Source organism: Hoyosella subflava DQS3-9A1 (genome assembly GCF_000214175.1).
Lineage (GTDB): Bacteria > Actinomycetota > Actinomycetes > Mycobacteriales > Mycobacteriaceae > Hoyosella > Hoyosella subflava.
This window is the reverse complement of record NC_015564.1, coordinates 1,381,022-1,611,707: the sequence shown is the minus strand read 5'-3', so window position 1 is coordinate 1,611,707 and position 230,686 is coordinate 1,381,022. Positions and strand designations below refer to the sequence as shown.

Here is a 230,686-nt window from a genome sequence, read left to right as displayed (position 1 = left end):
TCCGCGATCGCGATGTCCGGGGCACCCAGTCGGGCCCAAAGAACAGTGAGCAGCAAGCCAAGGACGAGGAAAGACATCACTCCCACGATCCGGCGCGACCCGTACAGCGCCGCCGCCGCACCGAGCAAAACAGCGACTCCAAGGAGCACATCGAAGACGTCGATCAACTTCGCGTCCCCTCCTGGCCTGCGCTCTCCTGCTCCGCGCCGCCGTGCGCAAGCAAGGTCGCGCTTGTCGCCGCCGCCACCAGCGCGAGCAGCCAGATCAGCACGAGTTTGAGCGCGATCGCAACCGAACCCGCCTGCAGGATCAGGCCGAGCACGATCAATCCCAGCCCCAGATTGTCCGCTTTGGTCAAAGCGTGGATTCGCGTCCGAAGGTCGGGAAAGCGAAGCAAACCAACCGTCCCTGCGGTAAAGAACACGCAGCCCAGACCGATAAGAAGAGTAGTCAGCACATCCGCGATCACGGCGATCATGCGCGGGCCTTCTCTCCCACGATACGAACGATAATGATGAGCGCGGCGAGCGCAACCAGCGCGAGAGCAGCATCGCGGAGCGCAGGCACGTCCATTGCCTGCGCAAGCAAGACCAAGACCGCCGTGCCGGTCGTCGAAAGCAGCAGCAGACCGGTGAGACGGTTCCGTGCGTCCGGGCCCAGCCCTATCCGGGCCGAGGCCACCACGATATTGAGCAGCAGCACGAGCGCCGCACCGAACAGCACCTTCTCGATCCCGGCTCACCTCCTAGCTATCGCCACGAGCCAACTTCTTCTCATCGATCTTCGGACCGTCTCCCGCCTCATGATCCTATTCATTGCTCTCCGTCGCACGGTTAAAGCAGCGTAATGTCATTAATATGGTGTCGCCTGAGCACACGGTCGGTAGCTTCCGATATTGGCCTCGATCTGACCGGTGGGAGTGGTCGGACGAGGTCGCGGCAATTCACGGTTATGCGCCAGGGACTGTTCAACCGACGACAGACCTCATTCTGAAGCACAAGCATCCCGACGATGTCGCGGAGATCAGCGCTCTCCTCGATTTGACCAGGACCGCGAACGTGCCGTTCAGCGGGAGGTACCGCATCATCGACACCGGTGGCCGCACCCACTATGTCGTTGTAGCGGGCCGGACGGTGCAGAACGAGCAGGGCGATCCGGACGGTACCGAGGGCTTCTACATCGATATGACTGACGCGTGGACGCATGATATGCAGTCCTCCGCCGATGAAGCTGTCGGGAAGGTCGTGAAATCGCGCGCCTTGATCGATCAGGTCAAGGGAATGCTGATGGTCGTCTACGGGATCTCGGCCGAACGCGCTTTTGACGTTCTCGCGTGGCGCTCCCAGTCGACGAACAAGAAAATCAGCGCACTCGCGTCACAAATCCTGGTGGATGTCGCCGAAATCGACGGCGGAGACGAACTCCGCGCCGCGTTCGACAGCATCCTGCTCACCGCGCACGAGCGGATCCCCGAAGCGCCCCCACTAGCGAAGCTCAATCACATTGGCGAAGTCACCGCACGCTCCCCACATCTACTCCACAAGCAAGAAGCTAGCGTTCGGTCGCAATGAGGGTTGACCGCAGCGTGATGGCTAACTCCAGACGATCCGCTGTTCGAGCCTCCGCAACTTCTGACGTCGACGGGAATTCGACTCCCCTATCCACGCGATGCGCCCGCAGAGGTGCTCCCGGAAATTCGTGCGGCCTTCCCTGTTCTGAGACGCGGGACCGTACCGGATGCAGTTGTGCAGCAACGCCTTCAACGCCTCATAGTCGTCTCGGCTTGCTTGCGGATGCGCGTTAACAACAAGCCCGGCTAAACGCTGACGGTGATGAGCACGCATCACTTTCGTCTTCGACGGGTGCACGAAAAATCCCTCGTCGCGCACGATCGCGCGTACTGTCCACAGCAGCTGTTCCACGTTCACGACATCACCGGAGAAAGCCAGGTCGTCGGCGTATCTGGTGTAGTGCAGTCCCTGCGATTGTGCTAATCCGGCGAGACGGCGATCCAGATTCCGCGCTACGATGTTCGCGAGTGCAGGCGACGTGGGCGCACCCTGCGGCAGATGCCGCGTGCGCAGCAGCGTTGCCTGCTCGAACGGCATCCCCCGCAGAATTGGCGCGGGCGTCGCCGTCGTGCACAGTCCCGCCAGTAGCGACGCGACCGTTGGCGGGTAGCCGACCGCCGCGAAAACGGCGCGGACCCTCGGCGCCGTAATTGTGCTGAAGAACCACCGCAAGTCAATCCGCACAACAAGGTCAGCGCCCACGTGGGCACTCCCGAATGTGTGCACGCTGCGGCCGCGACGAAAGCCATGCGCTGCCGCATGCAGGGGCAAGCCATCGAGGACATTGCTCAAGATGCGGCGTTGTACCTCCCGCAGCCGCACCTTCGGCGCCTCGAGCCATTTCGATAGCGGTAATGATGCAGCCGTCCAGGCTTACTTCGCAGCCTGCCTTGCACGTCGGCGAACCACTCAAGTTCGGGCATCGTGAGGTCGAGCGCCTGGCACAGCGCACGCGGCGTCTGCCAGTGCGGCACATCGAACTTCCACAGAGAAGACTCGACAATCACCTCGACCGGAGTGGCAGGCAGTTCAGGGAGTTCGGCAAGGACATTCCGGATCGTTGATTCGCCCTCTATCGGCTCCCCCGGCATCAGATCCAGCATGCGGCGGGCAAGAAGGACAGGATCTGCGGCACCCGCCTCGCCGAAACGTTCCTCGAGGCCGCTGCGGGTCCACGGACCAGCGACAGCCGCCGCCGCGAGCAGGTCAGCCTCCAGACGCGTGAACGCGCGGGGAGGACGCGATGGCACGCTCACACTCAGCCCCGCTGTGATATGCGAGGCGCGGCGCGACCACAACCTGTCGTCAGCGGCGCACGGGCGCACGCGCAGCGTGCCGAAGTGCGTCGGACGATGTGCCCAACTTGTAACGCGCAGCCCGGGGTTACCCCGGACATGGAAAGGGCGACAGCCCTCCCACTCTCGCGCACGCGCACTCGCATGGGCTATAGGGTGCCATAGTTGCGCCAGAAGATCATTTCGTGGCCCCTATGTCTCCAGGGGAGGAGATCAGGCGCGAATCCTCAAGCGCGCGAGCGCGAGAGCGGCGACCGCGCGGACCGCGTGCAGGGTCTGCGGCACTTGGATCTGGTGCGCAAGTCTATTGACTGCCCAGATAAGCGTCTCGCGCGTTTCACCGCCCGGCTCGCTATGAAACTGTTCGATCGTGAGGTTGCGGACTTCCGAGGGATCCACCCCTACCTGTTTGGTCAACAGATAGAGCATCGTGTTGACGTCACACAAATCTGTGCCGTCCGCTACGTCAATTTCGCCCCGGCAAACGGTGGAAGACTCCCATGTAACAGTCACTCTGCGAATCAATGGCATCTCACACCTCCCGCACGTAGTGACTGTCTGTTACTTTCTACTTGTAGCAGGAAATGCGAAAGCGATGCGCGTTAATCTGGAGATTTAACGGTGAAAGTGGGCCATCCGCGGTCCTCATCCTGAATGCGCATGCCCTACACGCGGATAGACACAGCGTGATACCCACGGTAGCGATACTCATACCTCCTGAATGCGAGATATTGTTCATATTGCCACTAAGTGACAGCCTGTGCTGAACTACGGTTGCTCAGCTAGCGGGGAGTTGGGACTCCAATGGTGTGGTCCAGCTGGGCAGCCAATGAGGGCACTCCAGCTATCCTCGCTAGCGGGGCTCCACTCCGGCGTCAGTCGCGCGCCGGGAAGTCGAGTCGGCTCTGCGGTGGGTTCCGAGGGCTTGGCAGAGGACTTCGTGGACATAGCCGGTTTCAGCGGGAGCGTTGTCGATGAGAATAGCGGTACATAGGCCGTCAGACGCGGCGACGAGCGCGGCGACAGCCTCAGGCGCGTCAGTGAGCGTAGCAGCGAGCGCCGCCACGTCTTCACGCCAGCGGCGCGCTATCGGCGCCAGCGCTGGACGGCGTGCGGCCAGGGTAGACAGCTCACGTTCGGCCAACGCTCGTTCTCGCCCCGCCCCGGCGGTCTCAACGATCAGTTCGGCCAGACCCCGCACCTTGTCGCCGGGATCCTCCACGATCTGACGGATGCGCGCGCTATAGATGTCAGCGACGCTCGTCAGTGCCGCGACGAGCAAATCATCCAGGGTAGCAAAGTAATAGGTGCTGAGACTCGCGGTGATCCCGGCTTGCTTCGCGACGGTTCGGTGGGTGACACCGGCGGCCCCCTCGCGGGTAACGACGGCGAGGGTGGCATCGATGATCTCAGCTCGGCGCCTATTGCCCTTGGCCCGGCGCCCATCGATGGCTTCGCTCTCGTCGTCCTGCATGTCCCTCCTTTGCGCTCGAGGGTAGTCGAACCTGTTACCGCTGGTCCGTCTCTCCTTCCTGAATTTCGCCGAGCGGACGTAGGTGTCGCAGAGCGACAAGGCACAGCAGTACCGCGACGAGAGTGACCGCACCAGCGGTGACGGCGGCGATGTTCACGCCCATGGTGAAGGCCTCCTGCGCAGCCTGCAGAACTCTAGGGGAAACCCGTTCAGCCACCGATAGCGCACCAGAGAGGCTTCCGGTAACACGTTCTGCGACTTCAGTTGAGGCTTGGGAAGTTTCGGCCATCCTGTGGGAATAGAGGGCGGCGGTGAGGCTGCCCAGCAATGCAACCCCGACCCCGATGCCGAGCTCTTGGACCGTTTCGGACATCGCAGCGGCCGACCCGGACTTAGAGGCAGGCGCTGCGCCGACGACGGTGTCGGTGCCGAGCGCAGCGATCGCGCCTAGACCGAGATAGATGAAGGTGAAGCCGACTACCACGCGAATCGAATCCCCAGTGCCGATTACAGCCAGCAACGCATACCCGACCACCGACAATCCGAGCATAAGCCCCATGACAATGCCTGGGCGAGCCCGCCTGGCGATCAAGGGCGCACCGATGGCGGCGGCGAACATCGCCAGGGCTGGCGGGCCCATCCATAGACCCGCCGCGAACGGCGTAAGCCCCTCGACGAGCTGCAGGTACTGGGTGACCAAGTACATGGTCCCGCCCACTCCGACCAGTCCGATCAGCAGCACTGTAAGCGCCGCGGAGAAAGCGCGGTTAGCGAACAAGGTGACGTCCAGCAGTGGGGACGCAAGGCGGCGCTGCCTTTTCACGAACAACACACCCGCGGCACCGCCAAACAGAACGAAGAGCAGTGCTAATACGCCGAACCCGTAGACGGCCGTACGCTTGATCGCATATATGACCGGCAGAATGGTCGCCAGCGAGAGTGCGACACTGACCAGGTCAAGTCGTCCCGCTTGCGGATCGCTGTACTCGGGCAGCAGAAACCCTGCACAGGCGAGCACAATCACCGCGATCGGCACGGCGAGCAAAAAAGCTGCACCCCACCACAAGATCTCGACCAGTGCACCGCCAACGACCGGGCCAGCGGCCATTCCGAGTGCGAACATCGTCGCCCACACTCCTATCGCCACGGCACGCTGACGCGCATCAGAGAACATGTGCGAGATCAACGACAATGTAGAGGGCATCAGTGTGGCGCCCGCGATTCCCAGCAGCGCCCGGGCCAATATCAGCATTTCGGCGCTCGGAGCGAAGGCTGCGAACACTGACACCACTGCGAATGCCACCATGCCGACCAGCAGCAGACGACGCCTGCCTATCCGGTCACCGAGGGTCCCCATTGTGATGAGGAACCCAGCGATGAAGAACCCGTAGGCATCCATAATCCACAACGTCTGCGTCGCTGACGGATCCAGAGCGGCGGACAGACTCGGCAGCACCAGGTAGAGAACAGTCACGTCCAGGCCAAGCAGCACTGTCGGCAGCCCTAGTAGCCCCAAGCCTGCCCATTCGCGCATTCCCGCACGCCTCACCCCGACGTCGAGCATAGAACCCCCTAAACCGTTGATCTACTTGAACGATAGTACAACTAGTGCGATCGTTCAAGTAAATTCCCCGTCCGCCCCGGTTCAATCAGGAATCAAGAAGCTTGGGAGCGATGGCCGGACTACGGTCACCTCTAAAGGATCGATCAACGACAGGAGAGAAATAGCGATGAGCACCGAAGGCTTCTCCGAGCAAGAACGCGCGGCGATGCAGCAACGCGCCGCTGAGCTGAAGAAGGAGGCAAGCCGCGGTCGCGGGAAGAAGGCCGCTGCCGAGGAAGCCGACATGTTGACAAAGATCGCGCAGATGGCCGAACCTGACCGGTCTCTAGCCGAACGCATTCACGACATCGTCACCAGCAACGCCCCGGACCTCTCACCGAAGCTGTGGTACGGGCAGCCCGCCTACGCATGGAAAGGAAAAGTTGTGTGCTTCTTCCGCAGCGGCAACGATGACAAGGAACGTTATTCGACATTCGGGTTCACCCCCGAAGCCAACCTCGACGACCGCGGTCTCTGGCCGACCTCGTACGCCGTGACCGACTTAAGCGACGAGGAGGCGGAGGCGATCGCCGTGCTCGTCAAGAAGGCCGTGAGCTGACAGCGCCGCGCATCAGCGCATGAAGCGCCATTTACGAGGAGGCCGCGCAACGACGTTTCCCATCCCTGCTGATCCCGTCACCCGGATCGTCGCGTCCGCTGGAGACGCGGTGTAACCGAGCTTGTTTTTGACGGACCCCATCGTGGTCTTCACTTCATCGGTGCTGACCGTAACTCCTGCGGGAACGATCAGCACGATGTTGCCCATGCCCGCTGACGCTTCGATCAGCACCTGACCGTAAGGGAACTCTGCTTGAGTGAAATCGAGCTTGAGGGAGCCCATCGCGGTACTCGCAACGATATGGTTAGGCACTTTCCAGTACCCGTCACGTTTGAGGTCGGAAAACCCCGCGTTCAGTCGCAGCGGCTGCCCGGCGGACGGAGCCGGAGCAGCTCCGGGTAATGCTGGTACTGGTAGGTCGGCAACGACAACATCTAGATCGGTGTATGTCACCGCGGAGTACGCGGCCCCCAGGCGCTCATCGAGTTCACTGAGAGTAATGCGGCCCTCTGAGTGTGCCTGATTGAGGATCTTCACCGCGACTTCGCGGTCTTTGTCCGACGCCCGCAGGTTTCGCCGATCCGGTTGGGTCATACCTTCATCGTACGAAAAGATCTTGCACGGGTCAGATTCTCCTGTGAAGGAACGCGTCGCTGAGCTGACGGGAAGCTCCCATCAGCCGCACCGATTAACTTCGTATGTAGCGGGGTACAACGACATATATGGACGATCTGTTTTGGAACGGCACCGACCCGCTCATCCATACCGCAGTGATGGTGATTTTCGGGTACATCGCACTGATCGTCATGCTGCGTCTCTCCGGCCCGCGCACCATGGCAAAAATGACACCACTCGACTTCCTCGTCGCCGTGACCATTGGTTCCGCATTCGGGCGAACACTCACCGCCGTGGATGTCGCGGTTGCGCAAACGATCGTCGCCATCGGCGCGCTCATCCTCCTGCAGTGGGCACTGGCGGGGTTCCGCGCCCGATTCCCCAAGTTTCGTCGACTCGTCGACAGCGAACCAGTTCTCCTGTACTACAAAGGGGACATTCAGCACAAAGCACTGCGTGCTCACAGGCTCACTATCGACGACATCCACACTGCAGTACGACAATCCGGCAAAGGATCGCTCTCTGACATCGCCGCGGTAATCCTCCAGCAGGACGGCAGCCTTGGCGCAATCACCACCGACGGGCTCGGTGACGCTTCCAGCGTTACTCCCTACGTGCACCGCAAGGACATTCAGCACAACGAAGGCTGAACCCGCGCGTTTGCAGGGTGGGGGCACACCACGCCCAGGGGGTCTCCCGCGGCGCAGGTCCCGCGCGGAGTATTAGCGGTACACACCACCCACCAACCCGGAGGTCCCATGTTCCGCACTGCCGCCACGATCCTCGCCACTGCCACCGCAGCCGTCGCCATTGCCGTCCCCGGAGCCGCCATCGCCGGCGCGAAGCCCGCTCCGCAGCCAGTTGGCACTATCTCCCCGATGACCACGACCATAAAGACGGTGGACCTCCAGGCGGGTGCGACAGGGCAGGGCGAGACACAAGCTCAGTGCGACCGGCGCGCCGCGGCCATCAACTCCTGGTACGACGAACTGGACGCGCAGACCTTCGCAGGCAACCACGAAGCCGCGGCAACGGCGAACAACAACGCGGAGGCCCTCGCGGACGACGCCTTGAGTGCGGGCTGCTTCCTCTTCTAGACCAGAGCGAGCCCAGAAACCAGAAACCCTGGCAGAAAGAAAATTCTGCCAGGGTTTTGCCCTGTCGGGCTGACAGGATTTGAACCTGCGACCACTTGACCCCCAGTCAAGTGCGCTACCAAGCTGCGCCACAGCCCGCCGCTGAACTAAGACGCCGAGGCGCCGTTGTTAGCTCAGCTAGATTACAACAGCCCGCGTGCTGGTTGCCAATCGCCTCGCGGTCAGCGCCGGGGTTTGCCGCGCTTCTCCCGCACTCGCACGCCGATCCTGATTGGGCTTCCTTCGAACCCGAATGATTCGCGTAGCCGCCGTTCGAGGAACCGCCGGTAGTTTGCCTCGAGGAAGCCGGTCGTGAAGAGCACGAAGGTGGGTGGCCGTGTGGTCGCCTGGGTGGCGAAGAGGATCCGCGGGAGCCGTCCGCCACGCATCGGCGGTGGTGTCGCGGCTACTGTTTCACGCAGCCAGGTGTTCAGCCGTCCGGTGGGGACGCGGGTGTCCCACGATTCGAGTGAGGTTTCCATCGCCGGAACGAGTTTCTGCACGGCGCGGCCCGTTTGGGCGGACACGTTGACGCGCAGTGCCCATCGCACACGCTGCAGGTCGCGATCAATTTCCTTCTCGAGCTGCACACGCCGCTCGTCGTCCACGAGATCCCATTTGTTGAACGCGAGAACAAGTGCTCGGCCGGTTTCTTCCACCATGGTGATGACACGCTGGTCTTGTTCACTGATCGGCTGGGACGCATCGATGAGCACAACCGCCACCTCTGCGGCTTCGATCGCGGACCGGGTCCGCAGCGACGCGTAATATTCGGCGCCGCTCGCGTGGATGACGCGTTTACGCAGCCCGGCGGTGTCGACGAATCGCCAGACTTTTCCGCCGAGTTCGACGAGGGAGTCGACGGGGTCGACGGTGGTGCCTGCGACGTCGTGCACGACGGAGCGTTCATCGCCGGACAGTTTGTTCAGCAGACTCGACTTGCCCACGTTCGGCTTACCGACGAGCGCGACGCGCCGCGGTCCGCCAGTAGCGCCGATGATTTCACGCGGTGTTTCGGGCAGCGCTTCGAGGATTTTGTCGAGAAGATCACCTGTCCCCCGGCCATGCGTGGCACTGACGGAGAAGGGTTCTCCGAGCCCGAGGGACCACAACGCCGCGGCTTCCGCTTCGAGTTTCTGGTCGTCTACCTTGTTCGCCACCAGAATGACCGGCGTTTTGGACCGTCGCAGAACGCGAGCGACCGCTTCGTCTGTGGCGGTGGCGCCGACTGTCGCGTCGACAACCACGACGATCGCGTCGGCGGTGTTCATCGCCAGTTCGGCTTGCCGGGCGACGGACTGTTGCAGGCCTTTCGCTGACGGCTCCCAGCCCCCAGTGTCCTGGATGGTGAAGCGCTTCCCTGCCCATTCGGCGTCGTAGGAGACGCGGTCACGGGTGACGCCTGGGACGTCTTCGACGACGGCTTCGCGGCGGCCGATGATGCGGTTGACGAGCGTCGATTTGCCGACGTTCGGCCGCCCGACTACGGCGAGCACCGGGACCGGGACGAATTCGCCTTCAGCTGCGCCTTCGATGTCACCGAGTTCCCACTCGGTTTCGTCGCTCCAGGTACCGTCGGCGGACCATCCTCCGGTGAGATCATTGTCGGTCACTTGTACGCTCCTATCCGCTCTTCGATGAGCGCGAGAAGGTGGTCGACGACACCATCCAGCGTGAGGTCGCTGGTGTCGACGATCAGCGCGTCCTCTGCTGGCCGGAGTGGTGACACGGATCGATTCGAGTCGAACTCGTCCCGCCTGATGACGTCTGCCAGCACTTCGTCGTAGTTGTCGCCACGGCCTTCGGCGATGTTCTGGTCGTTGCGGCGCTTAGCGCGCGCTTCGGGGGACGCGGTGAGGAAGATCTTCACAGACGCCTCCGGGAGAACGACGGTCCCGATGTCTCGGCCTTCGATCACGATGCGGTCAGCTGCGACGGAAAGCCGCCTTTGCAATTCAACGAGTTGCTCGCGAACAGCCGGAACCGCGGCGACAGCGGAGACTGCACCTGTCACGGCTGCACCGCGGATTTCGGTGCCGACATCCTCGCCGTCAAGCATCACTTGTTCGCTTTGCGGGTCCGAGCCGATCGAGAACGGAAGGTTCGCGGTCACCGCGGCGAGCGCAACCGGGTCGTCTACGTCCGCACCGGAACGCAGCGCATGCAGCGTCGCGATCCGGTACATCGCACCGGTATCAAGGTAGCGGGCTCGCAGCCGCTCAGCAACACGGCGGGAGACGCTCGACTTGCCTGTCCCGGCCGGCCCGTCGATCGCGATCACAACGTTGCTCACAGCCCGACCTCCTTGTACAGTGCCCCGACCTCTTGGCGGTTCAGCGCCCTGATTGTTCCAGGCCGCTGATCACCGAGATGCACGGATCCGATCTGGGTGCGCACGAGCCGGGTCACGGGGTGTCCGACGTGTTCGAGGAGTCGCCGGACAATGTGCTTGCGGCCTTCGTGCAGGACTATCTTCACGAGGGTGCTCTTGTCGAACGCGTCGACCACGGAGAAAGCATCTACTCGCACTGGTCCGTCGTCCAGTGTCACACCGGCCTCCAGGGCACGGTCAACGCTTCTGCGCACGACCCCTTCGACGTCGGCGAGGTAGGTCTTCTGCACTTTGTAGGACGGATGCATGAGGCGATGAGCTAGTTCACCATCATTGGTGAGCAGCAGCAGACCCTCGGTTTCAGCGTCGAGGCGCCCGACGTGAAAGAGCCGCTGCCCGGAAGCGATCCGTTCGGCGACGAGGTCGCCAACGCACGGTCGCCCGAGTTCGTCCAGCATCGTCGACTGCCACCCGCGTGGCTTGTTGAGCGCGAGGTGGACCAGTTCTTCGGTGATCATCACCCGCATGCCGTCGACCTTGACCACGGCGGTGGAAGGGTCGATCCGCATGCCCTGGGTTGTGACGATCTTTCCGTTCACTTCGACGCGACGCTTGTCGATCATCTGCTCACATACACGGCGGGAGGCGACGCCAGCCTGCGCCAGCACCTTTTGCAGCCGCACGCCTTCCTCACCGTAAGCAGCGGTATCAGGGAGCGCGGCCCCTCGCAAAGGGGCACCTTCGGGTGCTGGGCGCGCGTTACTGATGCGCGGCAGCCCGGCCGATGGATTTTTCGGCTGCGGTTTCGAATGGGTCTTGCGAGCGGAGGGCTTGCGTGTGCCCGGCGTCTGGCTCGACGACTTGGGGAAGGAAGGCTTCTTGCCTCCCGGGCTATCGGTTCGGGAGTGCTGCGAACGCGACTCCTGGCCGCGGCGCGCCCCCGTGGAGGGCTTTTTGTTTCGGTCCGGTGTGCCATCTCGGCGAGCGGGTCTCTTCATTTCTCATTCCTGTTCAGATGTTGCTCGCTCCTCTGCGCGAGACGAGCGAGCGTGGCTTTTCGCCATACGCGCATCAAGATCACTTTCGATCTCGATGCCCAGTTCATCGATAACGTCCACGTCCGGCAGCAGGGGTGCGAGCGGTGGCAGTTCAGCGACCGAGGCAATACCGAGCCGCTCCAGGAACAGCTCCGTCGTCACATACCGCGTCGCTGCCGATTCCGGGTCGGGTTCAGTCTCGGCGATCAGACCGCGCGCGAGGAGAGTCCTCACGACACCGTCCACATTCACACCGCGTACCGCGCTCACACGTGCTCGCGTCACCGGCTGGCGATACGCGATCACCGCCAGTGTCTCCAGCGCTGCACGAGTCAGTTTCGATCGCGCACCGTCCCGGATGAGACGTTCGACGTACACAGAGTATTCGCTCCGTGTGTACATACGCCAGCCGTCTCCCGCGAACCGCAGGTCAATGCCGCTTCGCCGTGACTCATAACTCGCTCCCATCCGCACAAGGGCGCGGCGGATCCGGTCCTCAGGCACATCGAGAGCGTCAGCGAGTGACTCCGCGCTGGCGGGCGTGTCCACAACGAGAAGCAGCGCCTCGAGCGCAGCCTCAAGGCGCTGCTCGGTCCACTGTTCCGCGTCATCGTCGGGATGGTCATCCTGCATAATCTTCTCCTGCTCCCGCTAATTGCGGTTCCACACCAGTCCAGCTGACGTGAAGCGCCCCGAGCGGTTCTGGCTGAGCGATGTCGAGCGCCTTCTCCCGGTACAACTCCAACATGCTGAGGAAGCGGGCAACGATCCGCATCACCGAATCACAATCCGCGACAAGAGCGGGAAATGCGACCCACTCACCCGCACCGCGTTCGCGGAGGCGACGCAACAGAATCTTCGATTCCGCGGGCACGGAAATGTGTTCAGCGTGCATGTGCGTCACGTTGACTTCCGGAACCGGGCGCGGACGGAACGCGGCAGCAGCGATTTCCGCGAACCGCTCCGGCGTTACACCGAGCACCACGTCGGGAAGCAGGCTCGTGTAGCGGTCCTCGAGTGACACCGAACGCGGATAGCGGCGCAGCGCGCGTTCTTCCATCTCCGAGAATACCTGCGCTAACTGCATGAATGCGCGGTACTGGAGCAGACGCGCGAAGAGCAGATCGCGCGCGTCGAGCAATGCCAGATCCTCGTTATCTTCAACCTCAGCTGAAGGTAGAAGTCGGGCAGCCTTCAGGTCCAGCAGCGTCGCCGCCACAACAAGGAACTCGGTCGTCTGGTCGAGCCCGAGCTGGCTACCGAGCCGTCTGGTGTACGCGATGAAATCGTCGGTTACCTTGTGCAACGCCACTTCGGTCACATCAAGGCGCTGCTGACTGATCAGACTGAGCAGAAGGTCAAACGGCCCTTCGAAGTTACGCAGAGTGACCCGGAATACCTCCCCGGGATCATCCGGCTGCGCATCATCAGGAAGGGGTACTGTCACCGGCCCCGGCCAAAGCCCGCGATCACTTCACGAGCAAGTTGCCGGTAGGCGTCCGCTCCCGCGGATTTCGGCGCCCAACTCGTAATCGGCTCGCCAGCAACGCTCGTCTCAGGGAACCTGACAGTGCGATTGATCGTCGTGTGGTACACAAGGTCACCGAACACTTCGACAACGCGGGTCATCACGTCCCGAGCATGCAATGTCCGGGAATCGAACATGGTCACCAGAATTCCCGCGAGAGAGAGACGCGGATTGAGTCGGTCCCGAACTTTCCCCACCGTGTCATTCAGCAGAGCAAGGCCGCGCAGACTGAAGTACTCGCATTCCATCGGGATCATCACCCCGTCGGAGCATGCGAGAGCGTTCACGGTCAGCAAGCCGAGCGAGGGCTGGCAGTCAATCAGAACGTAGTCATACCGGTCGAGCACGGGATGCAGCGCCCGGTGCAGCGTCTGCTCGCGCCCCACCTCGTTGACAAGCTGAATCTCGGCCGCGGACAGGTCGATGTTGCTCGGCAACAGATCCATCCCGTCGACGCGGGTGCGCATTAGGACCTGCTCAATCGACACTCGCGGCTCGACGAGCAGGTTGTATACCGTTTGATCAAGCTCATGATGCGCAACACCGAGACCTGCGGACAACGCACCCTGGGGGTCGAGGTCGACGAGGAGTACCCGCCGTCCATACTCGGTCAGTGCGGCACCCAGGTTGATGGTCGAGGTCGTTTTACCGACCCCGCCTTTCTGGTTGCACATCGACAAAACCCGAGCGGGCCCGTGGCTGTTGAGCGCCGTCGGCTCCGGTATAACCGGCAACGGCCGGCCCGTTGGACCGAGTGGCTCGCCGGGGTCATTCCCGAGAGCACCTGCCGCGTCGTCCCCACCAGCGACACCGCTCCCCGCGGCTGCTCGCTCGGACTCCGCTGCGAATTGCTGCGGTGTCTTCACGGTTTCTGGCACTCCTTCTCTGGGTGTTACCGCCCACAGTCCTGACTGTGACGGTGCTAACGCTACCGTTTGCTGCTGTTATACGCGCTATTCGACACGAGGCACACGCGCTTTTACCGCGCGCGTGGATGCGCCTCCGCCCACACTTCGCGCAGTGCCGTCACAGTGACAGCGGTATACACCTGCGTCGTGGTCACCGAAGCGTGTCCTAGAAGTTCTTGCAGCACACGCACATCCGCTCCACCTTCCAGCAGGTGCGTCGCGAACGAATGCCGCAACGTGTGCGGTGACACGGCGGATGTCACACCGGCCCGCTTCGCAGCGTCCTGCAGGACCTGCCACGCGCTTTGCCTGGAGAGTCGTCCGCCGCGATTGTTGAGAAACACCGCGGGATCGAACCTCCGCACCAAAGCGGGTCTTCCCCGCACCACATATGCATCGAGCGCCGCGATGGCCGGACGGCCGAGGGGAACGATGCGTTGTTTGCCGCCCTTACCCCGAAGCAGCACCGCACGGGACTCCAGGTCGAGATCGTCCAGGTCGAGGCTGATCGCTTCTGTGATCCGGGCGCCGCTCGAATACAACAGTTCAAGCAGCGCCCGATCACGAAGGCCACGCGGCCCTTCGGACTCGGTTCCCACCGCTTCGAGAATTGCGAGCACATCGTCCAGGGGCAGAGCTTTCGGCAACCGCTTACCCGGACTTGGCGGCTTCACGCTACGCGCGACATCCGCTGACGCCATGCCTTCGGCGTGCGCGAACTTGTGCAGACCCCGCGCTGCGATCAACGCTCGGGCGACCGAACTCGCCGACAAACCCCGAACATTGTTCGCCGGATCGCCTTTGCGCAGGGCGAGAACGAAGTCCTCGACGTCATGTTCGGTGACGTCAGCCAGGTCGCTGATCTGGCGGTCAGCGAGGTGTGCCACGTACCGCCGCAGATCACGCTGGTACGACGTCAAGGTGTTCCGTGACGATCCGCGTTCCACCGCAAGATGATCGAGGTAGGCCGTCACTTGCCCGCTCAGCAACGCGGGCGGGTTCACGTCACTCGCCATCGCCGTGACGACGGCGCGCCAGCGCGGATGGCCGCAGAGGCCACGGGGCATCCGGTTCGCGAAGGTCTGTGCCAGCAGCGCGCGCGGCGTGCAGTGCGAGGACCCCTGCGACACTCGTGGCGTTGCTGATCTCGCCGCGCAACGCCATCTTCACCGCGTCGGCGAGAGGAACCCGCAGGATCCGCATGTCAGCTTCTTCGTGCTCCGCTTCTGGCCGCGCCGTTTCCCGCAAGTCCTGCGCGAGGAAAACCCTGACGACCTCGTCCGTCATTCCCGGCGACACTGCGACGTCGACGAGCAGCTTCCAGCTGTCCGCCGCGATGCCCGCCTCCTCCACGAGTTCACGCTCCGCAGCCCTGAGCGGCGACTCACCCGGCTCATCAAGCAACCCCGCCGGCAGTTCGAGCAGCCGAGCGCCGAGGGGGTGCCGGTACTGCTCGACAAACGCAATCCTGTCCTCATCATCGATCGCGACAATAGCGACAGCCCCATAATGCTCTATGACCTCGCGCACCGCAGAGCGGCCGCCGGGCATCACAACGTCATCAACGCGCAGCGCGATGACTGCGCCGTCGTAGGCGAGCCGCGACGCGCTCGTACTGAATTCGTGGCTGCCCGGCTCAGTCATTTTGACTCGGCTTCACTCGACACAAGTTCAGGTGACTCGTCATCTCCGCTGATATCGACGGGCAGTCGCTGCTCTGCCGAATAGCGCATCGCGGCCTTAACGAACGCGGCGAAGAGAGGGTGTGGTCGCGTGGGTCGGCTCTTCAGCTCCGGGTGTGCCTGCGTCGCAACGAAAAACGGATGCTGCTTGCGCGGGTACTCCACGAACTCCACCAAGCGCCCGTCGGGTGAGGTGCCGCTGAAAACCAATCCGCTCTTCGCGATCTTGTCCCGATATGCGTTGTTGACTTCATAGCGGTGCCGGTGCCGCTCTGACACCGATGTGGCGCCGTACGCTGAGGCGACGACGGAGCCTTTCGTCAGCACGGCGGGATACGCGCCAAGGCGCATAGTGCCGCCCATGTCCGCGTTGCCTGCCACGATGTCACGCTGGTCGGCCATCGTCGAGATCACAGCATGGGGTGTTTCTTCCTCGAATTCAGACGAGTTCGCCTCATCCAGCCCAACTGAGCGGGCCGCCTCGATGACGACGCACTGCAAGCCGAGGCAGAGGCCGAGGAGCGGGATCTTGTTGGTGCGCGCATACCGGATAGCACCGAGTTTGCCCTCGATCCCCCGTATCCCGAAACCGCCCGGGATCAGGATCGCATCCACTTCACCGAGCGCGGCGTGCGCGCCCTGATCGGTCGCACACGTGTCGGATGGCACCCAGTCGATCTCAACCTTCACCCGATGATGGAAGCCGCCGGCCCGGAGCGCCTCGGTCACCGACAGGTAGGCATCTGGGAGGTCCACGTACTTACCCACCAGCGCGATTCGCACGGTTTCGCGCGAGTTGTGGACACGTTCGAGCAGGTCTCCCCACACTGTCCAGTCGACATCACGGAAGGGAAGACCGAGTTTCCGCACCACGTATGCGTCGAGGCCTTCGCGGTGGAGCACCTTCGGGATGTCGTAAATGGAAGGAGCGTCGGCGGTTGAGATCACGCCCTCGACCTCGACATCGCACATCAAGGCGATCTTGTTCTTCAGCCCTTCGGGGACATCCCGGTCGGCGCGGAGAATGAGAGCATCCGGCTGGATACCGATGTTGCGCAGCGCCGCCACCGAGTGCTGGGTTGGCTTGGTCTTCAACTCGCCTGACGGGGCGAGGTAAGGCACCAGGGAAACATGCAGGAAGAAGACATTTTCGCGGCCTACATCGTGTCGGACCTGCCGCGCCGCCTCAAGGAATGGCTGTGACTCGATGTCGCCGACCGTACCGCCGATTTCGGTGATCACGACGTCGGGGACGTGGCCCTGCAAATCTGGGCCGGACATGGCGAGAATACGCGCCTTGATCTCGTCAGTGATGTGCGGAATGACCTGCACGGTGTCGCCGAGGTATTCCCCGCGGCGTTCCTTCGCGATGACTGAGGAATAGACCTGACCCGTTGTCACGTTCGCGGAACCTGGCAGGTCGCGGTCGAGGAACCGCTCGTAATGCCCGATATCGAGATCCGTCTCAGCGCCGTCCTCGGTGACGAAGACTTCGCCATGCTGGAACGGGTTCATCGTTCCGGGATCGACATTCAGGTAAGGGTCGAGCTTCTGCATCGTGACACGCAGGCCGCGCGCGGTGAGAAGCTGCCCGAGGCTCGAGGCTGTCAGCCCCTTGCCCAGCGATGAGGCGACGCCGCCGCTGACGAAGATGTGCTTCGTCTCGGTCTTCGCGTGATGACGTGAGAAAGGCAAAGAGACTCCCGTGACAACTCGAGCAGACATACTACGACCGGGTGTGGTGCCTGCTGACCCACGGGACTTCACGGTAACACTTCGACGCATTCCCTGATGCACTGACGCCATGCTTTGCAATGAAAAACACGGTTATCTAGGCCCCTCGGGTGACTGCGACTGCGCGCGGGCCCGTCCCGTAGTGCGCCGAATCGCCGCGCAGCCGCTCAGCGAGCGCGAGCGCGACCGTTACCCGTCCTGGCGCTGTCCCCGCGTTGTCCACCGTACTGACAGCCGAGGCCATGCTCGTTTCCGAGCGGATCACAGCCAGCGCGTGGTTGCCGTCCGCTGACTCTGGCCCTCCTGCCGCCACAACCGCACCGTGAGCGGCAAGTCCGGCTGCGAAGCGTGCAACGAATGCTCCGTCATTTCCATCTCTCTCCTGCTGCGCCGCGGTAACCACCACTGCGGAGGCGGCAGGGGTCACCGCACCCTCAGGGGCAATGAAACCGCCACTGCTGAGGACATCGAGGATCACTTGACGTTCCTCGTCAGTTCCCTGCGGCCCCTCACCCTGCGCGTGTAAGAATGCTGTGCCCAGCAGGTCACCGGTCATGCTGCCCTGATCGGTCGCTCCTGTATCGAGCTGGGCGCCCGCAGGGAGCGAGTTCGTCACCAGACCTCGGAGCCGTTCCGCTTCGGCCACATCGGTGAATGCTTCCGTGAGGGTTACCGTTCCATGTATCGACCCGCCCGCGCGCGTCAGCATGTCCCGCACACCCGCGACGTCATCCGGGTCTGCGCCCGGCGCCGCGAACACCACAACTGCCTGATCGCGCAGTTCGCCGTCAAGTAGGCGGTCCGCGTACGTGACGGTAAATTCAGATGCCGCATCAAGTTCGTTCAGCGCGGTGTCACGCTCCGCTTCAAGCGCCTCAGCCTGCTCCGTCAGACCACTTCGGTCCGAACGCAAATTCTGCACAACCCGATCAGCAAGTGTGGTCGACCCGAGAACCAGACCCAACGCAAGCGCCAGGAACACAGCCACCAAGGACACTGCGTGATAGCGCAGCGGAATCACGCATCAGCCCCTGAGGTCGCGGATAAGCCCCTGAACCCAGAGAGCAAACCTGTTCCAGGTATCGATCGCCCACGACAGCGGGTCCTCAATGCCATTGACGATGAGAAGCACCACCAGCGCAGCTGCCATTAGAGCGAGTACGAACAATGCGATCGCTGTGACAGACACCCGGCTCCGGTAGAGCGTGGCCAGCGCGCGCCCGTCAACCAGCTTTTCCCCCACCCGCAGGCGAGTTAGGAACATCGAGGGCGCCGATTCCGACTTGTCCCGGTCGAAGAACTCGCTAAGTGACGCACTCACCCCTACGGTCGCGATCAGCGACGCCCCATGATGGTAGGCAAGCAGGAGGGCAAGGTCAGCCGGAGTTCCCGCAGCAGGGAACGTCATCGCCCCTACCCCGAGGTCCTGAATCCGCTCAAGGCCCTTCGCGTGCCCGTCTGGGTCTGCAGGCAGGACAACCTGAGCTCCGCAGCGGAGGGTTTCTGAACTCATCGATTCGGGATCACCGACGATCAAGTCGGGCTTGAACCCAGCCTTGAACAACGCATCGGCACCGCCATTCACACCGATGAGAATCGGCTGGTACTCCTTGATGAACGGCTTAACCTGCTTCAGTGCGTCTTTGTAGTCAGGTCCCGCATCGACGACGAGTACCTGACGGTCGGCAAGCTCGACATCGATATCTGGGATACCGATCCCATCGATAAGCAGCGGGCTCTCAGTACGAATGAACTCGACCGTGTTACCAGAGAATGCTTCGAGATGGTCGGCGAGCGACTGCTTCGCCGTAGTGAGCAGGTCTTTGATCTCCTCCTCGAACAGCTGGACACCGAGCGCGACCGATTTCTCGCCGAGGAAAACCTCCCCCTCGTACAAGCGGACCTTCGCGCCGTCCTTGACCTCACGGAAGATCTCAGAACCGACCTCATCGACGAGGATGATGCCCGCATCGACGAGTTGCTGCGGACCAAGATTCGGATAACGGCCAGAAATCGACGGCGAGGCATTCACGACGGCGAGTACCTGCGCCCGGATCAACGCATCAGCGGTCTTGCGGTCTAGATCGATCTCATCGAGGATGACCACATCGCCCCGTCCGGCGCGACGAAGAACCTTCGCGGTATCCCGATCAATCCGTGCGGTGCCACTGATACCTGGAAGCGACGTGCTATTGCGCGACAGCAGGGACGGCATCTTCATGTCCCGATGATGGACCCAATGTCGCCGAGAGCGCGGGAGGCGCGCCGATACCAAATAGTTACGCAACGTCGAGACATCGCTGAGAAGCCTTGCGCGCCTACGCGGCCAGTGCCTGACGTTCTTGCTCAGCGACCGCGAGAAGTTCTTCCGCGTGGGCCCGGCCCGTGTCCGAATCACCCATCCCAGCGAGCATTCGGGCAAGCTCGGCCACGCGATCCTCGGGCCCGAGGTTCCGGACGCCGCTGACAATCGTCCCGCCGGGCTGATCCGTCTTGTCGACGACGAGGTGCGTATCGGCGAAGGCCGCGACCTGCGGCAGGTGCGTGACGACTATGACCTGGTGGGTGCGCGCAAGCCGCGCGAGCCGCCGCCCGATCTCAATCGCCGCCCGGCCACCCACGCCGGCATCAACCTCGTCGAACACCATTGACGCCGCACTGTCTCCACCCGCGAGCACGACTTCAAGCGCGAGCATCACGCGGGACAGCTCGCCACCCGATGCGCTCTTGGCCAACGGCATCGGCTCGGCACCTGGATGTGCGGCCAGTCTGAATTCGACCTCGTCGATCCCGTATGGACCGGGGACATACCACGACTTTTCAACTTCAATCGCGCCGTCAGTTTTCGCTTCGACGGCGGTCGTGTCGACCGAGACCTCGAGCTTCGCCCTTCCCATCGCGAGGCCCGCCAGTTCGGTGGATACCGCCTTGCTCAATGCCACAGCCGCCCGCCTCCGCGCGGCGGAGAGCTTGATCGCGTGCCCTGCGAGTTCACGTCCCGCGGCAGCCACGGCGGCGGAAAGTTCTGAGAGTGCTTCAGCGGATACATCAATGCTGGCCAGTCGTTCCCGTGCGCTGCGCGCCCATTCGAGCACACCATCGACGTCCGCAGCATATTTGCGGGTCAGCATCTTGAGGTCCGACTGGCGGTTGAGCAGCCCATCGAGCGCACCCGGGTCCGATGGCAGCCCTTCCAGGTATGAACTCAGTTCGGCGCCGAGGTCACCGACCAGCGCAATCGCATCACGAAATCGGGGAGCAAGCTCTCCCAGCGATGGGTCGTCAGCTCCTTCGAGGCTGTGCCGTGCTTTGCCCAGAAGTTCTAGTGCATTCTCCGCACTCGTGTCCGTGGTGTCGGCGATGTCGCTGGCTCCGGCGATTGCGGCGAGGGCTTCGGTCGCAGCGCCACGCAACGAATCAAGGTCGCCGAGCCGCCGCACCTCCGCCGCGATCGACTCGTCTTCTCCTGGCTGGGGGTCAACGGCATCGATTTCATTGAGCCCGAATTGCAAGCGGTCTGCCTCTTGCGCGAGTTCACGCGAACGCGTCGTACGTTCGTGAAGTTCCTTTGTCAGTCTCTTCCACTCGGCGCGAGCGCTGCGATAGCGATCAAGGAGTGGTGTGATCGCCTCACCAGCGAACCTGTCGAGCGCACCGCGTTGCTGGTCAGCTTTCAGCAACCGCAGCTGGTCGTTCTGCCCGTGCACCGTCAGCAAGGCGCCGGTGAAGCGGCCTAGCACTCCGGCTGGCACGCTGCGCCCACCGAGATGGGCGCGCGAGCGCCCGTCGCGGGAGACCGTGCGGACTGCGATCACAGACCCGTCAGAGTCCTCCTCAGCACCGCTCGACTCGAGTATCTCGGCGATTTCCTCCCTGACGGTTTTCGCCACACCATCAATGGTGAATCGGCCCTCTACGGTTGCTCTTTCCGCGCCCGCGCGGACCCTTTTCGCGTCAGCCCGGGCACCGCTGAGCAGATGCAGACTCGTCACAACCATTGTCTTGCCGGCGCCTGTTTCGCCGGTCAGCACAGTGAAACCCGGGTCGAGCTCTGCGCTCGCCGCGTCTATGACCCCAAGGCCGTTGATACGTAACTCGGCTAGCATCGCTACTCCCCCCCGATACCCGTGACAGGTCTGCCACGCCATCCTTGCACCGGCAGCTCGAATTTCCGCACAAGCCGGTCCGCAAACGGTGCAGAGTTCAGTCTCGCCCACAACACGGGTGTGGTCCCTCGCCTGAATTCGATGCGCCCACCCGAGGGAACCTGCACAATCCTCCGCCCGTCACAGAAGACGAGCGCATCGTGTCCGGCGGGATCAACCTCAATGGCCACCAAAGCAGCAGGACTGGTCACCATCGGCCGGGCAAAAAGGGCATGGGCGTTACTCGGAACCACGAGCAACGCCTCCAGTTCCGGCCAGACGATAGGACCGCCCGCCGAGAATGCATAGGCAGTTGACCCTGTCGGTGTCGCGACGAGCACACCATCACACCCGAAGGCCGACACAGGACGGCCATCGACTTCCAGCACGACTTCAAGCACCCCGAGCCGGGGTGCCTTCTCAACGCTCGCTTCGTTGAGTGCCCAGCCCTGCGCGAGTGACTGGCCCGCCGACCACACTTCCATGTCAAGCGTCATGCGGTGCTCTATTCGGTATTCGCGCCGCACAACCTGCCCCAGTGCGTCTTCGAGGTGTTCGGCCTCCGTTTCAGCGAGGAACCCTATCCGCCCGAGGTTGATGCCAAGGACGGGAATCCCCGCCGAGCGAGCGAGATCAGCCGCGCGCAACATTGAGCCGTCACCACCGAGAACAAGAACCAATTCGCACCCGGCAGCAGCATCGGGGCCAGCTTCGATCACTGTTTCGTACCCGGACAAAGCTCCAGCGGAGACGTGCGTGCTCGCTGCCTCATGCGCCAGTATGCGGAGCCCGATGTTGTGATGCTTCATGATGCGCGCCACCTGAGTCACGGTGCGTGCGACCTCTGGCCGTCCCGTATGGGCAACGAGAAGTATCTCGCGGTGACTCGTTGACCCTTCCTGGTGTGTCACTGCGGGCCCTCTTCCACTGCGCGGCTGATCATTTCACTGAGGCTGGCCGTGGGCGCTGGGCCAGCTTCACCGGAACGCAGCCACAGAAAGTACTCAACGTTGCCGGATGGCCCCGGCAACGGGCTTGCTACCGCATCGATCGCGCGAAGACCCAAGCCATCCGCATAGTCTGCCACCTCCCGCACCACGCTCGCGCGCAGTTCCGGGTCGCGGACAACGCCGCCGGAGCCAAGACGTTCCTTGCCCACCTCAAACTGAGGCTTGACCATTGGCATCAAATCAGCGCCGGGCGTGACGCAGTTCGCCAGCGCAGGCAGAACCAGCCGCAGCGAAATAAACGAGAGGTCCGCGACAACGAGGTCGACCGGACCACCGATCTGTTCGGGCGTCAGGCTGCGAACGTTGGTGCGGTCAAAAATCTCCACTCGCGGGTCATTCTGCAGTCTCCAGATCAGTTGACCGTATCCGACGTCCGCAGCGACCACCTCCCGGGCGCCTCGTTTGAGAAGCACGTCAGTGAACCCGCCCGTCGAGGCTCCCGCATCAAGGCAGCGCCGGCCCGTGACCTCGAGCCCACCTGGTCCGAACCGTTCCAGCGCGCCGAGTAGCTTATGCGCACCCCGGGACGCCCACTCTTCGTCGCTCGGGTTCTCGATCACGTGCAGTGGGGTGGCTCGGTCGATAGCTGTCGCCGGTTTCACGATTGTGCTGCCGGCTGACTGCACCCGGCCCGCTGCGATCAGTTCAACCGCATGGTCACGCGAACGAGCCATGCCGCGGCGAACAAGTTCCGCGTCGACGCGGGCCCTGCGTGCCATCACACCGTATCCACCGACGCAAGGGCCTTGACGAGAACGCTGTGGGCGTCTTCGAACAATTGCACCGCTTCCTGGGTCGCTAATTGCTCTGCTGGCAAAGAGTCGAGTTGCGCGACGATGCCTGAGACGACGGTGCGCACCTCGTCAGGTCCGTGCTGAAGAGGTGCTGCAGGTCGTGGCCCGGGCAGTGGCGCTCCGTTAGTCATCGGCCTCAACGCTAACCGACAGTGCTCCCCCGCCACCACGCGAAACACCGGAATCTACCGACCACGCCCTGAGGAGTTGTGCCGCACGCGCACCTCGCACCACAATCCGGGTGACAGTTTCCGGGGCCGCCGCGCTCCATAACGTGCTAGCCGCGGCGCGCAATGCTGCTGCCCCGTCAGTGTCCGCATTGTCAACGTCCGCATTGTCAGTGGCCGTAATGACGACATTCGGCCCATCCCAGAACACGTCCCAGCCCCTTTGCGGCGCTGGCCGAAGCCGCTCAGCTAGTTCTCCGAGGCTTCGGAGGTCTGCCGCGATGTAGTCAGGACGCATGTCCGGTCCAGCACGCAGTACGTCGAGTGGCTGAGAGACCCCCGTCATTACATATAGACTCGGGAGCCCTGCAGCGCGCGCTCCGGCGATATCAGTGTCCAGGCGATCGCCGACCACAAGGGGTGACGACAACGATGCGCGCTCAATTGCGTCCTTGAAAATCTGGGAACCGGGCTTGCCCGCCACGTAAGGCTCTACATCAGTGGCTGTCCGAACGGCAGCGACCATCGACCCATTTCCGGGCAAAAGCCCACGCTCAGTAGGGAGCGTAGCGTCGAGATTAGCGGCGACCCAGACAGCTCCCGACCGGATGGCCAAAGCCGCCTCTGCGAGCAGCGCCCACCCAGTATCCGGTGAGTGGCCCTGCACAACCGCGTCAGGACCTTCGTCGAAACGCGTCACTGGGACCAAGTTCGCTTTGCGAATCTCATCAGCAAATGCATCAGTGCCGACTACCAGTACCTTCGACCCCGGCGATACGAGCGACGAGACCAGTCTCGCCGCCGCTTGCGCGCTCGTGACCACATCCTCGGAAGTTGCTGCAAACCCCAGTTCCGCTAAATGTGTCGCCACATCACTAGCGCTGCGGCTGGCATTGTTAGTCACGTACAGCAGGCGCGTGCTGCCCACATGGTGAAGCACATCCACGGCGTGCGGAACGACCTGTGGACCCCTGTACAGCGTGCCGTCTAGATCCAGCAGTAAACTGTCGAACTCCTCAAAGAGTCTCGCCATGGCTGCGGCCGCCTCACACGGTGTCGGGATCGGCCTCGGACATTTCGACCGCACGGTCCTCCGCGTCCGTCGCTTCGGAGTCTGCTTCCGACGATCGGAAAAACCAGGCCAGCGCTTCATCGCGGCGCCCAGCGGCTAGGAGTGCCTCCGCATAGGCGTAGCACAACCTCGCGGCCGTAGCGCCTTCGCGAGCATTGTCGAGGTCGGATCCCTGCAAAGTGACGACCGCAGCATCGTATTGTTCCAGGTCCATCCGGGCGCCGGCGGCAACGATTCGCAATTCGATGGCGGCCTCAGTTGGTAGCGAGCGCGCTTCTGGCGAGCGGGCAATTTCGATTGCCCGTTCCGGCCTTCCGAGGCCTCGTTCGCAGTCTGCCATCACTGCGAGCAGTCCCGAACCCCCGCCGATTCGCCGTGCTGTACGGAGCTCGTTGAGCGCTTCAGCCCATTCACCTGCATAGTAGGCGGCGATGCCAGCGGTTTCACGGACCATCGCGATCCGGGAAGCCCTGCGCCGAGCAGCACGGGCATGCTCGAGAGCGCGTGCGGGGTCTTCCTCGAGCAATTGGGTTGCTACAACGAGGTGCCGGGCAACAAGGTCAGCCGACGTCTTGTCGAGGGCGAGCAAGTCGCGTCGGGCCTCGTCTGGCAACTCGGTCGGTTCAACATTGTCCGGCAGCCGAGGGTCTTGGTTCCGCTGCTGACCGTCGTCGCCGCGAGACGGGCGACGGTCCTGCGACCGGGGATTCGGTTTGCGCGCCGTAAAGCCCGCGCCGTCCCGGGTTCTCCGCGCCGGCGTTCCCTCACGGTTTGGGCGTCCTGATCCGGAAAAGCGTTTGCCCTCACCTGAACCCGCACCGTCTCGGCTGCCCGGTGAGCGGTTGTCACGTGCGTTGCCTCGCGATGGGTAATTGCTATCGCCACGATCTGACACGCGTTCAACCTTTCCATAGAAATGGGTCAGAGGGGGACCCTGGTGGGTCCCCCTCTGGTTGTTGATGTCCGGCGGTGTCCTACTCTCCCGCACTCTCGCGTGTGCAGTACCATCGGCGCTGGAGGGCTTAGCTTCCGGGTTCGGGATGGGTCCGGGCGTTTCCCGCTCCGCTATGGCCGCCGTGACAAGTCTTTTGTTGTTGTTGTGGTAGGGGTGGTGTGTTGTTTCAGATGCTGGGTAGTGGTGTGCGCGTGTTTGTGTTGTGTTGGGTTTGTGTGTAAGTCCTCGGCCGGTTAGTACCAGTCACCTGCACACGTTGCCGTGCTTCCAGTTCTGGCCTATCAACCCCATGGTCTGTGGGGGGCCTTACCCAATCGTGTTGGTGAGAAACCTCATCTTGGAACGGGCTTCCCGCTTAGATGCTTTCAGCGGTTATCCCTTCCGGACGTGGCTAACCAGCCGTGCCCCTGGTGGGACAACTGGCATACCAGAGGTCCGTCCGTCCCGGTCCTCTCGTACTAGGGACAGGTTTCCTCAAGTTTCTTAACGCGCGCGGCGGATAGAGACCGAACTGTCTCACGACGTTCTAAACCCAGCTCGCGTGCCGCTTTAATGGGCGAACAGCCCAACCCTTGGGACCTACTCCAGCCCCAGGATGCGACGAGCCGACATCGAGGTGCCAAACCATCCCGTCGATATGGACTCTTGGGGAAGATCAGCCTGTTATCCCCGGGGTACCTTTTATCCGTTGAGCGACACCCCTTCCACTCGGGGGTGCCGGATCACTAGTCCCGACTTTCGTCCCTGCTCGACATGTACGTCTCACAGTCAAGCTCCCTTGTGCACTTGCACTCAACACCTGATTGCCAACCAGGCTGAGGGAACCTTTGGGCGCCTCCGTTACTTTTTAGGAGGCAACCGCCCCAGTTAAACTACCCACCAGGCACTGTCCCTGAACCCGTTCAGGGTCCGAGGTTAGATGCCCAATCCGGTCAGAGTGGTATTTCAACAACGACTCCGCCCCCACTGGCGTGAGGGTTTCACAGTCTCCCACCTATCCTACACAAACCGAACCAGACACCAATACCAAGCTGCAGTAAAGGTCCCGGGGTCTTTTCGTCCTGCCGCGCGTAACGAGCATCTTTACTCGTAATGCAATTTCACCGAGCCTGTGGTTGAGACAGCAGAGAAGTCGTTACGCCATTCGTGCAGGTCGGAACTTACCCGACAAGGAATTTCGCTACCTTAGGATGGTTATAGTTACCACCGCCGTTTACTGGGGCTTAAATTCTCAGCTTCGCCCTTACGGGCTAACCGGTCCTCTTAACCTTCCAGCACCGGGCAGGCGTCAGTCCGTATACCTCGCCTTGCGGCTTCGCACGGACCTGTGTTTTTAGTAAACAGTCGCTTCTCTCTGGTCTCTGCGACCACCCCCAGCTCCCCACGCAATGGTGGCTCACCGGGCGTGGTCCCCCTTCTCCCGAAGTTACGGGGGCATTTTGCCGAGTTCCTTAACCACAGTTAACTCGAGCGCCTTAGTATTCTCTACCTGACCACCTGTGTCGGTTTGGGGTACGGGCCATGCGGGAACTCGCTAGAGGCTTTTCTCGGCAGCATAGGATCATGGAATCCCCCTCAACGGGGTCGCATCACCTCTCACCCTTCAATGGCAGACGGATTTACCTATCCACCGGGCTACAGGTTTACACCAGTATTACCACTGACTGGCCCCACTACCTTCCTGCGTCACCCCATCGCTTGGCTACTACCGGATCAGGTCCCACGCATCCACCCTCACACCCGCCGAAGCGGGACAGAGGGCTTCTGGGTGGTTAGTATCACCGATTCACCACGGACGCGCCCACACGGGTACGGGAATATCAACCCGTTATCCATCGACTACGCCTGTCGGCCTCGCCTTAGGTCCCGACTCACCCTGGGCGGATTAACCTGCCCCAGGAACCCTTGGTCATCCGGCGGCAGAGTTTCTCACTCTGCTTTCGCTACTCATGCCTGCATTCTCACTCCCACACCCTCCACAACTCGTTCACACGGCTGCTTCCCTGGATGCAGGACGCTCCCCTACCCACCCCAGCCACTGCACACACCCCAAAAAGGGGTATGCGGATGACATGCTGGAGTGCCGCGGCTTCGGCGGTGTGCTTGAGCCCCGCTACATTATCGGCGCAGGACCACTAGACCAGTGAGCTATTACGCACTCTTTCAAGGGTGGCTGCTTCTAAGCCAACCTCCTGGCTGTCTGAGCGGTCCCACATCCTTTTCCACTTAGCACACGCTTAGGGGCCTTAGCCGGCGATCTGGGCTGTTTCCCTCTCGACCAGCGAACCTTATCGCCCGCAGTCTCACTGCCACGCTCTCACTTACCGGCATTCGGAGTTTGGCTGACGTCAGTAACCTGGTGAGGCCCATCGGCCATCCAGTAGCTCTACCTCCGGCAAGAAACACGTGACGCTGCACCTAAATGCATTTCGGGGAGAACCAGCTATCACGGAGTTTGATTGGCCTTTCACCCCTACCCACAACTCATCCCCTCAGTTTTCAACCTAAGTGGGTTCGGGCCTCCACGACGTCTTACCGACGCTTCACCCTGGCCATGGGTAGATCACTCCGCTTCGGGCCTAGAACATGCCACTGCGACGCCCTATTCAGACTCGCTTTCGCTACGGCTGCCCCTCACGGGTTAACCTCGCGACATGCCACTAACTCGCAGGCTCATTCTTCAAAAGGCACGCCATCACCCCACCCCAAAAGGGAAGGCTCTGACGGATTGTAAGCGCATGGTTTCAGGTACTATTTCACTCCCCTCCCGGGGTACTTTTCACCATTCCCTCACGGTACTTATCCACTATCGGTCATCAGGGAGTATTCAGGCTTACCGGGTGGTCCCGGCAGATTCACAGCAGATTTCACGGGCCCGCTGCTACTCGGGTACAACGTCACAGACCAGGCATACATTTTCGCGTACGGGACTCTCACCCTCTCCGGCACACCATCCCAAGCGGCTTCCGCTAACACACACACTGGATCTGACTGTCACGGCGGTAACAGAACAACACTGCCCCACAACCCCTCATACGCAACCCCCGCCGGGTATCACACGCACAAGGTTTAGCCACCATCCGCTTTCGCTCGCCACTACTCACGGAATCACTCAATTGTTTTCTCTTCCTGCAGGTACTGAGATGTTTCACTTCCCCGCGTTCCCTCCACACCGTCTATACATTCAACGGCAGGTAACACGACATCACTCGTGCTGGGTTTCCCCATTCGGACACCCTCGGATCACAGCTCGGCTGACAGCTCCCCGAGGCCTATCGCGGCCTCCCACGTCCTTCATCGGCTCCTGATGCCAAGGCATCCACCATGCGCCCTTAAACACTTACAACACAAAAAATCAATCACAAGCAATAAACACTCGTCACACCACTATCCAGCTCTCAAACAACACACACAACCAACACCCCCAGCACCCAGCCAGGACACATCAGCCATGCCCCTGAAAACACCACACCCCACGATCCCCCCAACAGGAGAGACCAGGCATGCTGCCTCAGAACCCCAACAGTGTTCCAGCACCCCGCACACAGCGGAGAAATTGTTTGATGATGTCCACCCGGCACGGCCCACAGCCCGTGACACGAACGGTCACGCCAGCCAGGCCGCCATAATTATCTCTAAGAGCAAAGCTCCTTAGAAAGGAGGTGATCCAGCCGCACCTTCCGGTACGGCTACCTTGTTACGACTTCGTCCCAATCGCCGATCCCACCTTCGACCACTCCCTCCCCACAAAGGGGGTTGGGCCATGGGCTTCGGGTGTTACCGACTTTCATGACGTGACGGGCGGTGTGTACAAGGCCCGGGAACGTATTCACCGCAGCGTTGCTGATCTGCGATTACTAGCGACTCCGACTTCACGGGGCCGAGTTGCAGACCCCGATCCGAACTGAGACCGGCTTTAAGGGATTCGCTCCACCTCACGGCATCGCAGCCCTCTGTACCAGCCATTGTAGCATGTGTGAAGCCCTGGACATAAGGGGCATGATGACTTGACGTCATCCCCACCTTCCTCCGAGTTGACCCCGGCAGTCTCTCACGAGTCCCCACCATTACGTGCTGGCAACATGAGACAAGGGTTGCGCTCGTTGCGGGACTTAACCCAACATCTCACGACACGAGCTGACGACAGCCATGCACCACCTGCACACCAGCCACAAGGGAACGCCCATCTCTGGACGCGTCTAGTGCATGTCAAACCCAGGTAAGGTTCTTCGCGTTGCATCGAATTAATCCACATGCTCCGCCGCTTGTGCGGGCCCCCGTCAATTCCTTTGAGTTTTAGCCTTGCGGCCGTACTCCCCAGGCGGGGTACTTAATGCGTTAGCTACGGCACGGATCCCGTGGAAGGAACCCACACCTAGTACCCACCGTTTACGGCGTGGACTACCAGGGTATCTAATCCTGTTCGCTCCCCACGCTTTCGCTCCTCAGCGTCAGTTACTGCCCAGAGACCCGCCTTCGCCACCGGTGTTCCTCCTGATATCTGCGCATTTCACCGCTACACCAGGAATTCCAGTCTCCCCTGCAGTACTCCAGCCTGCCCGTATCGCCTGCACGCCCACTGTTAAGCAGTAGGTTTTCACAGACAACGCGACAAACCACCTACGAGCTCTTTACGCCCAGTAATTCCGGACAACGCTCGCACCCTACGTATTACCGCGGCTGCTGGCACGTAGTTGGCCGGTGCTTCTTCTGCGCCTACCGTCACTCTCGCTTCGTCGGCGCTGAAAGAGGTTTACAACCCGAAGGCCGTCATCCCCCACGCGGCGTCGCTGCATCAGGCTTGCGCCCATTGTGCAATATTCCCCACTGCTGCCTCCCGTAGGAGTCTGGGCCGTGTCTCAGTCCCAGTGTGGCCGGTCGCCCTCTCAGGCCGGCTACCCGTCACCGCCTTGGTAGGCCATTACCCCACCAACAAGCTGATAGGCCGCGGGCCCACCTCACACCGCTACATAGCGCTTTCCACCCACCCCCATGCAGGAGCAGGTCCTATCCGGTATTAGACCCAGTTTCCCGGGCTTATCCCAGAGTGCAAGACAGATCACCCACGTGTTACTCACCCGTTCGCCACTCGTGTACCCCGAAAGGCCTTACCGTTCGACTTGCATGTGTTAAGCACGCCGCCAGCGTTCGTCCTGAGCCAGGATCAAACTCTCCGTTAAAAACCAAACACACCCCAACACCCCAAAAGGCACCAGAGCACGATCAGAAAAACAGAGCCAAAAACTGGCAAAAAAAAACAAAAAACAGACACCCAACCCCGACTAGGGATCTGAATCAGGCATCCAAACAACAGCACCAAAGGACTGTCATCAATCCCGGCACCATCAAACAAAAACCAAAACACTGTTGAGTTCTCAAACAACACACCCCAAGACCCAAACCAAAACAGTCCAGACCCCCTCAGGGCACAGCCACCAATCTTAACCAGATCCTGCCCAGGGAGTCAAACCATCGATTCGAGTTGATTCGGGGGTTTGCCTTCCCGCTCAGGTGCCCGGCTCCTTTCGGAACCGGCCTTCCGGCGTCGGCGGCGTAGAGAAAGTTACACAGAGCGCGACTGAAAAACAAATCCGCAGTTCAGACGCGCTCACGGACTCCGGGTCTACTCGCCGCGCCGGACCCCAGCAAAGTGACGCTTCCCCTTGCGGACGACTAGCCAGCGTCCATGCAGCCAGTCGTCAGGCGCGGGCTCCCACGCCTCATCGCTGATCTTCTGATTGTTGATCGCGGCCCCACCTTCCCGGATGGTTCGCCGTGCCGCACCTTTGGAGTCACAAAGTCCACTCGAGACGAGCAGATCGACCAGAGTCTGTGGTGCGCCTGGCACCAATTCGGCGACCGACGCTTCTGTAAGCGACGCGGCAAGTGTCCGCTCGTCGAGTTCTTTCAACTCGGCTCTCCCGAACAGAGCCTGGCTCGCATGCTCGACGGCACGGGTGTTCGCTTCGCCGTGCACGAGGGTCGTCATCTCGCGTGCGAGTCGTTTCTGTCCCGCGCGCAAGTGCGGACTGTCTAGCGTCTGTTTCTCCAGATCGTCCAGTTCTTCCTGGCCGAGGAAGGTGAACCAGCGCAGATACCGGACGACGTCCGCGTCTGCCGTGTTGACGAAGTACTGATACCAGGCATAAGGGCTGGTCATCTCGGGATCCAGCCACAGGCTGCCGCCACCGGTGGACTTGCCGAACTTCTTTCCATCCGACGTGGTTACCAGCGGAACGGTGAAGCCGTGGACATGTTCACCGTCGAGCTTCCGCACCAGGTCGACGCCTGCCACGATATTTCCCCACTGATCAGAACCACCGACTTGCAGAACGCAGCCATGCTCGCGACGCAGATGCACATAGTCGTTCGCCTGCAGCAACATGTACGAGAACTCCGCGTAGGAGATGCCGTCGGACTCAAGGCGGCGCTTCACCGTCTCGCGCGCAAGCATGACGTTCACGGAGAAGTGCTTTCCTATGTCACGCAAGAACGCGATCGCCGAGAGGCTGCCAGTCCAGTTCATGTTGTTTTCGATGATGGCCGCGTTCGATGAGGCACCGAAGTCCACGAAACGTTCAAGCTGTCCTTTGATCCGCTCCGACCATTCGGCGACGGTGGACTCGTCGTTCATCGAGCGCTCCCCGACATCACGCGGATCACCGATGAGGCCCGTCGCACCACCAGCGAGAACGATTGGCCGGTGGCCCGCTTCCTGGAAGCGGCGCAACACGAGCAGCGGAATTAGATGACCGGCGTGCAAGCTGGCAGCGGTCGGATCGAAGCCCGCATACAGCGTCGCCATGCCAGAGTTCAGCTTTGCGCGGAGCGCGTCGAGGTCGGTGGATTGTGCGATCAAGCCGCGCCAGGTCAGTTCGTCCAGGATGTCGTGCGTCACGAGTCAGATCATCCCCTAATCGCTACCCGGGTTGCCACTCGCGTCCCCATGCTCAAGCTCGCGAATGTCTCCGGTAACGCGAAACTGCAGGGTGGCCCTTTATCCAGAAACGCCATGGACGGTCCGCGTCGCGGAGAATTCCGACCCGCGGCCCGGCAAGAAATTCACCTGGGTCCCGATAATCGGATAGCGACACATCCAAATTGTCGTCAAGGACATCTACGCCCTGGTCACCGAGCGATATACCTAGCGCTTGTGCGAAGTTTGCAGGTCCGGACGCAAGCGTGTCAGCCGTTCCTGTACGGCCACGGCGAAGGGCTGCCTCATCGGTTCCGCGCGTCAGCGCACCGGCTCGCAGCAGCACTGCGCCAGCGGAACCCACCGGCCCGAAGGTGATGTTGACGCACAAGTGAATTCCGTAAATCCGGTAGACGTAGAGGCGACCGGCTTCACCAAACATCACGGAGTTTCGTGCTGTTCGCCCCGGATACGCGTGCGAGGCTGGATCCGGCCATGGTCCCGAAGCGTCACTGCCGTATGCCTCGACCTCAACTATCTTTGCTTCGCATCCCCGAACCCGAAGACGGCGACCGAGAAGTTCCTGCGCCGCGCGTTCAGGAGTAGTGCTGGTCAGCACATCACGCACGTCGTCACCCTCCGCTCGCGGCTATCAGCCCGTTCTGGACATGCGGGCACATTGTTTTTTGACGCACCCCGAAGCGATTACGTTCCAGGCAATTGTTATCCACAGGGATAACTCCGGACGGTTGCGCCGAAATGTAATGCTCTCGCCATGACCAGTTCTCCGCGACATTCTTCCAATGACCTCACCGAAATTCCCGTACTCACGGACGATGATCTGCACTCACGCGTCGACACCATCGTGGGCCCCGCTGTCGTACCGCAACTGTGGTTGCTGTTCTTCACGCCACTTGGGTACCAGCTACCGGTAGTGATTCCTGTCCAAGATCCGCCTACTGGCCTTCCCCGCGCGGAACAGTGCACCGCGATGGTCACCGCAATGAAAGGGGCTATCTGGGAGACCGGCGAGGACGCGGCTGCGGTCTTCGTGATTGAACGCCCAGATCAGACGGTCATCACGGATCTGGATCAAATCTGGGCACGCCGCCTGCTCGCAGCGGCGGCTGCGGCTGACTTGCCGGTGCGCGGAGTGTTTATCAGCCTGAGCACCGGGGTTCGCCCTCTGCCCTTGACTCCCGGCTAAGTTGTCAGCGGCCGGTTTCAGCCTGTGCACGTTCGGTGAAGGCTTGGTGCTCACTGTCCGACACCTCGCGCGCTTCATCGATCAGCAGAACCGGAATGCCGTTCTCAATCGGATAAGCCCTCCGCAGACGCGGGTTGTAAAGCACCTCATCATCGATGAGCAGTAGCGGCCCGTGGTCTTGTGGACATGCAAGAACACTCAAAAGGATCGGATCCAAAGTCACGACACCTACCCTACCTTCGCGCACCGGTGAGCTACGCGTCCGCCATGACACGCTTACGGGCCGCTTCGGTCAGCCGACGGTACTGGTGATTATCCGGGTCGTAGTACCAGCAGTTCACGCCAGCTGCTGGTACACCGTCGGCGGCGAGCGCCCGGGTTTTGGGTCGGTACCACGTCGTCAGCGGAATCTCGTCGACGACATGAACGATGTCGGGTCGCTGACCTTCCGGGAGGATCGACAAGGCATTGTTCAGGTGGCCCGGTTTGACCTCCGCCTTCTGCGAGGCGCCTTCCGGCATCCATAATCGCAGCGAAAGCGCCGCGATCACCAGCGTTCGCTTTCCTGCAGGTACGCCATAGACCACTGCCAGGTCGAGGGCATCGATCTCTGCCAGAGCGTCCTCAATTGGCAGCGCGAACACGACCCCCCGCTCAGTACGGATCACTGAGTTCCGATTGTCGACCATCCAGTAGTCACCGGAATCGTCCCGGCGGAATAGATGATCAGTGGCGATCCATGCGTCCCCGGCCCGGAATACGCCGCGCATCTCATTTGAGCTGAGTTCCATACCTGTTCGGGGATGTGCCAGAAGGCGTCCCACGTCGCCGTCTGCGGCCTCACGGACGAAACCACGGTCGTCCTCGATAAAGCGATCCTGCTCAACGTCGTAGGCGGCAAGCCTGATGGTGGCGGAACCCGGAATGGGCCGACCTTTCGACCCAGGCTTCGCGCCCGAAATGTTGGCAAGCACGGCCTCCCCCTCGGTGGAGGCGTAAAACTCGACGACGTTTGCGGGCGCGAATCGTTCCGTCACTCTGCGCCACAGAGCCGCTGGCATGCCGGATCCCATGAAGAGCCGGATCGGATGATGCCTCTGCACTTGCAGATCTTCAGCGTTCACCAATTCCCGAAGGAGGGTCCACGTATACGAAACGACCGTCACTCCGTAGCGGTGAATCTCCTCGGCGAACTGGCTCGGATCGAAAGTCCGGGTAAGCGCGATGCGTGCACCGCCCGCGACCGCCCCACCGAGTGTCATCAGCAAACCCGACGGGTGGTGCAGCGGGGTTAGGCAGTAAACCGTGTCACTCATTGTCAGCGATGCAGCGGAGGCCGTGCCGAACGCCGAGAGTGCCCACCTGTGGTTCGTGATGAACTGCGGCTCGGTGTGGCCTCGTGAGCGGGTGAAAACGATGAATGCAAGGTCACTCGCGAGCCCAGGGTCGGGCCGATACCAGGCCGGCAAGCTGACGGCCGCAGGGTCGATTTTCTCCATGTCAATGACATCGGTTTCGTTCGCCAATTCCAGGTCACGTTCGTCGCCGCCGCCAAGGACGAACACCCGAACACCTGCCGTCATAGCGTCGGCGAGGTTCGGGGGGTCCGCGACAATTGCGGATACCTCACCAATCCGGATGGCTTCAGCCAAATCAGTTCCAGGCTGCAATAGCACGCTCACCGCACCCAGTCGAGACAACGCGGCAATAGCGGCGAGCGCGCTGGGACGCGTCTGCATGAGGACACCGACATGGCTGCCCTGTCGGACACCGACGGAGATGAACCCGCGAACCACGTTGTCAATCCGCTCGTTCACCGCGGCGTGCGTATGAACTCTGTCATCGAACAGGAACAATTCACCTAACGGATTACGTCGTCCTTGTTCATTGAGCAACAGTCCGAGCGACATACGTGTGTGAGCCTGCATCACGCCAAGACGCGCGAGCCGCGGCAACGTCCGCATCGCCTCACCGGTGATTTCCTTGGTTGTTCGCGCAGCACCCCTCGTTGCGTCAACAAGATCCTGGGCAACCCCAAACCCAATCTCAGCAGCTTGGCTCGCGCTGTTCACCAGCCGCTGAGCCACCGTGTATTCACCATCGACTGGTTCTTGAGGCTCATCGGTCATCGGATTGATGATGACGGGCTCATCCCCCGCGCCTTCATGCCATTTGACCCATTCCGCCACCGTTGGCCAGGTGTGAATGGCAGCACTCGATCCGACAACCAGTCCGAAATGGCCTGCGCGCAGCGTCGCTTCGTACACATCCGCTCGCGGTGCCGCGCGGCGGATCCCGCGGACGGCTCGGGGCAGCCCAATATCGTCGGTGGTGCCGAGGAACGCGAGCACGGGGCAGGTGATCTCCGCCAAGCTGATCAAGCGGTCATCGACGACGAATCCGCCGGTCATCATCCTGTTATGCACCACGAACTGCTTGAGGAGTTCAGCGATCGCGGGGCCGGACCACGCGACCCAGCCCTCCGCTTCAAGGAATCTGCGTTGTTTTTCACGCGGCAGCAGCGCTTCCCGATCATGCAACTGCATCAGGAAGTCCAGACGCGATTTCAGCGTCTTGACCGGATCGAGCATCTGGAACCCGGTTCGCGCCATCCAGCTCGGGACGGCGAGACGATTAAACACGTGGTCAGCCAGAAGGTCCGCACCTTTGGACGCAAGCCCTACCGGTATTCCGAGAGGCAGCGCAACTGAATCAGCCGGCGCTCCGAAGGTGATGACGCTTTTGAGGCCTACCGAACGGCGATAGGCCGCAACCTGATAGCAGAACATGCCGCCTTGCGAATACCCACCGAGGTGAACGTCCCGCCCCGTGTGCTTACGGACCAGGCTCACCACGTCGCTGACACCAACGACATGGTCAGCGAGATTGCGGGCCATCCCCCCGATTTCCCGATCCGGCGAGCCGAAGTCGACAACCCAGGGGTCGAGTCCCTGCGCATGCAAAATACCTACCGCGCCCTTGTCCTGGGTCACGTCGTAGACGTCCGCCGCGACCATCATTGGGGGTACCAGCACAATCGGCGGGCGGTCCTTGATGTCTTTTGTTTGCGGAAAGTACCGCCGAAGCCGGAACATCGGGCGACGTTCCACGACAACATACGGCGACGCTTCTTCACCGGTGTCAAGACCGCCGAACCGGATTACTTCCAGTCCGTTCTGTGCGGTAGCAAGTACCCGGTGCAGCGGTGACGTCATTGTGCGCACTGTGAACTGCACTCGGGACCTCCGTCATGTTCGCCGGCATACTTCAACACCGGGTAGCCAACTAACCCGAATCTTCGCACATCACCCAGCGCGAACGCAGCCAGGTGCGTGAGACATTACTGACAGCAGGTGCTCAGGGAAATACCGGCTTCGCCCATTCGCGCAGCGCCTCTACCTCCGCGCGCACACCTGTGAGCTGCTCGGACACACGATCGCCAGCTGTTCCGCCGCGCGCGCTGCGCGATGCGATGGATCCCTGGACAGTAAGAACCTCACGCACCTGCGGAGTCAGATTGGGGTCGATGGCCGCGAATTCCTCATCCGTCAGCTCTTCGAGCGCGGCACCTCGTGACTCTGCAGCACGAACGCATGCACCTGCGGCCTCATGGGCGATGCGGAATGCCACGCCCTGACGAACCAGCCATTCAGCGATGTCCGTGGCCAGCGTGTATCCGGCAGGTGCCAGTTCGGCCATTCGCTCCTCATGGAATCTCAGCGTCGAAATCAGACCGATGATTGCGGGAAGAAGCATCTCCAGTTGCGCGACAGAGTCGAACACCGGTTCCTTGTCTTCCTGCAGGTCCCGGTTGTACGCGAGTGGCTGCGCTTTGAGTGTTGCCAGCAGGCCGGTGAGGTTTCCGATGAGTCGGCCTGACTTGCCACGCGTGAGTTCGGACACGTCGGGGTTCTTTTTCTGAGGCATGATCGAGCTGCCCGTGGACCATTCATCCGCGAGGGTCGCGTAACTGAACTCGGGCGTGGTCCAAATGATGATCTCTTCAGCCATCCGTGATAAGTCGACGCCGATCATAGCGAGCACGAACGCTGCCTCAGCCGCGAAGTCTCGCGACGATGTGGCATCTATAGAGTTCTCCGCCGCGGAATCGAACCCCAGGTCTGCAGCAATGGCGTCGGGGTCAAGCCCCAGGGACGAACCGGCAAGCGCGCCCGACCCATAAGGAGATACTGCTGCTCGCTTGTCGAAATCCTGCAGACGCTGAACATCACGTAACAGCGGGTGCGCGTGCGCAAGCAGATGGTGAGCGAGGAGCACTGGTTGCGCGGCCTGTAAGTGAGTCTTGCCAGGCATCACCGCTGCCGGATGCGCCGCCGCCTGACCGGCGAGCGCGTCGACCACGTCCAGCAGGCCCGCCGCGATCCGCCGGGCCGCGTCCCGCAGCCACATTCGGAAGAGCGTCGCTACCTGGTCGTTCCGGGACCGGCCTGCGCGTAGTCGACCGCCTACCTCGGGACCCGCGCGCTCGATCAGACCGCGCTCCAGAGCGCCGTGGACGTCTTCGTCCGATTTCGCCGGACCGAAGGCGCCGCTAGCAACATCCGCGGCGAGGCGTTGGAGCCCGGCAGTCATCGCCTGGAAGTCGGCATCACTGAGCAGTCCTGCCCTGTGCAGTACCTTCGCATGCGCCTTGGACGCCCGCACGTCGTAAGGAGCAAGTGCCCAGTCAAAATGCGTCGACTTGCTCAGCGCGGCCATGGCGGCGGCTGGTCCCGATGCGAACCGGCCGCCCCACAATGCGCCTTCATTCGTGCCGTGTTGATCAGTCACGTGCGACCCTCACAGGCCCAGATCGCGCTTAGCGGCAACCTTGGAGGAGAGCCCATGAATCTGCACAAATCCCTTTGCCAGGGACTGGTCGAAAGTGTCGCCCTCGTCGTAGGTCGCGAGGTTGAAGTCGTACAGCGACTGGTTGCTCCGGCGGCCGTTGACGACCGCGCTTCCCGCGTGCAGGACGATGCGGATATCACCGCTGACACGCTCCTGCGTGTTCTGCAGGAAGGCGTCCAGCGCATACTTCAGTGGAGAGAACCACAGGCCGTCATATACGAGCTCGCCCCAGCGCTGCTCAACCTGACGTTTGAAGCGGGCGAGCTCGCGCTCAGTAGTCACGGCTTCGAGTTCCTGGTGTGCGGTGATGAGCACCATGGCACCTGGTGCTTCGTACACTTCACGGCTCTTGATCCCCACCAAACGATCCTCAACCATGTCGAGGCGGCCCACTCCGTGGCGTCCGGCACGCTGATTCAGCTCGGTGATCGCCTCGAGCACCGTTACGGCCCGGCCGTCGATTGCTACTGGCACGCCTTTGTCAAAGGTGATGACGAGCTCATCGGGCGCTTGCCAATGCGCCGTAGGGTCTTCCGTGTAGTCGTAGACGTCTTTGGTGGGAGCGTTCCACAGATCCTCGAGGAAGCCTGTCTCCACCGCGCGTCCCCACACGTTCTGGTCGATGGAGAACGGTGACTTCTTGGACACCGTGATCGGGATTTTGTTCTCCTCAGCGAAAGCGATCGCCTTCTCACGAGTCCACGCGTAGTCGCGCACGGGAGCAATAACGTTCAGGTCGGGAGCCAGCGCACCGATGCCCACCTCGAAACGAACCTGGTCGTTTCCCTTGCCGGTGCAGCCGTGCGCCACCGTTGTGCCATTGTGGTCCCGTGCAGCCTGCACGAGGTGCTTGACGATGAGCGGGCGTGAAATCGCGGACACCAGCGGGTACCGGTCCATGTACAGAGCATTCGCCTGGATGGTCGGCAGGCAGTACTCGTTGGCGAACTCGTCACGCGCGTCAACACAAATCGATTCGACGGCACCGCAGTCGAGCGCGCGCTGTCGCACGACCTCCATATCCTCACCACCCTGCCCAAGATCGATGGCGAGCGCGACGACTTCGGCGCCGGTCTCCTTAGCGATCCAGCTGATGGCGACGGAGGTGTCCAGACCGCCTGAATAGGCGAGGATCACGCGTTCTGCCATGGTGTTCCAACTCCTTTAGTCGTGGCTTGTTATTGCTCGTTATTACTTGTCTTTACGCCAGATCTTCGAGCATGGCAGCGACGTCAGCTCCCATGTTGGGTTCGCGTGCAATGACGACAATCGTGTCATCCCCGGCTATCGTGCCCGCGATTTCCGGCAACGCCGCCTTGTCTATCGCGCTAGCGACAAATTGTGCCGCACCTGGCGGAGTTCTCAATACTGCCAAGTTGGCGCTGGGCTCCGCCGACACCAGAAGATCACTCAGGACGCGCGACAGTCGATCGGTTCCCCCAGTGATTCCACGCACCGGACTGCCATCTTCTGGCACGACGTAAACGCCGGTTCCGCCATCTGCGGCACGTAGCTTCACTGCGCCCAGTTCCTCGAGGTCCCGGGACAGTGTCGCTTGTTTGACGTCAATGCCCTCGTCTGCGAGCAGCCGGGCAAGTTCGGTCTGACTGCGCACCTGCCGCTGCGCCAGTAGCTCAACGATCCGCGCCTGCCGTCCAGCACGACTCGTGGCTAGTGACCTGCCCGGCTCCGTCACTGGTGCTCCAGCAGCCAGGTCAGCAGCGCTTTTTGTGCATGCAGCCGATTCTCGGCCTCGTCCCAGACCACGCTGTGCTTGCCATCCATGACGTCGTCGGTGATCTCCTCACCTCGATGTGCGGGCAGGCAATGCAGCACAATCACTGTTGGGCTGGCATTCGCCAGCAGGTCAGAATTCACCTGGTACGGCAGAAACGGCGCGATACGGTCGAGGCCATCAGCTTCTTGCCCCATTGATGTCCAGGTATCGGTGACGACAACATCCGCACCACGAACCGCATCCACCGGGTCGGTCACGACGCGGACGGACGCATCAGTTTCGGTGGCGCGCTCACGTGCCGCCGATACGATTTCGGGGTCGGGTGTGAAGCCATCCGGTGCAGCGACAGTCACGTGGATTCCGGCCGTGACTCCCCCGAGCATCAGCGAATGCGCCATATTGTTCGCGCCGTCACCGAGGTAAGCCAGCTTCAGACCCGCCAGCTCCCCCTTGTGCTCAGCGATGGTCTGCAGATCCGCAAGGACTTGGCAGGGGTGAAACTCATCAGAGAGCGCATTCACGATGACCGCCGTTGAGGTCTCCGCCATGGCTTCTAGCCGTTCCTGGCCAAACGTCCGCCAGACAATCGCGTCGACATAGCGAGAAAGCACACGACCGGTGTCCTGGAGGGTCTCGTCGCGCCCCAGTTGAGTGGAACGGGATTCGACAACCACTGCGTGGCCGCCGAGCTGTGCGACACCCAGTTCAAAGGAAAAACGTGTCCGCGTCGAGTTTTTGTCGAAAATCACCGCCACACCCCGCGGCCCCTCGAGCGGCCGGTGTGCGAACGGGGCCTTCTTCATGTCAGCGGCGAGGGCAAGCACCTCGGCCTGTTCGGCAGGTGTCAGGTCGTCATCCCGCAGAAAGTGGCGGGTCATTGCTGTCCTTCCTCGCGAGCTGCGTCAAGAATGGCGGGCATAGCACTGATGAACGTGCGCACCTGCTCTTCGGTGATGACGAGCGGCGGGGCAAGACGCAACACGGTCGGCTGGGCAGCGTTGAGCAGGAACCCCGCGTTGCGCGCTGCGGTTTCTGCTGCGTGCGCCACTGGTTCGGTCAGTACCACGCCGAGCAGCAGACCCGCGCCCCGCACATGATCGATCAGGGGGTCGCCCAAGCCTTCGATCTCAGCGCAGAGCAGTTTACCGAGCCTATCCGCATGGCTTAGCAGGTCCTCTTCCTCGATAGCGCGCAGCACGGCTAGCGCAGCTGCTGCGCAGACCGGATTCCCGCCGAACGTGGACCCGTGCGAACCTGGGCTCATGAGGCTGGCCGCCGCGCCTGTCGCGATGCACGCTCCGATGGGTAGGCCGCCGCCAAGTCCCTTCGCGAGGGTGATGACGTCTGGGACTATTCCGCTGGCCTGGTGTGCGTAGAACCAGCCGGTGCGCCCGATACCGGTTTGTACCTCATCCAGAATGAGAAGCGCCCCATGCTCCTCGGTAACTCTTCTGGCTGCCGCGAGGTAGCCCTCCGGGGGAACGACGACGCCAGCTTCACCCATCATTGGTTCGAGGAAGACTGCTGCGGTCTCATCATCGACCGCCGTTATGAGCGCTGTCTCATCACCGTAGGGGACGTGGACCACCCCCGGAACAAGCGGTTCGAATGGCGTCCGCTTCGACGGCTGCCCGGTCAGTGAAAGCGCGCCCATGGTCCGGCCGTGGAACGCGTTCTCCGCGGCGACGATCTTTGTCCGGCCCGTGCGTCGCGCGATTTTGAAGGCCGCCTCGTTGGCTTCGGCTCCGGAGTTCCCGAAGAAGACGCGGCCATCACAACCGAGCCGGGCGACGAGTTGCTCTGCCAGTTCGACGACGGGAGTGCTGACATACAGGTTCGATACGTGCCCTAGTGTTGCCAGCTGAGCTGTGACGGCGGCGTGCACTCCCTGGTGTGCGTGGCCGAGGATGTTGACCGCGATACCGCCGAGCAAGTCGAGGTAATTCTTGCCCTCTGCGTCGGTCACTACCGCGCCGTTACCCCGTACCAGCGCGACTCGAGGCACGCCGTAGGTATCCATGATCGACTCGGACCAGCGCCGCTGCAGCGCGCCGGTGTTCGATTGCGTCATGCTCCCACCAGATCCTCAGACGCCCGTATCCCGTCACCGAGAGTCACCATCGTGCCAATTCCCTTTTCAGTGAAGATTTCGAGAAGGACCGAATGCGGTACACGGCCATCGATGACGTGTGCGGACGGAACGCCCCCACGGACGGCACGCAGACACGCTTCCATTTTGGGGATCATTCCGCTGGCAAGGTTCGGGAGCAGTTGGGTTAGCGCGCCGCTGTCGATCTCGCTGACCAGTGAGTCTTCATCAGGCCAGTTGGTGTAGAGGCCCTCGACGTCGGTGAGGACGATGAGCTTCTCAGCGCCAATCTCCTCTGCGAGGGCGGCAGCAGCGGTGTCGGCGTTGATGTTGTGCACGACACCATTACGGTCCGGGGCAATCGTTGATACGACCGGGATCCGGCCTGTCGACACCAGATCGAGCACTGCCTCCGGACTGACGGACGACACGTCGCCGACGAGGCCGATGTCGACGGGTTTTCCATCGATCATTGCCGATCGCTTCTGAGCGGTGAAGAGGTGCGCATCTTCCCCGGAAATACCCACCGCGTAAGGCCCGTAGCTGTTGATCAAACCGACAAGTTCGCGTCCAACCTGACCGAAAAGCACCATCCGGACGATCTCCATGACGTCTGGGGTGGTGACGCGGAAACCCCCACGGAACTGGCCCTCCATGCCGAGCCGCTCCAGCATCGCAGTGATTTGTGGTCCACCCCCATGCACCACGATGGGGTGAATCCCGCAGGTGCGCAAGAACACCATGTCCGCTGCGAACGCACGCTTGAGGGTGTCATCAACCATGGCGTTGCCGCCGTACTTCACGACGATTGTTTTACCGTGAAATTTCTGCAGCCACGGCAACGCCTCGGCGAGCACATGTGCTTTGTCCAGTGCTGTGAGGTCATCACGGACGCCACCGTGCGCGGTCTGGGTGTCGGCTGATTGGTCTGCTTCGTAATTCACGTTCAGGTCACCGCCTCAGGTCCGTCACGCCGATCACGACGAATACGCCGAGTTCTCTTCTACGTACGCGTGGGACAAGTCCGTCGTCCGGATGGTCGCCTCAGCGGCACCGATGCCGAGTTCCACGCGCACTGTGATGTCCATTCCGCTGAGATCGACGTCCCGGGCTCCGGGCACCCCGACACCGTTCTTGCACACGGGTTCTCCGTTGAAGAACACACTTATTCGATCGGGATCGAGGGCTATCGGTGCGATCCCAATCGCGGCGAGTACGCGTCCCCAGTTCGGGTCCGAACCGAAAAGAGCTGTCTTGACGAGGCTGTCCCGCGCTACGGCTCGCGCTCCGGTCAGCGCCTCACTTTCGCTCGAGGCACCGGCGACGGTGATATGCACGCGTTTCGTGACGCCTTCAGCGTCGGCCATGAGCTGGTCAGCGAGATCGTCACACACAGCAGAGACGGCTTCGGTGAGTTCAGCCTGACTTGGGGCTACTCCGCTGGCCCCTGAGGCGAGGAGAAGTACCGTGTCGTTTGTTGAGGTAGCTCCGTCCACGTCGAGCCGCTCAAAGCTGTACTTGGCCGCGTGGCGGAGGGCCGTGTCAAGTTGCTCGCTTGTAGCTACGGCATCAGTGGTCACGACGCATAGCATCGTGGCCAGGGCAGGCGCGAGCATTCCAGCGCCTTTGGCCGTTCCGCCGACGGCCCAGCCACCCTGATGGTGCACCACCGCTTCCTTTGACACGGTGTCCGTGGTCATGATGGCGCTGGCGGCGTCGGTTCCCGCTTCGGTAGAGGAACTCAGCTGCTGGACCGCCGTCCGGACACCGGCGAGCACTGCGGGCATCGGCAACAGGTCACCGATAAGTCCCGTCGAGCACACCGCAACGTCGACCGCACCAGTTTCCGTTCCCGACTCCGTAAGCGCCGCTGCCACTTCCTCGGCGGTGTGATGTGTGTCAGCAAATCCCTGCGGTCCCGTGCACGCATTTGCGCCGCCCGAGTTGAGCACTACCGCACGGAGCTTTCCGGTGGTCAGTACCTGCTGCGACCACAAGACTGGAGCAGCTTTGACCTTGTTGGTGGTGAACACACCAGCAGCCTCACGCCCGGGGCCCGTGTTGACGATTACCGCGAGGTCGCGGGCACCGGACTTCTTGATTCCCGCCGCGACGCCTGCCGCGACGAAACCCTTTGGGCCCGTAACACCTTCGTCACGCCGCACCGCGGCCGCGAGCGCTGTAAGGGAGGAAATGTGCGGGGGCTTGAGCCCCTCGGGTCCCGTCATGGAGCTACTCCCACCGTTGACAGCCCGGCTGTTTCCGGCAAGCCGAGCGCGATGTTCATCGACTGTACGGCCCCGCCTGCGGTGCCTTTAGTGAGGTTGTCAATCGCGGATACGACAACGAGAGTCCCAGCAGCACGGTCCACGTGAACACTGAGGTGTACCGCGTTGGAGCCGAGCACCGCACTAGTCTGCGGTAACCGCCCCGGCGGGAGGAGGTGCACGAACGGCTCGTCCGCATAGGCCTTTTCGTATACCGCGCGTGCCTCAGTGTCGTCAACGGTCGTGGGCGCAACGCACGTAGCAAGGATTCCGCGAGCCATCGGAGCGAGCACCGGAGTGAACGACACACTGACGTCCTCCACGGTGAGTGACTGCAGGTTTTGTCTGATCTCCGGCGTGTGCCGGTGGACACCACCCACGCCGTAGGCGCGCACGGACCCCATCACCTCGGAGCCAAGCAGATCCGTACGCAGGGATCGTCCGGCTCCAGATGCGCCAGTCACAGCCACGATAGTCACCGCGGGCGTCACGATGCCCGAAGCAATAGCGGGCGCCAACGCAAGCGACGTTGCGGTTGGATAGCAACCGGGCACCGCGATGCGCGTCGCACCTTGCAGCGATTCCCGCGCGCCCGGAAGTTCGGGCAGTCCATACGGCCACGCGCCAGCATGGGGCGAACCGTAAAAACTCTCCCAGTCCTGGGCATTTCGCAGGCGAAAATCCGCACCACAGTCGATGATGACGATCGACTCCGGAAGCTCCGCAGCGAGCGCCGCCGAATGACCGTGGGGCAGACCGAGAAAAATCACATCATGGTCGGCAAGAGTTGCGGCCGAGGTGTCTTCGAGGACCCTCTCAGCGAGTGGCAGCAGGTGCGGATGGTGCTCCCCGAGTGTTGATCCGGCATTCCCGCCGGCAGTCAGCGCGCCGATCTCTAGCCTGCCGTCGGCATATGCCGGATGCCCGAGAAGCAACCGGAGGACCTCTCCACCCGCGTATCCACTCGCGCCTGCGACAGCAATCCTCGTACCCATGTGATGATTATGCACTCCTGTGAAAGTTTATTCAACCTGACCGGCTACTTCTGCATGAGCCCACGAATCTGATTGAGCCGCTCACGAGCCATCCTCGCCCGCGCTTCCCACTGCTGTTCCAGCGACCGCTCCTCGGCTTCGGAAACGGTCGTCTCAGACGCGCCTATTGCCACCGCGAATCGAGCAGCGATCTTGTCCCGCACACTGCTGAATGTGGGGACGCCTTCCTTCGTCCATCCGGGTTCAAGCCCCGGCTCGCCGCGGGCTGCCGGATCCTCTAGCGGCGGCACCTCACCTACCGGGCCATCGGTGACGTCACGGGGCGACACCACACCCCCAGCCACTGAAATGCTCGCACTGCCGAGCTCTCCCGAATCTTGCGGCACCGGCGCCGCCATGGCAGACAACTGCGCGACCTGATGCAGAGCTCTCAAATGGGACCGGTCAACGGTTACCTCAGAGACGAGCTCACACAGCTCGTGGTCCGGCAATTTCTCGAGCGCTGCAAGCAGTTCGCCAAACGTTGCGGCTGAACGGGCATCGTCTTCTTCCCCAGCCCCGGGACGTACGGCAGGATCGGTAGTCGCCATATCCTCAGCCCTCCTTCGGAAGTGTGGTTCAAGGATACGTCCGAAGGAATTCGGCGCCGCGCACACCCGCGCCTGCGAGATCAGTGCCGGAGTTCTGCCTGGAACCGCTCGTGTGCCACCGCAACGGCGGAGTCACGCGCCGCCGTTGCCTCATCTTCAGTCAGCGTCCGGTCGGGCGCCCGGAAACGCAGGGAAAAGGCGAGCGATTTACGTCCCTCTCCGATCTGCGCGCCCGCGAACACATCAAAGAGCCTGATCTCGTCAAGCAGCTCCCCCGCGCCATCCGCGAGCGCCGATTCGACAGCCGCTGCAGGAACAGTTTCGTCGACCACGACGGCCACATCCTGGTGCACGGCAGGAAATACGGACGGCTGTGGGGCGGGCAAGTTCTCCCGCACGGGAAGACTGTCAAGTTCCATCTCGACAGCACACGTACGCGGAGGCAGTCCCACCGCTTCGAGCACTGCGGGATGCAACTCACCGGCATGGCCGACCACGGTCCCGTCGACGATGAGCTCAGCGCAACGGCCCGGGTGCCACGGCAAATACTGGGCTGCCCCGCGCTCAAGCGGAACCCCTGCAGCGTCAGCGATCAGCTCCGCAACGGCGAACGCGTCAGCTGCGGCCACCGGACGTCCCTTGCCCCAGGGGCCCGCAGGTTCACGCAGACCCGTCAGCACGACGCCCACCCGGACTGGCTGGTCGGGCAGCGACGCGAAAAGCCGTGCGATCTCCTGGCCGGAAGGCCGCCGGTCCACCGCAAGCATCTCCACCGGCACGGTGTCGGTTCCAGGCAGTGACACCTGACCGATCGCGAAGATCGAAAGATCACGCTGGCCCCTCGACACATTCCGTGCCGCAACATCACAGAGACCAGGCAGTAGTGTCGTGGCGAGCGCGGCCCGCTCGCTATCGAGCGGGTTGAGTACCTTCAGCGTCACCCGGCGCGGATCGTCCGCGTCGAGGGACCACTGGTCGAACACCGTATCGGACATGAACGGCGGAGGCTGCACCTCGACATAACCGGTGTAGGCAAGCGCGCGGCTCACCGCGCGCCGACGGCGCTGCAACGGGGTCAGCCCACGGCCGGCAGGTGCTGCGGGCAGCACGGAAGGAATGACATCGAGCCCCTCGAGTCGCAGCACTTCCTCGACGAGATCTGCCGGCTGATTCAGATCTGGACGCCAGGTCGGCGGCGTGACGAGCAGCTCATGTGCTCCGCCAGCACCAGTGTCCTCGAGGACCGTGGCACCAATCTGCTCGAGACGGAACTGCGTGGTGCCCGCACGGTATCCCACTCCCGCGACTCGATCGGGGAGATCAGGCTTCATACGGATCGTGGGTCGTTCCGGGACAAAGCCGATGTCGGTCAGCACCGGTTCAACTGTTCCCCCAGTAATCTCAGCGAGCAGCGACGCGGCACGGTCGAGCGCGGCAACAGCGAGTGCCGGATCGACCGAACGCTCAAAGCGTCGGCTCGCCTCGCTGGAGAGTTTGTGCCGCCGTGACGTACGGAACACAGCAAGCGGGTCCCAGCAAGCGGCCTCGAGGAGTACCTCCGTGGTCTCCGCGGATACCTCAGTACTTGCGCCGCCCATCACACCCGCGAGTGAGACTGGCCCGCTGTCATCAGCGATTACCACGTCTTCACCGTCGAGCTCCCGCACCACATCGTCGAGCGTGAGGAGCTTCTCCCCCGCTTGCGCACGCCGCACGACGAGGTCGCCCCGTAACCTCGCCACGTCGAATGCGTGCATCGGCTGCCCGAGTTCGAGCAGTACATAGTTGGTGACATCAACCGCCGGTGAAATCGGGCGCACTCCCGACAGCATGAGTCTCCGTTGCAGCCACCACGGAGTTACAGCCTGGGTGTCGATACCGGTAACGCGGCGCAGCGCGAAGCGGGTGGCGCCCGACTCTGGATCGACGGTAACCCCCCACGCTTCTTCCTCTGTGCCGTGTACTGGCACTTGTGCGGGATCAGCGAATGAAAGTCCGAAGCCGCAGCACAGCTCACGGGTAAGACCGCGTACGGATAGGCAGTATCCACGGTCGGGTGTCACGGCCAGCTCGATGACATGATCGTCAAGGCCCACCACCGCGTGCGCGTCCGCACCCGGGATCGCGGTTCCTGGTGAGAGAACCAGGATGCCCGCGTGGTCCCGGCCAATGCCAAGTTCACGCGCAGAACAGATCATGCCGTCAGAAACGCGACCATAGGTCTCCCGGGATGCGATCCGGAAGTCGCCTGGAAGCACTGCCCCCGGGAGCGCTACCACGACCAGGTCTTCTGGTACGAAGTTCTGCGCGCCGCACACGATCCCGCGCGGCTCTGCTTCGCCCACGTCTACGGTGCAGAACCGAATGGACTTCTTGAACCCGTCGAGCTGCTCGATGGTGACAACGCGGCCGACAACCACGGGACCCGAAACTGGACCAAGCGCCGTGACCTCTTCAACCTCGAGTCCCACACCGACGAAGCCGGCATCGAACTCCTCGGTCGTGATCTGCCATCCCGGGTTCGCACGCTGGACGACCTCAGTCAGCCAGGACTGCGCTACTCGCACGTGAACTCGCTTCCCCTGTCCGAAGACAACTCTTTAACCCTGCACACCGAACGGCAACGTGAACCGGATGTCACCTTCAACGATGTCTCGCATATCTGGGATGCCATTGCGGAACTGCAGTGTCCGCTCGAGCCCCATACCGAACGCGAACCCGGAGTACACGTCGGGATCAATGCCGTTGGCGCGCAACACGTTCGGGTGCACCATTCCGCAGCCACCCCATTCGACCCAGCCCGGGCCGCCCTTCTTTCCCTCGAACCAGACATCAACTTCCGCCGAGGGTTCCGTGAACGGGAAGTAGTTCGCGCGCATGCGCGTGATCGCGGCCGGCCCGAACAAAGCACGCGCAAATGCGTCCAGCGTGCCCTTCAGGTTTGCCATCGTCAGACCCTTGTCCACCGCGAGGCCTTCCACCTGCGAGAAGACCGGTGTGTGGGTAGCGTCGAGTTCGTCAGTGCGGAAAGTACGGCCAGGGCAGACGACGTAGATCGGCACCTCGCGGGTGAGCATGCTCCGAACCTGGACCGGCGACGTGTGAGTGCGCAACACCTGCCGGGACCCCTCAGGTGCGATGTGAAAAGTGTCCTGCATCGTTCGCGCGGGATGATCGGGCAGGAAGTTCAGCGCATCGAAGTTCGCATGTTCAGTCTCGACCTCGGGGCCTTCCGCCACCTCCCACCCCATTGCGATGAATACGTCGCAGATCTGCTCAGAGATTATTGTGATTGGGTGGCGTGCGCCCCGCGGAGTCCGATCCGCTGGCAGCGTGACATCAATAGTCTCCGCGACAAGTACTGCAGCGTCACGCTCAGCGTGAAGAATCTCGGAACGCGCATCGAAAGCCCGCTGGACACGAGCCCTGTACACATTGACTCGCTTGCCCGCGTCCGCACGCTCCGCCTTGGGCAGTGTCCCCAGTGCGCGCCGCGCCAGTGCAATAGGAGAACGGTCACCAAGGTGCTGCGTCTTCGCGTGGGCGAGGTCATCCAGCGATCCCGTCGCGGCGAACGCCTCCTCCGCAGCCGTCGCGGCAGCTTCGAGCGCTTCCTCGCTGAGCATCTGCGCGTCGCCGGCAGACGTACCCGATTCTGGGGCCTGCTGAGCTGCGTTCTCTGACACGATCCGCTTCACTCCTCACTTGTGTGCTGTGCCGATGTTATGCGAGACACCGCGGTTCACGGCAATCGGTGTCCAGGTTGTCCATTGGCGCGAAGCTCGAACATCCTTGCGCTCTCGTAGAGACACAGCGCTGCAGCCGTTGCGAGATTCAGACTTTCCGCTTGACCGAAGATGGGAATGCGCACTTTAACGTCGGCCTGGGCAAGTGCCGTGGCACTCAGCCCGTGCGCCTCGTTCCCAAAGATCCACGCAACACGTCCTGCCTGCACTGGGGAGGTTTCTCGCTGCGCGAGCCGTGTCAGGGATTCCTCTCCTTCGGCGGTCGTCGCGAGCAGCATGCAGCCGTGGTCCCGTAGTTGCCGAAGCACAGCGCTCGTGTCGCGCTCGCGGACCACCGGGAGGTGAAAGAAGCTTCCCGCCGACGCCCGGATTGCCTTGCCATTACACGGATCGACCGCATCGCCCACAAGAATCACCCCATGCGCCCCGGCCGCGTCTGCCACGCGAATGATAGCCCCAGCGTTGCCCGGGTCGTTGACATCAATCAGGACTGCGACGAACGCTTCAGCGGGCAGTGCGTCGAGGAGGGAGGCCAGCGAGTGCACAGGCTGATGACAGACGGCAACAATTCCCTGCGGCGTCACAGTCTCCGAAAGCGCTTGCGCCACGCGATCAGAAACCTGCCACACCGGCACTGCGGCCCGTCGCGCATCCGAGATGACTTTCGCGTGCTTGACCAGGCCTTCCGCACTGCTGAACAGTTCGATGGCGAGGCCGTTCTCCAGAGCGCCGCCGACGGCGTTCGAACCTTCAGCGAGGAACTTTGCGGTCTTTCGGCGCTCGCCGGCTTTCACCAGCTTCAACGCCGACACGACCCGTGGATTCCGGTCAGAAATCGTATCCACGGGTCGTGTCTCTGCAGTTTCGCTGTCGCGGACGGTCAGGCCGCGTCCTCAGCAGGTGCGTTCACATCTGCCGGAAGCGCATCTTTCGCAACACTGACGAGAGCTGCGAAGGCGTCTGGGTCCGAAACCGCGATCTCGGCGAGGTTCTTGCGGTCGACCTCCACACCGGCTGCCTTCAGACCCTGAATCAGGCGGTTGTAGGTGATGTCGTTAGCACGAGCTGCCGCATTGATGCGGGTGATCCACAGCTTGCGGAAGTCACCCTTGCGAGCACGACGATCCCGGTAGGAATACGTCATTGAATGGAGCATCTGCTCCTTGGCCTTGCGGTAGAGGCGCGACCGCTGCCCACGGTAGCCCTTCGCACCCTCAAGTATTGTCCGGCGCTTCTTCTGAGCGTTCACCGCTCTTTTGACGCGTGCCACTAGCTTGTCCTGTCAGTTCTCGGGGGTCTACTTCGACCCGTATGGTCGGGAGTGCTTGTCTCAGAGTCCGAGCATGCGCTTGACGCGCGGTGCATCGTTATCGCTGACTGTGACCGTGCCCTCGAGGCGGCGAGTCCGGTGGCTCGACTTGTGCTCCAAAAGGTGGCGACGGTTGGCGCGCTGGCGCAGCAGTTTGCCGCCACCAGAAACCTTGAAGCGCTTCGAAGCGCCGCTATGGGTCTTGTTCTTCGGCATGAGATTCAGTGTCCTCGGTTCGTTGTGGTTGTTGCGCAGAAGCGGTCAGCGCAGTTCTATGCTGACCTGCGCTAACGCCCCGCACGGGGGCAGGCATTGAGAGGATCAGCCGGCTTGGGCCGAGCCTTCCGCCTGCTCCTCCTGCTGCTCTGGACGGGCGGCACGCCCGGCTCCTTGCTGCGCTTTTGTACGTGTCTTTTGTCCGCGGTGGGGGGCTAGGACCATAGTCATGTTCCGGCCGTCCTGACGCGCAGATGTCTCGACAAATCCCAGGTCGGCGACATCTGCAGCGAGGCGCTGAAGCAACCTGAAGCCAAGCTCCGGCCGCGACTGCTCGCGGCCGCGGAACATGATAGTGACCTTCACCTTGTTGCCCGCATCGAGGAAGCGCACGACATTTCGCTTCTTCGTCTCGTAATCGTGGTCGTCGATCTTCGGGCGCAGCTTCTGTTCCTTGATGACCGTCTGCTGCTGGTTCCGGCGAGATTCACGAGCTTTCTGCGCCGCCTCATACTTGAACTTGCCGTAGTCCATGATCTTGCAGACCGGCGGACGAGCATCAGGGGCAACCTCGACGAGATCCATGTCTGCATCGAGAGCAAGGCGCAGTGCATCTTCAATCCGCACGATTCCCACCTGCTCGCCGTTCGGGCCGACCAGTCGGACTTCGGGAACTCGGATGCGGTCATTGATGCGGGTCTCAGTGCTGATGGGGCCTCCTCAGTTAGCGGTGCGTCTGTAGTCAGCGAACCCCTGCCCCAACAAAGAAAGCCCCTGCGCCGGTACTCGAGTACCGACAGGGGCCCATTGCCGACCGGTCGCTGCCAGGGCACCTCACAGCACCCTGAAACCCCACACCTACAGGGGACCCGGAAAACCGGGCGGACCGGACCGTTGACACTGTGCGTGCAACGGTGGGAGCTGGGCTCCACTTGATGCCCCCGAAGTCAACGGAGGCGGTCGCGTATGACAGGGTACCACCTATGGCGGACGAAACCTACGCGACGAACGACGTGCCCCGCAGTGCCCACGACCCGCAGATGGTGCAAGGAGAAATCGAGGGTGAACTTCCCGTCCGTGAGCTCGCGGAAATCCCGGCGATAGAGGTGATCTCCCGGGCAGCTGTCATGCTGCTGAGTTCGGGTGCGGAGAAACTTGGGCTGTCCTCATCTGAGCCTCAGAACAGCCCGCATTTCGATCTCGACGAGGCCCGCCGCATTATCACCGCGCTCGCAGGCCTCATCACCGCTTCAGCGGAGTATCTGGGGCCGCATGCGGGACCGCTCCGCGACGGACTGCAGGCCCTGCAGCGCGCCTTCAGGGAAAGCTCCGCTTATCCGGACGAGCCTGGACACGGCCCGGGCGAAAAATACACCGGCCCCGTGCATTAACCGGCGTCGAGGGGCTCTTCCCGCTAGGCAACGGGCGCGGTGACCCGTCCCCGGCGCTTACCGCCCCGGGCTCCATTGCCACTGCCGCCGCCTTCGGGCCCAGTTCCGCTAGTGCGGCCCGCGGCTGGTACGGACTGAGTTGCGGAAGGTGCCCCCTCATGTCCGTTTACGTCATGCCGCTGGCCCCCGAGCAGTTCGGCGAGGAACCCACCTGTATAGCTTTCCTCCATCGCCGCGACATCTTCGGGTGTCCCTTGCGCGACAACGATGCCGCCGCCAGAGCCACCCTCGGGACCCATATCGATGATCCAGTCAGCGGTTTTGATCACGTCGAGGTTGTGCTCGATGACGATAACCGTGTTGCCCTTGTCGACAAGGCCATTGATTACCTTGAGGAGCTTCCGGATATCCTCGAAGTGCAGGCCAGTGGTCGGCTCATCGAGGATGTAGATCGTGCGGCCAGTCGAACGCTTCTGAAGTTCAGCAGCTAACTTGACACGCTGCGCCTCACCACCCGAAAGGGTGGGCGCCGACTGTCCCAGCCGTACGTAGCCCAGTCCGACTTCGACGAGCGTTTTCAGGTACCGGTGGATCGACGTTACCGGTTCGAAGAAGTCCGCAGCTTCCTCGATAGACATGTCAAGTACTTCAGCGATGTTTCTCCCCTTGTAATGCACCTCGAGAGTCTCACGGTTATAGCGCGCACCGTGGCACACCTCGCAGGGGACGTACACATCCGGCAAGAAGTTCATCTCGATCTTGATTGTGCCGTCGCCTGTGCACGCCTCGCAGCGTCCGCCCTTGACGTTGAAGCTGAACCTGCCGGGCTGGTAACCACGTACTTTCGCCTCCGTGGTCGCGGCGAATAGCGTACGAATCTTGTCGAATACACCGGTATATGTGGCCGGGTTGGATCGCGGAGTGCGACCGATCGGAGACTGGTCTACCTGGACCAATTTGTCCAGATTGTCGACGCCCTTGATACGGGTATGACGGCCCGGCACATGACGTGCGCCGTTGAGCTTGTTCGCCAGCGTTTTCGCAAGAATCTCATTGACCAGAGTCGACTTTCCTGAACCAGAGACCCCTGTGATTGCGAGGAGAGCGCCGAGCGGGAAGTCCACCTCGATGTCGCGCAAATTATGTTCCCGTGCCCCCACGACTGTGAGCTTGCGTTTACGGTCGATCGGCCGGCGCACCATCGGCGTCTCTATCTGCAGGCGGCCAGCGAGGTATGCCCCAGTCAGCGAGTTGGAATTCTCAAGCAACTCGGCGAAGGTGCCGCTGTGGACCACTTCGCCACCGTGTTCTCCCGCCCGCGGCCCGATGTCGACAATCCAGTCCGATGTTCGGATCGTGTCCTCGTCGTGTTCCACGACTATGAGGGTGTTACCAAGATCGCGGAGACGTGTCAGGGTATCGATCAGCCTCCGATTGTCCCGCTGGTGCAGACCGATGGACGGCTCGTCTAGTACATAAAGCACTCCTACGAGACCTGAGCCGATCTGAGTAGCGAGCCGGATTCGCTGTGCTTCGCCGCCGGACAACGTTCCCGCGGCACGGTCTAGCGACAAGTAGTCAAGGCCGACGTCAAGAAGGAAGCCGAGCCGTGCCTGTACTTCCCGCAGCACTCGGCCCGCGATGGCAGCTTCACGCGCTCCAAGCTCAAGGCTGTTCAAGTACTGCGCGCATTCCGAGATCGACAGCTCGCACACTTCCGCGATAGACCTGGCTTGTCCATCACCGCCTGGGATGCGGACCGACAGGATCTCGGGACGCAGCCGAGCGCCATTGCATGCCGGGCACGGGGTATCCCGCATGAAACCCTCGTAGCGATCTTTCATCTGGTCGGACTCGGTCTGATCGAGGCGCCGCTGGAGAAACGGCATTACACCCTCGAATTCGGCATAGTAGGAACGTGTCCGGCCATAACGGTTCGTATAGCGCACATGGACTTGATGTTCCGAACCTTCGAGAACCGCTTTTTTCGCCTTTGCGGGCAGCCGCCGCCACGGGGTTTCAAGGGTGAATCCCATGGCGTCACCCAACCCCTTGAGCAGTCGTGTGAAGTACTCCGCAGACTGCCCCGACGACCAGGGTGCAATGGCGCCATCGGCCAGGGAAAGCTCGGGATCGGGCACCACCAGGTCGGGATCCACTTCTTTGCGGATCCCGAGACCGTGACACTCAGGACAGGCGCCATAGGGCGAGTTGAAAGAGAAGGACCGGGGCTCGAGATCATCTATGGCGAGGGCGTGGCCGTTCGGGCAGGCGAGGCGCTCGGAGAATCGGCGCTGACGATCGGAAGCAGATTCATCGCGATCGACAAAATCGAGGACCACTATGCCATCCGCGAGACGCAGGGCCGTCTCCACGGAATCGGTCAAACGCTGCTTCGCGCTGTCTTTGACGACAAGGCGGTCAACAACAACTTCGATGTCATGCTTTTCTTGCTTCTTGAGTGTCGGCGGATCAGTAAGCGGGTACACCGTGCCATCGACTCGAACGCGTGCGAAGCCTTCGGAGCTGAGTTGCGAAAACAGCTCGACAAATTCGCCTTTACGCGTTCGTACCACTGGTGCGAGCACCTGGAATCGTGTGCCCGACTCCATCTCCAGCACCTGGTCAACGATCTGTTGCGGAGTCTGCCGGGCGATCTTCTCTCCACATGCAGGGCAGTACGGTGTACCGGCACGAGCGAAAAGAAGCCGCAGGTAGTCGTACACTTCCGTGATCGTTCCCACCGTGGACCGCGGATTACGGTTCGTCGACTTCTGGTCGATGGAGACAGCTGGAGAAAGACCTTCAATGAAATCGACGTCCGGTTTGTCCATCTGGCCGAGAAACTGGCGGGCGTACGCCGAGAGGGACTCAACGTAGCGACGCTGCCCCTCGGCGAAGATCGTGTCGAAGGCCAGACTCGACTTCCCTGAACCTGACAGGCCGGTGAAGACAATCAGGCTATCCCGCGGCAAATCGAGGTCAATCCCCCGCAGATTGTGCTCGCGCGCACCACGCACGACTAGCCGATCCGCCACTGCAACCCCTTTTGTCCGGCGCGTACGCGCCCCGAAAACCACGCTTCTTAGCCAGCGCCGACATGCTACGCCGTGCCCCTGACAATTTCAGGAAGCCGTCGTCAAGCGGCGATCAATCTTCAGGTGGCCGCCTTCAGCTAACCAAAGTCCCCCGGTAACCTCGATGTGCATGGCGCACCCAATTACGATTGTTGACGAGTACACCGGAACTGTCGAAGGCGGAGGTCCAGTCCACCGTCGACTGCTGCCCGAGGCGCGGATCCTGAAAATGTCGGTCGGTCCGATGGATAACAACGTGTATGTCGTTACCTGCGAACGTACCGGAAAGTCCCTTCTGATTGACGCGGCGAACGAGGCTCCGCGCATTCTCGAACTGCTCTCATCGCAGGCGCCGCAGCTCGAACTCATCTTGACGACACATCAGCATGCGGACCACTGGCAGGCGCTGGAAGCGGTGGCGGCGGAGACGCAAGCACCAACCGTTGCCCACCCGCTCGATGCCGAACCGCTGCCGGTTGCGCCGGACAGGCTTGTCGACCACGGTGACGTGATCCAAGTCGGCGATCTCGCGTTTGAGGTCATTCACCTTCGCGGCCACACCCCGGGCTCCGTGGCACTCGCCACCTCGCTCGGCGGTGTCACGCACCTTTTCACGGGCGACAGCCTATTCCCCGGTGGCGTCGGAAAGACTTCGTCGCCGGAAGCGTTCCGCCGACTGTTCCATGACGTCTCGGAGCGGCTCTTCGATCGGTTCGACGACTCGGCCACCGTCTATCCAGGTCACGGTGCTGACACCACACTCGGCGCGGAACGGGCCCAGCTTCCTCAATGGCGCGACCGCGGATGGTAAACGCGTGTCCCAGAACCCGATATGCCCCTTTCCTGGGAGCAAATTCTCCAACTCACATGCAACGTGACGGATAACGAGCCCCGTCCTGGGTATGTACTTACTAGGGTGGTAACCGGACTCGTACCGTGGAAAGGCTGAATCATGCTGCTTCGCAGGATCGCACGCCCAATGCTTGCCGGAGTTTTCGTTGCGAATGGGGTTAACACGCTTCGAAATCCTGAAGAAATCGCCGACAAAGCAGCCCCGCTCGTCGAGTATGCCCATGCCTCACTTCCGGCGGACACCTCGCGCAAGCTTCCCGCAGACCCTGCAACAGTCGCGCGCATCAACGCGGCTGTCCAGGTTGGAGCGGGCGCCTTACTGGCGCTCGGGCGAACGCCACGGATTGCATCGGGGCTGCTCGCGGTAACCCTCGTGCCTACAACGGTGGTGCAGCATCCTTTCTGGGCAGAGACCGACAGCCGGCTGCGTGCTGAGCAGCGCTCGCATTTCCTGAAGAACGTGGCGTTGCTCGGAGGCCTGCTGATCACAGCCAGTGACACCGAAGGCAAGCCTTCAGTGGGGTGGCGTGCGCGTCGTCTCGCTGGGCGGGCTACTACGGCGATCTCCACCGCAGCGCCAGCCGCCTCGAGCGCAGGCACTTCGGCCGAGACACGCGCGAAACTTGCGGAGGGGTGGCACACCGTCGCGGAACGGGCACGTGAGGTCGCCGCAGAAGCAGGTGAGCGTGGCTCTGAGCTGTTCGAGGTTGCCGCTGATCGAGGCTCTGAACTGATGGAGGCTGCGTCCAAGCGTGGTTCTGAGTGGTACGAAGTGGCGGCAGACAAGGCTCCGGATTTGTACGAGACCGCAGCTGAACAGGCAAGTAAGTGGTACAGCACGGCGTCGGACCGAAGCGCTGAACTTGCAGCGAAAGCGGCGGATCGCAGCTCAGATCTCGCGCACCGCACGGCAGAACTGGCCAAGGACGGCTCAGCGGAAGTCCGTGCTCACATAAAGCATCGCTAACGCCTAGATGCGGCGCACTTCGCCTGCGCGCACGGCGATACTTCTGAGCTAGAGTGGTTGGCTCAGTATTGCGACGTGGCTGTCGCGCAGGCGAAGGAGCTTGAGGTGCAGGAGCGAGAAATCGACCGTGAGCAGGAGTATGTCGCAATGCTCTACGGGCGATTGGATGGTCTGCGTGATCATGCGCGCCAGAACCTGGCCTCGGTAATGCGTGAACGTGGCGGTACGCCGCAGGCGCAATCTGAGCGCGAGTCATACAACGCGATGTACACCGCGAAGTTGTCCAAATACCTCGCGGCGGAGAATGGGCTATGTTTCGGCCGTATCGATCTCAGTGACGGCGAAGCCCGCTACGTCGGACGGCTAGGCATTTGGGATGAGGACAGCGACTTCGACCCGTTGCTCCTCGACTGGCGTGCACCGATGGCGCGACCGTTCTACCTCGCAACCCCTGCGTCGCCCGAGGGGGTAGCGAGGCGGCGTCATATTCGAACACGAGGGCGCACCGTCACGGCCCTCAACGATGAGTACCTCGACCCCGACGCGCTCGCCGCGAACAATGGCGACGAGTTCAATGAGTCCGCGGCTTATGCCGAGGGTGAAACCGGCGTCGCCAGCGAAAACGCCCTCCTCGCGGCAATAAGCGCGGCGCGCACCGGCCATATGGTCGACATCGTTGCGACAATCCAGCGCGAACAAGACGAGATTATTCGATCGGAGCATCGAAGCGTCCTGGTTGTGCAGGGAGGCCCGGGGACCGGCAAGACGGCGGTGGCGTTACACCGTGCCGCATTCCTCCTCTACACCTTCCGCGATCTACTTGAGAAGAGCGGGGTGCTCATAATTGGGCCGAATGACACGTTCCTCAAGTACATCAGTCAGGTGCTCCCGTCGCTCGGAGAAACTGGCGTGGTGCTCTCCACGATCGGTGATCTCTACCCAGGTGTGGCAGCAATCGGACAGGATTCGCTGGGTGCAGCAGTGGTCAAGGGGTCCCTCGCGATGGTTGATGTACTGAAGGAAGCCGTCCGGGATCGCCAGGAAGTTCCATCGCGACCGGTCGAGTTCGAATTCGATACATATCGACTCACAATCGATAAGAAGCTGATCACCCGCGCGCGGGGACGTGCCCGTTCGTCTAGAAAGCCACATAACCGGGCGCGCGATCTGTACTTCGCCGCAGCGATCGAGGGTCTGGCGGAACAGTACGCCGCGATTGTGGGGGCCAATTTGGCCGGCAAGGATTCGTTGCTCAGCCGGGAGGATATCGCCGACGTTCGCGACGAAATGCGCCAAGATTCGACAATCCGCACTATCGTCGGTTCCTTCTGGCCCCACCTCACACCGCAGGTCGTGTTGCGCGACCTGTTCGCGTCCGAAGAGCGTCTTCGGCGCGCTTCGCCTCACCTTTCGGAAGCTGAACGGACCGAACTTCTTCGCCCTAAGTCCGAGCCCTTCTCCCCCGGTGATGCCCCTCTTCTGGACGAGCTTGCAGAACTGCTCGGTATTGATGATGACGATGACGACCGTTTAGCCCAGGAACGCTGGCGCGCGAAGATCGCCGAGGCGCAGGAGGCTCTCGACATCCTCACTGGCTCGGCTCCGCAAGACCTCGAGGACGACCTCGATCCCGAAATCCTGATGGCGTACGACCTGATCGACGCTGAACAGCTTGCGGAGCGTCAGGAGTACCGAAATTCGAAGACGACCGCCGAGCGCGCGGCTGCCGACAGGCAGTGGACCTACGGTCACGCAATCATCGACGAGGCACAGGAATTGTCTGCGATGGCGTGGCGCATGGTGATGCGCAGGGTGCCCAACCGCTGGATGACAGTGGTGGGCGACCCCGCACAGACTGGCAACCCAGCCGGCACGTCATCATGGCAGGGGGCCCTCGAACCCTACGTAGCGCGTAGATGGAAGCTCGCCGAGCTCTCCATCAATTACCGCACACCCTCCGAAATCATGGCTGTTGCTGGGGACGTACTCGCACGTATCTCGGAAGGTGCCGTGGCGCCGAAGTCAATCCGCGATTCTGGCCATCTGCCCTGGGCGCGCAAGGTGACGATTCCTGATCTCAGCACCGAGGTCGCCGCTCAAGTCACCAAGTGGCAGGACGAACAACGGGAGGGGACGATCGCAGTCATCGCACCGGAATCCCTCGCTGCATCGCTTTCACCGCTCCAGTCCGAGGACGTCAGCGTCCTCGTCGTGCGGGACGCGAAGGGTCTGGAATTCGACTCTGTACTCGTCGTCGATCCTGACGGCATTCTTTCGGAATCCCCGCGGGGCCTGAACGATATCTACGTTGCTCTTACCCGCGCGACCCAGCGGATTGGGGTCTTCTACGCTGGGGATCTACCAGAGTGTCTGAGTTTGATAACGGATTAGTGCGCTACTCAGCTATTTCTGCGGAGAATCACTGATTTGCGGGCTGCGAACCTGCACACTCTGTTGCAAGCCCGGACGACTGCCCAGAAAGGATCACAAACCACATGCCACGCCGCTATGTCGCTTCATCGAGACGCACACTGTGTGGTGCGCTTGTATTGGTCGCGGCGGCGATCGCAACTTCGGCATGCGGTGGTGGTAATGATGAGCATGCTCAGGAGCAGACAGCCAGCGATAGTCTCATTGAGACGGTCGAACCTGAAGCTGCGAGTCCGATGGACGAGGACCGCGCGCAAGACATCTTCGCCGCGCTTGACGGTGCGGGCGTGAAAGGGCAATCTCGGGCGACGACACTTCAGCTAGTGCGCGGCATCTGTGTTCAGATTGAGGCGGGGTCTTCGGGCCAGCAGATACTCGACAACCTGCAATCCGTCACCAGCGTTATGGCACGAGAAACTGGAGCCGGACTGACCGGCACGGAAATCGCAGAAATCTACGTGGAAGCGGCGAAAACGTACTACTGCGCGTAATGGAAGACGCCGGGGGCCGACGTCGCCCGCCCCCGGCGTGTTCGAGTCGTCAGCGAACGGTATGAACGATCAGAACGTCGCTTGCGGATTTCCGCGCGACGTCCGAGGGCACCGAGCCAAGCAACCGGCCAGTCAGCGTGTTGAGTCCGCGGTTTCCGACGACCAGGAGGTCCGCACTTACCTCTTCGACGAGGGCGAGCAACGAGTCAACAGGGGCGCCGACGACAGCACGCTCCACCACATTCTTTGCGCCCGCATCCACAGCGCGCTCGCGCGCCTTCCGGAGAATCTCATAGGTCGGTGCGGCGCCAGTGATCTGATAGGCGTCGTCCTTCAGCTGATCAACCGCATCCCCAAGTTCCTTCGGATCGGACGGGTAGTAAGCACAGGCGACCACGAGCTTGGCGTCTCCATCGCCCGCGAGCGCTCCTGCCTTCTCGACAGCCTTGAGCGACGACTCTGAACCATCGGAACCCACAACGATCGTGCGGTAGGCGGTCATTCGTTCCTCCATTGATCTTGCCAGTGCTCGGAGCATATTGCCCCGCTTAGAGCGCGGTAAGTACTTCTAGCGCTGACACTAGTCTGTACACACCCATCTTCACGTTGATTTCGGCTCTGATTCCACTGATCTTCTTGAGTATTTCCGCGATGTCTGTCACAACCACCGCTGCTATGTGCTCAGGACATCCCGGCAGCATCCATTCCGCGGAGTTCTTTCTTTAGGTCAGCAATCTCATCACGCAATCGTGCAGCGAGTTCGAATTGCAAGTCCCGCGCAGCAGCCATCATCTGGTCAGTGAGTTGCGCGATAAGGTCGGCGAGTTCGGCGCGCGGCATAGCCTTGACGTCTTGCCCGTCGTACACACCCGGGCTGACAGCACGGCCCGCTTCGCCCTGAGCACGGCGGCCGCGCGACGCATTCCGGCCCGATCCACCGACAGACACAGACTCATCAGTATCGTCTGCTTCCTGGTAAACCTGGTCGAGAATATCGGCAATCTTCTTGCGTAATGGCGCTGGCTCAATACCCATCTCGGTGTTGTAAGCGATTTGCTTCTCGCGGCGCCGCTCCGTCTCCTCTATTGCCCGCTGCATCGAGTCAGTCATCCTGTCGGCGTACATGTGAACCTCGCCCGACACGTTGCGCGCCGCGCGACCGATCGTCTGGATGAGGCTCGTTGAGCTCCGCAGAAACCCTTCTTTATCGGCGTCGAGAATTGCAACCAGAGATACCTCAGGAAGATCAAGGCCCTCGCGCAACAGATTGATGCCAACAAGCACATCGAATTCACCAAGGCGCAATTGCCGAAGCAACTCGACTCTCCGCAAGGTGTCGATATCAGAATGCAGGTACCGCACCTTAATTCCCAGTTCTAGGAGGTAATCCGTGAGGTCCTCCGCCATCTTTTTCGTCAACGTGGTAACGAGGATTCGTTCATCACGCTCAGTCCGGCTCCGAACTTCATGTACAAGGTCATCAATCTGCCCTTTCGTAGGCTTCACAATGACGTGTGGATCAACGAGACCCGTGGGGCGGATGACCTGCTCGACGAACTCGCCTCCCGTCCTGCCTAGCTCGTACGGACCGGGCGTAGCTGACAGATACACCGTCTGCCCAATCCGGGACGAGAACTCTTCCCATGTGAGGGGCCTGTTATCGAGAGCAGAGGGTAGTCGGAAGCCGTAGTCAACAAGGTTGCGTTTACGCGACATATCGCCCTCGTACATGCCCCCGATTTGCGGCACCGTGACGTGTGACTCGTCAATGACAAGTAGGAAGTCATCCGGAAAGTAGTCCAGCAGGGTAGCTGGCGGTGTTCCCGAACCACGAGCATCGATGTGGCGTGAATAGTTCTCGATGCCCGAGCAGAAGCCGACCTGGCGCATCATCTCGATGTCATAGGAAGTCCGCATACGCAGCCGCTGCGCTTCGAGGAGCTTCCCCCGATTTTCCAGGTCAGCGAGCCGCTGTTCGAGTTCTCTCTCAATCCCCTCGATCGCCTTCTCCATGCGGTCCGGACCAGCCACATAGTGGGTGGCGGGAAAGATCCGCAGTGACTGGACCTGCTCGACGACGTCACCCGTCAACGGGTGGATGTAATAGAGCGAATCAACCTCGTCGCCGAAGAACTCGACCCGAACAGCAAGTTCTTCGTACGCCGGAATGATGTCGAGAGTGTCACCCCTGACTCGGAAAGCTCCACGGACGAAGGCCATGTCGTTGCGCGTGTACTGGATGTCCACCAGGAGCCTGAGCAGCCGGTCACGCGGCACTTCCTGACCCACTTCGATCTCAATCGAACGGTCGAGATACGACTGCGGGGTCCCTAGCCCATAGATGCACGAGACTGACGACACCACCACGACGTCACGCCGTGACAAGAGACTCGACGTGGCCCGATGGCGCAGACGCTCGACATCGTCATTGATCGAGCTGTCCTTCTCGATGTACGTATCTGTCTGCGCGATATATGCCTCGGGCTGGTAATAGTCGTAGTACGAAACGAAATACTCAACAGCGTTGTGTGGCAGCATCTCCCGTAGCTCGTTCGCTAGCTGGGCCGCAAGCGTCTTGTTCGGCGCCATGAGAAGCGTCGGCCGCTGCACCCGCTCGATCAGCCATGCCGTTGTCGCGGACTTGCCGGTCCCAGTCGCACCGAGAAGAACGACGTCTTTCTCACCCTTGTTGAGGCGCCGCTCGAGATCCTCGATTGCGGCGGGCTGGTCGCCGGCAGGAGTGTAGTCACTGACCACCGTGAAGCGCCCCGGCGTGCGTTCAATTTCCCCGATCGGCCGGTATTCCGAGTGGGCGAGCACGGCGTCGGGACGTTCGGTCGCAAATGCCATACATCTCAGAGTAATGCGGGGCACTGACAAGCACCGCCAAGCACTGACAAGCCCTCAGCCGGCAAACTACGTGAAAGGTACGGTAGAGCGATGAGCCTCTATGACACACGTCACAGCGGGGCGCGTCTCCCGGCGCCAACTGTTCATGCCCACGCACCGAAGGTCGAGCGTTTCGATCTGTCGGACCGGACCAACACGGACCCCAAGGGATTCGTCCGGCCGGTGGACCACTACCACGTGGAACCATGGGGACTGTACATGGGGCGGCCCGCAGATCACGAGCAGTTCCACTACCTCGAATCGTGGCTTATTCCCCGGTTCGGTATACGCGCGTCGATTTTCCACTTCAATCCGGCACACGAACGCGACCAGAACTTCTATGTCGATATCGGCGACTTCACGCCTTCCCCGTCCGTGTGGAGATCGGTGGATCACTACATCGACATCATCGTCCGTACCGGCCGTGAAACGGAGGTAGAAGACGTTGACGAACTGCTCGCGGCGCATTGTGCGGGGCATATCAGCGCGGACACAGCGCAGCACGCATTCCAGCGGGCAATTCGCGTAGTTGACGGAATCGCCGCTCACGGCCATTCCCTAGAAGGCTGGCTCGCGTCGGAAGGGATGCATATCTGGTGGCGTTAGCCACCTATCCCCCTTCTCTGAGCACATACACATTCGCGGGCCGCCCTGGGTCCGCGCTCGCGTGTAACCGCTTCGGCCGTTCGCTGGCATCAGTTCCGGCGAGGGAACTGTCCGAAGTAAGGTTCGGGACGCGCGGAAATCCACCGTTTTCCAGCTTCGGAGCTAACTCGTCGGCCACCTCCATCGACGCCACTGTGATCTGAATGTCGAGTACATCCGTCGCGAGCGGTCCAGGACCCGACGACGGACCGATGTAGTCGACGCGCTGCGCCAATTCCCCAGCCAGGAATCGTAGGCGGGCAACTACCCTCGCGCCTGCCGCTTCCGAGTCACTATCAGGCTGGTGGAGTTCCAGCGATGCGCTTGCAGGACGACGTTCACGCAAGTTCCGTTCGAAAGGCACGAGCCGCGCCTCCCACACCTTCCGGACCTGCTCTTCGAGTTCGTGTGGTTCTCCCGTATTGTCCAGCCAGACATCGGCGGCCGCGCGCCGCTGCTCGTCCGTCGCTTGGGCGGCGATACGTGCGCGTGCGTCTTCCTCCGGCATGCCGCGCATCCCGGTAAGTCGTTCGATGCGTTGCTCGACTTCAGCGTGCACGACGAGGACAAGGTTGCACGTCGGCCCAATCGCATTTTCGATCAACAGCGGAATGTCATGGACGAGGATCGCGTCGTCCGCCGCCGACTCCGTCAATTCCGCTGTCCGCTGTCCGACCAGCGGATGAACAATGGAGTTCAGCCTTAGTCGCGATTCGTCATCTTTGAAGGCCTTCGCAGCCAGCGCGGGACGGTTGAGGCTCCCATCGTCAAGAAGGATGTCCCGCCCAAATGCCTCGACAAGGCGTTCCAGACCCGGCGTTCCTGGCGCCACAACCTCACGAGCGATCTGGTCCGCGTCGATGATGATCGCGCCGAGTTCGTCGAGCACTGCCGAGGCAGTGGACTTTCCCGCACCGATCCCGCCTGTTAATCCAACACGTAGCACTCAATGAGTTTGTCATTCCTGATGGTTCGGACCTATCGGCGGGTCCAGAACCGCAACGAGAGAAGCCCCGGACCTCACGAGTCCGGGGCTTCTCATCACGAGCTAATCAGCAGATCAGGCTCCGCCTGACAGCTTCTCGCGCAGCGCTGCAAGCTGCTCGTCGCTGGCAAGGGTGCCACCCGACTGTGCCGGGGCGGCAGACGCGGCGGGTGCCTGGGCGGCACCGTCGCTGGAGTAGTTGCTCGGCGCGGCTTCCGCTGCTTCAGCTTCGACCTTCGCGAACTTCTCCATCTGAGTGGTGTGCATCTTGTGACGACGCTCAGCCTCGGCGTAACGCGCTTCCCACTCTTCGCGCTGCTTCTCGAAGCCCTCGAGCCATTCGTTGGTCTCGGGATCGAAGCCCTCGGGGAAGATGTAGTTGCCGGCTTCATCGTAGGAGTCGGCCATGCCGTACTTGGCGGGGTCGAACTCTTCGGTGTACTCCTCATTCGCCTGCTTGAGGCTCAGGGAGATCCGGCGACGCTCGAGGTCGATGTCGATGACCTTGACCATGGCGTCGTCATTCACGGCGACAACCTGGTCCGGAACCTCGACGTGGCGCTCAGCCAGTTCGGAGATGTGGACAAGACCCTCGATGCCCTCTTCGACGCGCACGAACGCACCGAACGGAACCAGCTTCGTGACCTTGCCCGGGACGATCTGGCCGATGGCGTGGGTACGCGCAAACTGGCGCCAAGGATCTTCCTGCGTGGCCTTCAGCGACAGCGAGACGCGCTCGCGGTCCATATCGACATCGAGGACCTCGACGGTGACCTCGTCGCCGACCTGCACAACCTCGGACGGGTGATCGATGTGCTTCCAAGAGAGCTCGGAAACGTGGACCAAACCGTCGACACCGCCGAGATCGACGAACGCGCCGAAGTTGACGATGGAGGACACGACGCCCTTGCGGACCTGGCTCTTCTGCAGCTGGTGCAGGAACTCGCTGCGAACCTCAGACTGGGTCTGCTCAAGCCATGCACGGCGAGACAGGACCACGTTGTTGCGGTTCTTGTCGAGTTCAATGATCTTCGCTTCGATCTCTTTGCCGACGTACGGCTGCAGATCGCGAACACGGCGCATTTCGACGAGCGAGGCAGGAAGGAAGCCACGAAGGCCGATGTCGAGGATAAGACCACCCTTGACGACCTCAATAACAGTTCCCTTGACTGCTTCGTCCTTCTCCTTGAGCTCCTCGATGGTGCCCCAGGCGCGCTCGTACTGTGCACGCTTCTTGGAGAGAATCAGACGACCGTCTTTGTCTTCCTTAGTGAGGACGAGCGCTTCGACCTCATCGCCGACGTTCACGACCTCGCTGGGGTCGACATCGTGCTTGATCGACAGTTCGCGCGAGGGAATGACACCCTCAGTCTTGTATCCGATGTCGAGAAGGACCTCGTCACGGTCGACTTTGACGATGGTTCCTTCAACGATGTCCCCATCGTTGAAGTATTTGATGGTGGCGTCGACAGCGGCGAGAAATTCCTCGGCGGAGCCAATATCGTTGATGGCTACCTGCGGCGAGGTCGTGGTTGTGGTGGGCATTAGGTGAGCTGCTCCGGACAGTTTGACTCGGTTGTGCGTGGACAGGGCATGAATGCCACGCGCCGACCCGCCCCCACTAGCACCACAGCAAACCGCGACCCAGCAGAACAGAGTGAACGCATGCGCATCCGTGCTGTGTACATGACACAGCACGGCTAGCCTACGCGATCACGATCGAGCACAGCAAACCTGCCCGGTTACCTACACTAGCCTGATCATTGGCCCTCTACCACCGGTGCACACCACATGATCACAAATGATTCCGCCGCCGCAGAAACGCCCAGCACTTGGGTTCGGCACCGCAAGGCCGACTCGCGGGAAAGCGACGCTGCCAGCAGAATGTGGTGGGACTCTGACGCTGACAACTACCACGACGAACACGGCGACTTTCTGGGAGCCGACTCCCCCAGCGGTGAGTTCCTGTGGTGCCCGGAAGGGCTGCACGAAGGCGATGCGCATTTGCTGGGCGAGGTCGCCGGCTCCCGGATTCTCGAACTCGGGTGCGGATCAGCCCCCTGTGCACGCTGGCTACGCCACCAGGGCGCAGATGTGATCGGGCTCGATATCTCGGCCGGAATGCTCGGTCATGCACGCGCAGCGATGTCACGAGGCGGCCCGCAGGTGCCGCTTGTACAGGCGAGTGCAGAGTGCCTCCCGTTCGCCGCTGACAGCTTCGACAAAGTCTGCTCGAGTTTCGGCGCTGTCCCCTTTGTCGCAGACTCTGCAGGGGTAATGCGCGAGGTGGCGCGCGTCCTCAGACCGGGCGGCGTGTGGGTGTTCTCCGTGAACCATCCCATGCGGTGGATGTTTCCCGATGACCCCGGCCCCCGGGGCCTTACCGTCACGCTCCCGTACTTCGACCGGTCGCCGTACGTCGAGGTCGATGACGCGGGCGTTCCTAGCTATGTAGAGCACCATCGAACAATGGGAGACCGCGTCCGCGAAATCGTCGCCGCTGGATTCGCACTCGAGGATGTCATCGAACCGGAGTGGCCAGAGTGGCTGGACCAGGAGTGGGGTCAGTGGAGTCCGCTGCGCGGCCAGTACTTCCCGGGCACCGCTATCTTTTGCTGCCGAAAAGCGTAATTGGGACTAGTTTCCCGCGTGCGCGGCGACACCAACCGGACCGGAGCCCAGACAAATCTCGACACCGGGCGTCGGTGTCGTGAATAGGAGCGACTCGGCGCCGCCCACGAGACGCACGTAGGCGGTGTTGAGTCCCTCTTCGATGGGCACGCTGACTGCGGAGCGCTCACCGGCAATCGAGTCGAATGCGACCACGAGCTCGCCAGGCCCGTTCGAAAAGTAGTTCAGTTGAGCTGTCCAGCCATGCTCGAACATTCCTCCGCCGAGCGGCACCGCGACAGGTGCCCCGGGCGTAATGCGGTAGCCACATTCGGGATCAGGGCCCTGCGGTATGGCGCGGTTCCACCACACTTCGGCCGCCACCAGCCGCCCACGGTCATCCACCATCCGTAATTCGGACACGACCGGCCCGAATCGCACCCGATCATCGAGTGGCGCCAGCACGCGGCTCGCCATGTTTTGCGGGAACGTCAGCGGACTCAGAAGGTTCCATGGGACCTCTTGGTCGAGAAGCTGGACCGGCGCGTCAGTGTCAGTAGCGCCGCGCAGATTGGTCAAGTATTCCCGGCTCGGGTTTTCTGACCACACCTGCGAGAACGTCACCGTGGACCACACACTGCTGAGGATGAACGCCGCCACCGCGACGGCAGCAGCTTTGCGGCCGGGATGCCACCGGGCGTTCAGGCCCTCGCGCCCCGGCGCAACGAACACGAGCGCGATCGCGGCGACAACAATGACGCTCGTCTCGGCGAGATACCGAAGGGACTGGACGAGTTCTGGGGCGGTGTCCGGGCCTGCGCGGAGGACCAGCACCGGGATTGTTGCCACAATAATATAGGCGGCAACGAAAGCGAAAACCGGGATGACGCGTCGTTTGAGAACAATCGATCCACCCACGATCGCTGCGAGTGCGGCCCAGCAGGCCACGGTTGCCCACTGTGGCGCAGCAGCCCATGGGGTTGACGGTAGCCACCTCTCCCACGTCCACGGACCGCCGAACAGGACCGGGACAAAACTGTCGGTAAATGTCCGATTCAAGATCGTGCCTGCGGATTTCAGCCCATCGAAGCCGACGTCCCGGCTTACCGCCATCGAGTAGACCGGGATCCACCACAGCAGAATGACGGCAGAACCGATCCACAGCTCGCGGCCACCCCGAGCGACAAACGCGAACGGGTTCGCACGGCTTGCCCCCGCGTCCCGCGGCTTCTGCGTTACCCACACCCACAGCAATGCCACCGCAAAAGCAGCAAATGGCACAACAGCCGCCTTCTCGAAGAACAGCAAAGCGATGAGAAAGGCAACTAGCGCCGACACCGCGTATCGACGGCGGCGCGTTTCAATCAGCCGCACCGTGTCGGCTGTCACCCACGCCAGTGCTGCCTGCAACGGCAACGCGTTGAGTCCCGCGGCCCACCAGGCGAATGCTGGCAGGGTAAGCGGCGACAATAAATAGAACGTGAGCGGGACAAAGAGCACGGGCCGCCAGCCGAGCAGTACAACCAGCAGCCGAAGGACAGCGAGGGAAGCCAGCAGCTGAAGAATGAGGAGCGATGCTGCAGCTGCCCACCATTCAAGAGGAGCGACTGCCGTGAGCAGCCATGCAGCCGCAAACGTCAACGGCATGAAGTGGCCGTCATGGTCATGGAAGAGCAGATCCGCCGAAAACAGAGGGAACTCTGCGGCCCTTCCGATCAGGATGAAATCGTCCCAATAGAACGAGCCGCGGGATAGCACCCATCCGCGCAACACGAGTCCGGCAACAATAAGGGCCAGGGCTCCGGCGACGACCGCGCGCGAGTACTCAACCTTGCGCTGGGGGCCTCCGGGAGCGGCGGTCATCCGATCCCGAACATGTCGACAATGGCGTCCACCGCATCGTCGGCGATGTGCGGCTTCTTGCCGCCCCCGAGATCGTGGCCGGCCTGCGCTACCTCGAGCAGTCGCACACGCGCTGGGATGAGCTCAGTGGCCGCATGCAGTTCCGCCAGCGACCCGAACGGGTCACGGTCGCCGTGGACAAAGAGCGACGGAATCGCGATGGCAGGGAGATGTTCTGTACGGGCACGCTCCGGTTTTCCCGGCGGATGCAACGGATAGCTGAACAAAACGAGCCCGTCTGCCACAGTCGACTGATCTGCAGCCAGCATCGACGCCTGCCTGCCACCATACGAATGGCCGCCCACCAAAACGGGGCCTGTCACGTAACTGCGGACTAGCTCCACTGCGGTGGCGATACCGGCTCTATCGACGCCGGCAGCAGATCGGCTGGGAGGGCCCGAAGCCCGCTTCACGCGAAACGGCAGGTTGTAACGAAGCACAGCAACACCGCGCATGCCGAGTCGCTCGGCGACCAGCCGGAGCATAGGCGAGTTGGCATTCCCGCCCGCCCCATGCGTGAGCGCTAGTCCCGCTTTAGGCTGGTCAGGAAGGTGAAGCACGCCCTGGATCGCAGCATCATCGAAAGGCACATCGATAACCACAAGGCGGGTTCGGTCACCGTCGGATTTCCGGTCGCGATCCATGCCGGACACGGTAGCCCACGGGGACTCGCGGGGGTATGCGGGAACATTTCCGCCCCAGTCTCTGGTTACGTAGAGGGAGCCCTTAAGGGAACACCACAACGTTAGGAATTAGTGTGGCAACTCAGAACCTCACCCACGCCGACTTCGAATCTACGATCACCAGCAACGATGTCGTCCTGGTGGACTTCTGGGCAGAGTGGTGCGGTCCGTGCAAGCAGTTCGCACCCACATTTGAAGCATCGTCGTCGAAGCACCCGGACGTTGTTCACGCAAAGGTAGATACCGAGGCGGAGCAGTCTCTCGCGGCTGCCGCAGGTATTCAGTCAATTCCCACAGTGATGGCTTTCCGTGAGGGCATTCTCGTATTCGCGCAGCCTGGTGCGCTGCCGCCGGATGCCCTTGAAAGCCTGATCACCCAGGTCAAGGATCTTGACATGGAAGATGTTCGCGCGCAGATCACTGAGCAGCAGGAGAACGGCGCACAGCAAGCCTGACCCCACCGCCTAGTGGAGTGATCAGCTCCAACGGGCGACGCGTGCCAGTACGTTCTCGGTGAATTCGCTGGTTGACGCGAGGCCCCCCAAATCAGCGGTCGCTACCCCCGCAGTGGTTGTGGCGGTCACCGCCCGGCGAATGCGCTGGGCGGCCCGCCTCACCTGTGCGGCCCCTTCTCGTTGGGCGAACCAGTCGAGCAGCATCGCGGCCGACATGAACATCGCTATGGGATTCGCGCGGTTTCTCCCGGCGATATCCGGTGCCGCACCATGGGCAGCCTGGGCCATCGCTTGCGTGTCGGACGTGTTCAGCGACGCCGCGATTCCCAGCGAGCCGGATAGCTCGCCAGCGAGATCCGACAATATGTCGCCGAACATATTCTCCGTCACGATCACGTCGTAGTCGCCTCCACGCACCAGGTGCGCGGCCATCGCATCGACATGCACGTCGTCGATTCTGACGCCGGGAAACTCGTGGCCGACCTCCCGGCATGTCTCCAGGAACAAGCCGGTTGTCAGAGGCAGTACGTTCGCCTTGTGGACGACCGTTACCCGGTTGCGGCGCTGCTGGGCCAGCGTGAACGCAGTACGGGCGATGCGCGTGCACGCTTCACGCGTCACCACCGCAACGGCCATCGCGACGTCCTTCGTCGGCATGAACTCGCCGGAGCCGGTGAACATGTTCCGATCAGCGTAGAAACCTTCAGTGTTCTCGCGAACAATCACGACGTCGATATCGGGCCGCACGGATCGCACGCCCGGAAGCGCAACGGCGGGCCGGATATTCGCGTACAGGCCGTAACGTTTCCTGATCGTCCCGCCGGGAGCTGTCATGGTACGGAATTCATCTGGATACGAAGCATTGTCGTGTGGACCGAGAAGCCAGCCCGGGAGATCTGACAACGCGTCTTGCGTTTCAGGGGGTAACGGGCTGCCGTGTGTCTGGATTGCGGACGCCCCGAATGGCAAGTTCTGCCACGTGATCGCACCCGCGGACGTTGCCCGCATCGCGGCGTCCACGACGCGGACTGTCGCCGGGACTATTTCGCCCCCAATTCCGTCGCCCTCCAGCACTCCAAGGGAAAGGTCCACCATTCCCTCATCATCGCCCACTTTCAGCGCCATGACAGCACAATGTGATGATGGTGCAGTCCGTTGAATTGCTTCTCAACGAGGAGCTTGAAGAGGCGATCCGGGAACAATGGCGCACTCTCAACGAGGCCGGACTCCCCTGCCAGCCGCTGAGAGCCCGGCCGCACGTCACGATCGGGGTTGCGCACGAAATCTACCCGCGGATCGAGAAAAGGATTCCCGACGCCCTCGGCGATTTTCCGCTGAGCGTACGCGTCGGCGGACTCCTTGTCTTCGGCGACCGCCGAATGGTCCTCGCCCGCGCCGTGACGACCTCAGCGGTGCTGCTAGCCAAGCACGAGCGCGTCGCCGGACTGTTGCGGGAGTGCCCAGGCAAGCCAGGACATATGGAACCTGGCCAGTGGACGCCGCACATCACCCTCGCTCGCAAAATGACACCAGAACAGGCCGGTTCAGCGCTAGCACTCGTAGCCACCAGGAAAGACCTGGCCGGACAGTTCATTGGCGCGCGGCGCTGGGACGGCACAGCTCGCCGCGAGACGATCATCGTGCCCGGAGACCGCTAAGACACGGCACGTGTGCCCGCAGTGCTTTCACTCCAATACTGGAGGCTGCCGTGCGGTGAGGTCTCAAGATGACTGTCCCGCGTGCGACCGAGCAGCGCCAGTACGTCAAGCACGACGAGCAGCAAGAGAAACACGATCAGGCTGATCATGTACTCCACTGTGGCCCAGTTTTGGGCGCGTCAACAGTGGCAGGAATGCCAATTAGGCTCGATTTTCTGCCATCCGCGCGGCACACTTGATGACATGCTGCAGAAGGTGGTCGTTCTTCTCCCGCCGCGGGCTGAAACCTTTGAACTCGGCGTCGCCTGCGAGGTTTTCGGCGTCGACCGTAGCGATGACGGACTCCCGGCCTACGAACTGTCGATCGTCGCCGCCTGCCCAGGCGCCGTTCACACGCGCTACTACGACCTAGACATTCCTCATGATCTCGGCTGTCTCGCGTCCGCCGATCTCATCATTGTGGGCGCTGGCGGCGATGCCGTTGACGAGTCTGATGGTGCGGTTGCCGTCACCAAAACTCGGGGTGCGCTGGATCCCGCTCTCGACGCTCTTTGTAGAGCAGCACAGCGCGGAACTGCCGTTGCTTCCCTATGCACGGGAGCGTTTCTCCTAGGCGCAGCGGGCTTACTCGATGGCCGCAGATGCACAACGCATTGGCGCCACTCCGCCGCCCTCGCGGCTCGATTCCCCGATGCGCTCGTGGACCCCAGCGTTCTATACGTCGACGATCATCCCATTTACACCAGCGCCGGAACCGCCGCCAGTATCGACCTGTGTCTGCATATTGTTCGCAAGTTCCAGGGCTCCGATGTCGCGAACGGGATCGCACGCCGGATGGTTGTGCCGCCACACAGGGAGGGTGGTCAGGCGCAGTTCGTGAATCGGCCTCTTCCGCGCCATAACGGTTCCTCGATGGCACCGCTACTCGACTGGATGACGGTGAACCTGCGCGATGATCATTCTGTGTCCGATCTTGCCGCCCGCGCAGGAATGTCATCGCGCACCTTCGCTCGCCGATTCCAGGCGGAAACAGGCTCTACCCCAGCGCGGTGGCTGAATGATCAACGGGTTCTGGAAGCTCAGCGGTTGCTCGAAACAACCGACCTGACCGTCGAATCGATCGCTGACCGTGTCGGCTTTCGCAACGCCGCTGCGCTGCGGATCCATTTTCAGCGCGTTCGGCTCACGTCACCCAACGAGTACCGCCGTGTGTTCGCACGTACCTAAACGCTCACAGGAAGCGAGCTGGTGACAGCGCTTCGGCTCGCACGGGGATGTCTTCTGGCACACTCGATCCGGTAAGCAGCGCGGCTGCGACGACCGCGAGCGCGGGAGCCATCTGGATCCCGTACCCGCCTTGTCCCGCAAGAAAGCCGAACCCTGCGACCCCTGGGACCAATCCAGCGACCGGCTCGCCGTCAGGAGCAAATGTCCGCAAACCGCCCCATGACCGTCGCACTGTTCGCAGGCCGAGCGTTGTCGCCTCGTTGATTTCCTCCATCGCACGCGCGATACCGAGTTCGGACGGCTTCGCATCACCGGGCTCAACGGGATCGGCATCGGCGGGGGACGCGAGCACGCCGTCACCCTCGGGCTTGAAGTACCAGCGTTCAGCGGGATCACCCACTGTAGGCCCGTCACCTGCAAGCTTGCCCGGTGCAGGCGACATGAACAGCGTCCTGCGTTTCGGCACGAAACCTAACTGCGGCACACCGGCCAGCGATGCCACCGGATCAGCCCACGCTCCCGCAGCGTTGACAACAAGACCTGCGGCCAGGGTTTCCTTGACCAGCCCGACACTCCAGCCGCTCCCGTTCGGGCTGAGAGATCGCACACCGGAACCAGTGACAATCGTTCCACCGCGCGCCTTAAATCCCCGGATATAGGCCTGGTGCACGCCGAGAACATCGATGTCGTGCGCTTCGTTGTCCAGCGCTGCCCGGCGCGTCACCTCCGGGTTCATCGCCGGACACCAGCGCAAGGTTTCCGCCGCGGAGAGCGTGCCAAGTTCCCCAGGCCCCCCGCTGCGAGACTCGATCATCCCCGTGAGTGCAGTATCACTGGTCTCGTCTGTCGCTGCCCACAACACCGGCCGAGCATCGAGCGGGTGGACGTCGCCCCACTCCGCTGAAATCGAATCGAAGAGCTTCCTGCTAGCGACCGTCAGCGCGCGTACCACCGGACCGCCATAGCTGGGGAGGTACGTGGCGGCAGAGCGGCCCGTCGAGTGCGTCGCGAGCATAGATTCAGTTTCGATCAGCACGACGGAATTGTCGCTCGCCAGCTCATACGCGACGGACGCTCCCGCCATGCCGCCGCCGATGACTGCTACATCGTAAGTCGTAGTCATTTTAGTGCCCCGCGCTTTCCCAGGATTGACCTTGTCCGACGGAAACATCGAGTGGTACGGAAAGTTCGTACGCACCTGCCATTTCACGGCGGACCAGGTCCTCGACCTGCTCTCGTTCGGCGTTGACGACTTCGAGCACAAGTTCATCATGAACTTGCAGCAGCATGCGAGAACGCAGGTTCTCCCGCTGAAGCGCCTCATATACCCGCAGCATTGCCACCTTGATGATGTCAGCAGCGGACCCTTGAATGGGCGCATTCAGCGCAGCGCGTTCGGCGACCTCGCGCCGCTGGCGATTGTCACTGGTCAGGTCTGGAAGGTATCGGCGCCGACCGAAGATGGTGGAGGTATAACCGTCTTTGCGCGCCTGTTCGACAACCTCATGCAGATAGTCGCGCACCGCACCGAAACGCGAAAAATACGCTTCCATCTGTGATTTTGCCTCATCGTTCGAGATCTTCAGTTGCTGTGCGAGCCCATACGTCGACAACCCGTAGGCGAGCCCGTACGACATCGCTTTGACGCGACGGCGCATGTCAGGAGTAACTTCATCGATCGGCACACCGAATGCCCGTGCACCGACAAAACTGTGAAGGTCCTCGCCCGTTCTGAATGCCTCGATCAGCCCGGCGTCCCCGGACAAATGCGCCATGATGCGCATCTCGATCTGGCTGTAGTCGGCGGTGAGGAGCACGTCGTAAGGCGTGCCGTCAGCTGCCTTGCCTACCACGAACGCCTGTCGGATCTGCCGTCCAGCTTCAGTCCGGATCGGTATGTTCTGCAGGTTCGGTTCAGTCGACGACAGTCGGCCCGTGGCGGCGATCGTCTGATTGAACGTCGTGTGGATGCGACTGTCGTCAGCAACCGTCTTCAGCAACCCCTCAACGGTCGTTTTGAGCTTCATCGAATCGCGGTGGGTCAGCAAATGCTCGAGGAAGGGGTGCTGAGTCTTTTCGAACAGCGCGGCGAGCGCCTCGGCGTCCGTGGTGTAACCAGTTTTTGTGCGCTTTGTCTTCGGCATGTCGAGCTCATCGAACAGCACCACCTGGAGCTGTTTGGGTGAACCCAGATTGATCTGCTTCCCGATCACCCCGTACGCAGCCTCAGCGGCGTCATTGACCTGGCTCGCGAATTGCCGCTGCAGATTCCCGAGCATGTCAAGGTCCACGGCAATGCCGGCGGCCTCGAGATCTGCGAGTACGGACGCCAGCGGGAGCTCCATTTCAGACAGCAAGGTGCGCGACTCGATCGTGTCGAGTTCACTGTCTAGCGCTTCCGCGAGGTCGACCACGGCACGTGCACGCAGAATCTCAGTTTCGGCGTGCTGGCGCTGCGAGTCGTTCTCGTCGTCGAGCAGCGACAGCTGTCCCTGACCGGTGTCTTCGGCGCGAAGTTCACGTTTCAAGTAGCGCAAAGAAAGGTCATCGAGGTTAAAGCTGCGCTGCCCCGGACGGACCAGGTAGGCAGCTAGCGCAGTGTCGCTCGTGACACCCCGGAGCGCCCAGCCACGTCCGCGCAGCGCGTGGATCGCCCATTTGACGTCATGTACGGCTTTCCGCTGTTCGGGGTTGCCCAGCCAGGCTGCGATTGCGGCATCGTCGGCTTCGGTCACAGTCTCAACAGCGATAAAGGCGCCTTCGCCGTCAGCCGCAGCGATGGCGACCCCGGTTGCATCCGACGCAAAGACCTGCCTTGTGCCGACGACGGACAGCCCGTGCCGCGCTCCTGACACCGCGTGGACATTCAGCCACTTCGCTACCTCGCCCGGTTCCAGAATCCGGCCACGCACCTCAAATCCAGATTCCGCTTCCGGCTCAGGCGAGGCCAGCGTTTCGAAAAGCCGGTCGCGGAGCACCCGGAATTCGAGGTCGTCGAACAACTGGTGGATCCGTTCGCGATCCCACACACTCACTTCGAGCTGATCGGGTGAAAACGGTAGTGGAACGTCGCGAACCATCTCCGTCAGCTGGCGGTTCATCAACACGGACGAGAGATTCTGCCGCAGCGCGTCGCCCACCTTGCCGCGTACAGCGTCGACTTTCTCCACCAGGGTCTCCAGCGACCCGTACTCACGAATCCACTTCGCGGCAGTCTTCTCCCCCACACCTGGGATTCCGGGAAGGTTGTCGCTCGGGTCACCGCGCAGCGCCGCATAGTCGGGGTACTGCTGCGGTGAGAGTCCATACTTCGCCTCCACCGCTTCGGGCGTAAATCGAGTCAGATCCGAAACACCACGTTTCGGGTAAAGCACCGTCACAGCGTCAGATACCAGCTGCAAAGCGTCGCGATCACCGGTGCAGATGAGAACTTGATAGCCAAGACCGGTCGCCTGAGTCGTCAGCGTGGCGATTATGTCGTCGGCCTCGAAGCCCGGCTCAGCCATCACCGGGATCCCCATCGCGGCCAGCACGTCTTTGGTGAGGTCAACTTGGCCGCGGAACTCATCCGGCGTCTTACTTCGGTTCGCCTTGTACTCGGGGAAAGTCTCAGCACGGAAAGTCTGCCGTGACACGTCGAACGCCACCGCAATGTGTGTTGGCTGTTCATCGCGCAGCAAGTTGATCAGCATTGATGTGAATCCATAGACCGCGTTGGTGGTCTGCCCGCTTGACGTACGGAAGTTCTCCGCGGGCAGCGCGAAGAACGCGCGGTACGCCAGAGAGTGCCCGTCGAGGAGCAGAAGCCGTGGCATTTCTGACTGCACGGCTCCCATCGCGGCTGGGCTTGCGGACGTCGGGGACGGGGTTCCGGGAGGACGGGTCACAGAGGAAGGGCTCACAACAGGCCAGTGTAAGGAGTGACCCCGACAACAAGCCACGCGTAACGCCCCGGCAACACATCGGAGTGTCTTATCGAAACTATCCGCCGATACTGTCTCGGGACTGACACTATGATTCGGACAATTCGCGTCAGCGACCACGCGGGTCGCGAAACTTGGTGAGGACAGGCCTAATACGGACAACCCGGCCCCGTGCTCACGAGCACAGCCGGGAGGAGGAACATGTGACACACTCCGTGACCCCGCTGAATCGCCGTGGGGCTGCCGTTCTGCTGGCGCTGATGTTCAGTCTCCTGGTCCCGCTCCTCGCAGCTGGATCTGCGCTGGCGCAGGACACTGATGAAGACGGGCCGCTCGGCACCATCCAGGGCACGCTGATCAACGCGGGTGAGCCGCTCAACGGGGTCACCCTTGAGGCTACCGACGAGGACGGCGACGTAGCCGGGGAAGCGACCTCGGGCGAGCGCGGCCAGTGGTCGATGCGAGTCCCACCAGGCACGTACACCGTGCGGCTGGATGAGGCGACACTCCCGGTTGACGTCATTGTGCAGCAAGCGGAACGCAGCGCGACGGTACGAGCTGACCGGGTTGCCTCGGTGATCTACTCGTTTGGTGATCCACGGACCGGGCTCGAGACCACATTTACTGAGCGGTTCCTCCGCCTGACCGTCGAAGGCCTCCGCTTCGGACTGGTCATCGCGATCACCGCGGTCGGTCTGAGTCTCATTTTCGGCACCACTGGGCTCACCAACTTTGCCCACGGCGAGCTGGTCACGATCGGCGCTGTCGCAGCGTGGGTGGTGAACGTCAAGCTCGGCATGCATCTGATACCAGCGACGGTCATCGCCATCATCGTCGGCATCATCGTCGGGGTTCTCAACAACGCCATAGTGTGGCGGCCATTGCGAAACCGGGGCGCGAGTCTGGTCGCACAGCTAGTCGTGTCGATCGGCCTCGCGCTCGCGCTTCGTGCCGCGCTCCTGTTGTTCTTCAGCGACCGGTCCCAAGCATTTACGACGTATCAGAGCCAGCGGCAGCAGGACTTTGGCCCGATCTCGACCACACCGGTGAACCTTGCAACGATGCTGATCAGCCTCGCTGTCCTCGTCGCGGTAGCACTGATGTTCAAGTTCACGCGGATCGGTAAGGCGATGCGCGCCGTCTCCGACAATCGGGACCTTGCCGCCGCATCGGGCATCAATGTCGAACGTGTAGTCATGTTCGTGTGGGCACTTGGCGGCGGCTTGGCTGCCCTCGGCGGTGTTCTGTTTGGACTTTCCGAACTGAACGGCACCGTGCAGTTCGAAATGGGTTTCAAGCTGCTTCTCCTGATGTTCGCTGGGATCATCCTCGGCGGCCTGGGGACCGCGTACGGAGCGCTGCTGGGGTGCGTCATCATCGGACTCCTCGTCCAATGGTCGACGCTCGTCATCAACCCGGATCTGAAATACACGGGAGGTTTGCTCGTGCTCATCCTCGTCCTGGTTCTTCGGCCTCAGGGAATCCTCGGTTCCCGCGCACGGATCGGGTGACGCGATGAACTTTCTCGGAATCGACTTCGGAATAGTCTTTAGCAACGCGTTCGCACAGTTCGTAGGCCCGCAAGCGATATTCTTCGCCCTGCTCGCCATCGGACTGAATGTGCATTTCGGTTACACCGGGCTACTCAACTTCGGTCAGATCGGTTTCGCACTCGTCAGCGCCTATGGGGTCGGCATCACCGTAGTGATCTACAACCAGCCGCTGTGGCTGGGATTGATCGTCGGTATGGCGGCATCCGTCGTTCTTGCGCTGCTCCTCGGGATACCCACGCTGCGACTGCGCGCTGACTATCTCGCCATCGTCACCATCGCAGCGTCGGAGATTCTGCGTCTAGCAACGCGCTCTACAGCGTCGGATGACTATACCCGCGGTACTCGCGGCATTCAGGGCCAGAACTTTGCGTTCCAGGCGATGAACCCCTTCTCCCCTGGACGGGAGTACACCATTTTGGGTGTCAAGTTCCTGGGCTCAACGCTCTGGGCGATGGTGGTTGGCTGGGCGCTGATCGCAATCCTGCTCGTGTTGATCTGGATGCTGGTGAATAGCCCGTGGGGCCGCGCCCTGAAAGCGGTGCGTGAGGATGAAGATGCTGCTCGGGCACTTGGGAAGAACGTTTTCTTCTACCGAATGCAAGCCCTCGTTCTGGGCGGTTTCATTGGCGGTCTCGCGGGCATCTTCATCGCGCTCACCCAAGCGCTGAATCCCGATTTCTTCTCTACCCAGCAGACGTTCTTTGCATGGACAGCCATGATCCTCGGTGGTGCCGCCACCGTATTCGGACCGGTTGTCGGCGCGATGGTGTTCTGGTTCCTGTTCTCCTTCACCGACAACGTACTGCGGCAACTTTCCTCGGGGCCCGACGCGGTCATTCCTATCTCTGCCCAGCAGGTTGGTGCAGTTCAGATCATGCTGGTCGGCATTCTGCTTGCGGTCCTGATCGTCTACCGTCCACAGGGGATAATGGGACGGAAACGGGAGGTACAACTCAATGTCTGAGACCTCACGCGCGGGTGCTGCCGATCCGTTCGCCGTAGTAGACCGTGCACCCGGTAGCGCGAAGCCCGACCCCATCATCGTGGCTGACCACGTGACCCGCAGCTTTGGCGGCATCCGGGCAGTGGATGTGAGTCACATCGAGTTCCAGCGGGGATGTATCACCGGACTGATCGGCCCGAACGGCGCGGGCAAGACAACCCTGTTCAATCTCCTGACGGGATTCGACCGCGCGGACAGCGGGTCGTGGAGCGTTGACGGCGTCACGGTGTCACGCATGCCCGCATACCGCATGGCGCGCAGCGGAGTGGTGCGGACCTTCCAGTTGACCAAGGCGCTTTCGAAACTCACGGTGCTGGACAATGTCCGGCTCGGAGCGACCGGTCAAAGCGGTGAGCGGATGCTGGGTGCGCTGATGCCGTGGATGTGGCGGAAGCAGGAAGCGGAAATCACGGAGCGCGCCCATGCGATGCTGGAGCGTTTCAAACTCGAGACGAAAGCCAATGACTTCGCGGGTTCTCTGTCTGGTGGGCAGCGCAAACTCCTCGAAATGGCGCGCGCACTGATGGTGGATCCTAAAGTCATCATGCTCGATGAGCCCATGGCGGGCGTCAACCCAGCGCTGACCCAAAGCCTGCTCGGTCACATCAAGTCCCTCGGTGACGAAGGGATGACAGTGGTGTTCGTCGAACACGATATGGACGTAATCCGGGATGTCAGCGACTGGGTTGTCGTGATGGCGCAAGGCGCTGTCATCGCGGAAGGGCCAGCGTCGGAACTTTCAAGCAATTCGGCCGTGGTCGACGCCTATCTGGGCAGCCACCACGACAAAGCGCTCGAGTTCGACGAGCACGGCAATCCCGTTGGGGAGACTGCCGAGATGGTCGCGGAAATGGAAAACGAGATCAGCGAGGTCCTCGAAAGCGGAGGTGACCTGTCTGATCCTGCAGCTGTTTCCTCGCACGACCGACAGGAGCCACAGTGACCGAACACCGCTCCCCCGCCGAACTTGCAGCTACCGCAGAAGCGCACAATCGGCTGGCCGAGGGCGCTCTCATGCGGGGCGACAACCTCACGGCGGGATACATCCCCGGGGTCAACATCCTCGAGGACTGCAACTTCTACCTTCGAGACGGGGAAATCGTCGGCATCATCGGACCGAACGGTGCCGGGAAATCCACGCTTCTGAAAACCCTGTTCGGCCTCATTCCCGTACGAGAGGGCCAGGTAACTCTTCGGGGTGAGGACATCACTTCTGCTCGCGCGCACACGCTGGTGACGAAAGGCGTGGGTTATGTGCCGCAAACCCAGAACGTCTTTCCTTCACTCACGATCGAAGAAAACCTTCAGATGGGCATCTACCTTCGATCGCGACAGTTCGGCAAGCGATTCGAATTCGTGTCCGGTCTCTTCCCCCTGTTGAGCGAACGGCGCCGGGTAAAGGCCGGAGCCCTCTCCGGCGGCGAGCGCCAAATGGTCGCGATGGGTCGGGCGCTGATGATGGATCCTTCTGTCCTTCTGCTTGACGAGCCGTCCGCCGGTCTGTCCCCGATGTTTCAGGACGAAGTCTTCGTTCGCTGCAAGAAGATCAACGCCACAGGCGTCTCGATCATCATGGTGGAGCAGAACGCTCGCCGCTGCCTGCAGGTGTGCGACCGCGGCTACGTCCTCGACCAGGGACGCAACGCCTATACGGACACTGGCGCGAATCTATTACACGATCCGAAGGTCATCGAGTTATACCTTGGCACCCTCGCCGGTAGTCACGAGACTCGCTGAGGAGGCCCATACAACAAATCTGGGGAGGGCGTCATTCGCCCTCCCCAGATTTGTTTCGCAGCAAGTGTCAGTCGACGCTTACGACGATGTAATCCTCTACCTCGAGGAGTTGGTTATCGGGACCAAATTCCAGCACACCGTACGAGCCAATACCTGGCTCACCGGCTGGGCGGAATTCCAGATCACCCGTGACACCGTTGTAGTTGATCTCGCCGCCTTCAGCGAGAATGTCGCGGCACTCCGCGAACGAGGTGCACTCGTCACCATCGCGTGTGACGTCATTGATCGCCGCTGCGATATCCACACCGTTCGTTGAACCTGCCGCTTCAGCAGCAAGTGCCGAGATCACGACAGCGTCGTAGGCTTCAGCGGAGTACTGCAGATCAGCGAGGTTGTAACCCGCCGCTTGACCAGCTTCGCGGACGCGCTCCTCGAAATCGGAGCTGAGCGAGGTTTGCGGAGCGGTGCCCTTCATTCCCTCGAGCAAACCGGCAGCGAGCCCCTCCCCGAGTGCGTTGCCCATGTTCCCGTCGGTTCCGTAAACGAGCTTGTCCTGGGGGCCAACACCAACTTCGGCCATCCGGGTGATGATCCGCTTGCTCTCGTCGAAACCGATGACAGCGATACCGTCTGGGTCGAACTGAGCGATGCTGTCGATCTCCGCATTGAAGGACTGCGCGTTGGGGTCATAAATGATCAGCTGGATCTGATCCGCAGCGATACCTGCTTCTTGAAGGAAGTTCTCGGTGTTGCGCGCCAGACCGGCACCGTAGGGATCGTTGCGAGCGAGGATGGAGACGCGCTGCAATCCGTCACCCGCCATCATCTGCACCAGCGCCTGGGACTGAAGTACGTCCGTCGGAGCAGTGCGGAAGTACATGCCTCGGTCCGGGTAGCACACGAACTGGTCCGATGTGTTCGCTGGCGAGAACATGACCACACCCGCGTCGACAATTTTGTCGATCACGTTCAGCGAGACGCCTGAGGAGGCGGCACCGACGATGACTTGCGCGCCATCGGCGAGCAGTCGGTCCACCGTCTGGTTCGCAATGTTGGTTGTCGTGTCACCCGAGTCGCCCTGATTGATGCTGACGGGGTTGCCCAGCACACCGCCAGCCTCGTTGATTTCGGTCACCGCAAGTTCGGTAGCCGCGATCTCGGGGGGTCCGAGAAACGCCAGGTCTCCAGTTTGCGGCAAGAGTCCGCCGAACCGCAGGGGGTCTGTAGAAGGATTGCCGCTCGGCTCCGCCTGCGGAGGATCGCAATCAGTTTCCGCGAGTTCGACCTCAGCCAGGTCGCCGTTCTCTGCCGCCGTATCGTCGCTGTCAGTACCGCAGCCGGCGAGGACCAGCGAAGCTGCGCCTGCTACCGCGATGAGCCGGAACAATGTGCGTTGTGCCATCCGAAGTCTCCTCGAAATACAGTAGGGCCGCCGCGATCACTTCTCGAAATGCCGAAGTGACGCGCGAAGGTCTAATTCGGGAGATTAGCGCCGATTAGTTACCGGACAAGACAGACACACCGACCGTCACACGACCTTAATTCCGGTCATACTGTCTTTTTTACTTTCAGGTGGCCTATTTGCCGGGCTTCGGCTTCATCGCGAGCGTATCGATCACAACCTGCGCCACAACTTTCATCGTCGTCCGGCGGTCCATCGCCGCGCGCTGAATCCAGCGAAATGCCTCAGGTTCCGTCATGCTGTGCGCGTTCATCAACGCGCCCTTGGCCCGATCGATAAGTTTGCGCGTCTCAAGGCGATCGGTAAGCTCCCCGACCTCCTTCTCGAGGGCCTTCAGTTCAGCAAACCGGCTTGTCGCGAGTTCGATCGCGGGGACCAGGTCACCCTGAGTAAATGGCTTGACGAGATAGGCCATGGCACCCGCGTCGCGCGCTCGTTCCACCAGTTCACGCTGGCTGAAGGCGGTGAGAATGACGACCGGGGCGATACGCTTCGCCGCGATCTCAGATGCTGCGTCGATACCGTCGCGGATCGGCATTTTCACGTCCATGATCACCAAATCAGGAATCAGGTCTTCTGCGAGTTCGACTGCACGCTGACCATCTCCCGCCTCCCCAACGACGTCGTAGCCTTCGTCGCGCAGCATCTCAGTGAGATCGAGACGGATAAGGGTCTCGTCCTCGGCGACAAGAACGCGGCGCACCGGCCATGCCGAGCTGTTGGCCGTTGCTGTGGATTCCGCCGCTTCAGTTACTTCCGAAGCGATGGCACCCTTCACGTCGGCCTCTGCGTTCGAAGCCTCGGAGCCCTTCATCGACACTGTCCCCTTTACGAACATTCTTTAAGCAATTACAGCGGAAAAACTTCTTCGTTTGGTACCGCAACTGAAGAGTACCGGTGGACCGGGGGTGAACGCGATCCTCCAATGATCTACAGTGATGTGCCACAGGGGCACCACGTCCGGTAACCTGTGTCTCCGCGTGAGGAGCAGAACCGGAAACGGCTAGCTCCGGCACCGTCGCAGCACTGCGCCCTCGTAGCCCAATTGGCAGAGGCAACGGATTCAAAACCCGTCCAGTGTGGGTTCGAGTCCCACCGAGGGCACCAACGCTGCCGTACAGTTCCGCCGGGCCATTTCACAAGTTGATCTTGCTTTGACCAGGGCTCACAGCCTTACCCCACGTGAACTTCTGTGATTCTTCTCACATTGCTGCTCGTGGCGCGATCCGCGCCGGAGCGATGTGACAGCTCGCGCCAACAGACACCTGACTGTTATCGGACTGAGCCTCAAGACCGCGCCGTACCACCGGAGCGGCGGCTAGATTCTGCTCAATTCAGCATCCTGAGCGAGCGGAGTCACCATGACCAGCAGTGTGTTTCGCCTCCGCTTGCCAGTCGCCATCGCGCTACCGACCGTGTTGGCATGCGCAATGACGCTGAGCGCCGGCCCCGCGGTCGCGTCGGCGCAATCCGGATTGCCCAGCCCACTACCGATCGCCGAGACCACCGAGCGTGCGCCCGTTTTCCTCACCGACGAGGAAACAGGACTGGAAATCGCTGTCTTCTACTGCAATTCGGGTCCCCAGCCATATACCGTGCCGGAGGGGCAGCGCAGCGTGTATATCGAGGCGGTCGGCGGGCAGGGGCAGACACCTAACCCCAATCACACTGGGGAGGGCGGCCTCGGGGGGCTGGTCAGCGGCGCCGTACACGTTCAGCCAGGGCAGATCTTCGACGTCCAAGTCGGGTGTGCAGGCGACGCGGGCGGGGGCTACTCGCCATACGCTTCCGGCGGCGCACGGGGCGAGGCGGTCGACCACCTCACCAACTTCGGCACAGTGTGGTCCAGTGGCTGGGATGGCGGCGGCGGCGGTGGCGCGTCTGCAGTGCTGATCGACGGCACGGAAGTGATGGTGGCCGCCGGCGGCGGAGGGGCCGGCGGCAACGGACCTGACTGCCACGTCATCGGTGAAGCCGATGCGTTCTTCGCCTTCTGCGGCGGCGACGAGGCACGCGCGGGAGGCGACGGAGGTCAGGGCAGCGCCGGCGTCGACGACGAGGAAGGCGACCCCTATGAAGGCAGTGCTGGAGAGAACAACACGCAGGCCTCCGCGACTGCCAGCGGCCTGTCGTGCGGCCACGGGCGCGCCGGTCAGCCTGGCGGCACCTTCGACACCACCGGCGGCGGTGGTGGCGGCGGCGGTGGCGGTGGCGGCTACGCGGGAGTGCCGGGCAACGGAGGAGGCGGCTGTGGCGGGGCCGCGGCCCAGGCGACCGAAATCCACCCCGGGCACGTCATCGCACACGGCGCTGGCGGCAACGGAGGTGGCGGCGGAACGTCTTTCGCATCTGCAGCCGTGCTGCAGCCGACGATCGACGTGGCGTCTGTCTCCGGTGACGGCTATGTGCTGTTCATTACCGGAGCGCAGGGTGTGCGCACCACCACCTACGGTCACAGCGGCAGCCACGCCATCTACCATTGCGTCGGTGACGGGGTCACCGAACTGTTCGCTGACGTCCGTGGCGCGGCTGGCGGTGGTGGTGGCCACGAGTTCGGCGATGTCGGCAACGGCGGCAGCGGAAGCGGGCTTCAAGCGGTCATTGCGGTCGACGAACGCAAGCAGCTGGAACTCCACGTAGCCCAGTTCGGATATGCCCACGGCGGATGGGGCCACGGTCATGGCGGCTCACGCGGTGAAGCGGACTCGGACGCTTCCTACGACGGCGCAGGCGGAGGCGGGTCTTCAGCGGTGAGCCAGACCAGCGCGGAGTGCGGCACCTCGCCCAGCGGCGCCACAGTGACCCCCCTCGCGGTCGCAGGGGGTGGCGGCGGTGGGGGCGGCAACGGCTTCTCCGGGGACGGAGGTGACGGTGGGCCTGGCGGATTCGACCCTGGGGACGGCACCAGTGGCGGCTTCGGCGGCGGCTTCGGCGGAGAGGGCGGAAGCGAAAGCGGGCATAACGGTGGTCACGGCACAGGGGCTGCTACGGGCGGCGGAGGCGGTGGCGGCGGCGGCGGTCACCGCGGCGGCGGTCTCGGCCACGGCGCCTCGGGCGCCAACGATGGCGGCGGTGGCGGTGGTGGCGGCGGTAGCTCCACCGTCACCAGCGTCCCCCACCAGCCGGTGCACGAGTACCACGGCGCCCCAGGGGATCAGTACAACGGGAGCAACGCGGAACTGGTCAACGGTCAAATCCAACTGATCGAACCCATCCCCGCCACCCGCAGTCGCGTCTCGATTACCGCTGGAAACGGTCAGAGTGCGTATTCCGGACAATCTTTCCCCCACGAGTTGCAGATCAAGTTCACCGACGCTGGAGGCGGCCCAGTCGCCAACCAGCAGATCATCTGGTCGATCCCTACGGAGCAGGGCGCCGTAGCCCGCTTCGGCGGCACTGGGTCGACCACGCGAACCACGATGACCGACGCGTCCGGCCACGCGACGGTGGAAGTGGAGTTGCTGCCGGCGGAGCAATGGACAGTCAGTGACCCCCAAGGGGGTTTCTTCGTCGATGCTTCCCTCGCCGACGACCCTGCTCGCCTCGTTGGGCACGCTACATTCCGGCTACATGCGGTGCACGTACCCACCACGATGGAGTTGGTCACCAGCGCCGATGGCAGCGCGATACAGCCGGGTGAGCCAGTGACATTCACCGCGACGGTGGCCCAGCGGCCGGAAACCACCCCGTCCTTCGGCACACCCACCGGTCACGTGCAGTTCCAGATCGATGGCGCCAACGTCGGCAGCCCGGTTGCGCTGGTCGGCGGAATCGCTGCCCTGCCACCAATCGACACTCTCGATCCTGGCGAGCACCACGTGATCGCCACTTATTTGCCCGGGCAGGACAAGATATTCGCCGAAGTATCCGGAGCCGTCACCCAATACGTTGCTTCAGAGGCTGACACGGTGACCCTGACATCTGAGCACAATCCTTCATATCCTGGGCAACCGGTGACCTTCACACTGACCGTCACCCCGGGCGACGAAGTGGCCGAACGCCCGACGGGAACGGTTCAGTTCAAGGTAGATGGAACAAACCTAGGTGACCCGGTCCCTCTGGCGGCCGCAGGCCCGGCGACTGCCACCAGCGCCCCGGTCTCGGACCTGACAACGGGCCAGCGCACAATCACCGCTGAGTACTCGGGCGACAGCAGGTTCGGTTCGAGCACCCAGACCCTGCAGCAAACGGTGGCCCAGATCGAAACAGCGACGACGCTGATCTTGCCTGCCGAGCCGATTATCGCTGGCGCTACTGTCGCCGCCTCCGTGGCAAGCGTCAGCAGCACCATCGCGCCCGCGCCCACCGGATCGGTGCAGTTCCTGCAAGGCGGAGCGGAACTTGGCGCACCCGTGCCGCTCGACTCTGCCACCACAGCCACCTCGCCGCCACTGCAGGCCGGATCGGGACTGGTGGAGGCTCGGTACCTCGGCGACACCATCCATGCACCGTCCGAAGGTCAAGCGACCGCCCAGGTGTACTCGAGCACCACGCAGACCACGGTGAGCGCGAATAACAACCCGCTGACCTACTTGCAGACTCTCGACTTGACGGCGACTGTCAGCTCGTCGGCGGTGGTGTCGGCGGGCACCGTGACGTTCACTCTTGGTGACACTGCGCTCGGCAGCGCAGTCCCCGTTGTCGACGGCACCGCGGTGCTCAACAACGCCGACATCTCAGCGCTGAACTTCGGTTACAACACCATCACCGCAACCTATTCCGGTGATGCGGCTTCCGGTAACGCTCCAAGTTCTGGACAGCTGAGACTGCTCATGCTGCGAGGGCCCGACACAAGCAGCCTCGGCAGCTGACGGCGGCAATCACATGAGTCGCGTGCGGATATCGTGGTGACATGAGTACCGATCCCGAACGAAAGAACCTCAGAGCCTCGGACGCTGATCGGGAATCTGTTGCCGGGCTGCTGCACCAAGCTTCCGGCGAGGGCCGAATCAGCTTCGGCGAACTTGAGGATCGCCTTACCAAGGTGTATGCCGCGCAGACTTACGGCGAACTGGAGCCGCTCATCGCGGACCTGCCTATGGGGCTGCCTTCACTGGGCCGCAAGGAGCCCGACACCATCCGCCTGACCGCAACCGTGAACGATGTGCGGCGAGAAGGACGCTGGAAAGTCCCACGCCACATCATCGCCAAGACGGAAATGGGCAACATTCACCTCGACTTCACGGAAGCCGTTCTTCCCGTGGGCGAGGTGCTCGTCGAGGTGGAATCGAAATCCGGGGGTGTCGTTGTGGTCGTCCCCGATGGCGTGCCCGTGAACGCAGAAGGAATCGGCGTGGACTCCGGGTCTGTGAGTAACGCGGTCACGGACGAAACACTGGGGCTTTCCCGGATTCGCGTGATTGGACACTCGGGGATGGGGGACGTGGTCATCCGGCGCCCGCGCCGAAGGTGGAAGCTCTTCGGTCGCCGCTGATCACGGCTCGGTGTTCCCTGCGCCGCCAGGCGAGGCGGGGCGAGCTGCGAGGAGTCCTGTAAGTTCAGAAATCCGTTGCTCAAGCGCTCCGATCCGCTGATCGACATGCTCTACTTGCGCTCGCGATGCGTTTTCGTCGGTCCCGTCCCCCTCGCTCACACGCTTCACGATGGCCGAGGCAAGCAGGCCGGTGATGACTCCGATCAATCCGATTCCACCAAGCATCAGAAGTACCGCGATGACTCGGCCTGGACCAGTCACCGGAACCGTGTCCCCGTAACCGACCGTCGTGACCGTGACGATAGACCACCAGATGGCGTCACCGTAGGTGGTGATTTCCGCTCCCTCTGCCCCACGCTCCGCGTCTAGGACGGCGAGCGACGCGATATAGATCAGCAGTGCCGCAGACGCGGCGGCGTAGGCCGCCAGCCGACCGTGGAGCGTCTTACCCACCGAGATCTGCAAACGGTGGAAGATGACGATGAGGCGCAGCAGCCGCAGGGGCCGCAGCATCGGCAACGCAACGATCGCCAGATCAGGCAGATGCCGGGCGAACCAGCGTCTACGTTGTTTCGCGGCGGAGAGCCGAATGAGATAGTCCGCCGCGAAGAGCACCCATATCGCGATCATCGCCACTTCCGCTGCACCACGGAGCGTGCTGTCCGGCATGAGGACGAAGACCGAGTAGGCCGCGATATAGAGGAATGCGGCAGCGATAAGGGGCCATTCGGATGTTCGGATACGCTTTTCGGCTTCAGCTGGACGCGGGCTCACATCGGAAATGCTAATTCGTCGCTAGGCGCAGCTGGCAACGGCGGCGCGCTTCCGCGACCCTCCGCCTACGGGTACCCACGGCCTGATGCCTGATCCATGTGTCGTAGAACCACAGCTCTGATTGGTAGTCATCAACCTTTCTCGCGATGCACGCACCGGTTGTCACCCACCACAGCGGTATTTCCTGTCCAATCAAGTCAGAGCGCACCGCGAGCCGTTCCACAACTGAGCGGATAATTTCAAGTGCACCCCGAAAGTTTGCGCCGCGAATCAGCGCATCCACTTCACAGATGTAGTCCGTGAAGTGCATTCCATCGATGTATTCCGCTGCGAACGCAGCGCTCCATCGCTCATCGAATGTATTCCACGTTTCCCACGAATCCATCGCCGTGAGCGGACCAGGGTTGTTGCCACGCCAGCGAAGCCCGCTATACCTCCTGACCATAGTTTCGCGGAAAGTCAGGAGTAGCGGGCCCAAATGGCGATGCTTGCTTGATGCTTACCTTAGTTAACGCTCACTGGCCACGCGGCTCTACTCGGCCACGCCACCACAAGTGCTGGCGTGCCACAGTCCGCGATCCCCTGAATCAGCAGCACGCTGTGCCTGCTTAAAGAGCGTTTGGTAATGATAAGAGTCACTATATGTGTATTCATACGCAAATCCGTCGCGAATCATCTCGTAATTCAGCAGACGATTACTGCCAAACCACAAGAATGCAAGTTCACGCCCGAAGCGATCCTGTCGTCCTTGGCTCGGGTCGTACTCCAGATACACCCGTGCGCCTTCGACCAACCTACGGGCATGTTCAGTAGCTTCGTACCCGAAACATTGGACCGGCAGTTGCGGGTGGTTCGTCTCTGGCGCATCTACGCCGATCAGACGAACACGAACCGAATTGTCTTCGACCAGAACCCGGACGGTGTCACCGTCGACGACCCGGTCTACAAGGAATGGGCCTTCGACGGAGGCTGGCATGACCAGGCTTGCCTCGTTCCGGCTGGCTTCATGAGACCGAACGGACCCTGCGCCGACACCCTGCCCATCAGGCGCTCCCACTGAACACGACGCTACGACGACGGCAGCCAGGAGGAATGTCACCGCCTGGCCGCCGCGCCACCAGCGAACGCGCAACTCTAGTGGTCGTCCTCACCGATGCGGTGGACCTGGATCAAGTTGGTCGAACCCACTGTTCCGGGCGGGGCGCCGGCCACGATCACCACTCGGTCACCGCGCTCATACCCGCCAATCTCCAGCAGTGCCTCATCCACCTGCCTGATCATCGCGTCGGTACTTTCCACGTAGTCGACAGTGAACGTTTCAGTTCCCCACGTCAGAGAAAGTTGGTGCCGTACGTCGGACACTGGCGTCAGCGCGACAAGTGGCAGGTGGGTGTGCAGGCGAGCAAGTCTGCGCACCGTGTCACCGGATTGTGTGAATGCGACGAGGGCCTTCGCTTCGAGCCGCTCACCGATATCCCGCGCCGCGTACGAAATCACGCCGCGCTTTGTCCGCGGCACGTGCGTCAGCGGCGGCACGACGGTCGACTCTGCCTCAACAGCGGACACGATGCGTGACATCGTTCGCACTGCCTCCATGACGTACTGACCGACGGAGGTTTCACCCGAGAGCATTACCGCATCTGCACCATCCAGGATTGCGTTAGCCACATCCGAGGCTTCGGCGCGCGTCGGTCGTGGATTCGTGATCATCGAGTCCAGCATTTGCGTCGCCACGATCACTGGTTTCGCGTTTTCGCGCGCGACCTGGATCGCGCGTTTCTGGACGAGTGGAACCTGTTCGAGAGGCATTTCAACACCAAGATCGCCACGGGCGACCATGATGGCATCGAATGCGAGGACAATCGCTTCAAGATTGTCGATCGCCTCGGGCTTTTCGAGCTTCGCAATTACCGGAACACGGCGGCCCACTCTGTCCATCACGTCGTGGACCAGTTCGATATCTGAGGGTGACCGCACAAAAGACAGCGCGATCATGTCGACACCCAGTTTCAGAGCGAACTCGAGATCAGCGATGTCTTTGTCGGACATAGCAGGCACGGATACGTTCATGCCAGGCAGGGAGAGACCCTTGTTGTTGCTGACCGGGCCTCCCTCCACAACCCGGCACACCACATCGGGGCCTTCGACGGCAGTAACGACGAGACCGACTTTGCCGTCGTCCACGAGCAGCCGATCACCCGCCCGCGCATCCGTGCTGAGGCCCTTGTATGTCGTGGAGACGCGGGAATGAGTGCCTTCACAGTCATCTGTACTGATCCGCACCTCTTCCCCACTTGCCCAGGTGGTGCCGCCTTCAGTGAAGCGGCCGAGACGAATTTTCGGACCCTGCAGGTCCGCGAGTATTCCAATGTTGTGGCCGGTTTTTTCGGCCGCATCACGAACCAGACGGTAGTTGGCTTCGTGAGTGTCGTGGTCACCATGGCTCATGTTCAGCCGGGCGACGTTCATTCCGCTTTCAACTAGCTGACGAATTTTATCTTCCGACCCAGTTGCGGGCCCAAGGGTGCATACGATCTTAGCGCGACGTTTCACCCCACAAACCTTAGCCTCGGAGCCTTCCCTGTTCCACGGGAACCCACACTATGGACGGTGATTTCCCCGCAAATTCGCCTCAAATTCCGTCACAGTGCCAGAGGCAGCGCAGTCGGATGTACCGGCGCCGGCAAGTCAGAATGCCCGGTGAGGTATGCGTCGACCGCGTGCGCGACCGAGCGCCCCTCCGCGATGGCCCACACCACCAGCGACGCGCCGCGATGCGCGTCACCACAGACAAACACACCCGGAGCCGTGGTCTTCCAGTCTGGCCCGCACGAAATAGTGCCGCGTTTGTTCAGGCTGAGCCCCAGCCCAGACACGACCGGCAGATCGCCGACCCCGGCAAACCCGATCGCGAGCAGAGCCAAGCCGCACGGGATAGTGAAAGGATCTGAGATCGGCGTGACGATGCGCCTGCCGTCCTTGTTCTTCCGTGCCCGCACGTTGACGAGTTCAACCTCGGACACGTGACCGTTGTCGTCACCGACGAAGCGCTCCACAGCTACCGCGAATGTCCTGGTGCCGCCTTCCTCGTGAACTGGGTAGTTCCGCAGGATCAGCGGCCACATCGGCCATGGCGTCTTCGCTGGGTCGCGCTGGCGCGGCGGTTCTGGGTACACGTCGAGCTGAGTAACCGATTTTGCGCCCTGCCGCAGCGCAGTGCCGTAACAGTCGGCGGCTGTGTCACCGCCTCCGATAATGACGACGTGTTTGTCCGCCGCCGACAACGTTGTGGGCCCGTCCCCTTCGCATTCCCGGTTCGCTGGTACCAGGTGCTCCATTGCTAGGTGGACGCCGGTGAGTTCGCGTCCAGGCACCTCATTATCACGACCCTGAAGTGCACCAACCGCGAGGATGATCGCGTCATATTGGTCCTGCAACTTCCGTACCGGCAACTGCACGCCGACGTCACATTCGGTGATAAACCGCGTTCCTTCTGCGCGCATTTGCATCAGACGCTGGTCGAGAACTCGCTTTTCAAGTTTGTACTCCGGTATCCCGTACCGCAGAAGCCCACCAACCCGGTCGTCCCGTTCATAGACGGTGACGTCGTGGCCCGCGCGGGTGAGCTGCTGAGCGGCGGCAAGCCCAGCCGGACCTGAACCAACCACCGCGACGGAACGGCCGCTCGACACCGTCGGCGGCTGTGGTACAACGCTGCCCGCCGCCCATGCTGCGTCCGCGATCGCGAGCTCGACCCGTTTGATCGCGACCGCACCCCCCGTGTCTTTCTCCGAGATTGACAACACGCACGCAGGTTCGCACGGCGCCGGGCAGATGTGTCCAGTGAACTCAGGGAAGTTGTTCGTGGCGTGCAGCCGCTCTGCAGCGGCGTCCCAGCGTCCGCGCCGGACCAGGTCATTCCATTCAGGAATGAGGTTGCCGAGCGGGCACCCCGCGGACCCGGAGTGGCAGAAGGGAATGCCGCAATCCATGCATCTGCGCGCCTGCTCTGACACGTCCCGGCTGCGCGCTTTCCACTCTTCTTCCTCGTAAACGTCGCGCCAGTCGTCTAGGCGGTCCGGAATCGCGCGCCGAGGCGCCTCGGATCGCGCCACGTTCAGGAAACCTTTCGGGTCAGCCACCTGCTGCCTCCATCACGGCCTCGTCAATGTCACGGCCCTCAGCCTGAGCACGCCGAGTAGCTTCGAGCACGCGCTCGTAATCACGCGGCATGACTTTGGTGAAGCGGTAGGCAGAATGGGGCCATTCACGCAGTAGCGCCGCCGCCACTGGAGAAGCAGTCCACCGCTGATGGTCACGCAGCGCATCATGGAGTTCCTCGAGGTCCGAACTGTCTGGTTCCTGCAGCGTCACCATGCCGAGGTTTACATTGGATTCATTCAGGTCGAGCACGAAAGCGATCCCGCCGGACATCCCTGCGGCGAAGTTGCGGCCGGTAGCGCCGAGGACGATCACCCGTCCCCCAGTCATATATTCACAACCGTGGTCACCGACAGAATCCACAACAGCGCATGCGCCGGAGTTCCGGACCGCGAAGCGCTCACCGACGCGGCCCCGGAAGTACGCTTCACCAGAAGTTGCCCCGTATAGGAGCGTGTTCCCGGCGATGACCTGCTGCTCCGCGATGAATCGTGCGCGTGGGGAAGGCCGCACGATCAGCCGCCCTCCGCTCAGCCCCTTTCCCGCATAGTCGTTCACGTCTCCTACGAGGTCGAGGGTCACACCGGGAACAAGGAAAGCGCCGACTGACTGGCCCGCTGTTCCCGTCAGTGTGATGTGGATGGTGTCGTCTGGGAGCCCTGCCGCTCCGTAGCGCCGTGTCACCTCTGAGGAGAGCAGTGTTCCCACGGTGCGGTTCACGTTGCGGATCGGCACGTCTAGGTGGACTGGGTGCGCATCCTCGAGAGCCCCTTCGGCTAGCTGAATGAGGGTGTGGTCGAGCGCCTTGTCGAGCCCGTGGTCTTGCCCGCGCGTACGTCGGCGCTGTTGGGGCGCGGTGCGGTCGTCTACGCCCGTCCGCAATATCGAGGTGAGATCGAGTCCCGCGGTTTTCCAGTGCTCGACACCCTCGTCGACATCAAGCATCTCAGTGTGGCCGATGGCTTCGTCGACGCTGCGCATCCCCATTTCCGCGAGGAACTCGCGGACCTCCTCGGCCACGAAGAGGAAAAAGTTCTCGATGAACTCTGCCTTACCGGTGTAACGCTTGCGCAGCTCGGGATTCTGTGTGGCAATCCCGACTGGACACGTGTCAAGATGACATACCCGCATCATGATGCAGCCCGCAACGATAAGCGGGGCGGTGGAGAAACCGAATTCTTCTGCCCCGAGCAGGGCTGCGACCATCACGTCACGGCCCGTGCGCATGCCGCCATCAGTCTGGACAGTTATCCGGTCTCTGAGGCCATTGAGCACCAACGTTTGCTGCGTCTCCGCCAGCCCAATTTCCCACGGTGTGCCCGCGTGTTTCAGCGACGTCAGCGGCGCCGCGCCAGTTCCGCCATCGTGTCCTGATATCAGCACAACGTCGGCGTGTGCCTTCGACACCCCCGCCGCGACGGTACCGACGCCCACCGAACTCACCAGCTTGACGTTGATACGGGCCTCTGGGTTCGCATTCTTCAGGTCATGAATCAGCTGGGCAAGGTCTTCGATCGAGTAGATGTCGTGGTGCGGCGGCGGCGAGATCAGTGCGACGCCGGGAGTTGAATGCCGTGTGCGCGCGATCGTGGGGTACACCTTGAAGCCCGGGAGCTGCCCACCTTCGCCTGGCTTGGCCCCCTGCGCAATCTTGATCTGAATGTCCGTGGCGTTGACCAGGTACTCACTTGTCACACCGAATCGCCCAGACGCTACCTGTTTGACCGCGCTGCGCCGCTCCGGGTCATACAGCCGATCCGCATCTTCACCGCCTTCCCCTGAGTTCGACCGGCCCCCGAGCCGGTTCATCGCGACCGCGAGGGTTTCGTGCGCCTCCGCGGAGATGGAGCCATAGCTCATGGCACCGGTGTTGAAGCGGGTCACGATACTCTCCGCAGACTCCACCTCATCGATCGGAACCGGCGCACGCAAGCCGGTGCGCAGCCGGAACAGACCGCGCAATGTTCCGCCTTCTCGCGCAAGGCGATTCACTTCATCCGTGTACTTACGGAAGTACTCGAACTGGCCGGTTCGCGTTGAATGCTGCAGTAAGAACACCGATTCCGGGGTGAACAAGTGCAATTCACCTTCACGGCGGTACAGGTACTCTCCACCCACGTCGAGCCTGCGATGCACCCGGTCAGTCGGGTTGTCCGGATACGCGCGCCGGTGCCGTAGCCGCACATCGTGCGCCAGAACGTCAAGCCCCACCCCGCTGATCGTCGACGACGTACCCGTGAAGTATTCGTCGACAAGGGCGCGATCAAGGCCCACCGCCTCAAACACCTGCGCCGCGGTATACGAGCCGACGGTCGAAATTCCCATCTTCGACATCACCTTCAGCACACCTTTGCTAAGCGCTTGCAGGTAATTTCGAACAGCAGTGGGCCTGTCCACGTCCGTTATCTCGCCTTCACGAACGAGGTCAGCCACCGTCTCCATCGCGATGTAGGGATTCACCGCTGCCGCCCCGAAGCCAATCAGTAACGCGACGTGATGGACTTCGCGAGCGTCCCCTGACTCCACGACGAGGGCGACGCGCGTGCGCTCCTTCTCCCTGATCAGGTGGTGGTGCACCGCTGACACCGCGAGCAGTGACGGTATGGGCGCTCGCTGATGATCTGAGTCCCGATCAGAAATAACCAGGATCTTCGCCCCCTTTGCGACCGCGCGGCTGGCTCGGGCACGTAGTTCAGCCAGCGCATCGGCCAGACCCTCGCCGCCGCTCTCCACGTCGAAGAGCGCCTTAAGCACCCTTGTCTGGAAGTCTGGCCGATGGTCGTCGATCCTGACCAAGGTGTCGAAGTCATCATTGCCGAGAACCGGAGCGCTTAGACAGATCTGTTCGCACGACTCCGGCCCTGGTTCCAGAAGGTTCTGCTCCGGCCCCATGACGCGGCTCAGGGAGGTGACGATCTCCTCGCGTATCGCATCGAGCGGCGGGTTCGTCACTTGCGCGAAAAGTTGCGCGAAGTAGTCATAGAGCATCCGGGGACGCCGGGACAGCACGGCGATGGGCGCGTCGGTCCCCATTGATCCGAGGGGTTCAGCGCCAGTGCAAGCCATCGGTGTGAGGATGACCCGGAGTTCTTCTTCGGTGTACCCGAACGCTACCTGTCGCCCAACGACCGCTGGATGGTCATCGAGCTGACGGCGACGTTTGGGGAGTGAATCGAGTTCGACGAGTCCCCTGTCAAGCCATTTCTGGTAGGGGTGCTGTGCTGCGAGTTCCCGCTTCAGATCAGCGTCGGGCACGATACGGCCCTCGGCGGTATCGATGACGAGCATTACGCCAGGTTCTAACCTGCCCTTTTCTGCGACGTCGGCCTCGTCGATGGAAAGCACACCGGACTCACTCGCGAGGACGAAACGTCCGCTGTGCGTGCGGCACCACCGTCCCGGGCGAAGGCCGTTGCGGTCCAGGGTCGCCGCAACCACCGAACCGTCCGTGGCAACAACACATGCGGGACCGTCCCAGGGCTCGATCAGGGAGGCGTGGAAGCGGTAGAACGCCCGGATATCCGAGGGGATCGACGCGTCGTTTTCCCACGCCTGGGGGATCATCATCAGCATCGCGTGGGGGACAGACCGGCCGCCAAGGTGCAGGAGTTCGAGCACCTCGTCGAATGTCGCAGAGTCCGACGCATCCGGCGTGCAGACCGGGTACGTGCGCGATAAGTCTCCCAGAAAGAGGTCACTCGCCAGCATGGATTCCCGCGCACGCATGCGATTCCGGTTCCCGCGTATGGTATTGATTTCACCGTTGTGCGCGAGGAATCGGAAGGGCTGCGCAAGCGGCCAACTCGGGAAAGTGTTCGTCGAAAACCTGCTGTGCACTACGGCGATGGCGCTGCGGCAGCGTTTGTCGCGCAGATCAGGGAAGAACACCGGAAGCTGATCAGTCAGCAGCATCCCTTTGTAGACGATCGTGCGCGAGGAGAGAGACGCGAAGTAGACCTTAGCATCTCGTTCGGCGCGCTTGCGAAGGCAGTATGCGGCTCGGTCGAGTGCGGCACCGCGACGGCGCCGACCATTCGTCTCCCCGGTGGTTCCGTCTGTGATGAAAAGGTACGACATGTGCGGCATGCATTCCCGTGCGGCGCTGCCAATGTCCGCCGCCTCGGTATCGACGTCAACATCCCGCCAGCCCAGAATATGCAAGCCTTCTTCCGCAGCAACCTGTTCGACGACCCTCTGCGCTTCCGTTCGGTCATCTACGCGCAGCGGAAGGAAACAGATGCCTGCGGCATAATCCCCCCCGGCCTTCCCGCGGGGAAACACGATGTCGCCGAATTTGTGCCGGAACAGTTCGTCGGGAATCTGCAGCAAGATCCCGGCACCATCACCGGTGTTGGGTTCAGCTCCGCGCGCACCGCGGTGATCTAGATTGGCAAGTACGTGCAACGCGTCCTCGATCACCGCGTACGACCGTCGACCCGATATATCGGCAATCAGACCGACGCCACACGAATCCGACTCATTCGCAGGGTCATAGAGCCGGTGTCGCGCCGGTGTGAGCGAGAAAAGCAACGCATCACCTCCACAGTTGTCTGCGGGGTGTGTCCGTCCGGCAACACTAGGTGAGCGTGCAGGGTGGCGCTGAGATGTCGCCGCGGCGGGCACATTCTCCGGCGGGCTCGCAGGCCAGCCAGTCTTTCAGTCTTTCCACGCGGACTTCGCTGGCCCGTGAACGCCGTACCAGCCCATCGCGACGGTCGTGAGCGCGATGCGGCTCCTCCAGATTTTTGTCCGGATCGGTCAATTCTAACAAGGCGACTCGAATACCCCCACTTGGTGCAACTGAGACAATCCGAAGAATTCCTCATCCACCAGGAATCAACGGGAATCCAGGAAGATTCCGCACGACGCCCCAGACAACCGCAATCACCACAACGGTGATCAGCGACCGGACCGGCAGTGACGGACGCCGCCCCCTCCTGCGCTGCAACCAGAACCAGGCACCCCACGCCGCGGCAATGGGCAGAAGGACAAGCAAGAACAGGTTGTCGTGGGCTGCGGCCGCCAAGTCTCCGCGAAGCAGGTCGTGCCCCATGCGCAGAGCACCGCAGCCTGGGCAATCGAAGCCAGTGACCAGTTTGGTAGGGCATGGCGGATAGAGGGAGCCGGATTCATGCGGGCTGAACGCCCACAGGTAGACGCACCCGGCTCCCAGCCCACCAGCTAGGGCCAGCCCGGCGATCGCGCGCCTGTGACCCGGGGCTGGCTTTCGGGCCGCTTCAGCTCTTTCCGGTACCACCGTTCACCGATTCGCTGTCGTCTGCGGCCGACGAGGATGCCGACCCCGCAGCTGTAGCTGTCGCATCTGCTGGTTCCGGGGCGGTCTCGGCCTCTGCCGCGCGGGCTTCCTTGGACTTGAGGGCTTCGGGGGCTTCGCGGCCCTTTCGCGCGAGGACGATGTATACAACAGCGCCGAGGAAGACGAGCGCAGAGGTGAACGAGTTGATACGAACCCCAAAGAACTCATTCGCGGGGTCTGCCCTCAGCAATTCGATCCAGAACCGGCCGAAACAGTACCCGGCGACATAGAGCGCGAACAATCGTCCGTGCCCAATACGGGTCCGCCGGTCGATCAGAACAAGAATCACAACGAAGAAGACATTCCACAACAGCTCGTACAGGAATGTCGGATGAACCACGTCGACGAGCTGCCCCGTAGACACACCGTTCAGGTTGTCTATGCGGCCATCCGCGTCGAGCCGCGTATAGATCTCCAACCCCCACGGAAGGTCCGTGGTCCGGCCGTAAAGCTCCTGGTTGAAGTAATTGCCGAGACGACCGATGCCCTGGGCGAGCAAGATACCTGGTGCAACCGCGTCACCAAACGCAGGAAGCGGAATCCCTCGTAGACGACACCCGATCCATGCACCTAGTGCACCGAACGCAACCGCGCCCCAGATCCCGAGACCGCCTTGCCACACTTTCAGCGCATCAATGGGGCTGGCACCTTCACCGAAGTACTTCTGCCAGTCAGTTGCTACGTGGTAGAGCCGGCCACCGATGAAACCGAAGGGAATCGCCCAGATCGCGATGTCCAGGACGGTTCCCTTCTCGCCACCACGTGCCTGCCAGCGCCGATCACCCCAGATGATCGCAACGATGATGCCGACGATAATGAACAACGCGTACGCGCGTATCGCGAGCGGTCCTACCTGCCACACGCCTTGCGGCGGGCTAGGCAAATATGCGAGCAGATCAGCCGACTCTGCGGCCAGATAGCTCTGGGTCACAACACTCCCCCTGATCTTTCACCGTGGTTCTGGTGCACACGCGCGCCTGCCACAGACGCGTTCACACGGTAGCTGACTGGGCTGCGCCACGTACCCCGGCTGCAAGTTCCCGAGTGAGCTCAGCAACCGCGTCTGGGCCTTCCTTAGCCGCCGAAACCAGCGCGGAGCCGACAATCACTCCGTCTGCGTATCGAGCGATCTCTGCTGCCTGCGCACCACTTCTGACGCCGAGGCCGATCCCGATTGGAATCTGGCTGTGTGCGCGGATACGCGCCACGAGCTCCGGAGCGGATGTCGATACTGCGTCCCGCGCGCCCGTGACACCCATCGTTGAGGCTGCGTAGAGGAAACCTCGGCTCACATCCGCGGTCAACGCGATTCGTTCCTCGGTCGACGACGGGGCGACAAGGAAGATCCGGTCGAGGTCGTGGTCGCGTGAAGCGGCGATCCAGCGCTCTGCTTCTTCCGGAATAAGATCCGGAGTGATCAGGCCGAGGCCGCCGGCCGCAGCTAGATCACGTGCGAACGCGTCCACACCGTAGCGAAGGACAGGGTTCCAGTAGGTCATCACCACAGCGTTGCCACCGGCGCTGGCGATGTTCTCTACCGTTGTGAACACATCGCGCACGCGGAATCCAGATTTCAGGGCCGTATTTGCCGCCGCCTGAATTGTCGGGCCGTCCATGACCGGATCCGAATACGGGATGCCTACTTCAATGATGTCGCAGCCGCCTTCGACCATCGCTCCGAAGAGCGCGCGAGAGCCGTCTTTGTCCGGGTACCCGGAAGGGAGATATCCCACCAGAGCGGACCGCGACTCTGCGTGGCATCGCCCGAATACCGGTGCGAGGCGAGATTGTTCCTGATGCGGAGTCACCGTCACGTCCCGTCTCCTCCTGACTCATGCTGGCCAGTCGCTTCGCCGGTAATACCGAACCACTTGGCAGCCGTTTCCACGTCCTTGTCGCCGCGCCCCGAGAGGTTAACGAGAATGATCGCGCCTTTGCCTAGTTCTTTTCCGAGTCGCAGTGCACCCGCGATGGCATGCGCGGACTCAATCGCCGGGATGATTCCCTCTGTGCGGCATAGCAGCGCAAACGCGTCCATTGCCTCCGAATCAGTGACGGACTGGTATTCGGCCCGGCCAATATCGCTCAGGTACGAATGCTCAGGCCCAACACCGGGGTAGTCCAGACCGGCAGAGATCGAATGCGATTCGGTGGTTTGACCATCCTCGTCCTGGAGCAGGTAGGAATACGCGCCGTGCAGCGCACCGGGTGCACCGCCGCTGATAGTCGCTGCATGCCGACCAGTTTCCACACCGTCACCGCCCGCTTCGAAGCCCACGAGGCGGACGTTCGTATCACCGATGAAGGCGTGGAAGATGCCGATCGCGTTGGAGCCGCCACCGACGCACGCGGCGACGACATCGGGAAGCCGCCCAGTCATTGCGCTGATCTGTGTTTTGGCCTCCAGGCCAATGATGCGCTGAAAATCTCGCACCATAAGCGGGAAAGGGTGCGGGCCTGCAACCGTGCCAAAGCAGTAGTAGGTCTCACTGGCGTTCGTCACCCAGTCACGCAGGGCCTCATTGATCGCGTCTTTCAGCGTCTTCGATCCAGTCTCCACCGCCACCACTTCGGCGCCCAGCAAGCGCATCCGCGCCACATTCAGGGCCTGACGGTCAGTATCGACCTTGCCCATGTACACCACGCAGTCCAGTCCAAGCAGTGCACAGGCGGTAGCGGTGGCCACGCCGTGCTGGCCGGCCCCAGTCTCCGCGATCACTCTCGTTTTGCCCATTCGCTTCGCGAGCAGCGCCTGGCCAAGAACATTGTTGATCTTGTGCGAGCCAGTGTGGTTCAGGTCCTCGCGCTTGAGGAAAACCCGCGCACCGCCCGCTTGCTCACTGAGCCGAGTCGCCTCGTACAACGGTGACGGGCGACCGGAGTAGTCACGATGGAGGCGGTCGAGCTCGTTGAGAAACGTATCGTCCGCGCGAGCCTTCTCGTACTCGGCCGTCACCTCTTCGATCACAGCCATCAGTGCTTCCGGAACGAACCGTCCTCCGTAGTCACCAAAGTGGCCGCGGGTATCCGGGTCGGTCGTACTGCGTTCGGTCAGTCCGGCACTCGCGCGCGGCATATTCTTGCCGCCAGGCTGCGCTGCCGCCTTGTAATCCAGCGATGTCACCCTGCCAGTCTGCCCTACATCGCGAGGGCGTGTTGCCTGCACCCCGGCGCGCTCAATTCGATCACGAGTTCCGCGCTGGCTTCGGGCACGACGGATGGGTCCCCGCAGTGACCAGATCCGACACCGCTGCGCGCGGATCACCACTAGTCACCAGGCCTTCGCCGACAAGCACGGCGTCCGCACCGGCACCCGCGTACGCGAGCAGATCAGCCGGTCCGCGAATGCCCGACTCCGCGACCTTGATGACGTCGCTGGGCAGCCCCGGGGCGATACGTGCGAAGCAGTTGCGATCAACCTCGAGGGTTTTCAGGTCCCGCGCGTTCACGCCGATCACTCGGGCTCCCGCCTCGAGTGCGCGATCCGCTTCCTGCTCAGTATGGACCTCCACGAGCGCTGTCATACCGAGTGACTCCGTCCGGTCTAGCAGCGAGACGAGAACGTCTTGCTCAAGGGCGGCCACGATCAACAGGATGACGTCCGCACCGTGGGCGCGCGCCTCATGTATCTGATACGGCCCCACGACAAAGTCCTTGCGCAAAATGGGAATCTTCACAGTCGCGCGGACTGCATCCAGATCCGCGAGCGAACCGTGGAAACGACGCTCCTCAGTTAGCACGCTGATAATTCGGGCGCCGCCGAGTTCATATTCTCGCGCGAGTTCAGCAGGATCGCGGATGTCAGCCAATTCACCGCGTGACGGGCTCGCTCGCTTTACCTCAGCGATGACCGCAATCCCGGGTTCGCGCAGCGCTGCCGCCGCATCGACCGGATTGGGCGCCTTCTGGGCGAGCTTTTTCACTTCGCCGATGTCAAGACGCGCTTGTCTGGCAGCGACATCCGCCCGCACACCGTCGAGTATGGAGTCGAGAACCGTCATGCTGCCCCCACGTGTCCTTTCCCGCCAGAATTGCTGCCACCCTCGGCGGTAGCTACTAGCCTAAACCCGGCCGGTTTCCTGAGTTATCCGGCCCCTCATCCGCGCCCGCGGTGGGATCTTCGCCCGCATCAAGCGCATCCCACAGCAGACGTTCGTTCAATGGTATGCCCGCGGCCGTCCCACCCGAAATCGCCCCGTCCCTCTCCTCATCCCGCATGACAGCACGTGCGTCGTCACGCCGGGCCGCCGGTGTCTGGTAGCGGCTTCGAGCAGCGCCTTCAGGGCTTGGTGCCACTATCGCCAGCGCGGCTCCCGCGAGGCCCGCGGCAGCGCCTAGCAGCGCAAGGCTTGGCGCCCATATGGTGAGGGAAAGGTCCGCGATCTCGGCGCGAACAGGCAAACTCTCTAGTTGACGCACACGATCCTCGTCGACTCCCGCAACCAGCACGCGTATCGGTGACACGGCAGCCGCTCCAGCGAGAACGGCAATGACGATGCCCACAAGACGGTGAAAGCGGCCGCGTACAACGAGCATCGCGATCACCGCGGCACCCATGGCGAGCGCGATCGGGCCCAGTTCCGCAGCCCAGGTCGCACCGATCACCGCTTCCAGCCGGGCAGGCTGCAACCCATCAGCCACCGACATCGCGATCCAGCCCGCCCTAGAGGACGCCCACACCAGGCTGGCACCTGCCAGCACGAGCACCATTGCCAATGCCCGGCGCCGTTTAGTTCGTCCCTGCTGTTCAACGGCCGCCGCCGTCATGCGTCACCCGAATCCGCCTGGCTGGCTGGCGTCAACGGCTCAATTGTGCCTGCGGCGGCCACGGCCTTGAGTACAGCCATCGCCTTGTTGCGAGCCTCATCATCCTCGTACTCGGGCAACGAGTCAGCGACGACGCCGGCCCCAGCCTGGACATACGCGACGCCATCCTTCAGCAACGCCGTCCTGATCGCGATCGCCGTGTCGGCATTTCCGGTGAAGTCGAGATACCCCACGATCCCCCCGTACAGCCCTCGCCGGGTCAGTTCGAGTTCGTCGATAATCTCCATGGCGCGGACTTTGGGCGCGCCGGAAAGCGTGCCTGCCGGAAAACAGGCGGTCACCGCATCAAGTGCAGTCTTTCCGTCGCGGAGACGCCCCGACACCGTGGAAACCAGATGCATGACATGGCTGTACCGCTCCACATGGCGATAATCGGTGACCTTTACCGTGCCAGGCTGACAGACGCGTCCCAGGTCGTTCCTGCCTAGATCGACCAGCATCAGATGTTCAGCGTTTTCTTTCTCATCCTCGAGAAGTCCCTTCTCGAGAAGAAGATCGTCTTCTTCGGTTTCCCCTCGCCAGCGCGTCCCGGCGATGGGGTGCGTAATCGCCACATCATCCTTCACAGTGACGAGCGCTTCCGGGCTTGAACCAACGATGGTGAACGCCGTCTCCCCCGCTTCGTTCGGCACGCGAAGGTGATACATGTAGGGACTTGGGTTCGAGGCACGGAGCATCCGGTACACGTCCAGCCCGTCAGCGCTCGTTTCCATCTCAAAACGCTGCGAGAGCACCACCTGGAAGGCTTCACCCGCCTCGATTTCGTGCACCACCTGGGTCACCGCGCTGGCGAAATCGTCGCTGGTACGCTGCCTCCGGTAATCGGGCTCGGGACGGCTGAACACTGAGACCGTGGAGGTAGCGGGCGCACCGAGCGCTTGTGCCATTTCATCGAGGCGCGCCACCGCCGCGTCGTATGCCTCATCTGCACGCTCGGCGGTGCCGTCCCAGTTCACGGCATTCGCGATCAGCGTGATGCTGCCTTCATGATGGTCGAAGGCCGCGAAATCGGTGGCCAGCAGCATCACCATCTCAGGGATCCGCAAGTCGTCGACCGTATTTTCCGGCAGTCGCTCGATCCGACGGACAACGTCGTAGCCCATATAGCCGACAAGTCCGCCAGTCAGCGGCGGCATCCCGTCAATGTGCTCGCTCTGCAGCAACTCCAGCGTGTCGCGCAGCGCCTTGATGGGGTCACCACCCGCTGGCGCACCAACAGGGGCTGAGCCCAGCCACGCCGCTTCACCCTCACGAACCGTGAGCGCGCAGGGACTGCCAGCGCCGATGAACGACCAGCGCGACCACGACCGCCCATTCTCAGCCGACTCTAGGAGAAACGTTCCGGGCCGGTCTCCCGCCAGTTTCCGGTAGGCCGACAGCGGCGTCTCTGAGTCAGCGAGCACTTTCCGGGTCACAGGCACCACGCGATGCAGCTCCGCGAGGTGGTGGAATTGTTCCCGGGTCGTAGTCGAATCGAGCATGCCGACCATCCTTGCAGCTCCGTTGGCGCGCGTCACACTCGACTGCCCCGGCATCCGCTTCATCGGACATTTGCGGCAGCATCACTCACAGCGGAAACCACCTCCGGACCGTAGTTCAGGATCGCGTCATTGTGATCGGCGTCCGGAATCTCGATAACAGTCGTGCCGGCAGCCTCCGCGACGGTGTGGCTTTGGTCGAGAGGGACTATGGAATCGCGGGATCCCGCAATCACAGTGACAGGAACTCCCCGCAGTTCAGCGACATTCTCGAGTACTGGGTACTGATCCTTCAGAAGTGCGCGCACGGGGAGAAATGGGTAATGCCGCGCGCCAACGTCCGCAAGACTTGTGAAGGGTGACCGCAGCACCATCGCGGCCGGTTGATGTCTGGTCGCCAGAGCGGTGACGACGCCCGCTCCGAGACTCTCACCGAAATAGATGAGTTGCTCCGGCGGTAGGTTTTCGACCTCCGTCAGGAACGCGTACGCGGCATCCGCGTCCGCGGCTAACCCTGTCTCGCTGGGTGAGCCTGGGTTGCCCCCATACCCCCGGTACTCGAGCAAGAGGACACCCAGCCCATCCTCTGCGAAGCCCCGGGCGAGCGGTGTGCGGTGGGAGCGATTTCCCGCATTACCTGGCGCCACGAGCACTACGGGTGCACCAGGTTCTGCGGCAGGGATGTACCACGCAGACAGTTCAAGCCCATCAGCTGTGCGCAAGGCGACGTCCCGGGCACCGTCGACGGCCTCCGCTGCAGGCGGCACGTCCCCACTCATGGGCAAGTAGATCAACTGCCGCTGAAAAAGCCATGCGGCGCCAACAATCAGACCTGCCACGACGCCCACGACCGCGACGATTGAGAGCACTGACCTCACGGTGCTCCTGCGGCTAGACGAATGCGGCTTAGGCTGACTCATTGCCCTTCTCAGCCTAGCGGCCTCTGGCTGAGGTGTAGGCTCAAGGAGAGTACGGCGGATCGTCCGTAACACACGATTTGATCGTTTCGGGTTATCCAGAGCGTGCGCGCACGACCGATTTCCTGGAGCCCGCGTGACGTCTCAAAATTCACGAAACATCGCTGCCGGGGCGGCGTGGAGCCTCGCGTTCGCTTACCTCGCCGCAGAGATTGTCACCGCGTACGCCTGGAAGACCACATACAGCTTTCAGCACAGGACGATCAGCGATCTTGGCGTCACCGACTGCACGCCGGAATTGTGCTCACCACTGCACCCGCTGATGAACGCCACCTTCGTGACACTTGGAGTGCTCACGATCTTCGGCGCAGTACTCTTCAGCGTCGCCATCCCTCACGGCTACCGCCGACGGTTGATCGTCTCGCTAGCGGTCCTCACGGGTCTCAGCACCGCTGCAACCGGGCTAGTTCCGTCGAACTACGGCATCGTCCCGCATATGCTGGCAGTTTTGCCAGGGTTCATCGCGCGACACATACTGCTGATTCTGGTCGCGATTTGGATGTGGCAACAACATCGACTCGTTGCGATCTTGGCAGCATTGTGCGCGCTGAGCGGGCTCTCCGGCATCATCCTGCTCGTCGCGACGCCAGTGCATATCGGGATCAGCGAACGAATCGTGCTGTACCCGCTTCCCGTGTTTATGGCTTTCACCGGAACTGCCATCATGACCGCAACGCTCGTGAAAGTCAGGTCCCAACGCCGCGCTCTGCGACACCGGGACGCTGACTGACCCGACGATCAGGATCCAGGCGGCTGGTAGGTCACTTCCTTCGCCGCGGCAGCATCGACCTGTTCTGGTGTCAGCAGAGACACCGTGAGTGAACTCGCCGCGCCTGAGGCCGCTGTTCGCAGACTCAATGCAGCGGCTGCGACCTCGTCTGGTACATCACCGATGACGTACAGGTCTTCGGCGCCGAATGCAAAGTAGAACGCTTCTACGCTGCCACCGACACTTTCGACCATCTCCGTGATGGCGGCCCTACGAGCACTGCCGCCTTGTTCGAGCAAACCCTGCGCGCCTTCAGGCGAATAGCTAACCTGCCATAGATATTTCGGCATATTCGTCTAGCCTCCTACATGGGTCGATAACGTCTCCGCCGGATTTGACCCTACGCGTTTCGGCTGTGCACAGCGGGCCATTTCAGGATCGCCGTGGGTATTGCCGCTTCGGCACGTGCAAGTCAGCCAAGCGGGGTGCCGCCCACGCCCCACTGCTCGCGGGGTACCTCGTTGATGACGACCCACACGGCCTTCTCGCTCTTACCTGTGGCCTCGCAGTACGCCTTGGTGACGGCCGCGATTGTGTCGCGTTTCTGTTCCGCGGTGAGTCCGGGGGTCTGCGATATCTGAATCAAAGGCATGGCGTAAGTCTGCCGCGCGAGCGCCGGTCGGCGCGAATCGGATCACGTCACGGTGGAAGCGGCGAGCCTGCCAATCAGCGGCTGAAATGCGCGCCAGTCTTGTCGCACCATGTCGAGGGTGCGCGTGGTTGTCAGCCAATCAGGCGAGACATACGCGCGGCTTACGGTCAGCGATTTGTGACGCATGAGGCCCAGCCGAGGATGGTCTTCCGGCACGCCACGCGGACGTGTTTTCAGCTTGTCCCCGCCGATTTCGTAGCCTTGCCCCACCAACGCGGTCACCGCGTTCTCCAGATCGCGTCCGCGCTTGTCGTCGTCCAGAGTTTTGCGCAGCGCCGAAACCTGTTCGGACGTGCCTCCGTAGAAGCCACCGGCGACGAACAGCCCCGAGGCGTCGATTTGCACGTACCATCCGACGCTTGGCGCTGCGGCCACATAGGCTCCCTGATGCGTCTTATACGGTGCCTTGTTTTTCGAGAACCGGACGTCGCGATACGGGCGGAAAATTTTTCCCGCGCCGAACTCTGGTTCCAGCGCGGCGAGGAGCGACACCATCGGGGCACGAACGTCAGCGTCATAAATAGCTTTGTGCGACGCCCAGAAGGCTTTCGAGTTGTCGTCCTCTAAATCCTCGTAAAAGTCCAGCGCGGAAACTGGGAAGCCAGCGAACTTCGGCACCGGGTTCATCGCCTTTTCCGTCAATGCCGGCTCCGCTAAAGTTCGGACTTCAACAGGAGGCGCTCTTCCGTATCGAAGCACGTGTGAGTCCCCGTGTGGCAGGCGGCACCCGTCTGATCCACCAGTAGCAGGACCGTGTCGCCGTCACAGTCGATGCGTACCTCGTGGACATGCTGGGCGTGGCCCGACGTCTCGCCCTTCACCCAGTACTCCTGGCGGCTGCGGGAGTAATAGGTGGCTTTCCGCGTCGCGAGAGTCTGGGCTAGTGCACGGTCATCCATCCACGCCACCATCAAGACGTTCCCGGTCGCGCGCTCCTGGACGACCGCAGCGAAGAGCCCGTCACTATTGCGCTTCAGGCGGTTCGAAACAGTCTCCGGCAATGCGGCTTCGATCATCGCACTTCGATCCCCTCTGCCCCCATAGCGGCCTTGACCTGCGGAATCGTGAGGTCCTTGAAGTGGAACACGCTGGCGGCCAGAACTGCGTCCGCACCCGCTTTGATTGCTGGCGCGAAGTGATCAATTTTTCCGGCGCCACCGCTCGCGATGACCGGGATGCCAACTGCGGCACGGACCGCCCGGATCATAGGAAGATCAAACCCGGCCTTGGTGCCATCCGCGTCCATAGAATTGAGCAGAATCTCACCGACCCCAAGTTCCGCACCCCGGATTGCCCATTCGACTGCGTCGATTCCGGTGCCCCGCTTCCCGCCATGAGTGGTCACTTCCCACCCGGACGGCGTGTCAGGCTGCCCGTCGGGCACGGTGCGCGCGTCAACGGAAAGGACGATGCACTGAGAACCGAACCGGGTCGAGAGCTCCCGAAGAAGGTCTGGCCGTGCGATCGCGGCCGTGTTGACGCTCACTTTGTCAGCACCGGCACGCAACAGCCGGTCCACGTCGTCAACAGATCGCACACCACCACCGACGGTGAGGGGTATGAAGACCTGCTCCGCTGTTCGGCGAACCACATCGATCATCGTGGCGCGATCGCCCGTGGAGGCGGTGACGTCAAGGAAAGTGAGTTCGTCGGCGCCCTGCTCGTCGTAAAGGGCAGCCAGTGCGACGGGATCACCCGCATCACGCAGGTTCTCGAAGTTGACGCCTTTGACAACTCGTCCGGCATCCACGTCGAGACACGGAATGACGCGCACTGCAAGGGTCATCGGTTGGTCCCTTTCTCCGACTTCCGGCGATTGCCGAAACTGGCAACATCACTCGGCATCAAGCGCCTCCTGCGTGAATCCTGTGCGCGCGTTGACCGCACGGATGATCGCAATGAGTTGCTCGTGCACCCCTGGCGAGGCTGCGAGCAGTGATGGTGATCCCGCTTCCCACGGGTTGCCGTGTAAGTCGGTCACGATTCCGCCAGCTGCCCTGACAAGCGCGGCCCCAGCAGCGTGATCCCATACGTGATGCCCGAAGCTGATCGCCGCTCCGAGTGAACCCGCAGCGGTATAGGCGAGGTCAGCGCCTGTGCAGCCCTGGAGGCGCAACCTAGAGCACACACGGCTGATCTCGCCGATCACTTCCTGGCGATACTCACCGGGATATACGCCGGCGCTGTCGAGGTTGAAAGAACCGAGCGCGATGATCGACTCGCGAACATCAACTCGTTCCAGCCGCGGCTGGTCCTTGCCGTTGCGGATTAGACAACCAGCGCTCAGAGCGACGAACTTTTCGTTGAGCATTGGCAGCCAGGTGAGGCCTGCCACCGGTTCGCGGTTGTCCAGCAGGGCCAGCAAGATACCGGCCATAGGTAAGCCAGCGGAGTAGTTCAACGTGCCATCGATAGGATCGAGCACCCACAGGAGGTCTGGAGGGACCCCGCCCGCAGACTTCTCTCCGTGGCCGAACTCCTCACCCAGGACTGGGATCCCGGTGCGCTTCCGCAGTTCGCCACCGATCTGCTTTTCAAGTTCGAGGTCCAGGGCTGTCGCGAAGTCGCGGCCGCCCTTGTTCACCGCACTTGGTGCTCCAATTCCTTCGCGGAACCGGACTGACGCTGCGTCGAGAATCTCCCCGGCGAGCCGTACCAGCTCTTCTAGCTGCGATTGCGACAGTGATCCCACGGGCGGCACGGTACCTACTTCGATACCGCGCGGAGCGCTTCCGGCAATGTGAAACGGCCCGCGTAAAGCGCTTTTCCGACAATCGACCCTTCCACGCCAGCTCCCGTGAGGGTCGCGATCGCGCGGAGATCGTCAATGGTCGAAACGCCTCCCGAAGCAATCACCGGGGCGTCCGTCGCTTCGCACACCTGCCGTAGCAGTTCGATGTTCGGCCCGGTCAGAGTGCCGTCTTTGGTGACGTCAGTTACTACATATCGGGTGCAGCCGTCACGGTTAAGCCGTTCAAGGACCTCCCAGAGGTCACCCCCGTCGCTCACCCAGCCACGCCCGCGCAGACGATGCGCGCCGTCGATGATCCGCACGTCCAGCCCGACTGCAATCTTCTCGCCGTGCTCGGAGACAACCTTCCGGCACCATTCGGGGTCTTCCAGAGCGGCGGTCCCGAGGTTGACGCGTGCGCAACCGGTCGCGAGCGCAGCGGCAAGCGAATCGTCGTCGCGGATGCCGCCAGATAGCTCGACTTTGACATCGAGTTCACCAACGACCCCTGCGAGAAGCTCGCGATTGGACCCGCGACCGAATGCCGCGTCAAGATCAACGAGGTGTACCCATTCGGCACCATCGTTTTGCCACTGCAAAGCGGCCTCGCGTGGCGAACCGTAACTTGTTTCGCTGCCCGCTTCTCCTTGTACAAGGCGAACAGCCTGACCATCCGCGACATCTACAGCGGGCAATAGAACCAGACTCACGTGCGATAACCCTAGTCGTTGAGTTCGCGTTCACGCGAACTGTCGTTGTCCATTTCTTCCACCGCACGCCGTGTCATGCGGGTCGATACCACACCCATCGCTGCCACAGCTGCAGCTAGCCCAGCAAGCGCGATGACTAGTCCGAGCACGGGTTGCGGCTGTAACGCAAGAATGAGGAGGGTGGCGACGAGAATCATGCCAGCACCAGCACCTAACGAAAAAAGCGCCAGACGCCCGTACGAAATCCGTGAGCCTTTGTGCTTATTCACACCGACCTCACCCAATTCTCCAGCAAATGCGCTCCGGCGTCCCCCGATTTCTCGGGATGAAACTGAGTCGCGGCTAATGGGCCGTTCTCTACCGCGGCGAGAAACCTCCCGCCGTAGTCGCCCCACGTCAGCTTGGGCGGAGCGAGAATGTCGGACGGTTCCATCTCCCACTTCTGCGCCGCGTAGGTGTGCACGAAGTAGAACCGCGTAGTGGGATCAATACCACGGAATAGCAAACTGCCCTCTGGGGCTTGCACGGTATTCCACCCCATGTGCGGCAACACATCGGCTTTCAGCCGCTCAACTGTGCCGGGCCATTCGCCGCATCCGGTCGCCTCGACACCGAACTCAACGCCCCGCTCGAACAAGATCTGCATGCCAACGCAGATGCCCAGTACTGGTCGGCCCCCAGCCAGACGCCGACCAATGATCGTGTCGCCCTTCACTGCGCGCAGACCTTCCATGCACGCTGCGAAAGCCCCCACACCCGGCACCACGAGGCCATCCGCCTCGAGAGCGGCCTGTGGGTCGGCGGTGACGGTTGTGTCAGCGCCAACGCGTTCGACGGCACGCTGCGCCGACCGGAGGTTGCCCGAGCCGTAATCCAAGATGGCTACCTTGGGCGACTTCACTTCAGACCACCTCCATCAATCGCAGCACAGCACCCACGCCACAGAACACCGCGAGCGCCGCGAGCACACCGGAAAGAAACCGGTTGATCTTCCACAGGGCGATCGCACCGCCGATCAAGAACCCTGCTGCCATAAACAGCAGGTACATCAGCGCAGAGCTCACAGCGCACCTTTCGTGGAAGGAATGCCGCCTACGCGTGGATCTGGCTCAACGGCAGCCCGTAGCGCCCGCGCAACTGCCTTGAACTCTGCTTCCGTGATGTGGTGCGGATCGCGGCCGTAGAGCACGCGAACATGGAGTGCGATACGTGCGTTGAGTGCGAACGACTCGAACACGTGCCGGTTGATGACGGTCGCGTAAGGCGTGCCCGGATAGCCACCGATGATCGTGGTGAGCATGTGTTCCGGTTCACCCGTGTGCACGCAGTACGGCCGACCCGACACATCAACGATCGCCTGGGCCAAGGTTTCATCCATCGGGATACACGCATCGGCGAATCGCCTAATGCCCTTCTTATCGCCAAGCGCCTGCCCGAATGCCTGTCCCAGCACGATCGCGGTGTCTTCAACCGTGTGGTGTGCCTCGATCTCGATGTCACCCTGAGCCTGCACCGTCAGGTCGAAACTCCCGTGGACACCGAGGGCTGTCAGCATGTGATCGAAGAACGGGACACCTGTCGCCACCTCAACCTGCCCGGTGCCGTCCAAGTTGATTTCGACAGTGATGCTGGATTCACGCGTCGTGCGTTCGACACGCGCTATCCGCGGGGTCATGCCTCTCCCTCCAGTTCGGTCGCGGCAAGACGCTCGCTGACCTCAAGGAACACGTCGTTCTCCGCTGCAAGTCCGATCGTTGCACGCAGGTAACCCGCGATGCCAACATCCCGGATCAGCACTCCCTGATCAAGGTAGTGCTGCCACGTCACTGTTTGATCAGCGAACGTACCGAACAGGAGAAAGTTCGCGTCGCTGGGGATAACGGTAAACCCCAGCTCTGACATTTTCTGCGCAACCCGGTCACGCTGCCGCGCCAATTCAGCCACGCTTCCCAGGGTTTCTTCCGCGTGCCGGAGCGCTGCCCGAGCGGCTGCTTGCGTCACCACAGATAGGTGATACGGCAGGCGGACGAGCAGCATCGCGTCAATCACCGCAGGTGCGGCAACCAGATAACCAAGCCTGCCTCCAGCGAAGGCGAAAGCTTTGCTCATCGTGCGGCTGACAACGAGTTTGCTCGGGAATTCGCTGATGAGGCTCACAGCACTCGGTGCATCAGAAAATTCGCCGTACGCTTCATCGACGACCACGATCCCCGGTGCCGCAGCAAGTAACACCTTCAAGTCCTCGATTGGGATGCTGTGACCAGTCGGGTTGTTTGGGCTCGTCACAAACGTCACATCCGGCTCGCGGGCGCGGATCTCCGCTACCGCCGCCTCGATGTCAAGGGAGAAATCGGCACGACGCGGCGAATCAACCCACGTCGTCTGGGTACCCGTCGAGATGATCGGGTGCATCGAATACGAGGGCGTGAACCCCATTGCGTTACGCCCCGGACCACCGAAAGCCTGCAGGAGCTGCTGCAAAATCTCATTCGATCCGTTCGCAGCCCACAGGTTGTCGGTTGTAACGGGCACACCTGTCTGACGCGTCACATACTCGGCCAGTTCCGTCCGCAGCGCCACCGCGTCACGGTCAGGGTAGCGGTGCAGCGACGCCGCGGCATCCCGTACAGCTTCAGCCACATCGGCGACGAGCGCTGCCGACGGCGGATGCGGATTCTCATTCGTATTCAATTGCACTGGAACGGACAACTGCGGGGCCCCGTAGGGCTTCTTCCCACGCAGGTTCTCGCGAAGCGGCAGATCAGCAAGCCCGATCTGTCCGCCGGGTGATTCGGTTGTTGCCACCGTAGAAACCTTCGTTAGCTGGGACTGTCAGGGAAGCGAGCACGCACTGCGTCACCGTGCGCCGGAAGGTCCTCCGCGTGCGCGAGGGCAATCACATGGCGAGCGACGTCACGCAACGCGTCCTCGCTGTACTCGATGACATGGACGCCCTTGAGGAAAGTCTGAACCGAGAGTCCGGACGAGTGGCGCGCACAGCCGGCAGTGGGAAGCACGTGGTTCGATCCCGCGCAGTAGTCTCCGAGGCTCACTGGGGAGTGTGGCCCGACGAAGATCGCGCCTGCCGCGCGGATCTTGCCCGCGATCGCGGCCGCGTCACGTGTCTGAATCTCGAGGTGCTCGGCTGCGTATGCGTTCACGGCCCTGATGCCGTCGTCGATCGTTGACACGAGCACAATTCCGGACTGCTTTCCACTAAGCGCGGTGGCTACTCGCTCCTGATGCTTCGTCGTGTGCAGCTGCTCGGCAACCGCTCTGTCGACGGCATCCGCGAGTTCTTCACTCGTCGTTACAAGGACGCTCGCGGCGAGAACGTCGTGTTCCGCCTGACTGATCAGATCCGCTGCCACGTGCCTCGGGTCGGCGGTGTCGTCAGCCAGGATCGCAATCTCAGTGGGACCAGCCTCTGCATCAATCCCAACGAGGCTGCGGCACAACCGCTTTGCGGCCGTCACATAGATATTGCCGGGCCCGGTGATCATGTCGACCGGCTCTAATTCAGCACCGTCACAATCGGTTCCACCATAGGTCAGCAGCGCGACAGCCTGCGCACCGCCGACCGCCCACACCTCGTCCACGCCCAGCAGAGCCGCCGCCGCAAGAATTGTCGGATGCGGCAGGCCACCGAACTCGGCTTGCGGCGGTGACGTCACGACGAGCGACCCGACCCCGGCTTCCTGCGCGGGAACAACGTTCATCACCACACTCGACGGGTACACGGCATTACCGCCAGGCACGTACAAACCGACCCGGTCAACCGCGATCCATCGCTCCGTCACTGTCCCACCGGGAACTACCTCTGTCGCGGTGTCAGTGCGTCGCTGATCGCGGTGAACTGTTCGCGCTCGATCGATAGCGACCTCCAACGCGTCACGCACGCGGGGGTCGAGTCCGGTCAGTGATTTATCCAATTCCTCGGCAGGTACGCGAATCCGGTCTGGACGGACGCGATCGAACTTCTCACCGAATTCCAGTGCTGCATCCGCACCGCGGTCGCGCACAGCCTCCACCACCGGCCGGACGTGATGCAGCACCGAGTCCACATCGACTCCGCCACGCGGCAGTGACGCGCGCAGCTCAGCAGTAGTCGGTGTTCGGTCACGCAAATCGAGGCGACCGAGATCGGAACGGGGAGACATGCAGGTCCTTCCTGATGGTATTCGTTCATCACCAGGATACGGCGCCACGATCTCCGCACACGAAGCTGATCTCGCGGACACCTGTACCGTCGTCCTCACTATGAGAAACCGCAGCGAACTGGTCACGCGAGTTGCTGGAGTATCAAGCCTCCTCGCCGGCACGATCATCACCACGGGCATGGTGCTTTATGCCCTCGCGGGCGCAGATCTTGAAACTGCGGTGAACTCGGGAGACATGGCCGCCTACTTCGCCGCGGCGGTAGAGAATCACCTGCTGGTCGTGACGTTGTTCCTATGGATGATCGCCTCGCTACTGATCGTGGCCGCAGCGACCGCACTCGCTGTCTATACGCGCTCTCTCGCCGGGTGGCTGGGCACCGCCTCCGCAACAGTCGGAGCTGCGGTCGCGCTGCCCACTTACCTCACTATGCTCGCACTTATCAACGTTGCCGCACCCAACGGTTCCCGCGAGGTCGCGGAGGTAATCGGATGGGCTGCCTCGCGCGGCGACTGGACGGCCACCGTACTACTGCTTTCAGTCACCCCCATGCTCCTCAGCATGTCCGGAGCATGGCATCCGCAGGTGCAACGCTGGCTGGTGGCGCTGGGCGCGACAGCGGCGTTATCAGGTCTCACGGCGGTTGCGGCGCTGTTCGGTATCGTGCCCTCACCAACGGGATACGCCGTTCTTCTCGCCGGGCCACTCTGGCTGTTCGCGGCCGGAGCCGTCACGTTACGTGCGTCGGCTCCGGCCGCGCCCTGAGTCAGAAGGGGAAGGCCTGGAGGCTCCCAGAATCGAGGTTCTGCGCGGACGGACCACTGAGTGAACCACCGCCGGAGGGCGGGTCCTGGCTCAGAGTCGTGCGCATGAACAGAACGTTGTAATCGGACCAGCGCGAAACTGTGAAGTACAACTGATTGCCCGAGGACCAAGGGTGGATGTACGGGGCATATAGCCCGCCCGGCCAAGCTGCAGCCGTCATGATCGTCTGTGCACTACTCCACGGGCCTTGTGGCTGACTGGCGGTGCGCATCACGACGCTACCCACGCCGTTCGTATACATCGCGATGTATTTGCCGAGATAGTCGTTCCATTGAACCGACATTTCACTGACGGGCGCACCAATGACGTTGCTCGCTGCCCCAGGATCAGCATTCACCCACGATGAACCGTTCCAGTAGTCGTACTTCTGAAGCTCGAGGATCTCCTCCTCGAGGACACGCGCGACGCGTGCCGCACCGCTGCGGCCCGAGGGTGTCCCGAAGGTGTAGACGTAGCCGTCGCGTTTGACGTATGCCGTCATCTGAAAGTTCTGGTTACCCGCGATGAAGGTGGCGCCCGAGATCCCGCTGTTCTGATTGAATCGAATCGTTCCTGGATCGACTTCCCAGTTCTCGCCATTGTCTTCGGACACTGCGATCGCCGAAAAATTTGTGGTCCACTGACCGGGGGTGCCCCACTGCCGGACGGACATGAAGTTGATGTACTGCGTCGTACCCACGGAGATTCCGGCGGTGGGGATCACAGTGATCTCGGTCGGCGCCAGCTCTAGGCTGTCGATAATCTGTTTGGAGAAGTTCGGTCTATCGACGGTGACCGGTGAGCCACCCTGGAGGTAGTCGGCATCTTCCTCTGTCAAGGGGTCCGGGACGGACATCCCATCCGACAGCGTGGTGTCGCCTGAGCGCATCAGAGTGTTGTACCGCCACTCATTGCCAGGGAGGGAACAGTCGCCGAAGGTGTCACCGTAGGCAATGAGGACCTGCCGTTCGGCACCGCTGCCTCCGTTATCCCACATGATCCCAAGATCAGTCCCCGAAATGCCGAAGCGTTCGACTGTCGCGTTGTCGCTGCGCGGGCCCGTCAACATCCCGACAAGCGAAGCCGGCGAGGCAGATTGGGCGCTGAAAAGCTCATCTTGCGGCTCACTTCCGACTGGACCGTCTGCCGTGATCGGCTTACGTCCGAGGGGAGTTCCCTCCACTTCAGCTTCGTCAGATTCGGTGGACGAGGCTGTGACGCCCGAGCACGGCGCTGCGCTTGCCGTGGCCGGAATTGCCGCCGGGACGACGAACCCGCCGGCCACCACAGCTGCAGCCAGCCAGAGTGGTTGGGTGGAAAGAGATCTCATACGGACTCCTTGTTAGCTAACAGCCACCGAGGCTGCCCATGGGACGGCAAGGCTCAGGTTCTGGCGTGGGTTCAGGGTCAGTGGTTGGAGAAGGCTCGACGTCCGCGTGTACTAGGTAGCCGTAATAGTTGCTTCCAGGAGAGTTCCGCGGATCGCCGGTGAATCCGTAGCTCGCAGGACGCGTCGCTGCGTGACTGCGGACCGACTGGCCGATCTGCGCGGGTGTGAGACCACCGCATGGACCGGCCACGCCCCCACTGCCAAGGCACAGCGCCACGACCCCTGTGACGTGGGGGGCAGCCATCGAACTGCCCGATAATGTGGTGACGCCACCGCCGACCCGCGTCGACGAGATACACACGCCAGGCGCAGCGACCGTGTGGGCGATCGCGCTCGAAGTCCTGGCGAAATTGGTGAATGTCGCTGGGGTGTCGTCTGACTCAGCGGTAGCGCAGGAGGGTCGGCCTCCGGTCCTGCCTGGACGGCCATCGCTGTCTGACATCGCGGTCACTGTCAGTACTTCCGGGTAGGCAGCAGGGATCGCTCCTGATATCGAGGTCCGGTCATTCCCTGCCGATACGACGTAGGTGGTGCCACGCTCGGTGGACCTGCAGATCGCGAGGTGCAGTGGATCGTTATTGGTTCTGCCGCAGTTGTTGTCGTTACTTCCGGTCGTCCCGAGGCTCACATTCGCGACCTTGATTCCGAGATTTTCGGCGTTCGCGGTCACCCAGTCGATGCCGCAGATCAGCTGTGAAATTGTGCCGACGCCATCGCTGTCGAGGACTTTGACTGAATACAGGCGGGTGTTTGGTGCAACCCCGACAGTGTCGGAGCCGGAATTGCGCGCACCGATGATGCCTGCAACGTGCGTTCCATGCCCGTTCGCGTCTTGCGAGGTGCCGCCACTGGCCGTGCAGTCGGTGCCTGCGACTGCGTTGAGGTCTGGGTTCTGCAGGTCTATTCCCGTATCGATGACCGCTACTGCGGCATCACTGGCTGGGCTGACCGCTGTTGCGGTGGCGGCTTCAATTCGTCTGACGCCAGTGGGAACTGATGCCCCCTCCGAGAGAGGGACACTCGCGATGTGCGCTGCGACAGCGCGGTCTGGAGCGATGAAAGCGACGTCCGGGTCCTGTGCTAGTCGCTCACGGACTGCGGAGGGCATGCGGGCGGAGAATCCACGGATGGCGTGACTGTAGCTGCGGTTACTGCTAATTCCGTAGGTACGTTCGACTGCGACCGTCTTCGCGTGGGTATTGACCTGCTCGTTGAACACCACGATGTATGCGTCATTCTGGTCCGCTGAAGCCATCGGAGCGCCGATCAGCGCCAATCCACCAACCAGAACTGACGCTGAAAGCGCTCCGAGCAGGGTTCGGCGCATTGAGTAGCCTCCACAATTGAGCACAACGACAAGCGCGCACCGAACGCCCCGTTTGAGGGCAGCGCGCGAGGTCTCAGCGTATGAGTGGAGCCACGAGAGGGAGGCTCGGTTACGCCTGAGTCTGAGAGTTGTGACCGTATTGGCGGCTTCAGTTAACCGCGGCGTGACTCAATCTGCAGTGCCGTGGCAGCATGCGCGATTCCGCGGGCCGCCGCGAAGGATAGTTCCGCGATGTCGAACCGCTCCCGCCACAACGCGATCTTTCCGTCGACGAGTTCGAAAGTCCCCCAGGTCCAGAAGTCGACGGGAATCGGACCTAGCTCAATTGCGTGGGTGCGCTCCGTGAGCACGACTCCCCCATTGGCCGCGATGTTGTGCGTCTGTATGGAAATGCGCCTCGCGAGCAGCCGCAGCAGTTGGAGCTGACGCGCGACCGCGGCCTTGCCATGTACGGGCGGGAGCGGCGCCGGGTGGAATACGACGTCCTCGTGGAGGTGCGACAGGCAGATCTCGATGTCGCCTTCCTGCAGCGCCGCTACGAATTCGCGAACAACATCAGAGGGGTCACCGGGCACCGCGAGCGCCGATGATGATGATGTCACCGGCGCCAGGTGGGTTGTTTGCGAAGTTTCCGTCATACCTCCGGAAAGTACGCTGCCGATCTCGTGCGGTTCAAGCGCGCAGCAGGGAATACGACGCAAATGTGACGACCGATACCAATTCTGTGGAGCCACTTCTCGCAGCGGTCACGGTATGTCGAGCCCCAGGTCCATCACGGTCACCGAATGTGTGAGCGCGCCGACAGCAAGGTAGTCGACACCCGTCGCGGCGTACTCACGTGCCACCTCGAGACTCAGCCCACCAGATGACTCCAACCGCGTCGAGGGCGCCATTCGATCACGTCGCTGCACAGCAATCTGGGTCTGCCAGACCGGGAAGTTGTCGAGGAGCACAAGTTCCGCCCCGGCTGCGAGCACATCGTTCAACTGCTCGAGCGAGTCCACTTCGACCTCACACGGGACCCCGGGGAACTGCGCGCGTACCGCTTCGAGAGCAGCAACGATAGATCCGGCTGCGGCCACGTGGTTGTCCTTGATCAGTGCGGCATCGCCGAGCGCCATGCGGTGATTCACACCGCCACCAACGCGCACCGCGTACTTCTGCAGCACACGCAGCCCGGGCAACGTCTTGCGGGTATCCCGTATTTGCGCACCAGTCCCGGAAACTTCATCTACCCACCGAGCGGTTTCGCTGGCGATGCCGGAAAGATGACACAGAAGATTCAGTAGTGTGCGTTCTGCGGTAAGGAGCCCGCGTGTCGGAGCTTTCACCGAAAGCACCACATCCCCCGGTGCAACACGCGCGCCATCCTTCACCGCGCCGAGGAGAGCGTAGCCGTCCGCTCCCAACACTTCGTCTAGTACGAGGCTGGCCACGCCGATCCCAGCAATAGTGCCGTCAACTCGGGAGACCACCTGCGCTTCAGTGATCGCGTTTTCGCTCACCGTCGCGACAGTTGTGACGTCCGGACCGTAACGCAGGTCCTCGTCGAGAGCGATGCGCACGACACGGAGAGCTTCGTTGAGTTCCGCTTCAGTGAGGGCTTCACACACGAGCTGTGGCCTCCAGGGAGTCGAGCGAGATCATTCCGTCTCGCAGTGAGATAGGGATGCTGCGTGCGCATTCCGGGTCCGTGTAAGGGAAGTCGCGACGCGTATGACTGCCGCGTGTTTCACGCCGCCACCGGGCGGCCGCGATGATTGCCGAAGCAGTGAGATGCAGGTTCTGATCTTCGTATACACCCTGTGAGGCCACTGCATCGGCGAGCGTATTCGCAGCACAGGAAAGGCCCGTCTCGTCGCGAACAACGCCAGCTTGCTGACTCATCATGCGCTGCAAGACAACTCGAGGCAGTGTGGAACCGGCAGGCTCAGACCACTGGGTTTCCACCCATGAGCTAATGGCTCGGCCGACTCGACTTACGACAGCCGCGCCGACGCGCTCTCCCACTACGATGGCTTCGAGGAGACTGTTGGAAGCGAGGCGATTAGCGCCGTGGAGCCCTGTGCGCGCCGTCTCGCCTACCGCGTAGAGCCCTGGGATGCTCGACGCCCCATTGACATCCGTCATGACTCCACCGCAGTGGTAATGAGCTCCCGGAGCGACTGGAATCAAGTCAGATTGCGGGTCAATCCCTTCCCGCGCACACAACGTGGCGATCGTCGGGAATCGCTGCGCGAAACCATTGATGCTACGTGCATCAAGATAGACGTGCGCGGCATCGGTCTCCCGCATACGTGTGGCGATGGCCCGGGCCACAACATCACGTGGCGCTAAGTCGCCGCGCGGGTCGCCGTCCGTGACGGCACGCCCGTCGATGTCGACAAGCCGTCCCCCTTCACCACGGACCGCTTCGCTGATCAGCGGGCGGGTGCCGGAGCCGGTCGGTGAGTACAGCATCGTTGGATGGAACTGGATGAACTCGACGTCCGTGACCGTCGCTCCAGCGCGAAGCGCCAGCGCGATTCCGTCGGCGGTTGCCGAGCCAGGGTTCGTGGTGACCGCATACAGCTGACCGATGCCGCCTGTGGCGAGGACCACCGTCGACGCATGGATCAGGCCCCGCGCGCCGGTGGTGTCGACGACGGACACGCCAGTGACTTCACCGGCCGCTACACCGATAGCAACGACGTTGTGGTGGTCGAGAACCGTCAGCCGGCGCGATGCGTGGTTGAGCGCACGCTGGATCTCTGCTCCCGTCGCATCACCCCCAGCATGAATGATGCGACGCTCGGAGTGACCACCTTCACGGGTCCGCAGCAACCCATCGGGCCCCTCGTCGAAGTGGGCGCCGCGAGCACGCAGTCGCCGGATCGCCTCCGCTCCTTCGGTGAGGATGACGGTTGCGGCATGCCCATCGACGAGTCCCCCACCTGCCGCGACGGTGTCGCCGAAGTGTCGCGGCACGCTATCGCTGGGCACTGAGCCGTCGACGACGGCCACGCCCCCCTGCGCGAGCGCCGTAGCCGTGTCCCCGTGGGCCGCTTTACGAACCACGATGACTTTCAGACCACGCGCATGTGCCCGCAGAGCTGCCGTCAGACCAGCGATGCCAGCTCCGACGATGACGACATCAGCGTGACGTTCCCACTCGCTGCGAGCACCCCCTGTTCGGGGGCTCATCACTCACCGCCGCCGGGATTACCGATCGAGATCATGCGCTGCACCGACTGCCGTGCCTTCGCTGCGGTTTCGGCGTCAACGTGTACCTCGTCCGCATTTTCGACAAGGCTGCGCAGCAGCGCGGCCGGGGTGATCATCTTCATGTACTTGCATGAAGCTCGATCGTTGACTGCCTGAAAGTCGATGTCCGGTGCCGCTCGGCGGAGTTGGTGCAGCATTCCGACTTCGGTGGCAACGAGAACCTGGCGAGCGCCAGTCGACCGAGCGGCGTCGAGCATGCCACCCGTGGACAAGATCTTCACACGATCTTCGGGCACCGCTCCCTCGCCAGCGAGGTACAGCGCTGATGTCGCACAGCCACACTCGGGGTGCACGAAGAGGTCAGCGTCGGGGTGCGAGCGGGCCTGGGCGGCAAGCTCATCGCCGTTGATGCCTGCGTGGACGTGACATTCGCCGGCCCAAATGTGCAGGTTCTTCCGTCCGGTGACACGCTTGACGTGAGCCCCGAGGAACTGGTCTGGCAGGAAGAGAATGTCGCGATCAGGCTCTATCGACGCGACGACGTCGACGGCATTCGATGAGGTGCAGCAGATGTCTGTCAGCGCTTTCACCTCCGCGGTGGTGTTGACGTACGACACCACAACAGCACCCGGGTGCTCGTCTTTCCATTCGCGGAGCTCGTCCGCACTAATAGAGTCAGCAAGCGAGCAACCAGCGCGCTGATCCGGTATCAGCACGGTCTTCTCTGGCGAAAGGATCTTCGCGGTTTCGGCCATGAAATGCACACCGCAGAACACAATGGTGCTCTCCGGAGCGTCAGCAGCAATTCTGGACAGCGCCAGCGAGTCGCCGACGTGGTCGGCAACATCCTGGATTTCGGGCAGCTGGTAGTTGTGCGCAAGGATCGTCGCGTTGCGTTCACGCGCGAGCCTCCGCACTTCTTGGGCCCAGTCCGGCCCGCCAGTGACCCCGCCGAAGCCGCCGGGGCCATCCTCGATCTGGCCGAGCAGTTCAAGGGTCGTCTCCGTCAGAAACGGCGCTGCTGTTGTCGCGGTCGTCATGACCGTATCTCCTCACAATCAGACACCACCGGAGGTTTCCCGGTGTTTGCCATGGCCTGGCCGGGGTTTCGATTCGACCATCCCAGGTTTTCGACTTAGAATCGAAAACGTGATTGTCAATGGTAGCACCGTTCACGAAGTCCTGGTAGCCGTGTTCCAAGTACGGCACCTGAGCTCTCATGACGATCCGAAGCATCACAATGGCGCTGAACTGTGCGTCTTACTGTGGGAACGCGCCATGGCACCGATGGTCGGCATGTGGTCGCTACCCGGCGGAAAACTTGGTTCTGACGAGGACTTGCCGACTTCCGCGCGCCGCCAGCTCGCAGAAAAGGTCGACGTCCGCGAGCTGGCGCATCTCGAACAACTGTCCGTGTTCAGCGACCCCCATCGCGTCCCAGGGCGCCGAACTATCGCTTCGACGTTCCTCGGACTCGTGCCCTCCCCTGCTGAGCCGGAGCTGCCAGCGGACACCACCTGGCACCCCGTCACGGCGCTGCCGGACATGGCCTTTGACCATCGAACCGTGGTCGACTATGCGCACAGCCGTCTCGCTGCGAAGCTGTCCTATACAAACATCGGTTTTGCGCTCGCACCGGAGCAATTCACCATCTCAACATTGAAATCCATCTATAGCGCTGCACTCGGCTATCACGTTGATGCGACAAACTTGCAACGCGTCCTTGGCCGTCGGGGCGTCATTACGCCCACCGGCACCACAGCACCGTCAGGGCGGTCCGGTGGGCGTCCCGCCGCGGTGTACCGATTCACTGACTCCCGGTACCGGGTCACTGACGAGTTCGCCGCCCTGCGGCCCCCCGGGTGACGCCCCTTCCGAGACTCCCAGATCGGGGTCAGAACTGACCCCAGCGGCGATGAAGTAGACAAACACCGCTACAAGCGGCTGAAAGATCAGCGCCTGCCATGCAGTCACTTCTGGCGGCAGGGACACGATCGCCACGCCGGAGTCATCAAACGGATCGGGTACTCGCAGCTCGGCTAAAACGCCGCCGAGTAGCGCCGCGATGGCCGCCCCCAATCCTGAGCCCCCAACGAGCATCAATACCGCTGCCGGGCCGCGCCGCCGTCGCATCACCCACACCGCTGCGCCGCAGATCGCCCCCGCAACCGCGCTCACGCCCACAAATATCGCCAGAGAATCGAACAGGTGCAGATTGTCCCCGGGAAGCAGCGCCTGCCCTTGATCAGTGATGACGTACCTCGCTGGGGGCGCGAGCAGCGCCCACACCCCGGCCGCAACCACGCCCGCCACCACACACACCGCAAGGATCACCAGCACACGTTCACGGTACGCGAGTGATTAACTCAACCGATCAGCGTCCGAGCCCTAGCAACAAGTTGTCGACGACCCGCTCAACAATCCCCTCGGTGTGCAGGTCGGGATAGTTTTGGTACACGATGATCGTGAGCAGCGGGCTCATGAACATGGCGACAGCAAGATCGAGGTCGATGTCGTCGCGCAGTTCTCCGCGTTCCACGCCGAGCCGGAAAACTTCCTTGATGAAGGACCGGCGGCGTTCGATGAAGCGGTCATGGTGACGCTTGAAGTCGGGATTCGCAGTCGACTCGAACATCATGCACTTCAGGACTTTGCGCTCCTTGTCGGTGAAACTGGTGCGGATGTTTCGACCGAGGGCAAGGAGATCGTCCCGTACCGATGTGTGCGGCAGCGGGAAGTCCGGCGTGGATTTGATGCTATCGACGGCGGTGGCAACGAGTTCCTCCTTGGAGGACCATCTTCGGTAAATCGTGGCTTTGGACACGCCGGAGCGCTCAGCTACCGCGTCGACGCTGACATCGCTGATCGAGCCGTGGGCCGCGATCAGCTCGAGCACAGCGCTGAGGATCGCCTGGCTCGCAGCTTCACTGCGCGGCCTTCCCCTGGCTGCGGGGCTCGCGCAGTCCCGCACTAGATCTACGTCGCCGGATAATGGCGTTTCGCCGGTTTCGTGCGTCACGTTTTCATCTTCCCTCAAGCCCTGGACATTGCAGGACGGGGAGCCCCCGCGGGAGTCGGAACCTCATTAGTTTGCCGTTTCGTCGGGAAGAACAATAGGACAACGATCAGGCCAACGACCGCCGCCCCCATCGCACTGTAGGCGGTGGTGTGCATTGCGCCAATGAACGCTTCGCTGGCGGCGTCCATGACACCGGCTGGGGCTCCACCCTGTTCGACTAATCCGTACGTCGCCGCAATTGACTCGCGTGCAGCGTCGGGGAGCTCCGGCGCACCTTCCTCGATGCGCGAGCGATATCCCTGAGCCATGACGGTACCGAGTACTGCGACACCGAACGACCCACCGACTTGGCGCAACGTGTTCCCGAGTGCCGAGCCGACACCGGCTTTCTCGCGCGGGACCGACGACATGAGGGTGTTCATCGCGGGCGGCATTAGGTGTGCCATTCCAGTGCCCTGCACGAAGAACAGGGCGATGAGGACTCCGACCGGGGTATCCGCGTCGAGCATCGTGACGACAAAGAACGAGCCAATGATCAGAAGCAGCGCGCCGACACCGACGACGCGGGGCCCGAACCGGTTGACCATTGCGTTGGAGAGTGGCGAGAAGATCAGCAGAGCAACGCCGGTCGGCAGGAACAGCAGGCCTGCTTGCAGCGGCGTGAATCCTTTGACGATCTGCAGGTAGAACGTCATGAAGAAAAACAGCCCCATCATGCCGAAGAACGTGAGGGCGATAATTGCTGCCGACGCCGAGAAGCGCGGGTTCCTGAACAGCGACATGTCGAGTGATGCATGCGGAATGCGTCGCTCCCACATGACGAACGCCGCCAGCACGATAAGCCCAGCCACGATAGGAGCGATCACGCCGACGCCTGTCCAGGATCCGGCGTTACCTGCATTGATGATGCCGTAGGTGAGCGAGACCAGCCCAACCACGGAAAGCCCCATCCCGACGAGGTCAGGTTTGCCCTGGACGCCTTTCGACTCGGGAGCGAAAAACACGATCATAATCATGCTGAAAATAACGATGGGCACGTTGATCAGGAAGACAGATCCCCACCAGAACCGCTCCAACAGCGCTCCTCCGACGATCGGCCCCAGCGCACTGCCGATACCCACCGCACCCGTCCAAACACCAAGCGCTTTCGGGAACTCTTTTTGCGAGAAGACCGCGCGCACCAACGCGAGCGTCGCCGGCATCATCGCCGCCGCTCCAACACCTTTGATCGCCCGGTAGAGCAGCAAGTTCTCGGGGGACACGGCGTATGCGGACAGCAGCGAGGCCACGCCGAAGATGACCAAGCCGATCAGCAGCATGCGTTTGCGGCCGATACGGTCACCGATGACGCCGAACGCGAAGAGCAAGCCCGCGAAGACCAGCGTGTAGGAGTTGATGAGCCACGCTAGTTGACTCTGAGTGGCTCCGATGCCGTCGTTGGGATCGGCAAGCGTCTTCATCGCCACGTTCAGCACGGTGTTGTCGAGCACGACGACGATCAGGCTGAGCACGAGGACACCGAGGATCAGCCACCGCCTTGGGTGCCCAGTTTCTTCGTGGTCTGTGTCTGGCGCCACTGTCGGGAGGGTTGTAGCCACGCGGCCCGCCTTTACTTGCAGCGATGGGAACGGACGTGACTATCGTACTACGTTACGAAACGAAACGGTATCGTATTGTTGACGCGTGCGCACTGGGAGCCCGTCACGGCGCGCTGGGCTGAGCACCGTGTCTGGCACCGTGTTTGGGACGCTTTCGCGTGTCTCGCATTCTCAGGCGAGCCGGGGCGCGGCACGCCTGGTGGTAGGTGTTGCGCCTGGGACGCTGCTCGGGGTCGAGCCACACGGGCGGAATGATGTCGGGCTGCCCGTCAGTACCCACGCGGATGGTCCAGTCACTGTGGTGAATGAGCCGGTGGTGGTAGCTGCACAGCAGGCACAGGTTGGCGAGATCGGTGGGACCGGACTGCGCACACCATTCTTTGATGTGGTGCGCCTGCGTCCACCCTGGCGGACGGTCACATCCTGGGAAAACACAACCCTTGTCTCGCAAGTACAGTGCACACCGCTGGGCGAGGCTCGCGGTGCGCACTGCGCGCCCAAGGTCGAGCACTTCACTCTCACCCCCGAGCACGGCAGGGACGATCTTGGCGTCACACGCGAGCCGCCGGGCCTCGGCTGCAGAAATCGCACGGTGGTCGTTCAGTTTCACCGGGCGATCGTCGTGCCCCAGCAATTGATCGATCGTCATAGTGATCGTGCAGCGCGGTGGCTCCCCGCCCTGACTGGGCAGTTGCTCTGCCCGTTCCGTGTATTCCAGCAACTCAGCGAGTCCGTCACCACAGCGCTCACTGACGCTGCGCAGGTCGGGCGTAGCGTCCTCGGCAGGCCGGGGCTTCGCCAATGGCGAAAGCAGGGTTTCGAGCCGCACGCCTGACTCTTTGTCCAGATAACCGGACAACCGCAGCCGGTCACCTTTGACGCTCCAGGCAAGGTGCAGTTCTCTGCGCGGTTGCGTCAATTTTTCTGTATCGGGTTCTTTACCATCCGGATCGAGGCGGTCAAGGATCTCTCGCCCTGCCCTGCGTACCACCACCGGGCTGTTGGTGCGCGCCAGCTCCGTGAGGATTCGTTCACCCTCCTCACGAAAGACTCGTTCCGTTGCAGGCGGAAACAGGCTGAGTACCTGATCGATCACGTCGACGTGTGAGGCGGAGATTTCGCCTTCGCGCAGCGCGGCTCCAGCGGCCGGAAGCGTCGCAGGCACAACCGACCCATCGATTCCGGCGGTCGCACAAATCATTTCGGCTCGCCGGGCACGCTGCCGTGCATCTTTGGCGTCGACGTTCAAGACGTCTCGCAGCAACCCAGCGGCATCTGCGTAGCCGAAGGTTCCCATCACGCCACGTGCAACGATCTCAGCCGTGATCAGCGCCTGCGCTGCCTGCAAACGCCGCTGCGCCACTTCCAAGTCACGCAGCCGCGCCACCAGTTCCGCGTCCGCGACGCGGAACAAGTCCTCCCCTATGTCTCCCCCGAGCACCACACGATTATCGAACATGCGTTCGGTGCTGTCAAGGCAGGAAAACGCTCAAATCCGCGCGCAAGCGCAAATCAGCGACGGAACGTCCCGCGTGAAGAACGAAGGTGCCCGGCTCAACTGACCAGCGTCCGGCATCGGTGTCCCAATGCTCGAATGCGCGCGGAGCGAGTTGCACCGCAAACTCTTTCGTCTCCCCCGCCGCAGCGTCGACAACCGCGAAACCGACCAGCCAGCGCGCCGGACGTTCAACCTGCCCGTCCGGGCGAGATGCATACACCTGGACAACCTCACGTCCCGCACGAGACCCTGCATTGCGAACACGGATGCGCGCCGAGCCTTTTTCAACGGACATCTCGTCGTAACTCCACTCGGTGTATCCGAGGCCGAATCCAAAGGGGTATTGCGGACTGCGACTGTGCTTCTCGTAGCCGCGGTAGCCGATGTACAGCCCTTCGCTGTAGCGCAGAACGCCGTTCTCCGGCATGAACGACGGGTGGCCATCCTCGCTCGCTGGCCAGCTCACAGGAAGGCGGCCACCTGGTTCAACCGCGCCGAACAGTACATCGGCGATGGCATTTCCGGCCTCTTGGCCGGGGAACCAGGCCAGCAGCACTGCAGCGACGTCATCCGCCCACGGGAGCAGAACGGGGGCACCAGCATTCACTACAACCACGGTTAGCGGGTTCACTTCCGCGACGCGGCGCACGAGTTCATCCTGTCGACCTGGCAGCGAGAGCGACGTGCGATCGAAGCCTTCGCTTTCGACCTCGTCCGTCGTGCCGACTACGACTATTGCGGCGTCGGCGTTCCGCGCGGCTTCCACTGCCGCCTCGATCTCGGCGTCAGCATCGGTTACTCGACCTGCGTTGATCTGTATTACCGGCATCATCGGAAGTTCATCGTCGCCGAAGGAGAAGTCTCCCGCAGCGAGTTCGACGCGAAGCCTGAGCGACACTCGCTGCCCTGCGGTGAGGTCCATCGTGGCGAATGCCTGCGGCGGGCGAGCGAGGACCTCAACCATATCAGCGCCTGGCGGAAGGCTCACCATCTCACTGAGCGCTTGGACGCCATCGAGTTCCAGGACGAATCGACCGATACCAGACCCTCCAATGTGGTAGGTACCCGATTCTTCCGCTTCGAAGATAGCTGTGAACTCGATCGAATCGACGTCGGTGAGCGGGGCACCCGCTGCGGTGTCATGCCACATGAGGTGGGTCGCGTGCCGGACCTCCGTTGCAAGCAGATGGTTGTCCCGGTCCATGAACCGGACCTCCACCGCGTTCCGCGTACCGTCCGGAGCCGCGAGTTGCTCGATACTGGCGGTGGGCACGCGAGAGGTCACTGCCCCGCCCGACCGGTGCTCGATGCGCACATCAGCATCTAGCGCATTGCGGATGCCGTCGAGCGGTGAAACGACGTAGGGCGGCGCCACGGTCGCGCTGCCTCCGCCGAGGGTGCGCGCAGTGGCGGCATTCGGTCCGATTACCGCAACTGCCCTCAATTCGGAATCCGCTAGCGGCAGGGCGCCCTCCGCATTCCGGAGCAGCACCATGCCCGCAGACGCGGTCGTCCGGAGTGTGCTCGTGATGGCCGCCTCATCGAGAGCCTGCGCCTGGGCCACGGGCGCAATTCCTTCGAGCGCACCGACTCTGGCGGCGACCCGCAGGATGCGCAGTGCCTTCTCATCAACTGCTGATTCAGGCACGGATCCGTTTCGGACAGCCGCAACGAGAGCGTCACCCCACGGCCCATGAGGTCCGGGCATAACGAGGTCGAGCAGACCCTCTTCGGCAGCATCGAGTGATCGTCCCGCGAACCAGTCAGACATAACGAGACCGTCAAAACCCCATTCGCCCTTGAGGATCTCGCGCAGCATCGGGGATTCAGTCATCGTCTTCCCTGCGACACTGTTGTAGGCAGCCATGACCGCCCATGCCTTGGCGTCACAAACAATCGTCTCAAAGGGGGCGAGATAGAGCTCACGAAGAGCCCGCTGCCCGATCTCCGCGTCGTACGTGAAACGTTCGGTCTCGGAATCGTTGGCAACGAAGTGCTTGACCGTCGCACCGACCCCCCCGGACTGAACACCGCGTACATACGCGGCACCGATCTGCGCCGTGAGATAAGGGTCTTCGCTGTAGCACTCAAAGTGCCGCCCGCCGTATGGAGTTCGGTGGAGGTTGACGGTCGGAGCAAGCAGTACGTCGACGCCTTTCCGACGACACTCGGACGCAAGGAGCCGGCCGATCGTTTGCAGACTTGCGACGTCCCAAGTTGCTGCGAGCGCGGTGGGAGACGGCACGTTGGCCGACGGATTGCGCTCATCGAGGGATTCGCCACGCACCCCGGCTGGCCCGTCGGAAACAACTAGGCGCCGCAGACCGATCGTCGGCTCTGGATGCAACGACCAGAAGTCCGCGCCGGTGAGCAGCCGTACTTTGCTTTCGAGCGTCAGTTTCTGCAGCCGCAGCCGCAGTTCTTGTCCAATGTCGGCAATCCCCGCTACGTCAGTGTCAGCCGTGAAAGACATTTTTACCTATTTCCTTAATTCCACCGGGGATCCGCCGCTATCTCAACTCCAACAGTGCAGCCGTAACTTACACGTGTCAGCGTTAGTCTACGTGGAATTCTGACGGCTGCGCAATGGCCAATTCGTGGGCAAACACGTGTAAGCTCACGCCGTGCGTCCACGGGCAACGAGCGTCGATGTAGCGCGGGAGGCTGGTGTCTCGCGGGCAACCGTCAGTTACGTCCTCAATGACGCGCCTGGGCAGTCCATCCCAGAGGAAACGCGTCAGCGGGTCTTGATAGCGGCTAGGAAGCTCGGTTACTCACCCTCCGCGGCGGCTCGCACTCTGCGCAGGGGCCGCAGTGACGTTGTCTTGTTCGTGCTTCCAGAGTGGCCAATCGGGCCGGTGATCGGAACTCTCATCAGCACGCTGACCGCGGAACTCGCCGCGCACCGACTGACGCTGCTGACCTATCAGAAGCTTCCGGGCAGCACGCCGTTCCGGGAATTGTGGACCGCGATAGCCCCCGCAGCGATCATCGTCTGTGAAGCGCTCAGCGACGCCGAACTGGAAACGATCAGGACGGCTGGCATCGAGGTCCTCACCGCGCTTGCCCCTGACCCCGCTGTGCAAGGGAGCCTAGCGGTCGCTCAGGAGTTATTCGGCTGGCGACAGGTTCAGCACCTCACGGAGCGCGGCCACGTCCGGCTCGCATACGCCTACCCCGCCGACGAGCGCCTCGAAAGTTTCGCTGCGCCGCGACTGCGCGGCGCTCGCCGCGCCTGTTCCGAGCTTGGCCTGACAGCGCCTGTCGTCGCGACCATCGAGGACGACAACGCGGCGCACGTCATCTCTCAGTGGCGAGCTCTCGATGAGCCGGTCACAGCGCTGTGTGGTTACAACGACGAGATCGCGTTTGCGCTTCTCGACGGCGCGCGACGAAACGGGCTGAGAGTCCCTGCCGATCTGGCAGTCATTGGGGTGGACGACATCCCGGTCGCGCGTTACGCGAACCCGCCCCTGACGACAGTAGCGACTGGCGTCGAGGTGCAAAGTCGTGCGATCGCGGCGTCCGTGCTCGGCATCCTCGCCGACCGACCGGCCCGCAGTCCTCTACCTCACCAAAACGACATCGTCAGAGTGATCGAACGAGATTCGACGTAGGCCCGGCTATTTTTTCTTCGGTGTCCGCAACGGAACAGACCCGAGCAGCACCATGCCCAGGCCGAGACCAAGGTGCAGCCAGTTGATGGCGTGGTTGATCGGCAGAAAGTTCGCATCGCTGCTGTGATCGATCACAAGCCCGTACAGCGTCAGCGCGATATAGCCGAGCCCACCACCGATGAGATAGATACGCGCGCCTAGCGCCCTCATCGCCATCACAATGCCCAGGACACCGAAACCAACGTGAATCACGTTGTGCAGGATCGACACCGCGAAAATGCCGAACAAGTACGTGTCGGTGTGGGGCCCCGCCCATGTCATCTCGTCGGTGCCAGTGGTGACGCCTGGAATGAATCCCAGAATGCCTACCACGATGAAGGCGACACCCACTGAAAACGCGAAGAGCTTGCGGACACGCTGCGACGAAAGATCACTCTGGAATTGTTTGTTGCCACCCATTTCTCAGCCTCCCTTGATTTAACCTGGCAGCGTCTCGCCGCCGATCGGCGCGAGGACCTCACCCGAGTAGTAGGACGACAACTGGTTCGCCGCGAAGAAGACGTACGACGGGGCGATCTCATCGGGCTGCGCAGCCCGCTTGTAGGGAGCCTGCTCGCCAAAGTCCTTGACCGCATCTTCCGGGAAGGTCGCCGGAATGAGCGGTGTCCAGACGGGCCCCGGCGCGACACAATTGACCCTGATGCCTCGTTCCATCAGCGACTGAGCCAGTGAGTACGTCAGCGCGAGAATAGCGCCCTTCGTGGCGGAGTAGTCAATCAGCTGCTTATTCCCGCGTAAGCCGTTGATCGACGACGTATTGATAATCGCGCCGCCGCTGGGAAGATGCTGCAGCGCAGCCTTCGTGACGTAAAAAAACGAATCGATGTTGACGGCGAAGGTGTGACGCCACTGCTCATCGCTGATGTCTTCGAATTCCTCAACGGGCATCTGGTATGCCGCGTTGTTGACGAGTATTGACAGGCCGCCAAGGTCCTTGGCCGCGTCGGCGACGAGGCTTCGGCATGCGCCTGCATCCGCTAGGTCAAGTGCATAGCTAAACGCTCGACGACCCTCTTTCTCGATGAGTTCGACGGTGCGCTGAGCGTCCTCATGTTCTGAGAGATAGCCGATCGCGACGTCCGCACCTTCCTTCGCAAAGGCGACTGCCACCGCGCGGCCAATACCCGAGTCGCCACCCGTCACGAGCGCTTTCTGGCCCGAAAGCACGTCCCGGCCAACGTAGTCTCGCATCTCATCGCTGGGGCGGGACGGCATTTCCCGGGTGTGGCCCGGGTATTCGATCATTGGTTCATCCATGGCACTCCCTCTCACACGCGGTCTTCTAGCCCGCTTACGCCTGCTTGGCCGGCGCAGTGCGCACGCCCAGTGTCATCACACGGCTGAGGACTTCCCTGCTGGAGCCGATACAAACGTCACCCGCTGATTGTTTCGGAGATTCGATACTTCGTTTATCCGCAGCAGTTGCGGGTAGTTGCAGACCGGACCTCACGAAGGGAGAACAGTATGGAGCGCCGTGACAGCAAAGACCGCAGTCTCGACGCCGCGAGAACCAACGACGACAACTCATGGCTCACAACGCAGCAAGGGGTTCGGGTCGAGCACACGGACGATTCGCTCAAGGCTGGGGTTCGCGGACCGACGCTGCTGGAAGACTTCCACGCGCGCGAGAAGATCACCCACTTCGACCACGAACGAATTCCTGAACGAGTCGTCCATGCCCGCGGCGCAGGTGCCTATGGCTATTTCAAGGCCTACGACACTCGGTTGCGCGACTATACGGCCGCCGAGTTCCTGACCGAGCCGAAGCTGACTACGCCGGTTTTCGTGCGGTTTTCCACCGTTGCAGGTTCACGCGGCTCCGCGGACACCGTGCGCGATGTTCGCGGCTTCGCCACGAAGTTTTACACGAAGCAGGGCAACTACGACCTCGTCGCCAACAACATGCCGGTGTTCTTTATCCAAGATGGCGTCAAGTTCCCCGACTTCGTCCACGCCGTCAAACCAGAACCCGCAAGCGAAATCCCCCAGGCCCAGTCCGCGCACGACACTTTCTGGGACTTCGTGTGGCTCCACCCAGAATCGCTGCACATGGTCATGTGGCTGATGTCGGACCGTGCGCTCCCCCGCAGTTACCGGATGATGCAGGGCTTCGGTGTGCACACCTTCCGCCTGGTTGATTTCGAGGGGAACGGCACGTTCGTCAAGTTCCACTGGCGGCCCATCCTGGGTTCGCACTCCCTCGAGTGGGCGGAGTGCCAGCGCATCGCAGGCGCTGACCCTGACTACAACCGCCGCGACCTCTGGGACGCGATCGAAGCAGGGCAGTTTCCTGAGTTCGAACTCGGCGTCCAACTCATCAGTGAATTGCGCGAACACGACTTCGATTTCGATCTACTCGACCCCACCAAAATCGTCCCGGAGGAACAGGTTCCGGTACAGCCTGTCGGGCGAATGGTCCTGAACCGCAATCCACAGAACTTCTTCGCCGAAACGGAACAGGTCGCCTTCCATACCGCCAACGTAGTCCCGGGTATTGACTTCACCAACGATCCGCTCCTGCAGGCACGCAATTTCAGCTACCTGGACACGCAACTGATCCGCTTAGGCGGACCGAACTTCTCCCAGCTGCCGATAAACCGGCCGGTCGTCGAGGTGCATACAAACCAGCGAGACGGCTACGGGCAGCACACGATTCACACACATCCCACGAGTTACACCAAAAACAGCCTCGGGAACGGATGCCCGATGTCCATGACCCAACAGGAGCCACCCCTCGACGTCTACCGCCACTACACACAGAGGGTGGAAGGCGAAGTGATCCGCCGCCGGTCAGAGAGCTTCAATGACCATTACAGCCAGGCGCGACTGTTCTGGAACAGCATGAAGGAGGTCGAGCAACAGCACATTCGTGACGCTTTCTGCTTCGAACTCTCGAAAGTGTCGTCAAAGTACGTGCGGCAGAGAGTCACTGAACAGATCGCGCATGTCGACCCGGGCCTCGCTATGGGAGTCGCGCGAAAAGTCGGCGTACCAGAGCCTGAAGACTTCGGGGCGGCCCTCCACAACGACGCATCGTCGGCCCTCAGCCAGGTCTATCCGGTAGCGGGGTTCGACGACGCACCCCCATCGATTGAGTCGCGCCGAATCGCTGCTCTGGTCTGCGACGGCGTCGATGACACGGGTATTCGAAAACTTGCTAGCGCACTCTCAGCCGAAGGGGCGCTACTCGACCTGATTGGACCAGCCGAGGGCGCCATCCGCGGCGAGAGTGGGCATTCCGTCGACGTATCGGTGGGACTGTCGTCTACAGCGTCGGTGCTGTACGACGCAGTCATCGTTCCGGGCGGTGACATCGCCGCCCTCATTGAAACCAACGGGTCGGCCAAGCATTTTTTGCTCGAAGCATTCAAACACCACAAAGCGGTCGCCGCGTTTGGCGCCGGTGTAGAGGTGCTGCGGCGGAACGGTCTCACTGATGCCGAAACCAGCCCTGTGCTGGTGGCCGATGAGGAAGGAGTTATTGTCACGAGCCATTCTGGGCAAGAACTGCCCGACGAATTCATCCGCAGTTTCATCGATGCAGTTGCACTGCATCGCATCTGGAACCGCGAGACAAGCCACATCACCGCGTAACAACGCCGAAAGGAGCGTTTGATGGGCACAGTAAACAAGTCGATCGACGTAAACGTACCCCTCAATGTCGCGTACAACCAATGGACGCAATTCGAGCAGTATCCGCAGTTCATGGAGCACGTAGAACGCGTCGAACAACTTGACGAAACGAACCTGCGGTGGCATGTCCGCTTCGGGCCGATCTCCCGTGAATTCGCCGCTGTGGTCGACGAACAGCATCCGGATCAGCGGGTCGCATGGCATTCAACGGAGGGGCCGACTCATGCCGGAGTGATTACCTTCCACCGGATCGATGATGATCAAACTCGGGTGACGGCTCAGATTGATATCGATCCGGAAGGCGTCGCAGAGAATATCGGTGATGCGCTGAACATCGTCGATACGCAGGTAAAAGGCGATATGAAGCGCTTCAAGGAGTTTATCGAATCCCGCGGCGTCGCCACTGGTGAGTGGCGTGGAGACATCGACCCGCCGCAGCCGTAAACAAGACACGAGTCAGCTCCAGCCCCGAGGGGGCTGGAGCTGACGTTCATTTCAGGTGAGCCAGTGGACTTGATGAGAAGTTCGCACAGAGTTCGCTGACACTTGTGTAGACCGCGATTGCTCCGGCATCTTCGAGTTCTGCTCGCGATACCCCGCCAGTCAGAACGCCCACGCAGTTGAGCCCAGCACGATTGCATGCCTCCACGTCCCAAACTGTGTCGCCCACGAACACCGCACGCTTGGGCGAGACCCCCGCGCGTTCGAGGGCGATCTGAACAATTCGTGGTTCAGGCTTCGCGGTCGAGACGTCTTCCGACGACGTGACAGCAGAAATGACGTCCTCCCGGTCCAGGACACTGCGAAGTTGCGCGAGTTCGTCTTCTGGTGCAGACGTCGCAAGCACTGTCTGCATGCCGAGTGACTCCACCTTCTCGAGAATCTCGCGTGCCCCATCAAAAGCCCGCAGCAGTGGTGTGAGTTCATGGTAGTAACGCGTGTGAAGTTCTTTGATAGTGCTCGCGACGTCGTCGCTTGCGCCATCGCTGAGGGTGCTGACAAGCGTCGATCCATCCATCCCAATCGAGCGATGAATCCGCCAGCTATCTACCGGAATGCCCACCTCTAAGAATGCGCGCTGCCACGCATGAACGTGAAGGTAGTTCGAGTCAACCAAGGTGCCGTCAATATCGAAGAGAACTGCTGGATGCATCGCGCAGACATACCCAATTGAACAGAAAATAAACGGGTTATTTCCTTCTATCAAGGGGTAATCAAACACACAACCACGTTTCTCAACGAGGAGAGAACGATGACGGCCGCATTGGAGTTACAAGATTCCAGTCCCGATCGCCTGCTCAGCGAGCTTTTCCCCCAGAATATGACCGATACGGCGTTCACGCACTCGGACGCCGTTGTCTGTCTCGATGTGACAGATCACGGCACGTGGACTGTCGAGGTAGTTCGGCCTGACTGTGGCCATGCCCCACAGATCGAATTGCCAGATTGGACCTTGCGGCTGTCCCGAACGTTCATGGCCGCTACGGGCCGTCCCTAGTTTGCGCAGCGCAGCCGCAGGGTACGCAAGGCTAATGCAGCTTGCTCAACCCTCAGGACGAATAGCCAGTCTCACCCGCGCCGCCGCTAAAGCCGCCGCACGACTTCGGAGCAGCGGCAGACTCTTCCATCCGTGGGGTGAGTGTTTCTCCGGCACGATCAATTTCGCACTCCCAGACACAGCTGGCGTGCCAGAGGAACACTCGTGCCTGGTTCGGCTATCCAAGGGAGCTGGGCTGGGGGCTGCACTTCCTGACGCGCTCGGCCTCGCTATCCGCATCGAGTCCTCCAATCCGTGGGACATCCTCATGGTGAGCAGCGGCGGCACCGGTCGGCTGGGCCGCATGATCATCAAACCGTCAGCTTTCTGGACGGCGGCCTCCTACAGCACTCTGATGCCGTATCAGCGTGCCGATGGCACTTTGACGTGGCTGCACGCCCGGCCTTCAGCGGAACGAAAAATCCCGGCCCGAAAGGAGTCGCTCACCGCGGCGATCGAGCAGAGTCCGCTGCGATTCACTCTGTCCTCCAGCAACTCACAAGGCGAGGTACACCGCATTGGCGAACTGATCCTGGAGCAACAGGTGCGCACGGAACTGTCGTTCGACCCCGGCGTCAACCATGCGAACAATCTTCGGTTGTATCCTCGCTGGCTCGCGGCTTTCCGTTCCGATGCCTATAGCGGCAGCCGCCAGTCACGTGGCGCTACGCTCAGGGCTTGAGAAGTATCTTTACCGCACAATCGCGCTTTTTCTGAAACATCTCGTACGCTCGCGGAGCATCGTCAATGGGCAGCGTATGTGAAGCGAAACCCTCCACCCCAAGGACGTCATCGTCGTTGAGGAGGGGAAGAATCTCGGGTGCCCACCGCTGGACGTTCGCTTGACCCATGCGAATCTGAATCTGCTTATCGAATAACGTCATCATCGGCAATGGGTCCATGACGCCGCCGTAAACACCGGCGAGTGAGATAGTGCCGCCACGGCGAACGATGTCTATTGCACTGTAGAGAGCCGCGAGCTTATCGACACCGGAGCGCAACATCGCCTGTTTTCCGGCCGGTTTCGGGAGCAGCGCAACAGCCCGATGCAGTTGTGCCGCCACAGGCGATCCGTGCGCTTCCATCCCCACCGCGTCGATGACGGCATCGGTCCCGCGTCCTTTTGTCAATTCCCGTACCGCATCACCGATTTTTGGGTGATCTTCAAGTGCGAGTGTCTCAATCCCGCGCGCGCTGACGCGACGCCGACGCTCGGGTACACGGTCAATGCCGATCACTCTGAACCCTCGATGCGAGGCGATGCGCGCGGCCATGTCACCAATAGGTCCGAGCCCCAGGACTGCGACGCTTGCCCCCGGCTCCAGCGCGGCGTACTCCACCGCCTGCCACGCCGTGGGCAACACGTCGGACAAGTAGACGAACCGTTGATCGTCAGGTCCCTCGGGAACCTTGATCGTTGTTCCGTCTGCATAGGGGACTCGCAAGTACTGGGCTTGGCCGCCGGGGACCCGGCCGTACAGTTCCGAGTAACCGAATAGCGCTGCACCGTTGTCGTACTCACGCACCTGGGTGGTTTCGCACTGTGTTTGAAGACCACGCGCGCACATAAAACAGGTTCCGCACGAAATTTGGAACGGAATGACGACGCGGTCACCCACGGAAAGTTGCTTGACACTCGAACCGACCTCGACCACCTTTCCCATCGGCTCGTGCCCAAGGATATCCCCCGAATGCATAAACGGCACCAGCACTTCATACAGGTGCAGATCCGACCCGCATATCGCCGTTGTCGTGACCTCGATGATGACGTCAGTGCTTTCCTGAATCGCGGGATCTGGAACCGTATCGACGGACACGTCCCGTCGGCCCTGCCACGTCACAGCTTTCATGTTCTGCTCCCTACTGCATTAGTTTGCGGGCGATTGCCGCACGAAGCCGCTGTCGCGGCCCTCGTGCTTTGAGCGCCGAGTGTGCGGCGTTCCAGCCGCACATTCCGTGAACACCTCCACCTGGGTGGGCCGACGCGCTCCCGAGATAGAGGCCCTTCACGGGTGTGTGATTGTCAGCGAGCCCGGGGAACGGACGAAATACATATTGCTGGAACAGTTCGAATGTTCCGCTGTTGACCGCTCCGCCCCGCAAGTTCTCGTTGTCGCGTTCGAGCTGACTGCCAGTCTGCACTTCAACGTCGACGATCCGCTCCGCGAAGCCGGGTGCATATGTGTCGATTTTCTCGGTCATCGCGGCTGCTATTTCCCGGTGTTCCAGCTCGGTGCTTCCTCGTGGGGCTTTGGTGTATGCCCAGGCGCTCGTCAATCCTGCTGGTGATCGCGTCGAGTCGGCGGCGGTCATCTGGCCGAAAAGAATCAGCCGATCCTGGTCGTCGCCTCCACCGATATGAACAGTTCCGGCGCTTGCCGCGAGTGGACTCGCCCAGGGGATCTCGCCCTCGATCACATAATTGGACTTGACAACCGGCGGGTCCCACTGAAATTTCTCAATGCCCTGGCGCACCCGCTCGGGCACCACTGAGCGAGGTAGCAGACTCTCGTAGAGATCTGGTGCACTCACGTCCGCGATGATGGCTCGGCGTGCATAGACTGTTTCATCGGTATCTGTAACGACACCTGTTGCACGGCCACCTTGTACGAGAATGCGCTGCACTCGTGCATTGCAGGTGATGTACCCGCCCCCCGCTTCCAAACGCCGAGTGAGTGCCGAAGTGAGTTGTTGCGCGCCACCTCGCGGAGTGGGGAACCCGCTCTCCTGCGCGAGCATCGTGAGGACGTAGCCGACCATGCCGCTTACTGGCGCAGTGACGGGAACGTCGGCGTGTAACGCGTTGCCACGCAGCAAAAGCCGCGCCGCGCGGCTTTCGAACAGTTCGCGTTCCATACGTTGTACCGGGAGTGCGAGAAAACGGGCGAGCCTCATCCCATCTGCTACACCGAACCTGTGGAGCAGGGAGACGGCGCCACGGGCGGGCGGAAACGGCGAGAACAGGATGCTGAGCAGCGGCGCCTTGACAGATTGCCACTCCTCACACAGAGACAGCCACGTGCTCGCGTCTTTTGCGCTGAAACGAGCCAGCGACTCCGCTGTCTGCCGCGGCGTGCGCTCGATCCGAACCACATCATCCGAACCGGGGCCGATTACCTGCGCGACAGGAGACTCCGCGTGGCTCCAGTGCAGTCCAAATCGTTCGAGCCCGAGCTGAGGCATCGCCGGCGCAACCAGCGCAAAGGGATAGAAGGAGCTGAAGAGATCCCACGTCACGCCTGGTTCCCGGCTGACCGAACGGACCGCCCCGCCCGGCTTCGGCTGGGCCTCGAGCACGTGAACATCCCAGCCGCGATCAGCGAGGACGTTCGCTGCGACCAGCCCGTTCGGACCTGAACCGATGACGACCGCGTCGACCGCTCGCGTCATTCGTGGCGGCCTTCGGCGATTAATGCAAGTCGCCTGAGGCACTCCCTGTTCCGAGGTGCGGCGAGTTTCTCTTGAACTCGTTTTGGGATCGCTTTCCAGGGCCACGAATCGACCCACTCTTCGAGCACTATTTCGCAGCCCTCGGGCTCCTTAGTGAGCCCAAGCCGGACGCGCGCTTTCCCCGCCGGCCAGGAGTGAGCCGCGAGTTCGATCATGCGCCCGGGATCGCAGCTCACTACTTCCGTGTAATCGTTGTCGAGCAGTGGCCAGAGTCCAATGGAATGGTGGAACCGGCTCCCCTCGTTGGGCCAGTGCTCATCAACGTCCCGGATGCGAGAAGAACCGACAACCCAGCTCGCGTAGAGCCAAGGATCGCACAGCACGTGCCATACCTCGTCGGGAGTAGCACTAGCACGAATTCGCGATGCCATAACAAGCCACCTCGCTGATGGGGTCCGGGGTCTTCCTGTGTGTTACCCACCGAGCTCCGGAACAAACAGGTCATCAACGCCCCCTTACCAGGCGTTGAACGCTTGGCCCCCCACGTAGACCGCGACGATCAGGAAGGCAATGGCGATAGCTGCTGTCAGGAAGATAATGGCACCACCAGCAACTTTAGGCTGCGAACCGGTGTCTGGGTCATGCTCCTCGTGGACCAGGTTGGTCTGGTCTTCGGCGGGAGGGGTCGTTTCAGGCTGTGACTTCGATTGCTCATTTTCCATTTGTGCGTCACTCCAATCTCGTTGTGCTGCATTGAGAATGAGGCCAGCATTCCGTCCGAGCCCCGCTGCCTGGCAGGTTGCGCCGTGCAGCATTGAGGTCACCGCTGCGTGGCCTCCACGGGCCGCGCAGCGCTGCAACTGCGCGCCGCTGCCCCTCTTTTTCAGCGCGGCTAATAGCGTTCGCACCGCGTAATAGTCGCCCGCCTCACACAACGCGTCAGTCGTTTTGTCGAGCAACATCGTTGTGTACTCGCTGACCGTTATCTTCCGCCCTGTGAATGGGTCGAGTGCGGGCCCCTCGAGTCCGTGCCGCGCGGCAGTCCACACTGCAGCGTCACCCCACATCGGGTTGATAGTGGGAGGCGGGTGTCCCTTCTCGAGGTCGGACAGCGCCGTCATCACGAGGGCACGCCCCAGTGCCGCCTGCAATACAGAATCATCGGCCGTAAGTCCGACGTCAGAAGCGCGGATCTCGATCGTCGGATACCGATCTGAGAGGCGCGCGAGCCAGAAACACGTGTGACCGTCCTCGAGTAGGCCGGCATCAACAAGTGCGTCCACTGTCTCGTCGTAGTGTGTGGCCGATCGAAACTCCGGCGGCAAGCCGGATACCGGGAACCTGCGCTGGGTGGCGATCCGCCAGCTTGAAAAGCGTGTGTCGGCCCCACCGGCATAGGCCGAATTACCCCCTAGGGCAACGAGAAGCGGCAACCAGGGTGTCAAATGGCCAAGCACAGCGACAGCAGTCTCGCGGTCTGGCACCTCTACATGGACGTGCGTACCGCAACCCTGGTAGCGCTCTGCGGCGGCACCGTAGCGTGCGAAAATTTTCCGGTACCGAGAATCGTCGATGGACGCCCGCGCCGGTGGGGCCTGCAGGGACATCTGTGGAGGCATTCCGGCAGGGAGCAGTCGCAGTCCCATCTCGCTCGCCGCTGCTGACGCTTGTTCGCGGTTACGCAGGAGTCCAGTTGCCATTGCCTCGAGCGTGGTCTCCGGCTCCGTGACAAGCTCTATCTGGGTGTTTTGCATCTCTGAGCAGGCGCCGGATACGGCGTCCGCGAGCCGCGTCAATAACTCCGGGGCACGCGGTGCGAGCATGCCGCGCGCGGTGTCATGGAGCAAAAACTCTTCCTCCACGCCCACGCTAGGGCAACGGCGGAATGCGATTTTAGGCGCAGATTCGTCTGGATTCTCCAGCGGGTCGACCTTGAGCACCATGTCCTCCGATGAAATGGGGTCCTGCCCGACGCGTAACCTGGCGCGACCGCCAGACGGGACGTTCATCGGCGGTACCCGCAACGTCGCAGTATGAAACCTCGGGCTCGTGCTCAGCCCGGGAGAATCCTTGCGCCCAATGTGCGACTGGGCCGAGACGCCAGAGCGCCTCAGCCCAGTTTTCCGTGCCCTGGCACGGTGTTGTTTCAGCTTGCTTGAAGGGCGGAGACCCGCTGCAGCCAATCAGCGGTTCCGTTGGGGGACGTACCGTCAACGGTGACCACGTGAGGAGTGGGCTCATAGAGAGCCAGACACCGTGCGACAACGCGGGGTGCGAAGATCGTAAAGTCAACATTGATCTGATCGGCGCGCGTTGCGCATTGGGCAATTGCCTCGATGCACGCCACACTGCAGAAGCGTACCTGGGACAGGTCGAGTACTACCGGACTGCCCGTCTCGAGCAAGTCGTGCATGCCCTCGATGATTTCCGCACGCCTACTGGCGTCGAGTTCGCCCTGTATAACGGCGACACGGACGCCTCCTCGTGGCGTGCTTGCTTGGGTAATGCTCATGGCCCATCGGGAATCGTCTTTTTGGAGTGCTGTCGGAATCATTCCAGCTCCTGCTACTAAATCCGGAAGCTGGACATATGCATACGAGCACCGCGCCTTTACCACGCGGCGCTGAGTTGCCTTCCCAGCTTCCCCGGTTGTATCGGCTGCTGGCTCAACCTGTACCTAAGCATCCCCCGCAGTAGGGGCGCGACGCAAGGAAACCGGCAAGAATTTTGGGGGATTTTACTAACTGATTACCATAGTAGTGAGGCGGGCTAACGATGATTAGGCCTCATCATTTTGGGTAGGTCAAAACACATGGAACTACTCGTGATCCTTGCTCTTCTCGTACTCGTCTTGGTCTGGGCCGGGCGCCGCCGACTAAGGCAATCAGCCCGCGGCGAGTCCCCACAGAACCCGGATGCCTGAGGCTGTATGCAGGATCACGCTTCACCAGCCATAGGAATCTCCGACCTCCCAGCCCGCGAAGAGGGCTACGTCGACCTGCGATCATATGCGGCGATCGGTGATGGACGCACTGTAGCTCTAATTGCACATGACGGTTCAGTCGACTGGTATCCGATGCCAAACCTGGACTCACCACCCGTGTTCGCACGACTTCTGGACAGCGAGAACGGTGGCTGCTTCGAGCTGCACCCGGCGCAGGCGCACTCGGCAACCCGGGAGTACATTCCCGGCACGAACGTTCTACAGACCACGTACCAGACCGGCACAGGCAAAGTCCGAGTCACCGACTCCCTGAACACAGGCAAGAGCGGACGCCTGCCGTGGGGAGAGTTCGCGCGCCGCATTGATGGACTCGAAGGCACTATGGAACTGCATTGGCGCGTGGCGCCCGGCACCCGGCTCAACCGGGTATCGCCGTGGGCGGATAGTACGCGGCAGTGCCCGCTCCTTCGCGTCGGCGATGTGACGCTGGGGGTGATCGGGTGCGCGGGCGAAGAGCTGAACTTCAGCGACCGCACGGTGAGCGGAACCATCACTGTTGAGGCGGGAAAACACAGACTCATCGCGCTGATATCCACCAGGCACGAACCTCTCCCCTGCCCCGACCCGGAACACATTCTCGACGGTATCGAGAGAACTGTCAGCTATTGGAAAAGCTGGTCGTCAGAGCTCCACTATGACGGGCCCTGGTCGGGGGAAGTCCTGCGCAGTGCGCTCGCCCTCAAGGTCCTGACGCATAGCCACTCCGGCGCGATCGCCGCCGCCGCGACCACTTCCTTGCCCGAAGATCCGAGCGGCGGAAAAAACTGGGACTACAGGTTCGCATGGATACGCGACGCCGCATACACGCTCCACGCCCTAATTCGTTTTGGGGAACGTGAAGAAGTTCATAGCGCAGTGAGCTGGCTGCTCAGGATGATTCGCAAGCAAGGTCCTGATCCAGAAGTCTTTTCGACCCTCGCTGGCGAGCTCCCGCACTCTGAGCACGAGGTCGACGCTCCCGGGTGGCGGGGCATCGGCCCGGTCATCGAAGGCAACCGCGTGGGTGGTCAGCTGCAACTCGGCGTCTACGGCGACTTGTTCGACATGATTGATCTCTATCTCGAGGGCGGCAACGTCATCGACCAGCCGACTGCACGTCTCCTTGCCGATATCGCTGACCGGACTTGCGACGTCTGGCACCAGCGAGACGCAGGCATCTGGGAGCTGACCGAGGCTCGTCACTACACAAGCTCCAAAATGGGCTGCTGGCACGCGCTCGAATGCGCTGTGCGGCTTGCAGAAGCGGGGCAGATCGAAGGGGAGGCCGCACGCTGGCAAACCGAACGCGACCGCATCAAACAGTGGATTCTCCAGAATTGCTGGTCACACGAGCGTCAAAGCTATGTGTGGTACGCAGGCAGCAACACCCTCGACGCATCCGTTCTCATCCACGCGATGAGCGGGTTTGACCGCAGTGAGCGCATGTCGACAACGATCGACGCCGTCCAGCAAGAGCTCGGCGATGGCCCGCTCATCTACCGCTACACAGGGATGCAACGGGAAGAGGGCGCGTTCGTCGCGTGCAGCTTCTGGATGGTTGCGGCCCTCGCGGAAGTCGGCCGCAAGGCCGAAGCGGAGCGACTTATGGCGCAGTTAGTCCCCCTCGCTAATGACGTGGGGCTTTACGCGGAGATGATTCATCCGGAAGACAATCGCTTCCTCGGCAACCTTCCGCAGGGCCTCAGCCATCTTGCACTCATGACAGCCGCATTGACGCTCATCGAAAAGTACTGAAGGGAGTCAACATTGAGCCGCATAGGCTTCCACGCGTCACACGAACAGATCAGCCCGCAGCAGCTGCTCGATGATGTTCAGCGCGCCGAAGCGGCAGGATTCGACGCGGCGATGTGCTCAGATCACATCGAGCCGTGGTCCCACGCCCAGGGGCATTCCGGGTTCGCCTGGTCCTGGCTGGGAGCAGCTCTCGGAGCGACCCGTTTTCCGATGGGGGTCGTCACCGTGCCCGGTTACCGCTACCACCCCGTGGTACTTGCCCACGCCGCGGCAACGCTGGGCACGATGTTTCCGGGACGCTTCTGGTTCGCGCCAGGCAGCGGTGAGCACCTCAATGAACGAGTCACAGGCCAGCCCTGGCCACCCAAGGAAGTAAGGCAGGTCGTTCTCGAAGAAGCGATCGACATCATCGGTCGTCTAATGCGCGGTGAAACCGTGACCCATCACCGCCACATCCGGACGTCGGAAGCTCGGCTTTGGGACCTCCCTGGTACGCCCGTACCAGTCTTAATTCCCGCGCTCACTCCCGAAACGGCCCATCGCTTCGCACCCCTGGTTGACGGGCTCATCACCGTCAACCAGCCGCTTGACGGCCTCAAGGGCGTGTTAGAGGCTTTTCGGGAGCGCAACCCGTCGGGCAGAGCAGTATTGCAGGTCCATTTGAGCTGGGCAGAAACCGCTGAGGAAGCCTGGCATATCGCACACGATCAGTGGCGCACCAACGTCCTTGACCCGCCGGAGATGGCGGAGCTTTCTGCACCTGAGCAATTTGAGGAACGATCCAAATACGTCTCCGACCACACTCTTGAGCAAAGCGTCAATATCTCGCCGGATCTCGGACGTCACGCAGAGTGGATCCGGCAGTATGCAGAACTCGGTTTCGACGAAATCTATCTTCACCATGTGGGGCAGAAGCAGGCACGCTTCATCGACGTCTTCGGCGAACATGTTCTGCCCCAGTTCGCTGCGTGACACCGGATTCAGAGAATTAGTTCATCAGTTTCGCCTGCGGCAGCTTCAAGCTGCGACACTGCCTCCGGACGAGGCAAGCCGGTGAGTTGCAGCAGATCCACCACTGCTGACCGTATCTGCATGATCAGCACCGTGCGAGTGTGCCGTGGTCCGGCTTTCTCGTCCCGGACCGACGCCTTGACCGCCGCCTTCAGCGCGTCCGCCCGAAGTTCACTTGCCGGCAGAGCCCCTGCTACCCAGTCCGGAATCAGGCAGATTACCCGAGCCAGGCGGAAAAGCGCCGATGATAACTCGACGTCGTCGATAGCTCGAGGATGACGGACCGCGTTGGAGGCCGCCCGGCACATGCCACGGCAGGTCGCAGAAGTCGCATCCGCGCTCATGACCAGGCTTTCGGCGCGCGCTAACACGTGCCTGGTGCTTTCGCGCTGGCCGCGCCGCTGAAGCAGACCGACACCAGCCAGACGTTCACGCGTGGCCGAAACGGAGTCATCGAGCGCCGAGGTTGCTTCCTTCAGTTCGCCCAACTGCTCGATAGCCTGGTCCGCGCGCGACAGGGACTGATGGTCGATGGCCGCCGCCGCTTCGTTCACGATGGCAGCGTGACGGGTCACGTAGTTCCGCGCGCTGTCGAGGACCCCGTTGACGGGGTTTCCCGGATAGATCGCGGTGAGCAGCAGCGCAACGCACCCGCCGATGACGGCGTCGGCTAGCCTGATCCACGGCGAAACGTCCAGTATCGGGCCGACAGCAATAACCACAACAGCGGCGACCGCAGCCTGATTCACGAGCAAGCCGCTCGGCCTGATCGCGACCGCGATCGTCACCGCCACCAGCACTGCCACGGCTAATTGCCAAGCACCCGCACCAGCTACACGCACTAGCACGTCTGCAGCGGCCCCGCCGAGCAAGACTCCAAGCGCGATCTCCGCAGCACGACGACGCCGCTGCCCTACCGTCAATCCGGTGCAGATGACTGCGGCGATCGGCGCGAAAAAGGCGCCCTCTTCACCGAAGGCAAAGGCGGCGATGAGGTAGGCGAGGCCGGCGGACGTGGCCGAAAGAAGAAGCAGCGGAGCGTGCTTCCGCAGATTGACCGCCGCTCGTTCCTTCATGCTTCACCCAGGCATACCGGAGTCTACTGTCAGCGCCAGCGCAGACTGCCTGGTATCGAGCCGACGTACCTGAACAACGATAGGTGCTCCGCACGTGACGACCATCGCGTAGGGCACAGTGAGCGGTACCGCTTCCGGCTCGATCAGGTCGTTGATCCGTACGTGACGAACGCGGGCAGCCGGCACCATGATCCGGTACACACCAACTGGGTCACGGTCAGCGAAATAGACCGTCACCGCGGCGCATGCGTCCGCGGAACCCGCATTCAGAATGCACAGCTCATCGCGGCTAGTGAATTCTGGTTCAGGACCGCTCCCGCGCGCCGGGATGTTCCCGGCGGTGAATGCCCACCGACGGTGGCCGATTGGAGAATTTGTCACGGCGCCCCCTGCAGTCCGAAGATCTCGGTGAGGTAGTCATTCAAAAAGACCCCTTCCGGGTCGCACTTCTCCCGCAGTGTGAGGAAGGCATCCCAATCCGGATACATCCTCCGTAGATCCGGCGCCGTTCGGTAATGCTTCTTCCCCCAATGGGGCCGCCCGCCCCAATCGAGGAACAGCGCCTCCATGTCCCGGAAGTAGGGCTCGTGGTCAAGACTCGCATTCTGGAGCAGCGCAATCGTCATCGTCGGCTGCCTGATATTCGACAACATCGCATCATCCGGTGCGACGGTACGAACGAGAACTCGCCACCCCACCTTGTCCCGATGCCGATCCTTCACCCGCTCGCGCACACGCCGAAAAGCTTCTAGCCCGTGCTCAAGCGGCAGCATGTATTCCATTTCGTCAAACTTCAGATCTCTAAAGTTGGGGATGACCTCGTATGAGGGACCGCGCTCGTCCTTCTTGAGATAGCCGGGTGGGGAGATCGCTGGTTCGTCCCCCGGCAGTGTGAGAACGCGAACTTGTGCGCGATCGCTGCGCGGGTACCAGTAGAAATCCACATGGCGGCATGTCTGAGACAGTTCTTCGAAGTGGCCCAGAACCCAATCAATGTGGGTCATCCAGTTCTGGCGGTGTAGGTCAAATGCGGGCTGGACACGCAAGGTCAGCGAGGTGAGCACCCCCAGGGCGCCAAGCGCCAATTGCGCCGCCCGGAGCAGCGTCTGCCCCTGTGCACTGTCGGCCTGTTCGCCAAAACGCACTACTGCCCCGGTCCCTGTTACCAGCGTTCCGCCAACGAGCGTCGAGGACAGGTTGCCTAGTTCCCTGCCTGTCCCGTGCGTCCCGGTACCCATCGCCCCCGCAAGGGACTGGTAATCAACGTCGCCCAGATTCTCCATGGCAAGTCCGTGCTCGGCCAGTGCAGAACCGGCCTCCGCAAGACCGGTTCCAGGCAGCAATGTGGCTCGGCCGTTGCTCTTGTCGGCACCAACGAGCCCCGCCATTCGGCCGAATGAGATCAGCGTGTCCCCGGTCTCAGCCAGTGGCGTCGAAGAATGACCCGACCCCACTGGCCGTACGGAACCGCCCCGATCAAGTGCCTCATGAACGATGTCGATGACTTCCTGCTCAGAAGTGGGCTGTCGAAGGCGTTCGGCGTCGAACGCGAGGCTTCCTGACCAGTTAACAAAACGTTCCATCAGCTGACCGCGAGCTCGATCCCGAAGTTGTTATAGCAAGCAAAGTGGTTGTTGTGAGCAACACGACATTCTTGCCTGGGCACTCAGCTGGGCCCCCGCTGAAAGGAACCAGGGAAGGCTCCTTGTGTGCACGGCCGTCGAGCCATATTTCCGGTTCGAACCGGTCCGCGAACGGAAACTTTCCTTCGTCGCGGTGGAAGGCCGCCGCGAAGATGATGATCGCGGCGCCTGCCGGGATCATCATCTCTTCGCCGCCGTCACGAATTGTTGACCTCCGGATGCTTACCTTTTTCCGGTTTCAGGAAAGTCATAGTCACATTCCCCCGGTGTCCGCATCGCGGATCGCGGTGTCCGCTTCGGCCGGATCCACGCACACCTCCAGAAGACGCGTTGTCGTCTCGTTCACCTCGGGATCATTCGGTTCGACCGACCGGTCAAGGTCGTCCTCGAGATAGGCAGTGACCGTTTCTAACTGCTCATCCTCATCTTGTTCAATGAAGTCCGAGCAGCTCGTATCACCACCGGTTGTCCAGATCCCCTCGACTTCTTCTTGCGCGTCATCCCACGTCTCGCCGAGCTGGTCTCCGTTGAGACCGTCATCAGTCGTCACATCGTCATCGCCACACGCGGCGACGCCGAGTGCCAGCGGCAGCGCACAAGCTGCCGCCAGCAGACCCTTCTTTGTGCCCTTCTTTCTCATCTCAACCCCCTCCGGATGTGTTGATCTGACCGGATCGGTCTGGACGCCTAGTTGTCGGGAGTAATGGCGTCCTTTGCCTTCTTCGCTGCGTCGGTAGCTTTGTCTTTGGCCTGCTTCGCCTTCCCCGAGACCTTGTCGCCAGCACCTTCGTTCTTCAACTGATCATCATCAGTCGCTTCACCAGCAGTTTCCTTCGTCCGGCCCTTCAGTTCCTCGGCCTTGTGCTTGATCTCATCAGAGAAGTCAGACATGAACGTTCCTTTCTATTGGATGGCACGGGCTTTCTGGCCCGCGCCTACTTTCTGCCTACCCGGCGTCAGATCAGGCAAACCCCACAAACCAGAAAAAATCAGCGTGCCGATGAACGGCTAAGCGCTCCCCTCGGAACCGGAATGGAGCGGGAGTACGCGCGCTCAGTCTCTTGCGCGACCTGTTCCCACGAATACCGCGCCACGGCGCGGTCCCGACCAGCAATACCCCATCCTTCCATCACCGACGGGTGGCTGAGGATTTCGCGAAGAGCGTTGACCAGCAACCGCGGTCGTTCGGGGGGCACCAGCATTCCCGTCACCCCGTCGACGATCGTGTCGAGAATGCCGCCAACCGCATGTGCGACTACTGGCACTGCGCACGCCATCGCTTCCAGGGTCACCATTCCAAACGGTTCGTACCATGGTGTGCAGAGGACAACGTCGGCGGAACGCAACAGGCTCGGCATGTACTCACGCGGCACGTGTCCAACTAGATGTACTCGATCAGCGACGCCCAGGTCGTCTGCGAGTGTTCTGAGCCGCTGCGCCTCGTGGTCCTCGACCAGAAACTCGGTGGCCGGCCCTCCAGCAATGATGAGTTCAACATCAGGCAATGCGGCGACAGCCCGGATGGCGGTGTCGAACCCTTTGCGCGGCACCAATCTTCCAACCGAAACAATTCGTTTCACTCGTGAGCTCGGCTGGTTTGCCCAGTCTTTCGCACCATCAGACGGTTCGGTGTCAGGCGTGAACAGGTTCAAGTCAACTCCGGAGGGCACCACGGAGATACGTGCTCGTGGTGTTCCCATCCTGGCGAGTTCGAACGCCTCGTCGGAACTCGTGGCAATAATCCTCGACGCGGCTTTCGCGACGACACGCTCGGTCCGGATCCGGTCCTCTGGGCTTGTATCCGCCGCTCCCTGGAATCGGCGCTTCACGGCCCCCAGAGCGTGAAAGGTCTGCACCGTGGGCGTCCCTAGTGCCCTCGCAGCCAATTGTGTTGCGATGCCGGACATCCAGAAGTGCGCGTGCGCGATGTCGGGTGACCGAAGCTCCCAGTCCTGCCTTAAGTAACGCGCGAAATCTGTCATGTGAGGAAGAATTTCGTCCTTCGAGACCTTGCGCGGCGGGCCCGCGGGTACGTGAACCACCTCATAGCCGGCGTCGGTACGGACACGCTCCGGCACGTCCGGGTCCTCACGCCTTGTGTACACCGCTATTTCATGACCTCGGCGTGAGAGCGCCGCGGACAACTCCGCAACATGAACGCTCTGCCCCCCAGTGTCGACAGTTCCGGGCGTCGCTAGCGGGCTGGCGTGCTCAGAGACCATCGCGATTCGCATGTCCCACCTTCCTCGTATCAGGTGCGGGTGCCGACCGCACATTCCGTACGAGAACCGAGAGTCCGCTGCACCCCTCTGCCATAGGGATGCGTCTACCCACCGGTGATGCCTGTCAAACATCGGGGTCTCGTGGCGAGTGATCAAAAACTCCCGGATCGATGGTTATTTGGGCTGTGTGCGCGGTACCCCGTAGTCATGACATCGCTTTGGCTCGAAACGAGGAAGGCACCCACCGCCGCTGAACTGCACACCGTCGACACATCCACGAAACCCGATGTGGTGATCGTCGGTGCTGGTCTCACGGGTCTGGTGTGCGGCCTAGAATGCGCCCGGGCCGGACTGAGTGTCGCAGTGTTCGATGCTCGCGGTGTAGCCGAGGTCACGACGGGTCTCACCACCGCGAAAGCCACGTGCCTGCAGGGCGCGAAGACCAGCGAGATCGCGCGAGAACACGGAAGCGAGGCCGCCCGTGAATATGTGGCGGTCAACCAGTCGGCATTGTCCTGGCTGCGCGAGTTCTGCGCCGGTGCGGGTGTCGAAGTACAGACACGAACCGCTTATACGATCGCGCAACACGGCTCATCACTCGAAACGCTGGAACGCGAAGCTGACGCTGCAAGCGCAGCGGGACTGCAGGTCGACTTCTCGCGCGGTGCCCCACTGGATTTTGTGCCCTTCCCGATCGCTGGATTCGTCGGCCTCAACGATCAGGCGCAGTTCAATCCGGTCGATTTAGCTAACGCCCTCGCATCGGAGATTCGTGAGCTCGGCGGAGGTATCTACCAAGGAATTCGCGTCGAAGGGGTCAGTACCTCCGGCACACTTACGGTGCACACGACTCACGGTGACATCGTCACCGATCGGGTCGTACTCGCGACGGGGACCCCGATTCTTGACCGTGGCGGATTCTTCGCCAAACTCGAGCCGCAGCGCTCGTACCTCGCGGCGTTTGCAGTACCGAATGGAACACTGCAGCCCGAAGGGATGTACGTGTCCATCGATTCTCCTGATGTGGCACCTACCCGTTCATTGCGCTCCGCTCCTGGACATCTGCTTGTGGGGGGCAACGGGCACATAGTTGGACGCGCCGCGAACACGCGCGCATGTGCCCGGGACCTTCTTACCTGGACAAGTCATTATTTCCCTGAGGTCGCCCCCACTCACCAGTGGTCTGCTCAGGACTACTCGAGTGTTGACGGGCTGCCCGTGGTCGGTGCGCTCACGCCCGCGAGCGACAAAGTCCTCATCGCCAGCGGGTACGCGAAATGGGGAATGACCAACGCCGTTGCGGCGGGCCGGATACTCGCGGAGCGCATATCTGACAACGCTGCCGACTCCGGCGGCACTATGCCGGGTGCTGAACTGTTCGATAGTCAGCGTTCGCTCGCGGTCCGGCGGATGCCGAATTTCGCGGTGACAAACGCGAAGGTCGGCGTCAATGCGATCAAAAGCTGGACACAGTTGGCACGGACTTTGCCGCAGGCGCCGACCGAGGGAGAAGGCGTTGTGCATCGGCATCAACTCAAGCCCGTCGCGACCAGCACTGTTGACGGCGAAACGCGCACGGTCTCGGCGATCTGCCCTCACCTGAAAGCGCTCTTGTGCTGGAACTCTGCCGAACGGTCGTGGGACTGTCCACTGCACGGTTCCAGGTTCAGCGCTGACGGAACTTTACTCGAAGGGCCCGCCACTCATGATCTGGCGTCGGCCCCTTCACCAGAATGGAAAGGAAGCGGAAACTGAATGAACACAGCCACTTTGAAGAAGCGACTCGACTCTGCTCGCGGTCCGTTCGCATCGATCTACGTAGACGATTCAAAAAACACCGAGGACGCGGGTAAAGCCCGCGAACTTCAATGGCGAACCGTGCTCGACGAACTGCGGAAGCAGGAGGCCCCCGACGATTTGTTGGCTCGCGTACTGGAACTGGCCGACAGCAAACCGCCCATCGGGAGTCGCGGCAGGGCGCTCGTTGTGGGCGAGAGCGGGGTGATTGTTGACGAAGAACTCCCCGTCGTACCTGCTCTGCCCGATGTGCGATTTTCGATCATGCCGCACCTTTTGCCCTTGTTCGAGTTCGGGGCTCCTGAGCTCACCATTCTGCTCGCGGAGGTCGATCGCACCGGTGTCGACGTGAGCTTCATTGACGAATACGGCCGCGCACTCGACTTCGACTCCGAAGACTTGGACCGGCACCCGGTACACAAGGCCAACGTTGGCGACCGCTTCAGCTGGGCTCATGTCGAAGAACGAACAGAGGAGATGATTGAGCGGAACTACCGGGACACCGCGGCCTATCTGGCACGGGTGGTCCGGCAGGCCAGCCCCTCGATGCTCGTGCTCAGCGGCGAAGTGCAAGCGCGGACAGGGATCGAAGGGTTGCTGCCAGACGATGTCAAGAAGCTGACCCACGCGGTGCCTGAAGGTGGCCGCGCTGACGGCGCCGACCACACTCGCCTCGCCGACGCGATCAACGAAATCGTGCAGCAGCAGCGCTCCGAGCAGGTCGCCGAGGCCCTCGAACGCTTCCGCATCGAGTCCGGCCGGGCATCAGGGTTCGCCATCGACGGCATGCGGATCATTGCGGCCAATGTGCAGCAAGCGAACGTGGACACCCTCCTGGTTGCACGTCCCTCCGATGAAACCCAACCAGCCCCGGTCGATGGCGACAGCCGTGAAGAGGATGCGGTCATCGCCGCAACGATTCACCAAGGCGGCGATGTGATTGTGTGTAAGAAGGACGACGTCAAGTTCCGCGACGGGTTCGGTGCCATCCTGCGTTCACCCGCGCTCGATATGACCGGCCAATAGGCGGAGTAATTCAAGGCAAGCGCGGCGGGCGCACAGGTGCCCGCCGCTGGCTTTGCTTACTCACTTGCTTTACGAGCGGGAGCCGTTTCACCGAGTCCCACAGCGCAGGTGCGAGGTAATGAGACTTCAGCACCGCGCGAGCGAGGCGGGTCAGAGCTCTGCGCGCTTCGGTCGCGGGCACAGCCACGATGGCAGGAATAGGTTCGTTTCGCTCCACAACTGCTTGGCGATGCTGCGGACCAGGACGATCCTGTGACGGATAGTGATGGGCGACAATAGCGTCCACATAACACTGCGTCCAGCCGTCTGCAGCAAGTTCGTAGGCAAGCATGCGCTCCTCGCCGACGAAATCGAGCACCGCGTTGAATCCGCCGCACTTCCGCAGCGCAACTGCACGCGCTACACATGCACACGCAAGAAAGCCGATGATTTCAGGGCCCGGCGAATCCGCAGAGCCGGTCCTGGGGCTATTCGCCATCAACCTGTTAGTGGGGTCTTCATCCTCGTTGCCGCCCACCAGAACCCGCCCGGCGATGAGCCCAACGCGCGGATGGTCAGCAAAGATCGTTTCTGCTCTCCGCAGAGCGTCCGGCTCCCACCATGAGTCGTCGTCGCAAAAGGCCACGAATGACGTGCGAGCACGCCAGATTCCATAGTTGCGTGCAACCGCTCCCCTATTTTTACGAAGCCTGATGTAGGTCAGGAGGTTCTCGGGGAAGTCTCGCTGGCACTGCTCAACCACCGCGGGCGTGTCATCGTTGGAGGCGTTATCAACGACAATCACCGGGCAAACGGGCTCCAACTGAGCGAGATGGCTCAGAGCCCGGGCCAGCTCAGGCGCTCGATTGCGAGTCGCGACGACCACGGTCGTATTACCGCGCGTCTCACGCTCGATCCGATCGTTTGCGCTCATAGTAGGCACCTACCCACTGGCATCCATGGCCAAACTGTCCGATGTCCATGGCCAGCGGCTCAGGTTCCCTCACGGCGAACCCACGTTTGGAACGGCGGCGAATGGGAACCCCGATTCAGACCGACGTTTGGAGGAAACCATGAAGGAACCTGAGTACGCCGGCCGCGATGAAGCTTTCCCATCGTCAGCCGGACGTGCGCTAGCTCGCCTTGGCTATTTGCTGATAGTCCTCGCTGTTGTCGCTATTCCGCTTGGTCTTATCGCGGCGGCATCGGGTGAAGCAACTCTCGCCTGGATCGCTGGGGCGTGCGCTCTTGTCTTACTGGTTGTCGGCGGCGGATTGTGGCGGTGGCAGGCAAGCCGGAAACAAGAGAGCCACCCGGAAAGCAGTGACCGGCAGGTTTCGGCTGAAGGCAAAGGTCCGATCGACATCTAATCTGCAGAGTAGGCCCCGCCACTGCAGCATCAATCCCGCTCTAGGGCACCCTCTGGAACGGCCTCTTCGAGGTTGGTGGCGACAAATTCGCTCGCGACTTCGGCGAGCCGCCTGTTCGTCTCCTGCGAGAGTCGCACGAGCAATTGAAACGCTTCCGTCGCGTCGATCTTGTAGCGCTCCATCAGGATGCCCTTAGCCTGCCCGATGAGGTCACGGGTAGCGAGTGCGCTGCGAAACTCTCCGTCTCGGCGCGCCGTCCCAAGAGCAATGGCCGCATGGGTGGCGAGTACCATCCCGACTTCTTCGGCTGACTCTGTGAACGCGTGTGGCTCATCAGCGTGAATGTTGAGCGCGCCGAGAAGCTGGTTCTGGGTGAACAGCTGGAAGCACACGGACGAGCGGATCGGAGTTTCACGCAGCGCCGCAGCGGTGAATTTCGGCCACCGCTGATCCTTCGTGTAATCATCCGTTCGCACCATCTGATGATCCCAGGCTGACGCGAGACAGGGCCCCTCATCGTGGCGCCGCTGGATAGCGTCAAGCAGTGCCGCATATCCGTCGGTTGGTGCGACCGACTTGATTTCATGACGGTCCGTGATGAGGGTTATACCCGCATGACGGGCGCCGGGCACGTGAGTGAGGGCAGCGCGAGTCGTTTGTTCAAGTACCGAATCGAGACTAGCGCTCGACCGTCCGTGCATATCACGGGCAAGTTCAGCTAGGCGAAGGTGAACATCACAACCGTCGCTCACACTGCTCACCTCCCTTTCCCTTTCAAGGGTAGTCACTCATCGCTCACGCATATCCTCACTGAGCGCAAAGTATGGTGCCAGCGTGTCAGGTGCAATGACCGACATTCTGACACCCGAATGCCGTGCCAGGTCAACGACCTGCAATATTTCCTCGATCGCCGCCACGCCGCAAAACTTCAGGTGCGTCAGATCGAGCGTAATGGGCGCACCGAACTCCAGCATCCTTCTGAGCTGCACACCTAGTTCCTCGCGCGAAGCAGCATCGAGCTCGCCGTGTATCTCGACCGCGTACCCGGAGGTACGAGCCTCGCTTCCGAGTTCTCCATGACGGGGAAAGATCGTCACGCACCACGCAGCACCCCAACGCCGAACGGCTGAGGTCATCTTCAGCTCCTACCAAAGAATCGCGGAAAACCGCCTACTGCCCCAGCACGCGCCCCACTTCGACGTAACGGCCACACCGCTGCCCTCGGCACCCTTCCGCACCATTTCGGGCTGCTGGCTCAACCCCATGTCCGAATCTATGACACGACGGTACGCACCCGCAAGCTCAGCACGTCGAACGCGTTAAACAGGGTTTAGTGCCAGCCTGGAGTGGGCACACCCACTGACATGAAAGATCGCGCTCTGGCTCTGCCTGGCTTTCCTGAGGACGTGGCCGGCGAGCGAGTCCTGCACTCGCCTCCGCACCTTCCCACTGAACGCGGGCCCATCTCGTTCGGGCTTCTCGAGCTGTTCGCGAAAGGCAACATTCACCGCCGCGATCCTGAGCTGCGTGCGCTCGCGCAACTCGCGTCGAGCTGCGATCCATTCAGTGAGGATGCACAGCTTGCCCTGACAATCTGTTACGAGCTGCACTACCAGGGCTTCCGGGGTGTCGACGAGAGGTGGGAGTGGTACCCAGAGTTGCTGTGGCTGCGTGCTGCCCTCGAAGAGCGGTTCCTGACCTCCCTGCGCACACGGATCAGACTCACCGATCCACTGGCTGCGCTGGAAGAACTCTGCTCCGCACCCGCGGATGAAGGCAGCGTCGGGCACTTCCTCCGTGACGACGGCACCTGGGAGCAGATACGTGAGTTCTTCATCCAGCGGTCGATCTACCACCTGAAGGAGGCTGATCCCCACGCGTGGGTTATTCCGCGGCTGACAGGCAGGCCCAAAGCAGCGATCGTGGCCGTTGAGTTCGATGAGTACGGTGGTGGCAGCGCCGCGCGCATGCACTCACGGCTCTTCAGGAATCTGCTAGAGGCGGCCGGGCTGAATCCGCGCTACCTCGGGTACCTGGACAGCGTTCCCTCAGAAACACTCGCGACCGTCAACTTGATGTCCCTGTGCGGGCTGCACCGGGCGCGTCGCGGCGCCTTGGTAGGTCTTTTCGCGGCCGCCGAGATCACCACGGGGCCAAGCGCCAAAGTCATGGTGGACGCGCTGAACCGCCTGAGCGCTCCTGAAACGTGCATGCACTTCTATCGCGAGCACATCGAAGCCGACGCGGTGCATGAACAGTTGTTGCGCAAAGACGTCGTAGAGGAACTTCTTCGGTCCGAGCCTGATCTGGCTGAAGACGTGAGCTTCGGCATCCACGCTAGCGCATTGCTAGAAGAGCGCTTCGCGGACCGGCTACTCACCAGTTGGGCCGCCGGAGAGTCGAGCTTGAGGAGCGTCTGATGTCACGTTCCCGGCTGGGCTCTCTTCGCATGCTGTGACTTTCCCTTTCGCCGGTGGCTCGTATCGCAGAACGGAAATATCCGGCTGCGTTTGCAAAGGCACAGCGCCACCACAACGCGATCCGAAGTGGCAACGCGACCATCGGGCAGTTCGACACTGACCGGACCCGGCACGAGCAACGGCCCGTCAGCCGTGTAGCGCACACGGCACACACCCTCATCGCTTGTCTGCGCGGACAACCACAATCTCCTCAAGCGTCTGTTCTGGCAGAAGATAACCAGCTTCGCGCAGCGCCGCTGCCCGGCTGCGCATCACTGGACCAAAAGGGATGTGCTCGCGCGCAACCACTGCAGCGGTAAGTCCCGCCGCCGTGAGCATCGCGACAGTCCTGTCTGGATCGCTGACCGCCGAATGCACCATCAGCAACGTAGCTTCCGGTGCGAGCAGGCGACTGGCCGACGCACACAATGGGTCGATGATTGCACGGCCGTCAGCCCCCGCATCCCACTTGGCGCAGGGTCCGTCACCGTCGGCACCAAACCAGGGCACATAGGGCGGGTTAGCAAGTACGACATCGAAAGTTCGCGTCGGGTCCAGCGCCGCGAAATCGCTGTGCACCACATTCACGGGAGCTTTGAACAGACGTGCGTTAGCGCGCGCCGACCAGACAGCGCGCGCAGAAGTATCGACTGCGGTGATAGTTGGCGCGCCACTCCACGCGGCGACGAGCGACAGATAGCCAGTTCCACAACATACATCGAGCACCGATCCCCGACCGGCGAGGCCGCTGCGCAGATACTCGCGCGCGAGCAGCATCGTATCTTCCTGGGGCCGGTAGACCCCAGGCAGCCGGAGCACCTTCGGGCCCAGCGGTGCGGTGTGCTCAGATCGAGAGCGCTGGGATTGGGCGACAGTGGCATCATCACCACGTTCTAGTTCCAGGGTCACCAGCGCCTCCGTGTGTGCAAGCTGAGATCAATTCTCTGCGCGGATTACCCCGAAATCCAGCAAGGAAACCTCAACCCGGCAGAGGGCGAAAACGCTGAAGTAGACGACGTGCGAACGTCCTCAGGAATCTGCCTCGACTTGGTCGCCTGTGGAGGATTCGCCAGGGTTCTTTATCTCGAAAAGCAACTGGGATACACAGGCTTCGTACACGCGCTGCAACTTCCTGGCAGACTCGGCTCCGATCGTGAGCGTGCCGAGCCGGTACCGGTACGGATCCTGGTGGGCGATATGAGCGAGAACATCGCCTGGCTGCACTCCCAGCTCTACGATGGATTCCGGGAAGGTCTCCGTGATGGCATAGAGCTCCCCAGACGTCGGAACCTTTGTGACAATGCCTTCTTCGGTAGTCGTCAGGTAACACATCGCAGCTACCGCGCAGGTGCCTTTACGGTTCGGAAACTCTGGCCTGCGGCCTAGCGCCACGTCGAGTGCGACCAGGTGATTTGGCGCCCCATCCACCTTCACGAACAGCGCAGTGTGCGATTGTGAAATGCTGGTGTTCACTTCGACGATGCACACTTTGTCGTTTTCTTTGTTCCAGATGAACTCGGCGTTGAAGCAGCCATCAGCGAATCCGACATGTGTCAGAAATTTGCGCACGGCGGAAACAGCACGCTTCTGCACTTCTTCAGGAATGTGTTCAGCGGGATACACGAACGAATCAAGCGACTTAGTAGCCTCCTCGATACCCATGTCGAAGACGCCGTGGACCAGAACCTCTCCCCCCGTCGAACATCCCTCGATCACGAACTCGCGGCCGGTGAGAAGTCCCTCCGCGATGCACTTCGACCCCGCGGCGTCGCGGACCTCGGGGGGCAGGCTCACCTTGTCGAGGACAGCATCGAAGGCGTCTCCGATGTCGCCGACCTCGTCACGGATCTCTGCGAGTGCATCGCGCAACTCGGCTTCGCTTCCAACGCGGAAGCCGAGGCTCGACGAATGGGACTTGACTGGCTTCAGCCAGAATGGATATTCAAGCGAGAGATTGCGCGCGGCGTCGTCGTCAAAGGGATCGACAAGCTCGAAGTCGGGCACGACGTCCGGAATGCTTTCGCGCTGGTCGATACGGCTCCAATATTTGTGTTCGCAGCGCAACACGCTTTCCAGCGTGGGTGCACGCAGACCGAGTTCAGCGGCGAGGATCGGGACGATCACGCTGGTCGGGAAATCCCAGTGCGAAATGATGCCGTCGATGTCGCGATCAAGAGCACGGATTTCCTCGCGAGCCTCGTCGAGCAGTTTTGAGATATCCACTTCTTCGGTGGCGACGAGGCGTTCGTAGTCGAGGAGCGGACGAAAGGTCACGTCTCGTGCGGCTTCGAGGTCTGTGAGCATCTTATGTTGTGCCTCTGTCATACCCGGCACGAGCACTGTGGAAGACATTTTCGGCGCCTCTCCTTTTCAGGTACGGAAGACGAAGGTCACCCCGTCACTGACGTGAACTTTGGCGTACCCGAGATGCGCGTTGTCAAACTCCGAGCTTGGTTACTCGCCACCCATGCGCACGCGCAACTGTCTGAGCGTTTTCGCCAGCAGACGGGACACGTGCATCTGAGAGATGTTGAGGTGCTCCGCGATCTGGGCCTGCGTTTTGTTACCGAAGAACCGCATCACGATGATGCTTCGTTCTCGCGCGGGCAGCCCATCGAGCGCCGCTCGCAGCGCCTCGTGATTCTCAAACTGCTCAAAGTGGATGTCCGGCTCACCGACAGTCTCCAGAAGCGGCTGCGAGTCGTCTCCTGGGCCCCGCGTGGCATCGACTGACTGCGCACTGAACGCACTGCCCGCGAGCCTCCCCTGCTCAAGCTGTTCCACCGTGATGTCAAGAGCCGAGGCGAGTTCCTGAGACGTGGGCTCTCGCCCCAGCCGCTGAGCTAGGTCAGCGGTTGCGTCACCGATAGCGAGATGGACTTCCTGCAGGCGCCGCGGAACACGCACAGCCCACCGCGTATCTCGGAAATGCCTGCGCACTTCACCCATGATTGTTGGTACGGCGAACGCCAGGAAATCGTCGCCGACTTCGGGGTTGAACCTGTCCACGGCGTGAATCAGCCCAATGAGCGCTACCTGCCGCAAATCATCGATTTGCTCTCCACGGCCGGAGAACCGGCGCGATATATGCTCCGACAGAGGCATGCACTGGGCGATTATCTGGTGCCGCAACTCATCTGCTTCATCCCCGTTGTGCTCGGCGCTGCGCAGTTTGGCTATGAGCTGTGGAACCTCCTTGTAGTTAGGATCGTCCACGGGGGCTGGAAGCCTTCCGTTTCATAATCCGAACCACAGTCTTGGGCCGCACCCCATCTGTGCCATCGTGCCGGGCCGGGTCTAGATCCTCATCCCAGCTCAGTTCATCCGTTAATGTCTTGACGATGTGCCAGCGGAAGTTGTTCGGATTGGGCAACGGCGCGACAGCATAGTCCGCCGTCATTGTGACGTGCAGACCCGAGCCATTCTCCCGAAATTCGCAAAGGACATCAGAGTTCGATGCGGAGATTTCGATCAACGTTGCGGCGATCTCGTCGACAGCGAGACGGAGGTCATCCGTCGCGTCATAATCGAAACCCGCTGAGGCCGACATCAATTCAGCGACGCCACGAAAGACGTGCAGGTACTCCAGATCGGCGCGCACGGCGACTCTCACCGTAGCGTCACGGTGGGTATCGCTTCTGTTTGCTGCAGTCACTTATCTCCCCCAACAGGGTCATTGCGAGCAGGGCGCCAGTTCGAGCGTACATTGGACCGCTCGCCACGTCTCAAACCGCTTCATCAGATCCTCGTACGCGGCAGCGGCGGCGGCAGCGCTGTACCCGGTGCCCCGTGTTGTTGAAGAACGTTAACCGAGTTCGCTGCTGTATACCCGGCCGTGGCGTGAGCATTGTCCCCACCAGCCAATCGGGTCCACCTGAACCACCATTCGGCGGCCGCACTGCCCGCAGAATCGGGGCGGCTCAAGCCCGAGCTGCGCGGCAGTGGGCAGCGCCGCGCCTTCGGTCAGGAGCGTCCCGGTGTACACGTTGTAGATTTGCTCACCACCGAGCGGCCCGCCGCCCTTAGCCGGGACCTCACGAGCAGCCCGCGACTTGTCCGGCAGCCCTGCAGTGATCACGTCTCGTACTCCTAGATCGTGGCGTTCAGGGCCTTGATGGGCATCTCGAGTTCACCGAGCAAATCGATATCTGATTCGGCTGGACGGCCAAGCGTCGTGAGGTAGTTGCCCACGATAACGGCGTTGATGCCACCCAGCATCCCCTGCTTCGCGCCAAGATCACCCAGGGTGATCTCGCGACCTCCTGCGAAACGCAGAATCGTGCGTGGCAGCGCAAGCCGGAAAGCGGCAATCGATTTCAGCGCTTCCGTTGCGGGAAGTACCTCGAGATCACCGAAGGGGGTACCCGGCCGGGGGTTCAGGAAGTTCAGCGGAACCTCATCCGGTTCGAGGTCGGCTAGCTGGGCGGCAAACTCCGCCCGCTGCTCAAGTGTTTCCCCCATACCGAGGATGCCGCCACAGCAGACCTCCATGCCTGCTTCGCGCACCATCCGCAGAGTGTCCCAGCGCTCATCCCACGTGTGAGTGGTCACGACGTTCGGAAAGTGCGATTGCGCGGTTTCGAGGTTGTGGTTATAGCGGTGGACACCCATCGCGGCGAGTTCGTCGACCTGCTCTTGCGTCAGCATGCCGAGCGAGCACGCAATATGGATCTCCACCTCGTTGCGGATCGCCTCGATGCCGGCTTTTACCTGTGACATCAAACGCGCATCTGGACCGCGCACCGCGGCGACGATACAGAACTCCGTGGCACCGGTCTTCGCGGTCTGCTTCGCCGCTTCAACGAGACTTGGGATATCGATCCAGGCGGAACGCACCGGAGACTGAAAAAGGCCCGATTGTGAACAGAAGTGGCAGTCTTCCGGGCAGCCGCCAGTCTTGAGGCTGATGATTCCTTCGACTTCGACCTCGGGGCCACACCACCGCATGCGCACATCGTGTGCGAGTTCGAGCAGTTCCTCTAGTCTCTCCTCAGGCAGTTGCAGCACCTCAAGGATCTGCTCCTGCCGGAGCGGTTCGCCCCGCTCAAGCACCTGCTCCCGCGCTTCGGCGAGAATGTCATTTTTGCTGATCTGAGCAGACTGAACTGGTGCCTGAGTCACTAAGATCTCTCCTCGTTATCCTGCGCGCCACACCAGTTTGGTGCTGTCGCACGTATCTCGCACATCGATAAGTGGTACGCACCGTCCTGGGTGACGCACCACACGTAGTCAGTGTGCCTTACCGGCCGTTCTCATGGTGAATCGGATACCTCGCGGGAGGTGGACACGCTCGTCCGCGCCGCGATTGCCTGAGCAAACTCGCTGGTGAACCACGCCCCTACGCCGCGTGCGAATTCCGCGGACGTCCATTCCCCGCATCCGTCAGGAAGCACTCCCACGATCGGGATTCCGGTAATACGAGGCAAGTCATCGAGGTTGCAACGCATGGCGAGGTCAGGCTCTTCCGGCAAGGCGCCGACCACTATTCCTGTGCAGCGGACATCGCTGCGTTCGAGTGCCTCGACAGTGAGTGCAGTGTGATTCAGTGTACCGAGCCCTGGGGCAGCCACCAGAACGACGTCCGCGTTCGCCGCGCGTGCGACATCACGCAGCGTGAAGCCCCCTTGTCCCAATTCGACCAAGACCCCTCCGGCGCCCTCGACGAGCACGAGGTCATGAGCGGCCTCGAGACGGGCGATTTCTGTGACTATCTCACCTACCTTGAGCATTGGCCGTCCGCTTCGTCTCGCCGCGGTGAACGGTGCAAGCGGTTCAGGGTAGCGGGCAAGCTCACTGACGGGAACGTCTCCGGCCAGACGGGTCACCTCCGCGAGGTCGCCCGGCGCGCCGTCCTCAATACCCGTCTGGGCCGGCTTGCACACAGCGACCGAGAGCCCCCGGGACCGCGCGAGCACAGCCAGCCCCGCCGTCACCACCGTCTTGCCGACACCGGTAGAAGTTCCCGTAACGACGAGGACGCTCACGCTGCATCCCCCGCGACGCGCCGCAACACCTGAGTGACTGCTGTCAACTCGTTCTCGGTGAGATCCGCGCGGGCGGTCAATCGTAAGCGCGACGTTCCCGGCGGTACGGATGGCGGACGGAAACAACCGACCCGGACACCTTCCTCGAGGCATCGCTGGGCCGCCGCTACCGCTGTGGCGGCATCACCAAGCACCACCGACACCACCGCGGATTCAGGTTTGCCCGCGACGTCCGCGGCCTCGGCGAGAACCGCTGCGTGGTCAAGTACAGCGTGCGGACGTTCAGGTTCCCGTTTCAGCACGTGAAGCGCAGCACGCGCGGCGCCGACCGCTGCCGGACTGAGTCCGGTGTCGAAGATGAATGTTCGCGCCGTGTTGATGAGGTGCTCCCTGATGCGGTCGTCGGCAACGACAGCACCGCCCTGACTCCCCAGCGCTTTCGACAAGGTCATGGTGATGACGATGTCGGGTTCCCCCGCCAGCCCGGACTCGTGCACCAGTCCCCGGCCGCCCTCGCCCCGCACACCAATACCGTGCGCTTCATCAACGATCAGTACAGCGTCCATTTCCCGGCACACAGCATGCAAGCCGCGTAGCGGCGCCAGGTCGCCGTCGGCGCTGAACACGGAGTCCGTCACGACGAGCGCATGCTCCTCGTCGCGTTCTTCCAGCGCCGCGCGTACCGCAGACAGGTTGCAATGCTCCACCACGGCGACCCGGCCGCGAGAAAGGCGGCACGCGTCGACCAGGGACGCGTGGCTTGCGGAGTCGGACACGATGAGTGTGTCTTGGTTACTGAGCGCGGTGACAGCAGCTATGTTGGCCATATACCCCGACGAGAACACGAGCGCACTCGGAGCGCCTGTAAAGTCGGCGAGTTCCTCCTCGAGCTGCAGATGCTCCGCTGTGGTGCCTGTGACCAGGCGCGACCCCGTCGAACCCGGCCCCCACAGGTCAAGTGAACGCTTTGCCCCCGCGATCACCTCAGGATGGCGTGACAGACCAAGGTAGTCGTTGGATGCAAGGTCGATGATCCCATCGTTGGGCTGGCGTGGGCTGAGGACGCGGTGCAGCCCAGCGGCCCGGCGATGCCCGGAGGCGCTGTCCAGCCATGCCAGCGGGTCAGGCAATTCGCTCATAGCCTGGCCTCCCTCCCTGGTCGTGTCGCACCAGCGGCGTGGGCCACGGCAACCATCGCGTCAGCGATCTGAGCGACCTCGTCAGGAGTGGAGATGAACGGCGGCATTGTGTACACAAGATTGCGGAACGGGCGTAACCATACGCCCCGCTTCACAGCGGTGTCAGTTGCGAGTTGCATAGGGACCGGTCCAGTAAGTTCGATGACGCCGATCGCACCCTTGATGCGAACGTCGCGAACACCAGGAAGCCTTCCTGCCGGTGCCAGTCCTGCGCGCAGCCCGAGTTCGATCTCAGCGACTTCACGTCTCCAGTCCCGCGCTATGAGCAGATCGATAGACGCCTGGGAAATTGCGCAGGCGAGCGGGTTAGCCATGAACGTGGGGCCGTGCATCAACCCCCCAGCCTCACTGGCACTGATGGTGTGCGCGAGCAGGTCGGTGCACAGCACAGCCGCCATTGTCAGATAACCGCCGGTCAGAGCCTTGCCGACGCACATGACGTCGGGGCTGACATTCGCATGGTCAGCAGCGAACATTTCGCCGGTCCGGCCGAAACCAGTCGCGATCTCGTCAAAAATCAACAGCACATCATTGTCGTCGCACAGCCGCCGCAGCTCCGTGAGATAGCGCGCGTCGTGGAAACGCATCCCGCCCGCGCCCTGGACTACCGGCTCGACGATCACTGCGGCTAGTTCGTGGGCGTGCGAACGGATGAGCGCGGCGAGCGTGTCGCGATACGCGAGATCAAACTCGGCTGGCGGCACGGGCGCGAAGATCTGTTCAGCGAGGACATCGGTCCAGAGCGCGTGCATCCCCCCATCTGGATCGCACACGCTCATAGGTGTGAACGTGTCGCCATGGTAACCGCCCCGCCATGTCAGGAGTCGTCGCTTTTCTCCTCGACCGAGGCTCCGCCAATACTGGAGGCACATCTTGACGGCCACTTCGATCGAGACCGAGCCTGAATCAGCGAAGAATACTTTTTGCAGCGGCCGCGGTGTGAGGTCAACGAGTGTGTGCGCGAGGCGAACGGCGGGTTCGTGAGTAAGGCCGCCGAACATTACGTGCGACATCCGCGCAAGCTGGTTTCTCGCAGCTTCGTCGATCACTGGATGCTGGTAGCCGTGTATCGCAGCCCACCACGAGCTCATCCCGTCGATCAGTTCCCGGCCGTCGCGAAGACGCAGGCGCACTCCAGACGCACTATCGACGACCAACGGAACTGTCGACGGCGGGAATGCCCCGTAGGGATGCCAGACGTGCTGCGCGTCGAGCGCCACCACGTCCTGCTCGTTCACTTCTTGCGACACCACGACATCCGACACTATCGGGTCGGCACTGAAGAGCTCGAACCCGGCCTTGCCCAGTAATACACCGACAGCCAGGACAGACTCAGGGCGATGCGCGTAGTTTGGCAAGCTCCTCAGTGCTAAGTGTCTGAGACAGACCGAAGGCCCCGAACAGCGCAAGGTCGAAGAACGTCGCTGCATGCCGTATTCCGCCACCGCTGATATCGAGGACCTGCAGCTGGAATGCCTCCCAAGTACCTTCCGGCGTCAGAATGTACACACCGAACGCCGGCTGTCCGTTCCCCCGAAGCGGTACCGTCGCCAGTTCACCTGGGCCCGCCGGACATTGTGTGTCGATGAGAGCGCCGATGTCAGCGGGGCCCTGGTACCAGCCGGTGAAGGGTGGCATCTCCCACACTGCGTCTGCAGTGAACAGCTGGACAATTGTGGCGATGTCCTTTTGCTCCAACGCGCGGGCATAGCGGTCAAGTAGTTGACGCTTGTCGGACTCGGCTGGCTCGGCAAAGTCTTCTTCCCGCGGCGAAAGTTTGTCGAGCTGAGCTCGTGCCCGCTGCAGACTGCTATTCACCGAAGCGGTAGTCGAGCCAAGGGCATCCGCGATCTCACTGGACTGCCACTGCAGGACTTCCTTCATCAGCAGGGCTGCTCGCTGCTTGGGTGGCAGATGCTGCAAAGCCGCGATCAGCGCTAAACGCACGCTCGACTTTCCGGTCGCGACCGTGGCGGGATCGTCCTCACGTGGCAGCCAGGCGTCGGGAACTGGTTCCAGCCAGGGTATTTCGTGGCGCTCCTCGAGCGTCGCGCGCGGATCACTCCGCTCCTGCCCAAGCCCGGAAGGCATCGCGCGCCGGCCCCGGCCTTCAAGAGCGGTCAGGCAAACGTTCGTGGCGATGCGGTAGAGCCACGTTCGGATCGACGATCTACCTTCGAAGTCGCTGAACGCACGCCAGGCGCGCAGGTAAGTTTCTTGGACGGCGTCGTCCGCGTCGTGCGCGGAACCCAGCATTCGGTAGCAATGGGCCATGATCTCGGATCGCATGGGCGTGAAAAGAGTTTCGAAGTCAGCTTCCGCAGCTGAGCGCCCATCCCCGCTCTGCGCAGCATCAGCTATGACATTGGTCATGTTCCGACACTACTCGGGAATCGCCCAGCGCACAGTCCGGGCGTCACAAAAATCCAGGTAAAACGCGCAATTCAGTTACCTAGGGCTTACGCTTTATTCGATCGTGATAGTGGTGCAGTTGACCTTTAACTCATGTCGAGGCGCTATTATCACAAACTCGTATGGCGAATACGAGCTCGAGCGCCGATTCCCGAATGGAACCGGCGGAAAACTCCGGGCGCGCGCAAGCCGAGCGCGCCGCCCGCCGTCCGCCGCGCGCACCTTACCGATACGACCTGGATGGCTTGCGCGGTTTCGCGATTGCGCTGGTAGTCGTCTATCACGTGTGGGCGCTGGGCATCTCTGGCGGCGTCGACGTATTTCTCACACTCTCTGGCTTCTTCTTCGTCGGAATGCTCGTACGTAATGCCCGCTACGGCTCCGACCTTTCACCCCTGCCCATGCTGAAGCGGCTGGCGCGGCGGTTGTTGCCAGCATTGGTCACAGTCCTCACTGCAGTCGGAATTGCCGCTTTTTTCCTACTGCCGAATACGCAGTGGGCCACCATCAGCGGGCAGTCTGTCGCCAGTCTGTTCTACTTTCAGAACTGGCAACTCGCGAGGACGGCGGGTGACTATCTCGCCGCAGACCCGACGACCAGTCCGCTACAGCATCTGTGGTCCATGTCCGTACAAGGACAATTCTTCGTTGCCACGCTCGGCATTGTGTATTGCACCGCCTGGCTGACTCGCACAGCACTGCGCAACCGCAAGGACGCCGGCGCTTGGGCCGCACGCGCTGCCATTATCGTCCTCACGCTCTGCGCCGCTGCGTCCTTCGCCTATGCGTCGATCTCCGTCCAGCAGGACCCAGCCACTGCCTACTACGACTCGTTTGCACGAGGGTGGGAGCTACTCGCCGGCGGACTGGTCGCCGCGTATTTGCCGTTATTGCGAATCCACTCGCTAGTGCGCCCAATGCTCGCCTTCGCCGGACTTGCCGCCATTGTGCTGTGCGGCATTGTGGTCGATGGCCGGTTGTTCCCGGGCCCCTGGGCCCTCGTCCCCGTGCTCGCGACGCTGGCGATCATCGCCGCGGGCGCCCCCGCCGCAAACACTTCGGTGTCCCCGGAACATCGCCCCACAGCGATACTCCGATTCTTGGCATTGCCGCCATTGGTCTGGCTCGGTTCGATCGCGTACTCGTTCTATCTGTGGCACTGGCCGGTGCTCATCTTTTATCTCGCTGCGTCTGGCCAGCGGGCGGTGTCCATCGGTGAAGGCGTCGGCGTCATCCTAGTTTCGCTGTTCCTCGCCTGGCTGACGCTGCGGTTCGTCGAGATCCCGCTCCGATACCCCCACCGCAACCCGGCCCCGGCGTCGTCTCGCGTTCGGTGGCGGCGCCGCTCGACGTATCCTGCGATCGCTCTTGCTGTCGCCGCGCTCATGCTCGTTGGCGCCGCGGGTGGCTGGCGGGTTTACCTCAACGACCGGGAAGATCGTCTGGCCCAGAGCCTCGACCCCATCCAGTATCCGGGCGCAACTGAACTCACCGACGGTGTGAGAGCGTCGCCCATGCCGTGGCGGCCGGTACCGCTCGATGCGTGGCATGACCACCCGATCACCGCATTCGACGGCTGCATCGCTGACACTGATTCCGAAGAACTGGTGACGTGCGAGTATGGCGACCTCACCGCTGACCGCACCATTGTGCTCGCTGGCGGCTCGCACGCAGAGCAATGGGTCACCGCACTCAACCAGGTTGGCCTCGATGAGGGGTTCCGCGTCGTGACGTACCTGAAAATGGCGTGCCCGCTGTCAAGCAACCCCGAACCCACGCATTTCGATGGGTTTCCCTATCCACAATGCTGGGAGTGGAATCAGCGTGTGCTCGCCGAGGTCGCCGCTAACCAGCCGGATTACCTCATGACCAATAGCACCCGGCCAATCCATTTCGAACCCGGCGATTACGTCCCGGACCACTACCGGGAGATGTTCCAGTTCCTGTCGGACAACGGCATCGCAACCCTCGGTTTGCGCGACTCGCCTTGGCTGCCCCACTTCCCAGAACCCGCGGACTGCCTCGCGTCGGGTGGCGATCCAGAAGAATGCGGCATCTCACGCGCTGATGTTCTCAGCGCAGCGAACCCTGCTGACGAACTTGAAGGGGAAATCCCCGGCTTTGTGTCCCTCGACTTGAGTGACGCGATATGTGATGTCGACGTGTGCCGCGCAGTAGAGGGGAACATCCTCGTGTACCGCGACTTCAATCACCTTAGTGCGTCTTACGTCAGAACAACGGTCCCCGAGATGCGGCGGCAGATTGGTGAAGCGACAGGCTGGTGGGATAACTAATGGAAGGATAGGGCCGTGACAGTCCGCAGCCGGCATCCTGGCAGCCCGGATCGTGGCAGGCCTATCCGCCCCGCGGGGCGCCCACCAACATCGGTGTACCGCGTGCAACTCCCCCATGCTGGACAAACGTGGCTGCCGTCCGGTGACATTCCCGAGCTTCTGGACTACCTCGCGGACATCGGTATCTCGCACCTCTGGCTGACTGCTCCCGACGGGAGCAGCGCTAATGCTGATTCAGGTGTCGTTCCCGCCGACTATAGCGCCGCGAATCTGCGTGAACTTGCTTCCGTCGCGCACGAGCGCGAGATCGGTCTGATAATCGATATCGTTCCGGCGCATACCGACGTAGCGCTGCCGCAGCACAACGCATGGTGGTGGGACGTTCTGGAGAGTGGACGCCATTCGCGCTTCGCGGACTACTTCACCATCGATTTCGACGTGGACCCACAGCATCGCCTCCGAATCCCGGTTCTCGATTTAAATCATCCGACTGCAACCCTGGCAATTTCTGGCAACCGCCTCCGCTTCGACCGTCCCGGCCCTGAGTTCCCTCTCGCGCCAGGTACTGAATTGTGCGAACCAGCCGAGTGTTCCCGACAGCAAAAGTACCGATTGATCGGCTCCGATGAGCCCGCGAACTACCGTTTCGTCCGGGGCGCACCCCGGTTCGCTGCACTGCGGCAGGACAGGCAGCATGTGTTCGACGAAACTCACCGCTTTCTGAAGGATCTCGTTCACGACGGAACCGTCGACGGTGTTCGCGTATTGGGCGTCGATGACCTGTCGGACCCGAAGCTGTATCTGTGCTGGCTGCGCGCTGCGATCGGCGAGAACCACCTGCTCTGCACCGACACGGCGCCGCATCGCCATCACGTTCTGGACCAGGCCCTGCCCATCGATGGGACAAGCGGCGCCGAGGTGCGCCGTGTCCTGACCGGTGTCCTCGCGAAGCCTGGCACCTCGGATTCCGGTGCTGCGGCGTATGTACCCCGGTCGGAGTTCCATCTCCATATGGCAGACATAGCCCGGCATTGGCCTTGCTCACTTTCCGCGGCTCCTGAATCGGGGCCGGGACCCGTGCCACAAGCGCAACGCCCAGCAAAGCTCGCCCAGACGCTGCTGTACATCATGGGCCCGGGGCTCCCCGTACTCGATGCGGGCAGTGAATTCTGGCAGCCACGCGCCGCCCTCAGTCGCCACATCAGACGTTGTCGCGAACTCTGCTCGACGCTCGAGACAACGGAGACGATTGACACTGGCAATGATGGTGATATTCCGGGTATCGCCAAACTCCATGTGGTTCGCAGCGCACTGCGGCTGCGCGATGAGCGTCCCGACGTTTTCGTTGGTGGCGAGTACGAGCCGATCACGCCGTCAGGTTCCGCGCAAAGTTACGTCGTCGCCTTCGAAAGAGCGCGGGAGCATTCGCTGCCCGAAACTGTCGTGGTGGTCGCCCGGCTCACTCACCTGATGCCGAATGACGACGGCCAGCCAGCATGGGGTGACACCTCCGTCCCGCTGCCGGAAGGAACGTGGCGTGACTTGCTGACAGGCAAAAACCATAGCGGGGAAGCGCTCGCCGCTGACATGTTTTCGGAGCTGCCAGTCGCCCTGCTCGTGCGCGGCGGAGGGGCGCTCCGCGAGCCACGCCGACTAGTGCCGCGAGCGGATACACCCCAGCCGGAAGCCGACCCCCGCGGCTAGCATCGCACCCGCTGTCAGTCCGCGGCCGCCATCCCACGCTGGATCAGCGTGCCCACCCGCGGCAGCGCCTGGACGACATGCTTGTGCGCTTGGCTGCGCAGCTGTCCGTAGAGCTTCGCGACGCTACGGTACGCGGACGCTTCCGCACGCCTGTCGACAATCGCAAGTAGCCCGTCCGCAGCCTGATCCCCGCGACCGGCGAGAAACGTTCCGAAATCGCGCTTCCCCGCGGATGTGAAAGCATCCCAGTGAGGCTGGAGCTGTTCGAGGAAATCCGGCAGGAGAACTCGAAGGACGCTGTTGACAAACGTCGCGTGCACCGCGTTCACGGTTTTGTACGCACCTTTGAGCATTATGCCCGTGGGCCCTCGTTTCGCACGAACCTCTTCGTCGAGGACCCTCCGCGCGTCAGCTACGAAAGCATCGCGATTTTCGTCGGAGAGCAACACATCACGTAGAGACCCCGCCATGGACTTCCTCCGTTTTCCGCCACAGTCCGCACCGCGCGGATGGAACGAATTTACCGCACGCTGTGACCATTCGTGCACGTAAAGTCTGTTCCCTGCGCTCACCGATCGCCACCGCTCACAAGCGACCGTCCAGCCGGTATAGTGCCGCGTGTGCCCAACGCCTCAACGTACGACCGCATCCTCGACGCGCTGGAACGCATTCTGCTTCGTACTGGGTCCGCCCAGGTCACGCTCGAGGCAGTCGCCAACGAGGCCGATGTCTCGAAAGGCGGCCTGCTGTATCACTTCCCCAGCAAAGACGCGTTGCTAATCGGCCTTGCCTCAAGGCTCGGTGACCGGGCCGACGCCCAGCTGAGTGCAGCCCTGGCAGCTGGCAGCTCTATCGCAGAGTTCTACCTGCAAAGCCCCGACACGACCGCAGAAACGGAGCTACAGGTATACCGGTCGCTAATCGCCGCCCTGCATACGGTCGACGGTCAGAATCACCAACTCCGTGACGCCGTCACGAAAGTCCTCAGAGGCTGGGATGAGCAGCTGCGCGCAGAGATCCCCGATCCCGTACAAGCCGAGATAGTCCGGCTCGCGGGAGATGGCATCTACCTCAGTGCCCTTTTAGGCCTTCCCCTGCCCGACCCTGACGTGCACCGGCTGGTTGTCGAGCGCCTCACTCAGACCGGCTCCGCGAGCTAAATCAAGTAGCGGAAGGCTGGCGTTCCGGGCTCAAGGTGCTCCACTTCCATGCCCGACTCTCGGATACGTGCCAACAGTGGGTCCAGGCCAGCAGCAGCGCCCAGTTCGATGCCGACGAGCGCACCCCCGGTCTCCCGGTTGTTGCGTTTGACGTACTCGAACAGTGTGATGTCATCATCCGGCCCGAGGACGTTGTCCAGGAACCGGCGCAACGCGCCCGGCTCCTGCGGGAAGTTCACTAGGAAGTAGTGCTTCAAGCCCATGTGGACGAGTGACCGTTCGATGATTTCGCCGTAGCGCGACACATCGTTGTTGCCCCCTGAGACGAGGCACACCACATTCTGATGCGCTTCAAACTTCATTTGTTTCAGCGCAGCGACCGCAAGCGCACCGGCAGGCTCAGCAATTACGCCTTCGTTCTGATACAAGTCGAGCATCTCGGTACACACGGCACCTTCATCGACTTTCAGGATCGAGATGTCGCCCGGGTGACTAGGCGCCGGAACAGACGCCACGAGCGGCAGAGACGCATGAGTGACTGCTGACGCACCGGCCGCCGAAAGTACCGCGTAGGGGAAGTCGCCAACGCGGCGCACCGCTGCGCCATCAACGAAGGCATCGATCTCCCGAAGCGTGACCGGCCCACGCGCCGCGAGCGCACCGATCATCGATGCAGCTCCTGTTGGCTCAGCCCCAACAATCGTGGTCGACGGGGAGCGATCATGCAGGTAGGCAGTCATGCCGGCGATGAGGCCTCCCCCGCCGACTGGGACGACGACAACATCGACGAGCCCTTCAAGCTGTTCCAGGATTTCCCTTGCGACGGTGCCCTGGCCAGCCACGGTCCGCGGATCGTCGAACGGCGGAACGAGTGTCGCGCCTGATTCAGCGCAATCACGCAACGCTGCCGCAGCAGCCTCGTCGTAGGTCGGTCCCGTGACTTTGAGTTCGACGTACGGGCCGCCATGCGCCCGGATCCGGTCACGCTTCTGCCGCGGCGTGTTCGATGGCAAGTAGATTCGGCCTCTTATTCCCAGCGCCCGGCACGCAAAGGCCACACCTTGTGCATGGTTTCCGGCACTCGCGCAAACCACACCAACTGTCCGCTCAGGCTCGGTCAGCTGCACCATGAGGTTGTAGGCACCCCGCAGCTTGTAAGAGCGCACCCGCTGCTGGTCCTCGCGCTTCAGGAAAATGTTCGCACCGGTCACCTGTGACAGGCGGTCGCACCGTTCGAGCGGCGTGACAGCCACAATGCCGCTGATTCGCTCCGCTGCCTTATCGATATCGGCGGCGGTCAGTAGCTCAGCAGTTGTCAGAGTTTGAGCACGGGGAACAGTAGACACTCGACCTATGCTGCCATCAATCCGGCCCATTTACACACTTACCGAGTGTTGCGATTTGGCTCGAATGGGCATTTAGCGGACGCTTCACGCCCGCTACTGACCTAGCCCGCGTCACTCCGCCGGCGTGAGCACGAGTACGGGAATCAGCCGTGAGGTTTTCGTCTGGTAGTCGTTGTAGTCGGGCCAGACATCGGTGGCCCGTTCCCACCACGTCTCGCGCTCGTCACCCGACACTTCGTGGGCGACAAAGTCACTACTCTCAGCGCCGTCCTGCACTTCGACCAGTGGATTCGCACGCATGTTGTGATACCAGACTGGATGCGTGGGTGCGCCGCCCATCGAGGCCACCACCGCATACTTTCCGTCATGTTCAACACGCATCAGCGGAGTTTTCCGCAGTTTGCCTGATTTTGCTCCGAGCGTTGTCACGACGACGATGGGCTTGCCCCCCATCGTGTTTCCTTCCTGCCCATTGGTCCGCTCAAATGTTTCCACTTGCTCGCGCACGAAGTCGCTGGGACTGGGCTCGTATTCACCAGTGAGAGGCATAGCTCAAGTCAACACCATGATCGCATTGCTGTCTCGATGATTCGCCGAAAACTGGCTCTACTGACTCGGGTCCTCAACACTGCCTAGGAACAGCGGTGCCCCGGTGGGCGTGTGCATGATGGCGAAGGTGTACGGCTTGTCTGCACGGAACTCGACTTGCGCTTCGGGCGGCAGACTGGTGACGCCCGCGACGCCAGTGACAGCTGCAGCCTCGGTTCCCTGCTCGTTTACGGTGATCGTCGCCCTGTGGACCGCGTCGCTCACCATGAAATCTGAGGTAATCCCGTCGAGTTCCGACAGATTCGTCAGTCCTAAACCTCGCAACTGTTCCAGCAGTTGCACGGTGCTGCCGAAGTCCCAGCGTGGGAGCACGATATCTGCGGACACGGAAGTGCCACCGTCAGCGAGTGCTTCCAACGTGGAAGCCGTCAATGGGGGCGCGGCGAGATCGTCAGTCTCCGATATCAGCACCCACATGGACAGTTCGCCGCCCGAATACGGGAGTTCGATCGCCTGCCAGTCTTCTCCCGTCGCGTACCGGACGGTAGCGGACTGCTTGTTCATCATGGGGACCGTTACGACTGAACCGTCCGCTTTTGTGAAGTCATCGTCTTCGGTGGCGCTTTCGCTGAACTGGTTCTCCCATTCCGCTTTCATATAGATCGCGTTCGCGAGCACGGCGATTGTTTCGGGGTCCAGTTCATCGAAAAGCTGGTCGATCCTTCCGGCGGTGTTCTCCTCGACCCACGTGTCGATGGTCTCCACGGCTTCTGGGCTCGTGAAATCGACGTTCTGGGCTTCCGCGTCAAAGTATTCGCTCAGCGTTGTGGTGAAGTCCGATTCGACAGTCAGTCCCTCCTGAACGAACAGACCGTTTGCGAGGGCGACGATCGGCTCGGCGGGCTCATCGTCGGGGCCCCGCGTTTCTCCCGGTTCGGTTCGAGGCGGAACGTCATCGACGGTCACAGCTTCGTCGGCGAGGGCGCGAACAGCTTCATTCAGCCCTTCGGCAGGGAACCCGAAGACCGCATCCAACTGCGCCGCGGTCTCCCCCTCCGCCCCGGCCCGCAGCATCGCGAAGGCGTACGCGATGCTCACCGGTGAGTACACGGTGTTCTCTCGGCCCTCGTCGTCCTGTGCGATCGAGCGGGCGAAACTCTCGGAGAACTCGTAGAGTCCGGCAATGAACTCGTCCACGGGTTCTGATGCCGCAGGCGCCGCAGTAGTGGTGGCTTCAGGCTCGGAGTCGCTCGGCTCTGTCGTGCCACACGCGGTTGCCAGCATGAACACTGCACCAACTCCGAGCGCTGCGGCTTTCCGGATCCTCACGATCATCACTCCCCTGAGCCGTTGTCTATCGAGTCGTTTCAGCCCAAGCATCCGGGGCCAAGTAGCGCTTTGAGATCACCCATGAGTGCGGACGACGGCGTTACCCGGTATCCGTCGTCAAGTTTGAGTGTCGTTGTCCGATCGCCAGTCATCAGTCGGACGTGGACGTCCGCCTGACCGGGATGACGCGTCAGCACCTGCTTGAGAGCGCCCACCTTGTCGGGCGTGCACATGCGTGTGTGCATGCTCAGTGCGACGGGCTGAGCAACACCGATGTCCGAGAGGTCTGGCACCACAAGGTCGTTGGCGATGATGGAGATGCGATCGTCCTGGACTTTGAGACGCCCTCGGATCAACACGATCGCATCTTCGGTTACTTCCATCCCGTACACCGAGTACGCCTGGGGGAAGAACATCACCTCGATGCCCGCCTCGAGGTCTTCAAGCTGCGCCGCCGCCCAGGGCTGACCGTTCTTGTTCACGCGCCGCGTCACGGAGGCGAAGATTCCGCCAACCGTTACTTGGGCCCCGTCTTTGACGATGCCTTCGAGGATCGCCGTGATCTGTGTATCGGTCTGCGCGGCAATGAGGTGTTCAATGCCGTTGAGCGGGTGGCCCGAAACGTAGAGACCGAGCATCTCCCGCTCAAGTGCCAAGCGGTGCTTCGTGTCCCATTCTTCTTCGGGCACCTTTACTTCGAATACGCTCGCGATTTCATCATCAGCCCCACCTCCACCGAAGAGATCGAACTGACCGATCGCCTCGGCCTTTTTCGTATTCATCACCGAGTCGACGGCATCCGAATGGATGAGGACTAGCCCTTTGCGCGGGTGATCGAGCGAATCGAAAGCCCCAGCTTTGATGAGAGATTCGATGGCCTTCTTGCCGCATGCAGCGGCATCGACTTTGCCGAGATAGTCGGAGAACGAGGTGAAGCTCCCCTTCTCGTTGCGGCCCTTAATGATTGAGGAGACGACGTTTGAGCCGACGTTGCGGACGGCGCCAAGCCCGAAGCGAATGTCGTCACCCACCGAGGTAAAGTTCTGCTCCGACTCGTTGACGTCCGGAGGCAGCACCGTGACCCCGATCTTGCGGCAGTCCGCAAGATAAATGGCTGCCTTGTCCTTGTCGTCACCAACCGACGTCAGCAGACCCGCCATGTACTCCGCTGGATAGTTCGCCTTCAGGTAGGCGGTCCAGTACGAGACCAGCCCGTATCCAGCTGCGTGCGACTTGTTGAACGCGTAGCCAGCGAACGGGAGGATAGTGTCCCACAGCGCGGTGATCGCCTTGTCACCGAAGCCGTTGGCGCGCATACCTTCCTGGAAGCCGTCGAACTCAGCAGCGAGGACCTCAGCCTTCTTCTTGCCCATTGCGCGGCGCAGAATGTCGGCGCGTCCGAGTGAGTAACCAGCCACCTTCTGAGCGATCTGCATGATCTGCTCTTGATAGACAATCAGGCCGTACGTCTCCGAGAGGATCTCCTTCAGCGGCTCCTCGAGTTCGGGGTGGATTGGGCGCACTTCTTGGCGCCCATTCTTTCTGTCCGCGTAGTCGTTGTGGGCATTCATGCCCATCGGACCGGGCCGGTACAGCGCAAGCACGGCGACGATGTCCTCGAATCCGGTCGGCTGCATTCGGCGTAGCAGGTCGCGCATCGCAGAACCGTCGAGCTGGAACACGCCGAGCGTGTCACCACGCGCGAGTAGTTCATACGCTTTCGGATCATCGAGTGTGAGGGTGTCGAGGTCTATGTCGATCCCGCGGTTTGACTTGAGATTTTCGATCGCGTCACCGATCACCGTGAGGTTCCGAAGACCGAGGAAGTCCATCTTGAGGAGGCCGATGTCCTCACAAGACGGGTAGTCCCATCCGGTGATGATGGCGCCATCCTGCTGGCGCTTCCACAGCGGAATCGCTTCCATGAGGGGCTCGGATGACATGATGACCGCGCAGGCGTGCACACCTGCGTTGCGGATCAGCCCCTCCAAACCAATCGCTGTTTCATAGATCTTGCGGACGTCGGGATCAGTTTCGATCAGCGACCGTACCTCGGTGGCTTCTTTGTACCTTTCGTGCTCAGGATTCATGATCCCGTGCAGCGGAATGTCCTTAGCCATGATCGGCGGCGGGAGCGCCTTACTGATCCGGTCGGCGATCGCAAATCCCGGCTGACCGAAGAGCACCCGTGCTGAGTCTTTGATCGCCGCTTTGGTCTTAATTGTTCCGAATGTAATCACCTGGGCTACACGGTCACTCCCCCAGCGATCTGTTGCGTACCGCACCATCTCGCCGCGACGCCGATCATCGAAGTCGATGTCGATATCAGGCATGGACACGCGCTCGGGGTTGAGGAACCGTTCGAAGAGCAGCCCGTGCGGGATGGGATCGATGTTGGTAATGCCGAGCGCGAAAGCGACCAGTGAACCCGCTGCGGAGCCTCGGCCCGGGCCGACCCGGATTCCCACCTCTCCCGCGTGCCGCACAAGGTCACCCACCACAAGGAAGTAGGCCGGGAAGCCCATTTGGTTGATGACATCGAGCTCGTAGTCAGCGCGCTTCGTGTACTCCGGCGGAACCGCGCCTGGGAACCGCCGCTCCAAACCCTCGTGGACCTGCTTGTACAGGAACGTTGCCTGAGTCTCACCGTCTGGCACGGGGAACACCGGCATCCGGTCGCGGTGCGTCCAGACTTCCTTGTATGACTCGACACGCTCCGCGATCAGCAGGGTGTTGTCGCACGCGCCGGGCACCTCTTCGTCCCACGCCGCGCGCATCTCAGCAGCCGACTTCAGGTAGTACCCGTCGCCGTCGAACTTGAAGCGGGTCGGGTCACTAAGTGTTTTCCCGGTCTGTACGCAAAGCAGCGCCTCATGGCTGCGCGCCTGATCGACGGTCACGTAGTGGCAGTCATTAGTCACGATGGGCGGAATGCCGAGCTTCCGGCCCACCTCCAGAAGGCCCTCACGCACGCGGCGTTCGATCGAGATTCCGTGATCCATCAATTCGAGGAAGAAGTTCTCAGGCCCGAAGATTTCCTGCCACTTCGCCGCGGCCTCGAGAGCCTCGCGTTCATGCCCTAGGCGCAGCCTGGTCTGCAACTCACCGGAGGGGCAGCCGGTAGTGGCGATGATCCCCTCGGAATGCTCCGCGATCAGTTCCGCGTCCATTCGCGGCCATTTGCCCAACTGACCTTCGATCGAGGCGAGGGACGAGAGTGTGAAGAGGTTCCGTAAGCCAGTTGCGTTGGCGGCAACCATTGTCATATGCGTGTAGGCACCGCTACCCGACACATCGTCGGACTTCTGCGACGGGTCGCCCCAGCGGACGCGCTTCAGGTTGAACCGCGACTCAGGGGCGACGTACGCCTCGATCCCGATGATCGGCTTGATGTCCGCTTTCACCGCAGCGTTGTAGAAGTCGCTCGCACCGAACATGTTGCCGTGGTCCGTCATGCCAACCGCAGTCATGCCGAGGCGCTGGGCTTCGGCAAAGAGCGGTTTTACCTTCGCCGCACCATCGAGCATGGAGTACTCGGTGTGGTTGTGCAGATGGACGAACGACCCCGTATCAGTCACAAGTACCTCTCCCCGCAGTCCAGCGATCCCGCGCACCCAGCGTAGCTACCAACGTGGCCCACTCATGCTAGGCGCTCCCACTGACAATTTTTGTATCGGCCGTGCGCTGCCTTAGGCATCAATAGAGATCGCGACGGCGGTCTTGCAGGTACGTGTTGACGACACGCGACGCCTCCAGCACCGCGAGGTCGATTTCGGTCACGATCAACTGTTCCGCTGCTCCGGCACGGGCCAATTCGGTACCGTCTGGCGCAACCGCGCAGCTCAGGCCGCAGTATTCGACTTGCGCTTCGGTTCCGCACCGGTTGACGTAGGTGATGAACATCTGGCTCTCGTACGCACGAGCGGGCACAAGCGTCTTCGCCACCCTCTCAAAGGGCCGCATCAATCCAGTGGGCACGATCAGCCATTGCGTGCCCGCGTCGGCGTGCGCACGGACCGTCTCCGGGAACTCCACGTCGTAGCACGTCAGCAACCCGCAGCGTATGCCGGAAAGATCAAATTGGACGACGAGTTCCATTCCGGGCAGGAAGTGATCTCGGTCAAGAGCGCCGAACAGGTGGGTCTTGCGGTAGTGGGCAAGCGGAGTTCCCGACGCACTTACGACCTGCACGCTGTTGTAGACGGCGCCTGCGGCTAGTTCCGGGTAACCGTACGCGATCGCAATGGAGTACCGCCGGGCCGTCGCGCCTACTTCGTCGGCGATCGGGCCATGGGACGGTTCCGCACGCTGAGCGACAAGGGGGCCGAGGTTGTAACCCGTCGCGGACATCTCCGGGCAGATGAGAATCGCGGCACCCACACGTGCCGCCTCCCTCGCGGCCAGGTCAACAGCACGAAGATTCTCCGCAACCGAGGTGGCCCGCTCGGGCCCTTGGTAAAGGGCAGCGACTACAGCACTCACTGTGTCATCGTCCCACTGTGTCATCCCGCGGGACGCCAGATGTTCCGCCGTGGTATCCAGAAGCTAGGTTGACTCCCACCGGACCACGGAGATGAATTATGGACCCCGCAGACGAAGTTCCGCGCGCTCGCGACAACGGAAACGTCGGTCAGGTGGACGCGACCCGTAAACCGCGCTTCGCTGAACCGACTACCTTTGCTCGCCTCCCCCGACTCGATGAAGTCTCGCGAGCGGACGTCACAATTCTCGGTGTCCCCTTCGATTCCGGTGTGAGTTACCGTCCTGGTGCCCGGTTCGGTCCGAATCACATCCGGGCAGCGTCTAAGCTCTTACGCCCTTACCACCCTGGCCTGGACGTTCATCCTTTCGCGGCGCAGCAGGTGGCTGACTTCGGCGATCTCGGGGTGAACCCGTTCGACATCAACGACGCACTCGTGGCTGTTCAGTCGGCAGTCACTGATTTGCGCCGCGACGGATCAACAGTGCTCACCCTCGGCGGCGATCACACAATCGCATTGCCCCTCCTTCGCGCTCTGCATCGTGACCACGGCAAGGTCGCAGTCCTCCATTTCGACGCGCACCTCGACACCTGGGATACGTACTTCGGCGCCCGCTACACGCACGGCACGCCCTTCCGCCGGGCCAGCGAGGAGGGGCTGATCGATATGGAGCGCTCACAACACATCGGTATCCGAGGTCCTCTCTACAGCAAAAAAGACCTCGAAGACGACGATATGCTCGGGTTTCAGATCGTGCGGTCGGACGATTACCAGACTGACGGCGTGGCAAGCATTATCGACCGCATGCGCCGCAGACTCGGAACCAGTGCAGACGGCCCGGTCTACGTCTCGATCGATATCGATGTGCTCGATCCCGCGTTCGCCCCCGGGACCGGCACGCCCGAGGCCGGCGGTCTGACGTCCCGCGAATTGCTGCAGACACTTCGCGGGCTCACTGATATGAACATCGTCGGCGCCGACATCGTCGAAGTCGCGCCAGCGTACGACCATGCGGAGATCACCGGTATCGCCGCCGCCCATGTCGCCTACGAACTGCTTTCGGTCCTCGCGCTGAATCGTCCGCGATAGACGTCAGCGAGGTGGATCGACTACCGCCGGCGATCGCATCCTGCGCCGGGAGCGGCGCACAGAATCCGTGGTGAACACAGCAAGGGCACACCAAATGAGCGTGAAGCCCAGCCACCGCGAGGCCGGCATGTCCTCGTGTAATACGAGCACCCCCCATGCCATCTGCAAGGCCGGTGTCAAATACTGCAGTATCCCCATTGTCACGAGCGGAACTCGTTGCGCTGCGGCAGCGAAGAGTAGCAGCGGCAGCGCCGTCACCGGGCCAGCTGCGATCAGCAGCGCGGTGTGCCCCGGGCCTTCACTTAGGAAGGTCGCGGCGCCGCTGACACCCAGAACGACCAGAAATGTAATCGCGAATGGTGCCGCAAAGAGCGCTTCACCGGCAACGCTGAGTCTGGGGTCTAGTGGCATCACTTTCTTCACGACGCCGTACATCGCGAACGAGAAGGCAAGGCAGAGGGCGATGATGGGTGGGCGTCCATAATCGAGTGTCAAGACAAGTACTGCCGTCAACGCGATGAGGACCGCCGCGATTTGCGTGCGATTCAGGCGCTCACGGAAGAAGACGACACCCAGCATGACGCTTACTAGTGGGTTAATGAAATATCCGAGTGCTGTCTCGACTACTCGGCCGCTGACAACGCCAAAGATGTAGACGCCCCAATTTGTTGTGATGAACACCGATGCTGCGGCAACGAGCAGCCACGCGCGACCACCCATGGACAAAAATGGTCTGATCCGGCCGATCACGAGAACAACGCCCACCATCAGCACCGCCGTCCAGACAACGCGGTGAGCAAGAATCTCCAGCGGCGCTGATACCGCAAGCAGGCCGAAGAAGGCTGGAAACAACCCCCAGCAGGCGTACGCTCCCGCACCTAAGGCAACTCCTTCTGCAGGGGCAACGCGGGAGAGTTTCATCACCGTGCCCGCACAGCGAATCGTCCCCAGACGGCATCACCTGGCAGCGGTTCCGCTGTGGACACACTTTCGTGCTCGGCGATGCTTCGCAGTGTCTCACCATCGGCGCGCACCACAACCCCCACCACACATGTGCAGTCAGGCGGTGTCCCATCCTCGAATGCTCCACGGAATGTCCGGAGCCGGGACAGCGCGCTCGAAACCGCAGTTTCGAGCGCCTCGTGGGACGTAATTACTCCCGGCACCGGGGACGGCAAGTCGATCGGCATGTCAGGCAGGACGCGGTACTCGTCGTCGTCAGGCCGGGCCCCAGCGCCACCATCGACCACGACGCGAGAGATTCGTGTATCTCCGGTCGCGTCGATCACCTCTGCCGAACGCGCGGGAGGATCGAACGTCAGGAGCGCCCAGGCCGTCTCTTCGGGTGCTTCGTTTAGCGCAGCAGCTGCCCGCACCGCATACTCCTCAGCGGATTCCCCGCTGACGGGACCAAGCCGGTCTGTTCGGATCGAATCGCTGCTCCTCGGGGGTGTGACGTATCCGACGGTGACCACGACCACGAGAAATCCCATAAAAACAACAGCGCAGGTGACGCGCCACCGGCGCGCGTTGTTCCACTCAGCCATCCGCGGCTATTCCGTTAGTGCGCATTGAGCACGTCGAGTGCGTGACGCAGATCTGCTGGGTATTCACTGGTGATCTCGACCCAGCGGCCATCCGCTGGGTGAGCAAACCCGAGGGAGCAGGCGTGCAGCCATTGACGTTCCAGTCCTAGACGCTCGGCGAGGCGCGGGTCCGCACCGTATGTCAGATCGCCGCAGCACGGGTGTTTGAGAGCGGAGAAATGAACGCGGATCTGATGGGTACGACCGGTCTCGAGGTCAACGCTGAGAAGACTTGCTGCCTGGAAAGCTTCGATCGTGTCGTAATGGGTCACGCTGTGTTTACCGTCGGCGCGGACCGCGAACTTCCAGTCATTGCTGCCGTGCCGCGCTATCGGAGCCTCGATCGTGCCGCTACTGGGATCAGGATGACCTTGCACCAGGGTGTGGTACTGCTTTTTGACGTTGCGGTATTTGAATGCGCGTTTCATGATGCTGTACGCACGTTCGGATACCGCGACGAGCATGACTCCCGAGGTCCCAACATCGAGCCGGTGGACAATGCCTTGCCGCTCCGGCGGGCCGGACGTGGATATCCGGTAGCCTGCGGCGGCGAGACCGCCGAGCACCGTCGGTCCGGTCCAGCCGACACTGGCGTGCGCAGCGACCCCAGCGGGCTTATCGACCGCAACAATGTCGCTGTCGGCGAAAAGGATCGTCATCCCCTCGACGGGCTCCGGCCGGTTCTCCGGTTCCCGCTTCGGTTCGGGCAGTTCGACCTCAAGCCACGCTCCCGCATGCAGACGATCTGACTTCCCCGCGACCGCGCCATCGACGAGGACGGAGCCATTGTCCGTGAGTGTCGCAACTGCCGTCCGTGACAATCCGAGCAGCCGCGCGAGACCCGCATCAACCCGCATCCCCTCAAGCCCATCAGGCACCGGCATCGACCGGGCAGAAAAAGACTGCGGTGTCATCATCGCTTGCCCTCTTCGTCGACTTGCTCCTTCTTCGAATGTCGCTGCCCATCCGGGTCGAGCCCGAGAAATGTCAGAGCGACAAGGAAGATGGCGCCGCCCACGATGGCGGGGTCAGCCACGTTGAATACTGGCCATACGCTCCCGTCTGGGGCAAACAAGGACACGAAGTCGACCACGTGTCCCTGCATCGGACCTGGTGCTCGGAACATCCGGTCGGCGAGGTTGCCTAACGCACCGCCGAGAACAAAACCGAGCCCAAGCGCCCAGGGCAACGAGCGGAGATTGCGGCTCAGCCTGATTATGACGACGACAACGGTGATGGCAACGAGCGTAAGCAACCACGTCATCCCTGTTGCCATCGAAAACGCCGCACCTGGGTTGCGGTAGAGCACGAGGTACACCGCGCCACCGAGCAGCCGTACCGGCTCCCTGTCCTCCAGCAGAGCAACCGCCACGGACTTGGTGACAAGGTCGAGCGCGAGCACCACCACTGCCACGGAAAACAGGAGGCGCAAACGTTTCGGATGTGCGATTTCAGGTTGGGTGTCGTCGTGACTCACACAGACATCATCCCTTATCCCGTGAGTTCTTCTGACGGGCGCACGCCGTGACGCGCATCAGCCGGCACGTAAGCAGGGCAGCCCACATCGTGTGCATTACGCTCGCTGCTGTGAAGTTTCGTGGCAATTTCTCATCATCTGCCCTGTCTGCTGGCCCCTCTTCCAAACGGAGCGGTCCCTCCCTCTTACGCAATTCCCTGCGCATCGCGGTGGCGGGAGTCGCATTGTCGATGGCGGCCGCATGCGCAAGCGAACCCGAAACAATCGCTGACGAAGCTGAAGACATCCCTAGCGAGTTCACTGTGCCTGTACCCGGGCTCGAAATCAGTCTTGTTGAGCCCGGCGCCGAACCACGCCAGACCCTTGCCCCGAGCCTCTCTGTGGGGGACTCCCATTCGACTGTGGTGACTGTTCGCTCCGAACTGTTCCAGCAACTCGGCGACGACCCTGAGAGCGACTTCGGTCTCCCACCGGTCACCCTCCCGCTCGACACCGAGGTCGAAGCGGCAGATGGGGGTGAATGGTCCGTCGCGCTGACCCTGGGCCGCCCAGAAAGCCCCGACAACGTCGTCAACTCCGCGCTCGCAGCCGCTGAAGGCAGCAGTGCCGGTATGACGATCCGCGCTGACGGCTCCGTGTCCGAGCTGCGGATCTCCCCCAACGCGGAGTCCAGTGACATCGCGCGCAGCGCCGTCGAACAAGCTCTCTTCCAGGCCGTGTACGGAATGATCGCGTTCCCTCAAGAACCTGTAGGCGAGGGTGCGCAATGGACGATCGACCAGCCGATCGAGAGCCAGATGGAAATCGTGCAACGGACAACGGTGACCGTGCGAGAAATGTCCGGCACCACTCTCTTGCTCGATCTCGCCGTCGAGCAGCGCCCACGCCTTCCGTACCTCGACGTACCTGGTGAGGGACGCGTCGCGGTCGACGAATTCACAGGCGAAGGGACCGGGTCTCTCAGGGTGGACCTGGAACGCCCGCTCCCCACCGAAGGCGGCTTTGAGATGTACGGCACGCAGCAGTACTCCGATCCGGACACCGGCTACGTGGTGCGTCAGCGCACGTCGATGGCGACCGAATGGGACAGTCCGTAGTTAAGACACCATCGCTTCAAACGAAAGCACGCCGGAAGGTGGAAACCTTCCGGCGTGCAGTGATCGAGTCTGATCTACGGGCAGAGCTCGGTCTCAAGACCGAATGACGTTGCGAAGCTGCACGCATCCTCGCGGGACAGCTTCCACTGACCGTCCTCAGCCACGAACAGCAAGTTGCCCGTGTTCGGTGCCTGGTCAGGCGAGATCTGCAAGGTGAAATCGACGCTGAGCTCGCACTCGCTCAACGGGAAGACCGCGTCAGGCGTGTCCGGGATCTCATACTGGATGTCCGGATTCTGTGCGGCCTGATCTGCGAGCTGCGCCCACAGTTCTGGATCGTCGCCGCCACCTTCGATGAGGCTGGCTTTCTCCTCAGTGGGAAGTGACGGATCGAGTGCATCGTCCAGCAGCGCCATCAGTTCTGCACCTGTGGGCGTATCACCAGCCGGGACCTCACACTCAGCGGTCGGCGCGGCGGTGGTGCCGGCACCATCGTCCATTGCCTCACCGTTTTCGTCCGAACCGCAGGCAGACAGGGCCAGTGCGGGCGCGGCCACGCCCGCGATGATCATGTTCCGAAGTTTCAACGATACGTCCTTTGCTTGTCATCACACCGATGTGAACGACTGATGCCACACCGGCACAGGCAGCCTCTGCCCACAGATAGTACGACCCCGCCGGCCTTCAGTGGCGCATACTCCCCGCATCCACAATTACTTCTTAAATTCGTGTGCGGCGACACACCCTATGCGACCTGTACGTCCGCGTAAACGCCGCTGCCCAGATCATGTACATGAGTGGAGGCACCTGATGAGTCGACCGAGAAGTCGACCGCCAGAATCTCGCGTGCGATGAGGTCTGCATGCCGTTGCGCCCACTCGAGCTTGTCAGCAGGTACACGCAGCTGCACGCGGATGCGGTCCGAAACGTCGAGACCGAGCGTGCGGCGCAGTTCCTGCAGCTCCCGGATTCGGTCTTTCGCCCAGCCCTCCGCCTCGAGTTCGTCGGTGATCGTCAGATCAAGCACGACAACGCCAGCGCCGCCGGGCAGCGCAGAGGTGGATTCAGGCTCGGCGGCTACCAGACGCTGCGTGAACTCTTCCGGCTGTAATACGATTCCGGCGGCGGTCACCGTGCCGTCATCGTTGGCGGTCCAGTCCCCCGATTTGACCGCCCGGATCGCGGTCTGCACGTCCTTTCCAAGCCGGGGCCCGGCGGCGCGCGCGTTGACAGCAAGCTCAAACCGGCCGTGCACGTCGACGTCGGTCGTGAGATCGATATGCTTCACGTTGACTTCATCGGCGATGATGTCAGTGAACGGCTTCAGGCGGTCAGCATCGGACGCTGCAATGGTCAACGACGCGAGGGGCAGTCGGACACGCAGTTTCTGCGCCTTCCGCAGGCTCAGAACCGTTGAGCACACTGATCGTGCTTCATCCATCGCCGCCACCAGTTCGGGATCAGCAGGGATGTCATCCGCTGCGGGCCAATCGGCGAAATGTACCGACTGGCCGCCGGTGAGCCCACGCCAGATCACCTCTGTCATGAGCGGGAGCAGGGGCGCAGCAAGACGGCACGTCACTTCGAGGACAGTGTGCAGCGTGTCGAATGCATCTGCCTGGGTGTCCTGCCCTTCCCAGAAGCGAGTGCGGGACCGGCGCACATACCAGTTCGTCAGCGCGTCACTGAACTGCCGCAACGTGTCACAGGCGGTTGCGATGTCGTTGTTCTCCAGTGATTCAGTGATGACATCGCGCGATTCACGCAGTTTCGCCAGGATGTAACGGTCCAGAACGTGCTGGGAATCAGTACGCCAGGTGGCTTGCCGGTCCGCGTACAGCCGCAAGAAACTCCACGCGTTCCACATCGGGAGCAGCGCTTGCCGCACGCCTTCACGGATGCCTTGCTCAGTGACGATAAGGTTGCCGCCGCGCAGCACCGGTGACGCCATGAGGAACCAGCGCATGGCGTCTGAGCCGTCCCGCTCGAACACTTCGTTGACGTCCGGATAGTTGCCCTTCGATTTGCTCATCTTCAGGCCGTCGTCACCGAGAACAATTCCGTGCGCGATGACGGTGCGGAACGAGGGGCAGTCGAATAGCGCCGTCGCGAGTACATGCAGGGTGTAGAACCAGCCGCGCGTCTGACCGTTGTATTCGACGATGAAGTCACCGGGGTAATGGCCGTCGAACCACTCCCGATTCTCGAACGGGTAGTGGACCTGCGCGAACGGCATCGACCCGGACTCGAACCAGCAGTCCAATACCTCAGGGACACGGCGCATCACCGATTTACCCGTAGGGTCATCCGGATTCGGCCGCGTGAGGTCGTCGATGTAGGGCCTATGCAGGTCTTCCGGGCGCACTCCGAAGTCGCGCTCAAGTTCATCCAGTGAGCCGTAGACGTCGATACGCGGATAGGTGGGGTCGTCCGACTTCCACACGGGGATGGGGCTGCCCCAGTAGCGGTTACGGCTGATCGACCAGTCGCGTGCACCCTCGAGCCATTTTCCGAACTGACCGTCGCGGATGTGTTCCGGCACCCAGTTGATCTGCTTGTTCAACTCGACCATGCGGTCGCGGAACGCCGTCACCTCGACGAACCAGGACGACACAGCGCGCTGGATCAGCGGGTTGTTGCAGCGCCAGCAGTGCGGGTACGGGTGGTCGTAGGTTTCGTGACGCAGGAGCACACCGGCCTGCTTGAGGTCAGCAGTGATCGCTTTGTTGGCGTCGAAAACCTGCTGTCCGGCGTACGGCGGAACTTCTGAAGTGAACTCACCGCGGGAGTCCACAGGCACCACTGCCTCGATACCGGCCGCATCGGTGACAACCTTGTCATCCTCACCGAATGCGGGGGCGATGTGAACGATGCCCGTTCCGTCGCCGGTGGTCACGTAGTCCGCGGTCAGGATCTGGTGCGCGTTTTCGCGCCCCTCGAAGAAGTCGAAGACCGGGGTGTACTGCATACCGACGAGGTCCGCACCGCTGTAACGCGCAAGGATTTCCGGTTCTTTGCCGAGTTCGCGGGCATAGTGGCCCAGGCGAGCTTCGGCGAGGAGGAACTTCTGGCCGTTCTCCGCCATCACCTGGACGTATTCGACCTCAGGATGAACAGCCATCGCAAGGTTCGACGGCAGCGTCCACGGGGTTGTCGTCCAGACCAGCGCTTGAGTTCCTTCGAGATCCCCTTTGAGACGCATTCCTACAGTGACGGCGGGATCCTGCCGCATCCGATAGACATCGTCCATTTTGGTTTCCGTCGCTGAGAGCGGCGTCTCACAGCGCCAGCAGTACCAGAGAACCCGGAACCCCTCGTAGACAAGCCCCTTGTCCCAGAGCGTCTTAAACGCCCACAGCACCGACTCCATATAGTCGGTGTCGAGCGTCTTGTAGTCATTGTCGAAGTCGACCCAGCGGGCCTGGCGGGTCACGTACTCCTGCCACTCGTGCGTATATCGGAGAACCGAGCTACGGCAGGCGTCGTTGAACTCGGCGACCCCCATCGTTTCGATTTCCGACTTGTGGTTTATGCCGAGTTGCTTCTCGGCCTCCACTTCGGCCGGCAAACCGTGGCAATCCCAGCCGAAGCGGCGCTCGACTTTCTTGCCCCGCATGGTCTGGAACCGCGGAACGAGGTCCTTCACGTACCCCGTGAGCAAGTGACCGTAGTGCGGCAGTCCGTTGGCGAACGGTGGACCATCGTAGAAAACAAACTCCGGTGCAGCAGCACGACGTGCAATGCTCTCACGGAAGGCGCCTTCAGCGTCCCACTGCTTCAGTACAGCTTTTTCCAAGTCGGGAAAACGTGGCGAAGGCTCATCTGCCCCGGGAAAGCTGACGAGCGGATACTTACCTGTGGTCGCGGTGCCTGACACCTGGTACTCCTCGTGCTGCGGATTGTCGCCTGCTGCACGGGGACGATGAAGTAATTCTCACCGCGGTACCACCCCGCTTGCGATCCACGAGGAACCGCCGCTCATCTCCAGGCTGTGACGGGCCTACCCGTTCGGTTCTACTGGGCACTCCGTAGTGTGCTGTTCTTCCGAAAGCTCCCCGGTGATGGCCGGATCAGCGCTGTCTGCTTGCGATGATACGGCACGCGCACCGCTGCGGGCTAACGCGTTCCGGACGCATCCTCGTCTTCCACCGACCCCCTGGCTGGCCGCACCGCGTCGACAATGAGGCCCGCAATGCCGGCCACGCAAATTCCGATGCAGATCCACGCCCACAGGAGGTTTCCGGTGAGGAGCGCTGCGACCAAGAAAGCAAAACCCACGATCGTCGCGATCAAGGCGGCAGCAAGCATGCTGCCAGGGTAACGCTGCAACGTTCAAACTGGCGTACCTATCGGGTCGCCACGCTCCATTTCGGCAGCTGTGGCACTGGTCTCACACAGACACACTGATGGCACCGGCGCACGAGAAAGCAGACCGTCATGACTCAGACACTGAACCAGGCAGCACCCACTTTCAGCTTCACCAGCCCCACCCGAGACGAGGCTCCTGTCGCGTTCCTCTCGTGGCCTGACAGCGCCCCGCTCCTGGCAGATCTCGTTGCCACGTTCGCGGACCTTGGACTGCGGGTCGCCTCGCACGAATCCGTCGGCGGAGGACATCGATTCACCTTCTGTCCCCCTGATTTCGCGTGGAAGGAGGGCACCGCGGCCATGCTGTCGGCCGCCCTCCTTGCCGCAGCCAATGATGAGTTCGAGATCGACCCTTACGCACGGTTGATCTGCACAGCTCATATCGACTGGCAATGTGTTGCGCTGGTTCGTGCAGCCTGCCGGTATCTGCGCCAGGCGGGACTCAAGCTAGCCGAGAAGAATACGGTCGAGATCCTTGTGCGGCATCCGGATTTCGTGCGCTCCTGGATCGGTTTGTTCCATGCCCGCTTCGAACCTGAGTCCGGCCGCGACGCACGCGTGCTCAGCGAAATTGTCACCGCGAGCATTGCGACGACCTCAACCCTGGACGAGGATCGGCTGCTTCGCGCATTGCATTCATTCCTGGATGCGACGTTGCGGACGAACTGGTTCCAAGTACCCCAGCCGCAAACACTCGCTTTTAAGGTCGACCCGTCCCTGCTGACGGTAAAGACAGCGGTGACACCGTTCCGGGAGGTCTTCGTTCACGGGCCACGAGTCGAAGGCAGCCATGTGCGCGGTGGCCTGATTGCCCGCGGTGGGTTGCGCTGGTCGGATCGCAAAGATGACTTCCGCACCGAGGTTCTTGGCCTGCTCAAAACCCAGGTTGTGAAGAACTCACTCATCGTTCCGAACGGCGCGAAAGGTGCATTCGTCGTGCGGGGCGAGACGACACCGCACGGGGTGCGTGCGGCCTATAGCGATTTCATTGGCGCGCTGCTCGACGTTACTGACAACATCATCGACCAGAAAGTCGTCACACCGGCGAATACGAGAACCTATGACGGGTCCGACCCGTATCTCGTGGTGGCGGCGGACAAGGGCACTGCGACTTTCTCCGACTTGGCAAACAGCATCGCGACCTCACGTGGCTTCTGGCTGGGGGACGCGTTCGCTTCGGGCGGCTCTGTGGGGTACGACCACAAAGCCATGGGCATCACGGCCCGCGGAGCCTGGTGCTCGGTCCGGCGCCACCTCGCTGAACTCGGAATCGACGTCGACACCGATCCGTTCACTGTGGCCGGCATCGGTGACATGTCCGGTGATGTTTTCGGCAACGGCATGCTGCTCTCGCGGCACATCAGATTGATCGGAGCCTTCGATCACCGACACATCTTCCTTGATCCGGATCCTGACCCCGAGGCATCCTTCGAGGAGCGTCAGCGACTTGCGACTCTCCCCCGCAGTAGCTGGGACGATTACCGCCGCTCCGCGATCTCCGACGGTGGAGGCGTGTGGTCGCGTTCAGCGAAAACGATCCGGCTCACCCCAGAAGTACGGTCGCGGCTGGGCGTGACGGCCCAGCAACTCTCCCCCGATGAGTTGATCAAAGCTCTCCTCACCGCGCATGTCGACGTGCTGTGGAATGGCGGTATCGGCACCTACGTCAAGGCAAGCACAGAGGGGCACAGCGTCGCAGCTGACCCCGTCAACGACAGCGTCCGCGTCAACGCGCACGAACTTGCGTGCCGCGCCGTCGGTGAAGGCGGAAACCTCGGCTTTACGCAGCGCGGGCGAGTCGAATACGCGCTGCGCGGCGGAAAGATCAACGCCGACTTCATCGACAACGCCGCAGGTGTCGCGACATCGGACCGCGAAGTCAACATCAAGATTGCGCTCGACGCGGTCGTAACGGCGGGGTCGATGACTACCGTCGAGAGGAACAGCGTGCTGGCGGCCGCTGCCGACGACGTCGCGGCCGCCGTTCTGGCGGACTCCGACAGGCAGACACTCGCCCTCAGCCTGGCAGAAGCACATTCACGGTTCCTGGTCAGCAGACATGAACGACTGATCGAGAACCTCGAAGTATCAGCGGGGATCACCCGGGACGGCGAAGGACTGCCGTCCGACGCGGAACTCCGGGCACGTCACGTGGCGGGCACAGGCCTGGTACGGCCAGAGATCGCGGTTCTCCTCGCGCAATCCAAAAACCTCGTGCGCCAGGAGCTCGCGGACTCGTCTGTCCTCGACAATCCTATCTTCGCGCACACGGTCACTGACTACTTCCCGCCGCTGATACGTAAGGCAGCGGCCGGATACCTGCACACCCATCAGCTGGCTCGCGAGATCAAGTCAGTTGTGGTCGCGGGTGAGATCATCAACCGCGTCGGTCCTGGCCTCGTCCGCCGCCTCGAGGAACAGTTCGGTGTGACAACTCCCCAGATCGCAGTGGCCTATTGGGTGGTCCGGGACGTCTTCAGCATCGATTCTGTGTGGCAAAGTCTGGATACGCTCGACATGGCGCCGCACACGCGCATGGCGCTTCTCACCAGCGTTCAGGAACTGATCGAAACCGCTACGGCGTGGATGTTGCAACACGCACCGAAGATGCCCGCTCGTGATCTGATCACTCAGTACAAGCCTCACATTGAAGCGCTGAAAGCAAAGTTACCTCAGCTTCGTGGACTCTTGGATCCTGACCTGGCGACGCTGCGTCTGCTCGCACATGGCTTCGCGTTGTCGGACACAGCACGGGCTACGGGCCGCCCAATTGGTGCTGTCGCGCAAACGTACACCGAAGTGGGACGGGCTGTCGGGCTCGACTGGCTGGCGCAAGATGTCGCGCAAAACACGCCCGCTGAGGCCGACCATTGGGATGCGCTCGCGAACACCATCCTGGTTGCCGAACTGAATCACCAATGGCACCAGCTTGTTCGGCGGTTGCTTCTGACGTCCTCAGACCTCGAGGCACCCGCGCACGACCTTGTGACCCGGTGGATTGCACAGACAACACAGACCGGACGCCTCAGCACGCTCATCGGCGAACTGAAAGCGAGCGGCCACGTGACCCCAGCACGATTGTGCGTGGTCACTGCGGCGTTCAAGGCGTTCGGGGCCTGTGAGGCATTCCACGAGTCATGACTGCTGGACGATCAGCCCGAGCAAGAGTTCCGCGCGAACCCTTGCCACACTCAGGTCGCAGTTCAGTATCGCCTCGGCACGCGCGATACGGTTGCGCAAGGTGTGCCGATGGACGCCCAGCACCGCGGCCGCGGATTCCCAATGACCGTTCGCTTCGAGAAATGCCCGCAGCGATGGCAGGAGTTCGGTGCTGTTCTGCTTGTCGTACTCGGCAAGCGGAGTGATGAGAGTGTCCGCGAGCGCGGCGAGGACCTGACGGGCCTCCGGGAACGCGAGAAGCGCGTGACCGGCAAGGCGCGCGAACTCCAGCGGCGTGCCGCCGTATTCAGCGGCCGAAGCCGCGAGCGCCGCGTTACCTGCCGCATTTCGTACCTGATCCACTGCGAGCGCGGAACTCAGCCCTGCACGAACTGATTTGAGCTCATCCGACCGCAGTCCTTTGAGGAGGGAATGCGCGAACGCAGCGTCGTCTGAACCGTTCAGCAGCACAGTCAGCTCACCATTGTGCCGGTAGGTGAACGACGGCCGGCCTGCGTCGTGGAGTTGTTCTTCGGCTGCCCGCGTTGCGCGTTCGAGAACATCTGGATCGCCCGAAACGAGGGTGAGGACACGGATAAGGCCATGGTCATCGGCTGCGGTGCGGACCTGAGCCCATGCGGCGGCCCTGTCGGCCGCGTCGGCTAGCACCTGTCCGAGCGCTGCGCTGTTCAGTTTGTTCTGTGTGGCGCGCAGGCGGACTGGCTTCTCGAAATCCAGCGCCAAGAGCGAGTTGGCGTGGCCGAGAAGCAGCTGTTCAGCGCTGCCCAGGGGCGCTGGACTGAGCACTGCTAGGTAGCCATGAATCACCTGGCCTACCGCGATGGTCTGTACTGCTACAGACGAACCATCAGGGAGCACGGACACGCGGCTGGTAGCTGTACCGGCGTCGATCAGCGCTCTCACCTGTTCCACCGCGCCACGATCGACCGGTGCCGGCTGCGTGTCAGTCACCCGGCCAGCCTTATCCACGAGAAGTACCGTCGCCCGGATCGCCGAACCTAGTTCCCGTAGCGTTGCCGTCGTCCCGCCCTGGATGACAGCGCGCGTCATTCGTGGCTGCGCGCGGGACGCACGGAGGACCGCTTCGTACTGCTGCTCGGCGAGCCGTGTCATCACCTTTTTGTGGATCGCGGCGAAGGGCGTCGGAAGGGGCACTTCGAGCAGCGGAAGACCCGCTTCATTCGCGGCGACGATCAGATCTGCGGGGACCGTGGGGTGCGATAGCCCGGTGCCGAAACCCAATGCCGCAACGTCACATTCAACGAGCCTACGAATGTAGTGAGCCCGGTCGGCAGTGCTCAGTGGCATTGTTATCCCCGTTGTGAGGATGAGTTCTCCGCCCGACAGCCAGCGGAATGGATCTTCGAGTTCGGTTGTCAGCACGAGGGTGATCGTCCTTGTCAGGCCGGCTCCCCCGCCTTTGAGCTCAAGCGCAAGATCCGGCTGCGCTAGCACCCATTTCACTGGTACGCCCATCGCTCCTCCTCACTCAGATAGCGACACTTCACACCCGCGCCCGACAAGGATGTACAACCTGTCACTCACGGCCAGCATGATTGCGCCATTTTGTCAGGGTACGCGGACCTGTGAAGAGGGCCACACTGGGGTGCAGCGCACGAGTTCTCACCACTAGACAGCAAGGACCAGTACAGATGACAAATCCTTCGTTCCGGCTGCCGCAGAAGCGCGCCCTGGTCACCGACCTCCCCGGTCCGAAATCCAAGGCACTGACGGCGCGCCGACAAGCTTCGGTAGCCGCGGGTGTGGGCTCAGCGGTGCCCGTTTACACCGCTGATGCCGACGGTGGCATCCTCGTCGACGTCGACGGCAACTCCCTGATCGACCTCGGCTCAGGCATCGCAGTGACCAGCGTCGGCGCGTCCGACCCCCATGTTGTTGAAGCAGTGCGTGAGCAAGCAGGGCACTTCACGCACACCTGTTTTATGGTCACTCCATACGAGGGGTACGTGCGGGTAGCCGAGGAGCTTGCCGCCATAACACCCGGAGACCACGAAAAGCGCACCGTGCTGTTCAACTCAGGGGCTGAGGCTGTCGAGAATGCCGTGAAGGTCGCTCGGCTCGCTACCGGCAAAAACGCCGTCGTCGCGTTCGACCACGCCTATCACGGACGCACCAACCTCACGATGGCCCTCACCGCGAAGTCGCTCCCCTACAAGAAGCACATGGGTCCATTCGCGCCGGAAATTTACCGCATGCCCGGCTCGTATCCCTATCGCGACGGTATTGACGGGGCGACTGCCGCACGGCGCGTGATCAGCCAGATCGAAGTTCAGATCGGCGCGGACGAACTCGCCGCGATCATCATCGAGCCCATTCAGGGTGAAGGCGGCTTCATCGTTCCCGGAAAAGGGTTCCTTCCGACTCTCGTGGACTGGGCGAAGGCGAACGATGTCGTCTTCATAGCTGACGAAGTACAAACCGGTTTTGCGCGGACTGGACAGTGGTTCGCGAGCAACGATGAAGAGATCGTCCCTGACATCATCGCTATGGCGAAAGGGATCGCGGGCGGCTTACCGCTGTCCGCGATCACGGGCCGCGCTGACCTGCTCGACGCAGTCCATCCAGGTGGCCTCGGCGGCACCTACGGCGGCAACCCCATCGCCTGCGCCGGTGCGCTCGGAGCGATACACGCGATGCGCGCGTACGATCTTCCAGCCAGAGCACGAGCCATCGGAGACATCGCTTTTGCCCGCCTGCGTGCCCTGCAGGAAGCGATCCCCGCCGTTGGTGACGTCCGCGGACGTGGCGCGATGATTGCAGTTGAGTTCGTGAAGCCGGGAACGGACGATCCGGATCCCGCTCTCGCGAAAGCCGTCGCTGCAAAGGCTCTCAGCGAGGGCGTCATTCTCCTCACCTGCGGCTCATACGGCAACGTCGTCCGGTTGCTGCCCTCACTGGTTATCAGCGACGAACTGCTAAGCGAGGGCCTTGATGTCCTCGAATCAGCTGTCCGCTCCCTTACCTGAAGGACAATTATGCTCAACACAACTCGACTGCTCGCATCCGTGCCTAAAGGCCTGTGGATCGATGGGGCCTCGACCGAACCCGTCGATGGAGGCCGCTTCCCAGTCCACAACCCAGCCACCGGTGAAGTGCTCACCGAGGTCGCCGATGCCTCACCGAAAGATGCGCTGCGCGCGCTAGATTCGGCCTGTGCGGTCCAAGCAGAATGGGCAGCCACCGCCCCACGCGTCCGGTCCGCCATACTGCGGCGAGCCTGGGAACTCCTCATCGAACGCACCGAAGACTTCGCCTTGCTCATGACGCTCGAAATGGGCAAAGCCCTATCCGAAAGCCGCGGCGAACTGAATTACGGCGCAGAGTTTCTCCGGTGGTTCAGTGAAGAAGCAGTACGCATTCAGGGCCGCTACACCGAAGCGCCGAACGGCAACGGCCGCATCCTGGTTACGAAAGAGCCGGTCGGCCCCTGTCTCGCGATCACGCCGTGGAACTTCCCGCTGGCTATGGGTACCCGAAAGATCGGCCCTGCGCTCGCCGCCGGCTGCACGATGATCGTGAAACCGTCCACGGACACTCCCTTGACGATGCTCCTGCTCGCGCAGGCGTTCGCCGACGCAGGGCTGCCCGCCGGTGTGCTCTCGGTACTGCCGTCGTCACATTCATCGGCGCTGAGCGACCAGCTGATCGGTGACGCCCGCCTGCGTAAAGTCACTTTCACCGGCTCAACACGCGTCGGCAGTGTCCTGATCAGCGAGTCCGCACCGAACGTCCAGCGAACGTCGATGGAACTCGGTGGCAATGCTCCATTCATCGTGTTTGATGACGCTGATCTTGACGCAGCGGTCGAGGGTGCGATGGCTGCGAAAATGCGCAACGGCGGAGAGGCATGCACGGCAGCGAATCGCTTATTCATACACAACAGCATTCGTGCTGAATTCACCGCTCGCCTGACCGACCGGATTGCCGCCATGAAGGTCGGACCCGGTTACGAACCAGATACACAGATTGGCCCCCTGATCAATGGGCGGCAGCGTGACGCGATAGCGGGACTCGTGGCTGACGCGGTCGCCACCGGAGCCAAAGTTCTCACTGGGGGCACGTCCATCGACGGACCTGGTTTCTTCTACGCACCAACAGTTCTCACCGACGTACCTAGCTCGGCGCGCATCGCTCGAGAAGAGATCTTTGGCCCAGTTGCCCCGATCTTTGGCTTCGACACTGAAGCAGAAGCAATCACACTCGCAAATAACACTGAGTTCGGGCTGGCGGCCTACTTCTACACGAAGGACATCGACCGAGTGTTCAGAGTCTCCCGTGCGATTGAAGCCGGGATGGTGGGCGTCAACCGTGGCGTGATCTCCGATCCCGCCGCACCATTCGGTGGCGTCAAAGCGTCTGGCCTCGGCAGCGAAGGCGGTACCGAAGGGATCGAGGAGTACCTGAACACCAAGTACGTGGCATTTACATAGGATTCGGTGTGATCCGAAACGCGTGTGATCTGCGCCCCTGTGCCCGGAATCCGGGGACGCAGATCACTACCCTGAAGTGAGGAAAAGCCGACGAAGTTGTCGGCGTGAGGTCCTGGTTACTATCCTTCGCTGCCACTGTCGGCCGCCCACCCGCACCGTGCCCGATCGCGCATCGGACAGCTGACGAATCGCTCCGCGCATCGCGCATAGTGCTGCACCATCCCCGCGTTGTGAGGAGCTTCCAGCATGTCATCACCAACTTTGCAGTCACAGGCCGTAGACACGTCAGTCGCCCGATCCTGGCTGCTCCGAGGGCCTGCCAACTACAGCGATATCGTTGCCGCCGAATCCTGCGGTGCAGATGTCGTCGTCCTCGACCTGGAAGACAGCGTCGCTGAAAATGAGAAACATCAAGCACGGGAGAACGTTTGGCGCTGGCTGGATCAGGGGAAACCGACGTGGGTGCGGATTAACGACGTGTGCACTCCGCATTGGAGTCATGACTTGGACATGCTCTCATCAGTGAAAGGCGTCGCAGGTGTGATGCTCGCGAAGGCAGAGCATCACGATCAGATCGCTGCGACGGCCGCGCGACTGCCCGCGGGGACACCGATTGTCGCACTCGTGGAAAGCGCGCTTGGCCTCGAGGAAGCCCGCGGCATCGCAGGTGCCAGCAGCGTAACGCGACTCGCCTTCGGCACTGGCGACTTTCGCAAAGACATTGGCGCCGCAGCTGACCCCGTTTCCCTCGCATACGCGCGGTCCCGGCTTGTTGTAGCGAGCCGCGCGGAGCGGATCCATGCGCCGATCGACGGACCGACACTGACCGACAGTACCGATGACTACCGCGCCGGAATCAAGGTTGGAATTGCAGCAGGCATGACCGGAAAGTTGTGCCTCTCTTCGCAGCACGCACGACTCATCAATGATGAGCTCACCCCCTCGGCTGCCGATGTCAGGTGGGCTGAGGCGACCATCGCACGCCTCGGCGTGGACGGCGCACAGGTGAAGTACGGCAGCGAACGGCCGCAACTCGAGCGGGCCCGCAAGATCCGGGAACTTGTCGCTGCGTTCTCGCGGTAACTACCGGCTCGTGTGCACAAACTCGCGGATCCGCGACAGGATTTCTGCGATTCTGTGCACACGACGCGGTTGCGAGACCGCTCAACTGGTCTCCGACCACTGCCTCACGGCGGACTCAGTGACTTCACGCAACACTCTGCTCGCCTGAGCATGCGCTACTTCTGACGAGCCGGCCGACTCAGTCAAGCTGTACGCTGCCTGGATGCCGGACTCCTCCAACGCTGCCTGATCAGTGTCGACGAGGCCGGCGATCGCCAGGCACGGCACGCCGAGTTCTCGTGCCAGCCGGGCGACTGCACTCGGCGCTTTGCCGCGCAGCGTCTGACTGTCGAGGCGACCCTCTCCCACGAGCACCAGCGCGGCACCGTCGATGGCATTTCGCGCGCCCGTGACCTCCAGCAGGAATTGCGCCCCCGAAACTCCTGCAGCACTGAGAAACGCGAACGCTCCCGCACCTATGCCGCCCGCAGCACCCGCGCCCGCGCGGGACGTGACACCCGGCGACGCTTGTTCCAGGTGCCCGGCGTACCGTTCGAGACCTCGCACTAACGACGCCACCGCGTCCGCGTCTGCCCCTTTCTGCGGGCCGAAGACCGGGGCCGCGCCGTCAGCGCCGACGAGTGGGTTATCGACATCGTGTGCCACAGTGACTGTGCACTCTGACAGGCGTGGATCCAATCCCGAGGTATCGATCCGCGTCAGCCGGGCGAGGGCTGCCCCACCAAGCGGAAGCTCTGTGCCATCCGCGTCGAGCAGCCGGACTCCCAGCGCCTGAGCCATTCCCGCACCGCCATCGGTGCACGCTGACCCGCCCAGTCCGACATGGATCCGCCGGTATCCGGCATCGAGGACGGCGAGCAGTAGTTCACCGACGCCGTAGGACGTCGCGTCAAGCGCCGTGCACGGATCAGGATTTGGGACCTGAGCAAGTCCGCACGCTTCCGCTGTCTCGAGGAAAACCTCATCGCCAAGGACTGCGTATCGGGCCGTCGCCGACTTCCGCAAAGGACCGGTAACCTGGGTAGCCCTGATTTCGGCGTTACGCGCTGCGGCGACATCGAGCATGCCCTCGCCGCCATCGGAGACCGGAACCACCGTAATGATGCACTCTGGAAGCGCCGCCCGGCATCCGTCGAGCATTGCAGCCGCCGCTTCAGCTGCGGTGAGGGAGCCCTTGAACTTATCTGGGGCGAGGACAATGCGGGGACTCATGCTTGCCACGCTAATGGATTCGGCTATGCAGGGGGCCGCGCTTCTTTGCCGTACGTCAGCCTGCGCAGCACAACCTCCGCTGGCCCGCGCTGATTTCGCTTCTCCAATATGTAGGCGCCGACCACGGTGATGAGCCACACGGCTATCGCGTAGACCGCCATGTTCGCGCTATACATGTGCTGGCCGAGCCCCAGCCCCCACGCTGCGAGGATTGGTGCGCACAGCACGGACTGCGCCAGATAGCAACTCAGCGAACGCTTGCCGACTGCGACGATGCCGGTGCCGAAAATGCCAAGGGTTCGACCGCGCAGCCAGTATCCAACCAGACCGAACAAAGCAACATAACCGACGCCGCCGGCCAGGCCGGTCGCAAGCTGAACCTGTTCGAAAGCGAACATCATCGGATCGGAAACTTCCCAGATGCCGACCTTCGCTAAGGCCCTGGCTCCACCACCGAGCCACCCGATCGTGATGCCCGCGATCGCCACATTGCGCAGCAACACAAGGTGCTCGGCGGGTTCCTCGAGAATCCGTCGCCGTCCCGCCCAAATACCAAGAAGGATCGCGATCGGCACCGCGAGCGAAAAGATGCCCTGGAAGAAGATCAGGAACAGCCAGAACCCCACCCGAGTCAGAGCGGAGGCGAAGTAGTTACTTTCTCCGTTGGCTGCCTCGATGATGAAGTAGATATCGAATGGTTGCTCTGCACCACCGTCGGATCCCTCAGGAATGGCAGACACGGACGCGACCGTGAGCAGGGTGAGCGCGAGCAGCAGTCCCGCCCCAATAGCGCTCCAGACAATCAGCGTGACGTCCCGGCGCCGAATGAACAGCCACACCAGGAGGAGGCCCGCAAGGCCGTACGCGCCGAGGATGTCACCGAACCACAGCAAAAGCGCATGGACGAAGCCAAATACGAGCAGCCATAGGTTTCGCTTCTGGAGCAGCACCCTGGCATCTTTTTCGGTGGTACCCGCAGCTATCTGACGCTGGTACAGCATCGCGATCCCGTAGCCGAAGAGGAAAGCGAACATCGGATACACGCGCAGGTCAACCGTCGTGACGATTATCCCCTGCGTCACCTGGTCGATGAACGATTCCGCTTCCGGATGCGCGGAGAGACGGTCGCCGTCTCTGCCCCATAGGTACCACGGCGTATTCGCGACCACGATGAGCAGGAGCATGAAGCCCCGCGCGAGATCGGGTGCCAGCGCGCGCTCACTGCCGCGAACCGGGCCCCTGGCCAGATGCCTGGACATCAGAGTTCCTCCAGCACAGTCGCATCATCGTTCTAATAGTCACTCGGTGTTTCGTTCTCGCGAAGTATAGCGTCGCGCGATGCGGGCACAGAGGTCTACAGAAACGCGATGCGCCTCAGCGTTCGGAGAAGAGGCCGGTGTAGTCGTGGGAGCGGTCCTCGGCTGTCGGCTCTGAGGTTTCCTGCTGCTCGCTGGCTTTTTCGTCACCCTTGGTGGACTCGGACTTCGCCGCGAGGAATTCTGGATAATGATTCACGGGTATTACTCCTCGGTTTGCCGCAGAACCAGACGAGTCGCTGAATGTCATCAACTCAGAATCGGTGAACTGCGAGAACGGCTGGAAATCAGCCATTGACACTCACTCTACGGCACTGGTGCGTGACGGGCATCGGACACAAGTCATGCTTCCCATATGCTCCAGATACCGCTAGTCTTCGAATTATGACAGTATCTGAAAGATTGCAGCGTCGCGGTCTGATCATTGGCTGCGGCGGCACCCTAGGAGCTGCCTGGATAGTTGCCGCCCTCGTCGCAGTGCGCGACGTCCTCAACTGGGATCCACGTGACGCGGAACTCCTCATGGGCACCTCCGCCGGGGCGGAACTGGTGACGATGCTTGGCGGCGGCGTCAGCGTCGACGAGCTGGTCTCGATGCAGCTCGGCACCGCGCGGCACCCCGCTCTCGTCAACCATCTCGCGGCGGCGCCGGGCCGATTTCCGCCACTCCCAGCTCCTGCACTCGGTTCCCCTTCCCTTCTCAGGAAAGCGAACGGAGTGACGAGATCGGCTGGCCTGCTCCCCCGTGGCCGCGGGAACGCGGCCTGGCTGACGAAACTCGCAAACAGACTCACTGACGGCCACAACTGGGTCCCGCACTCAGCAACATGGCTGGTGGCTGCCGACTCAGAAACGGGCGCACGGGTCGCGTTCGGCTCACCTCCCGCTCCGCACGCATCGATCAGCGACGCTCTGCGTGCGTCATGGGCCATCCCTGGGTGGTTCCCTCCTGTGCAGATTGGCGGTCGACGCTACCTCGACGGCGGGACAGTCTCAACGGCGTCGGTAGACCTCGCACTGAACCAGGGCCTCGAGGAACTCGTAGTTCTCGCGCCGATGGCGTCCACCGGCCGAATACCCGCTCGGGGAGCACACATCATCGAACGCGCTGTACTGCGAAATGCGATGAGCGCCCGGCTCGATCAGGAAATCGCACTTGCGGAATCACAAGGAATTCGGGTGCTCAGAGTTGACGCCAGCGCAGCGGACCTCCACGTAATGGGACCGAACTTCATGGATGGCCGGCGCCGTCTAGCCACATTTGAGCACGCGCTGCGCAGCACCCGTGCCGCACTCGAAGCGAAGGCAGGTGTTCTGGCATGACCCACTACGACGTAGTCATCATTGGGGCGGGGATCTCTGGCATCGGTGCCGCAATCACGCTCGCCCGCAAAGGCATAGCGAACTTCGCCGTACTCGAGAAAGGCGACACACTCGGGGGCACATGGCGAGATAACACGTACCCCGGGTGCGCGTGCGATGTTCCCTCGCGCCTCTACTCGTACTCGTTCGCGCCGAACCCAGACTGGTCCCGCGTCTTCGCCGGACAGCCTGAGATCCGCGAGTACATCGAGCGCACAGCCACCGAATTCGGTGTCCCGGAGAGAGTCCAGTTCAAGACGGAAGTTACTAGGGCCCAGTGGAATCCGCGCACACAGCGTTGGGACATTGACACCACTCAGGGTTCCTTCACCGCACGGGCAGTGATCGCGGCGGCCGGGCCGTGGAATGAGCCACTCATTCCGGATATCCCTGGTCTCGCAGGCTTCGGTGGCGAAGTGTTCCATTCATCCAGATGGAACCACTCGTACGACTTGACCGGCAAACGCGTCGCTGTCGTGGGGACGGGTGCCTCCGCTGTTCAATTCGTCCCCGAAATTCAGCCGCTAGTCAGCGAACTCCACGTTTACCAGCGCACCGCGCAGTGGGTGCTGCCGAAACCTGACCATGCGATGCCCGAGGCTGAGTCGTGGGCGATGCGCACAGTGCCTGGTGTTTACAGCGGATTGCGGCGTCTTGAGTACGTTCTCCTTGAGAGCCTCGGTGTAGGTTTCCGCAACCCATGGATCCTTCGACTGGTTCAGCAGACCGGTCGCGCTCATCTGTTCCGGCAAGTGCGGAATAAAAAACTGCGCGCGATGCTGACACCCGACTACACGCTCGGGTGCAAGCGGCTGCTGATGTCGAACACGTATTACCCAGCGCTGACACAGCCGAACGTCGAAGTGCACCCGAATGCGGTCACCGAAGTTCGCGGCAACACCGTCGTCGGCGCCGACGGCCAGGAACGGGAGGTGGACGCCATCATCTTCGGGACCGGTTTCCATATCCTCGATATGCCCGTCGGTTCCCGAGTATTCGACGGCGACGGACGCAGCCTAGACGACCACTGGAAGGGCAGCCCGCAGGCGTATCTCGGCACAGCAATCGCCGGATTTCCCAATGCATTCGTATTACTCGGACCAGCTCTCGGTACGGGGCACACGTCCGCGTTCATGATTCTCGAGGCTCAGCTGAACTATTTAGGTCAGGCCGTAAGCCACCTCCAAGACACCAACTGGGCACCTATCGCGCCGCGCCGTGAGGTTCAAGACGCATTCAACGCCGAGGTGCAGGATGCGCTAGGCAGCACCGTCTACAACGCGGGTGGGTGCCACAGTTACTACCTGGACGTCAACGGTCGGAACAGCTTCAGCTGGCCCTGGTCCACCAAACGGATGCTCGACCGCCTCGACGGGTTCGACCCCGCCGCGTACAGCCACACCGAGACCGACACCGCGAAGGCCCCCGCATGAGCATATTCCGCTCCCCTTACCCCTCACTGACACTCGCACTTTCGACCGTGCTCGTCACGGGATCCGGCCGAGGTATCGGCCGCGCCACCGCTGCATTGTTCGCACAGCACGGCGCGCGCGTTCTCGTCACAGACGTCGATCTCGACGCTGCTGAAGAAGCCGCCGCAGAGATCGGACCGGACGCGTCAGCGCACCGGCTCGATGTGCGGTCCCGGCGGGCTTGGGACGAACTCGCCAATAAAGTCGGTACCGTCGACATCCTCGTCAACAATGCTGGCATCATGCCGCTCGCCGCGCTTCTCGACGAAACCGACCAGACCATCGACGCGACCATGGACATCAACGTCCGTGGCCCCATGCATGGCATGCGCGTATTCGGCCCGCAGATGGTGGAACGCGGGCAGGGACACATCGTCAATGTCGCCTCACTGGCAGGGAAAATCCCGGTCCACGGGATGGTCGCGTACAACGCGAGCAAGTTCGCTGCGGTCGGCCTTTCCGCCGCTGCACGGCTTGAATTCGCTGACCACGGGGTGAGCGTGAGCACCGTGCTTCCGTCGGCAGTGCGCACCGAACTCTCGTCGGGTGTGCAGCTCGGACATGGCCTGCCAACGGTTGACGCTGTAGACGTCGCCCGCGCAATCCTGCGGACTTGCACCACTCGCCAGGCTGAGATCGCGGTGCCCCGCTACCTCAGTCCTGCGGACGTCGCACTCGCAGTCGCGCCGGAACGCCTGACCTCGGTTCTCCGGACAGTCATCGGCGCAAGACGTGCGCTGACGGGAGTCGATCATGGGGTGCGCGGGGCATACGACCAACGCGTGGCGCGCATCGCGAACACGGAGTCGTGATGCGCGTCCATCACCTCAATTGCGGAACGTTCGCACCACTCGGGATGCGTAAGAAGTTCGTGACGCACTGCCTCCTCATCGAAACGGAGACATCCGGCCTGGTACTTGTCGACAGCGGGCTCGGCCGAGCAGATGTGACGGAACCCAAGACCACTATGAGATTCCCGATCAGCTACACGCTCCGCCCTCAACTCGCCATTGACGAAACCGCAGTATCGCAGGTCGAGAAGCTCGGCTACAGCGCCAAAGATGTGCGACACATTCTGCTGACCCACCTCGACTTCGACCATGCCGGTGGGTTGCGTGACTTCCCTGAGGCGAACGTGCATATCAGCGCCGCCGAGCTGCGCGCGGCGAGGAACCCCTCCAGCGTGATCGAGCGGCGCCGGTACTCCCGCGCCACCTTCGATCACAAGCCACGGTGGGTCGAACACAGCGAATTCGGTACACGATGGTTCGGTTTCGACGCCGTACGCGATATTCCCGGCCTGCCTGAGCAGATTCTGTATGTGCCCCTCGAGGGGCACACGCGTGGCCATTGTGGCGTCGCGATAAACACTGCGCCGCAGGGCCCGGCGCGATGGCTCCTTCACGCAGGAGACAGCTACTACTCTCACACCGAGATTGGGACCCCTCCATCACACCCGCGTGTTTTCGCAGCAATGGAGTCAGTCCTTCAAACCAGCAAAAGCGCGAGGCTGAACAACCTCGCGCGATTACGTGAAGTGGCGCGCTACGATGCCGTGGACGTCATCTGTGCGCATGACCCAGCGGATCTCGCAAGATACTCGGCACGGTAGTGCTGGCCAGTGTCTCGCTGTCGTCGATGGCGAGACACTCACGAATCCCGAGCATCGTCAGCAAGGAGTTGCAGTCATTCGCGCTCTCACTATGCGAGGCAACGACTCGCTGCGCCTGCGCATACGTGTCCCGGTCGAGCTTTCCGATTATCGATGACTCACACTCGTTCTTCAGCCAGCTGATTGTCATTGATCAGCGCTTCTTCAGAGCGGCAGTAGGCTCAGCCGGACCGTCAGACCCCGACTTGGCACGCTTCACCGCACGTTTTTCCTTAAGCGATTTGCCAGATTTCTTCGTCATCGTCTGACGAGGGGATTTGTCGGACATGAACCGTCCTTCGATTGGGAACCTGAATAGTCCCGGCGAGACCAGCTTACCCGGAATTTCCGGCATCCGGCGCATCTGCCAGTTCTTTGATGAAGATGACCCCATCGGTTTTATGCAGGTAAGCGGGGTCGAGCGCAAAGTAGCTGTAGTTCTTCGACGTCTCAGTTCGCAGTACGGGTCTCTGCCCATCCACCTCGGGAAGGGCGGCCTGGAGCTTCTCGGAGTTGATGATGCATCGGCCCTCCGGAAGATTCGCGGCAAGTAGCCCTTCCAGGGTGTCCTCGGGAGCCCTGTGCACGCCCTGGTGCGGTGCAGCTCCGAACGCTGAGGCCACGAAAGCGTAGTGGTCACCGAGCTGAACATCAGCGATCGCGCCCGCGCTCCACCACTCCAGGTCTTGCCCGTTGAAGCGCCAGCGGCTCTTGTATTTCTGCAAGTGCCTGTTGTGAGCAAAAACGAGCGCCGGACCGCGCCGCGACTCGTGCTCGACAATCGCATTGAGGTTGCTCGCCATCAGCTCGTCCCTCAAACCGAGAAGACGGGCAACGCGCGCCGCAGACGAATCCGCGACCGCCGCGTGGTAGCGCAGCAGCCCGACCGCTGTGCGGCCATAGAGTCGCGCTCGCCACCACTCATCGGCTGACAGTGTCGCAGCCAGGTGCGGAGATTCCGAATACAACAGCGCAACGAGATCATCGGTGATCAGCCGGAGCGTCCGCGCGTCCGGTGAGGTTCCCACGGAAAGCGAAGAATCAAGCGCTGCTGCAGGATTGGTCCATCGATCATCCTCGCCGATAGTCAGGTCCAATTCTTCATGTGAGCATGGAAGCAATGCGGAGTCCACGTGGTCAGCCAATAGGTGGTAGAGCCCGCTTAGTACTAGCCTCGGACTGTCTCCGCCCGTCATCTCAACGGGGGCATCAAATCCAAAGAACCGCAGACGGTCCCGCAATGGACGATCGCGGTTATACTCGCGCATCCACTGGACGAGTGCCCGATTTGCCGGGGAATCACCAAAGCCGTGGCTGAAACCGTGCTCCATCGCCTCATCCAGTGACCCGGTTCCATGCACAACGTAACTGTCCGTCAGAAGCCCTGCAAGACAATCACTCTCAAGGGCAACTGAACGATACCCCTCATGCTCCACGAGGTGCTGAAACAACTGATTCCGGAGGCGAGGCAGGCCTTCCTCCTCGTGCATACATTCCCCGAAACCGAGCAATCTCGGTCTAGTCGGCAGCGAATCGAGGAACCTGCTGAAGGTAGCAATGGTCCCGTCGTCGTCCGTAAGTCCCCAGCAGCCGTCCTGCAAGAAGGTTCGAGACGTCATGTCGCGCTCTTGGCTGTAGCCACCTTGAGTTTGAACCTCCGTTGACTTTGACTTCCAATTTCCGCAAGTAGGTACTCGGCAATGCTCGACTACTACTGCTGGGTACGCTGGTGAAAACGCTGCAACCTGAGCACAGGATGCTCGTTGCCGGCATCGGCGCGGCCAAATCCGTTGCGAGAACGCAATTAATGGCCGAACCACTTCACCCCAGGAACATTCCAATGAAACGGACTCTGGCAACCAATGAAGACCCGAGGCAGGTTGAGATCAATTCATAGCATCTGGTTGTCTCCATAGTGCAGCCTACGGCTGGGTCGCAGTGACGTGGACCTGCACTCCGCTCCCAACGGGGGCCCACCCACCTAGCACGTTGACCGAGAGAACCGTCAGGCCGAATGTCTCCCACACCCGTAGGACCGCTTGGGTCGCAGTCACCGATTCGGCCACCACGACGTACCGCGTGGTGCCCACGGCAGTGCCCTGCACTACAGGAGGCGTAGCCATCGCAGGATAGTTGAGCGTCACCCGTCCATCGGACCCCGTAGTGAGCACGGCGGCTTCTACGACAGCATCGTCACCCTGTGGACCCGTCGGCCCCGTCTCACCGGTAGCACCCGTGGCACCGGTAGCACCTGCTGGTCCGGTCTCACCCTGAACACCCTGCTCACCCTGCGGACCCGTCGGCCCCATGTCACCGGTAACACCCGTGGCACCGGTAGCACCTGCTGGTCCGGTCTCACCCTGAACACCCTGCTCACCCTGCGGACCCGTCGGCCCCGTCGCACCGGTAGCACCCGCAGCGCCGGTAGCACCCGCGGGTCCGGTCTCACCCTGAACACCCTGCTCACCCTGCGGACCCGTCGGCCCCGTCTCACCGGCCGGACCAGTCTCACCGGCCGGGCCAGTCGGGCCAGTCGGGCCAGTCGGGCCCACACATCCGCCACAGGACGAGCCATGCGGGCCCAATGAACCGAGTGCGGCAAGGGAGCCCAGGCCGCCGACCAATGAACCTGGTGACCCGGAAGAGCCGTGCGACCCGGAAGAGCCATGTGAGCCAGACGAGCCGTGTGAGCCAGACGAGCCGTGTGAACTGCCATCGATAGTGGAACTGCTCAGCGCGGGAACGATCGAGTCACCATGTGCAGTTGCAGCCGTGTTTCCTTCGCTGCTCGTCAGGTGTGCGCTCATGCCTGTGAAGCCGGTTACGGCAACCGCGCAGGCAGCGACAAGCACCGAGTTACGTGCGAAGCGTTTCATTGTGACTCCAAAGGTGTTCGTTGCGCAGCAGAATCGTCGGCAGATGAAGCGCCGCAGCATCTCTCTACGAGTGGGCTTTGTCTCTTCCGCTGCCGGTTGCGACCAATGCCACCATCTCGGGTGAAGTATCGGGCAGTTAGTTACTAACTGTTAGTTGCCTGTGACTGCATCGTTGTCGCACGGCGAAGACCAGCAGCGGAGGGACCGCCTGCGCATTGCCACGCGTGTTATCCGGAAAGCCGTTACTCCGCTGTCTGTTTGGACAACACAACCAGCCCTTCGACGAGCGCGCGCACGCCAAGTTCGAATGCCGCATCGGCCCGTGATTTCAGCGGTGTCGCGGCTGCGATCGCGCTTCGCATAGCCGCGTTCGCGTTGTCGGGTGTCGCCCACACTTCCTTCGGCGCGGCAACGTCGAGCGCAGAGCCGAGCACGAAACTGTCGACAGCAGTGATCGCGTGCAGCACATCCGCTGACGAAAACCCCGCGCTGACAAATGCGTCTGCCAATGCGTTATACATGTTGAACGCCACTTCCGTCTGAACGGTGTGGGCGGTGAAAAGCGGAATGAGGCGCGGATGCTGAGCGTAGCTGCGCCGATACTCCCGGGCGAGCCCGATCACGACGTCACTCCATGTATGCGATTGCGCCTTAACCCCTTCCACGTCAACGCTTGACATCATTCTGGCGCGTAGGAGTTCGATGATCTCGCCGCGTCCGCTTATGTGGTTGTAGAGGGACGAGGGCCGAACCTTTAGGCGTGCAGCTATCCCCGGCATGGTGAAGTCGCCACTGTCATCGACCATGCGCAGCGCCTCGTCGGCGATCCAGTCGGGGGTGAGCAACCGACGGGGCGGACGGCCCATTTTTACTCCTCAGAAAACTGACCCTTGACTGCGGTGATGTGATTCACCATACTTAACGAATCACATTCGTTTTACTTCGACCCGCTCCGAGGACCCCGATGCGCACCATCACAGCTTTGACGCCCCCGCACTCTCCCGCTCGCGTGGAACCCGCTGACCGGCAACCGCTCCGAGTCGGGGTAGTTCAACACCAATGGCACGACAACCCGATCACTCTCCGCAACGAGCTCCGCGACGGAATTGCCCTCGCTGCCAGCCACGGCGCACGGGTCGTGTTCCTGCCGGAGCTGACGCTCAGCCGCTACCCGGCTTTCGTGCCGGGAGGCGCGAACCCGGCCGCGAACGCCGAAGACCTGCTGACGGGGCCGACTTACCAGTTCGCGGCTCAGGCCGCCATGGACAACAACGTTCTCGTCCATGCCTCCCTCTACGAACGTAACGACGGCGAGAACGGCTTCGAGTTCAACGACGGTTTGGGGTTCAATACCGCGATACTCGTGGCACCGACTGGTGAGCTTGTCGGCCGCACCCGCAAGCTCCACATTCCCATCACCACGGGCTATTACGAGGACACGTATTTCCGGGGCGGCCCTCAGAGCGCTGATGCGTGGACCGTACATACTGCACCCGAGATCGACGGTGCACGGATCGCTATGCCGACCTGCTGGGATGAATGGTTCCCCGAGGTGGCCCGCATCTATTCACTGCGCGGCGCGGAGATTATTGTCTATCCCACCGCGATCGGCTCTGAACCAGATCACCCGGACTTCGACACTCAACCTCTGTGGCAGCAAGTGATTGTCGCGAATGGTATCGCTAACGGGACCTTCATGGTCGCCCCCAACCGGCACGGCGACGAAGGCGTTATTAAGTTCTACGGCTCGTCCTTCATCTCCGACCCGTACGGCCGGATCCTAGTGCAGGCACCTCGTGACGAGTCCGCGGTTCTCGTGGCCGACCTCGACCTCGCACAGCGCAAAGACTGGCTGACACTCTTTCCCTTCCTTCAGACACGCCGCCCTGACACGTACGCACAGCTCGTCGCGCCAATCGAAGCGAGTGTTCCGTCATGACCAGCAACTGGTGGATGCCTGCTGAGCGTGCACCGCACGAGCGCACATGGATGGCCTTCCCCTGTCGGGGCTACTCCCTTGGCGACACTGCCGAACAGCAGCATGCGGCACGTAGCGCGTGGGCCGCCGTGGCCAACACCATCGTCGACTTTGAGCCGGTCACCGTCGTAGCAGCGCCCGATGAGGCTGAATACGCGCGCCGCTACCTTTCGAGCGCCATCGACATTCTTGAGGCCCCACTCAATGACGCGTGGATGCGGGACATCGGTCCCACCTTCGTTGTTGACGACGACGGTGGCGTCGGTGCGGTGAACTGGATTTTCAACGGGTGGGGCGCACAGGACTGGGCTCAATGGGACCTGGACGAAAGGATCGCTGCTTTCGTTGCTGACCACCTGGCGGTGCCACGAATCGATTCACCGCTCGTCAACGAAGGCGGCGGCATACAGGTCGATGGTGAGGGCACGGTCCTGGTCACCGAAACCGTCCAGCTCGATCAGGACCGCAACCCAGGCTGGACGAAAGCAGACGTGGAAACTGAACTCGCCCGGACGATCGGCGCGAAGAAAGTGATCTGGCTGCCGCGCGGTCTCACCCGAGACTCGGAAAAATTCGGGACGCGGGGTCACGTCGACATCGTTGCGGCGATTCCCGCTCCCGGAGTGGTGCTGGTACACCAGCAGCAAGATTCTGGGCACCCGGATCACGCAGTCAGCCGCGAGATCATCAACCTGCTCATGGAGTCCACCGACGCGGCCGGACGCACGTTTGAGGTCATACCTGTACCTGCCCCGAAGGTCCTCGAAGACGAGGAGGGTTGGGTGGACTACAGCTACCTCAACCACTACGTCGCCAATGGTGCCGTCATCGCGTGCAATTTCGCTGATCCGCACGATCAGCAGGCCGCTGAAATCCTGGCGAGCACCTATCCGGGCCGCGAAATCGTCACCGTCGACGCACGCCCGATCTTCGCCCGCGGCGGCGGCATTCACTGCATAACGCAGAACCAGCCGGCAACGTCGCGTTAGATACGTGCAGCCGCGGTAGTAATAACTACCGCGGCTGCCCACAACTATCGCTCCAGCGCTAACTCTAGGCGGGCATGAGCCAGAGCACCCCTAGCGGAGGCACCTGGACCACCGCTGAGGCAGGCAACCCGTTCCAGGGCTCACCGGTCGCCTCCACAGATCCCATGTTGCCCACACCTGATCCGCCATAGTCGGTCGAGTCGGTGTTCACTGCTTCACGCCACGTTCCCGTGGCCGGAAGTCCGACGCGGACGTCGTTATGCGGAATTCCCGAGAAGTTCGCGATACACACGAGTGGCCGGTTCTCGGGATTCACCGGGTCCATGCGAACGAAGCTGAGGATGCTGCGCGTGGAATCGTCGGCGTCGATCCAGCGAAAGCCCTCCGCGGTGTTGTCCCCCGCGTACAGCGCGCGTGCTGATCGATAAGTGCGGTTCAAATGCGCGACACAGCTCTTGATCCCTGCGTGCAAAGGGTCCTCGAGCAGGTGCCAGTCGATTGATCCCTCATGTGACCATTCGCGCTGCTGGCCTAGCTCCCCACCCATGAAGAGCAACTGCTTCCCTGGATGGGCCCACATGTATGCGAGCAGAGCGCGCAGCCCAGCAGCCTTCTTCCAGTGGTCACCTGGCATCCTCGTAAAGAGCGAACCTTTGCCATGAACGACCTCGTCGTGGGATAGCGGCAGTATGAAGTTCTCGCTCCACGCATACACCAACGAAAACGTCAGATCATTGTGGTGGTAGGTGCGATGTATCGGATCGCGCCCTATGTAGGCGAGCGTGTCGTTCATCCAGCCCATATTCCATTTGAATCCGAATCCGAGGCCATCCGAGTTAGTGGGCTGTGTGACACCAGGCCATGATGTCGACTCCTCGGCAATCATCATCACGCCAGGATGGTGCTTGTACACCGTTGCGTTGAGTTCTTGAATGAACCGCATCGCGTCGAGGTTTTCGCGGCCACCACGCTCATTCGGGATCCACTCGCCTTCCTTGCGCGAGTAGTCGAGGTAGAGCATCGACGCGACAGCGTCGACGCGCAGTCCATCGATATGGAATTCGCTGAACCAGTACAGCGCATTGGCAACCAGGAAGTTGCGCACTTCGGGCCGGCCGAAGTCGAAAACATACGTGCCCCAGTCGGGCTGTTCGCCTTTTCGGGGATCGGGGTGCTCGTATAGCGCGCTGCCGTCGAACCGAGCGAGCGCCCAGGTATCACGAGGGAAATGCGCTGGAACCCAGTCCAGGATGACACCAATGCCCTGATTGTGCAGGGTGTCAACGAAATACCGCAGGTCGTCCGGAGAACCGAAGCGTGACGTCGGGGCATAGTATGACGTGACCTGGTATCCCCATGAGCCACCAAATGGATGCTCGGCGAGGGGCAGAAACTCGACGTGGGTGAAGCCCATTTCGGTGACGTAGTCGGCGAGTTCCTTCGCGGCTTCGCGGTAGCCGAGACCTGGCCTCCAGGAACCCAGATGCACCTCATAGATGCTGACCGGTGTGTTCACGGGGCTCACGGAATCGCGCTGTGCAAACCACGTGGAATCAGTCCACGTGTAGTCCGATTCGTAGATCACCGACGCAGTCGCGGGTGGGTGCTCAGCGCACACCGCCATAGGGTCGGCTTTCTCGTGCCATCCACCGTCAGCGCCGTGGAGCCGGAACTTGTATTTCGTTCCGGCGCCGATGCCCGGGATGAACAGCTCCCAGATCCCGGAGCTGCCCAGCGAGCGCATCGAATGCTCAACACCGGACCAGCCGTCGAAATCCCCGCAGACCCGTACGCCGCGTGCGTTAGGAGCCCACACCGAGAATGCGACGCCCGCGACCTCACCCGATGGCGTGTCGTAGCTAATTGGCCGCGCGCCGAGCACGTCCCAAAGGCGTTCATGGCGGCCCTCACCGACTAGGTGCAAATCGAGCTCCCCAAGTGTGGGGAGCCAGCGGTAAGGATCATCGAGTACGGACGTGCGGCCGTGGTAGGTGACCTCGAGCTTATAGTCCCCGACTGTCTCGCCGGCGAAGCCGCTGAACAAGCCCTCATCGCCGCGTGAAAGTGGATACTTCTGACCGTCGCTTATCACCGTTACGGCTGCGGCCTCTGGCCGGTACACGCGAACTACAGCGCGTCCCGATTCGTGCGGGTGCGCGCCCAGCATCCCATGAGGGTTGCTGTGGGCGCCCACTGCGAGCGCGTGGATCTCCTCTGCTGCCGGCCAATGGCCGGCCTCTGAGTGACGTTCGGATATCGACGACATCATCCGTCCTTCCTTGCCGGGTACACCATGCGCTGCGGTCGCGGCCAGTCAATGCGAACGATGTGACACACCGAGCGCTCAGGCGTAAGGATGACTGTGTTGTGACTGCCCCAGTCCCACGTTTGACCGCTGACTTCATCGTGAGCGCTCAGCCGCGCATCGGGCGCGAAACCCAGCGCGGGCAGGTCGAGGTATAAGGTGCCGTACTGAGTGCCGAAAGGGTCCAGGTTCACGATGACCACGACCGTGTCTCCGGTTTCAGGATCTTGCTTTGAGTACGCGATCAGTGCGTCATTGTCAGTGTGGTGAAACCTGAGTGTGCGCAGCTGCTGCAGCGACGGATGTCGTCGACGGATGGAATTCAGTCGTAACAACCACGGTTCTAGCGAGTCACCCGTGTGCAGTGGTGTCGTGAAGTCACGCGGCCGCAGCTCATACTTCTCCGAGTTCAGATACTCTTCACTGCCGTCGCGCACGGCCTCATGCTCGTACAGTTCGTAGCCCGAGTACACACCCCAGGTCGGCGCTATCGTCGCAGCCAGGGCGGCACGCAGCGCGAACATTGCGCGCCCCCCGTACTGCAGGGACGCATGAAGGATGTCGGGGGTGTTGACGAACAGATTGGGCCGGCATTCGTCGGCATGGGCCACGAGTTCCTTGCCGAACTCGATCAGGTCGTGTTTAGACGTACGCCAGGTGAAGTACGTGTAGGACTGGGTAAACCCTAATCGTGCGAGTCCATACAGCCGCGCAGGCCGCGTGAACGCCTCAGACAGGAAGAGGACGTCATGGTGGTCCCGTTTTACCTCGCCGATCAGCCATTCCCAGAAGTTCGGCGGTTTGGTGTGGGGGTTGTCGACCCGGAAGATCTTCACCCCGTGACTCACCCAGTACAGAACGACACGCAGGATTTCCTCGTACAACGTTTCTGGGGCATTGTCGAAATTGACCGGATAGATGTCCTGATACTTCTTGGGTGGGTTCTCCGCGTAGGCGATCGTGCCGTCAGGCTGGGTTGTGAACCACTCGGGATGCGCGGCTACCCACGGATGGTCCGGCGCGCATTGCAGCGCGAAATCGAGAGCAACCTCCATCCCAAGTTCGCGTGTCCGCGCGACAAACGCTTCGAAGTCCTCCATCGTGCCCAGTTCGGGATGGATAGCATCGTGGCCACCCTCTGCCGCGCCTATCGCCCACGGTGACCCCACATCCTCCGGGCCAGGGTTCAGCGTGTTGTTCCGCCCTTTGCGGTTGATGCGCCCGATGGGGTGGATCGGCGGGAGGTAAACGACGTCGAATCCCATTCCGGCTACCCGGTCGAGTTGCGTCATCGCAGTGCGGAATGTGCCATGGACTGGTCGCCCATTCGCATCCAAGCCGCCCGTCGACCGGGGAAACAGCTCGTACCAGGAGCCGAAGAGCGCTTCGGCGCGGTCGACATGAAGATGGTGCGCTTCGCCCTCGGTAACGAGATCTCGAAGCGGGGCTTCCTCCACGATCTTCTGGACGGGGTAGGAAAGGGCTTCAGCAATGCGCTTCACTACCGGCAGTTCCGTGTTACGCAAGTCTCCGGCAGCAGCGCTCAGTATCCTGCGGTCCCCGTCCGACCGTGGAAGCTCGACCATACGGTCCAGCAGCCGCGCACCGCTCTCCAGGTCGTTCGCGAGTTCCTCGGCTCCTTGCCCCGCTGCGGCTTTGACCTCTACTGCGTGGCGCCATGTTGTCCATGGATCGCTCCACGCGTCCACACGGAACGTCCAAATGCCTTCGCTGTCCGGCGTGATTGCAGCTATGCAATCGTCAGGGTTCTCCGGCTCGGCAGTCATCCGCGTTAACCGAGCCGATGTGTCGTTGGGACCTTGCCACACAACCGTCGCGGCGACGGCGTCGTGACCTTCACGCCATACTCGTGCCTCGATCGGTATATGTTCGCCTACAACAGCTTTAGCGGGAAAGCGACCACAGTCGACAACTGGACGCACACCATCGATACCGAGTCTGCCGTACGTCATGCAATCACTCCTTTGAGCACCGATCGATAGACGTTCACCGTTTCGTGTGCGATGGATCCCCAATCGAAGGACCCCTCCGCGCGAGCACGGCCTGCCGCTCCCATCGCCCGTGCACGCTGGGGGTCCCGCAGGAGCGAGTTCACCGATTCCGCGAGACCGGATTCGAACGCAGTCGGGTCCTCCTCGTTGTAGTGCACCAGAATTCCGGTTTCCCCGTCAGCGACGACCTCCGGGATACCGCCAACGTCGGAGGCGACGACGGGCGTGCCGCACGCCATCGCCTCGAGATTGACGATACCGAGCGGTTCATACACGCTCGGACATACGAATACGTCCGCATGTGACAGCACTTCGAGCATCGCCTGGTGATTCAGCGTCTTGTCGATCCAGAAAACACCATCACGGGTACTGCTTAGCGAACTGACCCCCAGCCGTGTCTCCTCGGCGATGTCGGGCGTGTCCGGGGCACCCGCACACAACAGGATCTGCGCCTCGGGAGCGATCTCATGAGCGGCGGCGATGAGGTGGCGCAGGCCCTTCTGCCGTGTAATTCGACCGATGAACGCCACACTCGGCCGCGCTGGGTCGACACCGAACTCCTCAAGCGACTCGGTGGTGCTGACTGGGTGGAAACGCTCCGTATCGACACCGTTGTAGACGACGTGGACACGATTTGGATCGATCTCCGGATAACACTCGAGCACATCTTTTCGCATGCCGTCGCTCACCGCGATCACAGCGTCCGCGGATTCGTACACGGCCTTCTCCACCCACGAAGACAGCCGGTATCCACCACCGAGTTGCTCAGCTTTCCACGGCCGTCGCGGTTCGAGTGAATGCGCAGTGACGACATGCGGAATGCCATAGAGCAAGCTCGCTACGTGACCTGCGAAGTTGGCATACCAGGTGTGAGAATGCACCAGGTCGACGCCCTCAACGGCAGCGACGATCGACAAGTCGACCGACAGGGTCGACAGTGCCGGGTTCGCTGCCTCGAACCCCTCGGCTGGATGGTGCGCTACCGCACCGGGTCTAGGGGCGCCGAAGCAATGAACGTCCACTCCGACAAGTTCGCGCAAGCTGTCGACGAGAGAGCCAACGTGCACTCCCGCCCCGCCGTACACGAATGGGGGAAATTCGCGGGTAAGCAAGCCGATTCGCATCGCCTATCACTCCTTGAGAGGTCGCTGGCTGGTGTGCTCTGAGGGCTGAAATTCGTGGACTAAACCGAGCTCGTGCGGAGCGAGATGTGGATGCTTCGGGATGACGCGCGCGGTATAACCGAAGTGTCCGCCGCGCGGCACATCAACGACCGCTTCATACGTCTCCCAAGCGGTACCCCCGCCTCCAGACATCATCGGTGTGAAGATCGGATCGACGAGAGTGTCCCCCTGCGCAGTTCCCACGAAGAGTTCCACCTCGATATCGTCAGGAGTAAGTCCACCGCAGTCGACTTCAGCGCGGAAAGACACACAGCCCGTCTCCGGATCCGCGTTGACCTCAAGCGCCCCTGGGACTACCGACGGCCATTCATCCCGGGTGCGCGCCGTCCATTCAGCGAGTTCCCGTGCTGGGCTGAAGTTACTGGCCGAAATCTCAGCGGCCGACTGAGCTGCGGGCCGATAAAGCGAACTGAGATAGTCGGTGAGCATTCGGTCTGAAAGGACTTGTGGCCGCAAGGTACCCAGCACCGCGCGAATCTTGCGCAGCCATTGGGGGTGGTCATCGTAGAAAAGCGGCACGACCTTGGTTTCGAGCAGATCATAGAGTGCTGCCGCTTCCTGCTCGTCACGACTCAGTCCGCCAACGCCGTCGTGCCCCGATGGAATTGACCATCCGTATTCGGGGGCAAAGCATTCCGCCCACCAGCCGTCTCCAATGGAGAGATTGAGTCCTCCGTTCAGCGCGGACTTCATGCCTGAAGTTCCGCACGCTTCCAGCGGTCTCGTTGGCGTGTTGAGCCACACGTCGCAACCGCCCACCATCTCTCGCCCAAGCGCCATGTCGTAGTCAGGCACGAAAACAACACGGCGGCGCAATGCTGGGTCACTCGCGAAGTGGATGAACTCCTGGATCAGTCGTTTGCCGCCGTCATCGGCGGGGTGCGCTTTCCCGGCGACGATCAGCTGGACCGGCCGGTCGGGATCGAGCAGCAGCCGCCGCAGCCGCGCAGGATCACTCAGCATGAGGGTAAGCCGCTTGTAGGTGGGCACACGCCGCGCGAAACCGATCGTCAGCACATCCGGGTCGAGACAGTCCTCAACCCAGGCGGTCTCCGCGGCGAACTCGGAATCTGTTTGCGCCGAACGCATCCGGCCGCGGACCGCCTCGATGAGTTTCTCGCGAAGCGCCTTCCGGGCCGACATGACCTCTTCATCCGGAAGCCCGAGATCTGGTGCGTGTGGAGCCCAGCTGGGCCCGTGTACCCCGTTGGTGACGTGCCGTATCGGCACCTCTTCCGCCTCAAGCCCGGGCCACAGCGGAGCGAACATCGACCGGCTGAGCGCCCCGTGCAGTTTCGACACGCCATTGCACCGCTGCGCAAGGCGCAAACCCATATGAGCCATGTTGAAAACACCCGGATCGTCCTCAGCACCCAGGTCGAGGCACGCCTCAGTAGGCAACTTTGGAAGCGCGACTGACAGGTGGCCGCCAACAAGCCCGCGGTCAAAGCGGTCGATACCTGCCGGAACCGGAGTGTGAGTGGTGAACACGGTGCCCGCACGCACTGCCGCGAGCGCCTCAGAGAAGCCGAGGCCTTCGTCGGTCAGTTCAGCGATTCGCTCCAAACCGAGGAAGCCGGCGTGGCCCTCGTTGGTGTGGTAAACCACGGGCTCGGCGAGACCTTCCGCGTCGCAGTACGCACGTACCGCGCGCACACCGCCGATGCCAAGCAAGAGTTCCTGACGGAGTCGCGTCAGCGTGTCGCCTCCGTAGAGCTGGTTCGTGAGGTTCCGTTCAGCTTCTTCGTTCCGGTCATCACCGCTGTCGAGGAGGAGCAGCGGCACCCTGCCTACCTGAGCTACCCAGACGCGCGCATAAAGATCCGCTCCACCAGGCAATGCGAGATGAATGTGCGCACTGGCGAGTTCAAAGAACCCGGCGTCCTCGGGGACGAGTGTGGGGTACTGCTCGCACTGCCAGCCATCCGGAGTGAAGGACTGCGTGAAATATCCGGACCGATACAGCAGTCCGACACCGATGAGCGGTAAACGCATGTCGCTAGCCGTCTTGAGATGGTCACCGGCGAGGATCCCGAGGCCACCTGAGTACAACGGCAGCGTCTCGGTGATCCCGAACTCGGGCGAGAAGTATGCAACGGCGGGTGTGTTCTCTGCCGCCGGTCGCGCCAGGTAGGCCTGAAGGTCCTTGCGAGCAGCACGCATCCGTGCGAGAAACCTGCGGTTTGTGCTGAGGGCAGCTTTCCGGGCGCTTGACAGCTGCGAGAGGAACAGAAGCGGATTGTGTCCGGTCTGTTCCCACAGGGCGGCGTCCGCGAGTTCGAAAACCGCACGGGTGTCGGGGTGCCAGGACCAACGAAGGTTTTGTGCCAGTTCCCTGAGGGGTTCAAGCGTCTCAGGTAAACGCGTGGGCATGGCGAATTGGCCATATGCGTGCACAGGTCATCACTTTCCGCCGAGCGCCGCGGACACCACTGCCCGCGCCTCGGCCTGAATCTGAGATAAATGGTCGCGGTCTTTGAACGATTCCGCGTAAATCTTGTACACGTCTTCGGTGCCTGAGGGGCGCGCTGCAAACCAGCCCGAATCGGTGCACACTTTGAGCCCGCCAATTGGTTTTCCATTGCCGGGGGCTTCTGTGAGGATCGCTGTAATCGGCTCTCCTGCAAGTTCTGTGGCCGTCACCTGGTGGGGTGACAATTGTGCGAGCACATGCTTTTCTTCGCGCGTGGCCGGTGCGTCTGTTCGCTCGTAAACCGGCTCCCCGTGCTTCGCGGTGAGGTCGGTGTAGTGCTGGCTGGGCGTGCGGCCAGTTCCTGCCAGAATCTCAGCGGCCAGCAAGCAGAGCACGATGCCGTCTTTATCTGTCGTCCAGACTTTCCCGTCCTTGCGAAGGAACGAGGCGCCCGCGCTCTCTTCCCCACCGAAGAGGATTGACGAGTTCACAAGGCCAGGAACGAACCACTTGAAGCCGACAGGTACTTCGACGAGGGGACGGTCGAGATCAGCGACGACCCGATCGATCATTGATGACGAGACGACTGTTTTCCCGATGCCAGCTCCAGCGGGCCAGCTCGGCCGGTGCCGCACAAGGTAATCGATAGCGACCGCGAGAAAATGGTTTGGGTTCATCAGACCCGCATCGGGTGTGACGATGCCGTGCCGGTCGGCGTCGGGGTCATTGCCCGTCGCGAGGTCGTAGTTCGCACGCTGGTCGACGAGTGATGCCATCGCGTACGCCGACGAGCAGTCCATGCGGATCTTGCCGTCCCAGTCCAGCGTCATGAAACCCCAGGCTGGATCTACCTCTGGCTGCACCACTGTCAGCGAGATGCCGTGGCGCGCCGCAATTTCAGCCCAGTAGTCGACGCTCGCACCGCCGAGCGGGTCGGCACCGATCCGGATTCCGGAGTTTCTTATCTGGTCGAGATCGACAATCGCGGGAAGATCGCCAATGTAACTGCCGCGGTAGTCATAGGGCTGCGTGGTCTCTGCCTCGACGGCACGCTCATACGGAATGCGTTTTACTGAGCCGAGATCGGTGAGCAGCTCATTCGCTCTGTTCTCGATCCACCGCGTCGCGTCGGAGTCCGCTGGACCGCCGTGGGGCGGGTTGTACTTGTACCCACCATCACCTGGCGGATTGTGCGACGGTGTGATCACCACACCGTCTGCCTGGGCCGATTTGCCGTTGCCACCCCGCCCTGCGTTGTAGGTCAGAATCGCATGCGAGAGCGCGGGGGTGGGGGTGAAGCCGTCACGGTTGTCGACGAGCACGGTCACATCGTTAGCAGCAAACACCTCCAGCGCGGTCTGCGCAGCAGGATCGGACAGGGCGTGCGTGTCGCGCCCCAAGAAGAGGGGGCCAGCGACGCCTTCGCCTGCGCGATACTCGCACAGTGCCTGGCTGACGGCGAGGATGTGCGCCTCATTGAAGGAGGTACTAGTGCTGGATCCGCGGTGCCCCGACGTTCCGAAGGCAACGCGCTGACCCGGTTCCGCCGGATCGGGTTTATTCTCAAAATATGCGCTGATCAGCGCTTCTACATCGATGAGGTCCTCGGTGCGTGCGCGTTCGCCCGCTCTCGGATGGATCGGCATGGCATGTCTCCCTTGCACAGTCCGTTTCAGAGCACTGAATCAGTCGGCTGCTGTTTCGCGACAACAACCACGCCACCTTTGCTCACGGTGTAGATGGCACTGTCTTCCTCGAGATCAACACCGATCGTTGCGCCAGGCGGAACTACAACGTTTTTGTCGAGAATCGCATTGCGCACCACTGCGCCCGCGCCAATCACGACATTGTTGAACAGCACTGAACCATCGACTTCCGCGCCTGGACCAATTCTGACATCCGGCGACACAAGCGACCTGTTCACACGCGCGCCCGCCAGGATCGCACCTGGCGCGAGGATCGTATTCTGCAGTTCAGGCGTATGACCGTGGGACGAAACCACTTTCGCGGGAGGACGTGGAGACTGGTGGCTCAGGATCGGCCAGCGATAGTTGTACAGGTTGAAACCCGGATTGTCGGCAACGACGTCCATGCTCGCTGCGTAGTACGAGTCGATCGTCCCCACGTCACGCCAGTAGCCGCGATCTTGGTCGGTGCTGCCGGGCACGTAGTTCGTTGCGAAGTCGTACACATAGGCGCTGCCCGAACTGACGAATGCCGGGATGATGTCCCCGCCCATATCGTGGCTCGAACCGATGTTTGTCGCGTCACGCTTAACTGCGTCAACGAGCGCTTCGGTGGTGAACACATAGTTGCCCATCGAGGCGTAGACCTGGTTGGGCGCGTCCGGCAAGCCAATCGCATCGGAAGGCTTCTCACGGAACGCAGCGATCTTCTCGCCAGCCTGATCGGTTTCAATCACACCGAATTGGCTTGCTTCTTCAATCGGGACTCTGATCGCGGCCACAGTTGCAGCGGCACCCGACTCAACGTGCTCGGCGAGCATGTCGCGAGGATCGATTCGGTAGATATGGTCAGCGCCGAATACGGCCACATATTTTGGCCGCTCGTCGTAGATCAGGTTCAACGACTGATAGATCGCATCGGCGGAGCCCGCGAACCAGCGCGGCCCCGTCCGCTGTTGCGCTGGGACAGGCGCGACGAAGTCCCCCAGCATCGAAGGTAACCGCCAGGTCAGGGAGACATGCCTGTCAAGGCTGTGAGATTTGTATTGGGTGAGAACAACGATCTTCCTGATGCCTGCATTCACCAGATTAGAAAGGGCAAAGTCGATCAAACGGTACGTTCCACCGAACGGAACAGCGGGTTTAGCCCGGTCGGCCGTCAGCGGCATCAGCCGCTTCCCTTCCCCACCTGCTAAAACAATGGCCAGTACGTCGCCGGTATCAATCAGCATTAGGTGCCTCCTCCCAGACCGGCACTGACACTTGTGGTGTTAATGCCCATCGTGGGTGTTGTTTAAATTGTGGTACTCGTCACAATCTAACACCACAAGATGGGGCCGTCAGACCACCGCCTTATTGCCCGAATTACTCGGCTACAACCACATACACTCGGGCACCTTCGGGCGTGCCGGTGGACGTGGATTCACCACAGCGCGCGTCAGTAGTGCCACCCATCACTCGGGCGTAACAGAACACGGGCAAACGTCTACTGTTTAGATATGGCTTCGAAACCCGTATGGCCGGGCTCGTCCTACCCGCTCGGCGCGTCCTACGACGGCGCCGGTACTAACTTTTCCCTATTTTCGGAGATCGCGGAAGCGGTCGACCTTTGCCTGATAGCGAAAGACGGCACTGAGGAACGCATTCGACTCGAAGAAGTCGACGGCCACGTCTGGCACTGTTACGCGCCGTCCATCAATCCCGGGCAGCGCTACGGTTACCGCGTACACGGACCGTTTGATCTCCCGGCGGGACATCGGTGCGACCCAGCAAAGCTTCTCCTCGACCCGTACGGCAAGGCCTTCACGGGGGAATTCGATGGACATCTGTCGCTGCTGTCAGAGCGCGGATACGGCCTCGACTCGCTCGGCCACACTATGACGTCCGTCGTCGTCAACCCGTACTTCGACTGGGCGAACGATCGGCCACCTAAGCGGCCCTATCACGAGACAGTGATCTATGAGGCGCACGTCAAAGGCATGACCGCTACCCACCCGGACGTTCCCGACGATCTGCGAGGCACCTATGCCGGCCTCGCCCATCCCGTCATCATTGATCACCTCACCCGCCTCGGTGTGACTGCGATCGAACTCATGCCGGTTCATCAGTTCCTGCAAGATCAAGTTCTGCGTGACCAGGGCCTGCGCAACTATTGGGGATACAACACCTTCGGATTTTTCGCACCCCACCACGAATATGCCGCAGGCTCGAAACCTGGCGCTGGCGTCGCAGAGTTCAAAACGATGGTGAAAGCGTTCCACGAGGCAGGCATCGAAGTCATCCTCGATGTGGTGTACAACCACACCGCAGAAGGCAACCATCTAGGCCCAGCGATCAACTTCCGCGGCATCGACAACGCCGCCTACTACCGGCTGCTCGACGATGATCGTCGCTACTACAAGGACTACACGGGCACCGGGAACAGCCTCAATGTCCGCAACCCTCACACGCTGCAATTGATCATGGACTCACTGCGCTACTGGGTTCTGGACATGCACGTTGACGGGTTCCGGTTCGATCTTGCCGCGACGCTCGCGCGAGAACTGCACGACGTCGACCGCCTTAGCGCATTTTTCGATCTTGTGCAGCAAGATCCCGTTGTCAGCCAGGTGAAACTCATCGCCGAACCGTGGGATATCGGCGAAGGCGGCTACCAGGTCGGCAACTTCCCCGGCCTATGGTCCGAGTGGAACGGCAAGTATCGCGATACTGTCCGGGATTACTGGCGCGGTGAACCCGCCACACTCGGGGAGTTCGCGTCGCGCCTCACCGGATCCTCAGACCTTTACGAGACCACTGGCCGCCGCCCCCACGCGAGCATCAACTTCATCACTGCGCACGACGGCTTCACACTGAACGACCTCGTCTCCTACAACGAGAAGCACAACGACGCCAACGGCGAGAACAATCAGGATGGGGAGAGCCACAACCGCTCATGGAACTGCGGGACCGAAGGCCCCACCGACGATCCCGAGATCCTCGCTCTGCGCGCACGTCAACGGCGAAATCTGCTGACAACACTGCTCCTCAGCCAGGGTGTTCCCATGCTGCTCCACGGCGACGAAATGGGTCGCACCCAGCGGGGAAACAACAACGTCTATTGCCAGGATTCAGAACTGGCGTGGATGGAGTGGTCACTCGCCGACGAAAACCGGGACCTCGTGGAGTTCACCGCGCAAATCATCGCCTTGCGCAAAGCCCATCCAGTGTTCCGGCGGCGGCGGTTCTTCGAAGGACGTCCCATCCGGACCGGCGACCAAACCCGAGATATCGCGTGGCTCACACCCACCGGGGACGAAATGACCCTCGAGGACTGGGATAGCGGGTTCGGCAGGGGACTCGCTGTCTTCCTCAACGGAGAGGGTATCCACGAACCAGACCAGCGTGGTCACCGCATCGTCGACGATTCGTTCCTGCTGTGTTTCAACGCGCACCACGAGCCTATCGACTTCATCACTCCAGACGGCAAGTACGCAAAGGAATGGGAGGTTGTCGTTGATACAAACCTCGAATCCCCAGCCGATATAACCTCAATCGAACCAATCACGGCGGGAAAGCCGATCACTGTGGAAGCTCGTGCGATGGCGGTGCTGCGGAAAGCGAAAAGCTCGTGATCACGTCGACATACCGGCTACAGCTGCGCGCCGCGACCGCTCAGTCTGCGGGTTTCACATTTGACGACGCAGCCGGCCTGGTTCCGTACTTCCGTGAGCTCGGGGTGAGCCACCTTTATCTCTCACCGTTCCTCACTGCGGTGGATGGTTCCACCCATGGCTATGACGTCGTAGACCCCAGTTCGGTCGCCCGTGTCCTCGGCGGACGCGAGGGGCTGCAGAGCCTCGCTGATGAGGCGCACGCGGCGGGACTCGGACTCATCGGCGATATTGTCCCGAACCACATGGGGGTCGCTCAGCCGGCCAGCAATCGGTGGTGGTGGGATGTCCTCACGCACGGACGCGAGTCTCGATATGCGGACTACTTCGACATCGACTGGGGTTCGGATCCCGAAGGTCGGCTTAGGCTTCCAGTACTCGGAAACACCAGCGAACTCGAGCATCTTGAACTGGACGGCGACGTGCTCCGGGTCCATGGGGTCGAGTATCCGGTGGGCGCTGGGACACACGGCGGCACCGCGCGTGGGGTGCACGATCGGCAATTTTATCGCCTGATCGACTGGCGCGACGGCCCGAACTTCCGCCGCTTTCTCGGAATCAACGAACTGGCGGCTCTGCGACAGGAAGAGAAGCGCGTCTTCGAAGCCACACACCAACTTATTGGTGAGCTGACCGCGGAAGGCGTCCTCGACGGTGTACGGGTGGACCACATCGATGGCCTAGCACGGCCCGAACAATACATTCACTGGCTTCGCGATCTGCTCGGCGCGGACAAGCTACTTGTCGTGGAGAAAGTAATCGGCAGCAACGAAGAACTAGACCCGCAGCTGCCGGTTGACGGGACCACAGGGTACGAAACGCTGCGAGAGATCGGCGGTCTCTTCAACTACCCCGCCAGTGCCGGTGCCCTTCAGCAACTCGCGCAGGAATTCACTGGCAGCAGTTGGGATGCACCAACAATCGCCACTGCGACGCGCGACCTGAAGATCACCGCTACTTCTGGCCCGCTCGAACCTGAACTCAACCGGGTGAGCCGCGCTGTCAGCACCGCCGCTTCAGATATCAGCGCGACCACGGAAGCGATCGTCGAGACAATCGCCGAGCTACCTGTTTACCGCGCGGATTCCAGCGATCATTTCGCTCACCTAACGAGCGCCCTCAACACTGTTATTTCGCGCGGGACTGCGGTCGGCGCGGCTGCGCAGAAGCTTCAGGAGTCCCTCGACGATCCAGAGATACTCAGCCGTTTCAGTCAGCTCAGCGCGGGCGCGATGTCCATCGCGACAGAAGGCCCCCTCGCGTACCGGGCAGCTCGGCTCATCTCGCTCCTCGAGATGGGCGGAGACCCAAGCCGCATGGCAACGGCAAGCGATGAGTTTCATGCGTTTTTTGCGCGCATCGCCGAAACGTGGCCCCGCACGATGACGACTCTCTCAACGCACGACGCTAAGCGCGGCGAGGATGTGCGGGCCAGGATCAGTGTTCTCACTCAGTTCCCCGAACTGTTCGGGGAACTCGCACGCGCCTGCGACGCAGTTCAGCCTGCCCCTGACCGCGCCAGCGGCTACTTTCTGCTGCAGAACATCATCGGCGTATGGCCAGAAACGTGTCCCCCCTCCCCGGCCCTGCGCGATAGGCTCGCTGAATTCGCCGTCAAAGCAGTCCGTGAAGCGGGAATTCACTCGGCGTGGGGAGCACCGGATACGGGGTTCGAAGACTCGCTGATCAACTGGATTGGGGAAATCTGCGACGGCAGTTCCGCCGCGCTCATCAGTTCGTTTGTCGCACGGATCAGCCCGCACGCTCACGCCGTCTCGCTAGGGCAAAAACTGTTCCAGCTCGCTGGGCCTGGCATTCCAGACGTGTACCAGGGCACTGAAATGTGGGAGGACTCGCTCACCGACCCGGACAACCGCCGTTTCATCAGCTATCCCCGCTTTGACTTCGCGCTCCGCCAAGTCACGCGGGTGCCTCCCTCATCGAGCGAACCGGCACGGCTGACAAAACTACGACTGGTGCGGGAAACGCTGAGGCTTCGGCGCGAGCGGCCCAGCACGTTCATCGGCGGAGGATACGCACCGCTAGCGCCTGAACAGACATTCGTGGCGGGCTTCAGCCGGTCACCATCCGGACGGCCTCCAGAGGTCGTCGCGATCGCCGCTCGCTTTACCGCAGTTCGGTCGCAACAAGACTGGGAACACACAACGGTCAAACTTCCAGCTGGCACATGGACGGATCGGCTCACGGGAATCAGCCACGCTGGCACGGTCGACGCGCCCACCATCCTCGGTACCTACCCAGTCGCGTTGCTCACGCAGGCCTAGAACATCGCGTCGTGTGGTAGCGAAAACCGCGAATAGCGGCTTCGGCTACCACATCGGGCCTAACTGCCGTTGGTCACAAGCTCTGCCTGAACCGGCGATTCGGACTCCTCGTCGACAATTTCTGGCTCATCCTCGTCGTGTGCAGCGCGCGGCGCCGGCTGGCTTCCGGAGGTCATCGAGGTTAGATCTTCGAGCTGCGACTCCAGGTATGCCTTGAGCCGCACGCGATACTCACGCTCAAATGTACGGAGCTGATCGATCCGCCCTTCAAGTACGCGGCGCTGCTCATTTATCGCACCCAAGATCTCGGTGTGCTGACGCTCAGCGTCAGACTTGAGCGACTCCGCACGTTCCTGAGCAGCGGATAGTTCACCATCGCCCTTTTCACGCGCGGCAGTAACGATCGTCTCTGCCTTCTCGCGGGCATCCTTCACCATCGCAGCGGACTTATCCCGCGCTTCGGTGACCATATTCTTGGACTTTTCCTTCGCGTCCGCGAGCGTCGAATCCGATTCTTGACGAGCGTCAGATGTCAGACGATCAGCCATCTCCTGTGCGAGTCCGATGATCTTCGCTGCCTGAGCACTAGCCGTCTCACCAGAGCCTTCGTGCTTGGTGACGTTCTCCAACTTCGATTCGAGTTCGGCAACCCGCTCACGCAGGTCGCTGTTCTCGTCAGCTAAGCGTGCAAGTTCCTGCTCGACAAGATCGAGAAAGACGTCGACTTCGTCTTCGTCGTAACCCCGCTTACCAAGCGACGGCTTTTTGAACGCCACATTGTGGACGTCCGCCGGAGTCAGACGCATGTCTCCCTAACCTTCCTCACAGGTCTGATGCACAACGCACTTATCGGACCCAACCCTACGCGTTGCTCGCAATGATGCCGCCAATGACACTCTGCACCACCATGATTCCGATTAGGAGGATCAGGACAGACAGATCCAGCCGGACCGACCCCAACGGGATCGGTGGAATGAATTTTCGGAGGAACTTAATCGGTGGATCTGTGATGGTGAAGATGAACTCCAGGATGACAACGATCGCGCCTGTGGGATGCCAATCCCGCGCGAACATCCGGATGAACTCGATGACCACCCGCGCGATGAGGAAAAGCGAGTAGAAGAACAGAAGATTCGAGATCACTACAAGGATCAGCACTCTGCCACTCTGCCTGACTTCACGAGAAGGTTCAAACCCGCCAGCACTTCGCGAGCGCCAACATCACCCGCCACCTGATGCGGCTGTCTATACGAAATCAACGGGCCTGATAGAACCCGGTTTCCGCGATGCGACGACGGTCTTCGGCCGTCACGTCGATGTCAGCTGGTGACAGTAGGAACACCTTGGACGCCACCTTCTCAAAGCTACCGTTCAGCGCAAAGGCACATCCTGCAGCGAAGTCGACCAGTCGCTTCGCATCCGCACCTGGCATATCGTTCAGGTCCATGATCACGGGAACGCCTTCACGGAACTGCTCACCGATGGTGCGCGCCTCACTGTAATCGCGCGGACGGAGAGTGGTGATCTTGCCCAACTGGCTGCCTTCCTCCAATACGGCCGCAGGACGACGGTCCGGGCCTCCCTCATGCCGATCAACGCGTGGCGCTCGCTGCAGCGGTTGCCGGACTGGTGCACGACCAAAGTCCTCGGGAGCTGGTCCTGGCTGCGGGGCACGAGCCGCACGTGGATCCATGCCGAAGCGGTCGCGGTCAAACCCCTCGCGGTCGAAACCATCACGCTCGTACCCATCCCGGTCAAAACCGCCGCGCGGGTAGTCGTCGCGCTCACTGCGACGGGGTGGTACGTAGGTACCAGGACGATAGCCGGGCATCTCCTCGTCGCGGCGCGCACGTCCGCGAGGCTGCTCGGGCTCATCAAGGTAATCGTCCTCGTACTCCGCGGGCGGTACTAGCGCGAAGTACTCCTTGATCTTCTGCAGAGTGCTCATAGATGACCTTCCTTGGCAGGGGCGAAGAGGCTGTGTCGGGATAGGTGGATGTAGTCCGCGCATTGAGGTGTTCGGGCAGTTCACCATCGTTCAATTACGGCGAGGTTATCGTTCTGAGACCCAACAATGCGGTACCGACACGCACGCAGGTAGAGCCGTGTCGCACAGCGATTTCCGCGTCACCCGACATTCCGGCCGAAAGCTCCACCGCAGAAGGGAACCGCGCCATGAATCGCGTGTGGATGTCACTGAGTTCTGCGAACGCTTCCTCCGGCACGGCACCGAGCGGCGGGACACTCATCAGGCCCGCGAGACGTAGTCCCTCAGCGCCGTCGACCTGAGCGCCGAGAGCGTCCAGTTCATCAGGGGGCGCTCCCCCCCGCTCCTCATCCTGATCAAGACTGACTTGCAGATAGACCGAGAGGTCCGACACTCGGTCGCCCCTTTGACGGGCGGACTGGACCGCACGCTCGAGTGCGCTGACGAGCTTGCTGCTGTCGACTGACTGCACTGAACTCGCCCAGCGCGCGACTGCGTTCGCCTTCTTTCGCTGCAATTGGCCAATCATGTGCCATCGCACATCAGCTTCTGGCTCAAGTTCCGCAAACTCCTCCACCTTGGCCGCTGCTTCCTGCACGCGCGACTCGCCGAAGTCGCGGAAGCCAAGCCGATAGAGGATCTGCACGTCGCTGGCGGGAAAAAACTTCGTCACAGGAAGTAGAGCAACTTCCCGCTCGGCCCGTCCAGCCGCACTGCACGCACTACGAAGCCGGTCACGCTGAGCAGCGACGGCGTCGGCGATCTCCCGAGCGCGCGCAGTACTCAATACACCATCCACAGTTACCCCGTCATCCAGATCAGCGACGCGAACCGCCCGGTGGGCGCAGCGCGGCGGTGACTGTACAACGTCGGATCCTCGATCGTGCAACGGGGGTCACGCCGGATCTCACGGATCCCCAGACCTCTCAGTTGCCGCTCGAGCCCGGCAGGCAAGTCAATCGATGGGGTGCCGGCCCGAGTCGTCGACGAACTCCGCGGCAGGTACCTCTCAACGTCGGCACGCATCTCATCAGGGACCTCGTAACACCGGCCACACGCCGATGGACCGAGAAGAACAGTGATACGGCCAGGGTCTGCCCCCATGCTGGCCATCTGGCCGATCACTGCCTTCACGACCCCGTTCTTCGCGCCGACCCTTCCGGCATGCGCGGCCCCTATCACACATGCCGTTTCATCGGCGAGCAGTACTGGTACGCAATCAGCGGTAAGCACTGCGAGAACAAGGCCGGGCTTCGCGGTGACAACCGCATCGGTTTCGGTAAGCGGCTCCGAAGAAGAGCTCTCGACTACTGCGACGTGTGTGCCATGCACCTGGTCCATCCAGATCACACGATCGCCACGCACCCCGAGTTCCGCAGCTAGCCGCTGGCGGTTCTCCGCAACAGCGTCAGGTGCGTCACCGACGTGAACACCGAGATTGAGGGAATCATAAGGAGGTTGGGAGATGCCACCCGACCGTGTAGTGATCTTCCACCGAACTGGCATCTCGCCCCCTCATCAACTCCCCCCGATTATGGCCCTGATGAAGGGCCAAGCTCGTTACCGCATGAACGGCGGAACGTCGAAATCGTCGTCGAAATCGTCGTTGTAGCGACCGCGGCCCTGCCCGGATCCTGCGGGCACTTGATC

At 61.8% G+C, this 230,686-nt stretch carries 211 protein-coding genes, 2 tRNA genes and 3 rRNA genes (2 of these 216 cut by a window edge); 54 read left to right on the top strand and 162 right to left on the bottom strand.

Annotated features, from left to right (window positions below; genetic code table 11):
• The 3 genes in view from AS9A_RS07495 to AS9A_RS07485 are tightly spaced (each overlapping or abutting the next) and all read right to left on the bottom strand, a layout consistent with a single transcriptional unit that may run on beyond the window.
• Positions 1-167: the beginning of a Na(+)/H(+) antiporter subunit B gene (locus AS9A_RS07495; protein WP_013806348.1), read on the bottom strand. The gene continues 760 nt to the left of window position 1, outside the view; the window shows 167 of its 927 coding nt (coding positions 1-167); it begins with the start codon at positions 165-167; the stop codon falls past the left edge of the window.
• Positions 164-478, bottom strand: a complete 315-nt coding sequence (locus AS9A_RS24075) for a cation:proton antiporter (protein WP_013806347.1) — start codon at positions 476-478, stop codon at positions 164-166. Before AS9A_RS24075 ends, AS9A_RS07495 begins: the two co-directional genes overlap by 4 nt.
• Positions 475-723 (bottom strand): hypothetical protein, encoded by a 249-nt coding sequence (locus tag AS9A_RS07485; RefSeq protein WP_013806346.1) that lies wholly within the window; start codon positions 721-723, stop codon positions 475-477. The genes AS9A_RS24075 and AS9A_RS07485 overlap by 4 nt, the downstream gene beginning before the upstream one ends.
• A 134-nt stretch (positions 724-857) precedes the next feature.
• On the opposite strand from AS9A_RS07485, the gene AS9A_RS07480 reads away from it, so the two are divergent.
• Entirely contained in the window at positions 858-1,571 is a 714-nt protein-coding gene (locus tag AS9A_RS07480; protein WP_013806345.1) for a PAS and ANTAR domain-containing protein, read from the top strand.
• A 21-nt stretch (positions 1,572-1,592) separates the two neighbouring features.
• Here the strand turns inward: AS9A_RS07480 and AS9A_RS07475 are convergent, their stop codons facing one another.
• The 5 genes from AS9A_RS07475 to AS9A_RS07460 all read right to left on the bottom strand — a co-directional run bounded on the left by AS9A_RS07475 (position 1,593) and on the right by AS9A_RS07460 (position 5,904).
• Complete coding sequence (locus AS9A_RS07475) at positions 1,593-2,393, bottom strand: reverse transcriptase family protein (RefSeq protein WP_237707887.1); 801 nt, start codon at positions 2,391-2,393, stop codon at positions 1,593-1,595.
• Positions 2,360-2,821, bottom strand: a complete 462-nt coding sequence (locus tag AS9A_RS24570) for a hypothetical protein (protein ID WP_237707886.1) — start codon at positions 2,819-2,821, stop codon at positions 2,360-2,362. The genes AS9A_RS07475 and AS9A_RS24570 overlap by 34 nt, the downstream gene beginning before the upstream one ends.
• Before the next feature lie 258 nt (positions 2,822-3,079).
• On the bottom strand, positions 3,080-3,379 hold the full coding sequence (locus AS9A_RS07470) for a hypothetical protein (protein ID WP_148262420.1): 300 nt from the start codon (positions 3,377-3,379) through the stop codon (positions 3,080-3,082).
• Between the two features lie 340 nt (positions 3,380-3,719).
• A complete protein-coding gene (locus AS9A_RS07465) occupies positions 3,720-4,340 on the bottom strand; it encodes a TetR/AcrR family transcriptional regulator (protein ID WP_013806343.1) in 621 nt (206 codons plus the stop codon).
• Between the two features lie 34 nt (positions 4,341-4,374).
• A complete protein-coding gene (locus AS9A_RS07460) occupies positions 4,375-5,904 on the bottom strand; it encodes an MFS transporter (RefSeq protein ID WP_041450937.1) in 1,530 nt (509 codons plus the stop codon).
• 166 nt (positions 5,905-6,070) lie between these two features.
• Here AS9A_RS07460 and AS9A_RS07455 point away from each other — a divergent pair, with 166 nt between their 5' ends.
• Entirely contained in the window at positions 6,071-6,502 is a 432-nt protein-coding gene (locus AS9A_RS07455) for a DUF1801 domain-containing protein (RefSeq protein ID WP_013806341.1), read from the top strand.
• Positions 6,503-6,514: 12 nt separating this feature from the next.
• Here AS9A_RS07455 and AS9A_RS07450 read toward each other — a convergent pair whose 3' ends face one another.
• A complete protein-coding gene (locus AS9A_RS07450; RefSeq protein WP_013806340.1) occupies positions 6,515-7,096 on the bottom strand; it encodes a DUF1707 SHOCT-like domain-containing protein in 582 nt (193 codons plus the stop codon).
• A 128-nt stretch (positions 7,097-7,224) separates the two neighbouring features.
• Here AS9A_RS07450 and AS9A_RS07445 point away from each other — a divergent pair, with 128 nt between their 5' ends.
• Both AS9A_RS07445 and AS9A_RS07440 read left to right on the top strand, forming a co-directional pair.
• Positions 7,225-7,767, top strand: a complete 543-nt coding sequence (locus tag AS9A_RS07445; protein ID WP_013806339.1) for a DUF421 domain-containing protein — start codon at positions 7,225-7,227, stop codon at positions 7,765-7,767.
• Positions 7,768-7,875: 108 nt separating this feature from the next.
• Positions 7,876-8,214 (top strand): hypothetical protein, encoded by a 339-nt coding sequence (locus tag AS9A_RS07440; protein ID WP_013806338.1) that lies wholly within the window; start codon positions 7,876-7,878, stop codon positions 8,212-8,214.
• 64 nt (positions 8,215-8,278) lie between these two features.
• On the opposite strand, the gene AS9A_RS07435 is transcribed toward AS9A_RS07440, so the two are convergent.
• The 23 genes from AS9A_RS07435 to AS9A_RS07325 form a co-directional block, all read right to left on the bottom strand.
• Positions 8,279-8,352 (bottom strand) — tRNA-Pro (locus AS9A_RS07435).
• Between the two features lie 83 nt (positions 8,353-8,435).
• On the bottom strand, positions 8,436-9,866 hold the full coding sequence (gene der / locus AS9A_RS07430) for a ribosome biogenesis GTPase Der (RefSeq protein ID WP_013806337.1): 1,431 nt from the start codon (positions 9,864-9,866) through the stop codon (positions 8,436-8,438).
• Positions 9,863-10,546 carry a (d)CMP kinase gene (gene cmk, locus AS9A_RS07425; RefSeq protein ID WP_013806336.1) on the bottom strand — a complete coding sequence of 228 codons (684 nt, stop codon included), beginning with the start codon at positions 10,544-10,546 and terminating at the stop codon, positions 9,863-9,865. Before cmk ends, der begins: the two co-directional genes overlap by 4 nt.
• On the bottom strand, positions 10,543-11,583 hold the full coding sequence (locus AS9A_RS07420) for a pseudouridine synthase (RefSeq protein ID WP_083826486.1): 1,041 nt from the start codon (positions 11,581-11,583) through the stop codon (positions 10,543-10,545). The genes cmk and AS9A_RS07420 overlap by 4 nt, the downstream gene beginning before the upstream one ends.
• A 3-nt stretch (positions 11,584-11,586) precedes the next feature.
• Entirely contained in the window at positions 11,587-12,255 is a 669-nt protein-coding gene (gene scpB / locus AS9A_RS07415; protein ID WP_013806334.1) for an SMC-Scp complex subunit ScpB, read from the bottom strand.
• Entirely contained in the window at positions 12,245-13,069 is an 825-nt protein-coding gene (locus AS9A_RS07410) for a segregation and condensation protein A (RefSeq protein ID WP_013806333.1), read from the bottom strand. Before AS9A_RS07410 ends, scpB begins: the two co-directional genes overlap by 11 nt.
• Positions 13,066-14,016, bottom strand: a complete 951-nt coding sequence (locus tag AS9A_RS07405; RefSeq protein ID WP_013806332.1) for a ParA family protein — start codon at positions 14,014-14,016, stop codon at positions 13,066-13,068. Before AS9A_RS07405 ends, AS9A_RS07410 begins: the two co-directional genes overlap by 4 nt.
• A 113-nt stretch (positions 14,017-14,129) precedes the next feature.
• Positions 14,130-15,074, bottom strand: a complete 945-nt coding sequence (gene xerD / locus AS9A_RS07400; protein WP_041451663.1) for a site-specific tyrosine recombinase XerD — start codon at positions 15,072-15,074, stop codon at positions 14,130-14,132.
• Entirely contained in the window at positions 15,064-15,702 is a 639-nt protein-coding gene (locus AS9A_RS07395; protein ID WP_013806330.1) for an NUDIX domain-containing protein, read from the bottom strand. Before AS9A_RS07395 ends, xerD begins: the two co-directional genes overlap by 11 nt.
• Positions 15,699-17,435 (bottom strand): CTP synthase, encoded by a 1,737-nt coding sequence (locus AS9A_RS07390; protein ID WP_013806329.1) that lies wholly within the window; start codon positions 17,433-17,435, stop codon positions 15,699-15,701. Before AS9A_RS07390 ends, AS9A_RS07395 begins: the two co-directional genes overlap by 4 nt.
• A gap of 136 nt (positions 17,436-17,571) precedes the next feature.
• Positions 17,572-18,495, bottom strand: a complete 924-nt coding sequence (locus AS9A_RS07385; protein WP_013806328.1) for a copper transporter — start codon at positions 18,493-18,495, stop codon at positions 17,572-17,574.
• Positions 18,496-18,498: 3 nt separating this feature from the next.
• Entirely contained in the window at positions 18,499-19,695 is a 1,197-nt protein-coding gene (gene steA, locus AS9A_RS07380) for a putative cytokinetic ring protein SteA (RefSeq protein ID WP_013806327.1), read from the bottom strand.
• 97 nt (positions 19,696-19,792) lie between these two features.
• A complete protein-coding gene (recN, locus tag AS9A_RS07375; RefSeq protein ID WP_013806326.1) occupies positions 19,793-21,580 on the bottom strand; it encodes a DNA repair protein RecN in 1,788 nt (595 codons plus the stop codon).
• Between the two features lie 2 nt (positions 21,581-21,582).
• Entirely contained in the window at positions 21,583-22,530 is a 948-nt protein-coding gene (locus AS9A_RS07370) for an NAD kinase (protein WP_041450935.1), read from the bottom strand.
• Positions 22,527-23,348, bottom strand: a complete 822-nt coding sequence (locus AS9A_RS07365; protein WP_013806323.1) for a TlyA family RNA methyltransferase — start codon at positions 23,346-23,348, stop codon at positions 22,527-22,529. Before AS9A_RS07365 ends, AS9A_RS07370 begins: the two co-directional genes overlap by 4 nt.
• Entirely contained in the window at positions 23,348-23,554 is a 207-nt protein-coding gene (locus AS9A_RS07360; RefSeq protein ID WP_041450934.1) for a hypothetical protein, read from the bottom strand. The genes AS9A_RS07365 and AS9A_RS07360 overlap by 1 nt, the downstream gene beginning before the upstream one ends.
• Positions 23,547-24,623 carry an HAD-IIA family hydrolase gene (locus AS9A_RS07355; protein ID WP_013806321.1) on the bottom strand — a complete coding sequence of 359 codons (1,077 nt, stop codon included), beginning with the start codon at positions 24,621-24,623 and terminating at the stop codon, positions 23,547-23,549. The genes AS9A_RS07360 and AS9A_RS07355 overlap by 8 nt, the downstream gene beginning before the upstream one ends.
• A 13-nt stretch (positions 24,624-24,636) precedes the next feature.
• Complete coding sequence (locus AS9A_RS07350; protein WP_083826484.1) at positions 24,637-25,557, bottom strand: hypothetical protein; 921 nt, start codon at positions 25,555-25,557, stop codon at positions 24,637-24,639.
• A gap of 66 nt (positions 25,558-25,623) precedes the next feature.
• Positions 25,624-25,741: ribosomal RNA gene (gene rrf, locus AS9A_RS07345) — 5S ribosomal RNA — on the bottom strand.
• An 89-nt stretch (positions 25,742-25,830) separates the two neighbouring features.
• Positions 25,831-28,963: ribosomal RNA gene (locus tag AS9A_RS07340) — 23S ribosomal RNA — on the bottom strand.
• A gap of 309 nt (positions 28,964-29,272) precedes the next feature.
• Positions 29,273-30,797 (bottom strand): 16S ribosomal RNA (locus AS9A_RS07335).
• Together the 16S, 23S and 5S rRNA genes form the textbook arrangement of a ribosomal RNA operon.
• Before the next feature lie 443 nt (positions 30,798-31,240).
• Positions 31,241-32,515 (bottom strand): tyrosine--tRNA ligase, encoded by a 1,275-nt coding sequence (gene tyrS / locus AS9A_RS07330; protein ID WP_013806319.1) that lies wholly within the window; start codon positions 32,513-32,515, stop codon positions 31,241-31,243.
• 52 nt (positions 32,516-32,567) lie between these two features.
• Positions 32,568-33,161, bottom strand: a complete 594-nt coding sequence (locus tag AS9A_RS07325) for a DNA-3-methyladenine glycosylase (RefSeq protein ID WP_013806318.1) — start codon at positions 33,159-33,161, stop codon at positions 32,568-32,570.
• Positions 33,162-33,308: 147 nt separating this feature from the next.
• On the opposite strand from AS9A_RS07325, the gene AS9A_RS07320 reads away from it, so the two are divergent.
• Positions 33,309-33,740: a hypothetical protein gene (locus AS9A_RS07320; RefSeq protein ID WP_013806317.1), complete on the top strand. Its 432-nt coding sequence runs from the start codon at positions 33,309-33,311 to the stop codon at positions 33,738-33,740.
• A gap of 4 nt (positions 33,741-33,744) precedes the next feature.
• Here AS9A_RS07320 and AS9A_RS07315 read toward each other — a convergent pair whose 3' ends face one another.
• The 17 genes from AS9A_RS07315 to infC all read right to left on the bottom strand — a co-directional run bounded on the left by AS9A_RS07315 (position 33,745) and on the right by infC (position 52,252).
• Complete coding sequence (locus tag AS9A_RS07315) at positions 33,745-33,963, bottom strand: Trm112 family protein (protein ID WP_013806316.1); 219 nt, start codon at positions 33,961-33,963, stop codon at positions 33,745-33,747.
• Between the two features lie 31 nt (positions 33,964-33,994).
• Positions 33,995-36,976 (bottom strand): AMP-binding protein, encoded by a 2,982-nt coding sequence (locus AS9A_RS07310; RefSeq protein WP_013806315.1) that lies wholly within the window; start codon positions 36,974-36,976, stop codon positions 33,995-33,997.
• A 121-nt stretch (positions 36,977-37,097) separates the two neighbouring features.
• Positions 37,098-38,531, bottom strand: coding sequence for an argininosuccinate lyase (argH, locus tag AS9A_RS07305; RefSeq protein WP_013806314.1), 1,434 nt, complete (start codon positions 38,529-38,531; stop codon positions 37,098-37,100).
• 9 nt (positions 38,532-38,540) lie between these two features.
• A complete protein-coding gene (locus tag AS9A_RS07300) occupies positions 38,541-39,740 on the bottom strand; it encodes an argininosuccinate synthase (protein ID WP_013806313.1) in 1,200 nt (399 codons plus the stop codon).
• A 52-nt stretch (positions 39,741-39,792) separates the two neighbouring features.
• Complete coding sequence (locus tag AS9A_RS07295; RefSeq protein WP_049793688.1) at positions 39,793-40,305, bottom strand: arginine repressor; 513 nt, start codon at positions 40,303-40,305, stop codon at positions 39,793-39,795.
• Positions 40,284-41,207, bottom strand: coding sequence for an ornithine carbamoyltransferase (argF, locus tag AS9A_RS07290; RefSeq protein ID WP_013806311.1), 924 nt, complete (start codon positions 41,205-41,207; stop codon positions 40,284-40,286). Before argF ends, AS9A_RS07295 begins: the two co-directional genes overlap by 22 nt.
• Complete coding sequence (locus AS9A_RS07285) at positions 41,204-42,400, bottom strand: acetylornithine transaminase (RefSeq protein WP_013806310.1); 1,197 nt, start codon at positions 42,398-42,400, stop codon at positions 41,204-41,206. Before AS9A_RS07285 ends, argF begins: the two co-directional genes overlap by 4 nt.
• On the bottom strand, positions 42,397-43,290 hold the full coding sequence (gene argB / locus AS9A_RS07280; RefSeq protein ID WP_041451658.1) for an acetylglutamate kinase: 894 nt from the start codon (positions 43,288-43,290) through the stop codon (positions 42,397-42,399). The genes AS9A_RS07285 and argB overlap by 4 nt, the downstream gene beginning before the upstream one ends.
• Positions 43,291-43,395: 105 nt before the next feature.
• A complete protein-coding gene (argJ, locus tag AS9A_RS07275) occupies positions 43,396-44,646 on the bottom strand; it encodes a bifunctional glutamate N-acetyltransferase/amino-acid acetyltransferase ArgJ (protein ID WP_013806308.1) in 1,251 nt (416 codons plus the stop codon).
• Positions 44,643-45,680, bottom strand: a complete 1,038-nt coding sequence (argC, locus tag AS9A_RS07270) for an N-acetyl-gamma-glutamyl-phosphate reductase (protein WP_013806307.1) — start codon at positions 45,678-45,680, stop codon at positions 44,643-44,645. Before argC ends, argJ begins: the two co-directional genes overlap by 4 nt.
• 44 nt (positions 45,681-45,724) lie before the next feature.
• A complete protein-coding gene (locus AS9A_RS23635; RefSeq protein ID WP_013806306.1) occupies positions 45,725-46,270 on the bottom strand; it encodes a hypothetical protein in 546 nt (181 codons plus the stop codon).
• Positions 46,271-46,350: 80 nt separating this feature from the next.
• On the bottom strand, positions 46,351-48,837 hold the full coding sequence (pheT, locus tag AS9A_RS07260; RefSeq protein ID WP_013806305.1) for a phenylalanine--tRNA ligase subunit beta: 2,487 nt from the start codon (positions 48,835-48,837) through the stop codon (positions 46,351-46,353).
• 33 nt (positions 48,838-48,870) lie between these two features.
• Positions 48,871-49,896 carry a phenylalanine--tRNA ligase subunit alpha gene (gene pheS / locus AS9A_RS07255; RefSeq protein ID WP_049793860.1) on the bottom strand — a complete coding sequence of 342 codons (1,026 nt, stop codon included), beginning with the start codon at positions 49,894-49,896 and terminating at the stop codon, positions 48,871-48,873.
• Positions 49,897-50,012: 116 nt separating this feature from the next.
• The gene (locus tag AS9A_RS07250) at positions 50,013-50,861 is read right to left on the bottom strand and encodes a TrmH family RNA methyltransferase (protein WP_041450933.1); all 849 of its coding nucleotides are present in this window, start codon (positions 50,859-50,861) and stop codon (positions 50,013-50,015) included.
• Positions 50,862-50,896: 35 nt separating this feature from the next.
• Complete coding sequence (rplT, locus tag AS9A_RS07245; RefSeq protein ID WP_013806302.1) at positions 50,897-51,286, bottom strand: 50S ribosomal protein L20; 390 nt, start codon at positions 51,284-51,286, stop codon at positions 50,897-50,899.
• Positions 51,287-51,346: 60 nt separating this feature from the next.
• On the bottom strand, positions 51,347-51,541 hold the full coding sequence (rpmI, locus tag AS9A_RS23190) for a 50S ribosomal protein L35 (protein ID WP_013806301.1): 195 nt from the start codon (positions 51,539-51,541) through the stop codon (positions 51,347-51,349).
• 105 nt (positions 51,542-51,646) lie between these two features.
• Positions 51,647-52,252 carry a translation initiation factor IF-3 gene (gene infC, locus AS9A_RS07235; protein WP_083826483.1) on the bottom strand — a complete coding sequence of 202 codons (606 nt, stop codon included), beginning with the start codon at positions 52,250-52,252 and terminating at the stop codon, positions 51,647-51,649.
• 329 nt (positions 52,253-52,581) lie between these two features.
• Here infC and AS9A_RS07230 point away from each other — a divergent pair, with 329 nt between their 5' ends.
• On the top strand, positions 52,582-52,932 hold the full coding sequence (locus AS9A_RS07230; protein WP_041451654.1) for a DUF1844 domain-containing protein: 351 nt from the start codon (positions 52,582-52,584) through the stop codon (positions 52,930-52,932).
• Between the two features lie 23 nt (positions 52,933-52,955).
• Here AS9A_RS07230 and uvrA read toward each other — a convergent pair whose 3' ends face one another.
• On the bottom strand, positions 52,956-55,970 hold the full coding sequence (uvrA, locus tag AS9A_RS07225) for an excinuclease ABC subunit UvrA (RefSeq protein WP_013806298.1): 3,015 nt from the start codon (positions 55,968-55,970) through the stop codon (positions 52,956-52,958).
• A 163-nt stretch (positions 55,971-56,133) separates the two neighbouring features.
• Between uvrA and AS9A_RS07220 the strand changes: the two genes are divergently transcribed.
• The 4 genes from AS9A_RS07220 to AS9A_RS07205 all read left to right on the top strand — a co-directional run bounded on the left by AS9A_RS07220 (position 56,134) and on the right by AS9A_RS07205 (position 60,749).
• On the top strand, positions 56,134-56,820 hold the full coding sequence (locus tag AS9A_RS07220) for an MBL fold metallo-hydrolase (protein ID WP_013806297.1): 687 nt from the start codon (positions 56,134-56,136) through the stop codon (positions 56,818-56,820).
• A gap of 141 nt (positions 56,821-56,961) precedes the next feature.
• Positions 56,962-57,828, top strand: a complete 867-nt coding sequence (locus tag AS9A_RS07215) for a DoxX family protein (RefSeq protein ID WP_013806296.1) — start codon at positions 56,962-56,964, stop codon at positions 57,826-57,828.
• Positions 57,829-57,975: 147 nt separating this feature from the next.
• Positions 57,976-60,219, top strand: a complete 2,244-nt coding sequence (locus AS9A_RS07210) for a HelD family protein (protein ID WP_083826665.1) — start codon at positions 57,976-57,978, stop codon at positions 60,217-60,219.
• Between the two features lie 104 nt (positions 60,220-60,323).
• On the top strand, positions 60,324-60,749 hold the full coding sequence (locus tag AS9A_RS07205) for a DUF732 domain-containing protein (protein ID WP_013806294.1): 426 nt from the start codon (positions 60,324-60,326) through the stop codon (positions 60,747-60,749).
• A 49-nt stretch (positions 60,750-60,798) separates the two neighbouring features.
• Here AS9A_RS07205 and AS9A_RS07200 read toward each other — a convergent pair whose 3' ends face one another.
• A complete protein-coding gene (locus AS9A_RS07200; RefSeq protein ID WP_041450930.1) occupies positions 60,799-61,251 on the bottom strand; it encodes a universal stress protein in 453 nt (150 codons plus the stop codon).
• Between the two features lie 179 nt (positions 61,252-61,430).
• Positions 61,431-63,599, bottom strand: a complete 2,169-nt coding sequence (gene uvrB, locus AS9A_RS07195; RefSeq protein ID WP_013806291.1) for an excinuclease ABC subunit UvrB — start codon at positions 63,597-63,599, stop codon at positions 61,431-61,433.
• Between the two features lie 90 nt (positions 63,600-63,689).
• On the opposite strand from uvrB, the gene AS9A_RS07190 reads away from it, so the two are divergent.
• Positions 63,690-64,244 (top strand): DUF402 domain-containing protein, encoded by a 555-nt coding sequence (locus AS9A_RS07190; protein WP_013806290.1) that lies wholly within the window; start codon positions 63,690-63,692, stop codon positions 64,242-64,244.
• A 4-nt stretch (positions 64,245-64,248) separates the two neighbouring features.
• Here AS9A_RS07190 and coaE read toward each other — a convergent pair whose 3' ends face one another.
• Entirely contained in the window at positions 64,249-65,229 is a 981-nt protein-coding gene (coaE, locus tag AS9A_RS07185; protein WP_013806289.1) for a dephospho-CoA kinase, read from the bottom strand.
• A 114-nt stretch (positions 65,230-65,343) separates the two neighbouring features.
• Positions 65,344-66,813 carry a 30S ribosomal protein S1 gene (gene rpsA / locus AS9A_RS07180; RefSeq protein ID WP_013806288.1) on the bottom strand — a complete coding sequence of 490 codons (1,470 nt, stop codon included), beginning with the start codon at positions 66,811-66,813 and terminating at the stop codon, positions 65,344-65,346.
• Positions 66,814-67,059: 246 nt separating this feature from the next.
• On the opposite strand from rpsA, the gene AS9A_RS07175 reads away from it, so the two are divergent.
• Positions 67,060-67,899: a class I SAM-dependent methyltransferase gene (locus AS9A_RS07175; protein WP_013806287.1), complete on the top strand. Its 840-nt coding sequence runs from the start codon at positions 67,060-67,062 to the stop codon at positions 67,897-67,899.
• 6 nt (positions 67,900-67,905) lie between these two features.
• On the opposite strand, the gene AS9A_RS07170 is transcribed toward AS9A_RS07175, so the two are convergent.
• Complete coding sequence (locus AS9A_RS07170) at positions 67,906-69,741, bottom strand: hypothetical protein (RefSeq protein WP_013806286.1); 1,836 nt, start codon at positions 69,739-69,741, stop codon at positions 67,906-67,908.
• Positions 69,738-70,424, bottom strand: coding sequence for an alpha/beta hydrolase family protein (locus tag AS9A_RS07165; RefSeq protein ID WP_013806285.1), 687 nt, complete (start codon positions 70,422-70,424; stop codon positions 69,738-69,740). The genes AS9A_RS07170 and AS9A_RS07165 overlap by 4 nt, the downstream gene beginning before the upstream one ends.
• A gap of 113 nt (positions 70,425-70,537) precedes the next feature.
• Here AS9A_RS07165 and trxA point away from each other — a divergent pair, with 113 nt between their 5' ends.
• Positions 70,538-70,918 carry a thioredoxin gene (gene trxA / locus AS9A_RS07160; protein WP_013806284.1) on the top strand — a complete coding sequence of 127 codons (381 nt, stop codon included), beginning with the start codon at positions 70,538-70,540 and terminating at the stop codon, positions 70,916-70,918.
• A 21-nt stretch (positions 70,919-70,939) separates the two neighbouring features.
• Here the strand turns inward: trxA and AS9A_RS07155 are convergent, their stop codons facing one another.
• Positions 70,940-72,043, bottom strand: coding sequence for an isocitrate/isopropylmalate dehydrogenase family protein (locus AS9A_RS07155; protein ID WP_013806283.1), 1,104 nt, complete (start codon positions 72,041-72,043; stop codon positions 70,940-70,942).
• A gap of 17 nt (positions 72,044-72,060) precedes the next feature.
• Here AS9A_RS07155 and AS9A_RS07150 point away from each other — a divergent pair, with 17 nt between their 5' ends.
• The gene (locus tag AS9A_RS07150) at positions 72,061-72,576 is read left to right on the top strand and encodes a 2'-5' RNA ligase family protein (protein WP_041450929.1); all 516 of its coding nucleotides are present in this window, start codon (positions 72,061-72,063) and stop codon (positions 72,574-72,576) included.
• Here the strand turns inward: AS9A_RS07150 and AS9A_RS24330 are convergent.
• Entirely contained in the window at positions 72,573-72,725 is a 153-nt protein-coding gene (locus AS9A_RS24330; protein WP_192808170.1) for a hypothetical protein, read from the bottom strand. The genes AS9A_RS07150 and AS9A_RS24330 overlap by 4 nt on opposite strands.
• Positions 72,726-72,819: 94 nt before the next feature.
• Between AS9A_RS24330 and AS9A_RS07145 the strand changes: the two genes are divergently transcribed.
• Entirely contained in the window at positions 72,820-73,803 is a 984-nt protein-coding gene (locus AS9A_RS07145) for a GlxA family transcriptional regulator (protein WP_013806280.1), read from the top strand.
• A gap of 4 nt (positions 73,804-73,807) precedes the next feature.
• Here AS9A_RS07145 and AS9A_RS07140 read toward each other — a convergent pair whose 3' ends face one another.
• Together AS9A_RS07140 and polA are read right to left on the bottom strand one after the other, a co-directional pair.
• Positions 73,808-74,926, bottom strand: coding sequence for an NAD(P)/FAD-dependent oxidoreductase (locus tag AS9A_RS07140; RefSeq protein ID WP_013806279.1), 1,119 nt, complete (start codon positions 74,924-74,926; stop codon positions 73,808-73,810).
• Position 74,927: 1 nt separating this feature from the next.
• Positions 74,928-77,639 carry a DNA polymerase I gene (gene polA / locus AS9A_RS07135; RefSeq protein ID WP_049793685.1) on the bottom strand — a complete coding sequence of 904 codons (2,712 nt, stop codon included), beginning with the start codon at positions 77,637-77,639 and terminating at the stop codon, positions 74,928-74,930.
• Between the two features lie 290 nt (positions 77,640-77,929).
• Here polA and AS9A_RS07130 point away from each other — a divergent pair, with 290 nt between their 5' ends.
• Genes AS9A_RS07130 through AS9A_RS07115 form a run of 4 tightly spaced genes read left to right on the top strand, consistent with a single transcriptional unit; the run spans position 77,930 to position 82,019 of the window.
• Complete coding sequence (locus tag AS9A_RS07130) at positions 77,930-79,237, top strand: branched-chain amino acid ABC transporter permease (RefSeq protein WP_013806277.1); 1,308 nt, start codon at positions 77,930-77,932, stop codon at positions 79,235-79,237.
• A gap of 4 nt (positions 79,238-79,241) precedes the next feature.
• Positions 79,242-80,243, top strand: a complete 1,002-nt coding sequence (locus tag AS9A_RS07125) for a branched-chain amino acid ABC transporter permease (protein WP_013806276.1) — start codon at positions 79,242-79,244, stop codon at positions 80,241-80,243.
• Complete coding sequence (locus AS9A_RS07120; protein ID WP_013806275.1) at positions 80,236-81,225, top strand: ABC transporter ATP-binding protein; 990 nt, start codon at positions 80,236-80,238, stop codon at positions 81,223-81,225. Before AS9A_RS07125 ends, AS9A_RS07120 begins: the two co-directional genes overlap by 8 nt.
• Positions 81,222-82,019 (top strand): ABC transporter ATP-binding protein, encoded by a 798-nt coding sequence (locus tag AS9A_RS07115; protein WP_013806274.1) that lies wholly within the window; start codon positions 81,222-81,224, stop codon positions 82,017-82,019. Before AS9A_RS07120 ends, AS9A_RS07115 begins: the two co-directional genes overlap by 4 nt.
• Before the next feature lie 67 nt (positions 82,020-82,086).
• Here AS9A_RS07115 and AS9A_RS07110 read toward each other — a convergent pair whose 3' ends face one another.
• Both AS9A_RS07110 and AS9A_RS07105 read right to left on the bottom strand, forming a co-directional pair.
• On the bottom strand, positions 82,087-83,421 hold the full coding sequence (locus AS9A_RS07110) for an ABC transporter substrate-binding protein (protein ID WP_013806273.1): 1,335 nt from the start codon (positions 83,419-83,421) through the stop codon (positions 82,087-82,089).
• A gap of 175 nt (positions 83,422-83,596) precedes the next feature.
• Positions 83,597-84,295, bottom strand: coding sequence for an ANTAR domain-containing response regulator (locus tag AS9A_RS07105; protein WP_013806272.1), 699 nt, complete (start codon positions 84,293-84,295; stop codon positions 83,597-83,599).
• Between the two features lie 216 nt (positions 84,296-84,511).
• On the opposite strand from AS9A_RS07105, the gene AS9A_RS07100 reads away from it, so the two are divergent.
• The 3 genes from AS9A_RS07100 (at position 84,512) to AS9A_RS07090 (ending at position 88,915) form a co-directional block, all read left to right on the top strand.
• Positions 84,512-84,588 (top strand) — tRNA-Leu (locus tag AS9A_RS07100).
• Positions 84,589-84,842: 254 nt separating this feature from the next.
• A complete protein-coding gene (locus AS9A_RS24775; protein WP_049793684.1) occupies positions 84,843-88,292 on the top strand; it encodes an Ig-like domain-containing protein in 3,450 nt (1,149 codons plus the stop codon).
• Between the two features lie 41 nt (positions 88,293-88,333).
• Complete coding sequence (locus AS9A_RS07090; protein WP_013806268.1) at positions 88,334-88,915, top strand: DUF1707 SHOCT-like domain-containing protein; 582 nt, start codon at positions 88,334-88,336, stop codon at positions 88,913-88,915.
• Here the strand turns inward: AS9A_RS07090 and AS9A_RS07085 are convergent, their stop codons facing one another.
• The 3 genes from AS9A_RS07085 to AS9A_RS24945 all read right to left on the bottom strand — a co-directional run bounded on the left by AS9A_RS07085 (position 88,916) and on the right by AS9A_RS24945 (position 90,530).
• Complete coding sequence (locus AS9A_RS07085) at positions 88,916-89,689, bottom strand: potassium channel family protein (RefSeq protein ID WP_013806267.1); 774 nt, start codon at positions 89,687-89,689, stop codon at positions 88,916-88,918.
• A gap of 10 nt (positions 89,690-89,699) precedes the next feature.
• Entirely contained in the window at positions 89,700-90,074 is a 375-nt protein-coding gene (locus AS9A_RS07080) for a hypothetical protein (RefSeq protein ID WP_013806266.1), read from the bottom strand.
• 147 nt (positions 90,075-90,221) lie between these two features.
• Positions 90,222-90,530, bottom strand: coding sequence for a thermonuclease family protein (locus AS9A_RS24945; protein ID WP_407636569.1), 309 nt, complete (start codon positions 90,528-90,530; stop codon positions 90,222-90,224).
• Here AS9A_RS24945 and AS9A_RS24550 point away from each other — a divergent pair.
• The gene (locus AS9A_RS24550; RefSeq protein ID WP_013806264.1) at positions 90,492-90,749 is read left to right on the top strand and encodes a hypothetical protein; all 258 of its coding nucleotides are present in this window, start codon (positions 90,492-90,494) and stop codon (positions 90,747-90,749) included. The two genes, AS9A_RS24945 and AS9A_RS24550, sit on opposite strands and share 39 nt — an antisense overlap.
• 74 nt (positions 90,750-90,823) lie before the next feature.
• On the opposite strand, the gene pyk is transcribed toward AS9A_RS24550, so the two are convergent.
• The 11 genes from pyk to AS9A_RS07020 form a co-directional block, all read right to left on the bottom strand.
• A complete protein-coding gene (gene pyk, locus AS9A_RS07070; protein WP_083826478.1) occupies positions 90,824-92,242 on the bottom strand; it encodes a pyruvate kinase in 1,419 nt (472 codons plus the stop codon).
• 89 nt (positions 92,243-92,331) lie between these two features.
• Entirely contained in the window at positions 92,332-93,831 is a 1,500-nt protein-coding gene (locus AS9A_RS07065; RefSeq protein ID WP_013806262.1) for a glutamate synthase subunit beta, read from the bottom strand.
• Positions 93,824-98,380: a glutamate synthase large subunit gene (gene gltB / locus AS9A_RS07060; protein ID WP_041450927.1), complete on the bottom strand. Its 4,557-nt coding sequence runs from the start codon at positions 98,378-98,380 to the stop codon at positions 93,824-93,826. The genes AS9A_RS07065 and gltB overlap by 8 nt, the downstream gene beginning before the upstream one ends.
• A 292-nt stretch (positions 98,381-98,672) precedes the next feature.
• Positions 98,673-99,107 carry a DUF2752 domain-containing protein gene (locus tag AS9A_RS07055; RefSeq protein ID WP_083826477.1) on the bottom strand — a complete coding sequence of 145 codons (435 nt, stop codon included), beginning with the start codon at positions 99,105-99,107 and terminating at the stop codon, positions 98,673-98,675.
• Positions 99,088-100,098 carry a prolipoprotein diacylglyceryl transferase gene (gene lgt / locus AS9A_RS07050; RefSeq protein WP_013806259.1) on the bottom strand — a complete coding sequence of 337 codons (1,011 nt, stop codon included), beginning with the start codon at positions 100,096-100,098 and terminating at the stop codon, positions 99,088-99,090. Before lgt ends, AS9A_RS07055 begins: the two co-directional genes overlap by 20 nt.
• Before the next feature lie 61 nt (positions 100,099-100,159).
• Positions 100,160-100,975 carry a tryptophan synthase subunit alpha gene (gene trpA / locus AS9A_RS07045; RefSeq protein WP_041451643.1) on the bottom strand — a complete coding sequence of 272 codons (816 nt, stop codon included), beginning with the start codon at positions 100,973-100,975 and terminating at the stop codon, positions 100,160-100,162.
• 2 nt (positions 100,976-100,977) lie between these two features.
• Positions 100,978-102,243 (bottom strand): tryptophan synthase subunit beta, encoded by a 1,266-nt coding sequence (gene trpB, locus AS9A_RS07040; protein WP_041451642.1) that lies wholly within the window; start codon positions 102,241-102,243, stop codon positions 100,978-100,980.
• 109 nt (positions 102,244-102,352) lie between these two features.
• Entirely contained in the window at positions 102,353-103,168 is an 816-nt protein-coding gene (gene trpC, locus AS9A_RS07035) for an indole-3-glycerol phosphate synthase TrpC (protein ID WP_013806256.1), read from the bottom strand.
• A 55-nt stretch (positions 103,169-103,223) separates the two neighbouring features.
• A complete protein-coding gene (locus tag AS9A_RS07030) occupies positions 103,224-103,934 on the bottom strand; it encodes a TIGR02234 family membrane protein (protein ID WP_013806255.1) in 711 nt (236 codons plus the stop codon).
• The gene (locus tag AS9A_RS07025) at positions 103,931-105,484 is read right to left on the bottom strand and encodes an anthranilate synthase component I (RefSeq protein ID WP_013806254.1); all 1,554 of its coding nucleotides are present in this window, start codon (positions 105,482-105,484) and stop codon (positions 103,931-103,933) included. The genes AS9A_RS07030 and AS9A_RS07025 overlap by 4 nt, the downstream gene beginning before the upstream one ends.
• 50 nt (positions 105,485-105,534) lie before the next feature.
• Complete coding sequence (locus tag AS9A_RS07020; protein WP_013806253.1) at positions 105,535-106,341, bottom strand: alpha/beta hydrolase; 807 nt, start codon at positions 106,339-106,341, stop codon at positions 105,535-105,537.
• A 184-nt stretch (positions 106,342-106,525) separates the two neighbouring features.
• Here AS9A_RS07020 and AS9A_RS07015 point away from each other — a divergent pair, with 184 nt between their 5' ends.
• The gene (locus AS9A_RS07015) at positions 106,526-107,179 is read left to right on the top strand and encodes a DUF998 domain-containing protein (RefSeq protein ID WP_013806252.1); all 654 of its coding nucleotides are present in this window, start codon (positions 106,526-106,528) and stop codon (positions 107,177-107,179) included.
• Positions 107,180-107,187: 8 nt separating this feature from the next.
• Here AS9A_RS07015 and AS9A_RS07010 read toward each other — a convergent pair whose 3' ends face one another.
• The 13 genes from AS9A_RS07010 to hisD all read right to left on the bottom strand — a co-directional run bounded on the left by AS9A_RS07010 (position 107,188) and on the right by hisD (position 115,471).
• A complete protein-coding gene (locus tag AS9A_RS07010; protein ID WP_013806251.1) occupies positions 107,188-107,508 on the bottom strand; it encodes a GYD domain-containing protein in 321 nt (106 codons plus the stop codon).
• 122 nt (positions 107,509-107,630) lie between these two features.
• Positions 107,631-107,810: a tautomerase family protein gene (locus tag AS9A_RS07005; RefSeq protein WP_013806250.1), complete on the bottom strand. Its 180-nt coding sequence runs from the start codon at positions 107,808-107,810 to the stop codon at positions 107,631-107,633.
• A 42-nt stretch (positions 107,811-107,852) separates the two neighbouring features.
• Positions 107,853-108,497 carry a DUF2461 domain-containing protein gene (locus tag AS9A_RS07000; protein WP_013806249.1) on the bottom strand — a complete coding sequence of 215 codons (645 nt, stop codon included), beginning with the start codon at positions 108,495-108,497 and terminating at the stop codon, positions 107,853-107,855.
• Positions 108,498-108,523: 26 nt separating this feature from the next.
• Positions 108,524-108,886: a phosphoribosyl-AMP cyclohydrolase gene (hisI, locus tag AS9A_RS06995; RefSeq protein ID WP_013806248.1), complete on the bottom strand. Its 363-nt coding sequence runs from the start codon at positions 108,884-108,886 to the stop codon at positions 108,524-108,526.
• Positions 108,883-109,656 carry an imidazole glycerol phosphate synthase subunit HisF gene (gene hisF, locus AS9A_RS06990; RefSeq protein WP_013806247.1) on the bottom strand — a complete coding sequence of 258 codons (774 nt, stop codon included), beginning with the start codon at positions 109,654-109,656 and terminating at the stop codon, positions 108,883-108,885. Before hisF ends, hisI begins: the two co-directional genes overlap by 4 nt.
• Before the next feature lie 48 nt (positions 109,657-109,704).
• Complete coding sequence (locus AS9A_RS06985) at positions 109,705-110,562, bottom strand: inositol monophosphatase family protein (protein WP_013806246.1); 858 nt, start codon at positions 110,560-110,562, stop codon at positions 109,705-109,707.
• A gap of 14 nt (positions 110,563-110,576) precedes the next feature.
• The gene (priA, locus tag AS9A_RS06980) at positions 110,577-111,311 is read right to left on the bottom strand and encodes a bifunctional 1-(5-phosphoribosyl)-5-((5-phosphoribosylamino)methylideneamino)imidazole-4-carboxamide isomerase/phosphoribosylanthranilate isomerase PriA (RefSeq protein ID WP_013806245.1); all 735 of its coding nucleotides are present in this window, start codon (positions 111,309-111,311) and stop codon (positions 110,577-110,579) included.
• Between the two features lie 11 nt (positions 111,312-111,322).
• A complete protein-coding gene (locus AS9A_RS06975; protein ID WP_041450926.1) occupies positions 111,323-111,580 on the bottom strand; it encodes a hypothetical protein in 258 nt (85 codons plus the stop codon).
• A complete protein-coding gene (gene hisH / locus AS9A_RS06970; RefSeq protein ID WP_041450925.1) occupies positions 111,577-112,212 on the bottom strand; it encodes an imidazole glycerol phosphate synthase subunit HisH in 636 nt (211 codons plus the stop codon). The genes AS9A_RS06975 and hisH overlap by 4 nt, the downstream gene beginning before the upstream one ends.
• Before the next feature lies 1 nt (position 112,213).
• Positions 112,214-112,375 carry a hypothetical protein gene (locus tag AS9A_RS24320; protein ID WP_041450924.1) on the bottom strand — a complete coding sequence of 54 codons (162 nt, stop codon included), beginning with the start codon at positions 112,373-112,375 and terminating at the stop codon, positions 112,214-112,216.
• Entirely contained in the window at positions 112,372-112,986 is a 615-nt protein-coding gene (gene hisB / locus AS9A_RS06960) for an imidazoleglycerol-phosphate dehydratase HisB (RefSeq protein ID WP_013806241.1), read from the bottom strand. Before hisB ends, AS9A_RS24320 begins: the two co-directional genes overlap by 4 nt.
• The gene (locus tag AS9A_RS06955; protein WP_013806240.1) at positions 112,983-114,116 is read right to left on the bottom strand and encodes a histidinol-phosphate transaminase; all 1,134 of its coding nucleotides are present in this window, start codon (positions 114,114-114,116) and stop codon (positions 112,983-112,985) included. The genes hisB and AS9A_RS06955 overlap by 4 nt, the downstream gene beginning before the upstream one ends.
• A 14-nt stretch (positions 114,117-114,130) precedes the next feature.
• Entirely contained in the window at positions 114,131-115,471 is a 1,341-nt protein-coding gene (gene hisD / locus AS9A_RS06950) for a histidinol dehydrogenase (protein WP_013806239.1), read from the bottom strand.
• On the opposite strand from hisD, the gene AS9A_RS06945 reads away from it, so the two are divergent.
• Positions 115,470-116,234 carry a hypothetical protein gene (locus tag AS9A_RS06945; protein ID WP_013806238.1) on the top strand — a complete coding sequence of 255 codons (765 nt, stop codon included), beginning with the start codon at positions 115,470-115,472 and terminating at the stop codon, positions 116,232-116,234. The two genes, hisD and AS9A_RS06945, sit on opposite strands and share 2 nt — an antisense overlap.
• 1 nt (position 116,235) lies before the next feature.
• On the opposite strand, the gene AS9A_RS06940 is transcribed toward AS9A_RS06945, so the two are convergent.
• The 6 genes from AS9A_RS06940 to nadA all read right to left on the bottom strand — a co-directional run bounded on the left by AS9A_RS06940 (position 116,236) and on the right by nadA (position 123,234).
• On the bottom strand, positions 116,236-117,603 hold the full coding sequence (locus AS9A_RS06940; protein WP_013806237.1) for a DUF4185 domain-containing protein: 1,368 nt from the start codon (positions 117,601-117,603) through the stop codon (positions 116,236-116,238).
• 16 nt (positions 117,604-117,619) lie between these two features.
• Positions 117,620-118,990 (bottom strand): S8 family serine peptidase, encoded by a 1,371-nt coding sequence (locus AS9A_RS06935; RefSeq protein ID WP_013806236.1) that lies wholly within the window; start codon positions 118,988-118,990, stop codon positions 117,620-117,622.
• A gap of 152 nt (positions 118,991-119,142) precedes the next feature.
• Positions 119,143-119,628, bottom strand: a complete 486-nt coding sequence (locus AS9A_RS06930; protein WP_049793678.1) for a limonene-1,2-epoxide hydrolase family protein — start codon at positions 119,626-119,628, stop codon at positions 119,143-119,145.
• A 108-nt stretch (positions 119,629-119,736) separates the two neighbouring features.
• On the bottom strand, positions 119,737-120,603 hold the full coding sequence (gene nadC / locus AS9A_RS06925) for a carboxylating nicotinate-nucleotide diphosphorylase (protein WP_013806233.1): 867 nt from the start codon (positions 120,601-120,603) through the stop codon (positions 119,737-119,739).
• On the bottom strand, positions 120,596-122,173 hold the full coding sequence (gene nadB / locus AS9A_RS06920) for an L-aspartate oxidase (RefSeq protein WP_013806232.1): 1,578 nt from the start codon (positions 122,171-122,173) through the stop codon (positions 120,596-120,598). The genes nadC and nadB overlap by 8 nt, the downstream gene beginning before the upstream one ends.
• The gene (nadA, locus tag AS9A_RS06915) at positions 122,173-123,234 is read right to left on the bottom strand and encodes a quinolinate synthase NadA (RefSeq protein ID WP_013806231.1); all 1,062 of its coding nucleotides are present in this window, start codon (positions 123,232-123,234) and stop codon (positions 122,173-122,175) included. The genes nadB and nadA overlap by 1 nt, the downstream gene beginning before the upstream one ends.
• 112 nt (positions 123,235-123,346) lie before the next feature.
• On the opposite strand from nadA, the gene AS9A_RS23165 reads away from it, so the two are divergent.
• Entirely contained in the window at positions 123,347-124,060 is a 714-nt protein-coding gene (locus AS9A_RS23165; RefSeq protein WP_083826663.1) for an NUDIX hydrolase, read from the top strand.
• Here AS9A_RS23165 and AS9A_RS06905 read toward each other — a convergent pair.
• From AS9A_RS06905 to AS9A_RS06885, 5 genes are all read right to left on the bottom strand, one after another.
• Positions 123,962-124,534, bottom strand: a complete 573-nt coding sequence (locus tag AS9A_RS06905; RefSeq protein ID WP_013806229.1) for a DUF2567 domain-containing protein — start codon at positions 124,532-124,534, stop codon at positions 123,962-123,964. The genes AS9A_RS23165 and AS9A_RS06905 overlap by 99 nt on opposite strands.
• A gap of 34 nt (positions 124,535-124,568) precedes the next feature.
• On the bottom strand, positions 124,569-125,213 hold the full coding sequence (locus AS9A_RS06900; protein ID WP_013806228.1) for a TetR/AcrR family transcriptional regulator: 645 nt from the start codon (positions 125,211-125,213) through the stop codon (positions 124,569-124,571).
• A 14-nt stretch (positions 125,214-125,227) separates the two neighbouring features.
• The gene (locus AS9A_RS06895; RefSeq protein ID WP_013806227.1) at positions 125,228-126,811 is read right to left on the bottom strand and encodes an MFS transporter; all 1,584 of its coding nucleotides are present in this window, start codon (positions 126,809-126,811) and stop codon (positions 125,228-125,230) included.
• 103 nt (positions 126,812-126,914) lie between these two features.
• Complete coding sequence (locus tag AS9A_RS06890) at positions 126,915-128,270, bottom strand: HNH endonuclease signature motif containing protein (protein WP_013806226.1); 1,356 nt, start codon at positions 128,268-128,270, stop codon at positions 126,915-126,917.
• A 13-nt stretch (positions 128,271-128,283) separates the two neighbouring features.
• Positions 128,284-130,782, bottom strand: coding sequence for a beta-glucosidase family protein (locus tag AS9A_RS06885; RefSeq protein WP_013806225.1), 2,499 nt, complete (start codon positions 130,780-130,782; stop codon positions 128,284-128,286).
• 151 nt (positions 130,783-130,933) lie between these two features.
• Here AS9A_RS06885 and AS9A_RS06880 point away from each other — a divergent pair, with 151 nt between their 5' ends.
• Positions 130,934-131,926, top strand: coding sequence for a LacI family DNA-binding transcriptional regulator (locus AS9A_RS06880; protein ID WP_013806224.1), 993 nt, complete (start codon positions 130,934-130,936; stop codon positions 131,924-131,926).
• A 6-nt stretch (positions 131,927-131,932) separates the two neighbouring features.
• Here the strand turns inward: AS9A_RS06880 and AS9A_RS06875 are convergent, their stop codons facing one another.
• Entirely contained in the window at positions 131,933-132,385 is a 453-nt protein-coding gene (locus AS9A_RS06875; RefSeq protein ID WP_013806223.1) for a DUF4383 domain-containing protein, read from the bottom strand.
• Positions 132,386-132,403: 18 nt separating this feature from the next.
• On the bottom strand, positions 132,404-133,243 hold the full coding sequence (locus AS9A_RS06870) for an SDR family oxidoreductase (RefSeq protein WP_013806222.1): 840 nt from the start codon (positions 133,241-133,243) through the stop codon (positions 132,404-132,406).
• A 207-nt stretch (positions 133,244-133,450) separates the two neighbouring features.
• Between AS9A_RS06870 and AS9A_RS06865 the strand changes: the two genes are divergently transcribed.
• Both AS9A_RS06865 and AS9A_RS06860 read left to right on the top strand, forming a co-directional pair.
• A complete protein-coding gene (locus tag AS9A_RS06865; RefSeq protein ID WP_013806221.1) occupies positions 133,451-135,580 on the top strand; it encodes a catalase in 2,130 nt (709 codons plus the stop codon).
• A gap of 21 nt (positions 135,581-135,601) precedes the next feature.
• A complete protein-coding gene (locus AS9A_RS06860) occupies positions 135,602-136,063 on the top strand; it encodes an SRPBCC family protein (RefSeq protein WP_013806220.1) in 462 nt (153 codons plus the stop codon).
• 46 nt (positions 136,064-136,109) lie between these two features.
• On the opposite strand, the gene AS9A_RS06855 is transcribed toward AS9A_RS06860, so the two are convergent.
• Positions 136,110-136,772, bottom strand: coding sequence for an HAD family hydrolase (locus tag AS9A_RS06855; RefSeq protein WP_013806219.1), 663 nt, complete (start codon positions 136,770-136,772; stop codon positions 136,110-136,112).
• 117 nt (positions 136,773-136,889) lie between these two features.
• Positions 136,890-137,042: a hypothetical protein gene (locus AS9A_RS24065; protein WP_013806218.1), complete on the bottom strand. Its 153-nt coding sequence runs from the start codon at positions 137,040-137,042 to the stop codon at positions 136,890-136,892.
• Between the two features lie 109 nt (positions 137,043-137,151).
• Between AS9A_RS24065 and AS9A_RS06845 the strand changes: the two genes are divergently transcribed.
• The gene (locus AS9A_RS06845; protein ID WP_013806217.1) at positions 137,152-137,838 is read left to right on the top strand and encodes a hypothetical protein; all 687 of its coding nucleotides are present in this window, start codon (positions 137,152-137,154) and stop codon (positions 137,836-137,838) included.
• On the opposite strand, the gene AS9A_RS06840 is transcribed toward AS9A_RS06845, so the two are convergent.
• The 5 genes from AS9A_RS06840 to AS9A_RS06820 form a co-directional block, all read right to left on the bottom strand.
• A complete protein-coding gene (locus AS9A_RS06840) occupies positions 137,828-139,006 on the bottom strand; it encodes an alcohol dehydrogenase catalytic domain-containing protein (protein ID WP_013806216.1) in 1,179 nt (392 codons plus the stop codon). The genes AS9A_RS06845 and AS9A_RS06840 overlap by 11 nt on opposite strands.
• A gap of 10 nt (positions 139,007-139,016) precedes the next feature.
• Positions 139,017-140,546 (bottom strand): phytoene desaturase family protein, encoded by a 1,530-nt coding sequence (locus AS9A_RS06835; RefSeq protein ID WP_013806215.1) that lies wholly within the window; start codon positions 140,544-140,546, stop codon positions 139,017-139,019.
• Positions 140,543-140,977, bottom strand: a complete 435-nt coding sequence (locus AS9A_RS06830; protein ID WP_013806214.1) for an SRPBCC family protein — start codon at positions 140,975-140,977, stop codon at positions 140,543-140,545. Before AS9A_RS06830 ends, AS9A_RS06835 begins: the two co-directional genes overlap by 4 nt.
• Positions 140,978-141,061: 84 nt before the next feature.
• The gene (locus tag AS9A_RS06825) at positions 141,062-142,555 is read right to left on the bottom strand and encodes a carboxylate-amine ligase (protein WP_083826475.1); all 1,494 of its coding nucleotides are present in this window, start codon (positions 142,553-142,555) and stop codon (positions 141,062-141,064) included.
• Positions 142,556-142,692: 137 nt separating this feature from the next.
• Entirely contained in the window at positions 142,693-143,100 is a 408-nt protein-coding gene (locus AS9A_RS06820; RefSeq protein ID WP_013806212.1) for an STAS domain-containing protein, read from the bottom strand.
• Positions 143,101-143,475: 375 nt separating this feature from the next.
• Here AS9A_RS06820 and AS9A_RS06815 point away from each other — a divergent pair, with 375 nt between their 5' ends.
• Positions 143,476-145,284, top strand: coding sequence for a glycoside hydrolase family 15 protein (locus AS9A_RS06815; protein WP_013806211.1), 1,809 nt, complete (start codon positions 143,476-143,478; stop codon positions 145,282-145,284).
• Positions 145,285-145,296: 12 nt separating this feature from the next.
• The gene (locus AS9A_RS06810) at positions 145,297-146,256 is read left to right on the top strand and encodes a TIGR03885 family FMN-dependent LLM class oxidoreductase (protein WP_013806210.1); all 960 of its coding nucleotides are present in this window, start codon (positions 145,297-145,299) and stop codon (positions 146,254-146,256) included.
• An 8-nt stretch (positions 146,257-146,264) separates the two neighbouring features.
• Here the strand turns inward: AS9A_RS06810 and AS9A_RS06805 are convergent, their stop codons facing one another.
• The 7 genes from AS9A_RS06805 to AS9A_RS06775 form a co-directional block, all read right to left on the bottom strand.
• Positions 146,265-147,371: an FUSC family protein gene (locus AS9A_RS06805; protein ID WP_013806209.1), complete on the bottom strand. Its 1,107-nt coding sequence runs from the start codon at positions 147,369-147,371 to the stop codon at positions 146,265-146,267.
• Positions 147,372-147,374: 3 nt separating this feature from the next.
• Positions 147,375-147,752, bottom strand: coding sequence for a sensory rhodopsin transducer (locus AS9A_RS06800; RefSeq protein ID WP_013806208.1), 378 nt, complete (start codon positions 147,750-147,752; stop codon positions 147,375-147,377).
• Positions 147,749-148,954, bottom strand: coding sequence for a D-arabinono-1,4-lactone oxidase (locus AS9A_RS06795; RefSeq protein ID WP_013806207.1), 1,206 nt, complete (start codon positions 148,952-148,954; stop codon positions 147,749-147,751). The genes AS9A_RS06800 and AS9A_RS06795 overlap by 4 nt, the downstream gene beginning before the upstream one ends.
• Entirely contained in the window at positions 148,938-149,195 is a 258-nt protein-coding gene (locus AS9A_RS06790) for a cytochrome P450 (protein ID WP_322786541.1), read from the bottom strand. Before AS9A_RS06790 ends, AS9A_RS06795 begins: the two co-directional genes overlap by 17 nt.
• A gap of 72 nt (positions 149,196-149,267) precedes the next feature.
• Positions 149,268-149,654 carry a hypothetical protein gene (locus tag AS9A_RS06785; protein ID WP_013806205.1) on the bottom strand — a complete coding sequence of 129 codons (387 nt, stop codon included), beginning with the start codon at positions 149,652-149,654 and terminating at the stop codon, positions 149,268-149,270.
• A gap of 47 nt (positions 149,655-149,701) precedes the next feature.
• A complete protein-coding gene (locus AS9A_RS06780; protein WP_013806204.1) occupies positions 149,702-149,905 on the bottom strand; it encodes a CsbD family protein in 204 nt (67 codons plus the stop codon).
• 98 nt (positions 149,906-150,003) lie between these two features.
• Complete coding sequence (locus AS9A_RS06775) at positions 150,004-151,248, bottom strand: glycosyltransferase (RefSeq protein WP_041450921.1); 1,245 nt, start codon at positions 151,246-151,248, stop codon at positions 150,004-150,006.
• 195 nt (positions 151,249-151,443) lie between these two features.
• On the opposite strand from AS9A_RS06775, the gene AS9A_RS06770 reads away from it, so the two are divergent.
• Complete coding sequence (locus tag AS9A_RS06770) at positions 151,444-152,991, top strand: FAD-dependent oxidoreductase (protein WP_013806202.1); 1,548 nt, start codon at positions 151,444-151,446, stop codon at positions 152,989-152,991.
• On the top strand, positions 152,992-154,059 hold the full coding sequence (locus AS9A_RS06765; protein WP_013806201.1) for a baeRF2 domain-containing protein: 1,068 nt from the start codon (positions 152,992-152,994) through the stop codon (positions 154,057-154,059).
• Between the two features lie 10 nt (positions 154,060-154,069).
• Here the strand turns inward: AS9A_RS06765 and AS9A_RS06760 are convergent, their stop codons facing one another.
• A complete protein-coding gene (locus AS9A_RS06760; RefSeq protein ID WP_013806200.1) occupies positions 154,070-154,972 on the bottom strand; it encodes a glycosyltransferase family A protein in 903 nt (300 codons plus the stop codon).
• A gap of 139 nt (positions 154,973-155,111) precedes the next feature.
• On the opposite strand from AS9A_RS06760, the gene AS9A_RS06755 reads away from it, so the two are divergent.
• Positions 155,112-155,408 carry a hypothetical protein gene (locus tag AS9A_RS06755; protein ID WP_013806199.1) on the top strand — a complete coding sequence of 99 codons (297 nt, stop codon included), beginning with the start codon at positions 155,112-155,114 and terminating at the stop codon, positions 155,406-155,408.
• 29 nt (positions 155,409-155,437) lie between these two features.
• Here AS9A_RS06755 and AS9A_RS06750 read toward each other — a convergent pair whose 3' ends face one another.
• Together AS9A_RS06750 and AS9A_RS06745 are read right to left on the bottom strand one after the other, a co-directional pair.
• A complete protein-coding gene (locus AS9A_RS06750) occupies positions 155,438-156,169 on the bottom strand; it encodes a GAF and ANTAR domain-containing protein (RefSeq protein ID WP_013806198.1) in 732 nt (243 codons plus the stop codon).
• A gap of 27 nt (positions 156,170-156,196) precedes the next feature.
• A complete protein-coding gene (locus AS9A_RS06745; protein ID WP_013806197.1) occupies positions 156,197-156,544 on the bottom strand; it encodes an STAS domain-containing protein in 348 nt (115 codons plus the stop codon).
• A 228-nt stretch (positions 156,545-156,772) separates the two neighbouring features.
• Between AS9A_RS06745 and AS9A_RS06740 the strand changes: the two genes are divergently transcribed.
• A complete protein-coding gene (locus AS9A_RS06740) occupies positions 156,773-157,828 on the top strand; it encodes an iron-containing redox enzyme family protein (RefSeq protein WP_013806196.1) in 1,056 nt (351 codons plus the stop codon).
• Positions 157,829-157,830: 2 nt separating this feature from the next.
• Here the strand turns inward: AS9A_RS06740 and AS9A_RS23160 are convergent, their stop codons facing one another.
• The 11 genes from AS9A_RS23160 to AS9A_RS06690 form a co-directional block, all read right to left on the bottom strand.
• Entirely contained in the window at positions 157,831-158,031 is a 201-nt protein-coding gene (locus AS9A_RS23160) for a CDGSH iron-sulfur domain-containing protein (protein WP_013806195.1), read from the bottom strand.
• 13 nt (positions 158,032-158,044) lie between these two features.
• Positions 158,045-158,776, bottom strand: coding sequence for a HemK2/MTQ2 family protein methyltransferase (locus tag AS9A_RS06735; RefSeq protein ID WP_013806194.1), 732 nt, complete (start codon positions 158,774-158,776; stop codon positions 158,045-158,047).
• Between the two features lie 120 nt (positions 158,777-158,896).
• Complete coding sequence (locus AS9A_RS06730; RefSeq protein ID WP_013806193.1) at positions 158,897-160,219, bottom strand: ATP-grasp domain-containing protein; 1,323 nt, start codon at positions 160,217-160,219, stop codon at positions 158,897-158,899.
• Between the two features lie 102 nt (positions 160,220-160,321).
• Complete coding sequence (locus AS9A_RS06725) at positions 160,322-161,083, bottom strand: SigB/SigF/SigG family RNA polymerase sigma factor (RefSeq protein ID WP_013806192.1); 762 nt, start codon at positions 161,081-161,083, stop codon at positions 160,322-160,324.
• Positions 161,070-161,522: an ATP-binding protein gene (locus tag AS9A_RS06720; RefSeq protein WP_148262415.1), complete on the bottom strand. Its 453-nt coding sequence runs from the start codon at positions 161,520-161,522 to the stop codon at positions 161,070-161,072. The genes AS9A_RS06725 and AS9A_RS06720 overlap by 14 nt, the downstream gene beginning before the upstream one ends.
• 150 nt (positions 161,523-161,672) lie before the next feature.
• Entirely contained in the window at positions 161,673-161,861 is a 189-nt protein-coding gene (bsaP, locus tag AS9A_RS06715; protein ID WP_049793857.1) for a biotin synthase auxiliary protein BsaP, read from the bottom strand.
• A 95-nt stretch (positions 161,862-161,956) separates the two neighbouring features.
• Positions 161,957-162,988: a biotin synthase BioB gene (bioB, locus tag AS9A_RS06710; RefSeq protein WP_013806189.1), complete on the bottom strand. Its 1,032-nt coding sequence runs from the start codon at positions 162,986-162,988 to the stop codon at positions 161,957-161,959.
• 131 nt (positions 162,989-163,119) lie between these two features.
• Positions 163,120-163,851 (bottom strand): dethiobiotin synthase, encoded by a 732-nt coding sequence (bioD, locus tag AS9A_RS06705; protein WP_013806188.1) that lies wholly within the window; start codon positions 163,849-163,851, stop codon positions 163,120-163,122.
• Positions 163,848-164,990 carry an 8-amino-7-oxononanoate synthase gene (locus AS9A_RS06700; protein ID WP_013806187.1) on the bottom strand — a complete coding sequence of 381 codons (1,143 nt, stop codon included), beginning with the start codon at positions 164,988-164,990 and terminating at the stop codon, positions 163,848-163,850. Before AS9A_RS06700 ends, bioD begins: the two co-directional genes overlap by 4 nt.
• Positions 164,987-166,303, bottom strand: a complete 1,317-nt coding sequence (locus AS9A_RS06695; RefSeq protein ID WP_041451622.1) for an adenosylmethionine--8-amino-7-oxononanoate transaminase — start codon at positions 166,301-166,303, stop codon at positions 164,987-164,989. Before AS9A_RS06695 ends, AS9A_RS06700 begins: the two co-directional genes overlap by 4 nt.
• 79 nt (positions 166,304-166,382) lie before the next feature.
• A complete protein-coding gene (locus AS9A_RS06690; protein WP_013806185.1) occupies positions 166,383-167,423 on the bottom strand; it encodes a sigma-70 family RNA polymerase sigma factor in 1,041 nt (346 codons plus the stop codon).
• A gap of 161 nt (positions 167,424-167,584) precedes the next feature.
• On the opposite strand from AS9A_RS06690, the gene AS9A_RS06685 reads away from it, so the two are divergent.
• Both AS9A_RS06685 and AS9A_RS06680 read left to right on the top strand, forming a co-directional pair.
• Positions 167,585-169,756, top strand: a complete 2,172-nt coding sequence (locus AS9A_RS06685) for an acyltransferase family protein (RefSeq protein WP_237707883.1) — start codon at positions 167,585-167,587, stop codon at positions 169,754-169,756.
• 15 nt (positions 169,757-169,771) lie between these two features.
• Complete coding sequence (locus AS9A_RS06680) at positions 169,772-171,460, top strand: alpha-amylase family glycosyl hydrolase (RefSeq protein WP_148262414.1); 1,689 nt, start codon at positions 169,772-169,774, stop codon at positions 171,458-171,460.
• 14 nt (positions 171,461-171,474) lie between these two features.
• Here AS9A_RS06680 and AS9A_RS06675 read toward each other — a convergent pair whose 3' ends face one another.
• On the bottom strand, positions 171,475-171,930 hold the full coding sequence (locus AS9A_RS06675) for a DUF6918 family protein (RefSeq protein WP_013806182.1): 456 nt from the start codon (positions 171,928-171,930) through the stop codon (positions 171,475-171,477).
• 150 nt (positions 171,931-172,080) lie between these two features.
• Between AS9A_RS06675 and AS9A_RS06670 the strand changes: the two genes are divergently transcribed.
• The gene (locus AS9A_RS06670) at positions 172,081-172,620 is read left to right on the top strand and encodes a TetR/AcrR family transcriptional regulator (protein ID WP_013806181.1); all 540 of its coding nucleotides are present in this window, start codon (positions 172,081-172,083) and stop codon (positions 172,618-172,620) included.
• Here AS9A_RS06670 and ilvA read toward each other — a convergent pair.
• The 5 genes from ilvA to AS9A_RS06645 form a co-directional block, all read right to left on the bottom strand.
• The gene (ilvA, locus tag AS9A_RS06665) at positions 172,617-173,966 is read right to left on the bottom strand and encodes a threonine ammonia-lyase IlvA (protein ID WP_049793676.1); all 1,350 of its coding nucleotides are present in this window, start codon (positions 173,964-173,966) and stop codon (positions 172,617-172,619) included. The two genes, AS9A_RS06670 and ilvA, sit on opposite strands and share 4 nt — an antisense overlap.
• Positions 173,967-174,077: 111 nt before the next feature.
• Positions 174,078-174,515, bottom strand: coding sequence for a nitroreductase family deazaflavin-dependent oxidoreductase (locus tag AS9A_RS06660; RefSeq protein WP_013806179.1), 438 nt, complete (start codon positions 174,513-174,515; stop codon positions 174,078-174,080).
• Positions 174,516-174,572: 57 nt separating this feature from the next.
• The gene (locus tag AS9A_RS06655; protein ID WP_013806178.1) at positions 174,573-175,844 is read right to left on the bottom strand and encodes a serpin family protein; all 1,272 of its coding nucleotides are present in this window, start codon (positions 175,842-175,844) and stop codon (positions 174,573-174,575) included.
• A gap of 38 nt (positions 175,845-175,882) precedes the next feature.
• On the bottom strand, positions 175,883-179,422 hold the full coding sequence (gene dnaE / locus AS9A_RS06650) for a DNA polymerase III subunit alpha (protein WP_041451617.1): 3,540 nt from the start codon (positions 179,420-179,422) through the stop codon (positions 175,883-175,885).
• A 118-nt stretch (positions 179,423-179,540) separates the two neighbouring features.
• Positions 179,541-180,350 carry a carbon-nitrogen hydrolase family protein gene (locus AS9A_RS06645; protein ID WP_013806176.1) on the bottom strand — a complete coding sequence of 270 codons (810 nt, stop codon included), beginning with the start codon at positions 180,348-180,350 and terminating at the stop codon, positions 179,541-179,543.
• A gap of 74 nt (positions 180,351-180,424) precedes the next feature.
• Between AS9A_RS06645 and speB the strand changes: the two genes are divergently transcribed.
• Entirely contained in the window at positions 180,425-181,414 is a 990-nt protein-coding gene (speB, locus tag AS9A_RS06640) for an agmatinase (protein ID WP_013806175.1), read from the top strand.
• 3 nt (positions 181,415-181,417) lie between these two features.
• On the opposite strand, the gene rarD is transcribed toward speB, so the two are convergent.
• From rarD to lspA, 4 genes are read right to left on the bottom strand one after another with little or no spacing between them, the layout of a single operon-like run.
• Positions 181,418-182,335: an EamA family transporter RarD gene (rarD, locus tag AS9A_RS06635; protein WP_013806174.1), complete on the bottom strand. Its 918-nt coding sequence runs from the start codon at positions 182,333-182,335 to the stop codon at positions 181,418-181,420.
• Positions 182,335-182,961 carry a hypothetical protein gene (locus AS9A_RS06630; RefSeq protein WP_013806173.1) on the bottom strand — a complete coding sequence of 209 codons (627 nt, stop codon included), beginning with the start codon at positions 182,959-182,961 and terminating at the stop codon, positions 182,335-182,337. Before AS9A_RS06630 ends, rarD begins: the two co-directional genes overlap by 1 nt.
• Positions 182,962-182,975: 14 nt before the next feature.
• Entirely contained in the window at positions 182,976-183,884 is a 909-nt protein-coding gene (locus AS9A_RS06625) for an RluA family pseudouridine synthase (RefSeq protein ID WP_041451616.1), read from the bottom strand.
• Between the two features lie 29 nt (positions 183,885-183,913).
• The gene (gene lspA / locus AS9A_RS06620; protein WP_013806171.1) at positions 183,914-184,477 is read right to left on the bottom strand and encodes a signal peptidase II; all 564 of its coding nucleotides are present in this window, start codon (positions 184,475-184,477) and stop codon (positions 183,914-183,916) included.
• Between the two features lie 110 nt (positions 184,478-184,587).
• Between lspA and AS9A_RS06615 the strand changes: the two genes are divergently transcribed.
• Positions 184,588-185,574 carry a hypothetical protein gene (locus AS9A_RS06615; protein ID WP_148262412.1) on the top strand — a complete coding sequence of 329 codons (987 nt, stop codon included), beginning with the start codon at positions 184,588-184,590 and terminating at the stop codon, positions 185,572-185,574.
• A gap of 74 nt (positions 185,575-185,648) precedes the next feature.
• On the opposite strand, the gene AS9A_RS06610 is transcribed toward AS9A_RS06615, so the two are convergent.
• The 3 genes from AS9A_RS06610 to AS9A_RS06600 form a co-directional block, all read right to left on the bottom strand.
• On the bottom strand, positions 185,649-186,161 hold the full coding sequence (locus tag AS9A_RS06610; RefSeq protein WP_013806168.1) for a hypothetical protein: 513 nt from the start codon (positions 186,159-186,161) through the stop codon (positions 185,649-185,651).
• 158 nt (positions 186,162-186,319) lie between these two features.
• Positions 186,320-189,451, bottom strand: coding sequence for an isoleucine--tRNA ligase (ileS, locus tag AS9A_RS06605; RefSeq protein ID WP_013806167.1), 3,132 nt, complete (start codon positions 189,449-189,451; stop codon positions 186,320-186,322).
• Positions 189,452-189,690: 239 nt separating this feature from the next.
• Positions 189,691-189,882 carry a hypothetical protein gene (locus AS9A_RS06600; protein ID WP_013806166.1) on the bottom strand — a complete coding sequence of 64 codons (192 nt, stop codon included), beginning with the start codon at positions 189,880-189,882 and terminating at the stop codon, positions 189,691-189,693.
• Between the two features lie 129 nt (positions 189,883-190,011).
• Here AS9A_RS06600 and AS9A_RS06595 point away from each other — a divergent pair, with 129 nt between their 5' ends.
• Positions 190,012-193,083 (top strand): NAD-glutamate dehydrogenase domain-containing protein, encoded by a 3,072-nt coding sequence (locus tag AS9A_RS06595; RefSeq protein WP_013806165.1) that lies wholly within the window; start codon positions 190,012-190,014, stop codon positions 193,081-193,083.
• Here the strand turns inward: AS9A_RS06595 and AS9A_RS06590 are convergent.
• Positions 193,078-194,598: a PucR family transcriptional regulator gene (locus tag AS9A_RS06590; RefSeq protein WP_013806164.1), complete on the bottom strand. Its 1,521-nt coding sequence runs from the start codon at positions 194,596-194,598 to the stop codon at positions 193,078-193,080. The two genes, AS9A_RS06595 and AS9A_RS06590, sit on opposite strands and share 6 nt — an antisense overlap.
• A 176-nt stretch (positions 194,599-194,774) precedes the next feature.
• Between AS9A_RS06590 and gabT the strand changes: the two genes are divergently transcribed.
• The 3 genes from gabT to AS9A_RS06575 all read left to right on the top strand — a co-directional run bounded on the left by gabT (position 194,775) and on the right by AS9A_RS06575 (position 198,656).
• Positions 194,775-196,109, top strand: coding sequence for a 4-aminobutyrate--2-oxoglutarate transaminase (gene gabT / locus AS9A_RS06585; RefSeq protein WP_013806163.1), 1,335 nt, complete (start codon positions 194,775-194,777; stop codon positions 196,107-196,109).
• Between the two features lie 9 nt (positions 196,110-196,118).
• Positions 196,119-197,573 carry an NAD-dependent succinate-semialdehyde dehydrogenase gene (locus AS9A_RS06580; RefSeq protein ID WP_013806162.1) on the top strand — a complete coding sequence of 485 codons (1,455 nt, stop codon included), beginning with the start codon at positions 196,119-196,121 and terminating at the stop codon, positions 197,571-197,573.
• A 246-nt stretch (positions 197,574-197,819) separates the two neighbouring features.
• Positions 197,820-198,656 (top strand): HpcH/HpaI aldolase/citrate lyase family protein, encoded by an 837-nt coding sequence (locus tag AS9A_RS06575; protein ID WP_013806160.1) that lies wholly within the window; start codon positions 197,820-197,822, stop codon positions 198,654-198,656.
• Between the two features lie 81 nt (positions 198,657-198,737).
• Here the strand turns inward: AS9A_RS06575 and AS9A_RS06570 are convergent, their stop codons facing one another.
• The 3 genes from AS9A_RS06570 to AS9A_RS06560 form a co-directional block, all read right to left on the bottom strand.
• The gene (locus AS9A_RS06570; protein ID WP_013806159.1) at positions 198,738-199,868 is read right to left on the bottom strand and encodes a glycerate kinase; all 1,131 of its coding nucleotides are present in this window, start codon (positions 199,866-199,868) and stop codon (positions 198,738-198,740) included.
• 23 nt (positions 199,869-199,891) lie between these two features.
• Entirely contained in the window at positions 199,892-201,127 is a 1,236-nt protein-coding gene (locus AS9A_RS06565; protein ID WP_013806158.1) for a DUF418 domain-containing protein, read from the bottom strand.
• A 115-nt stretch (positions 201,128-201,242) separates the two neighbouring features.
• On the bottom strand, positions 201,243-201,479 hold the full coding sequence (locus AS9A_RS06560) for a hypothetical protein (protein WP_013806157.1): 237 nt from the start codon (positions 201,477-201,479) through the stop codon (positions 201,243-201,245).
• Positions 201,480-201,568: 89 nt separating this feature from the next.
• On the opposite strand from AS9A_RS06560, the gene AS9A_RS06555 reads away from it, so the two are divergent.
• From AS9A_RS06555 to AS9A_RS24315, 5 genes are read left to right on the top strand one after another with little or no spacing between them, the layout of a single operon-like run.
• Positions 201,569-202,507, top strand: a complete 939-nt coding sequence (locus AS9A_RS06555; protein ID WP_013806156.1) for a patatin-like phospholipase family protein — start codon at positions 201,569-201,571, stop codon at positions 202,505-202,507.
• Complete coding sequence (locus tag AS9A_RS06550) at positions 202,504-203,979, top strand: flavin-containing monooxygenase (RefSeq protein ID WP_013806155.1); 1,476 nt, start codon at positions 202,504-202,506, stop codon at positions 203,977-203,979. Before AS9A_RS06555 ends, AS9A_RS06550 begins: the two co-directional genes overlap by 4 nt.
• The gene (locus AS9A_RS06545; protein ID WP_041450920.1) at positions 203,976-204,830 is read left to right on the top strand and encodes an SDR family NAD(P)-dependent oxidoreductase; all 855 of its coding nucleotides are present in this window, start codon (positions 203,976-203,978) and stop codon (positions 204,828-204,830) included. The genes AS9A_RS06550 and AS9A_RS06545 overlap by 4 nt, the downstream gene beginning before the upstream one ends.
• On the top strand, positions 204,830-205,630 hold the full coding sequence (locus AS9A_RS06540) for an MBL fold metallo-hydrolase (RefSeq protein WP_013806153.1): 801 nt from the start codon (positions 204,830-204,832) through the stop codon (positions 205,628-205,630). Before AS9A_RS06545 ends, AS9A_RS06540 begins: the two co-directional genes overlap by 1 nt.
• Before the next feature lie 26 nt (positions 205,631-205,656).
• On the top strand, positions 205,657-205,938 hold the full coding sequence (locus tag AS9A_RS24315) for a hypothetical protein (protein WP_192808168.1): 282 nt from the start codon (positions 205,657-205,659) through the stop codon (positions 205,936-205,938).
• Between the two features lie 66 nt (positions 205,939-206,004).
• On the opposite strand, the gene AS9A_RS06530 is transcribed toward AS9A_RS24315, so the two are convergent.
• The 3 genes from AS9A_RS06530 to AS9A_RS06520 form a co-directional block, all read right to left on the bottom strand.
• Positions 206,005-207,288, bottom strand: coding sequence for an erythromycin esterase family protein (locus AS9A_RS06530; RefSeq protein ID WP_148262411.1), 1,284 nt, complete (start codon positions 207,286-207,288; stop codon positions 206,005-206,007).
• 303 nt (positions 207,289-207,591) lie between these two features.
• Positions 207,592-208,545: a collagen-like domain-containing protein gene (locus tag AS9A_RS06525; protein ID WP_013806148.1), complete on the bottom strand. Its 954-nt coding sequence runs from the start codon at positions 208,543-208,545 to the stop codon at positions 207,592-207,594.
• Between the two features lie 242 nt (positions 208,546-208,787).
• On the bottom strand, positions 208,788-209,411 hold the full coding sequence (locus tag AS9A_RS06520; RefSeq protein WP_013806147.1) for a TetR/AcrR family transcriptional regulator: 624 nt from the start codon (positions 209,409-209,411) through the stop codon (positions 208,788-208,790).
• Between the two features lie 98 nt (positions 209,412-209,509).
• On the opposite strand from AS9A_RS06520, the gene AS9A_RS06515 reads away from it, so the two are divergent.
• Positions 209,510-210,484, top strand: coding sequence for a nitrilase-related carbon-nitrogen hydrolase (locus tag AS9A_RS06515; protein WP_013806146.1), 975 nt, complete (start codon positions 209,510-209,512; stop codon positions 210,482-210,484).
• On the top strand, positions 210,481-211,512 hold the full coding sequence (locus AS9A_RS06510; RefSeq protein WP_013806145.1) for an agmatine deiminase family protein: 1,032 nt from the start codon (positions 210,481-210,483) through the stop codon (positions 211,510-211,512). Before AS9A_RS06515 ends, AS9A_RS06510 begins: the two co-directional genes overlap by 4 nt.
• A 64-nt stretch (positions 211,513-211,576) precedes the next feature.
• On the opposite strand, the gene glgB is transcribed toward AS9A_RS06510, so the two are convergent.
• From glgB to glgC, 6 genes are read right to left on the bottom strand one after another with little or no spacing between them, the layout of a single operon-like run.
• The gene (gene glgB, locus AS9A_RS06505; protein ID WP_013806144.1) at positions 211,577-213,781 is read right to left on the bottom strand and encodes a 1,4-alpha-glucan branching protein GlgB; all 2,205 of its coding nucleotides are present in this window, start codon (positions 213,779-213,781) and stop codon (positions 211,577-211,579) included.
• A complete protein-coding gene (locus AS9A_RS06500; protein ID WP_013806143.1) occupies positions 213,778-215,790 on the bottom strand; it encodes an alpha-1,4-glucan--maltose-1-phosphate maltosyltransferase in 2,013 nt (670 codons plus the stop codon). The genes glgB and AS9A_RS06500 overlap by 4 nt, the downstream gene beginning before the upstream one ends.
• Positions 215,787-216,953, bottom strand: a complete 1,167-nt coding sequence (gene glgA / locus AS9A_RS06495; RefSeq protein WP_013806142.1) for a glycogen synthase — start codon at positions 216,951-216,953, stop codon at positions 215,787-215,789. Before glgA ends, AS9A_RS06500 begins: the two co-directional genes overlap by 4 nt.
• A 6-nt stretch (positions 216,954-216,959) precedes the next feature.
• The gene (gene glgP / locus AS9A_RS06490) at positions 216,960-219,386 is read right to left on the bottom strand and encodes an alpha-glucan family phosphorylase (protein ID WP_085930636.1); all 2,427 of its coding nucleotides are present in this window, start codon (positions 219,384-219,386) and stop codon (positions 216,960-216,962) included.
• Positions 219,387-219,416: 30 nt separating this feature from the next.
• The gene (gene pgm, locus AS9A_RS06485; protein ID WP_013806140.1) at positions 219,417-221,072 is read right to left on the bottom strand and encodes a phosphoglucomutase (alpha-D-glucose-1,6-bisphosphate-dependent); all 1,656 of its coding nucleotides are present in this window, start codon (positions 221,070-221,072) and stop codon (positions 219,417-219,419) included.
• Positions 221,073-221,098: 26 nt separating this feature from the next.
• Positions 221,099-222,343 carry a glucose-1-phosphate adenylyltransferase gene (gene glgC, locus AS9A_RS06480; protein ID WP_013806139.1) on the bottom strand — a complete coding sequence of 415 codons (1,245 nt, stop codon included), beginning with the start codon at positions 222,341-222,343 and terminating at the stop codon, positions 221,099-221,101.
• Between the two features lie 267 nt (positions 222,344-222,610).
• On the opposite strand from glgC, the gene glgX reads away from it, so the two are divergent.
• Together glgX and treY are read left to right on the top strand one after the other, a co-directional pair.
• Positions 222,611-224,725 carry a glycogen debranching protein GlgX gene (glgX, locus tag AS9A_RS06475; RefSeq protein WP_013806138.1) on the top strand — a complete coding sequence of 705 codons (2,115 nt, stop codon included), beginning with the start codon at positions 222,611-222,613 and terminating at the stop codon, positions 224,723-224,725.
• Positions 224,722-227,049, top strand: a complete 2,328-nt coding sequence (gene treY, locus AS9A_RS06470) for a malto-oligosyltrehalose synthase (protein WP_013806137.1) — start codon at positions 224,722-224,724, stop codon at positions 227,047-227,049. The genes glgX and treY overlap by 4 nt, the downstream gene beginning before the upstream one ends.
• Positions 227,050-227,108: 59 nt before the next feature.
• On the opposite strand, the gene AS9A_RS06465 is transcribed toward treY, so the two are convergent.
• The 6 genes from AS9A_RS06465 to ftsZ all read right to left on the bottom strand — a co-directional run.
• Positions 227,109-227,855 (bottom strand): DivIVA domain-containing protein, encoded by a 747-nt coding sequence (locus AS9A_RS06465; RefSeq protein ID WP_013806136.1) that lies wholly within the window; start codon positions 227,853-227,855, stop codon positions 227,109-227,111.
• Between the two features lie 55 nt (positions 227,856-227,910).
• On the bottom strand, positions 227,911-228,207 hold the full coding sequence (locus AS9A_RS06460) for a YggT family protein (protein WP_013806135.1): 297 nt from the start codon (positions 228,205-228,207) through the stop codon (positions 227,911-227,913).
• 97 nt (positions 228,208-228,304) lie between these two features.
• Positions 228,305-228,997: a cell division protein SepF gene (locus AS9A_RS06455; RefSeq protein ID WP_013806134.1), complete on the bottom strand. Its 693-nt coding sequence runs from the start codon at positions 228,995-228,997 to the stop codon at positions 228,305-228,307.
• Positions 228,998-229,091: 94 nt separating this feature from the next.
• Positions 229,092-229,823: a YggS family pyridoxal phosphate-dependent enzyme gene (locus AS9A_RS06450; RefSeq protein WP_041451608.1), complete on the bottom strand. Its 732-nt coding sequence runs from the start codon at positions 229,821-229,823 to the stop codon at positions 229,092-229,094.
• Positions 229,824-229,837: 14 nt separating this feature from the next.
• Positions 229,838-230,542, bottom strand: a complete 705-nt coding sequence (gene pgeF, locus AS9A_RS06445) for a peptidoglycan editing factor PgeF (RefSeq protein ID WP_013806132.1) — start codon at positions 230,540-230,542, stop codon at positions 229,838-229,840.
• Positions 230,543-230,596: 54 nt separating this feature from the next.
• Positions 230,597-230,686: the 3' end of a cell division protein FtsZ gene (ftsZ, locus tag AS9A_RS06440; protein ID WP_013806131.1), read on the bottom strand. Its footprint extends 1,146 nt past the window's final position; 90 of the gene's 1,236 nt are visible here — the last part of the coding sequence; its start codon lies beyond the right edge, outside the window; the stop codon is at positions 230,597-230,599.

Coding starts and splice junctions, on each gene's coding strand:
- AS9A_RS07090 (WP_013806268.1), top strand. CDS start 88,334: ATGAGTACCGATCCCGAACGAAAGAACCTCAGAGCCTCGGACGCTGAT.
- AS9A_RS06890 (WP_013806226.1), bottom strand. CDS start 128,270: ATGTTCGATAATCGTGTGGTGCTCGGGGGAGACATAGGGGAGGACTTG.
- AS9A_RS06685 (WP_237707883.1), top strand. CDS start 167,585: ATGGCGAATACGAGCTCGAGCGCCGATTCCCGAATGGAACCGGCGGAA.
- AS9A_RS24075 (WP_013806347.1), bottom strand. CDS start 478: ATGATCGCCGTGATCGCGGATGTGCTGACTACTCTTCTTATCGGTCTG.
- speB (WP_013806175.1), top strand. CDS start 180,425: ATGGACCCCGCAGACGAAGTTCCGCGCGCTCGCGACAACGGAAACGTC.
- AS9A_RS06935 (WP_013806236.1), bottom strand. CDS start 118,990: ATGCGCCGAACCCTGCTCGGAGCGCTTTCAGCGTCAGTTCTGGTTGGT.
- AS9A_RS07355 (WP_013806321.1), bottom strand. CDS start 24,623: ATGGCGAGACTCTTTGAGGAGTTCGACAGTTTACTGCTGGATCTAGAC.
- nadB (WP_013806232.1), bottom strand. CDS start 122,173: ATGAGCCCCCGAACAGGGGGTGCTCGCAGCGAGTGGGAACGTCACGCT.
- steA (WP_013806327.1), bottom strand. CDS start 19,695: ATGAAGATGCCGTCCCTGCTGTCGCGCAATAGCACGTCGCTTCCAGGT.
- AS9A_RS06645 (WP_013806176.1), bottom strand. CDS start 180,350: ATGACACAGTGGGACGATGACACAGTGAGTGCTGTAGTCGCTGCCCTT.
- AS9A_RS07445 (WP_013806339.1), top strand. CDS start 7,225: ATGGACGATCTGTTTTGGAACGGCACCGACCCGCTCATCCATACCGCA.
- argF (WP_013806311.1), bottom strand. CDS start 41,207: ATGACCCGCCACTTTCTGCGGGATGACGACCTGACACCTGCCGAACAG.
- AS9A_RS06595 (WP_013806165.1), top strand. CDS start 190,012: ATGACTCAGACACTGAACCAGGCAGCACCCACTTTCAGCTTCACCAGC.
- AS9A_RS06775 (WP_041450921.1), bottom strand. CDS start 151,248: ATGCGAATCGCGATGGTCTCTGAGCACGCCAGCCCGCTAGCGACGCCC.
- AS9A_RS06675 (WP_013806182.1), bottom strand. CDS start 171,930: ATGGCGGGGTCTCTACGTGATGTGTTGCTCTCCGACGAAAATCGCGAT.
- AS9A_RS06580 (WP_013806162.1), top strand. CDS start 196,119: ATGCTCAACACAACTCGACTGCTCGCATCCGTGCCTAAAGGCCTGTGG.
- argJ (WP_013806308.1), bottom strand. CDS start 44,646: ATGACGGGACCCGAGGGGCTCAAGCCCCCGCACATTTCCTCCCTTACA.
- AS9A_RS06500 (WP_013806143.1), bottom strand. CDS start 215,790: ATGACGTACGGCAGACTCGGTATCGATGGTGTGCGTCCAGTTGTCGAC.
- AS9A_RS06540 (WP_013806153.1), top strand. CDS start 204,830: ATGCGCGTCCATCACCTCAATTGCGGAACGTTCGCACCACTCGGGATG.
- AS9A_RS06740 (WP_013806196.1), top strand. CDS start 156,773: ATGAAAGATCGCGCTCTGGCTCTGCCTGGCTTTCCTGAGGACGTGGCC.
- AS9A_RS06825 (WP_083826475.1), bottom strand. CDS start 142,555: ATGAACGTCCCGTCTGGCGGTCGCGCCAGGTTACGCGTCGGGCAGGAC.
- recN (WP_013806326.1), bottom strand. CDS start 21,580: ATGCTAGCCGAGTTACGTATCAACGGCCTTGGGGTCATAGACGCGGCG.
- AS9A_RS24775 (WP_049793684.1), top strand. CDS start 84,843: ATGACCAGCAGTGTGTTTCGCCTCCGCTTGCCAGTCGCCATCGCGCTA.
- glgA (WP_013806142.1), bottom strand. CDS start 216,953: ATGCGAATCGGCTTGCTTACCCGCGAATTTCCCCCATTCGTGTACGGC.
- AS9A_RS06930 (WP_049793678.1), bottom strand. CDS start 119,628: ATGACGGAAACTTCGCAAACAACCCACCTGGCGCCGGTGACATCATCA.
- AS9A_RS07140 (WP_013806279.1), bottom strand. CDS start 74,926: ATGACTACGACTTACGATGTAGCAGTCATCGGCGGCGGCATGGCGGGA.
- AS9A_RS06560 (WP_013806157.1), bottom strand. CDS start 201,479: ATGGCTGATTTCCAGCCGTTCTCGCAGTTCACCGATTCTGAGTTGATG.
- AS9A_RS06830 (WP_013806214.1), bottom strand. CDS start 140,977: ATGGCATCGCGAATTCGTGCTAGTGCTACTCCCGACGAGGTATGGCAC.
- AS9A_RS07365 (WP_013806323.1), bottom strand. CDS start 23,348: ATGGCACGCAGGGCCCGCGTCGACGCGGAACTTGTTCGCCGCGGCATG.
- AS9A_RS06780 (WP_013806204.1), bottom strand. CDS start 149,905: ATGTCTGACTTCTCTGATGAGATCAAGCACAAGGCCGAGGAACTGAAG.
- AS9A_RS06790 (WP_322786541.1), bottom strand. CDS start 149,195: ATGATCCCGGCAGGCGCCGCGATCATCATCTTCGCGGCGGCCTTCCAC.
- AS9A_RS07105 (WP_013806272.1), bottom strand. CDS start 84,295: ATGAAGGGCTCCGAGGCTTCGAACGCAGAGGCCGACGTGAAGGGTGCC.
- AS9A_RS06730 (WP_013806193.1), bottom strand. CDS start 160,219: ATGTCTTCCACAGTGCTCGTGCCGGGTATGACAGAGGCACAACATAAG.
- AS9A_RS06550 (WP_013806155.1), top strand. CDS start 202,504: ATGACCCACTACGACGTAGTCATCATTGGGGCGGGGATCTCTGGCATC.
- AS9A_RS06815 (WP_013806211.1), top strand. CDS start 143,476: ATGCAGGATCACGCTTCACCAGCCATAGGAATCTCCGACCTCCCAGCC.
- AS9A_RS06555 (WP_013806156.1), top strand. CDS start 201,569: ATGACAGTATCTGAAAGATTGCAGCGTCGCGGTCTGATCATTGGCTGC.
- hisI (WP_013806248.1), bottom strand. CDS start 108,886: ATGATCGAAGCCGCATTGCCGGAGACTGTTTCGAACCGCCTGAAGCGC.
- AS9A_RS06845 (WP_013806217.1), top strand. CDS start 137,152: ATGCAGCTTGCTCAACCCTCAGGACGAATAGCCAGTCTCACCCGCGCC.
- AS9A_RS24330 (WP_192808170.1), bottom strand. CDS start 72,725: ATGATCAGCCTGATCGTGTTTCTCTTGCTGCTCGTCGTGCTTGACGTA.
- AS9A_RS06835 (WP_013806215.1), bottom strand. CDS start 140,546: ATGACGCGAGCGGTCGACGCGGTCGTCATCGGTTCAGGTCCGAACGGG.
- AS9A_RS07320 (WP_013806317.1), top strand. CDS start 33,309: ATGACCAGTTCTCCGCGACATTCTTCCAATGACCTCACCGAAATTCCC.
- pheS (WP_049793860.1), bottom strand. CDS start 49,896: ATGCTCAGCGAGGAAGCGCTCGAAGCTGCCGCGACGGCTGCGGAGGAG.
- AS9A_RS24315 (WP_192808168.1), top strand. CDS start 205,657: ATGGCGAGACACTCACGAATCCCGAGCATCGTCAGCAAGGAGTTGCAG.
- nadA (WP_013806231.1), bottom strand. CDS start 123,234: ATGACGACCGCGACAACAGCAGCGCCGTTTCTGACGGAGACGACCCTT.
- pgeF (WP_013806132.1), bottom strand. CDS start 230,542: ATGCCAGTTCGGTGGAAGATCACTACACGGTCGGGTGGCATCTCCCAA.
- AS9A_RS07440 (WP_013806338.1), top strand. CDS start 7,876: ATGTTCCGCACTGCCGCCACGATCCTCGCCACTGCCACCGCAGCCGTC.
- AS9A_RS06870 (WP_013806222.1), bottom strand. CDS start 133,243: ATGGATGAACCAATGATCGAATACCCGGGCCACACCCGGGAAATGCCG.
- AS9A_RS06465 (WP_013806136.1), bottom strand. CDS start 227,855: ATGCGTCTGACTCCGGCGGACGTCCACAATGTGGCGTTCAAAAAGCCG.
- AS9A_RS06855 (WP_013806219.1), bottom strand. CDS start 136,772: ATGCATCCAGCAGTTCTCTTCGATATTGACGGCACCTTGGTTGACTCG.
- AS9A_RS07210 (WP_083826665.1), top strand. CDS start 57,976: ATGCTCTACGGGCGATTGGATGGTCTGCGTGATCATGCGCGCCAGAAC.
- AS9A_RS07215 (WP_013806296.1), top strand. CDS start 56,962: ATGCTGCTTCGCAGGATCGCACGCCCAATGCTTGCCGGAGTTTTCGTT.
- AS9A_RS07395 (WP_013806330.1), bottom strand. CDS start 15,702: ATGACTGAGCCGGGCAGCCACGAATTCAGTACGAGCGCGTCGCGGCTC.
- glgX (WP_013806138.1), top strand. CDS start 222,611: ATGGCTTCGAAACCCGTATGGCCGGGCTCGTCCTACCCGCTCGGCGCG.
- hisD (WP_013806239.1), bottom strand. CDS start 115,471: ATGTCTCCCCGTTCCGATCTCGGTCGCCTCGATTTGCGTGACCGAACA.
- AS9A_RS07155 (WP_013806283.1), bottom strand. CDS start 72,043: ATGGCGCTGAAAGTGGGCGATGATGAGGGAATGGTGGACCTTTCCCTT.
- AS9A_RS06700 (WP_013806187.1), bottom strand. CDS start 164,990: ATGAGCGAATTGCCTGACCCGCTGGCATGGCTGGACAGCGCCTCCGGG.
- AS9A_RS07450 (WP_013806340.1), bottom strand. CDS start 7,096: ATGACCCAACCGGATCGGCGAAACCTGCGGGCGTCGGACAAAGACCGC.
- AS9A_RS06455 (WP_013806134.1), bottom strand. CDS start 228,997: ATGAGCACTCTGCAGAAGATCAAGGAGTACTTCGCGCTAGTACCGCCC.
- AS9A_RS06515 (WP_013806146.1), top strand. CDS start 209,510: ATGCGCACCATCACAGCTTTGACGCCCCCGCACTCTCCCGCTCGCGTG.
- AS9A_RS07165 (WP_013806285.1), bottom strand. CDS start 70,424: ATGGATCGCGACCGGAAATCCGACGGTGACCGAACCCGCCTTGTGGTT.
- AS9A_RS06820 (WP_013806212.1), bottom strand. CDS start 143,100: ATGATTCCGACAGCACTCCAAAAAGACGATTCCCGATGGGCCATGAGC.
- AS9A_RS06805 (WP_013806209.1), bottom strand. CDS start 147,371: ATGAAGGAACGAGCGGCGGTCAATCTGCGGAAGCACGCTCCGCTGCTT.
- AS9A_RS07230 (WP_041451654.1), top strand. CDS start 52,582: ATGGTGCAAGGAGAAATCGAGGGTGAACTTCCCGTCCGTGAGCTCGCG.
- AS9A_RS07145 (WP_013806280.1), top strand. CDS start 72,820: ATGCTGCAGAAGGTGGTCGTTCTTCTCCCGCCGCGGGCTGAAACCTTT.
- rarD (WP_013806174.1), bottom strand. CDS start 182,335: ATGAAACTCTCCCGCGTTGCCCCTGCAGAAGGAGTTGCCTTAGGTGCG.
- AS9A_RS07285 (WP_013806310.1), bottom strand. CDS start 42,400: ATGACGCAATCGAACACCGGCGCGCTGCAGCGGCGCTGGTCCGAGTCG.
- AS9A_RS07025 (WP_013806254.1), bottom strand. CDS start 105,484: ATGGTCGGCATGCTCGATTCGACTACGACCCGGGAACAATTCCACCAC.
- AS9A_RS06545 (WP_041450920.1), top strand. CDS start 203,976: ATGAGCATATTCCGCTCCCCTTACCCCTCACTGACACTCGCACTTTCG.
- AS9A_RS06840 (WP_013806216.1), bottom strand. CDS start 139,006: ATGAAAGCTGTGACGTGGCAGGGCCGACGGGACGTGTCCGTCGATACG.
- AS9A_RS06570 (WP_013806159.1), bottom strand. CDS start 199,868: ATGAGTCCCCGCATTGTCCTCGCCCCAGATAAGTTCAAGGGCTCCCTC.
- argC (WP_013806307.1), bottom strand. CDS start 45,680: ATGGGTACGAGGATTGCTGTCGCAGGCGCGAGTGGATACGCGGGTGGA.
- AS9A_RS06510 (WP_013806145.1), top strand. CDS start 210,481: ATGACCAGCAACTGGTGGATGCCTGCTGAGCGTGCACCGCACGAGCGC.
- AS9A_RS06860 (WP_013806220.1), top strand. CDS start 135,602: ATGGGCACAGTAAACAAGTCGATCGACGTAAACGTACCCCTCAATGTC.
- AS9A_RS07010 (WP_013806251.1), bottom strand. CDS start 107,508: ATGCCGAAATATCTATGGCAGGTTAGCTATTCGCCTGAAGGCGCGCAG.
- AS9A_RS06795 (WP_013806207.1), bottom strand. CDS start 148,954: ATGGAACGTTTTGTTAACTGGTCAGGAAGCCTCGCGTTCGACGCCGAA.
- AS9A_RS06690 (WP_013806185.1), bottom strand. CDS start 167,423: ATGACCAATGTCATAGCTGATGCTGCGCAGAGCGGGGATGGGCGCTCA.
- AS9A_RS06590 (WP_013806164.1), bottom strand. CDS start 194,598: ATGGGCGTACCAGTGAAATGGGTGCTAGCGCAGCCGGATCTTGCGCTT.
- AS9A_RS06940 (WP_013806237.1), bottom strand. CDS start 117,603: ATGAGATCTCTTTCCACCCAACCACTCTGGCTGGCTGCAGCTGTGGTG.
- AS9A_RS06530 (WP_148262411.1), bottom strand. CDS start 207,288: ATGACGTCTCGAACCTTCTTGCAGGACGGCTGCTGGGGACTTACGGAC.
- AS9A_RS06600 (WP_013806166.1), bottom strand. CDS start 189,882: ATGCTTGCTGCCGCCTTGATCGCGACGATCGTGGGTTTTGCTTTCTTG.
- AS9A_RS06865 (WP_013806221.1), top strand. CDS start 133,451: ATGGAGCGCCGTGACAGCAAAGACCGCAGTCTCGACGCCGCGAGAACC.
- AS9A_RS23635 (WP_013806306.1), bottom strand. CDS start 46,270: ATGGCGACTACCGATCCTGCCGTACGTCCCGGGGCTGGGGAAGAAGAC.
- AS9A_RS06565 (WP_013806158.1), bottom strand. CDS start 201,127: ATGTCCAGGCATCTGGCCAGGGGCCCGGTTCGCGGCAGTGAGCGCGCG.
- AS9A_RS06755 (WP_013806199.1), top strand. CDS start 155,112: ATGAAGGAACCTGAGTACGCCGGCCGCGATGAAGCTTTCCCATCGTCA.
- AS9A_RS06765 (WP_013806201.1), top strand. CDS start 152,992: ATGAACACAGCCACTTTGAAGAAGCGACTCGACTCTGCTCGCGGTCCG.
- AS9A_RS07000 (WP_013806249.1), bottom strand. CDS start 108,497: ATGAACCCGGTGCCGAAGTTCGCTGGCTTCCCAGTTTCCGCGCTGGAC.
- AS9A_RS07205 (WP_013806294.1), top strand. CDS start 60,324: ATGCCACGCCGCTATGTCGCTTCATCGAGACGCACACTGTGTGGTGCG.
- AS9A_RS06525 (WP_013806148.1), bottom strand. CDS start 208,545: ATGAAACGCTTCGCACGTAACTCGGTGCTTGTCGCTGCCTGCGCGGTT.
- AS9A_RS07300 (WP_013806313.1), bottom strand. CDS start 39,740: ATGGCAGAACGCGTGATCCTCGCCTATTCAGGCGGTCTGGACACCTCC.
- AS9A_RS07190 (WP_013806290.1), top strand. CDS start 63,690: ATGAGCCTCTATGACACACGTCACAGCGGGGCGCGTCTCCCGGCGCCA.
- AS9A_RS24065 (WP_013806218.1), bottom strand. CDS start 137,042: ATGGCCACAGTCAGGCCGAACTACCTCGACAGTCCACGTGCCGTGATC.
- AS9A_RS06760 (WP_013806200.1), bottom strand. CDS start 154,972: ATGAGCGCAAACGATCGGATCGAGCGTGAGACGCGCGGTAATACGACC.
- AS9A_RS06875 (WP_013806223.1), bottom strand. CDS start 132,385: ATGGGTGGCAACAAACAATTCCAGAGTGATCTTTCGTCGCAGCGTGTC.
- AS9A_RS06630 (WP_013806173.1), bottom strand. CDS start 182,961: ATGGCTGAGTGGAACAACGCGCGCCGGTGGCGCGTCACCTGCGCTGTT.
- AS9A_RS06785 (WP_013806205.1), bottom strand. CDS start 149,654: ATGAGAAAGAAGGGCACAAAGAAGGGTCTGCTGGCGGCAGCTTGTGCG.
- AS9A_RS24550 (WP_013806264.1), top strand. CDS start 90,492: ATGTTCAGTAGCTTCGTACCCGAAACATTGGACCGGCAGTTGCGGGTG.
- uvrB (WP_013806291.1), bottom strand. CDS start 63,599: ATGGCATTTGCGACCGAACGTCCCGACGCCGTGCTCGCCCACTCGGAA.
- AS9A_RS07125 (WP_013806276.1), top strand. CDS start 79,242: ATGAACTTTCTCGGAATCGACTTCGGAATAGTCTTTAGCAACGCGTTC.
- AS9A_RS07465 (WP_013806343.1), bottom strand. CDS start 4,340: ATGCAGGACGACGAGAGCGAAGCCATCGATGGGCGCCGGGCCAAGGGC.
- AS9A_RS07480 (WP_013806345.1), top strand. CDS start 858: ATGGTGTCGCCTGAGCACACGGTCGGTAGCTTCCGATATTGGCCTCGA.
- scpB (WP_013806334.1), bottom strand. CDS start 12,255: ATGCAGGATGACCATCCCGACGATGACGCGGAACAGTGGACCGAGCAG.
- AS9A_RS07120 (WP_013806275.1), top strand. CDS start 80,236: ATGTCTGAGACCTCACGCGCGGGTGCTGCCGATCCGTTCGCCGTAGTA.
- AS9A_RS07220 (WP_013806297.1), top strand. CDS start 56,134: ATGTGCATGGCGCACCCAATTACGATTGTTGACGAGTACACCGGAACT.
- AS9A_RS07455 (WP_013806341.1), top strand. CDS start 6,071: ATGAGCACCGAAGGCTTCTCCGAGCAAGAACGCGCGGCGATGCAGCAA.
- AS9A_RS07420 (WP_083826486.1), bottom strand. CDS start 11,583: ATGAAGAGACCCGCTCGCCGAGATGGCACACCGGACCGAAACAAAAAG.
- AS9A_RS07080 (WP_013806266.1), bottom strand. CDS start 90,074: ATGGATTCGTGGGAAACGTGGAATACATTCGATGAGCGATGGAGCGCT.
- AS9A_RS06575 (WP_013806160.1), top strand. CDS start 197,820: ATGTCATCACCAACTTTGCAGTCACAGGCCGTAGACACGTCAGTCGCC.
- AS9A_RS07460 (WP_041450937.1), bottom strand. CDS start 5,904: ATGCTCGACGTCGGGGTGAGGCGTGCGGGAATGCGCGAATGGGCAGGC.
- trpB (WP_041451642.1), bottom strand. CDS start 102,243: ATGCCGCGCGCGAGTGCCGGACTGACCGAACGCAGTACGACCGACCCG.
- AS9A_RS06885 (WP_013806225.1), bottom strand. CDS start 130,782: ATGTCTTTCACGGCTGACACTGACGTAGCGGGGATTGCCGACATTGGA.
- AS9A_RS06770 (WP_013806202.1), top strand. CDS start 151,444: ATGACATCGCTTTGGCTCGAAACGAGGAAGGCACCCACCGCCGCTGAA.
- gabT (WP_013806163.1), top strand. CDS start 194,775: ATGACAAATCCTTCGTTCCGGCTGCCGCAGAAGCGCGCCCTGGTCACC.
- pgm (WP_013806140.1), bottom strand. CDS start 221,072: ATGCCGATCCATCCGAGAGCGGGCGAACGCGCACGCACCGAGGACCTC.
- AS9A_RS07005 (WP_013806250.1), bottom strand. CDS start 107,810: ATGCCTTTGATTCAGATATCGCAGACCCCCGGACTCACCGCGGAACAG.
- rpmI (WP_013806301.1), bottom strand. CDS start 51,541: ATGCCGAAGAACAAGACCCATAGCGGCGCTTCGAAGCGCTTCAAGGTT.
- AS9A_RS07175 (WP_013806287.1), top strand. CDS start 67,060: ATGATCACAAATGATTCCGCCGCCGCAGAAACGCCCAGCACTTGGGTT.
- AS9A_RS06625 (WP_041451616.1), bottom strand. CDS start 183,884: ATGCCGGTGCCTGATGGGCTTGAGGGGATGCGGGTTGATGCGGGTCTC.
- AS9A_RS07150 (WP_041450929.1), top strand. CDS start 72,061: ATGGTGCAGTCCGTTGAATTGCTTCTCAACGAGGAGCTTGAAGAGGCG.
- AS9A_RS07170 (WP_013806286.1), bottom strand. CDS start 69,741: ATGACCGCCGCTCCCGGAGGCCCCCAGCGCAAGGTTGAGTACTCGCGC.
- AS9A_RS06660 (WP_013806179.1), bottom strand. CDS start 174,515: ATGCCTCTCACTGGTGAATACGAGCCCAGTCCCAGCGACTTCGTGCGC.
- rpsA (WP_013806288.1), bottom strand. CDS start 66,813: ATGCCCACCACAACCACGACCTCGCCGCAGGTAGCCATCAACGATATT.
- glgC (WP_013806139.1), bottom strand. CDS start 222,343: ATGCTGATTGATACCGGCGACGTACTGGCCATTGTTTTAGCAGGTGGG.
- hisF (WP_013806247.1), bottom strand. CDS start 109,656: ATGACCCTTGCAGTGCGCGTCATTCCGTGTCTCGACGTGGATGCCGGA.
- glgP (WP_085930636.1), bottom strand. CDS start 219,386: ATGCCCACGCGTTTACCTGAGACGCTTGAACCCCTCAGGGAACTGGCA.
- AS9A_RS07030 (WP_013806255.1), bottom strand. CDS start 103,934: ATGACGGCGGCGGCCGTTGAACAGCAGGGACGAACTAAACGGCGCCGG.
- AS9A_RS07110 (WP_013806273.1), bottom strand. CDS start 83,421: ATGGCACAACGCACATTGTTCCGGCTCATCGCGGTAGCAGGCGCAGCT.
- AS9A_RS07360 (WP_041450934.1), bottom strand. CDS start 23,554: ATGACTAACGGAGCGCCACTGCCCGGGCCACGACCTGCAGCACCTCTT.
- trpC (WP_013806256.1), bottom strand. CDS start 103,168: ATGACGGTTCTCGACTCCATACTCGACGGTGTGCGGGCGGATGTCGCT.
- AS9A_RS06520 (WP_013806147.1), bottom strand. CDS start 209,411: ATGGGCCGTCCGCCCCGTCGGTTGCTCACCCCCGACTGGATCGCCGAC.
- xerD (WP_041451663.1), bottom strand. CDS start 15,074: ATGGCGAGTGACGTGAACCCGCCCGCGTTGCTGAGCGGGCAAGTGACG.
- AS9A_RS07200 (WP_041450930.1), bottom strand. CDS start 61,251: ATGACCGCCTACCGCACGATCGTTGTGGGTTCCGATGGTTCAGAGTCG.
- polA (WP_049793685.1), bottom strand. CDS start 77,639: ATGGGAGCCGTGCAGTCAGAAATGCCACGGCTTCTGCTCCTCGACGGG.
- hisB (WP_013806241.1), bottom strand. CDS start 112,986: ATGACCCCGCGGATAGCGCGTGTCGAACGCACGACGCGTGAATCCAGC.
- AS9A_RS06745 (WP_013806197.1), bottom strand. CDS start 156,544: ATGACCTCAGCCGTTCGGCGTTGGGGTGCTGCGTGGTGCGTGACGATC.
- AS9A_RS06945 (WP_013806238.1), top strand. CDS start 115,470: ATGCAGGTCCTTCCTGATGGTATTCGTTCATCACCAGGATACGGCGCC.
- glgB (WP_013806144.1), bottom strand. CDS start 213,781: ATGATGTCGTCGATATCCGAACGTCACTCAGAGGCCGGCCATTGGCCG.